We start from the raw sequence: 196863 nt of genomic DNA, 5'->3' as shown, positions 1-196863 counted from the left end.
TTGTTTCAGGGCAACTAACTGGACATTTATATTTTGATGAAAATGGAAATGGCACACAAGAAGGGAATGAGCCAAATATGCCAAACATAGATGTTGAAATCACAGATGCACTAGGCGAAGTTACAACACTTGAAACCGATGCGAATGGCGACTGGAGTATCGAATTACCAATCGGCGATGCAACTTCTATTATTGATGAAAACGATCCAGATTTTCCGACCGGCGCCGCACAAACTGAAGGCACCAATCCAACAACGACAACTGTTGTTAGCGGTCAGACTTCAAGTGAAATTGATGGTTTCTACGAAACGGGAACATTAGCCGGTCATTTATATTTTGATGAAAACGGTAACGGAACACAAGATGCTGGCGAACCAAATATGCCAAATGTAGATGTTGAAATCACTGATGTCTTTGGAAATACATTTACAGAAGAAACCGATGCGAATGGCGACTGGAGTTTAGAATTACCAATCGGCGATGCGATTTCAAATATTGATGAAAACGACCCAGATTTCCCAACAGGAGCCGCACAAACTGAAGGCACCAATCCAACAACGACAAACGTTTTAAGTGGACAAACGATAACTGAATTAGATGGATTTTTTGTTTCAGGTCAATTAACTGGACATTTATATTTCGATGAAAACGGTAACGGGACACAAGAAGGGAATGAACCAGATATGCCAAATATAGATGTTGAGATCACAGATGCACTAGGCGAAATTACAACACTTGTAACCGATGCGAATGGCGACTGGAGTATCGAACTACCTATCGGCGATGCCACTTCTATTATTGATATAAACGATCCTGATTTTCCAACTGGCGCCACCCAAACTGAAGGTACCAACCCAACAACGACAAGTGTTGTAATTGGACAAACATTAAATGAAATAGATGGATTTTTTGAATCTGGTGAATTGACAGGTCATTTATACTTTGATCAAAATGGAAATGGTACACAAGATGTTGGCGAACCAGACATGCCAAACGTAGATGTGGAAATCACAGATGTTTACGGAGCTATTCAAACTGTTACAACAGATGTTAATGGTGATTGGTCAGTAGAGCTTCCAGTTGGAATTTCTATATCTAATATTAATCAGAATGATCCAGATTTTCCAACAGGTGCGACACAAACTCAAGGTTCTAACCCAACTGTTTCGCTTGTGTCAAATGGATTTATAGCGCAAGAAATTGATGGTTTTTATGAATCCGGAAATGTAATGGGACATGTGTATTTTGATATTAATGGTGATGGAGAGCAAGATTTTGATGAACCAAATATGCCAAATGTTGATGTAGATATTACAACTTCTCTAGGTGATGTCGTTACTGTTGAAACTAATGTCAATGGAGATTGGAATCAAACAGTTCCTGTAGGTTCTACAATTGTTGATATCGACCAAAATGACCCAGATTTTCCAACCGGTGCTACTCAAACAGAAGGAACTGATCCTACTAATACAGATGTTCAGTTGAATCAAACCTATTCTGAGCTTGATGGATTTTTTGAATCTTCTGAAGTTACAGGCCATTTATATTTCGATTTAAATGGTAATGGAATCCAAAATGCTGGTGAACCCGACATGCCAAATGTAGATGTTGAAATTTTAGATGCACTTGGTGAAACCCAAATCGTAACTACTGATGGCAACGGTGACTGGAATCTTTTACTCCCTGCAGGTTTAACTCAAGCCGACATCGATCAAAATGATCCAGATTTTCCAAATGGCGCAACCCAAACAGAAGGGACTGACCCAACAACGTTTACATTAATTAACGGTCTTGATGTTCAAGATATTAATGGATTCTTTGAATCTGGTGAACTGAGTGGGCATTTGTATTTTGACGTCAATGGTAACGGAACACAAGATAATAATGAACCAGATATGCCAAGTGTTGATGTAGAAATAACAACTTCTCAAAATGAAACTTTTATAACTACTACCGATATTGATGGTAACTGGAATTTAACCGTGCCTATCGGATCTACAACTGTAGATATCAACCAAAATGATATTGATTTTCCAACTGGAGCAATTCAAACAGAAGGCACTGATCCTACGATAACAAATGTTGCACTGAATCAGTCTTATTCTGAAATCGATGGCTTTTACGAAAAAGGAGAACTGAGTGGACATTTGTATTTCGATAATAATGGTAACGGAATACAAGACGCTAATGAGCCTGATATGCCAAATATCGATGTTGAAATTACTGATGCTTTAGGTGAAGTTCAAATAGTAACTTCTGATGCAAACGGAGATTGGTCTCTAGATTTACCAGCAGGAAATACGCTGACACTTATAAACGAAAATGATCCAGACTTTCCTATAGGTGCAACCCAAACTGAAGGTACAAACCCTTCAAGTATAAATGTTATCAATAATGGTTCAGTATCAGAAATCGATGGATTTTTTGAATCTGGAGAACTTTCTGGACTGCTTTATTTCGATATCAATAACAATGGAATGCAAGATATCGGCGAAGGGGGAATTCCTAATATAAATGTTGAAATTACAACCGCCTTAGGAGATATAATAATTGAAGAAACTGATGCTAACGGGTTCTGGTCATTAGTCCTTCCTATTGGAACTACAGAATCTTTTATTGATGTTAACGATCCTGATTTTCCGATTGGAATGATTCAAACTGACGGGACAAATCCAACAACTTCTAATATTCCAATTGCTGATATCGTTTATGAAGTTGATGGTTTCCACCAACTTATAGGATTAACCGGACATTTATATTTTGATGAAAATGGAAGTGGATCACAAGATATTAATGAGCCAGATATGCCCGATGTTGATGTTGAAATCACAAATTCACTTGGTGAAGTAGAAGTAGTTACAACAGATAATAATGGCGATTGGAATATTTTTGTTCCAGTTGGAAACACAGTTTCAAAAATAGACATAACAGATTCAGACTTTCCTGAAGACGCTGTTCAAACTGAAGGAACTAATCCTACTTCAACTTTAGTTTCAGTCAGCAATACACCAATATTTGCTGAAAATGATGGCTTTTTTACAGGTATCGAAATTTTTAATGCAGTTTCTACAAATGAAGATGGTTTTGAGAATGATTTCTTTAGAATAGATGGTATTGAAGCATTTCCAGACAATAATCTTAAAATTTACAACAGACAAGGCGTTAAAGTTTTTGATGTCAAAGGTTATGGCCAGCCAAACACAAATTTATTTAGAGGTGAAAGCGATGGAAATGTGACGATTCAAAAAGATAAAAAACTTCCAACTGGTACTTATTTCTATGTTCTTACTTTTACTAATCAAAATGGTGATTTAGAAGAGTATAAAGGTTATTTACATTTAAATTAATCATCTATTATGTCAACAAAATTGAAATTCAATATACTCATTTTCAGCTTAGTTCTGCTCAGCTTCAATAGTACAAAAGCTCAGCAAGATCCAAACTTTACACAGTATATGTATAACACAATGATTATAAATCCTGCTTATGCTGGTTCTCGTGGTGTATTCAGTGCAACAGCTTTACATAGATCACAATGGATGGGATTTGACGGTGCACCACAAACGCAAACATTTTCAGCTCATTCTCCAATTCGTGATGGAGAAATGGGACTTGGTTTAAATTTTACACACGACCAAATCGGGGTGACTAGAGATTCCAAAATTACTGGTGTGTATAGTTATTCTTTCAATGTTTCTCGATACACGAAGCTTTCATTTGGTTTGAATGCAGGAGTGAGCATGCTGAGCGTGGATTTTAACGAATTAAATGTTTTTGACCCTAATGATCCAAATTTTCAAAATCAAATAGAAAATAAAATATCTCCTGAGTTTGGCTTAGGAATGCTTTTACATAACGATAAATATTTCATAGGTCTAAGCGTTCCATCAGTTTTGGAAACCAATCATTTCACAGAAATAAATAGTTCAGAAACGCAAGCAAGAGACCGATTACATTATTATATGATGGGAGGCTATGTTTTTGACCTTTCGCCAACAGTATTATTCAAACCTTCTTTTTTATTCAGACATGTTGAAGGCGCACCTTTTTTAGGTGAATTTTCTGCAAATTTTTTATTCAATGAAAAATTCACTCTTGGTGCGGCTTACCGCCTCAATGCAGCCTTTTCTGGTATAGTCGGTTTTCAAGTTTCAGATTCAATACTTATGGGAGTAGCCTACGATAGCGATATAACTGAATTTACGACTTATAATGATGGAACTTTTGAATTCTTTATTAGATTTGAATTATTCAAAAGATATAAGAAAATGTACACGCCTAGATTCTTTTAATCATGAAACAGAAAACACAATACTTTTTTTCATTTATATTTTGCATCATGTTTTGTGCAACTGGATTCAGTCAGCGCGATAAACTAAAAGAAGCAGACAAAATGTTCGAAAGCTACGCTTTTATAGACGCTCAAGAGGTTTATCTTGAAGTTGCTGAAGCTGGATATGAAAGCGAAAACCTATTCAAAAAACTAGGTGATTCTTATTATTTTAACAGTGAGATGGAGGAAGCCAAAAAATGGTATGAAAAACTTTTTGAAATTAATCCAAATCAAGAAAAAGCATATTTTTTTAGATATGCTCAAGCCCTTAAAGCCGTAGAATCTTATGATAAGGCCGACGAAATTATGCTTGAATTTGACAAGCTAAACGGAGAGTCTGATTCTAGAGTGAAAAATTTGAGAAATGAACGCAACTATCTGGAATTGATAGAAATGCAATCAGGTAAATTTAAAATTGATACTTTAGAAATCAATTCAGAATTGTCAGATTTTGCACCAATTCTTTACGGAGACACTTTAATCTTTGCTTCAAATCGAGAAATTTCATCCTCTATGAAACGTGTTCATGAATGGAACAAACAGCCTTATTTGAACCTTTATAGAGTTGAAGTTGATAGCAGTCTGGTACCAACTGGCGATACAAAAGAATTTTCAGAAAAATTAACTTCCAAATTTCATGAATCTTCAGCAGTATTTACCGACGATGGAAATACAGTTTATTTCACTAGAAACAGTATGAAAGATGGTAAGCTGGAAAAGAGCGAAGACGGAACAAATTACCTAAGATTGTATAAATCTGAAAGAAAAGATAATGAATGGCAGAATCCTGAACCACTTTCTTTTACTAGTGTAAACTCCAACTACGCACATCCAAGTTTGAATGAAGATGAAACGAAACTTTACTTTTCTTCAGATATGCAAGGCACAAATGGAATGTCAGATATTTATGTAGTTGATATTTCTGAAGATGGAACTTTTGGAAAACCCAGAAACTTAGGGAGCAAAATCAATACAGAAGGTAGAGAAAGCTTTCCTTTTGTGAGTAATGATAATCTGTTATTTTTCTCATCAGATGGACATAACGGTCTTGGCGGTTTAGATGTTTATGTCACAGTAATCAAAGACGATAATACTTATGGTGAAATCTTCAATTTGGGACGCCCAATAAATAGTTCTAAAGATGATTTTAGTTTCATAATTGACAGTGAGAAGAAATTAGGATTTTTCGCGACTAACAGAGAAGGTACTGTTGGAGAGGATGATATTTATCGATTAGAGCAAACCGACGAATTAATTACCAGTTGCCAGCAAAAATATGAAGGTCGCGTGGTAGAAGTCAATAAAAGTGAAGGGATTCCTGATGCAACAGTAGAACTATTTGATGAAAATTTGAATTTACTCAAAACTACCACAACAAATGAAAATGGTGAATATGAATTTGAAGTAGAATGCGAAACCAGATATATTGTTCGAGTGAGTAAAGATGGCTTCAAAACCTACGAAGATTTAATCAATTCCGGTAGTGATTATGAAGCTGAAATTGAGAAAGATATGGTAATGACAAAAGGTAACGATTTAGGAGTTACCAGAGCAAAACAAGGCGATGATTTGAGTGATATTTTACAGTTAGATCCAATCTATTTCAAATTCGACAAATCACAAATTACACCTCAAGCTGAAGTAGAGTTACAGAAAGTCATTTCCCTATTGAAAACCTACAAAAATATGAAGATTGATGTCCGATCGCACACAGATAGTAGGGCAGGAGATGCTTATAACAAAATTCTATCTGAAAAACGTGCACAATCGACGGTAAATTATATTGTTGAAAATGGAAATATCTCAAGAAATCGAATTTCTGGTAAAGGTTATGGCGAAACACAATTGGTCAATGAATGTAGCAATGGCGTGGATTGTACCGAAAGTCAACATGCTTTAAATAGAAGATCAGAGTTTATTATTCTGAATGAAAATGAAACACCTAAGGAAATGCGTGATAAAATCGCGAAAAATGAAGATTTTGAACCTAAAGCCAAGGCTGATAACACTCCAAGCGAATCTAGCTTTGAACCTTACGATTTCAATTCTTCTGAGAAAGTTTTCACAGTTCAAGTTTCAGCAGTGAGATCTATGAAAAATGCAAGCGTAGACAATATTCCAGATACGTTTTATCACAAATATGACGACGGTTATATACGTTTCTACTCCAAAACTTTCAAAACAAAATCACAAGCCAACGCTCATAAAAATAAATTGAGAAAACAAGGTGCACCAGATGCATTTGTGATTGCTTTGAAGGGCAAACAACGAATTTACTAAACTGAATATTTATTAAATTTATCATAAATGAGCATCTTTTGTATAAAGGTGCTTTTTTATTTTTAACCTTGCTCAAACAGAATTTGTATTTTTGACACATGACTAAAGAAGAAAAATATGTAATTTTAGTGGATGAGTACGACAATGAACTCGGCACTATGGAAAAAATTGAAGCTCACGAAAAAGCAAAATTGCATCGTGCGTTTTCCGTTTTTATTTATAATGACAAAAACGAATTGATGCTTCAACAAAGGGCGTTGACTAAATATCATACACCAGGATTGTGGACAAATACTTGTTGCAGTCACCAAAAGCTCAACGAATCTAATATTCAAGCTGGTAAACGAAGGCTTTATGAAGAAATGGGTTTTTCTACAGATTTAGAAGAAACTATATCTTTCATATACAAAGCACCTTTTGAAAATGGTCTGACAGAACATGAGTACGACTATATTTTAATTGGTCGTTATAATGATGAACCAAAAATAAACCCTGAAGAGGTCAACGATTGGAAATGGATTAGTTTAGAAGATTTGGAACTAGATATTCAGAAATATCCTGAACGATATACAGAGTGGTTTAAGATCATTTTCAAAAAGCACAAATCTCAAATGACTTCAACTTCAATATAAATTTATGAAAGTTACCGTTCACAGAAAAGCACACTTCAATGCAGCTCACAGACTTTATAGAAAAGATTGGAGTTTTGAAAAAAATGATGAGATTTTTGGAAAATGTAACAACCCACAATTTCATGGACATAATTATGAATTGATTGCTTCAGTAACTGGCGAAATTGATCCTGAAACCGGATATGTTATCGATATAAAAACATTAAAAGACATTATTAAGTCTGAAGTAGAAGATGCTTTCGATCATAAAAATTTGAATGAACAAGTACCTGAGTTTGAAAGTTTGAATCCAACTGCTGAAAATATTGCTGTTGTCATTTGGAACAAATTGAAATCAAAATTAGATCATAATCATGATTTGGAAGTAACATTATACGAGACACCAAGAAATTTTGTAACTTATAAAGGTAAGTAATTATGGCACTAGAGAAAGGTGATACTTTACCCGATTTTGAATTAAAAAATCAAGAAGGAAACACCATCAAATCATCAGAATTTAAAGGTCAAAAGCCTTTGGTAATTTATTTTTATCCTAAAGATTTTACTCCTGGCTGTACAAAGGAAGCCTGTAATTTCAGAGATAGTTATGAAGATTTCAAATCTGTTGGTGCGGAAGTTATTGGCATCAGTAATGATTCTGAAAAATCACATCAGAAATTTGCCAATAAACACCAGTTGCCATTTATTCTTTTATCAGATAGCAAAGGAAAGCTTAGAAAAAAATTTGGTGTCAAAAAAAGTCTTTTAGGTTTAGTTCCTGGTAGAGAAACTTTTGTTTTTGATGAAAATGGAAAACTTATATTAAAGTTCAATAGTTTAGATGCTTCTAAACACATGAAAAAAGCATTGAAAGCACTTCAAAAAAATGGATAAAACTACTGGAATCCAAAACTAAATTATATTATAAATTTTATCATCTCAATAATCATTAAAACTGTAAGGAATTACATTTTCTTCCTACCTTTGTACAAAATATTACAATTATGTCAGAAAATATAGAACGCATCAAATGTTTAATCATTGGCTCAGGTCCTGCTGGTTATACAGCAGCAATTTATGCGGCTAGAGCAGATATGAAACCAGTAGTTTATACAGGAATGGAACCTGGTGGACAGTTGACTACAACTACAGAAGTTGACAACTTCCCAGGATATCCAGAAGGCATTGACGGTCCAAGAATGATGGTTGATTTGCAAAATCAAGCCGAGCGATTTGGCACAGATGTTCGCGTTGGTATGGTCACAAAAGTTGAACTTTCCGATAAAATAGGTGGAATTCACAAAGCCCAAATCGATAATAAAAATTGGGTAGAAGCCAATACTGTAATTATTTCTACAGGTGCTTCAGCCAAATATTTAGGCTTACCAAGTGAACAAAAATTAAGAGGTGGTGGCGTTTCAGCCTGTGCAGTTTGCGATGGATTTTTCTACAAGGGTCAAGATGTTGCCATTGTAGGTGGTGGAGATACGGCTTGTGAAGAAGCAACATATTTAGCCAACATTTGTACTAAAGTCACGATGTTAGTTAGAAAAGGAGAAATGAAAGCATCCAAAGCTATGCAACATCGTGTAGAAAATACCAAAAATATCGATTTGAGATACCATTCCGAAGTCGATGAAGTTTTAGGCGATCAAGTTGTAGAAGGTTTGCGAATCGTTAATAACCAAACTGGCGAAAAGGAAGAAATTTCAATAACTGGACTTTTTATCGCTATTGGACACAAACCCAATACAGATATTTTCAAAAATTATTTAGAAATGGATGATGTTGGTTATATCATAACCAAGTCAAAATCAACAAAAACAAATTATCCAGGCGTTTTTGCTTGTGGAGATTCTCAAGATAAAGAATACCGACAAGCCATTACAGCTGCTGGTACAGGTTGTATGGCTTCGTTAGATGCAGAAAGATATCTGAATAGCGTTGAAGATATCGTTGAACCTGAAACTGAAGAAGCTTCAGCTTAAATTATATTTATTTAAAAAATTCAGAAACCGTCTCCGTCTTGAGACGGTTTTTTTTATAGATTTTTATAAAATTCAAATGCTTTGTAAATCAATTCTGAATCGACTTGACAATTGATTTTTGCTACGCCGATGTTTTCCAAAAGTACAAAATTGATATTTCCGTTGCGGTTCTTCTTATCATGAATTAAAAGTGTGATAATTTCTTTAATATCATTTTTGTCAAAATCAACTTTGTCAAAATAACTATTTATGATTTTTGAGCTCTTATCGAGTTGATTAACAGGGAAATTACAAATTTCAGCAGATAAGTACAAAGCTAAAATCATTCCGATGGCTACAGCTTCACCATGTAGAAGTTTGTTCATTTTAGACGAATTCATACAATAGGTTTCAATAGCATGACCTAAAGTATGACCAAAATTTAGTTGCATTCTCAAAGATTTTTCTTCAGCATCTTTTTCTGTGATATTTGTTTTTATTTGAATAGATTCATAAATAAAATCATTAATTTTTTCTATATCAAAATTTGACAAATCTTCAAAATTGTTGAAATATTTTTCATCTGAAATCAGTCCATGTTTAAGCATTTCTGCTAAACCGCTTCGCATTTCTTGCTGTGGTAAAGTGGCTAAAAACCCTACGTCGATCAATATTTGTAAAGGTGGTCGAATTACGCCAATCTGGTTTTTCAAACCTTCTAGATTTACTCCATTTTTTCCACCAATTGAGGCATCTACCATACCAAGTAAAGTAGTTGGAATGTGAACAAAATCAATTCCTCTTTTGAAAGTTGAACCAACAAAACCGCCAATATCTGTCACAATTCCACCACCAAGATTAATTAAAAGCGAACTTCGATCTGCACCAAGTTCATTCAAACTTTGCCAAATTTGCAAACAGGTTTCAATCGTTTTAAAATTTTCGCCAGGCTCTATTTCTATGATCTCAATATTTAGATCAGTTTCCAAATTTTGAAGTAAATAATGAGCACAAAAATGATGTGTATTTTCATCAACTAACACAAAAACAGAGGAATAGCTTTTGCCTTTAAGTAAGGAATTTAGTGAAGTATAACTTTCTGGCTGAAATATAATTTGGCATTTATTTAAAAGAATTGAATTCATCTATAAAAAGCTTTGTTAAGATTATAAAAATAGCATTATACTAAGCACGAAAATAAGACTTCAATAGGTATATTTGAATATAATTTTTTAAAATAAAATATGATTGATACTAAGATTTTTAATAATACAAAACATGCGTTTGTATTAAAATCCGATAAAGACTTAAAACGTTCATTATTTATTTTTTCTTTAATGAACATTCCTTTTTTTGTTCCAATTTCAACCTTTGGAACCAAAGCAGCTTTAAAGTTAAAACTTCCAATTGACGGGATTATAAAAGCTACAATTTTCGAACAATTTTGTGGTGGTGTCTCTCAAGACGACTGCATGCCCTTAGTCAAAAAAATGTATTCTAAAAATGTGCATAGCGTTTTGGACTATTCAGTTGAAGGTAAAGAAACCGAGGAAGAATTCGATAAAGCAGCAAATACTAAAATTGAAATTATACGATATGCTTCAAAATCGAAAGAATTACCTTTTGCAGTTGCAAAACCTACGGGTTTAGGTCGTTTTGAAATCTGGGAAAAAGTTACTGCCAACGAACCGCTTTCACCAACCGAAGAAAAAGAGTGGAAGAATGTTAAGGCAAGATTTGAAAAGGTTTGTCAAGCGGCTTACGACCATGACACCAAACTACTGATTGATGCTGAAGAATCTTGGATGCAAGATGCTGCAGACGATTTGTGTGAAGAAATGATGAGCAAATTCAATAAGGAAAAAGCTATTATTTATAACACTTTGCAATGCTATCGTTGGGATAGATTGTCTTATGTGAAAGAGATTCACGAAAGAGCAGCCGAAAAAGGTTTTAAGTTAGGTTTCAAAACTGTTCGTGGCGCTTATATGGAAAAAGAAAATGCCAGAGCAAAACGCAAAGGCTATTCGACACCTATTTGCGAAGATAAAGAAGCAACAGACGTTAATTTCAACGCGATTATGTGCTATTGTATCGATAATATTGAAGATATTTCTCAATTTATAGGAACTCATAATGAAGTCAGTACTTACATGGCTTTACAGTTGATGAGCCAAAAAGAAATTGCATTGAGTGACGATAGAATTTGGTTTGGTCAACTTTATGGAATGAGTGACCATATTAGTTATAATATTGGAAGAATAAACTCTAATGCGATTAAGTTGGTGCCATTTGGACCAATAAAAGATGTTGTTCCTTATTTAATTCGTCGTGCGCAAGAAAACTCTTCCGTTCAAGGACAAACAGGTCGTGAACTTGCTTTGTTACGTGAAGAAAAACAGAGACGAGATGGACAATACGTAAAACGTGTGGATTAATATGAATAACATATTGAAAAAGTCCGATATCCATTCCGACGAATACAAGTCTTACTATGATACTTATCTCAAATTGGTATCGGAAGGCACAAGTTTAAATTCAGTATTAGAAAGTTATTTTTCTCTTATACATTTTTATGAAAAGCTACCTGAGGAAAAATTAATGCATCGTTATCGACCTGAAAAATGGACGCCAAAACAAATCTTTCAACACTTGATTGACACTGAAAGAATTTTTAGTTACAGAGCATTGCGTTTTGCAAGAAATGATTTTAGTGAATTATCTGGTTTCGATGAAAACGAATATGCCGAAAACTGTAACGCTAACGATAGAAGTTTGAAAAGTATGATTGAAGAATACAGGAATCTTCGCTTATCAAATATTTCTATGTATGAAAGTTTTTCAGATGAAACATTGAAAAATAAAGGGCAGGCGAGTGGTGGCTATTTTTCAGTGCGGGTTATTCCGTTCATTTTGAATGGTCACGAAAAACACCATATGAATATTATTGAATCCAGGTATTTGTAGCTACCACCAAGTTACAAATAGTTTAAAAACTTCACCAGATTCGTTTTTTCTAAAGACCATCGGTGATTGTTTGTTGGCGAGCAATTTTTCGATTTTGATTAAAACTGAATTAAAATTTTCCCAATCATTGTGTTGAGTTTCATCAATAAACCAATTCAATTTTTCAGGAATATAAAATTGATGTTTTTGCCATTTTTTGTTCAAAATCTCATCAAACCGATAATAATAGCCTGACAAACAATTCAAATTTGTTCTGAAAAATCGAAATTTGCAATTTTCAGGAATGAACAAAATTGCTTTATAACATATTTTCTGTGAAATATTTATAGTTTTTAAATTCAAATCTTCAAGAAAACTTTCAGTTTCTTGTCGATACAATAATGGAAATTGGTGCTGTTCTAGTTTGTTGATTTTATCCAAAAATCGGTCTTTTCTATTTGGGCCAATCCAGCAATAATCAATGTCTTCGTGAAGATTTTCATCAAATAAATAAATCTTGTTGACCAATTCTATGTGAAGAATTTCATCTGACCGTAAATCTTTTACAATAAAGTCAAACTCACCAAAAGTTTGCTTATTCAAAATCACTTGCAGACTGAAAGAAATGATTTCAAAATGATTGCTTTTTAAAAAATAATAATAGAGAAAATGTTCTGCGCGTTTTCCTACAAACTTATGTTTCAGGATATCTTCAAACGGGAATTCATCAGAATCAAAATCGATTTTTGAAGCGGGGTCAAAAGCAAGGATTTCTGAATTCGGCATCTGATCAATTATCGAATTGGTATTCAGAAATCCTTGAAATTGCTTTAATATTTCAGTTTTTGTATCAATCTTCGGCAAGCTCTAATGCAATTTTAATCATATTATCAAAAGTCGTTTCTCGCTCTTCAGCACTTGTACGTTCTCCAGTAACCAAAGAATCTGAAATGGTTAAAATTGCCAAGGCATTGACTTGATGTTGAGCGGCAATCGTGTATAATCCTGCGGCTTCCATTTCTACACATAAAACGCCAAATGCTGCCCATTTTTTGTAATCTTCAGGATCATCAGTATAAAATAAGTCTGAAGACAAAACATTTCCTGCTTTAATAGAAATATCTTGTTGTGCTGCCGTGTTAACTGCTTTGCTAAATAAATCATAACTTGCAGTTGGCGCAAAATCCCCACCATCAAAACGATTTCTGTTAATGGAAGAATTTGAAGACGCTGCCATAGCAATTACAACATCGCGCATGTTTAAAGATTCGTGCATTGCGCCAGCGCTTCCCACACGAATCAAATTTTTCACACCATATTCGTTAATAAGTTCGTGGGCGTAAATACTTATAGATGGAATTCCCATTCCTGTGCCTTGGACAGAGATTCTTTTACCGTTATAATGACCAGTATAACCGAGCATTCCACGAACATTATTGTAACAAACAGGGTTTTCTAAGTAAGTTTCAGCAATCCATTTTGCCCTTAGCGGATCGCCAGGTAAAAGTATAGTTTCGGCAATATCACCTTTTTTAGCTTCTATATGTACACTCATAAATTTTAAATTTTTAATAGTCTGAATTCGAAGTTCCGCCTTCTAAAATGGCAATTCCTGAAGAAGCACCGATTCTAGAAACACCCAAATCAATATATCTTTTGGCAGTTTTATAATCTTTAATACCGCCCGAGGCTTTTATTTTTACTCTGTCAGAAACGTTTTTTCTCATAATTTTAACCGCGTCTTCTGTAGCACCATAACTACCAAAACCAGTAGAAGTTTTTACAAAATCTGCGCCAGCACTTTCAGAAAGTTGACAAGCTTTCGCAATTTCTTCATCAGTAAGGTTACAAATTTCAAGTATGACTTTTAGTATTTTGTCACCAATGGCGTTTTTAACCGCTCGAATATCATTTTCAACTTCCGCAAATTTATGACTTTTCATAAATCCTTGGTTAATTACCATATCAATTTCACTTGCTCCTTTGTCAATAGCGCTTTTAGCTTCTTCAACTTTCGCTTCTGTCAGGCAGGCGCCAAGCGGAAAACCAACAACCGTACAAACATCAACATCACTGTCTTTAAGGATTTCAGCAGCAGCTTCTACGTAGGAAGAATTTATGCAAACTGTAGCAAATTTGTGTGCCAAAGCTTCTTCACATAAATTGTGAATCTGAGGCAAAGTTGCGTCGGCTTTCAGCAATGTATGATCTATATATTTATTCATAATTATATTTTTTTGTAAATATAAAGCCTTTTGAAGACTTAATTCAAGAGAAAAGTAGAGTTCCCTAAATTGTGAAATTAAAACAATAACAGGCTTTGTGGTATTCAAAATATATTGTACTTTTGCAGGCATTAAAATTAAATGTATAATTATGAATCATTATGAAACTGTTTTCATCTTGAATCCCGTTTTATCTGAAGATCAGATAAAGGAAACAGTAAAGAAATACGAAGATTTTCTTGTTTCTAAAGGTGCAGAGATGGTGAACAAAGAAGATTGGGGGCTGAAAAAATTAGCTTACCCAATTCAACACAAGAAAAGTGGATTTTACCACTTATTTGAGTACAAAGTCGATGGCACAACAATCGATCCTTTAGAAGTTATGTTTAGAAGAGACGAGCGCATGATGCGTTATTTAACCGTCAAACTAGACAAATTTGCAGTCGATTGGGCTAAAGAGAGAGTTAAACGAATGAAAAAAAGCGCTTAATTATGGCTACAATTGAAGAACAATCGAAAGGAAAAAATGATGGCGAAATTAGATATTTAACGCCATTAGACATTGAAACTAAAAGTAAAAAGCGTTTTTGCCGTTTCAAAAGAGCCGGTATCAAATATGTTGATTACAAAAATGCGGATTTCTTGATGGAGTTTGTTAACGAACAAGGTAAAATTTTACCAAGACGATTGACAGGAACATCTTTGAAATACCAAAGAAAAGTATCTCAAGCTATTAAGCGTTCTCGTCACTTAGCTTTGATGCCATACATTGGAGATTTATTAAAATAAAAGGCAAAAAACATGGAAATTATACTAAAGAAAGACGTTGACAATCTAGGTTTTGCCGATGACCTTGTATCTGTGAAAAACGGTTACGGTCGTAATTTTTTAATCCCGCAAGGTTTTGCAGTATTGGCAACGCCTTCTGCAAAAAAAGTATTGGCAGAAAACCTTAAGCAACGCGCTTATAAAGAACAAAAAGTAGTTGATGAAGCTAAGCAATTAGCAGAAAAAGTTAAAGAAGTTGATTTGAAAATTACTTCTAAAACTGGTGCTGGTGATAAACTTTTCGGAAGTATTACTGCTGCTGATTTGAAAGATGCTTTGGCTAAACACGAAGTAGATATCGACAAAAAATACATTACTATTCTTGGTGGAAATATTAAAAGACTTGGTCAGTATGAAGCTAAGTTGAGATTCCACAGAGATGTGATTGTAGATTTTACTTTTGAAGTAGTTGGAGAAAACTAAATATTACTTCATTTGATTTCAACTTAAAGAAATTAAATTTATAAATTAAGATCGATAGCAAAAACTATCGGTCTTTTTTATTTTTGTATCTATGAAATACGAGAGACTTACACAAGAACAACTCAAAGAAATGCACAAAGAATTCACCAATTTTTTGGCATCTCAATCCATTACTAAAGACGAATGGGAAAACATCAAACGCAATAAACCCAAAGTAGCTGAAGACGAACTTGACGTATTTAGCGATTTGGTTTGGGAAGGTGTTTTGAATAAAGTGAATTATCTAGAACATTTTTCTCCGCAACAACTTTTCCTATTTGAATTTACCGACAACGCTATCAATTTGATTGGCATAAGAATCAACAATGAAGCTGTGGATATCAATACCAAAGAAGGTTTTCAATGGTTGCGTGACAACTTGCTAAATGAAGATGTTGAAATCTATACGTCTTCCAAAGCATTGAGCGATGACCGCAATAAAGATATTTTCGCACTGATGAAACAAGGTGCACATATCACAAAAGGTGAACTTTATAAATATTTCAATCAAATGGTTGAAAAGTAGTTTATTTTAGCATTTTTATCAGAATCATAAATCATGGCAAGCAAAGCATCTATACCAAAAGGAACGCGCGATTTTTCTCCAGCAGAAGTCAGCAAGCGAAATTATATCATCAAAACCATTCAGGAGAATTTCCAAAAATTTGGTTTTCAACCTATTGAAACCCCAACTTTTGAAAACTCCGACACCTTAATGGGAAAATACGGCGATGAAGGTGACCGTTTGATTTTTAAAATTTTGAATAGTGGGGATTTTTTGAAAAAAGTAGGCGAAAACACGTTTTCAACAAAAGACAGTTTGAAGTTTGCACCAAAAATTTCTGAAAAAGCCTTAAAATATGATCTCACCGTACCATTTGCCAGATATGTGGTTCAGCATCAAAATGAAATTGATTTTCCGTTCAAACGCTACCAAATTCAAAATGTTTACAGAGCAGATCGACCTCAAAAAGGACGTTTTAGGGAATTTACACAATGCGATGCCGACGTGATTGGCAGCGATAGTTTGTGGCAAGAAGTTGAATTTATTCAACTTTATGATGCCGTGTTTTCAAATTTGAAATTAGAAGGTGTCCACATCAAACTCAATAATCGTAAAATCTTATCAGGATTGGCAGAAGTGATTGGCGAAAGCGATAAACTCATCGATTTTACCGTTGCTTTGGATAAACTTGACAAAATAGGCGAGGAGGGCGTGAAAAAAGAAATGCTGGACAAAGGTATTTCTGAAAATGCTATTGAAAATATTCAACCGATTTTTAATTTTAAAGGTGATTTTTCTGAAAAAATAACTTTGTTAGAATCTTTATTATCCAATTCTGAAGTTGGACAAAAAGGCATCAAAGAACTAAAATTTCTTCAAAATGCCATCGATGCCATGCCGCTTCAAACCGCTAAATTGGATTTAGATGTCACTTTAGCACGTGGGTTGAATTATTACACTGGCGCGATTTTTGAAATTTCAGCACCTGAAAACGTCAACATGGGTTCTATTGGCGGTGGCGGACGATATGATGATTTGACCGGAATTTTCGGCCTTAAAAATATGAGCGGAGTTGGCATTTCATTTGGTTTAGACAGGATTTATTTGGTTTTGGAAGAACTCGATTTGTTCCCAGAAACTATTACCGAAAATACCAAAGTGATTTTTATTAATTTTGGTGAAACTGAAGCCATGTATGCGATGAAAGCTGTTCGCGCCTTGAGAGCAAAGAACATTGCTGCAGAATTATATCCTGACGCTGCCAAAATGAAAAAACAAATGACTTATGCCGATAAACGCAACATTCCGTATGTTGTTTTGGCAGGCGGTAATGAAATGAATGCTGAAGTTTACAATCTAAAAAACATGAAAACTGGCGAGCAAAATGCAGTGAATTTAGAAGAATTGATTGCTAAATTTGTTTAGCTAAATAGATTTTGTTTTTAAAATATTCAACCATGAACTAATTAAATGTTCATGGTTTTTTGTTGCTCAAAATTCAACATAAAAAAAGCGCATAAAAACTGATTTTATGCGCTTAAAATTTTGATTTGAAAATTCTATCTGTCTAGGATTTCCATATATTTTTTAACATCTGGCAACAAAAGAATTGTAGTTCTTCTATTTAATTGTCTTCCTTCAGCAGTAGAATTGTCGGCTACAGGGCTGAATTCACTTCTCCCTGATGCAATCATTCTATCACCATTCACACCAAATTTATTTTCTAAAGTTCTTACTACAGAAGCAGCACGTCTTACACTCAAATCCCAGTTATCTTCCAAAAATGAACCTTCAACAATAGCTTTGTTGTCTGTATGTCCTTCAACTCTAACTTCTATGTTTGGTTCTGAATTGATGACATTAGCAATTTTTTCAATAAGTTTATGCGATTTACTATCTACCCAGTAACTGCCACTTTTGAATAAAATTTTATCTGTCAATGATATCAAAACAATGGATTTATCGACTTTAACATCGATATTTTCATAAGCATTTTCACCTTCAAACTGTTCAGCTAAATTCGCTTTAATGTTGTGAGCAACAGCCAAATTGATAGAATCTTCTAGAGTTTTGGCCTGATTTCTTTGATTTTCAGGAATATTTTTAAAAATATCTTTGATGTTTTTTCTGGTTTTTCCAGAAATAACACCACCATTTTCTGTTAAATCAATTTTGCGGTCATTATCGCCCTGAAGTTTAGCAATTTTAGAATCATAAGATTCCATTTCGTCTTCAATTTCAGCGACGTTTTCTTGACAATTATCTTTTTCGCTTCTCAACTCAGCGACTTCTTCTTGTAAAGCTTTATTCTTGTTTTCTTCTTCTGTAAGTTTCTTCTTGGACACACAAGATGAAAATGTAAAAACCAAAGCAAGACCTAATAATGTGTAATTTCTCATTGTTTAATATTTAATGTATTGAATTTTAATTTTTATAATTTTGAACCATAAGCTAAATCTCCGGCATCGCCCAATCCGGGTACAATATAACCTTTCTCATTTAATTTTTCATCTATGGCAGCAATCCATAATTTTGTAGATTTCGGAAAATGATCTACCAATAATTCTACGCCAGCTTTGGCACCAATGACAGAAACAATATGTATGTCTTTTGGTTGACCGTGTTTTAATAAAGCATCATAAACACTCACCATAGAATTCCCTGTGGCCAACATTGGATCTGCTAAAATCAAAGTCTTACCTTCTAAACTGGGTGAGGAAAAATATTCAACTTCTATATTGAAATCAATTCCGTTTGGTTTCAATTTTCGGTATGCGGAAATAAAAGCATTATCTGCATCATCAAAATAATTTAAAATGCCATTGTGCAGTGGCAATCCAGCGCGTAAAATCGAACAGACAACAATTTCATTTTGAAGTTGGGGACTTTGCATTTCTGATAGAGGAGAATTGAAAGATTCAGCTTTATAATTCATTGATTTACTGAGTTCATAGCTTAAAATTTCACCAATTCTTTCGATATTTCTTCTGAATTTCATCCTATCATTTTGAATATTGACATCACGCAATTGTCTCATAAATTGATTCAAAATTGAATTCTTTTGACTGAAATCAAGGACTTCCATATATTTATTTTCGTCAAAAGTAATTATTTTTAATAAACGCTCAAACTCAGGCGCAGGTTTGTTAGTGAATTTAAATAATAGTTAAAAACATTTGATTCGCGATTTCATTTTAATAATTTACGTTAAAATAAATAATTATGAGCAAACTAAACGTCACACAGAAACTGATAAAAAGCCATTTAATCGAGGGAGAAATGAAGCCCGGAGAAGAAATTGGCCTTAAAATAGACCAAGCCTTATTGCAAGATGCCACAGGAACTTTAGTTCAATTGGAGTTGGAAGCCATGGGTTTAGATCGTGCTAAAACAGAAGTTGCGGTTCAATATGTAGACCACAATCTCTTACAAACTGACTTCAAAAATGCTGACGATCACAAATTTCTTAAGTCAGCCGCACAACGCTTTGGATTGTGGTTCAGTCGTCCAGGAAATGGCGTGAGTCACCCGGTTCACATGGAAAGATTTGGAAAACCTGGCAAAACATTAGTCGGTTCAGACTCACATTCCTGTGCGGCTGGATCTTTAGGAATGTTAGCCATTGGAACTGGCGGTTTAGACGTTGCTGCCGCTATTGCCGGACAGCCATATTTTGTAAAAATGCCACAAGTCATGGGTGTAAAACTTACTGGAAAAATGCCAGATTGGGTAAGTGCCAAGGATGTGGTTTTAGAAATGTTGAGACGACATGATGTGAAAGGTGGCGTTGGAAAAATAATTGAATATTACGGTGATGGACTCAAAGAACTCAGTGCCATGGATCGCCATGTGATTGCCAATATGGGTGCAGAACTTGGTGCCACAACTACTGTTTTTCCTAGTGATGAAGAAACTAGACGTTTTTTGAAATCTCAAGACAGAGAAGAGGATTGGACAGAATTGTTAGCGGATGAAGGTTGCGAATATGAGTTGCATGATGAAATAGTATTAGATGATTTAGTGCCGCTGATTGCTTTACCGACAAGTCCTGGAAATGTTGTTCCTGTTTCTGAAGTTGCAGGTAAAGAAATCAGTCAAGTCGTCATTGGCTCTTCGGCAAATCCTGGATTACGAGATTTTTGGGTAGCAAGTGCTATCGTTAAAGATAAAAGCGTGAGTCCAGAAGTAAGTTTCGATATCAACCCAACGTCAAGACAAATTATGCAAAACATGATTGATAACAAAACTTTTGGAAACCTCATAAAATCTGGTGCTAGATTTCACCAATCGGGTTGCATGGGTTGTATAGGAATGGGTCAAGCGCCAGCGAGTGGAACAATCAGTTTAAGAACGATGCCTAGGAATTTTCCAGACAGAAGTGGAACTAAGGACGATCAAGTGCATTTATGTAGTCCTGAAACCGCTGCAGCTTCTGCCTTGACAGGAAAAATCACCGATCCAAGAGATCTTGAAGAACTTTATGATATGAAATATCCGAAGTTTGAATATCCAACTTACGAAATCATCAATACCGATATGTTGGTTGCTCCAATAGACAACAACAAAGATATTGAATTAGAAAAAGGACCTAATATCAAAACCTTGCCCCATATTCCTAAACTTCAAAGTGAATATCGCGTGCCCGTATTATTGAAAATGGGTGACAACGTTTCTACAGATGAAATCCTAAAAGCAGGTGCTGAAGTCTTGCCATACAGAAGTAATTTACCTGAAATTAGCAAATACTCTTACACAGTTATCGATGAATCTTTTTATGATCGCGCAATGAAAGCTAAAGATTCTCATGGAGGACATGTTGTGGTTGCTGCTGAAAATTACGCCCAGGGTTCAAGTCGCGAACATGCAGCTTTGGCTCCAAAATATTTAGGTCAGGTGGCTGTTATTGCAAAAAATTACGCAAGAATTGCTTGGCAGAATTTAGTGAATTTTGGTATTCTGCCTTTAGAATTTGTTAATGAATCTGATTACGATAAAATCGAACAAGGTGACGAAATTGAATTAAAAGATGTTGTAGAATCTGTGAAAACGGGTGATAATATTAAAGTTATTATTCACAAAGACAACGACAAAAAGATTGAAATTGAAACCAAACATACTTTGAGTGATCGCCAAATTCAAATATTAATCAAAGGTGGAATTATCAATGACTTTAAAGAGAAATTATAATTCAGAAAATTTTGGGCATAAAAAAATCGCTCTGTTATGGAGCGATTTTTTTATGTAATCATTTTTAAGAGATTTAAGGTAAAGGTGCATCTTTAGAATCCATTTCCTGCAATTTCATTATATCGTTGATGGATTTCACCAAAATAGCTTTGTTACCACGCAAAGCAATGCAATGCATCAAGACTTCAGGATTGTGTGTCAGGACTTTCAAAGCCTCGTTTTCATCCATTTCAGGAGAATCGCTTAACTTATCTTTTACCAAATCATGTTCTGTATTGAAAAGCTCTGTCGGCTTCATATCCAGCATGTTTGCTAGCTCTGCCCATTGTGTTTCTGTTAACTTCACTTCAGCCAAGTTGACTAGATGTTTTTCAGCATTTGTCGCTTCTGCGACAGCGATACTTTGCTTAGCAATTCTATTGTCTGGGTGGTAATATAGTTTCAATTCATTTTCACTTTTCGCGATAACTCCCATATCTTTGTCGTTCATAATTAAATTAAATTTTTCTCTAAAATATGAATTTATAAAGCTGATTGGAAACTTTTAGCAATATTTTCATATTTATTTCAAAAGTTTTTAATGAAATTGTAGCCAAAATATAATTTTTAATGAGAAATGAAAGAATAGCGATTGTCGGTGCAGGTTTAAGTGGATTGGTCGCTGCCATCAATTTGGAGCAAGCAGGATTTTCACCTGAAATATTTGAAGCAACCGATAGAGTAGGTGGGCGCGTCAAAACAGATTATAGAGATGGAAATTCCTACGATCACGGCTTTCAGGTCATGTTGACAAGTTATCCGGCTACTCAAAAATACTTGGATTACGATTTGTTGGAATTGGAGAAGTTTTATCCCGGTGCTGTGATTTATAATGGGGGAAAGGCTGATAAAATCGGCGACCCAACAAGACAATTGAGTTTATTGATTCCTACGATTTTTTCAAAAATAGGCAGTTTTTCAGATAAAATGAAAATTTTGAAACTGAACAATTTATTGAAAAAGAAATCTTTTGATGATATTTTTCTAGCCAAAGAACAAACAAGCTTTCAATATTTAAGAGATTTTGGATTTTCAGATGAAATAATCCATAAATTTTTTCTTCCTTTTTTCAGTGGAATCTTCTTGGAAAGTGAATTAAAAACCTCTTCAAGAAAATTTGAATTTGTTTATAAAATGTTTGGTGAAGGTAGTGCGGCAATTCCAAAAAAAGGGATTCAAGCCATTCCAAATCAATTAGCAGCAAAATTGAAACACACGAAGTTTCACTTTAATTCACACGTGAAAAACATTAAAGATCAAGTGATTACTTTTGAAAATGAAACTACAAAAACTTTTGATTATATCATTATCGCAACGGATGCTAGCGGTTTAATTTCAAATTTGAAAAACCAAAGCGTTGATTGGAAATCCGTTGAAAACTTTTATTTGAAAGTGAAGAATCGCAATTTCAAAGAACCTATGATTGGTTTAATTTCAGATGAAAAATCTTTGGTCAACAATTTTTATTACGTTTCAAAACTTGATGAAACTTCTCATATTTTGTCAGTTAGTATTGTAAAACAACACCATTTGACTTTAGAACAACTTAAAGAAAAAGTTGTTGACGACCTGAAATCATATGCAAATATTGAAAGTATAGATTTTCTAAAATATTATCACATCAAAAAAGCTTTGCCAATAATGCCAAGCGTAAACTATATGTTGCCAAAATCTGAAACTCAACTGAAAGATCAAATCTTTTTAGCGGGCGATCATTTGGCTAATGGGTCTTTGAATGCAGCCATGTTGAATGGTGAATCTGCTGCACAAGCCGTAATTTCTAGAATAAAAGATGGCATTATCAATGTTCGTTAGTTTTATACATCATTAATAAATGTTACTGATTTTTAGTATATTAGTGGTATGATTTACTTTTTTAAACATATAATTTCAAAACAATTCTATATTGTACTCATCAGTATATTCGTTTGTGGATGCGCGGCTTCAAAACAGCAAGGATCTGAAGAAAATATGCAAAAGTTGACCAACTTGGTCGAAAGCAAGTCTTTTGAAATTGAATCTAATTGGGCAAGACCTTCATCAACAACTAGTATGAACTATATTGCACAAAGCGGATTGTTGGGAAATGGCAGCAGCGTGAGTAGAATTGATTTGATTGGAAATGCAAATTATTTAAAATTTGAAGGAGATAGCGTCTCAGCTGATTTGCCATATTATGGCGAAAGACAATCTGGTGGCGGTTACAATTCTGACCAATCAATAACATTTGAAGGTGAACCTAAGGATTTGGTTATTGAAAAAAATGAGAAGAAAAATTTTTATAACATTGAGTTTTCAATAAGTAACGGCACAGAAAGTTTTCAGGTTAGTATAAAAATCTTCCCAAATCTCAAAACTGATATTTTCGTCAACAGTTCGCACAGGTTAGGCATAAATTATGGCGGTCGTGCTGAGGCAATAGAAGAAGAGATTAAATAGTGAGTTATTTCAATTATGATAAATGCTTGAAGTTTTTTTATTCTATTTTACATAATATAAATTATGTAACAAAAGTATTATTTAAGATTAAGTTTTTTATCACCGAGGTTATAAATAATATACTATTAATAGTTTATAGTCGCAGCAGATTCTAGATAGTTCAATCAGTTGAAAACCGTTAGCTTTAAGTTCTAACCAAACAACCGACTATCAAACTGAAACGCTTCAATATTTGAAATTTGGATTGTGTTATAATCAGGATGATTTGGATTTAGAATAATATTATGTTCTTGATGAACGATAGCCGACGGTACTTTTAAAGCCAGAAATTGAGTCTCACTCAAAAAGCTGTCACCAATCAATTGTGTAGCTTTCGCATAAGGAATACAATCCCAATGTTTGGGAAGCTCTGAGACTTTCAAGGTTTTGATTTTGGAATCGTCTGGCAATTCAATTTCAACTAAACAATAATCATCTGGAATCAAATCTAAATTCAAATGAACAGCAACTTCAAGTTTAGCTAAAGAAATGTGTTCCGCCGTGTACAAAGCTTCATTGCCTCTAGAATTCCATCGCCCACCATTGAGTCTAGCTCCAGTACCTGAAAGATCTTTGGCGTATTTCCGTCTTGACAGTCTATAAATTTTCATTAGGCCAAAACTCCATATTCTATTTTGGACAACTCAGATTTTACGGCTTGGATGCCCTGATTTGTGTCTAAAAGGGTTTTCGGCTCAACACCGCCTAAAACGATGTTGTTTCTGTTCAACCATTTGGAAAATTTCTCTGAAGATCCGAACACATCTACACCATAATCGTAAAGTAAGGTGATTTCAATGAGTTTTTCAGACTGGGAGCTATTTAGTTTTTTCCGTTCTTTTTTCAACCTATCGATAGATCGTGTAGATATATGAAGAATATCCGCCCATTCTTGGATAGAAAATGGCATAACAACTAGCGCTTTGCTTAAACTTTTAAAAGGCAAACCCCGTCTTGTGGCGTTTATGAGTTTTATAAAACTACTATCGTCATCGAGTATTCTGGATGAATAAATGACATCAACATCTGAAACTTGATCCACAGATTCATGCTGACTTTCGACAGATTGGTTTTCATCTGGAAACAGGATTTGATAGGCTATTTCTCCTCGTTTTGATTTATCGGTATCCATATCTTAAAAATTACACCACAAATTTACGCATTTTGTCTGGATTTAAAAGACAATTGTCATATTTTTTCAATATTTTCACTTTTCGATATCGAATACGAACTATTTAAAATTGCATACAGATCGAGACTCTCAATACAATATTAATGCATACCAAGTATGCTTAAAGATGCTGGTATAAAACTAAGTATGGGGTGTGGTAGCTCAAGATAATGCTTATGCTGAACGAGTAAATGCCACTATAAAAAATGAATATTTAAAGCTGGATTCAAGTAATTTATAATTTCTCAAAAACGCTATTGCTCGCGTTTACTCATGCGATAGGTATAATTTGGAAAGATCGACCGCTTGGCAAAACGGTTCAGTTTGTTGGCGTTGATCATTTTGATGTAAACTTGTTTGGTGACTCCAAAATATTCATAAGTCGCACCATCCATAAAGGTAATTTCCAACAACATGCCTTTGTGTTGAAAATCTGCAATGCCAGTGTTGACACTTTCAGCGTATTTTGAAGCATTGGCTTCAATTGTTTCCGGGGCAATGCTTACCAAAAAATGATAACCATCGATAATTTTACGGCTTTTGATTTCAGCTTCAGATTTTAATGCGTCACCGTCTTGAAATTTATCAGGATGCCATTCTTTCACAAGATTACGGTATGATTTCTTTAGCGGTTTCAATTCAATATTAGACTCTACCCCAAAGAGTTTTTTGTATTCGTTAATACGCTTCATGTACAAAATTTTTCAAGCGGCAAAAGTAGACTAAAATGTTATAGGAATTCTTTTTTTATCATTTAATATATGTGATTCAATGACTTCAAATTAAATTATTCAAATAACTTAAAACCAGTTATTTAAAGTTTATGATATTGGAATTTTTTTCAAACCTCCTACTCTATTTTAGTTTTAATGATATCTGGCAGAGCTAATTTATGAAATTGATAAAAAATATTGGCGAGAGATTTATGAACGATAACCTTCAGCTTGCAGTTCAAAAAGTTCTGCATAGAGTTTTGGTTTTGCCAAAAGTTCTTCATGAGTACCGAGTTCTAAAATTTCACCCTGTTGTAATACCAAAATTCGATCAGCCATTCTGACTGTTGAAAATCGGTGTGAAATAATTATACTTGTGCGGTCTTTCGTTAAACCAATAAAACGCTGAAAAACTTCAGATTCTGCTCGCGCGTCCAAAGCTGAAGTTGGTTCATCTAAAATAATAATAGGTGCGTCTGACATATAAGCCCTAGCCAAAGCAATTTTCTGCCATTGTCCACCAGACAACTCTGCTCCTTTTTTAAAACGTCGTCCTAAGCCTTGCTCGTAACCCATCGGCAAACTTTCAATCACATCATTAGCCAAACTTTGCACTGCAGCACCTTTAATCTTGTCGGTATTTTGTTCTTCGTCGATATTGCCAACAGCAATATTAATTTTAGCGGTGAGATAATACTTAACAAAATCTTGAAAAATTGCGCCCAGCATTTTTTGATAATCTTCTTTTCGGTACTCGCGAATTGGTACGCCATCCATTAAAATTTGACCAGAAGTTGGTTCGTATAATCGTAATAAAAGCTTGATTAAAGTGGTTTTACCGGCACCATTTTCGCCAACTAAGGCAAGTTTCTCCCCTTTTTTCAATTCGAAACTTAAGTTCGATAAAACTTCTTTTTCAGATTGCGGATAGCTGAAACTTACTTTTTCGAAAGTAATGCGATCTTTAAATTCTGTTGGCGCTTCACGGTACTGTTCAGGATGATCATCACTAAAGTCCATGTCTATAAATTCGAAATAATCCTGCAAATACATCGCACTTTGGGTGATATTCGAAAAGCGAGAAAATACGGTTTGCAGTTGATTTCGCAATTGACTGAAAGATCCTGCTAAAAATGTTAAATCTCCTATTGTTACAAAACCAGCAACTGCTTTGAGAACAATAAAAATATAAGCGCCATAATAGGCTAAATCGCCTAAAACATGAAATATGCCGCCCCATAGGCTTTTTTTAATTGACAGCTTTTTGTTGGCTTTATAGTATTTGTCTGATATTCGCTTAAAAGTATTACTGATAAAATCGGCCAAGCCAAATAATTTTATTTCTTTAGCTGTTACATCACTAGCACCAATCATTCGCATATAGTCGAGTTCTCTGCGTTCTGGCGTCCAACTTTTTTGAAGTGAATAGCTGGATTGACTGTATTTTAATTCATTGATAAACGAAGGAATAATAGAAATCACCAAAAGCAAAATAAGAATCGGATAAAAATATATCAATCCTGAAATCAAAGATATAATTGTGATGATATCTTGAATTTGTGCCAGTACATTCGACATGAGTGACACTCGACTGGTTGTTTGTTGTCGTGCACGTTCTAATTTATCGTAAAATTCAGAATCTTCTAAGCTAGCCAATTCGACTTTTGCCGTTTTTTGAATTAATTCAATTGAAGAGGCATTTGAATATAAATCGCCCAATAAGCCATCAGTCAAAGCAATCAAACGGTTAAAAACATCACTCAAAATCGCCAATAATAACTCAATTCCAATCAACCAATATAAACGCGTCAAATCTGAAGGCTCAAGGTCAACTTGTAAAATCACTTCATCAATAATTTCTTTACCAACCCATAATAAGGCAATCGGAATCAAGGATTTCAGCAATCTTAGGAGAACGTTTCCAATAAATAACCCTGAATGTGTTTGATAAACTCGACTTAAAAAACGTGGAATAAAACGCAGAGAAGCAAAATTTGAAGTCTGTTCTTTAGATTGAGCCATTATTTCTTATTTATTGACAAAATTAAATTTATATCAGGGCTGAAATTTTACACCACTAGCCTTCTCTACGAAGAACTTCTAAAGGCGAACTACTCAGCACCCGTTGAATGTTGCTTAAACCAATGCCCAAAACCAAAAGTGTAATGCCAGGCAGAAATACGATAAACGGAATCAATGATGGTACAAAAGGTTCTTTAAAAACGAAAACAGCCAAAGCTAAACTACTTATTATCGCCAATAGAATCCCAACAAAACTCCCTAGCAGTCCTAAAAACACATATTCCAAAGCTGAAATTTTTAAGATTTGCTTGTTCGTTGCACCTAAAGTTCTAAGTAACACACTTTCTTTGATGCGTTGGTATTTACTAGTCCGAACTGATCCAATTAAAACAATAATTCCAGTCAAAATGCTGAAAAATGCCATAAAGTTAATCACCCATGAAATCTTGCTTAAAATATCTTCCAATATAGTGTAAACCTGACGCAAATCGATTATTGAAACATTAGGAAATTCAGAAACCAAACTTTGTTGTAATTCAGCTGAAGTTGCTTCATCAGGAACAGCTGTCGTGACCACATTAAACTGAGGTGCATCTTCCAAAACGCCTTTTGGAAACACAATACTAAAATTGAGTTGTATTTGTCCCCAATCCACTTTACGGATGCTTCCGATTGTGGTTTCCATCAAGACACCTTGTACATTAAACACAATAGTGTCACCAACATCAACTTTGGCATCTTCAGCAATATTTTCAGAAATAGATATTTTAATTGAATCTTCAGATTGGAGTTCAGGAATCCATTCGCCTTTAATAATAGATTCAGAATCAATTAGCGTGTCTCGATAGGTGGTTCTGAATTCAGGATTCAAAATCCAACCGTTTATTTGGGCAGTCGAATCTTGCTCGATGTCCTTTACCAATCGATCTTTAATTTTATGCATTCGCATGGTTACTAGCGGAATACTGCTAATGATAGGCAAGTCTCGATTGATCAAATTCTGTTTCAAGGCTTCACGCTGATCGCTTTGAACATCTAGGATAATGATATTGGCATCTTCAGAAGATTGTTCGACTTGAGTTTTTGCCAGCAAAATATCTTTGGTAAAATACAAAGTACTAATTAAAAAAGTACCCAGACCAATAGATACAACTAATACCAGGGTTTGGTTATTGGGTCTGAATAAATTCAAAAGACTTTGTCGTGTGGTAAAACCCCAAGATTTTGGAAAGTAAGTTTTAATGAGTTTCATACTTCCCTTAGCAATACCTGCTAAAATGCTAAAAGTTATTAGAGTTGAGCCAACAAAACCTAATGCGTAAATTGCATCTTCAAGCATCCAAAAGGAAAACAAGAATAGAAATAATATAATAGCGAAAAACACAATAAATCGCATTTTCTTTGGACCTTGTTTCGCTTGTTCATTTACACGCAAAACTTCCAAAGGTGAAACATACCAAGTGCTTAATAATGGCAGTAAAGCAAATAAAATTGACATAAAAAGACCCAAAAACAAGCCAATAAATATAGGTTGTGGAGAAATGCTGAATTCAATATCGAAAGGTAAAAAGCTTTGTAATATATAAGGAAATAATCCTTGTAATCCAATACCAATTAACGAACCAATAAAACCACCAGCAATACCAATACCAGCAATTTGAATAAGAAAAATAAGAAAGCTTTGTGTTCTGGAAGCACCCATACATTTCAGTACAGCTATAGATTTTAGTTTCTCTTTGATATAAATGTGAACAGAACTAGAAATTCCAATACAGCCTAAAAGCAATGCAATAAAAGCTGCCAAATATAAGAACCGACCAACATTTTCATAGCGTTGTCCTAATCGCTGACTTGTACTCGTATGTGTATCTAGATCAGCATCTTCAGCGTCTAACATTGGATCAATCTTTTCTTCAAATCGTTTCAAATCTAAAGTATCTGAAGCCTTAAAAAAGAACTGATATTCTTTACGGCTTCCAAATTGCAAGAGTTCGGTTTCTTTTACCAATCGTTCAGGAATAATAACTGGTGGTGCCACTGAAGAAGAAATAGCAGTAGTTCCAGGAATAGCTTTTAATGCTCCTGCTATAGGTAAAGTAAGTTCACCGATTTTGATAGAATCGCCAGGCTGAATATTGAATTGAAGCAATAAAGTAGCGTCAACCAAAGCGCCTCCAGATTCTTGGTAATTATCTGCTGCTGAAGTCGGTTGTGTATCAATTTTACCATAAAAGGGAAATGAACCTTTTATCCCGCGCACTTTGACCAATTTCGTGCCGTTATTTTTAGGAAATGCAACCATCGATACAAAGTTCACCTCAGAGGCATCAGGCTGTAAAGAATCGACAATGGCTTGAGCGCGATCTGTCAAAGTTTGTCGGCTATCTATAATGTAATCTGCTCCCATCAAGGCTTTAGATTGTCGCTGAATGTTGTCAGTTAAATTACTACTAAACAACTGAATGGAAACCACAGCGGCAATCCCTAAAATAATTGAAGACATGAATAGTAACAAACGTACTCGGCTTGCTTTGGCATCACGCCAGGCCATTTTAAAAAGCCATTTGGTTTTATAATTCATGGTAATGGAAATATACTTATTAGACTTTTATACGTTCGTTGGTTAAGACTTGACCTCCTTTCAGGCGCAAAATTTGTTGAGTTCGATTGGCGAGGTCTAAATCATGAGAAATAATAACCAAAGTTGTTCCGGCTTCTTGATTTAAATCGAACAATAATTTAATCACTTTTTCTCCCGTTTCTTCGTCTAAATTTCCTGTTGGCTCATCGGCAAATAAAATAGATGGCGCGTTGGCAAAAGCTCTTGCTAAAGCTACACGTTGCTGTTCTCCACCTGAAAGTTGTGAAGGATAATGATCCGAACGCTTAGCCAATCCCACTTTCTCCAATAAAGCCATACTTTTTTTAGTGGCGTTTTTTGAACCTTGAAGTTCTAAAGGGACACTCACATTTTCAAGCGCCGTTAATGTCGGTAAGAGTTGAAAATTCTGAAAAATAAATCCCACTTCTTTATTTCGAAGTTGAGCGCGTTCATCTTCATTTAAAGCATTTAAGTCTTGACCGCACAATTCGACTTGACCAGAATCTGGATTGTCCAAACCTGCACATAAACCTAATAAAGTTGTTTTTCCACTTCCAGAAGGACCTACAATTGAAAAGCTTTGACCTTTTTCAACTTCAAAAGAAATGTCTTGTAAAACCGTTAATTCTTTGCGACCGCTAGAATAAGTCTTTGTTAACCCAGCAATCTTCAATATCTTTGGCATATCATGTTTAATTTAATTGACTACTTATGTCTAAATTCCAAAATAAACAATTGCTTTCAAACACAGTAATTTCATTTGTTCAGAAAATCATAAAGTTTTATTATTTAATTCCTCTATTCCTGATTCTAAGTTGTAATGGCAATCAAAATAAAGAAGTCACTGACAACTCGAAAGATGAAACGGTTGAAACACAAACTGAAAATACCCAAAGTGTAAACGAAAGCAAATCAAAATCTAAAGAGTCAAAAGTTATCTTGTGTTTTGGAGACAGTATTACTGCCGGTTACGGTCTTGATGACCCTGACCAAGCTTATCCTGCAATTTTGCAAGAAAAAATTGACAGTTTGGGTCTGAATTATGAAGTTATTAATTCTGGAGTGAGTGGTGAAACTACCGCTGGCGGCAAGCGTAGAATTGACTGGATTTTGAAACAAGATATTGATATTTTTCTATTAGAACTTGGGGCAAATGATGGATTGCGTGGCGTAGATTTATCTGAAACAAAGCGCAATCTTCAAGCAATCATAAACAGTGTTCAGAAACAAAGTCCAGGAACAAAAATAATTTTAGCTGGCATGCAATTACCGCCAAATATGGGTGAAACTTATACATCAGAATTCAAACAGCTCTATCAAGAACTCGCAAAAACTAATGATCTAGCCTTTATACCATTCATTTTGAAAGATGTAGGTGGCATTGAATCACTCAATCAAAGCGATGGCATTCATCCTACAGCAGAAGGACATGAAATCGTTGCTCAAAATGTATGGGAAGTTTTAGAACCGATGTTAGGGGGAAAAATTAGAATTCAAATTTTTTCATCATTAGAAAAAATCTACATCGTTATTTTAAAAATGCTATTCTCATTTCTTTTGAAATTAGTTTTAACTATCTAAAACTCTAATTCGAACTTTTTTCTTCTTCAAACGGGATTCACTTAATTTTTCGACTAATTCGTCCGCAAGATCTAACGGAACAGCGACAAATGCACAATCAGGTTTAAGTTCAATTAAACCGAGTTGGTCCTTATTTAATACACCTTGTTTAAAAAACAAACCGGCAATGTCACCTTTAGAAATTTTGTCTTTTCTACCACCTGAAACAAAAAGAGTTTCCCAATATTGGGATTTTTTTGGAGCTTTTTGAGAAACATCTATCCCTTTCACATCTTTAATGAATTCTGGTAAAGTCTCGCGCTCCCATTTCAAAATATAAGCAGTTCCCTTTTCGCTCACTCTTGCTGTTCTGCCATTTCGATGAATAAATTCTTCTTCGTGTCGAGGAAGTTCATAGTGAATGATGAATTTCATTTCAGGAATATCAATTCCACGTGCAGCCAAATCTGTAGCAATTAGTAGTTGGCATGTACCATTTCTAAATTTGATTAATGCCCGTTCCCGATCTTTTTGTTCCATCTCACCAGAAAAACAAGCATGACTGATTTTATGACGCGTCAAATATGCACTGACTTCAGCAATACTTTCACGTAAATTGCAAAACACAATACCGGGTTCTGAGCCAATATGCTGAACTAAATTCAGTAATGTTTTCAACTTATTTTCAGTAGGTGAAACCACTATTTTAATACTTAATTTAGAAGGTGTTTTAACGTTTAAATAATTGATTGTCTTAGGTTGATCTAAATGTACAAAACCAGGAATCTTAACGCCTTGTGTTGCAGAAGTTAAAACACGTTTATTTAAATTAGGTAATTGCGAAATAATAGCTTTCATTTCTTCTTCAAAACCAACTTCTAAAGACTTATCAAATTCATCTAAAACAAGGGTTTGAATATCTGTTTTAGAAAAACGCTCGCTGGTAAAGTGATCGAGAATTCGGCCTGGCGTTCCTATTAAAATGGCTGGATTATGCTTTAGTTCTATTTTATCCTTAGCCATAGCTCTCCCACCATAGACAGCATTGATTTTGTGTCCTGAACCCATTGAACGTAAGACTTGTTCAATTTGAATAGCCAATTCTCTTGACGGAACTAAAATAAGAGCTTGTACCTCGGAAGATTCAGGATCTAAAGCTTTTAGGAGTGGTAATGAAAAAGCCAATGTTTTTCCCGTTCCTGTGGGTGATAAAATAATGGTATTGGTAGAATTTTCAATTATAGGAATCGCTTCTTCCTGCATCGGATTTAAAGCTTGAATTTTTAACTTATTCAGAATATCCTGTTGTGATTTTATGTGGTTTGCCATAATAATTAATTCTTTTTTGAACTTCCTGATGATTTTAAATCTGATTTTGATTGAGCTAGATAATCAGCTAAAACTTTGTCTAAAAGTTCTTCTTTTGTCAAATGGTGAAAAATCGTTTTGATTTTCCCTTTAAATTCTTCTGAAACCTCTCTATTAGGTTTAGTTTTAAATATTTTCTTTGCCCAGAGTAGCGCATTATTTTCTTCTATGCTTTGAGCATCTGCTTTAGCTAATTTAGAAAAATTGATTCCTAGCGCAGCTTCAAATTCTGGAATCTTTTGAACTTCATCGGTTTGCAAAATACTTAAAGAAAGTCCCTTTGCTCCTGCTCTTGCGGTTCGACCACTACGATGGACATAGGCTTCAAAAGTGTCTGGTAAATGATAGTTGATTACGAAAGATAGTTCCTTGACATCAATGCCACGTGCAGCTAAATCAGTTGCCACTAAAATATCGATTTGTCCAGCGCGAAATTGCTCCATAATGCGATCGCGTATTTTTTGTGTGAGACTTCCATGAATTGCCCCCGATGAAAACCTGTTAATCGCTAATTTTTTGGCTAATTTATTGACGGCAGCTTTAGTTTTACAGAAAATAATACCACGTTCACCAGATTTCGAATTCAAAAAATGAAGTAATACTTCTAACTTTTCGATGGGTTCAACAACCACATATTGATGATCAATATCTTGATGACCAAGAGTTTCTGTATCAACTTCAATCTGAATGACATCTTTTGACATGTAATTCTGAACCAATTGCTTAAGTGTTCCTGGCATAGTCGCCGTGAATAATAGAGTTCGCCTTGATTGTGGAATCACAGAAATAATTTGATTGACTTCTTCTTTTAAAGCACTGAGCATCTCGTCGGCTTCGTCTAACACTAAATACTGCAAGTTTTTAAGGTCGATTGCATCGCGTTTCATCAAATCGAGTAAACGTCCTGGAGTCGCCACGACCATATGAGTGGTGTTTGATAAAGCTTCTATTTGTGGTTTAACTGGTGTTCCGCCATATAGTCCAACTATTTTAATCTGATTTTGATTATGAGCAAATGACGAAAGATTATGATAAATCTGCTGCGCTAATTCTCGAGTAGGTGCTAAAATAAGCGTTTGTATGTTAGTATTTTCAGAATCTATCAATTGTAATAATGGCAAGCCAAAGGCTGCTGTTTTTCCACTTCCGGTTTTTGATAAAACCACTAAATCTTCCTTTTGATTTAGTATAATGGGAATGGTTTTTTCTTGAACTTCTGTCGGTGCAGAAATTTGTAATTCAGATAAGCTTTTTTGAAATTGTATATTGATTCCTAAATCGGAGAAATGAACTGGCATAAAAAATAATATTTCGGCAAAGATAAACTTTTATAAGGCTAAAAAAGCCCCAGTTTAAATTAGAAACTGAGGCTTTTTATATTTGTTGGAAACTGTATTTAAACGTTAAATCTAAAATTCATAACATCTCCGTCTTTAACAATGTATTCTTTGCCTTCAACATTAAGTTTTCCAGCATCTCGAACTTTAGCTTCACTACCGTAACTGACAAAGTCATCGTATTTGATAACTTCAGCACGGATAAATCCACGTTCAAAATCAGTATGAATTACGCCCGCTGCTTGTGGTGCTGTAGCACCAACTTTTACAGTCCAAGCTCGTACTTCCTTCACTCCGGCCGTAAAATAAGTTTGTTGATTCAATAATTTGTAAGCAGAACGAATCATTTTTGCCACACCTGCTTCGGATAAGCCAATATCTTCCAAAAACATCTGACGTTCTTCATAATCATCAAGTTCAGCAATGTCAGCTTCAATGCCAACGGCTAAAACAATAACTTCTGCATCTTCGTCTTTCACAGCTTCTTTGACACGTTCTACATGGGCGTTACCTTCAACAGCTGAAGCTTCGTCCACATTGCAAACATACATGACGGGTTTATCTGTGATAAATTGCATTGGTTTTACAATATCTTCACGGTCTTCTTCAGGAATTTCAAGGGCTCTAACCGATGTACCGCTTTCTAAACCTGATTTTAATTTTTCTAAAACACCAAGTTCACGTTGTGCTTCTTTATTGCCAGTTTTTGCGGCGCGTTTAGTTTTTTCAATTTTCTTGTCAACAGCTTCTAAATCTTTAAGTTGCAATTCAATATCTATAGTTTCCTTATCACGAATCGGATCGATACTACCATCAACATGAACAACGTTATCGTCATCAAAACAACGCAGAACATGCAAAATTGCATCGGTTTCGCGGATATTTCCCAAGAATTGGTTTCCTAAACCTTCGCCCTTGCTTGCCCCTTTGACCAATCCTGCAATATCAACAATTTCAACTGTTGCAGGAACAACGCGTTCTGGATTAACCAGAGATTCTAACTTTTGTAATCTCGGATCGGGCACATTTACTACGCCTATGTTTGGTTCTATAGTACAAAATGGGAAATTCGCACTTTGTGCTTTGGCATTGGATAACGAGTTAAATAATGTGGATTTCCCCACATTTGGTAGGCCTACAATTCCTGCTTTCATAAGTTTTATTCTTCAATTTTAAAAGCGCAAATGTAAGGTTTTTTTGAAAGCTATAAAGTTTAGGATTTCATTTTGTGAATAGAATTTATTTCACATTAAACTTAGAGAATTGAGGTTTATTTTTAATGATTTTTTTAAAATGAAAAATATAATTAATGACTTTAGATAAAACTACTTAATTAACTAAAAACTAATGTTTTGTATTTCTTCAGAATCCATTCCTTCAATAGTTTCATCTCCAATTCGATAACGAATTAAACGTAAAGTTGGAAATCCAATTTTAGCAGTCATTTTACGAACTTGTCGATATTTTCCTTCATTTAGAACGATGGAAATCCAAGAAGTCGGCCCATGTGCTTCACTTCTAATTCTTTTGGCTCGTTCAGGTAAGTTTTGTGGAGGCGACATTAATCTGACTTCACAAGGCAATGTTTGGTAAGGTTTTCCATAGATACTTATTTCAATACCATCTGATAACTTTTCAACATCTTTTTCAGATATAATACCATCCACTTGAACCCAGTACTCTTTGTCAACATTTGTAGATGTAATTTTGTAACTGAATTTTCCATCAGTGGTCAAAAACAACAATCCTTCAGAATCTTCATCTAATCTACCAACAGACATTGTTCCTTCAGGAAATTCCCCCAACTCTCCTAGCAAACGTTTATTTTTTCGCTGCTTTTGGTTATATATAAATTGACTCAACATGCCATAAGGTTTGAATATTTTGAAATAATGCGCCATAAATGGATTCTAGTTTTTGTTGAAATCTCTATCTTAGTGCAAAAATATCAATTACTAAATAATGTTAGAAGAAATAAAAACAAATTACGCCCATATTTTTGAAGAAGAACTGCTGGAAGAAATCAATGAAGTTGGAATTGTCAAAAAAGTAAAATCCGGTGACGAACTCATCCGTATCGGTCAATATTTGACGGCAATGCCATTGCTTTTGGACGGCGTCATCAAAGTGATGCGCGAAGACAAAGAAGGTTTTGAACTTCTCCTCTACTTTCTAGAAAAAGGAGAAACTTGCGCCATGACACTTTCCTGTTGTACTGCAACCGCTGTAAGCGAAATTCGAGCAGTCGCCGAGATCGATTCCACTCTGGTGATGATTCCTATTGAAAAAATGGAAGCTTGGATTTCGAAATATAAATCCTGGCGAAATTTTGTTTTCGACAGTTACCACAACCGTTTAATGGAAGTTTTGGAAACCATTGATAATATAGCTTTCAAAAAAATGGACCAACGCCTTTTAAAATACCTTCATAATAAAGCAAAATTTTATGAAAATTCGGAAATCAAAACTACTCACCAAGAAATCGCTTACGATCTTCATACCAGTCGCGTGGTTGTTTCTAGACTACTGAAACAATTGGAAAAAGAAAAAAGAATCGCTTTGCAACGTAATTCTATCAAATTGTTCTAAAACTAAATTCGTAACTTTTGTTACTGTAGGGCTCGCTTAAATCGTTTTAATTTGTAGGAAATTTAATTTATGTTTTCTATTTTTAAAACAAAGAAATTTAAAGAAATTAGCGTAATCAACGCTAATCAATACAAAGTTGCCATTCAAAAACCGAATGTTCAGCTCGTAGATGTAAGAACAAAAAATGAATTCCTACTAGGAAAAATAAATGGATCAATAAATATTGACGTTTTAAGATCAGATTTTGAAACGAAAATAGATAAATTCAATAAATCTGAGCCAATTTATATTTATTGTAGAAGTGGCAATCGAAGTCAAAAAGCCGCGAGAATTATGGTTTCTATTGGTTTTCAAAACATCATAGATTTAGAAGGCGGATATATCAAATGGATTAAAAACAACTAATATGCAAACAAATATAATTATACAAAACTTAAAATGTGGTGGTTGTGCCAGTACAATTACCAAGAAAATTCAAACTATAGATGGCGTTTCAAATTTGAATATAGATGTTGAAAAATCTAGCATTCAGTTTGAATACGATTCTAATAATATCTTAGAAAATGTCAAAATTCAACTTACAAAATTGGGTTACCCAGCTGAAGGCGATCAGAATTCTATAATAAACAAAGCCAAATCTTTTGTGAGTTGCGCGACAGGAAGAATGAATCAATAAATCTTTTAAAAAAATACATTATGACAATTAAACAATATAACGACAAAGCACTTTCCCATTTATCTTACGCTATTGTGAGCAATGGAGAAATGGCAATTGTCGATCCAGCTAGAGATCCAAAACCTTATTATGAATTTGCTGAAGAAAACAATGCCAAAATTGTGGCTGTTTTTGAAACCCATCCACACGCCGATTTTGTAAGTAGTCATCTTCAAATACACAAAGAAACTGGCGCTGATATTTATGTAAGCAAACTTGTAGCAGCGGATTACCCCCACAAAACTTTTGATGAAGGCGATACTTTTGAAATGGGTGAAACCACTTTCAAAGCCATTCATACGCCAGGACATTCGCCAGATGGTATCACGATTTATGCAAAAGACAAAACTTCTGACAAAGAAGCAATTTTCACAGGAGACACTTTATTTATCGGAGATGTTGGGCGTCCAGATTTAAGAGAAAAAGCTGGCAATATGACGGCAAAACGTCGTGAATTGGCCCAAGCCATGTATAAAACTATGACCACCAAATTCAATGATTTATCCGATAATGTTTGGGTCTATCCAGCACACGGCGCAGGAAGTTTGTGTGGCAAAAATATGAGCAGTGACAACGTGAGTACTTTAGGTAACGAACGCATTGGAAACTGGGCGTTTCAAAAGCAAACGGAAGAAGAATTTGTAAATGAAATTTTGGATGGGCAACCATTTATTCCTTCCTATTTCGGACATGATGTGGACATCAATAAAAATGGTGCAGCGAATTTCAAAGCCTCAGTGTCAAATATCGAAATTCAACTGAACATTGAATCTTTTTCTGCAGATGCGCCAGTCATTGATACGCGACCTGAAGCAAGTTTTAAAGCCAATCATTTGAAAAATAGTTTCAATATTATGGCTAGAACTGAAAAAGATAAATTTGAAACTTGGTTGGGTGCGATTATCAAGCCGAATGAAAAGTTCTATTTGGTATTGAATTCGATTTCAGACTACGATGAGATTCTCTCTAGAATTGCAAAAATCGGTTATGAATCCCAAGTCAAAGCAGTCTTGACTTTAGGAAAAACAGAATTCGAATCTTCAGAAGATTTAAATTATGCAGATTTTAAAGAAAATCCAGATAAATATACCATTATCGACATCAGGAATGTTAGTGAATTTGAAGATTCACAAAAATTCGATTCTGCAAAAAATCATCCTTTAAATGAACTTCGCGATACTGCTAAAAACATTCCAACAGATAAACCGATTATGGTACATTGTGCTGGCGGTTACAGAAGTTCTGCGGGAAGTAGCATTCTTGAATCTATTTTACCAAATGCAAAAGTTTATGATTTAAGTGAAAAAATTAAGGATTTCAATTAAATCATAAATAAATATGAGACTAAAGGCTGTCGTTAATTCGTCAGCCTTTTTTAATTTGCAGAATATTTTTAAAATTATGAAACAATTATTTTTATTCAGCATAATTCTGATCGTTTTTATGGGTTGTGAAACCACTAAAAAAGAAACCAAAACCGATCAATTTTATCTAAAAGGCATCATAAGTGGTGATTTTGGTGAACAAATTATTTTGAAATACAATCAAACTTCGGACACAGCAAAAGTCGAAAACAATACTTTTGAATTCAGAGGAGAAATAGAAAGTCCAAGCGTTTCTAAATTAATTTTTAATGATGAAAACACTTCCGAACGGATTTATATTTCACCAAACGACACGATTTTCGTTGAGGTTTTAATTGAAAATGATACAATTGCTGGTCAGCCCATCGAAAATTTTTTCATTAACAGAATCTCAGAAAATTCTACGACAGAACTCAAGACAAAATTTGAATCGTTTTATAATGATTTTGAAATTTCAAAGTCCAATCGGAATCAACTTTTCCGATTGATGGACAGTTTGATAGATGCACATCCAAATCATGATTATTTGGGAGAAAGACTCTCGCAAATTGCTACAGATCAAACTTTGCTTTATGATGATTTACAAAAATTGTATGTAAAATTTGATAAAAATCAGCTTTATGATGAAGATGTTATGCTTTTTAAAAAATACCTTGAGAGACGTAAAGAATTTCAAATAGGCAATAAGTTTCCAAATCCTGAATTGACCAATATTCAAAATGAAAAAGAAAAGATAATAGATGGTGAAGCCGAATTAACTCTTGTTCAATTTTGGACAACTTGGTGCAACAATTGTAAAATGAACCACGAACAATTGGAAAAGATTTACCGAGTTTATAATTACAAAGGCTTTGAAATTGTTGATATTTCCCTGAATACGAATAAAGAAGTTTGGATAGAAAAATTGATGGAGAATGTTGTGCCATGGAAAAACCTGATTGACACTAAAGGTTTTACAGGCGATTTGGCCAATGATTTAGGCATTGTGAATTTACCTCAAAACTATTTATTGAACAAACAGGGACATATTTTGGATATCAATATCAATCTTAAAGAATTAATTATTATTTTAAATTCAAATCTGAAATAATTCATATTTTTACTGAATAACTTTAAAACATAAATTATGAAAAATTTTTACAAATTGACTTTGTTGATTGCTTTAGTTTTTGGAGCAGCTACAACTCAGGCTCAAGATTTAGATTTTGGAATCAAAGCAGGTGTTAACTATGCTTCAATCGCAGATATTGAAGGTGGAGATCCTGATAGTAAGATTGGTTTTACTGGAGGTGTTTTTATCGGTGCAAGGTTTAATGCGCTATCTGTAAATGCGGAAGTCTTATTTTCTCAACAAGGGGCAGAATTCGATTCTGAAAAAGTAGATTTGGATTATGCGCTAGTACCAATTATTGCGAAAATTCACTTTTTAAGAATCTTTAATGTTCAGGCGGGTCCACAATTCAGCTATTTAGTTAACGAATCAGATTTTATTGAATCTGAAAAATTAGACGTCTCTGGCGCTGTTGGTGTTGGTTTGAATTTACCTTCAGGACTTAGAGTAGATGCTCGTTATAATGTTGGTTTTACAGACGCCTTTGAAAATTTTGAAGGTAAAAACAAATTTTATTCTATCGCTTTAGGATACTCGTTTTTATAAATCGAACTATCAAAAAAGGATTTTGCGAGAACTTTCTCACTAAAATCTAAAAGTTAGAAATTTTTACTTACAAAAAAGGCTAGTTTCAAAATGAAACTAGCCTTTTTTAATTTTATCAATTAGTATTCTTTTAAAGCGTAATACGCATTCCTATTTGGAAGTTGTTTAAATCCACTGCGTTGTCTTTGAAAATTGGATTGACATTATACTGAGCAAAAACAGAAAAATCTTCCCAACCAATATAAGTGCTAAGACCGTAAAGCAAATCGTTGGTATTATAATCATCTCTCCTACGTTCTTTAAAGTTTTCGCCGTCTTCAGAATATTTAATTTTCTGGGTATTCAAAAGATTAACTCCTACAAAACCACCAATTCCGACTTTGAAATCATGATCGGTAAAGCGTTTATTACCGTTATCAAGTACTGTAGTTTTGCTAGTTCCAAATTGTAAATGCAACGGAATAATTAAGTTATCCATTCTGAATTTAGATTTGTCTAATTCTATTTCAGATTGAACTAAATCAGTTTGCTCTCCGTTTTCTACTAAAATAGAATTGTTTTTTGGTTTCAAGCCATTGAATTGAAATGAAAACCCATAGTTAAATCTTAAAAAATTTGATTCTTTGAAAACACGAGTACTCCATTCGTAACCGATTTCAAAACTACGGCTACCAGCAAATTTGAATGGTGTATCATCAAAACCTTCTCCGTCTTTGACAGCATTATTGAAAGATAAACTCCAAAATACGCTACCATCTGTCCTTGGAGAATAAGGTAAATCACGCTCTTTGAGAGGTTTTTTAGATTTTTCAGAATCATCTTCATCTTTGCTTTCATAATCTATAGAGAAAGTATATTCTCTATCGAAGCCTAATTTTCTTAAAAATTCAATTTCTGTTTGCTTATCAAAATCATCGAAGTTAATCTCTCCCTTGTTTCGTTTTTGATATTTTGCCCAGATGTAAAGGACATTTTGTAACTCTTCAATATTCTTTGCAGAATTTTCTGCAGCTTCTTTTTTCAGCTTATCGGCTTCTTCTTCACTAATTTCATTTTCTTCTAATTGTGTATTTATAGTCTTAACGGTGTTTTTCAATTCAGACTTAGCTTCTTCTTCAATTTTCGCTTCTAAAGATTGTAGCTCTAGTTTTTCACTTTTACTGAAAAGGCTGTAATCTCTGTCTTGCGCAATCATTTCGATACTCCAAAGGCTTAGTAAAAAAGCCAAAATAATGGTCATTTTTGGTTTCATAATTAATTTTTGTTTAAAGGTTAAATATTTAATTTAAGGACAAGTCAACTTCCAAAAAATTTACCGCGCGTTTTGAAAGTCAATTATCCAGGCTAATTCTACTATCTAGCAGTGAAACTCGATCTGAGTTCCTTATAATTATCTTCTATTTTCTGTATAATAAGATCTTTAAAATCCATCTTACTGTTAGGATCTATTTCGGCCAAGAGTGAAGCTGGATCAACTCTATCAATTATTTTACGTTTCGTGTCCGAGTCTAAATCCGATTGGGCTTCAGCCAGTAAAGCTTCAACTTCTGAAAGTAACTTTTCCTCTGCTTCATTTTCGACTAATTCCTGTTCCACTTCTGCTAATAAACTTTCTGCTTTTGTTGAATTTATTTTAGATTTTTGAACCTTCTCAATCTGCTTAAAATTTATTATTTCAAATTTAGAATTCGGCAATTGAACTTCATTTTTAATTTTCTTATTTGGCTTTAAGACATTTGCAATCTGGAGAACTGGTCGTTCAATTACTTTTGAATCTTGAATCTCTTTAATTGAATTTTCAGGTGAAGTCACCACTGTTGGATTTTCTGTTTTAATATTCAAATTGAAAATTCCTAATGTCACTAAGACGCCTATAAAACTAGCTGCAACAGCAATCATCCAGTATTTACGTTTATATTTTTGAACAGTTTTTTTCTCTAAATTCTTACTGATGTTCAGCCAAGCTTCATCACTCGGGGTTTCCCGACGAGACTCTAGCATTTCTTTTATATTATTTTCAAATTCTTTCATGTGTACTTTTCTTTTGTGCCTCTATTTTCTGTTTCAGAAACTTTTTGGCTTTGAACAATTGTGATTTCGAAGTGCTTTCTGAAATTTTGAGTTGCTTCGCAATTTCTTTATGCGAATATTCTTCAACAACAAACATTACGAAAACTATTTTATATCCTTCTGGTAACAAGTCTATGAATTTTTGAATCTCATCAGCGTCAAATTCATTGATGCTCGGCATTTCATACTTTTCATAGATCTCGATGTTATCTGTCGAAAAACTCAAGGATTTCTTTTGTCGGCAATAATCGATGGCCGTATTGACCATAATCTTTCTTATCCAGCCTTCAAAACTTCCATTGAATGTATAGTTATTTATATTTTCAAATACTTTCAAGAAACCTTTTGACATCACGTCTTCTGCAAACTGTAAATCTGAAATATACATTCTACAAACACTCAACATTTTGGGCGAAAATCTTTTGTAGATATAAAACTGCGACTTTCTATCGTTGTTCTGCGCTCGTTTTATATCGCGATTTAGATCTTTATGTAAGTTTATTATTTTCAAAATACAACTTTGCTTCTACTAACATAGACGAAAGTATTTCAATAAAAGTTGCCTGGAGTAGAAATTATTTTCAAAAAAAAATAAAAAGCAGGTCTGTAAGCCGGATTCTGTCGTTTGAAATTCATCAAACGCCTTATCATTTATCTAGGATTTTTGTTTCCAAAAACCTCAATCTGTTTACCCTCCAAGATTGGGCGCACAACCCTCAAGCCTTGGTTTACATAACATTTCACCACATAGAGTTTACCGATTTCACTACAGCCGAACTGTACTTGCTTTCTGTTGCACTGGTCCGCTCCTATTTAGAAAAACTAAATAGAATGACGGGCGTTACCCGCTATGTTGTGCTATGGTGTCCGGACTTTCCTCTCTCCCGAATCCGGGACAGCGATAAGGCGACCTGCAGCTGCAAAAGTAAGTGAATATTTCAAATTCCAATTGATATTTAAGATTTTCCATTTCAAATTTTGCCGGAAAAAGCTGAGTGTTTAGAAATAAGATTCTTAGATTTTTTTTTAGAATAATTCATTCAAAAAACTGATATGAATTAAATTTCAGATTTGAAATAAACAATTTTGAAAAAATGTATTTTGCAGCCAAAATATATTCTTATGCAAAGAGACTTCAAATCCTACATAAACATCGGTCTTAAAGGCCTTGGTATGGGAGCGGCAGATGTTGTACCCGGTGTTTCTGGTGGCACGATTGCATTTATTACCGGAATTTATGAAGAATTGATCACTACGATTGGCAATGTAAATTTTCAATTGGTGAGCACGTGGAAGAAAAATGGATTCTCTGCTATGTGGAAACAACTGAATGGTAATTTCATCTTAGCACTTTTTGCTGGAATTCTTGTCAGTGTTTTTACTTTGATGCGCTTAACAAATTATTTGCTCGAAACTTATCCTATTTTGGTTTGGTCATTCTTCTTTGGCTTAGTCGTCGCCAGTGTTTGGTATGTTGGTAAACAAATTGATCGTTGGAATTGGAAATTGATTCTAGCAGCAGTCCTTGGTTGTGCAATAGCTTACGGTATCACTAAGTTAACCCCTTCCCAAGGCATCGATCATCCGTTATACTATTTACTTTGTGGTGCAGTTGCCATTTGCGCAATGATTTTACCGGGAATCTCTGGAGCCTTTATTTTAGTATTATTGGGTGCTTACAAATCTGTGAGCGAAGCTGTATCTAACTTAGATTTTAAAGTTATTGCCCTAGTTGGTGCTGGTGCTATCGTTGGTTTGTTGAGTTTTTCAAAAATATTGAAATGGTTGTTTAATCACTACAAATTTTTGACTTTAGCCTTGCTAACAGGATTTATTGCTGGTTCACTCAATAAAATTTGGCCGTGGAAAAAAGTCCTAGAATCTGAAGTTGTCAAAGACAAAGAAATTATTTTAAGCGAAGTCTCTGTTTTGCCAAACAATTTTGAAGGCGATTCTCAATTGCTTTTAGCGATTGTCTGTGCTATCATAGGATTTTTGCTTATCATTGCTTTAGAAAAGTTAGCGGAGATAAAACCAATTGCTGATGCAAAGCACAAGGACGCTTAGTGATAAAATATTTCTATTTCTGAAAGGATTAGCTATGGGCGCAGCCAACAAAGTTCCAGGTGTATCTGGTGGCGTGGTTGCTTTTGTGGCTGGTTTTTATGAAGAATTTATTTATTCTTTACAAAAATTCAATTATAAATCGCTTATCCTACTTTTAAATGGTCGTTTAAAGAGCTTATTCCAATACATCAATGGGAAGTTTATAGGAATTCTTTTCTTGGGTATGATTGTTAGCTATTTTAGCGTTTCCAAGGTCTTGGATTTTTTGATTGAACGCTACGAACTCTATGTTTGGTCAACTTTTTTTGGTATGATTGTCGGTTCGATTTATTACATCGCGAAGGATTTTGAAATGAAATCTATGCGAAATCTAATTTTCATTGCAATTGGTATTGCAGGTGGCATTAGCATTAGTTTTTTGAAACCAGCGACGGAAAATGACAATCTGTGGTTTGTATTTTTTTGTGGAATTATAAGCGTTTCAGGAATGACTCTACCAGGACTTTCTGGTTCATTTGTTTTAATTTTATTGGGCAATTATGTTTTGCTTTTGGTCGATTCGGTCAATGCTTTATACGACACTATAGTAGACATCTTGAAATTTGATTTTTCATTTACAAATAATTCTGAACGCTTGCGGTTATTACAGGTTTTGACAGTTTTTACAGGTGGTTCTGTATTTGGTTTGGTGACTTTGTCACATATACTCAGTTATGTCTTAAAGCATTTCAAAAATATTACTTTTGCTATCATCATTGGTTTTATAACAGGTAGTTTAGGTGTTGTTTGGCCTTGGAAAGACAAAATATTCAAAACTACGGCTGGTGGAGAAATTGTTTATGATGCCAATGGCGATCGTGTTTTAGATAATTATTCCAGATATTGGCCAGGTATTACTGATTTTGAAACTTGGTGGGGCATTTTTTTTATCATTATAGGAATTTTAATAGTTTTGAGTCTGGCGTGGTATGACAACCGCCGAAAAGTAGAATAATATGAAATTATACGGATTAGTAGGGAAAAATATAGAGTATTCGTTTTCAAAAGCTTATTTCAATAATAAGTTTAAAAGACTGAAAATTGAAGCAGAGTATAAAAATTTTGATATTAAAACAATTGATGATTTTATGCATGTCCTTAATGATCATCCACATCTGGATGGTTTGAATGTTACAATTCCTTATAAAGAAAAAATTATTCCCTTTTTGCATGACATCGATCCTTTGGCTAAAAAAATTGGTGCAGTCAATACAATTAAGTTAATTGATAATAAATTAATTGGCTACAATACCGATGTATATGGTTTTACAAAATCTATTTTTTTAATGATAGAACCGCATCATGAAAATGCTTTGGTTTTGGGCACAGGCGGTGCTTCTAAAGCTGTAACTTATGCTTTAAAATCTGTAGGTTACGAAGTTTCTCTTGTTTCTAGAAACGAAAATATTGCAGATTATACTTACGACAGTTTGAATGAAGATATTTTGAAAAATCATCAACTTATTGTGAATTGTACGCCCCTTGGCACGCATCCAAATACTAGCGACTGCCCTCCTATTCCTTTTGAATTCATCACCGAACATCATTTGCTGTATGATTTGATTTACAATCCTACTGTAACCACTTTTTTAGCCCAGGGTAAACAACATGGAGCAAACATTATGAATGGCGAACAAATGCTGAACTTCCAAGCAGAAAAAGCCTGGAGAATTTGGAATGGTGGGGAATAAAAAAACTGCTTGTTGGTTGGTATTTTACCTCATAATTTCAAAACCTTTTTGAAATTAAGCTTATTCGGTAGCATTTTGATAATATTTATTTAGATCAAAAAACTCGGTATTTACGAAATTCAAATCTTTAGATGTTATCGTTGGTATTTTCAAGTTGCTTTTGAACTTTAATTTTCTTCTTATCTAAATTCAATTCTTTAATCAAAAGATTGATTTCATCTTCCTGTTTATAAGGACTTTCCATTCGTAATCTTTCACCATTCTTTTTAGAATACATTCTGCCTAAATAAAAAGAAATTGCATTCTCAGTAATATTATCTTTTAAGTATGCTTCATAAACTATTTCAAAATATTTTTCTCTAATTTGATAGCCTGGAGCATGATGAATTACTATCCAAGGAGATGTTGTCGCTTTTGGCCCCATTTTTTTATCTGGGTATCCATAAGTTTCTAAGTATTTTTCAATTTTAACTAGATTAATTTCATCTTGTTTCAATTGAGCTTTTATATATTCCGAAAATTTAGGTGAATCCATACCGTATTTTAAAATCAAGTCTGAATCGTCTCTTACAGCTTGATCATCGAAAAAAATGTTCTCTAAATATAATTTTTTAGCGTCAAAGGTTTCTAACTCTGCGATTTCATTTTCAATTTGACTTATTTGTTCATCTGTCAAATTATTTTTTTTGCTACAAGAAAACAACGAAACCAGGATAATTGCTACTAGAACTCTTAGGATTTTCATTTTATATTTTTATAAATTACGACCTAGGTTTTGCAAGTTATTTTTAAAATAAATTTTGGTTTTAATAATTTTTATTTATTCTTATTAGTCAACAAAATATTCAATCGCTTTGTTTTTCCAATTTAGTACTTGTTTTTCTCTCGATAAACTGACCGAAGTAATAAACTATAAGTAAAGGAATGAGTTCAAATCCAGTAAATTTTTCTAGCAACTCTAACTCATCTAAGATAATTAGAATGGCGCCAGCGCTTAAGATAAAGCCAGAATCGAATATTAATTTTTTTTTGTTCATTTTTATTGATTTTATGTTATTAAGATGAATACTATCAGTTAGGTCATTAGTTGTTCGAGAAAATTAGTCATAATTTTTGATTTATGGTGTTAACTTCCAGAAAAACCTAAAACTCTACTTTCTGTAATAAAAAACTAATCTAACTTTATTGATGTTAATTTTCAGGAGTAACTTTAATTAATCTGCTACCATCAGTTTCATCAGAAAAAAGTAGTAAGAAGTCATTATTAAAACTGTTATAATTAACTGGAATTAATGGAAGTGTTTCATGTTTTTTGATTTCTTGTTCCAAATCATGATTGTAAATGAATTCATAATTGAAACTTTCATTATCAGTGTATTTATAAACTTTTTGTCCATCTTCTTCTACCGATGAAGAGTTTTGAAAAATATGAAAATGATCTTGTTTTTTTATTATTGCTACTGAACTATTTTCTGGATAGTTACTTTGATTTCTAATATTCTTGTATAAAATTTTGAATTTCTTTAATTCTCCTTCTTTATCGAATTTATTGATAGAAATATTTCCAAAATAGAATGAACTTACTGCAGAATTACTATTCGTTTGCGTCGAAGGAATAGTGTGAACGTAAGATGCTTCGTTGAAAAGAATATATGAATCTTTGGTTTCATAAAAATCTAATATTTCAAGATTTTTTATTTGATCTGAGTCTGAATTATAGGTTATCAAATTCATTTTATCAATATATTCCTTTTCAAAAGGTGTGGTATTTACGAAATCCTGATTAAAATTTTGAAGATTCAACTTTGAAAAGTAAAACCCATTTAATTCTCGTGATTTTTTATCATTAGAATAATGACCTGCTAAATATACTTGGTTGTTTTTTATAAATATTTCCAAATCTTCTACAATTTTATTATCAAGGTCTATATTCAATATATCCTTAGATCCATCTTTGACTTTTATAAATTTATATACAAAGTCATTTTTATCGATTTCTTCTTTAACTAGAAGTAATGTGGTATTATCATTTAAAGTATAAATATATTCTACAGAATAAATATCTTCAGACTGCATATCTTCAACATTATAACTTTCTATAACTTCAAATTTGCTATTGAAGTTCAAAATTTCATTAGCTTTTTCGAAATATAAAAGATTTTTTCTGATAGTTTTTTCACCTACCACCAAACTATAATATTTTTTATTCTCTGATATAGAAAAATCTGCAGATCCCTTACCACTTTTTCTCTCATATAGGGTTTGTTCTTGAATATCAAAATCATCAACTGGACAAAAATATCTTTTCACTTTTTTCATCCTATTTTCATACTTATCTGCTACTATAATATTTACATAATTATCGACAACTTCAAAACCAAGAATAGTGTGTTTAAATTTTTCAAAGATTTTTTTTTCTTTAATTAATTTTAAATTTTTATCGTAATGAATTAAAGTATAGTCTCTTTTATATGAGTAAGAGCCTCTATTTTTTCCTACACTCAAAACTATTATATCTCCATTTTTTGTAGTTGAAGATTTAATTGGATAGTTAATTTTTCTTTCTGATTTGATAAAATCACTTTCAATAAATTCAGTTTGACCATATGTTGTTAGGAACCAAAAACTCAATAATACAGTTAAGATGTTTTTCATTTTATTTTTATTTGAAAATGGTTGATTTTTTAAGGCACAAATGTATTGTTTATTGTAACAATGTGGGAAAATTAATAATTATTTTTGATTTTAATGATTTTATTTATAGAAAAACCTAAAACTCTACTTTTCAGCCGAAATGCTGTAATGCTGAAAATTTATTTGGCTATTACTTTCTTAGTTATTGTAATATCTGTATTTAATATTCTTATTTCCCAAATCTTTTCATTTCCTTTTTAAAACTCATCATTAAAACTTGTTTTAGCATACATAATACATGTTATAAATCAGAATCCACACTATACTTTAACTTTGCTTTAGAGTCGACCTTAAAATGCGTTAAATTATTGAGTTCATGTTTCAGGTTTTTATTGAGCTGGTAATTCACTTTCACTCTTTTAATATCTTTTGGTGAGCATTTAGAAGGATCGGTATGAGATTGTGTTTCTATAGCAAGTTTGAAAGTCCCCAACCAACCCAAATCAATTCTATTGCCTTGTTGCAATTGGTCTTTAACTTCAAGATTTAGTGCGGAAAGACAAGCAATAATATCAGGTTGAGATAAAGTACATGTTTCGCTGATGCGTTTTGCCAATTGATCTATGCTTATGGTCGTTTTATAAACTGGTTTCAAATGAAAACGCGGCAATTGGTCTTGAGAAAAGCCACTACCGCGTTTCGAAATCGTACATTTAACTGACATGATTTATAGTTTTTATATTATGAACTATAAATGTAATGTTTATTCTTAGTAATAAAGTTCAATATTGTACATAAAAAAATAAAATAGTGTACATTAAATTATATAATAATGTACACTATTTTAAAAAATCATTTTTTATTTCCTTATAAAAGGATAGCGACTCCAAATATTAAAGTAGAAGTGCTTAAATTCAATCGAAATGAACTTGATTCTTCAGTAACAGGATTGTAATCATATTCTCGATTAGTACTTTCATAACCTAAAGTACCAAAACTGGCTTGTAGTAAAATATTTTCTGATAACTTATAATTTATACCCGGTCTGATGCCAATAAAAAAAATGTTCTGTGTTGATTCATTTTCAATATTATCAAATTCGGAAGTATTATCACTAAAAGAATACCTGCCTTCTCCTTGTAGATTTAAGGCAAATTTTTCATTAATTGGAAAGAATTTTTAACATAAGGAAAAATACTATACGAATTAGTTGTAGAAGTTTGATTGTTTGAAGATGATTCTCTTTCATTTTCAGATTTTGCATATCCATATCCTAAACCTAATCCTACAATTAAATTTTGATCAACTGCATACCCGATTTTTGGTGAAATACTGAAATTAAAATTATCACTAGAAGAATCGTTATTATCTGAAAATTCAGTATTTGTATTTCTAGAAATTATTGAAAAATCGCCTTCTACACTCCAGGTGCCTTTTTCAATACTGAAATTGTCTTCTTGTTCTTGTCCGTAAATTGTTAGAATTGAACACATAACTAACAAAATTGTACTTAATTTTTTCATGGTAATTTATTTAAGGTTTATAATGACCTACCACTACCAATACATATGCCAAGATTGTTTTGTGCCAAATTAATCAAAAATAAAAATTATTTTAACACAGAAATTTCTAATCATAACTTCATTAATTAAAAATATAATTAGGTTCAATTTTTCAAAAAAATCAACCAAAGACTAATAAAATTTCTTGTATTTATATTTTGCCAAGACACCTAAAATCACCCAAACAGCCAGACTAATCAAGATAAACTGATAGCTGATAATTTGGTCACCACTGGCGTAAGAATGCAAACCAGTGAGATAAAAATTCACACCAAAATAGGTCATTAATATAGAACCGAAAGCAATAACTGCCGCCCAGTTGAAGGCAAATAAACCGCGTAATCCAGGAACTAAACGCATGTGTATCACAAAGGCATAAACCATAATACTAATTAGCGCCCAAGTTTCTTTCGGATCCCAGCCCCAATAGCGTCCCCAACTTTCGTTGGCCCACTGTCCACCTAGGAAATTCCCAATTGTTAGCATCACCAAACCAACCGTTAAAGCTAATTCGTTGATGATGGTGAGTTCCTGAATATTTAATTTCATTTTCTTCACATTGGATTTGTTAGTCGCAATAATCAAAAACAAGGAGACCAATCCAATAATTGCTCCTAAGGCAAAAGGTCCATAACTACCAACAATTACCGCAACATGAATCATCAACCAATAAGAATCCAAAACTGGTTGTAGATTTCCGATACTAGGATCTAACCAATTAAGATGCGCCACCATTAATATTATGGAAGTGATAAATGCTGTGGAAGCCATTGTTAATTCACTTTTTCGGCCAAAAGCCAAACCAAAAAACATAGTCGCCCAAGCCACGTAAATCATACTCTCGTATGCATTACTCCAAGGCGCATGACCAGAAATGTACCATCTGGCAATTAATCCAGCAGTATGTGCTAAAAACAACACAACCAACAAAGCTTTACTGACGTTAATTACAATTTTATAGGATTTCTTCTCTTTGAAAATTTTCAGAATCACAAACAAAATCATAATCAATCCGATGTAGAGATAATACTTGTAAAGTTTATTGAAAATATCGATTTTATTATATAGAATTTCAGCCTGAATTTTTTCCTCTTTTGGCAAAACTTCGCTGCCGTACTTTTCTTGAAAAGATTTCAAACTTAAAAGCAAATCATTCGATTGTTCGTAATCTCCAGTTTGACGTGCTTGCTTAAGCGATTGCATGTAAAGCGGCAAAATTTGCTTAGTATACAAAGTGTCCACGCCCGTAAAATAGTCTTCTTCGTCCAGTTCTGGATAAGCGACCCATTTGTTATTCGGGTGATCTGGAACAGGAAATATTCTGAACTGCTTGCCCTGCAATGTATTGTAAATCAGGTTTACTTTCTCATCTGCTTTGATGAAATCTTTCTGAAATTGGTTTGGCACTTTTGCTTTATAAGCATCGTCTAAATATTTACCCAATTTGTAACTTCCCTGCATGGTGAAAAAATCGGTCAGAGAAACATATTTAATATCTTCTTTAACGCCCAAAACGTGATGAATACTGTCGTTTTTAGCTTTTATTGAAATGATAGGTGCAGAATACCAAATTTGCGGATTTTCTATCATCGATAACATGACTTGATCACTGTTCAGGTCTTGATATTCATCTTGTTTGCCCAGTTTTCTCAACAACTCTGATGAATAAGTATTGATAGGTTTCATTCTGCCTCCAAAATCTTGAATAACTAACTCACCAAATTTTGCAGCATGAGATTTCTCTACCGTATTTGCTTGAATCATTTTCACAACCTTGTCATAATCCACCGAATTGATCAGTTGATGTTCATGATCTTCTGTATCTATAATCGAATCTGTTTCAGCTTCAATAGATTCCGCATGGGTTGGAATTTGTTCTTCGACAACATTGCCATTTTGCGTTTGAGAAAATCCTGAAAGTGAAAATAAAACAAGAAGAAGGCTTGCGGTTTTGGCTTTTTTCACTTTAATCTTTTCAAGTTTTTTTCGCAATTCACCAAAACGAGAACCTGGATCAAACATAATTGCCATTAATCCTAAATACAATAGAAAATAGCCAATATAAGTAATCCAAGTGCCCCACCAATCATTGTTTACCGACAAAATGGTACCTTGTTCGTCTGGATCAAAAGACGATTGAAAAAAACGATAACCTTTGTGGTCTAAAACGTGATTCATATAGATTTCATAAGGGTAAGAATTGCTGCCATCCACCACTTCTACTTTACTTTTGAAAGATTCGTAACTCGGTTGGCGTCGATCTTCAGTACCAGGATGTTTAGTCGCAATAAAATCGTTTAACTTCAATGAAAATGGTAATTTCACATCTCTACTTCCGTAACGCATATAAATATCGTAGCCAGCAACTTCTATTTTTTTCATATCCATTTGAAAACCTTTTCCACCTAAAAGCGAAATGTTTTTGCTTTCATTTCCTGCAGAAACTTTCACTTTAATGCCGTCAGGATCATTATTGGTTACCATATCTTTTTCTATAATATCGTAAGAACCACGTATTGCAGGATCGGGAATTACAAACTGCATGCCGCCAATATTGTACAAGGAGCGCATTTGTAAGTCCTGAATAGAATCCTTTACCAATTCTCCATTTTTTTGGTCGGCCATTCGCATCCATTCGCCTTCGAATGGAGATTCTATTTTGAAACCAACTTCATTACTTCCAACAATATTTATTGCGCCATCAGTTTGCTTATTGAATGCAAACAATACATTATGAATACTAGCAACTTCTCCAGATCTCAAAAAGTGATCGTGGCGTGTCCCATCGCCTGATTCTACAATTTTCAAAAAGTAGTCTCCGGTTTCATTTTCCACAACGCCTTCTTCAGCGCCACGGATATATTCTAAAAATTCAAATTTTATTGGGTCGCCATTGAAATCGGTTTTTATAGTTTTCCCTTTGGTAATTTTTGGGCCTAATCGAATCTTGTGGTCTTCACTCTTTCGTTTAGGTTCACCTTCAATTTCTCCATCGATATAAGTTGAAAGGTAGGTTTGTTCAGATAACATCGTGTTGGCAACTTCGCCTTCACGAATGGGCATGATGCCTTCTTCACCCAAATATCTTGTCACCCAAGCACCAACCAAAATCAATATAAATGACAAGTGTAAAACTAAAGTTGTCAACTTTTTCTTTCGTAACAATTTGTATCTGAAAATATTACCAACAAAATTGATCACAAAAAAGACCATAATAACTTCGAACCACCACGCATCATAAATCCATTCCCGAGCAGTTACTGTTGTATAAGAGTTTTCAACAAAAGTTCCGATAGCCATAGCAACAGCGTAAACAATGAACAAGACCGCCATCAATCTTGTAGAAAACAGTATATCTTTTATTTTTTTCTCTAACATGATTCCAAAAATATATTGGGCGCAAAGATACTGAAACTACTAAGATTTTTAAGTCAAAGTGAGAGAGACGAACGTTGAAATTGTGTTAATCTTAGGTTTGAAAAAAAATACGAAATACCAGTTGAAAAGCATTTATTTTAAACTTAAAATTACTTTTTTAATTTTTAAATAAATTTATCTTCTGAATTTTAATTAAAATATTTCAATTTATTCAAAAAATCGATTTGTTAATGTTCAATTTTAGTTGAATTTGAATCGGGTTTGCTCCTATTTTTGTAATATTGATTCAAAATAAAACCTATGTTGAACATCGTTATTTTAGGCGCAGGAAATGTGGCAACACATTTGTTTAAGGCATTTGAAACCAGCGAATCAGCCAAAGTTATTCAGGTTTATAACCACCGATTAGAAAGTTTATCATTTTTCAAAAATAAAACTGAAGTTTGCAATAATATTAATAATTTAAAAGACGCAGATTTATATCTAATTTGTTTGAAAGACGATGTCATTGAAGATTACGCCAGTCAATTGAAATACAAAAACACAATGATTGCGCATACTTCTGGCAGTTTTCCTTTATTGCAAAACATAGAACAATCTGGCGTGTTTTATCCATTACAATCGTTTTCAAAATTTGCCGAACTGGACTATAAAAACATTCCATTTTGCTTGGAGTCAAATACTAAATCTGGCATTCAGCTTTTAAAAAAACTCGCCAAAGAGGTTTCAAAACAAGTTTTTGAAATTGATTCCAAACAACGACAGACTTTACATTTAGCGGCTGTTTTTGTGAATAATTTTTCAAATCATTTATATACAATTGCTGAAGATATTTGCAAAAAAGAGGATATTCCTTTCGATATTTTGAAAGCTTTGATATTGGAGACTGCAAATAAAATACAAACGCAAAGTCCAAAATTAGCACAAACAGGACCTGCGGTAAGGCAAGATTTTAAAACCATAGACCGACATTTGTCACAAATATCGGACGAACAAATTCGAAGGATTTATCAACTTTTCACAAACTCGATTATAAAAAAATATGAATAAAAATTACAAAGAATTACTGAACCAAATCACCACTTTTGTTTTTGATGTAGATGGTGTTTTAACCGACGGCGCTTTACAAATTTCAACTTCTGGTGACTTACTGAGAACCATGGATGTAAAAGATGGTTTTGCCATGAAACACGCCATGAATCAAGGTTATGAAATTGCAATTATTTCTGGTGGAAAAAACGAAGCAGTTCGTGCGAGATTACGCGATTTAGGCGTCACCAATATTCACCTTGGCATTGATGATAAAGTGGCTTGTCTAGATGAATTTTTTGATGTTTATGGCATTAATCCCGAACACGTGGCTTATATGGGCGATGATATTCCAGATTTATATCCAATGAAATTAGTGGGATTGCCAACCTGTCCACAAGATGCTGTTGCTGAAGTCAAAGCTGCTTCAGCTTACATTTCTCATAAAGGTGGTGGCAAAGGTTGCGTTCGTGATTTGCTAGAGCAAGTCATGAAAGTGCAAGGCAAATGGAAATTTTAATACTTTAATATGTCACTTCTGAATCTCATCAAGTGGAGAAATCTAGCAATGTTAGTTTTGATGGCACTTTTGATGAGATTCAGTCTTATTCCTTATTTTACTTTTGAAATTCAAATCAATCATTTTGAATTTTTACTACTGATTTCAGCTTTGGGTTTTAAGTATGCTGGCGCAAACATTATTATTAACGTATATAATTCTGTATCGATTCAAATTAATGATCCGAAAATGAATTTTCAAATGAATAAAATCAATTCTAAGTCTGTTTTGATTTTGTACTTCATTTTCACTTTTCTGGGATTAATTTCAGCACTAGGATTTGCAATTTCAATTCATTCAGACAAAGCTTGGCTCATCTTTTCTTGCACTCTTTTGGGAGCGATTTTGTATTTAGCGCATGCCATTTATTTTCAAAATATAGCAATTTTAGGAAATTTTGTCAAGAGTTTTCTTTCAGTATTTTCAATAATTATTATAGGTTGTTCAAGTTTTAACTTACTGAATGAAAATTTTTTAATATATATTATTTCAATATTTACTTTAAATGCTTTCCTGTTGAGTTTTGCCTCTTCAATTCTCAAAAATATTGAAGAAATTCAAGGTGATTATTTTTCTGGAAAATCTACTTTACCTATTCTAATCGGTAAAAGTCGAAGTCAATTTGTGGCTTTCTTTTTTATCATTTTAGCAGTATTACTGATTATCAGTTCAACTTTGGCTTATTTTATTCAATATAATATACTCATGTTTTATGTGTTTGTCACGATCGTTTTGCCGCTCATTGTTATTTCAAAAAAAGTTTTGGAAACACGGTCAAAACAGGAAATAATTCAGTTGAAAAAATACTTGAGCTATGTTTATTTATTAGGTTTGTTTATGATGTTAATTTTTAAATTCATATAAAATGATTATTGAAAATATCAATCAAAAGAATATAATTTTAGCCTCTGGTTCGCCAAGGCGACAAGAAATTTTGAAAGCTATTGGCGTTAATTTCAAGGTTAAATTACGTTCGGTCGATGAAGATTTTAGCAATGATTTAAAACATGCTGAAATCAGCAATTTTCTAGCAAAATTAAAGGCTGACCAATTTCAAGACCTAAAAGCTAACGACTTACTCATTACTGGCGATACCATAGTTTGGCATCAAAATCAGGCGCTGAACAAACCTAGTGATGAAAATCATGCGTTTGAAATGCTTTCGTCTTTATCGGATGCCACACACGAAGTGATTTCATCTGTTTGCATCAAAACTTTAGACAAAGAAAAAGTGATTTACGATGTCACTAAAGTTAAATTTCGAAAACTAAGTGCAGATGAAATATGGTTTTATATCAACAATTATAAACCATTTGATAAAGCTGGTGCTTACGGCATTCAGGAATGGATTGGCAAAATTGGAATTTCTGAAATGCAAGGTTCTTTTTACAATGTGATGGGTTTGCCAATAGATAAATTGTATCTTAGTCTAGAAGAATTTGTAGATTAGAAAAAATAAAAAAAATCCATAATCATGAAATACTTAAGTTTCTTATTCATACTTAGCATTTTGGCTTGCAAAAATTCTCCAAATTCTTCGATTTCTGAAACTTATGAATCTCGAAATCTAAGTAAAGATTTCAAAGACTATTGGTACGACGGCAAAGCAGAACTCACAAGTTATGAATTGACTCAATACCGTTACGGAGAAAAACGAAAAGGCACGGCGGTTTTGATATTTGTTAGTGAAGATTTTCTGCCAGAGCAACAAGTTAAAGCAAATCAACAAAACCCCAGCAACATTAATGTAATGAAATTGAATGCAACAAAATCATTCAATACTGGGATTTATCCCTATCACATCCTTGAAAGCACTTTTTTGCCATTGATTGAAAAAAGACCAGTTTTAAAAATCGCATCGAGTACGCAAGAATGGTGTGGCCAAACTTATGCACAACTCAATCATCGTGATAATTTTGAAATCGTTTCGCATTCTTATTTTGAAGGTGAAGCTGACCAGAATTTAAATATTTCTCCTGTTCTTACAGAAAATGAACTTTGGACACGACTTCGCATTCAACCCAGGAAGATAGAAACCGGAACTCAGGAATTACTACCAAGTTTTGCTTTTATCAGGTTGAACCATATCGATATAAAACCATATTCTGCTAAAATTCAACAATATGAAAATGAATTTTTAGTAACTGAAGTAAATTATGATTCTATAAATCGAAATTTAAAAATATATCAAAACAAAAACTTTCCATTCGAGATTGAACAATGGGAGGAAATTCAAATTAAAAATAAAGATACTTTGGTGACATCAGCCAAAAAAATGGAGCGTTTAAAAGTAAAATATTGGCAAATGAATTCGAATAAATATTTAAATTTGCGCGATACTTTAAACCTTAGATTATATGATTGAAGAATTCATTTTCAATAACGACAAGCAGTTGATTTGGACTGGTATTGTGGTTTTAGTTTTATTGTTACTCAGATTTATTTTGAAAAAATCTGCCAATAGAATTGCTAAGCGCGACGAAATTAATATTGGTAGAACGCGCTTGATTTTCAAATATATAAATGTGTTGGTGTCATTCATTGCAATTTTCTCGTTGCTATTGACTTGGGGCGTAGAGGTTCGTGAACTTGCACTGGTTTTTTCTTCTGTTTTTGCAGTCATCGGCATTGGTTTATTTGCCATTTGGTCAATATTAAGCAATATTACTTCGGGTATCATCATGTTTTTTTCCTGTCCTTATAAAATTGGTGACAAAATTCAAATTCATGATAAAGAATTTCCTTTGGAAGCCATTATTGAAGACATAAAATCTTTTCAGCTTCACCTAAGAACTGATGAAGGCGAACTAGTCACTTATCCTAATAACTTGCTATTGCAAAAACCTGTTTCATTAGTGAAAAAAGACGCTATACTTGAGAAAGAGTAAAAGCTTAATATTAGTTAAAAGCATCTAAATTCAGCTATAAATTTTATAAACAAAATTATATTTGGTTGCAAAAATGAAGCTATGCGAAGAATTTTATGCTTGATTCCTATATTATTATTCACTTTTATTCTGAAAGCCCAAGCTCCAGAAAAACCCACAGCTTCAGAAATTTACCAGCAAATACAATCACTCAATTTTCTTGGAAATGTGCTTTACTTGGCCGCACATCCAGATGATGAAAACACGAGCTTAATTACTTATTTTTCAAAATATTACAACGCCAATACGGCTTACTTGTCATTGACACGTGGTGATGGCGGACAAAATCTTATTGGTCCAGATATAGGAAAAAAACTTGGAATAATTCGAACACAAGAACTATTGCAAGCTAGAAAAATTGATGGTGGAAAACAGTTTTTCTCTAGAGCAAAGGATTTTGGATATTCCAAAACACCAGAAGAAACATTAGACATCTGGAACAAAGACAAGATTTTAGCAGATGTAGTTCGGGTTTTACGAAAATTCCGACCAGATATCGTAATCAATCGTTTCGATCATAGAACATCTGGTTCAACTCACGGACACCATACCACTTCTGCCCTACTTTCTGTGGAAGCTTTTGATTTATCAAACCAACAACAAATCTATACCAACCAGCTTGAAAGGCTAAAACCTTGGCAACCAAAGCGATTGTACTTCAATACTTCTCCTTGGTTTTATGGAAGTCAGGAAGCTTTTGAAGCTGCCGATAAATCCAATTTCACAGAACTCAATGTCAATCAATTTTATCCTGTTGAAGGTTTGTCCAACAACGAAATAGCAGCACTTAGTCGAAGTCAGCACAAATCACAAGGCTTTGGAAATACTGGTTCTAGAGGCGATAAAATTGAATATCTAGAATTGGTTAAAGGTGAAATGAATTTTACTCAAAATCCTTTTGAAGGCATAAATACGACTTGGACGCGAATTCCTGAAGGCAAAGCTATTGGTGAAATTCTAAATAAAGTTGAAGACAATTATAATTTTAAAAAACCTTGGAAAAGTATTCCCAAACTTATGCAAGCTCTAGGGACAATTGAAGAGATAGAAGACAACTTTTGGAGAGAACAAAAGTTAGCTCAAATCAAAAAAGTCATTTCATCTTGTTTAGGACTATTCGCAGAGGCCAAAAGTAGTTCTGCTTACGCAAATCCTGGCGATTCGGTCGCTATTAATTTTGAAATTATCAACAGAAGTCCAGTTGATGTCAACTTAAAATCTATCAGTCTTAACCGAAGTAAGTCAATAAATGTAAAACAAATTTCACTTGAAAATAATGCAGACTTTAAATTTTCTGAAACTATTAAAATCCCTAAAAACAGTAATTATACAACGCCATATTGGTTAAAGTCTGAAGGAGAACTCGGTGTATATAAAGTCGATAATCCGAGTTTAATTGGTTTACCAGAAACTCCAGAGCCTTTAAACTTCACTTATATTTTTGAAATAGAAGGCAGAAATTTTGAACTGACCAAAGCTTTAATTTACAAGTATAATGACCCCGTAAAAGGTGAAGTTTATGAGAATTTTGAAATTTTACCTAAAGTTTCAGTTGCTTTTCAAGAATCGGTTTTCACATTTAAAAATGGAGAAACTAAATCTATAAGGGTTGACGTCAAAAGTTATGATGACCATATATCTGGTCGTTTAAAACTTGACGCCCCATCAGATTGGCAAATTCAACCTAAATTTCATCAAGTTGAAATTGAACAAGCTGGTGATTCAAAAAGTTTCACTTTTGAAGTAACACCAACCCAAAATTCCGAAATTGAGATTAATCCGAGTTTAGAAATTTCAGGTGAAAAATTTGAACAAAAAATTTCAGAAATCAATTACGATCATATTGGCAAACATTTTTTAATTGAAAGTGCCAAAGCAAAATTTATAAATTTTGATATACAACTGGTTGATAAAAAAATTGCTTATATCAAAGGCGCAGGTTCAACTGTAGCTAAAAACTTGTCAGATTTAGGATTTGAAATTCAAACTTTTGAGGCTGAAGAAATCAATGCAAAACTTTTGAAAGATTTTGAGGTTGTTATTATTGGAATAAGAGCTTATAATATTCACAAATCATTGGCTTATAAGCAGTCAGACTTGTTTGAATTCGTTGAAAACGGTGGAACAATGATTGTCCAGTATAATACAAATCGAGGCTTGAAATTGGACAATGTTGCACCTTACCACATGAAAATTTCTAGAGATCGTGTTACTGAAGAAAATGCTAAAGTTACTTTTCTGAATCCTTCTCATCCTGTTTTGAATTTTCCAAATAAAATTGGTCAAGCTGATTTTGAAAATTGGGTTCAAGAACGTGGCTTATATTTCCCAGATGAATGGAGTAATGAATTTACTCCAGTAATAAGCATGAATGACAAAAACGAAACATCTAAAGAAAGCAGTATTTTGGTTGCTACTTATGGTAAAGGTCACTATGTTTACACAGGTTTAAGTTTTTTCAGAGAATTGCCTGCAGGCGTTTCAGGTGCTTATAAATTACTGGTCAATCTAATTGCTTTGGGAAATGAATAACAGGAACGGTGTAAAATACAAATGGAAAAAATCATACACTTTGGTGCTGATTTTCAATGTTATTTACATCATTTTGTTTTATTTCTTCATGCGTAACTTCCAAATTTAATTCAAGCTTTATGACAATAATAGATTTTGTAATTCTTGGAGCAACACTCGCTTTTATTGTCATTTACGGTTCTTTAAAATCAAAGAAAAATAATAACGTCAACGATTTCATCAAAGGTGGTAATACAGCAGAATGGTGGACGGTAGGCCTTTCTGTAATGGCAACTCAAGCCAGTGCAGTTACTTTTTTATCTACCCCAGGTCAAGCCTTTCATGATGGCATGGGATTCGTGCAGTTTTACTTCGGTTTACCGTTAGCAATGATTGTAATTTGTTTGGTGTTTATACCTATTTATCACCGCTTAAAAGTTTATACAGCCTATGAATATCTAGAATCGAGATTCGATTTAAAAACCAGGACTTTAACCGCGCTTTTATTTCTAATCCAACGGAGTTTAGCTTGTGGAATTACGATTTATGCGCCATCAATTATTCTTTCAGCCATTTTAGGATGGAATTTATTTTATTTGAATATTATTATAGGCGTTTTGGTGATTATTTATACTGTTACCGGTGGAACAAAGGCTGTTAATGTAACCCAAAAACAACAAATGGCAGTAATTTTGATTGGTTTGGTTGTCGCTTTTATTATGATTTATTCAGATTTGCCACAAGATATCACTTTTAATAAAGCAATGAAAATTGCTGGCGCTAACGACAAACTGAATGTATTGGATTTTTCATTTAGTTTTGATAATAGATATACTTTTTGGAGCGGAATTATAGGTGGCAGTTTTTTAGCGCTCTCTTATTTTGGTACAGATCAAAGCCAAGTTCAACGTTATTTATCAGCAAGAAGTTTGAAAGAAAGTCAGATGGGCTTGATATTCAACGCTATTTTAAAAGTTCCACTTCAATTTTTCATTTTGTTAATCGGAATTATGGTTTTTGTTTTTTACCAATTTAACCACTCCCCGATTAATTTTAATCCAGCGGCTAAAACTGCTGTTGAAAATTCAGAATATGCTACGGAATTCAATCAATTAGAAAAAAATTTGATCGTTATTCAAGATCAAAAAAATATTTTAGCCAAAGAGTTTGCTGAAGAGCATTCTAAAAGTGAAATGAATGCATTCAAAGATGAACTGAAACTACTGAATGAGCGCGAATTTGAATTGAGAGACCAAGCTAAAGATGTAATAAAACAAGTAGATGAAAAAATTGAAACCAATGATAAAGATTATGTGTTTATTCATTTCATTCTGAATAATTTACCCAAAGGTTTGGTTGGACTTTTATTGGCTGTAATTTTGTCGGCAGCAATGTCTTCAACCGCTTCAGAATTGAATGCCTTGGCTTCAACAACAACAATTGATTTGTATAAGCGCAATAGCTCTATAAAACTCTCAGACAGACATTTTCTAAATGCTACAAAGTTATTTACTTTAGGTTGGGGCGTTTTCGCTATTATTATAGCCTGTACAGCGAATTTATTTGATAATTTAATTCAATTGGTAAATATTATCGGTTCGATTTTTTATGGTAATGTTTTGGGAATTTTTCTCTTAGCCTTTTTTATAAAGTTCGTCAGCAGTCGTTCTGTATTTATCGCTGCAATTATTACACAGGCGATTGTAATCTTTGGCTACTCGCAAGATTGGATGCCTTATTTATGGCTGAATTTATTTGGGTGTGGCTTGGTTATTTCAATAGCAATAGTTTTAGAAATATTGAATAAAAAAAGCTGATTTATAGATAAATCAGCTTTTAAGTGTTTATAAAAAGTAACCAATTACATTGCGCCCCACTCTTTTAGAGAATTTTGGTTCATTTTGATGTAATCTTCATTGTTAGCTTTTTTAGCTCCGGCAAGTGAAGCTTTAGCAGCACTAATTGCTTGCTGCTTTTTGCCAGCTTTAGCATAAATTAATGATTGTTGTCTCAACATCCAGAATGGTTTTTCATCCATCATTTCCATTGCTTTTTCAATCCATTCTACTGATTTTTCAATGTCTTTTCCAGCTTCCTTATAATACACAGCAGCACTATAATAATCGCTAGCAGAAGGTCCATTCATGACTTTATCGATATTCTCAGAAACCAGAAGATCAGTAGGAAAATGAATAGGAACTTCGACTAAAGTGTTTTCCCAAGAAATTTGTAAATGTGCTTTATTAATGTTTATAGCACCGATCATTACCGTAAAGGTTTCAACATGATGATCTATTGTTCTTGTTGGAACTGTAATTGAGGCAGCAATCATGTCTTCTTCCCACATTTTCGGCAATCCCCAACTGTCTACAGAGTCATAAAAATAAACATCCCAGGCTTCTTTATTTGGGACTGTAAAAACAGCATAACTACCAGCTTCAAGAGTTTGTTCGTTAATCACAACGTCATCTGAGAAAGTTATGATTGTATTTTCGTTAGCACCAGTTCTCCATTTTTTACCGTATGGCACCAAATTTCCGAAAATTTCTCTTCCTTTAGCAGATGGTCTTGAGTATGCTAAACCGACTTCAGATAATCCAACAATTTGAGTAATGTTGATGTTTGGACTTGGTTGTGGCGTTTCTATTTGTGCGATTACTGAAAAAGATAGCGACAAAAAGAATAAAAAGATTTTAAATTTCATGAGTTTTAGTTTTAATTTTTAAATTATTGTTATTAAAGTTATGTATTTGATAATAAAAATTATTAATTTGTAGCAATATAAAAATTATACTAATTAAAAATAAGTTTTATGAGTAAAAAAATAAATTTATTATTTATCCTCACTATTCTTTTGACACTTTCAGGTTATGGTCAAAATTTTTGGGAAGAAACTAATATTGACAGAATTCCTAAAAACGAATTGATAGACTATTCTGCTACAGTTACAAAAGCAGATTATTTTTCTTTAGATGTCAATGAAATAAGAGAATATTTCAAAAACGCACCACTTAGGAGTGAAACTCAAAGCTCCGAAATAAATATGGATATACCAATTGGAAATGACGAATTGCTTAATTTTGAAATTTTCAAAACAAACACAATTTCAGGTGAACTAGCTGAAAAATACCCTTTGATTAATTCTTTTGTTGGAAAATCTAAAACAGGCGAAATTCTAAGAATTACACTTACAAATCTTGGTTTTTATGCTATGATTAACAGCCCAGAATCTAGTAAAACATTCTATGTTAATCCCGTTGCTAAAGATGGAGTTACCCACTATCTTTTCGAGAGAAGCCATGCTAAAAACGAATCATTTTTCAATTGTAAAATGGAGTCTGAAATTTTAGATCAGACGGAATCAATGTCAAATCAAGATAATGTAACCATGACTATTGACGATGGCATATTGAGAACATATAGATTAGCATTATCAGGTACTGGTGAATATTCTCAGTTTCATGTTAATCAAGCAGGTCAACAAAACGGTTCGGTTGCTGAACAAAAAGCAGCTGTTTTAGCAGCAATGGTAGTAACTGTTGATAGAGTAAATCAAATATATGAAAGAGATTTGGCTATTACCTTAGAGATTGTTCAAAACAACGATGATTTGATATTTCTAAATGGAGGCAGTGATCCGTTTAATAACCAAAATGGTGGTGTATTATTAGGGCAAAACCAAAGTACCGTCGACAATTTAATTGGTGCATCAAATTATGATATTGGACACGTATTTAGTACCGGAGGTGGTGGAATTGCTGGACTTGGTGTTGTTTGTGTACCAAATCAAAAAGCAAGAGGTGTAACTGGTCAGCAAAATCCGGTCGGTGATCCATTTGATATTGACTATGTAGCACATGAAATGGGACACCAATTTGGTGCAAATCATACATTTAATAATGCATGTGGAGGTGCAAGGAATGGAGCTACAGCCTACGAACCCGGAAGTGGTTCAACGATTATGGCGTATGCTGGGATTTGCGCACCAAATGTCCAATCCAATAGCGATGCTGCATTTCACTATATCAGCATAATGGATATTTCAAATAACATTGATGGAAATGGTGGATTTTGTGCTCAGGAGTCTTCAATTTCAAATACTGCACCTTCAATCCAAAATTTTCAGGATTATACTATTCCATACGGTACAGCTTTTAAATTAGAAGCTGAAGCAACCGATAATGAAAATGATGTTTTAACATACACTTGGGATCAATTGGATAATCAGACATTTAATCCACAACCACCTCAAGCGTCTTCACCATCAGGTCCAAATTATAGATCGACACTTCCTTCTTCAAGTCCTGTAAGATATATGCCAAATATAAGTTCAGTTTTGAACGGAAATTTGTCACCAACATGGGAAGTTACACCTGATGTTTCTCGTGTACTTAATTTTGGTTTAGCAGTCCGTGATAATAATATCAACGGTGGGCAAGTCTCGACTGAAACAATGCAAGTGAATGTTGCAGATAATGGTCCTTTTCAAGTAACTTCTCAATCTTCAGAAGGTCTAAATTTTGAACAAGGTGAAACTATTACTGTAGAATGGGATGTTGCAGGTACAGATGGTGGTCAAATCAACACTTCAAATGTAAATATTCTTTTATCGACTGATAGTGGTAATAATTTTGATACAGTATTAGCTTCAAATACAGCAAACGATGGTTCTGAGCAGGTAACTCTTCCAAGTGATCAAATTGCATTTGCTAGAATTATGGTAGAAGCTGTAGATAATATCTTTTATGCAGTAAATGATCAGTTTTTTGCTATTGATACTGAAGTTACAACCGAATGTACAACATTTACTTCTACAGACACGCCTGTTAATATTGCAGATGGAAGTGGAACTGGTCAATTCAATCCAGGGCAGCCTGGTCTTAGCGTAATTAATGTAAGTGAAAATATTACTTTTGATGATATTACTGTAAACGTTGAAGTAGACCATACTTATGTAGGTGATTTATTAGTTTTAATTCAGCATCCTAATGAAACTCAAGTTGCTTTGTGGGAGTTGAATTGCGGTAGTAACAGTAATTTTAATCTATCTTTCAATGACAATTTCCCAGGAATTACCCAAGGTGATTGTCAAAATAACTTAACAGGAACATTCTCTTCTTCAGATTTTACCGGAAATAATTTAGCTGATCTTGAAGGATTAAATACGCAAGGCCAATGGATAGTAGCTGTATTCGATGGTTTTGCTGGAGATACTGGAACTATTGAATCTGTATCCATCGAGTTTTGTGAAACCTTATCTTCAGATGAATTTGGTGAACAAAATCAATTTAGTATTTCACCGAACCCAACTTTAAATGGAAAGTTTGATGTGAATATGACCAATCAAATTCAAGACGACGCTAAATTGAATATTTATGATATTCGCGGTCGTTTAGTACAGGAAAGTGATTTCAGCAATAATTCTTCAGGAAACACTTATTTTTTCAATTTGAATAATACAGAATCTGGAGTTTATTTAATTGAAGTTATTAATGGAAATCAAAAAACTGTTGAAAAATTAATAGTTAAATAGTTTAATGTAAATATTTATTTTAGAAAGCCTTGTTCAAAAATGGACAAGGTTTTTTATTTGTATTCAGCTTAATGAAAAAACATTTTTCAAATACTTATCTTTGTTCAAAATTATAAAAAATGAATATTAAAGATATACCAAAAATAAATCACTCAAATTCGAATAATTTTTTCTTATTAGCTGGACCTTGTGCAATAGAAGGCGAAGATATGGCTATGCATATTGCTGAAAAGATTATGGAAATCACTCATAAGCTAGAGATTCCATTTATTTTCAAAGGTTCTTTCAAAAAAGCAAATCGTAGCAGAATTGACAGTTTTACAGGAATTGGTGATGAAAAAGCACTTGAAATTTTACAAAAAGTTAGCGAAAAATTCCAGATTCCTACCGTTACAGATATCCACAAAGAAGAGGATGCGGATTTAGCTGCAAAATATGTAGATGTATTGCAAATCCCTGCGTTTTTAGTAAGACAAACTGATTTGGTTGTAGCTGCTGCTAAAACAAATAAAGTTATCAATCTAAAAAAAGGACAGTTTATGAGTCCTGAAAGTATGCAACATGCAGCTCAAAAAGTCAAAGATTCTGGTAATGATAATGTTATGATTACAGATCGTGGGACAATGTTTGGTTATCAAGATTTAGTTGTTGATTTCAGAGGTATACCAACTATGAAAAAATTTGGGTCAACAGTTTTAGACGTAACCCATTCGCTACAGCAACCTAATCAGTCTTCAGGAGTAACAGGAGGTCGGCCAGAAATGATTGAAACTATTGCTAGAGCCGGAATTGTCAATAATGTAGATGGACTTTTTATAGAAACACATTTTAATCCTAGAGAAGCTAAAAGCGACAGTGCTAATATGCTAGATTTAAGCCTTTTAGAAGGTTTACTGACGCGTCTTGTTAAAATTAGAAAGACAATTAATAGTTTTTAAAAATTTAATTATTATTAAAAATTATTTGACTGCGTTCTTTCATGTCTTTAAGATCATGGTCATCTTCAAAAGATGATTCAGCTAAATCTAAAATCATCTGTGCATGGCGGCACACAACTTTTTGATGCTCAGTAAATTTTGTAAATTGATAAATTGTAATCATAGCTTCCATCAGCCTGATCACTACAGCTGGACTTCCTTTTGAAAACTGTCTGATCTGTAGAAATGAAGTGTTTAGCATTCCTTCGTAAGTCAACGGTCGTAAGACATAACGCAAATTTCCATCATCGTCATAGCGATATTTTTCAGGAAATTTCACTTTGGTAAGATAACACATTGTAGAAGTTAAATTATCTATACAAGTTATGGCTGTATACGGATCATTTATTCCTGGAGAAAGTGCACGACAAGCGATTTCTACCATTTGATGAATAGCATGTTCTGCATCTTGTTGAGGCGTTCTGGATTTTCCTGTTATAAAATTTGAATTTAAATTTGAAATTGCCTCTTGATCAATATCAGAATTGGTATAAATATCAAATATTTTCTCGCCTTTTACCAAATAATTTCCTGGTCTATGTTTTGTGATTATTAATATATTGTTTTCAATAGCAAAATTCAATAGCGTTTCATTTTGCATATATTGTAAATAGCCACTTTCTGAGCTTTTTACAGTTGTATGTTTCGAATAGTTTTCGATTATAGCTTCCACATCTTCAGATGGATTAGAAATAGAGTCTTCTTCTATTTCTTCAGAAAATATGAATTCAACATTTTTGGTCAAAGATTCAGAGATGTCAGAAATTACATTATCTGCTTGAATACTTACAGAAATATGGTGAATAAAAACAATAAGTAAAACAATATTGGCAACAGCAGCAAAAATTGAAATCAAAATAGATAGGCTTGGTATAAATTGCATGCCATCATTATCTTTCACAACATTCAATATAATAAGGCAATATAAATAAGTCGAAACATAAATACCTAAAACAACTTGATTGAGCCGCTCATGCATAAAATTTCTAAGTAATCGCGAACCAAACTGACTAGATGCTAAAGTTAAAGCCACTAAAGTGATTGAAAAAACCGTACCGGCAACACCAATCATCGCTCCTGAAATTGTAGACAACACGCTCCTAGCAGAATCTGCACTTTCTGTGACAAAATATTTAAAATAAGTCACAGTATTGAAATCAATAAGTTGATCGAGATAAATAGAAACTGCTGACAATCCTAGAGCACAAAGGATTATCAATATTGGAATGAACCAAAAACTATTGGTCAATTCGCTCCAAATAAAAGCTAATTTTTTCATACAAAAAGTTCAGATTTAAATTTAAAGCTTTTTGTATGAAAATTCAGTTTTAAAACAAATTAATCATAACGGTTAATTCTTGCACCAATAGCACGCAACCTGCCATCTATATTTTCATAACCGCGATCTATTTGTTCAATATTATGAATCGTAGAAGTGCCTTTTGCCGATAAAGCTGCTATCAAAAGTGAAATTCCAGCACGAATATCCGGACTCGTCATCGTTGTGGCTTTCAACTGAGACTGGAAGTCATGACCGATTATTGTCGCTCTGTGTGGATCACAAAGTATTATCTTGGCTCCCATGTCAATAAGTTTATCAACAAAAAACAGTCGGCTTTCAAACATTTTTTGATGTATCAAAACGCTACCTCTAGCTTGAGTAGCTACAACCAAAATAATACTCAATAAGTCTGGCGTAAAACCTGGCCAAGGCGCATCGCTGATATTCATAATTGAACCATCAATAAACGTCGCAACTTCGTAACCGTCTTTATGTGCAGGGATAAAAATGTCATCACCTTTTCGTTCCACAGTAATACCAAGCTTTTCGAATGTGACAGGAATAATTCCTAGATTTTCCCAACTTACATTTTTGATGGTAATTTCGCTTTTAGTCATCGCTGCCAAACCAATCCATGAACCAATTTCTATCATATCTGGCAAAATAGTGTGTGTGCAACCTCCTAGAGATTCTACACCTTTGATTGTCAATAAATTTGAACCAATTCCACTTATTTTTGCACCCATAGCAGACAACATTTTACAAAGCTGTTGAATATACGGCTCACAAGCTGCATTATATATTGTAGTTTTCCCTTCAGCTAAAACAGCTGCCATCAAAATATTAGCTGTTCCGGTAACAGAGGCTTCTTCGAGCAACATGTCAGTGCCTTTCAAACCATTAGGAGCTTCTACACCATAAAAACGTTCTTCTTTATTGTATCTAAAATTTGCGCCTAATTTTATAAAACCACCAAAATGAGTATCTAAACGACGCCTGCCAATTTTATCTCCGCCAGGTCTTGGAATGTAACCTTTTCCAAATCTTCCAAGAAGTGCACCTACGATCATAATAGAACCTCGTAAACTACTCCCTTCTTCTTTGAATTGCTGACTTTCCAAATATTCTAAATTCAATTCATCGGACTTAAAAGAGAAACTTCCTTTTTTAAGCTTTTGAATTTTTACGCCCAAATTGCTAAGAATTTCAATCAATTTATTGACGTCTCTAATGTCTGGAACATTATGAATCTTAATTTCTTCAGGTGTCATTAAGACTGCACAAAGAATTTGTAAAGCCTCGTTTTTAGCACCCTGTGGCTGAATTTCACCTTGCAGTTGGTGACCGCCTTCTATTTGGAAAGTTGCCATTTAATATTTACGTTTTCGGTTACGATTAGTGTTTTTGTGACTTTTCTTCTGTGTTTTTTGACGTCTATTTCTGATTAAATTTGAAGCATCGCTCAATTCCTCATCATCACTTTTCAAATCCAATTCTCCATCACTAAGTTCTCTCAAGTGGTCAAAAATAACCTTATCAGGCACAGAATCTCTATTCCAATTCAAAAAACATTTCTTCATATGATTGGCGATGGTATAAGTCAAACCCTCTTTCATTTCACCATCTTCAATTTTTCTGGCTTCATCTATCATTCGTTTGATATTGTTACCATAAAATCTATATTTTGGAAAATTCTGTGGATAAGACAAAGGTTCAGGCCTTTTTTGAAGTTCTTCCTTAGAAGGCTTAGGAAAAGGAGAATCCACATCTAGTTTGAAATCGCTAATAATAAATAGCTGATCCCATAATTTATGCTGAAAATCTGGCACATCACGAAGATGCGGACTCATATTTCCCATGACATCAATGATGGTTTTTGCAGTTCGATTTCTTTTATCTCTATCCTCAATAGTCAAAGCGTATTCAACCATTTTTTGAATATTCCGACCGTATTCTGGAATTTTCAATTCGTTTCTTTCAGAATTGTACTCTAAATTATCTATCAATGTTCTGTTATTTTATTAATGGAACGCAAAATAAGGAATATTATTGAAACTGCTTATAGGGAAATCACATCCTGCACCTTCTCTCCTACTTCTTTGTATTTTTCTATGACAATATCCGGCGATTTCATTGTTACATTTACAGAAACGCTGGTATATTTGCCCTTTGAAGATTTTTTAGTTGAAATAACAGCGCCTAAATTATCAAATATGGCAATCAATGTGTCTATATTCGACTGATTTTCAGTTGGAATAATGAATTTATACAAGTATGGAGAAGGCCATTTACTGGTTTTTTTTAGCCTTTTTCTCAGTTTTGTATAAAATTCATCTGAAGATTGATTGGGTGTCATCATCTGTATTTTTTTTGCAAATATACTGTTATTCATCGTTTTTATAAACTCTTGTAGCTTAAATCAATGACAAAATTGAAACCAAAAAAGAATTTGCTCATCGGTGGACCAAGCACCGGAAAATCTAGTGTGATAGAAACTTTGACCGATTATGGATATTGGTGTTTTCCAGAAGTTTCAAGAGAAATAACTTTAGAAGCAAGACAACGTGGCATCGATCAGCTTTACCTCACAGAACCTTTGAAATTTAGCGAAATGCTACTCAAAGGACGCATAAAGCAATTTGAAGATGCCGCAGAACTCAATGTTAATCAAGTGTTTATAGATCGTGGAATTCCAGATGTGACCGCTTATATGGACTTATTCGACCAAAATTACCCAGAAAGTTTTACCAAAGCCAATGAATCATATATTTATGATAAAATATTTTTATTTCCGATATGGAATGATATTTATAAAACTGATAACGAAAGATTTGAGGATTTAGATTTAGCTTCAAAAATTCAAAAAGCATTAATCAACACCTACGAAGGTTTAGGTTATGAACTCATTGAAGTTCCTAAAGCTAGAATAAATGAACGAATAGATTTCATTCTAAACGAAATCAAAAAAACATGAAATTGACGCCGGAAACTATTCTGAAAACTTATTGGGGTTTTGAAAACTTCAAACCTGCACAAAAAAAAGCTGTAGATGCTGCGCTAAGTCAAAAAGATGCATGCGTTTTTTTACCAACTGGCGGCGGGAAATCAATTTGTTTTCAAGTTCCGGCACTTACCATGCCTGGCATTTGCATTGTAATATCTCCACTCCTAGCCTTGATGAAAGATCAGGTAGAAAATTTAAAAAGTAAAGGCATTAAAGCTATTTATTTAGAAGGCGGTATGAACTTTAAAGACGTTGACCAAAGTTTGGACAATTGTATTTATGGCAATTACAAGTTTCTGTACCTTTCGCCCGAGCGTTTGCAACAAGAGATTGTTCAAGCAAGGATAGGAAAAATGAACGTGAATTTAATCGCAATAGATGAAGCACATTGTATTTCTCAATGGGGACACGATTTTCGTCCAGCCTATCGCAATATAAGTTTGCTGAGAGAAATTCATCCAGGCATAAACATTATGGCTTTAACTGCCACTGCTACAGCTTCTGTAAAAAAAGATATTGCAAAAGAATTGCAACTTGAAGATGCTGTGGAAATTTCAGAAAGTTTCAAACGGAGTAATATTGCTTTAAAGAAAATTAAAACTGCCGACAAGCATTTCGAAATTATAAATCAACTTCAAAATCTGAAATCAAATAGCATTGTTTATGTCCGAAATCGTTCAAAAACTGTTGAAATTGCAGAATTCTTGAACAAAAATGGTTTTAAAGCAGATTTTTTTCACGGTGGAATTTATGCTTCAGAGAAAAACAAAAAATTGAAATCTTGGCTGGAAGAAGAAACGCAAATTATGGTGGCAACCAATGCGTTTGGTATGGGAATCGACAAAAGTAATGTTGGCAAAGTTATTCATTATCATTTACCAGAAAGTCTGGAAAGTTACTTTCAGGAAGCAGGACGCGCAGGACGTGACGACACTTATGCCGAGGCTGTCATTATTTATAACGATGGTGATAAAATTCGTTTACAAGATCAGTTTATCAAAACCGTTCCCGATTTTGAATCTCTACAAAATGTTTATAAAGCCCTGACTAGATATTTCAGAATTGCTTATGGTGAAGGCGAAAATGAAATATTTGATTTCAATTTTTATGAATTTTGTAAACAATATCAACTCAAAACAAATTTAACCTACAACACCCTGAATCTTTTAGATCGGTTGAGTGTAATCACTTTATCAAAAACATTTCAGAAAAAATCTAAAATTAAATTTTTAGTCAGCAGTCAGCAAGTCCTAAATTATATTGAAGACAATAATCAATACGCCTTGTTGACACGAACTATTCTTAGAACTTATGGTGGTGTTTTTGATAATGAATTAGTTTTGAATGTAAAAATGATTTCAAAAAAAACTGGATTTTCTGAGCAAGAAATTTTCAAACAATTAGAGGCTTTACATCAGCAGAAAATACTCGATGCAAAAATCATAAAACAAGACATGAGTATTACATTTTTACTGCCACGCGAAGACAAATACACACTAAATCCGTTAAAGGAATATACGCTTCAATACAGAACAAATAAGCTAAGAAAAGCAGAATATGTCTTAGATTATGTGGATGAAACACAAACTTGTTTACAAAAATTTGTGTTGAATTATTTTGATGAGAATTTTTCTGAAAATTGTAAAATTTGTTCCGTTTGCATCCAAAACAACCAAACTAAAACTGAAAATTCAAAAAAGACCCCAAAAAATATTCAAGAGTTTATTATATCAAAATTGAAAGATGGTGAAAAAAATTCTAAAGAAATAATAAATCAAAGCGGTTTTGAAAACAATAAAGTTCTGGAGCAAATTCAAAAACTTCTAGAATACAATATAATTGAAATTACGCATACTAATACTTATAAACTGAAAGCATGAGAAAATTGAAGATATTATTTATGGGTACGCCAGATTTTGCGGTTGGCAGCCTCAAAGCATTAGTTGAATCTGGGCATAACATTGTTGGTGTAGTAACCGCTCCAGATAAACCTGCTGGGCGAGGTCGAAAACTGAAATCTTCTGCAGTCAAGCAATATGCACAGAGTCAAGATTTGAAAATTCTACAACCTACCAATTTAAAGTCGGATGAATTTCAAAATGAACTCAAAGAATGTGATCCAAATCTTATAGTTGTTGTAGCCTTCCGCATGCTGCCAAAAATGGTTTGGGAATATCCAAGTTTTGGCACTTTCAATCTACACGCCTCACTTCTACCTCATTATCGTGGTGCAGCACCTATAAATTGGGCGATTATCAACGGTGAAAAAGAAACAGGTGTAACTACTTTTTTCATCGATGAAGATATCGACACGGGAAATATCATTGATTCAGAAAATGTCGAAATCCTGCCAAAAGATGATGTAGAACGTCTACATGATAAATTAATGAATGTCGGCGCAGAATTAGTTGTAAAAACTGTTGAAGCTATTCAAAACCAAGAAATTTCTCCGAAAAGCCAAAAAGCAGAGTCAGAATTGAAAGGCGCACCAAAATTAGATAAAACCAATACGAAAATCAATTGGAATCAGGATGCTGAAAATATTCATAATTTCATTCGTGGACTTTCTCCTTTTCCTGTAGCATGGACAGAATTGAATATGAACAATGAGGTTTTAAAATTGAAAATTTATAAAGTTCAGCACCAAATTGAAAAACACAATAGACCAATTGGAAGTACTTTTATAGAAGATAAATCGATAAAAGTAGCGGTCAGAAATGGTTTTATTTTGATCAAAGAATTACAATTTCCTGGAAAAAAACGCATGTCAACCGCCTCACTTCTTAACGGAATGGGATGGGATAATTCGTTTTATTTCTTGTCATAAACTTAAATTTCAGCCTTGAAAATCGGAAATCAGTTGATAAATCAAGGTTTTTTGGGGTTTTAGCAAGGATTTTTCTAACTTTTTCTTGCACAGTAATTTTTTCCATATAAATTTGTAAAGTGTTAATAAAATGTTTAATCTACAAAATTTAAATTTTCAGTTATGAACAAAACAAATTTGATCGATGCAATGGCAGAAGATGCCGGTGTCACAAAAGCAGAAGCAAAAAAAGCATTAGAATCTTTCTTAGGAAATGTTGAAGGCGCTCTTAAAAAAGGTGATCGCGTTTCTTTAGTTGGATTTGGATCATGGTCGGTTTCAAAAAGAGCTGCTCGTGAAGGTAGAAATCCACAAACTGGTAAAACCATTAAAATTGCTGCTAAAAATGTAGTTAAATTCAAAGCTGGTTCTGATTTACAAAAAGCAGTAAACTAAGATTTAACCAAACATTTTTCTTAGAAAACAAAGGTCTTTTTTTATAAAAAGGCCTTTTTTTATAACTTTAATTGATTTGTTTGATGAAAAATCTTAAATTTATAAAAACTTATTTATGGAAACTGAGGTACCTAAATGTGGAAACATCTTAATTTCTGAACCAACTATAATTGGAGATATCACTTTCAATAGATCAGTAATTTTACTAGCGCATTACAATTCTGATGGTGCAGTAGGTTTTATTTTAAATAAACCTTTAGAGTTCAATCTAGATGATATTATTCCAGAAGTAAATTTCTCTTTTAAAATTTTTAATGGTGGTCCTGTAGAACAAGACAATCTTTATTTTATCCATAATGTGCCACATCTCATTGAAGAAAGCATAAAAATTGCAAATGGCGTGTTTTGGGGAGGCTCTTTTGAAACTATTATTCAAATCATCAATAACAAAGAAATTACCGAAAATAATATCAAATTTTTTCTTGGATATTCAGGTTGGGATCCAATCCAGTTGGAAGATGAACTAAAAGCTAAAACATGGGTTATTGATGATGAAATAGAACCCAAGGATGTTTTCAATGTAAACACTAAAGGTGAATTTTGGCAAGAAAAAATGAAAAACTTAGGTGGTGAATATTTATTATGGAGCAACGCACCAGAGAATCCTAATAATAACTAAACATCAGCCAACCTAGCTTTAGCATTCAATTTTCCGACCAATTGTTTTGCAATTTTATTTGTGAAAGTCTTTTTTCTATATTTTGTAATGGATTTTATGCCTTGGATGGCATTTGTGAAGAAAATTTCGTCAGATTTTTGTAATTCAAAAGGAGAAATTGAAACTTCGGTAATTTCTAAATCTTCAATTTTTTGAATAATTTCAATAACTTGTTTTCTTATAATTCCATTTAAACAACCATCTGATAAGGGCGGCGTTTTAATCTGATTTCCTTTAATTACAAAAATGTTTCCGTTGGTAACTTCAACCACAGATTTTTTTTCATTGATTAAAAATGAATTGTCAAAACCATTTTCTTCAGCAAAAATACTGCCTAGAATATTGACTAATTTGTTGGTTGACTTCAAAGTTGACAACATTCCAGAAAGAATTGTGTGATCTTTAAAAAGTTCAACTTCATAATTATTTTCAGTTAAGGTGTAAAATGGATTATCAAGTTTTTTGGTTGAAATAACGTAACCAATATCAAAATTTTCTGGTGTATAAAGTCCACCACTTTTCCTGTAGACATTGATTTTGACTCTTGCTGCTGAAGTTGATAATTCATTGGATTCAACTAAATCCTGAATTTTTTTCTCTAAGTATTCAGGTGAAAAATCCATTGGGATTTGCATTCTTAAAATACGCATAGAAGACATTAGCCTGAAATAATGAGCTTCCCAAAACATGATTTTACCATTGATCACTCTAATGGTTTCAAACAAACCATCGCCATAATTGAAAGCACGATTGTCGATTTTCAAATTGGCGTTTTCAAATGGCAGAATTTCGCCATTATAACATACATTCATAATAAAATATTAAGCTGAACCGAGAATTTGTTTAAGATCTGAAACCATATTCTCCCAGAGCATTTTGCCTTCGTCTACTTCGTCTTCTTCGGCATAATCTGTAATCATCAAGGATACATCTTTGGTTATTTCGTCAACTTGGATTCGCATTTCGAAAAAATAATTAGTGTCTTCGTCCGCAAGCCAACGCCATTTGATGCGATCATCGGTTTTCTTGGTAAGTAATTTCGCTTCTTCTTCACTACCTTCCCAGATGAATGTAAAGATTTCTCCTCTGGAGTTTACATTATCAGCAAACCATTCACTTAGACCCGAAGGTGTGGATATATATTGGTATAAAAGATTTGGCGAAACCTGAATAGGGAACTCCATCTCAAATTTTACTTTATCACTCATGCTATTGTCTTTAATATTGAAAAGCAATATATGTATATTTGGCTGAAGTATAAAATCTTTATTGAAAAATAATTTTTAAATCAGGTTTGTGTAAACAAAAGAATGTTTTATCTTTGCAAACTCAAAAAAATGGCGTGGTAGCTCAGTTGGTTAGAGCGTCGGATTCATAACCCGGAGGTCACGAGTTCAACTCTCGTCCACGCTACAATAAGCCGAAATCGCTCCCAATGCGGATTTCGGCTTTTTAACTAAATCTTCTTTCGGTTTGTAATTGCACAAAAGGCAACCCTAACGGCAACCCTAAATTGTAATTACACTATGGCAACTAAATTAATTTATGGATGCTCATACTCTGAAATATGGGTACATCCTAAAAATTGGAAAACAGCAAATTCAAAAAAAGATTTGAACAAAAACTGGTATGTAGAATGTAAATACTACGATCCAGATTACAGTGACAAGTATCCTAAAGGATTTCCTTACAGAAAAAAATTGAATCGTTTCAAAACTTTAAAGGAACGTAAAGAAGCCGCCGAAATTCTTTTTGTACAGATCAAACTTCTCTTTGAAGAAAAACTTTACAATCCTATCACTAAAAAATACATGAAGCCAAAAACAGCTTCATCTGATAAGTTAGGTGAAATGTGGATTGTAGAATCTCTTGAAACAACATATCCCAACCTGCCAATCACTGATAAAACAAAAAAGGATATCAGATCGACAGTTAACTCATTTCATAGAGTAGCTAAGAAACTATATCCAGCACTAATGACTAAAGATGTTCACTCTGGTCACATTAGGGATATTCTAGATTTTATGGATATTTCTAATAATCGATTTAATAAGCACCTCTCCTACTTATCTATAGTATTTAATGAGCTTGTAGAAAAACGCGCGCTTTTTCATAATCCAATACGAGATATCAGGAAAAGGAAAACAGTAAAAAAGGTTAGAAAAATTCTTGATATCAAAGAATTTAAAAATATATTGGATATTTTAGAAAAGGATCATTACACCTTTTACTTGTACACAATGATTTTCTTTTATTCAGGATCTAGAAGCTCTGAATTGATGAAACTTCAGGTTAAAGATGTTGATCTAAGAAACCAAGAATACAAAATTGTTATTCAGAAAGGAAAAGAATACGTTGAAACTATGAAAGCTATTATTAAACCAGCTGTTCCATTTTGGAAAGAAGTCATTAGCAAAGCTAAAAGCAAAAACGATTATGTATTTTCAAAAGGACTTGTTCCAGGACCAAATTCAATTAAATCCTATCAAATAACAAAACGTTGGAAAAGACTTGTCAAAGACAAATATGGAATTCAAGAAGACTTTTATGCCCTGAAACACTTATTTCTTGACCTAATGGATAGTAAAATTGAAAACAATGAACTTAACCTTTCTAGCAAGTTAGCTTCACACACAACACCTGGTATAACAAATTCGGTATATTTGGTTAACAGAAAGAAAAGAGAAATGGAGATGCTAAAAAACGTTGATATTAGAATATGAGCAAAATTGTTTTCGAAAATACTGATAAATCTCAAATCGAAAAATTGCTTTTAAAAATTGGCAAAGTTAGACTTGAAAAAGCATGTGAGATGAAAAACTTGCCAATGCCTAAAAAGCTGGAGTTTTTCAAAATTGAATGTAACTGTCGTAAAGCTAAACTTTATTACAAGTTTCCTAATTCTCAATTTGAAAAACATATTTTTCTAGTCAACTTGCACAATGAAGAATTGCCAGATCAAGGTTGGATCATGAAACTTAAAAGATAAATAAATCATTTGATTTAAGATTCACAGAGGGACACACTTGTCTCTCTGTGAATCTATTCAATTTGAGTTGAGATGTTTCCTAAAATCACGGTTTAACTCATAGGTTAGAAAATAGAAAAAGAAAGTTGCACGCATTGGTTTTGAAAGGTCTCTTTTCCCTGATAAAATTAAACTTAAGCTTGATTTGTCTATAGCTAGCTGTTTGATTAGATCATTCCTTTTGATACCAAATTCTTTCATTCTATTTTCAATCCACTCAATATTAACTTGATTTACATTCAATGAAAATACAACTGGTACTATTTTATATTCTGGAAATATTTCTTTAGCACGATTTACCAATTGTTTTTGATTCAAAATGTAACCGTTTACTAGCTTGGACTGTGTTATTTTAACTTTGTCCTCACCCATTACTTCAATATCAATACCCGCTTTTTTATAATTGAGTATGGATTGTTTTTGTTCATTATTTAGATTATTCATAGTCCTTCAATTTGAAATTCATTTTTTAGCCACTCAACTCTGTTTTGTATCTTATCCATATCAAAATACGAAACTGGTTTTCCGATAAACTGCTCTATACTATACCCACATTGAACGTGAAGCTCTATACAGTGTATCAATAATTGTTTTTTTTCCTTTGCTTTCATTTTTTTAGATTTCCGTTTACTAAACAATAAAGAAGCAAGGGCGGGGAGATTTTCTCCCCTATTTAATTTTTATTTCATTTAAGTTTGTCAAATCAAAAACTGCTAATTGATTATGCTCTTTTGCAAATTCAATTGCTTTTTCTAATTCTGAATTTTTAAAGATTTTTACTGAATCATAATAGTAAAAACCATTTTCATCATTTAACCATCCCCCAATTTTTTTACTATGATTTAGTGAATGGCTAATAACCGTCTTTAAGGCTTCTTTGCCAAAGCTATTTTGAGTTTCATTGTAGGCTACTACAATTCCAAATTTTACAGCTTTCATTGTTTCAAGATTCAAAGTAAATCCTTCAGGATTGTTTTGTGAGTATTCCCAAACTCGATCAATTAATTTTTCCATTTTTGTAACTTTTATTGTTTATCGTTATGTCAAAGAACCCTTGCTATTTCTTGAGTACAAATATAAATAAATAGTTTGCTTTACGCAAACTAATATAAGATTTATTTTAAAAAAAAATTTTTTGATTAAAGGAAAATGGCTAATTATTAAATAGCATCAATTCTGAATACTTAAACGCCTTATTATTTTGAGTTTTGCAATAAACAAGCTAACAAACACTATATTCTTGGTATAAAAAACTTTTGATATGTCCATAAACCTGCAAATAGAATACAGCCAACACCAAGCGCCCAAACCCACCAAGGATAAACATAAACTTTAGTTTTCTTTTGAGATCTGTATTCTTTTTCTAATTGTTTTCTGATGCTCAAGCTATCAGATTTGAATTGTGATCGATATTGTTCACGTGTCAAACATTTGGTACTATCTATATGAAAATCAAATTGGACTTTTCCATCTTTTATTTTATAATCAAAAATATTGTTACCAGTACCAACTTTGCCAGACTGATCTTCATCACAAGGAATTTCAGTTTCAAAATAAACAGGTTTGGTGACTTCCTTAACCTCTTTAATGATCATAGTGTCATTTACTTTTTTCTCGACAAAAACGGTATCAATTTTAGTCGTTTGTTTTTCTTCAGAAACTTTCTGAAAGCTTTTGCAAGAAAGTACCAAAACAACAATAATAAGACTTAGAATAATTTTGATTTTCATAACTATCGATTTGTAGGCAAGAGTTCTTTTTTGCCATTATTTGAATTGTAGAATTTGTATTCAGGAATTGCATCAAAGCATGGACATTCTTTAATTCGTTCCCAGCTTTCAATTACTCCAGATCCATCTTTGTCATTAGAAAAATCACGATGGCCTAAGATCATTAGATCATGATAAATATCTTTGCCGTTTTCCTGAAGCCATTCAATAGCTTCAATTATGCATTGTTCAATTGCTATTTTTTGAGCATCGGTTCTGGTATCTTCAGCTATGAAATTACCTTCTTTAAATTCTTCATAATTTAAACCACCTACATAACTTATATGTAGCGATTCTGCATTATACCCAAGAACACCGTTTGTTATCCTAGAAAACGGATACATTTTTTTAATGGTTCCATCTTCTTCAACTATTCGATTATAACCTCCAGTTCTCCAACCTCGACCGCCTTTTGATTTTGGCCTGGTAAAATAATCTTGAACAGCTTCAGCATTTTTGAAACCAGCTGTGCAGTGAATAACAATGTATTTAATTTGAGTAGCTCTCATTTCTAGTATCTTTTTTCTTTTTCAGATTTATCTGAACTGACTCCAGGAATGTCTTTTGGTTTAGATTCTTTACCGAACCATGAAGAAACCTTATTAATTATTCCATCTTCAATAGCGTTTGCTAGCTTATCAAAAAATGAGTAATACTTAGGTTTATATCCGTAGATTCGTTTATGATTTTCACCAATAGAATGATATTCATAAAGTATCACCATTAGCATTACAGCAGGAATAGCAACAAGAAATGTCATATAGAAAAAATCACTTTCAAATACTGTCATCATTAATGAAAACACAGTTATGATCAATAGAATAGCAGCAACTCCAAAAAATTTCCAGAAACTTCTCCAAAGCTTAGAAGATTTTACAAAGTCCTTTCTACCTTTTCTTCTTGCTTCTATTCTTGATGCTCTTAAACCAGTTAAAAAATCACCTATGAAAACAAATCCATAAAGCATAAAAGTACATCCTGATAAAAAGAGCGGTAAGAGAATATCGCGCTCATTGACTCCTTTGAATATAATTTTTGAAAGCTCAGTAAATCCAAACGCTATTGGTGTTGATATAAAAAATAAAGCACCTTTCGAATAAGTAAAAACTTTCTTAATGAATACCAATACGACTATTGGTATTTGTGTATTTTGTATCATGTCTCATCATTTTCAGAATTGTCATCAATAACATCTTTTATATGTTCATTACCAGTTGGCAATCTTGGTTCTCCTGGTTTGTTCTTTTTATCTTCAGCCATATATGTATTGATTATGCGTTATTATTCTTTAACAGAAACCATCTATTATTAGCTGAGCTAATAATAGAATTTGGTTGGGCTTCAACATTTGCTGATATAGCTTGTAAACTAATTCCCGCTTCTGCGGTAGTGGCATCTAATTGGGTATTACCATTAGTTCCATTTGGCAAAAATGTATTTCCATCTAGATCTTTTATTGGTATATTGAAATCAACCCTTGCATTTGCTCTTATATTAATCAACCTGCCATGTGATTGAGGAAGCTCTGAAGTCATATCGACTATAGGAGCTGTTCCATCGGTTGAGTTTATCATTATGTTATAATCCTTATTATCGACTACAACAGTGTCATTATTGATATCAATTTCTATTAACCTAACTTGGTTGACCCTATCATATGATGAGGCAATTGTTCCTGGGTTATTGGGTAATTTGTGTTCTTTTGTCTCTCCATCTTGTAAACCACTTACATTTGGAGTCAACTTATTATACTGAGGATCACCCCCTACATTCACAGTATATTCAATCGAATTTTCATCAATAAATATCTTGGAAACATTATTATCATTTCCATTAGACCTGAACTCAGCGCCTTTCCACAGTTTCTGTATTTCCGTATAAGTTTTTTCAGAATCAATTTCTTGATTACTTGACTTTTTTAAGTAATAGTCACCAGCTAACCTATCAAATAAAGTATCATTGAAAGATTTAGCATTCTCTTCATATTTTTGCTTTATAGTGGCTGGTGTTTCTTCACTAGACTGCTGAACATCTTCAGTAGTTGCAACGGTTTTCCAGTTTTGTCCATCAGGGCAGTACTTTAACTTATTTCCATCTTCAGAATCTAAACCAAAACCACCTTTTATACCTCCAGGCGTATACTGGTTTATCCCCATTGAAGTTATTGGTACTTCTGTAAGTTTGATAAAGCCATTTTTAAATACCATTAATTGACTTAATCTTTCTAAAGAACCAATGTTTGAAATACCAATATGGAATGCAATATCTTTTCTATCATTCCCAAGGTTATCATCTTGATTAGTTCTAATATCATAGGCTCTTATGCCAAATATGGTTTCACCCGCACTATTGGCGATATTTCTAATACCGAAAACACTTGTAGCACTAGCTCTAGAAATGTTGAGTTCACCAAATACAGAAGCTCCTCTGACAGCACTTCCCTTTTCGGCACTTATTAAATTTCTACGACCTACTATCAAGCAGTCTTCGATAAACTTTAAACCAAAAGCACTTGTGCCATTTTGATAACCTAGTATTACTGAGTTTGTGGTGTTTATTAGTGATAAATCCTGACCCATTACAAGATTACCAGCTAAGCTATACCCGCCATTCTTATAATCTTCTGTTGCATCAATATAGGTAGAACCACCTCTCTCGTTTAGCCAATTGAAATACTTTAATGGAATTTCATGGTTTAATGTTAAAACTGTGCCTCCAGATTCATAGGAAATATTTTTAATAAAAAATTTTAAATCTCTGCTTGTACTGAAATAATAGCTGAAATGAACTTCATTCCCTTGATTGTCTTTAAACTTTATATAAATTGGAATCCTACGATTATCTACTATTTCTAAATAATTACCTTCATTATCTTTCAATTCAAAATCAAGATTTAAAATAGATCTATTTGATCCAAATGACCAATCTTTGTTGAAATCACTATCAAAATTATATGGGTTTAATCCTGAAATCCCTAAATCTGGGTAGTTGGCTTTTGTTATATCATTTGTTTCACTCAAATAATATAAGCCGTGATTTGCTAAAATTTTATTTGCTGAAGAATTACTATAATTATTGCCCAGTGTAATATTATCACTATTCAATAGTACTGATTTGTTTGTCAAATATGAATCCCATTTAAACGGAAGAATATTTATATCATCAAACCCTTTACTATCCTTTGGGTTATTTTTAAATTCTGTGTTATTCCCATTAGAATCGATGGCTAAAGCCAAATTTATATTCGAGGTGATTTTAGCCCAAGATTCTGCCTGATTAAGATTGGCATTATCCATGCAAACGTACAAACCACGTTCATCAGCATTGTTTTTTCCTCTTACAGCAACTGGAAATCCGTTAGGAATAAAATTCCCAGAATTAAAAACAAGCAAATCATCAAAGTTATCAACGATTTGTCGAGCGTCAAGAGTTCCTTCCTTGGTAACTTCAAAATTAGCTGAAAACACAAATGTTCCTACTTCTCTACCCATTACCTAAAATTTTAATCGAATTAATATGGAGCCACGATTACCTCCATTATGTGTATATTTTGTATACCCTATTATTTGGCTTTCTATTGTTTTGGTAGCTGAACTGGCGTCAAAATCTGTTATTTTATTAGCCGTATCGAACTGACCAGAAACTGGATTAAAATATTCAACCTTATCCAGTGCTCTATTTGCTAACCATGCATCAGGAATTGAAAAGGATTGCTTGTTTCCACCTGATTCACCAGCAAGTTGAATTTCAATATTATTTGCATTTAACATTGAATAATTCGGCAATTGATTTCCCTGACTGATTGCGTTTACAGTCGCAAACAAAGGGTAAATCCCCTCAAAACTTGCTGAACGTTCTGGTGATGTTCCGCCTATTAATGGTGATTGATAATCATTATTGACACTGTCTTTTGGTTGAGGTCCATCTTCATAAGTCACTTTGGCCACAAAAGCATTAATTCCTTGCTGAACTGTTTTTGTCACTTGAAGGCTATTGTTTTCAGTTTCGACACCATCTATTTCATATCCAGTCGCCTGCCCTGCTCTTGGATTCTGTTCTTCGTTTTCATCCCAAACACCATTGACAATTTCACCCTTTATCTTTCCTCGGTTAAAATTGAAAGTCAATGTAAAAGTTGTTGATGATCCTATGATTCTAAGTTGAGAACCGGAACGATTCAATGAAAAACTTGGCGCAATGAGATCAGGATAAAAAGTACTGATAGCTATTGCATGAACAAATTCTGTCATTGTCATTCCTTCAGGAAATGTAGTTCCTGCTGGAGCCGCTTCTGAAATTTCTACATTAGACAATATTTCTTCCTCCAAAACACTTTGAGCACCACCAGTAGATGGTTCATCAGCTGGCTCTTGAGCTGTGATTTCAAAAAATTCATTTTGATACACTGGATCAATCTCTGGCTGATTGTTATCACCGATTAAGATTTGAGAACCGATATAGAGATAAATGAAATCCTCACCATCTCTTGTGGTCAGGAAAATATTGTGAGCTGCGGCATTTATTGAAAAAACATCATTGGATGAATTTATAAAATCTTGGATTGGAATCTGTCCGATTTCTCCAAGGTCGAATTCATTATTGCTGTAATCTTTTACTGTAAAACCGAGATAGTATAAATCATTTACACTTACTGGGTTTTCAGAATTAGGATAAGTGCCTTTGCCTTTTAAAAACAACCAGGTGTGTACTTCAGGATTCCAATCTTGTACCTGATACATGGTTTGGTTTTTATAATTCTTAAGTAATAAAAGCTGATTGCCTTCAACCGTAAATTCTGATGTGTTATTTAAATAGCTAGCAACTTTAGCTTCACGATTACCATTTGTATTCCAATTGATATAAACAGCTTTGGTAATTCCTTTGATATTTTGATCTCCAAAAATGCTTGAGAAATTTTCAATACTAGATTTCTTAGATTGACCGTTTCTAGAAATACGAATTAGATCATCATTGTTGATATCCTCTATTGATTCAAGCTCTTCTGTGGTTTTGCTGTTCGCAATCACATCATTTCGCCATTGTACTAAAGAAGCTAGGGTTTGTTGTATTTGAGTGATTAAGCTCATGTATATCTTGTTTGCAGCTTAAAATTAAACAAAACTAGGTATTATTTAGAACTATTCTAAATAAAGTTACATTACATGAGAAAATCTTATATTTGTGATATGTTGATATTTATACTGATTTTATTGGTTGTTTTTGCTTTTGGCTTCACTGTATTTAAGAAAGTGACAGAACTTATTTTGGGCGTTGGTTCAAAGGAAAAACGAGATGATTCAGTTAGTCATTTCCATACACATCATCACCATTATTCAGTTGAAAATAATCTGAATGTCACTAAGGAAGACCTTGAAGAATTGCAAAGGCGAAAACATGACAGAGATTAATACTTAATAAATCCATCTTCACCATTATCTATAAATCCTGGAATTTCAACATTTGAAGTTGCAAATTCATTATTTCCTGAAGTTGAATCAAATACATTGTTTGACTTGATCATACTTGCTTTAACGATATAAAGATTTGTTTCTCCCAGTGGGCCTTCAATTTCAATAGCTTCTTTTTTGTATGCCACACTATCAATTAAAACGTTCGTGTGTGTAAGTCCTTGAATGATTTTTCGCATGATCTCTTTAGTCACTGGTTCAAACTCGAATTCATCACCTTCATGAACTGTTGCAGAAATCACCTCAGTTGTGCTATCTGTTTTTTGAGTTTCAGTTTCTTCATCAGATTGACCTGAAACTTTATTGATAGGAATTCTGATCTTATGTTCTATTCCAGTCATATAGAACATATCGGTATTGTGTTTGTTTTTATATCGAATTTCGATGGTATCAGGATGTTTTACCTTGACATTTATTTTTTCTGAAAGCAATGTGATTGTTCCAAAATTATCATCTTGATTAATGATTCTGACTTGAACGGTTTTATTCAGAAAATCAAAAAAATCAATCTCAAACTCATAAATCTCATAATTGCGTCGATCGTAAATTGATTTCGCAATAACATCAGTTTGAACTGATGTTTCCTTGCTAATAACCATGACATCAGCGGCAATTGTATCATCATAAATAATCTCTTCTATGAGATACCAAGCATTCTGAATTCTGACGAAATTACCAGTTTCACCCCATTCAGGCAGATTTCCATTTAAAGCATAATCTGTAATCGCCTCACCTGAACTATAATTATAAATATTTCCAGTGATAAAATACACACCTGTTTTGTTATCCGGTAAAGGATATATGATTGCATCTCTGGAATCATTCAAATCAATATTAGTTGAATGTTGCTCGATTGGAATATTTGTCGATTCATCAGTTTCTAAATCCAAAACCTCAGCTGTGATGTTTTCATAATTTGATAAAAACTGAGTACGTATGATATCCGCAGATTGAAATTGTTGGATTTCAGTATATGGCAATGGCACATTTACTTCACAGCTTAGCGTATTTTCATCAGTTTTGTAATTGGCTGCATCTCCAAAATCTACACGGTTGGCATATCGAATAGAATTGGACTTTGAAATATAAAAATATGGTGCACCACTACCCGCTTCTTGAGTAACAAAGTTTTTCTGTGTTTGACATCCAAATTGATCACGAACATACAAGGTATAATTCCCTGGTGTTAATCCAGAAAATATATTTGAATCTTGCCAAGTTTCACCATCCAATGAATATTCGAGTTCAAGCTCGTGTGGCCCAACTACCTCAGCATAAAAATCAACTATATTATTTACACCTTGGTTTAATAAGTTTACAACTACATTAGAACCTCCAGGCGTGTTTTGAATTTCTAAATCAAGATTATCGGAACTTAAAACATCGATGCCATTGTTGAAATTTATTTCTGCGGTTTGACCCTCTTCAGATTCTAGTTTCAACAGAAAAGGTTGACCACGCGGAATATAAAAACTCATATTGTTTTGCCCTGGGTTTGGGTTAGCAGAACCAGGACTTACTAAGTCAGCTATAGGAATCGTGGTTTCAACATGAATCCTGATATTTTGACAGGTATTTACATTTGGATTGATTCCGGCACTGAATGTTACTGAAGTAATTAAAAACAGATCTTCTGTCTCATCATCTATCACATAACTCACATGATTTGAACCCTCAACCCAGTTAAAACCATAAAAAACGTCTGTCGCTGCAATTCTAACTGTATTTCCAGTTCTTGTCACATTCATTCCATATTCTTCAGCTAAATCTGCCTCTAAAGCCGCTTGATAATTTATAGCACTTCTTAAACCTGGACTATCTTCTATAGGCACACCTTTAGTGACTTGATTTGGTGATTGACGAACATTCACCCAAGTATGATTTGAAGGATAAGTTAAGAACAAAACAGGCATTTCGAAATACACGTTTTCACCTATTTCTAAATCCTTATTAAAAGTTATCTCTATGCTTTTGAATTCTGCCATTACTTACTTGCTTTTAATATTTTCCACTTCCCTTTTTCGTTAGGTTTTACGTTGAATAGAAATCCAGTTTCCTTATCTCCGAATTCATTGATGAATTCAATAAGGCCATATTTATTTGGGATTCTTTTCCCTAAAATAGTTGTATAACCTTCTAAATCTCTAGCGGTTTCAAATTCAACTACATGCTCAAATTCAATCCACTCTGGAACAAATCGCTCCCTTTCCAATTCATTTGAAATGATATCATCATTTTCAGCATATTCCTGACCATTTACATAAGTATGATCAGGATTTATACTCATTTTTGTTTTTAGCCGACTGTTAGCCGTAGAGCTAGTGTATCTTATCCATTCATCGGGAAATTTTGAAACTGAAGCTCTGATTATCCAGCCATGACGTTTTAACATACAAAACGGTGTCAATCTCAAATTTGTAGCAGTTTCAGGTGAATAGATTCCTGTAGGTTCTTCATCGAAATCATCCTGCCATTTTCGCATTTTGAAATGTCCTAATTCCGTTGGTTTCACATCCATTAAGTGAATATCATTATCTCTGTCTGTATCTTCAGTTGGAAATAATGTTTTAGATTTTCTTCTAGTGAATTCTCTACCGTATGAGTCTGCCGAGTACTTAGATTTTTTTACAAAATCGTTATCAATAGTTTTTACTGGTGTTATAAAAGTTGAGGTTCCATTGTATTCATCCAATCCCATAGCTTGCTCATATTCTCCGCCCTTTTCATAACCGATTTCAATTCCTGAATAGTATTTTTTCTTTGCTACACTACGCTTGACATTTTTAACCTGGTATGGCAATTTTATAGTTACGGTTTTTTGATAGAAATACTTTTTATCCTCAATTCTTAGAATCTCCTTTTTTCCATCATTTTCAATACCTAAACCAAGATTCCAAACTGCTTGAAGCGATTCTATATAATCTTTCCAAGTCGTGGTAAATGGTTTGTACTTATTTTCTTCATCACTGGCATCTTTTTCAAAACCCCGTATCCAAAAACCATGAGACAAAGCGGTCATAGATGCCATGCCGTTTTTCTCATAACCAATAGCAGTCCGACCAAGTACTTCAGATTTGAAAATATTTGTTCTTCCGGTGATTATATGAGATAAACGCTCACCTAGTTCATGAGCTAATAATGACTTTGTGAATGTTGTTTGAAATTCACTGTCTTCCTCTACAGTTACTTTTCCTAGGAAATTATCAAAATCAACATAATATCTTGAGCGGTTCACTAATTGTCTTTCTAAAGCTCCGCGAATCAAAATAGCAACTTCAAAAGATTCTCCTTCTAATAATGTGATATCAAAACTTTGATCATTTACATCTACCCATTGATTTGATATTTGTTCAAGATCATCAGGATTATTATAATTTAAGTTTGAACTTGAATAATTTTTCGTCGCTGCATAAATTGTTGTGGTGGATTTATGATCGAAATCAAATCCATTTTCATACACATTGATTTGGATAGCTATGTAAGCCCAATTCACATCAAATTCTGTAATTCTAGGTTTGAAACCAATATCTTTAAAACTTACATTTAAGGTTCTTTCTCTTGAAAAATCAAACATTAACATCTGGTTCAAATCGCCTTGATTCATTACTGTTGAAAAAAAAGTAGTTGGCGTTTGTGCTAAGTTTTGATGAGAATTTTGTTCGAGCTTTAGTGGTAAGCTAATTTTTTTGGATTGAATAATATCACTACCACCATCAAATACGTCCCAATTGTAAGAAGTGGTTAAGCTAAAATCATTATTATCCTGATCCATTTCCCATTTAGACCTTAAAAAGATTCTTCTGCCTTCTAGTTTTACTTTTGAAGTTTCTAAATCTGGAATAGGTTGGCCATCTAATGTGTTGGTCCTTTCAATTTCAATTTTTTTGTTATTTCTGTTTTTTAGCTCTTGTTCTAGACCACCTGAATTGAATTTTAAAGAAATTTTGTTATCCTCATAAGTGTAAGTACTCATATCTAGATAACCAGTATATGACAAATACCAGGTATCTTCATAAGGGTGCTTTTCCTTTTTGCTCAATCTGATTTCAGCATTGATGTCAAAAATATCTTTGACAGCTTGGATGAAGTCAACAGCATCTCCATAAAACTTTAAGTTATTTGAAAATTTTGGAAAAATACCATCATAATCTTCATTCCTGGCCATTTCTTTATCATCCGTTTTCCATCCGATTGGCTCAGAAATAATCATACTGCCGTAGCCTTTTTGATAAAGCTCGTATTCTGCCCTATTGTTATATGCTGGATTAACTTGTCCCATTTATGAATTCCAACTAATATTTTTAAGTCTAAATAGTTCGTGATTGAAATCAGGTTGCTTTTCCTGATTGACAAAAACCTTAGTCTTATTGTTCTTGATTGTATTTTCAACTGAATCTAATTTCTCAATAACATCTTTGTTATCTGAAAATGATTCCCTCGCTTTAAAATCATTCAACTTTTTGTTATTGATATCTACAGATGCTAGCATTGAAGCACGCATCAATTGATTATATTCATCCAAACTTGGTGTGACTTTAGTTCCTTTCTTTAAATCTAAAATACTTGGAGAATCAACGATATAAGGTTCTTTTCCTGGTTCAGTAATAACCTCAGGTCTGACTTCACCAACTAAAGCTTTTCCGCCAGGATGATCTTCTGTACCTTCCATATACTGAGGAATAGGCTTAGCAAGTGCGGCAGCTAATTGTACTGCACCAATTGTTGCTGTTGCTGTTGCTAAAGGTGGTCCGAAAACTGGACCAAGTCCAACAGGTGGTGGTGCTAATGCGGCCATAGTTGCTTGTAACGTTGTTAAACCTATACTTAAAGCAGCAAACGATTTTTCTAGAATTGCTTGTTTGCGTTGCTCTTTACGTTTTTTCTTTTCGAGTTTTTGTCTTTCTGCTTCTTGCCTATCTCTAATTTCCTTTTCTTGATCGGCAGTGAGATTTTCATTTTCAAGCCAACGATTATATTTTTCATCAAGTTTTGCGATTTCCTGATCGATTGCATTGATTCTGCCCTGAAAAATTGAATTTGTTAAATCTCTAACAGCATTAGCCATTTGCGAGGAATAATAAATAATCCTTTCAGTTTTTGCATAAACTGATGATACCTCTTCTTTATCTTTTTCCTTTTTATTTTTAGTTGACAATTCGGACAAGTCACGTTTGATTTCAGCAACTTGTCGCTCATATTGAATGCGTTTGTCTTTGCTTAATTCTTCATTAGCTAATAATTGTTCAACAGCTTTAAGTTGTGTTTGAAGACCTTCCTCTGCATACTTCTTTTTTATTTCTGCAATTCTTCTTTCTCTGAGTTCTGCGGCATTAACTTCATTTTCATAAACTCCTTCTTTAGCTTGAAAAGCTTCATTTTCCAACCTAATTTCATTTTCCATCGCAGTTTGCTGGATGTTCTGTGCTCTTTTGGCTTCTTGTTGGATTTTTTCAACATCCAGTTGATCTGATGTATTTTCAGATTCATTAATGAGTTGCCTACGCTTTTCTAGGAATTTCTCTAAAGCAAGAATTTGTCTGTCATTCAGATTTGCTCTGATGTCTTCTGAAGCTTTTCCTGTCTTTTTTATTGCATTGATTTCTTCATCACTCAAATGATCAAACAAATTTGACTGTTCATTGGTGTTCAGAATTGCCAATTCGATTTCATCGTCATACCGATTTTGAAGCGCTTTTTGTTTTTCTTCAAAACTTGACTTATCACTTTTTAAAAGTTCATTGTTGAGCGTGATTTGTCTTTCTAGTCTGAATTTTTGCAATTCCTCTTCACTTAATTTAGTTTCTTCATTAGCTTCTTTAACGCCTAGAATTGCATCAATTTCATCTTCATAGGCTTTGATTTTATTATTGATTTGAACAGATCTACTTTTATCTGAAATCGTTAACTTTTGTTGTTCATCTTTTAATTCTTGAATTTTTCCTTTAAGAAATGCTACCGATCTAGCTTCCTCTTCTATTTTTTCAGAATTACTATCATCATTGCCATCATCAGAACTATTCATTTCAGATAAGACTTGATTTGTTGCTTCAATTGTAGCTTTGTTTCTTTGGTATTCTTTGTTGACTTCTTTTAAATCCTCTTTATAATCGCTAATTTCTAATGCAGAGTTCCATTTATTATCTATTTCGGATTGCAATCTGCTCATTTCTTTCATCAATTTTATTTGTTCATTTTGAGCATTTTTCATATCCTTTTGAGCTACAGCTCTTTTATTTTCTTCGTTGGTCCAACTCTTATAATATTTTAGTCGATCCTGTAATATTTTGTTATAAGTTTTATCCCTTAACTGTTCTTCACTTTTTGACAATTCAGTCATTCCATCAACCATGTTTTTTAAGATATCCAGACTTCGTTTGAATACTTTTGATAATGTTCCTTCACCATTTTCTAAGGATAAAATGAAAGATTCCCAGCTAGATTCTAACATAGCTATTTGATTGTCTAATGACTTCATCTGCTCATCAGTCAATTTTTTAAGACTACCTCCAGCTTGATCAAATTCTTTCTCGTAGGCATCTACTTTATCAATATTATCGGCTAGGATCAATCCTAATGTGGAAGATTCAGCACCAAATAACTTAGTAGATGTCATTAATCTATCTTGCGAATTATTGATTCTTTCTAAAGCTTCATCCAAGCCTAAACCCCTGTCATTTAATCTTGTAAATGAGGTGTTCATTAACCGACCTGCTCTGGCTGCTTTAATTCCGTTATCATTTAAAGTACCTATGATACCTGCAGTTCTTTGAAGTGTCAAATTCAGCGCATTCGCTGTTGGTGCTACATAGCCCATAGCATCACGAATTCTTTGAAAGTTTAATGCTGTCGATGTTCTAACATTCGCAATAATATCTGCGAATTCTTCACCACTTTCGGCACTTTTGTCAAATGCATTTAAAGTTTGTACCAGGAATTCCCCAGCTTCATCTGATGTTGTATTTAGTGCAATTGATAAATCATTAACTACAGGTGTCAGTGCTTTTACTTCTTCTTTAGTTTTACCTAATGAAAACAATGAAGTGGCCAGTTTTGCGACTTCATTTGAAGTTTTTGGACTAGAGCTAGCAACCGAAATAATGACACTTTGAACATCTTTAAGTTCCTTACGAGTTGTGCCGGCGATACCTGCAAGTTTGTTCATCTCAAAATCAAACTCCCTTACTCGTCTCGTAGCATCTCTGAGTACTCTGAAAGTCAAATCTAGACCACCCAAAACACCCATTTGTGTGGCTAAATTTCTAGCAGCTGCACCAGCATGTTTTAAAGCACTTGGATAATTTCCAACATTGCGCTGAAATTCGCCAACACTTGAGTCAACTTTTTTAAGTTTATTATCAAGATTGGTTATATCACGAAGGAGGTCTTTAGCTTCTTTGGAGGCTTCGCCCTCCTCCATTGCTAGACCTTTGTACTCACGTTTTAATTGTATTAATTTTACACTTTGCTTTTCGTATTCCGTAGCAAGTGTAGACGACATTTTTGCCGCTTCACGCTTATTTCTATTGAGTAGTTTTAAATCCTCACGTTCCGCAATAGTGAGTTTTTTAGTTTTCTTTTGAGCGCGCTCTTTTTGTCTTTTGAGTTGAAGTTCTTTGCGTTCAGTATCAAGACCAGCTTGCTTTGCCTTTTCTTCAGATCTGATGGCATCAGCTAATTGTTTTCTAATCCTTTCCTCTTCCTGAATTACCTTTTTTGCTTTAGCCTGGGCTTCTTGTTCAGCTTTTACGGCTTTAGCTGTTTTTTCTCTAGCAGCTTCCTCAGCTTTTAGAGCATCTGCGGTTTGTTTTCTTAGTTTTTCCTCTTCTTTTTGAAGTGCAATTAGATTCTTTCTGTTTTTAGAAGCCTTAAAACTCTTTTCTAATTTGGCATATTCTAAAGCAGATTGTTTGATTTCATCAAAAGAATTGACCCATTCTTGATTAGCACGAATGGCAGGATTCAAACTTTCAGCATATTCTTTACCTAGATTGAGTACCCGATCATCGACAATATCTTCTCTTGTGATCTTACCTTCTGCCATTTTTTTTAGGTTTGTTGGTTTCTAAAGTTTTTAGCTTTTCATTGCCAATTTTGATCAAGGCATAATATTGAGTTACAGTTATTTTATTAGTATCGATAAAGCCTGAACCTGTAAATGCTGAATAGTTTAAAATGGTTTCATCCAGATTGGTTTTCTTTGATGTTTGCTTTTTTGGAAGTTTGTTTTTGAGCTGTGAAATCTTATTTAAAATAGCTTCACTTTCTCTACTGATCTTATCCAAATCCTTTTCATATTGATTTGAATTTTTAGATTTTGATGAATGATTGAATTTATAACCATAATCATTCAGCATGTCTGCTAACTCATGATCATAATATTTCCAAAGCACACGAATTCCTAAATTGATGGCATTGTACTTTGAGGATAAAGATTCCATCTTTTGATATAGATTAAAAATCTTGGATGCTTTATTGTTTTGATTTAGGCTTTCATGTTCATTCTCTAGTTTTTCCCAGAGTGTATCAAGATCCTTATCTGTTTGTTCTGTGGCCAACAAATTTGTTTCTCCTGTCTCCAAAATCTTGAAAAACAGTTTAACTGGAATGATATCTAAGCTATCGTAAATCAAAACAAATTGTGCTTGAGGTATTTTAAAAATGAAGGCAATATTTTTTCATCAATCACTTTTCTAAGGTTTTCATCTGTCAACCCGAAAATGTCCTCAGAAAGTAAATTGTAAAGCACTTCTTCTTTCTTGCTGTCTGTAGCATCAAAGAAAATGCTGTGGTTTTCTACACGTGCAAAAACACTGTTTAGAAATTCTCCTGACTCCTTGAGGTCAAAAGGTTGTCCCATTCGTTTTCTTCCTCCCGTTATGGCTTCGGTACCTGCGGAATAAAAACCAATGGGATTACCTTCAACATCTGTACTGTGTTCATGAAGCGTATTGGCATTGATTTTTGCCAATAAATCTTCAATCTTTCGTATTAAGTCAAACAGCTCATCACTTATCCTTTGTGGTGTCAGCCTTTCCGCTTTTCTTATTGCTGTTAGAAAGTTTGACATTTTTAGTAGCGATTTTATGAGCTTTTTTTAGTTCTGCCTCACGCTCTTTGGATGGAATTGATTTAAAGACGTGAGTGTTTTCAAACTCCTTTTTGAATTCGTCAAAGGGGCGATTGTACCCCTTTGCGAATTTTATCCCTTTGTAACTAGCCATTAGTCTAGCTGAATTGAAAGTGGCGCTTCAGATTCATACATGATTTCGGTTTGCGCTATAACTCCATCCAAGTCTAGCTCATAACCATTGGCGAAATCTGTACCGGTGATTTCATAAACACCATCAGGATCTGGTGAAACAAATGATACTGTCTCAACAGCTCCAGATGCATCTTTGACCACGACATTACTTTCTTCAAAACTTTTGATTGCATTGCATGAGCAAACCGCCATAGCTTTGAATTTGATTGATGTTGCCGTAGCAGACACCAATTCTAAACGCACATCATAAATACCTTCGTAATCTGACATGTCGAATTCAGGTTTTAAAACTGAAAGCTTGTAAGGGTTGAATTTCAACATGACCTGGCAATTAGGAACACCATCAGCTGGTGCATCGTTTCTAATTCCAACTAAGAAAGAATTCAACGGTTCTCCCTGAACTTTGCCGTCATCCTTAACCACACAAAGCAATTCATTGTTTTCTGTGATTCTGAACACTCGGTTGTATTCAGAACTTTCAAAAGACTTCAAAGCTTCATAGCTACAAGAACTCAAATAGTGCGTGTAGTTCACGCCTTTGATGGCATCCTTGCTTTTGTAATCTGAGTATCTTCCCTCAGTGATCTGTTCCTCTCGATTGTTGACCTCGAGCTCTTCGATATCATAGAAAATAACGATATCTTTATTTTGTTTGGCTTCATCCCATTTCTCTTTGCTTTTGGCATCCTTTATAGATTCAAAAGTGAAATTGCCTTTAGCTAAGGCATAGGTTCTGACAGCACCTTCTAAGCGCTGTTTTTTTCCGCCTGTGTTTTTAGTCTTAGAACCTTCAGCTCCGCAGACTTCGTTAACAACTGTCATTATTGTATGATTTTAGCAGTTAATTTGATATCTCAATGTTCCATTGAAACTGATAGCGTGATAAGGTTGCATATCCTGAAAATCTGTGATGAAATCACTCAATGCACGTTGACCTTTATCAATGCTTTTTATTTTGAAAAACTTGATTCTGTTTAGAATCTCTTGGATTTCAATTTTGCATTCTTCATCAGCTCGATGTGGAATATCTGGTTTTAGGTTTTTTAAATTCAAAAGGAAAATGATCTTTACATCTGTGATGTTCAAAGGGGATTCGTATCTGGTTCTGCTATTCTCGAAAAAAAAGAATTGACAGTTTTTAGAATCATCCAAAAGCACATCTTTATAATCATCGCCTTCTTTAAAAAACGCGGGAAATGTCTTTTCACCTTTTTTAAGCTTATAGACACGCCCGTATGCGGTCATTTTATCATAATCTAGCTTAGTGTACAGCTTGTTTTGCAACAGCTGAATTTTTTCGTCTATTCCTTCAGGATTTTCTTTTGTATGATTCATCTTACCAAACTTTAGGGCTTCGAATTCTTAAACCATCTGGGAATAATATTTTGGAAGCATCTTTAATGGCCTGACTGTATTTGCTTGTCAATCCATTGGCGATTTGATTGCCTTTGGAATCTTTGAAGCCTTCCAACTCAATTTTGAGTTTGTCATATTTCAATTCAGCGTTGCGTTGTTGTTGATTAATTCTAGATGAACTGATCAACATTTCTATGCAAGTGATGGCCATATTGTAACCGATGCAATCATCAAAGATTTCAGCCTTATCAATGATAATATCGGAGTAGTCTTTACTACTCCGATAATATTCATTTTTATGAAGTAATTCAGTCAAAACAGATTTTGTGACATCTAGTTTGAGTTGATCCAGGAATGCGTTGAACTTCGTTTGCGAAGCTTCAATTTCATCCATAGTCATGTAGATGTTTTTCGGATTGACAAGCCTGTGATAAAATGCAAATGTTCTACCTGTGGTTCCATCTACATTACTTTCATCGACTTCAATTGGAAGACTTGATTTGCCAAATCCAATTCTGTTTTTTAAATTCTGAATAACTTCTGGGCTATACATACATCAAACGTATTATGCTGGTTCTTCGATGTTTTCTTCAAACACTTCGATTTCAGCTTCAGAAAGCTTATTGATCTTAGTTTGAAGTGTAGAATCCGCATTGGTCGCTTTAGCTTTCAAATCTTCATTTGCAAGATTAATCGCAGCTACTACACTAGATTTTGTATAATCTGTGCCTTCATAATTGAAAACTGAATCGCCTTCAGTTTGTTCTTCAGTTTCAGCTTCCTCTGAATCCAACATGTAAATAGAATCTACATTATGAATCACCGGAACGGCTAAAGCTTGAGAAGATGTGAACTCCTGAAGTGGATCGTTTTTATGATACTTGGATAGCAAAATAAAATCATCTGCTTTTTGATAAGACACTTGACTTACTGGATGATTTTCTTCAGCTAAAGTTCCCCAGGATAAGTCTCCAACATCCATAGAATCTAAGAATACAACGACGTTTTTCGCCCATGGCTTCACAGAAGTTCTTTTGCCATTCTTTTCGAAAGCAACAGAACGATCAATGATCACAATTTCTAAATTATAATTGTCACTCATCACATCATTGACTTGACTTAAAGTCGGTGTTGGAATGTTCTGCCCTGCAAAACCCATAGAAGCGGCAAACAATTCTTTAACCTCAGGATTTTTTCTCAGGTTTTTGAAAGTTCCGCGATCCATAAGCAAGTATCTTGGCGTGTGTCCTTTCTCACTGGCTCTGTCCATGATACGCTCAATGTCTGAAACAACTTTAGCAGAATCATTATCTGACCAAGGCTTTTCTGCACCGAATTTGTTTTCTTTTGGATGGCCAAAATCAATTCTGATGCCGATACCTGTGTTTTTGTCTTTGTCCTCAATGACAGTTACACCTGTGGATAAGGCTTGCAGAAACATGAATTCCAATTGCTCCAATACACCAACTGTACACTTTTTGGTATCACCAAATAACTTTTTGATGATTTCATTTGTACGGTCATTGTTCTGATTGGTTCTTTCCAGAATATCCAAATCTGTCATTGTGCGTTCATCTAAAGCCAGCTTCATTCCAATCTTTGGAATGTCGCCTTCAGCTTTTCTGAGTGAATCACGCTTTTTCAATGGCAGGCTTGAATTCATAGAAACAACATCAGCGGCAATGTGTGTATTGTTGCTTGAGAGTGAACTCCACTTCAATGTTGGCGAATACACTTTTTTAAGCATACTTCGCCACATGTAAGTCAGTTCGGCTTCCTTTCCGTTGATTTTCTCAACGACTTTAGAGACAATAGGCTTGAACCATTTGTCTACATATTGTTTGAAAAGAGATTTTTCCATAATGATCTATTAGTTTTTAGTAAATCGAACTAAGGCTATAGCTGACTTCATTGCACTTGTATAACTTGGTAGACCAGCATTCTTTGCGGCTTCCTCATTTACAGTTCCTCTTACCATAACTGAAGCCAATGGCTTTTTGGTAAGTACAGTTCCAACCAAAACACCTACATAGGTGTGGTTTGCAGGTTTAGCGGCGTAATCATCTCCAGCGCCATTTAGTGGCATTGGTTTTAATGCGCCTGTCTCATCATTTTCAATGATGGTGTGACCTGCCTGAATAACATCTTTGCCGAATCCTTCGACATCTAGCGTTCTTCCGCCTGGAATATCCTCGATCAATTCCTGAATGATGATTGAATCATCACTGGTATTGACAGCAGAACTACGCGTTAAATTTGCTTCTGGCATTTTCTTGTCTTTTTAGATTAAAGATTTTCTACAACTGAATCTACTTCTTCGTCAGAAGGTTTGTCAACATCAGTTCCACTAGCTGGAGGCGTTCCGGCATAACTGCCATTGTCTTTTTGAGTTTGTACCAAATCTTTGTACTCACTCTCTAAAGATTCAATTTGTTCCTCAACTGGTGTTTCTGATTCAACGTTGATTTGTCTGAAAAAGAAATCTTTGTTCTTGTCTTTAAGCGACTTAAAGGTTTCGTTTTCATCAAACAACTCTCTAGCGGATTTGGTTTTAGTCTCAATGACTTTCCCTTTTTTGATTTCCTGAAGCTCTGTTGACAGTTTTTTGTTACTGTCGATTAATGATTTTGCCCATTTCGGGACATTACCATCATCGTCTTCATCATCATCGTTTTCGCTAGGAGTTTTAGGATCTTCACCGTCACTAGGATTTGGGTCCTGCTTTTGATTGGCTTTTTTCTCAAGATTTCTCACACGATCATCTTCGCGTGCAATGTCCTCAAAAGGCATGAAGTCATTGGCATCTTGAATTACTTCATCAATCGCAGTATCATCCGCATCGTCATCCGGTTTCTTTGCAAGTCTTGCCGAGATTTCGTCAATCCTTTTTTTGGATAAGTTGACTTTCGGGAATTTGGCCTTCAGTCTTTCCTTGATCCTTTTAACTTCTACTGACATAAGAATTAGATTTAAATTGTTCGTTCTAGACAAATTTAAATCTTTTAAGATTATTTAGAATGTTTCTAAATAATAAGTTACACACAAAAAAAACCGCTTATGGTGGGGCGGGTTTTAATCATATTAGTAAAAATGATGTTTAACTAAAATTTAAAGATAACCAGTCTTTGAGTTTATTGATATCTCTAAACATATCGCCTTTTGCTTTAGGCAAAATAGGTTGAGCTATTCCATGAGCTGAAAGGTTAATTTTAAAAGGAAATTTTTCTTTGTTAGTATGATGTAAATCAATGGAATTATTTTCGAGCGGATTAATTTCAGTAAAACCTAAGTCTTTTAATTCTTTTTTAGTTATCATAAATTTTCTATTTTTAGTTAAATAATTTTTCAAATAGTATCCAGTTTTTATTTAAACTATTAGGATTGTATTTATAATCAAATTTTACTGTTTTAACCTCAGATTTCGAATTTTTTGATAAATATTTTTCATTACTAAAGTAATACCATTGATTATTCTCTAAGATAACAAGACCACCAACATATATATTTTCATTCTCATTTAATACTTTCAGCTTATCTGCAAGGCCCACAGCTCGACCCTCAGGATTATGTGCTGTTTGTCCACTTTTAGTGTCAAAAATGCCAATTCTACCATCTTTAAATTTCATAATCCAATCCGGATAAAACAGTGATTCTTTCTCTTTCGCTGTGTTGTAATATTTTAAGCAATAAAACTCTTTTCCTGAATCTCCATTTTTAAACCACCAATCTAAATTGTCTTTTTTCTGTTCCAGGTAATTCAAGAATCTTAATTCATTGTCTCGTCCTTTATATTCCTTTTTCAAATAGAATGGTTGGATAGCACTTAACTCGGAAGTTCCTTCTTGTGCTTTCAATTGTGCATAGTCATCTGTAAAAGTGTATTCCTCTTTAATTTCAAAAAGTGGTGCTTCGCGTTTTTCTATGTCTTTTTTTCGCTTTTCAAGATATTCTTTTTTTACAGGATAATAGTCTTTCAAAGTTTTAGTTAAGGCTTGTCTGAAAATACTTGATTGCTCCTTGTTTAAATCATTGATTAGAATACGATAGTACAAGTTACTGTCTTGGTCAAATATACTTTTAAACCATACTCTAAAAGCCGATTTCAAAGGCGACCAAGAACGAGAAACGTTTGAAACTTTTGCTTCTGTTTCTGTTTGTTCTGAAAGAAGTTGAAAGCAATACCAATTGAATAATTTCTCAACATCATTTCTTGAAATTTCATAATCTTCTTCGTGTCCTTTTTTGGCAAAGTCTAAATTGATTTTGTCATAATCTGTAAACTCCGCATCAACAATTAATTTGTTTGTTAAAGTTGGGTTTATGTTTATGCCTTTTGCTTGAATTTTTTCTCGCATTATAGCTGGGTGGTCTTGCTCTTCAAAACCAAAATAATTGTCAAATGATTTTAAGAAACCCATTTGAAATTTTACTGCGTGACCTAAATCGCCATAATCAACACGAGAAACAAAGTCAGAATATAAACCCTCAATATTCTCTAAATCTTCTTTTCGTTTTGAGGTGTATATAAAAGGTTTGTTTTTAGTTCCTTGGTCTGGGATTTCTACATCATTACGCTTGTAGTTGGTGTATAAATATCCTGTTCGTAAATTCGGATTGTTCTTGTAGTCGTCTTTGCGGTTTGGTTCTGCCATTCGTAAAATTCTACCAATGGTCTGAACGTAAAACGAAGCTGAATTAATCTCTCTGAACATTACCAAAATATGAGCTCTCGGACAATCCCATCCTGTTCCTGCGGCTTGTTTGAAAAGCATAAAATCTACATCACTTTCATTGTGTGTAATGAAGTCCATATTTTTCTGCTTGCCGTCAAACCATAAGGCAACATTTCTGTCTGTGTTTATTTTCTTTTTTTGAAGATAATTTAAAACTATTTCCTCTTTGGTTTTTTGTCCTGCGTCTTTCAAACGACTATCGTCATTTGGCAATTGGATTAAAACCAATGGATTTATGTTTTTGCCTAAAGTTTTGTATTCAGCTTTTATTTCTTGTTGGCGTTCAATAGCTAAATCTAAAAGTAACTCGTCTAAATCTTTGTTTGGGTATTTTGCTAAATCTTCTTCGGTTTGAACTGCAATTTTTTCTTTGATTAATCCTTCTTCAACTACTTCTTCACGTTTAACCCCAACGTAACCTGCTGTTCCTTCTTCAATTTCATCAATTCCGGGTATGTTTTTGGGCGTTGCAGAAACATTGAGAATTACTTTTGGATTGATAATGTCAATTACCTCTTGGGCTAAATTTGTATCTCGGTTTTTGTGACTTTCGTCTATGATTAAAACAAATTCTCTACCCTCTTTGTGGGTGTTTTCGATTAAATCCTCAAAGTAGTAACCTTGCTCTTTTAAAAATTCTTCTTCATCAGGTCTTCGCAACAATCGGTTTTCTTTTTTGGAAGCAACCAACTTTTGCCAATTGATAAATAGAATATCGTTTTTGTATAGTTTGCCTTGTTTAAAATCATTTACTGTAAGTAAACCATTTTCAAGATTTGTATCAAAATACTCGTGAAACTTGTCTTTGCTTTGCATTGCCAAGTCTTCCGAAAACGTAATCCAAATAAAAGCTTTATCATAATCCCAAGTTGGTATATTGTTCAAACTATGCACAAAGTTGGCAACCATAAAAGTCTTACCACTTCCTGTGGGTGATTTGAACGCCAAAAGTCTTTGTGGTTCTGTATTTCCCCACAAATTTGTAAATGTGGAAACTAATTTATCTATGGCTTTCGTTTGAAAGTTTAATGGACTGTATCTGCTCATACGGTAACTATATTATATATCCTTTTGTAAATTTCTAAAATGGGTTGTGGAATGGTTTTAATTGTAATGTGTTCCAAATGGTCAAAAAGAGCCTCAAACTCACTTCTATTTCCCCAACTAAAAAGATACAATGCGATTGGTTTTTCTATATTTTCTACTTTCTCTAAAAAAGCCTCCATTTCAGTCATTTCTTCTTTGAAGTAAATGGCGGTTACTTTTTTATCGTTTTCAAACAGTTGATAACAACTGCTTAATTCTATTTCTTCTAATGTGTTTTCTGCAATGGCAAGCAAATAGCCTGCTTTGTGAGCCAATGAAGATTTATCTTCATCTGTTGCTGAAAGAATATTGTTAGAACCTACAAAATCGGTTTTGTAAAATTTTAATGAATTACCAAGCCCTTGGATTTTATTTTTCTTTAAATCAATATATCCCTCAATAACTTTTTTACTTCTTGGATATGTTACTTCAGTACAAATATTTCCTTCATCATTTGTACAAATAATGTTTTGAATTTTATATCCTTGATTATTTAAATCTAAACAAGCGTGTAATGTAGTGCCTGAACCTGCAAAAAAGTCTAAAACGGTAGATTTTTGGTTTGTTGATAATTGAATAAGGTCAATAATTAAGTCAATTGGTTTTGGGTTTTTAAAAGCCTTATAGCCTAAAATGTTTTTTAATTGTGCTGTGCCATTCCCACTTGAATATTCAGGCTTGTAAAATAATGATTTCGGTTTTTTTGTTGGTAATTCATTTAAATCAGGTCTTTGTTTTTTATATAAAGAAATCCCGTTTTTGGTTCGACTGATAATAACGTCTGTTTTTAGTCTTTTCCTGTTTTTTTCTGAAAATCCCCAACGCCATCTGCCGTATTTATCGCCTGAAAAAGGTAAAACAGTTTCAAACCCATCTTTTTCATATTGCGCTATTATTTCTTTTAAGAATTTATCATTAAAGGTTTTTGTCTGTTTATCATATAGTTGAAAATGTTCCTCTTTTGTAAGAGAGAATGCTTCGTCATTTTTTATAAATATTGGATAGAACATTTCTGCCCTATCTTCTCTTTTGTCTTCTTCTCCTGTTGCACGCATAGGTGCACCTTTTTTGAAAAAACCAATTTCATCTTCTTCCCATTTTTCTAATTCAGAATCATCTAAATCAAATTGATTAAATGTGCATTTAGAAATGTCTTTAGCAAAAATTACTGTGTATTCGTGAGTTCCTGCAAAGGCAAATTCATCTTGATTACCTTTAAGGTTCATAATTGTTGGTAGCACCGCAACTTGGTTGTAACTGCCAAAAACCTTTGCACAAAGTAAAACAAGGTTTGCTACTTCATTATCGTCAATACTTATTACGATTTTGCCTGTGTCTTTTAGTAAGTCTTTTGCTAAATCTAATCTTTTGTACATAAAAGAAAGCCAATAACTATGTCTTAATGGCGAGTCTTTCGGTACAGTAGTTCCATCAGGAAATTTGTCGATTATCCTTTTGTCTTTATATGTAAATCCGTCCTTTCCTGTGTTGTAAGGTGGGTCAATATAGATTAGGTCAATCTTTCCTTTGTGCGTATAATTTAAGCAAGTAAGCGAATGGTAATTGTCTCCTTCAATTAAAATGTGGGTTGGTTTTCCGTCCTCATTTTTTATGGCTTTTTCTTTTACCTCTGTCAATATAGGTAGCTGGTTTTCACTTTCTTCTTCAAATGCTTCTGGCACGTCCAACCAAGTAATTCCGTATTTCTCGGTTTTAATTCGGTTGTTGGCAACTTCTAGTTTTTTTTGTAAAATATGAATTTCTTTAAGCAATTTTTGCTCTTTAGATATCTGATTCATTTTCTTAAATTATTTTATTAAAGCAATTACTAAGTAATAGTAAAATTACCTCTGCAAAACTAATTTAATTAATTGCAGAAATACTAATTATAGTATCCAAAACTCAATAAATATAAATCTTGTTAGAATAGCTATCAACTATCAATTTTATTTTCAAGTAATTTTATTTTGTTTTCAAGTTGCCTAATTTCTTCAACATTATTTTTAAGCTTTTTTATCTCACTTCTGACGGATGAATTTGATTCATTTACATCTTCTGATTCATTTATCTCTTCTTCATTAGGCTCTATAAAATCAACAGCTCCACCTTTTTGAGTAAAATTAATTAGTTTAGTAATAGACTTTTCTAAAGCATTTACTTTATCGCCTTCTGTTTGTTTATTTAAACCAAGTTCTTCGATAACTAATTCAAGTATTAAATTAATTCCTTTTTCTTTTTCAAGTTTGGCTGCTTTTTTAACCTCCTTCTCAATGTTTTCATTAGAAAGTTTCATTGCCTTTAGCTCTTCAGCTTTCTTTAATATATCAATTACTCTTTCAGCAATTTTAAGACCTTTGAGCAATATGGTACTAACCGAAGTTGCAATACTAGCCAAAACTGCCATTTCGATAATTAATGAACCTTTTTGAGCTCCTACAATTTTAAAATCTTCTGGAGTAAAGCCTTGAGCCATTGCAATCCCGCGCCCTATATCATACCAGACTGTGCTAAGTTTTTTAAAATCAGTAATATCGTTAATTGCAACACTATCTTGAAAATACACTCGCATCATTATTGTATCTTCAGGTAGCTCTCCGTCATCAATTGAAAATGACTTACCTAAAACTGTATCTAATTCATTAATTTTTTTTACTGCATTTTGAACCCTACTGTTAAATTCTCCGACTTTATTTGCAGCAGTTGCAATATCTAATTTGTTTTTATATAATATTGACTCAATATTACTTATCCCTTCACTTCCTAAGAGATCTAAAATTTCTATCTGTTCTAAAAATTTAATTTGTTCTAATGTCAATGAATTTATATTTACTTCAGTTAAAGATTCAAATAATTCATTCTTTTCATTTTCAAAAGGCTGTTTAGAATTTGAAGTATTTTGATTCATTATCTTAAATAAATCACTGTAATAATTTGGTATTTTTCTCTTAACAATATTTTTCTTGAACCATTCAGTCAAACGTAATAATTCTGATATTTGCATAATTTAATTTTACTAAATTAATAACTCTCTATTTTTAAATATTTTAATGTATTATTAAAACATTTATTTTACAAATTTTTCATTTCCCAATAATTTTCCACGCCTATTTTTTCTCTATCTTTAAGATATGAACAGAAGATAGATGCTTTTTTCAAATTGACTAATCCTTTAGCAATTTCTGGTAGCATTTCTTCAGTCAAATTCTTATTTGTCAAATCTATTCTTTTTGTAACGGTTGGAATATTAGGTTTAGAGATAGCATCCTCAAATGGGTTTTGATTTGAGTTTTTGTCCATAAAATAGATACTTTGTGAATAATTGTTTCCTAAATTATCTCTGTATTGAACATAAATTTCAAATGCTCTATCTCCAATTGGATAATCAATTGGCATAATTATTCTTTTATTTTTTGGAAATGAATGATAAATTCCTCTTTCACATATTGCCCATAATTCATCATCTATTAAATCTCCAATTTTCAAATTTTCCTTATGTCTTTCATCGACCCAATCTTCAATAAATTTTTTATGTTCATAGCTAAATTCAGCTTCAGTGATAAATAACCAAATGTCAACATCAAATATTGGGTTATCACTTTGATTAGATATAATTAAACATTCTTTCCCTCTGATAATTTTTGAATTATACTGTAAAAATGGAAGATTGCTCAATCTAATTTGCTCGTTCATTAATTTTGCTGTTTGTTCTTGAGCATCAGCAGTTCTTGATAATTCTTCCCTTGTGTATTCTAACTCTTTTCTTTGTAAACTTAATTCTGTTTTTTGAAGATAAATAGTGTAAATTATAACAGCCAAAGCTAAACCTGAAAATAATGAATTTATTGCTCCAAAAGTATCACCAAATGAAGCACTTTCTTTCCAGTTTTTAAAAAAGAACCAACTTATAATTCCAGAAAAAAGCCAAATTGAAATCACCAAAATTATTAGTGATTTCAATGAAATCATGTTATTGTCTTTTTTTTTAGCCATTAGTTTTTTCAGCTTGTGGGCAACTTCCAAATATCAAGAACAATTATAGAAAACTTATTGATATTGACTGTTTATGTTAACGGATATAAATATATATAAAATTATTCAACTGGAGCTTTTTCGGTTTTAATCCCTTCCATTTCCTTTTCAACATCTTTGACCAGGTCTAGTTTTTTTATGGCAGTTTCCACGCTCATAATGCCAGAATCAACTGCACTAGCATAAGTTTCAATCGTTTCTTTGATGTCATCTGGAATGATGGAATTGAACTGAACTTTAATGTAAGTATTTTCAACATACTTTTTGAGATTAGTCAATCTTGTTTCGATAGTCCCAGAAATAAATACATTGATGATCCGCTCGATCATTGGCTGATTCAAACTGGTGTTATTCATTGTAGCTTTGATCATAGCATCTAAAAACATCAGCTTTATGGCCACGCCTGAAATAGTACCCAAACCTTTGATATTGTCAAATGAGATATCAGGCGTTGATGATAAGGAATAAATATATTTTTCAAGTCGATCCAATTCGAGCTTGACAGATTCAGGTGCATTGTCATGGGTTAAAAATTCAACATCAGAAGAGATGATTTTGCCATCGTCGGTTTCCTTTTGTTCCAATCTAAAAGCTTTGCCATCTTCATCTTTATCAGGTGCGCCTTCCACATCACCGTAAAGCTTTAGAATTGGATGCCCAGCATAATCATTTGAATTACCTAGCTTTGATAGACTGACCTCTAGCCTATCAATCATTTTTTCAGAAATATGCCATTCTGGTTTGTCTTGAGCGGTGTAAACAATTGGAATTTTAGAAAAACCATGATCTTCAGAATCCATAAGTTCCATTTTACCTGTGGTGCTTTTAAGCTTATAAACTTTGGTTTCATCGTAAATCCAAGCGTGTTTGGTTTCTTTATTCTCTTCATCTTTTAATGTGAATTCCCACATAAAAAGCTTCATATCACCATACTCATCAAAGTATGGAGACATCACGCCATATTTGTTTTCAAGGACTTTGGTTTTGATTTCCTTGTTTTTATTACTGCCTAGTTTTTTGTTGAAAGTTTTGTTTTTGTCAACGTCTTTGATGTAAAACAATAAAGCTGATTGCAATTCACTTTTACGCAAAGAAACCATTTTCATAATACTAGAATCAACTCGGTTCGCTTCCCAGAGCCTTTCAATTTCTTCGGTTAAGTCGTTGGCTTCACTTGGAACTAGGCTGACAGGTTCACCAACTTCAAAAGCTGTGGATGTGGTGACGATTTTATTTTGAAACGGCACAGGTATTCTCACAGAGCTAACTTTTTTCCGCTTCTCTCCTTCTCCAATCATTTTATCCTTTTGAACCTTACCGATTTGAGTATCACGTAAATTCCTATCAATAAGATCAAATTCAGATTTGAGGTTTTTGATTTTGGTGAAATCCATAAAGCATCTGTTCTTGATCAGATTGATAGCTTTTTGCGGTTCTGTTTTGATTAACTCGACTAGTTCCATAACTCCTGATTTAGTATGCTACGCCCATTTGAGCGAGACTTTTATTTGTAATATGTTTTTTGCTACTGACGTTGTGTGAGATGTGGCCATAACGAACTGCATCCCAGAAATGGTTAAAATCATCAATTGGTTGATTGATCAGAATACCATTGACTTCTTTGAAAGTGTAGTTTTCCCTTTCCTTTTTGACTTTCTTATAAAAATCGTTTTTGACGATGTGGATTTTCTTTTTCTTCATCGAGAGAATCCAATACATCACAGATTTTTTCTTTGAAATCTTTCTAGCGTTGAAACCTCTTTTCCTGAGGCCTTTCACCATTTCAATCGTGCCTTTGTTTTCGCTGATATGTTTATCTGAAGAATCACAATCAATCGGTTTAGACCTTTCAATATCTAAATCAACTAAGATTTGAGATAATTCCTCGTCAGTTTCAATGGCTTTGTAGGTCAAAGGTTCTGCATAGATATTGTTTTCATCCTCTGCATACCTAACAAGCACATTAGGATCTGCGGTGAAACCAAAGTCATTGGCATAAGTGAAATCAATGTCTGGAAATTCATCAATCCATTCTACATTGGTGAAGATGACGCCTTGCATTGCACCACGAAGACCTAAACCATAGACTTTCCACATGAAAGGATCAGCGGTGCCACTTGTTACATTTTTTGGATGTGGTGGCGGTTGGTTTTTATCTGAAATCGGTTCGCCATTATAATATAAATCATCGTTTTTGATTTCATAGCTATTCGGTTTGTAAGGCTCATAACTCAATATTTTTCTTCGCTCTGGAGATGAGATGTGTTTGTTCTGTTTGAATGTAGTTCTAAGGAAACCAACATCATCACGGGTGGTGACTTTATCAAATACCCAATGATCTGTAAAGCTAGGATTGTAATCTGCCCACCAGAATTTACGGCATCTCATTTCAGCATGATCAAAAATATTCTGCGGAATGTGCATGAGCTCATTGAAAAACACATAATCTGCACCTGAACCGTGCTTTTTTCCAATCTTATCACAACCTTGAAAGGAAATGACATTATTGCCTATTTTAAAACTTTTTACTTTCTGTGCGTTGTGGAATGGATTAGGCAAGTCAAAATCATCTAAACGTCTTTTGAAATCATCGTAAAGCGATTCTTCAAAAGATTGATAAGTTTCTCTGTAAATATTGATTCTGCAATTTTCTTCGACTTCAGTACAAAGCCAAATGATGATATCGACACCACTCCAAGTTTTTCCAGATCGTGATGATCCTTCTAAAATACATCCGGCATAACCTCTGAGTAGTTTCCCTAGTTTAGAAAACTTTTGTTCTATGATGGATTGATGAAGAAACTTATAATTTGGATTGGTGTATTCATCGTAGGTATTCAGCGATTGATACCTCAATAAAACTTCCAATTCATATATTTCTTCATCTGTGAGCATTAGTCTTCAATCAATACTGACTTACCGCTATGTGTTTTATAATAGTTTTGAGTTTCGCGATCATCCAAGATGTTTAAATTTTCTTTGTTCTCATCCGCTAGATCCAAAACTGCATAACCAATCAGTTCAGCATTTTTGGTTTCTTTTTCATTGACGAAGACTTTACCTGATTCAATTTTTAGACTACTCATCTTTCTTGTTTTTTGCTTTATTCAGTAATTCTTGAATTCTATTCTGTTTTTCTTCGTCAGTCATGCTGGAGATTGATTTGCCTTTACTCGTTAAATCAACTCTTTGTTGTGGTCTTCCCTCCTGGCGATCTAATATTTCTTTTCTTGCTTTGTGATTACCTTGAATGGCATCTGCAAAAAGCAAGTTGGCCAGTAATTCATTCATAGATGAGTGACTTTCAACTTTACCTTTTCGGACTTTTGCTTTGCCTTCGGTATTTGTGATTTTGATATCGAATTCAATCGACATCGCCTTACCAAGCTCTTGTAAATACTCAGTCGTTGTTTTGCCTTTTCGTCCAGCATTTTCAGGTTGGTTTTTAGATGAAAACTGTTTATCTGGATTAGCGCTTTTACCTTTCTTAAACCTGCCTTTGGCATCGCGTTCAATTTTATTTTTTGATTTACTCATTCCGTCCGAATTTCGTGCGATTAGATATAGTCTAGCTTTATTCGACCATCATGCCTTCAGATATATCCAAAACATCCTCTAAAGTCTCAATTTGAGCTTTCACACGTATGTAGTCCTGTTTGATTAAACTGTTTGATTCCGTTGAATTCACAAGCTGTGATAACTCTTCTCTTTTCCTCTTTAATCGTTCTAGTTTCTTTTTTAAAATTTGATTCATCGCTAAATATTCTTTTTTCATTACACAGAGAATTTTAAATTATCTCTGCAATTATATTAATCGCTAATTTTCCATCCAACCAAATTGACAAAATTACTGCCGTTGTTTTCGTAACCTCTAAAGTTGACACTTACTTTTATGCTGTCATCTTCTTGATAGTTTTCAAGCAATGCAGACTTATCTTTAAGGAAATCAATAGGAATAATTTGCGGATAATTCCCGTTTGGAACTTTTAAAAGCAATTGTCTTTTATAAAATCCATGTTCCCCATATTGTTGGATATTTTTAATTTTATGGATTGTTCCTTGTATTTCTATGATTTGAGTAAATTTTGATTCAATTCCCATAATCTAAATTTTTTGAGTTTTATTCCTGTCCTAAGCGCTTTGTTTCTTAGGATAGGGTTTAGCCATTTTCTTAAGTTTCTTTCTTTGCTTACGATCTAGTGGATACACATACTTGATTTTTGTTTTTCCGCGAACGATTTCAGCATTAGGGTCAATGTTTTTTCTTAGCCATTGAATTGAGGCATTGCCATACTTCTTTCCAACGCTTCTACGGTGGGTTAGTTTTCCGTTTATTCGTATTCCACGTTCATTGGATCTTTCATCCATATAAAAGAAATTGGTTGCTTGGTAAATGGTGCCAATATGTTCCTGATTTCGGTCTGCATAACTGACAATGACTTTGACCTGAGGCGCATCTTTTTTGATAGTTCTTAAAGCTGCGGCTAAAACTTGGGATGTAAATTCCTGTTTACCGTTGAGTGCCATTCTTACAAGTTCTACTACCTGACCCTGGACCAAATCATATTCTTGAGCAATTCTAGGATTAGCACCATTTGAAAACAACACAACTCCACACCATTCATCCGCATCATTAAACACAGAATAACCCAAACGAATTTGAGGGACTGCTTTTGCATAGTGATACTTTAGGCAGGCGTATCTTATGGCTTTTGTGGATGCTTTGGCTAGTCTCATAGTTCTCCCTCGCTTACTGAATAGGTGATACTTTCAAACTTCTGTTTTGATAAAACCTCATCTTTAATCAGCTTTTCAAAATCACTGAGTTGTTTGGAATCGACAAAGGTGATGGACATCTTTGGAGGATTCTCATTTTTCTCTTGTTCAAACTCATCTGGAAACTCTGGTTCATCTTTGATGAAATCCAGATCGATATCTTCAAAACCAAAATCTTTGAGTTCCATCAATTCAAAATCCAAGTCCAGGAGTTTGTCTTTGTCCCATTTCCCTCTATGAAGATTGTCTTTCAGCATGCGTTCACGCTGTACTTTCTCTGGAACGTCCTTTTCAACAAAACAATAAATTTCATTGTAGCCGTTCAGCTTGGCCGCTTTTATTCTTTGGGTTCCGGCATAACAATAAAAGTCTCCACCTATATCGTTGATCAGTGGCGGGCGTTGCATCAAAAAGCTTTCGTCTTTTTTGATGTCTTCAGCTAGCTTTTGTAAATCTTCATCATTGATATATCTAGGGTTTTCATCCTGGAAAATGATATCTTTAATCGATAGCTTTACGTGTGTTACTGGGTTCTTTCCTTTAGACATAATTTATCTTATAAGTTTTGGGTTTAAACCATGGACAAGCATATACGCATCTCTAGCATGATTGCTGGTGCGTTTTGTTATTCCTGTGATTTGGTTAAATGTTTTTGAATTGAGTTTGGTTGCGCCTTTGACTGGATGGATCATTTGAAAATTGAATTTACCAGGATGATCTTTCTTTACTTCAGTTAAAAAATCCTCCCAGATTTTGCAATCTCGTTTAATGGATCCAGCGCCTTGTTGTTTGCTATTGGAGTTTTTACCAAACCATTTGCGTTTTCTGGCGTCCTCTACTCTAACATAAACTTTTTCATTAGTGTTGACTAAATGATTGATTAAGTTGAAAGCCTTATGAATAGGCAAAGTCAGCGCGTCTTTGTCTTTATTAGAAAAGCAAAGACCGACACCAGTATCTACGCCAGGATCTATTCCGACTATAACACTTGACACAGTTTAAAATATTTGGGAAATCTTTACCTGATGACAGGTTCAAACAGGGTTTTTGGAAAGCTCATTATTAGGTCAAATATAAGGTTTTTTTGGCTATATTTGAAGGATAAGTTAGACACAAGCTTAAATAAATTTATATGTCATGCATGAAAAATTTTACTTTATTGCCGATAAAATAAACTTTAATAATAATAAAAATTCGATAGAGATTGATGACTTGGTTATTTGCAGACCAGATCCTAAAATTATTGAATACTTAAGAGAGTATAGTATAAAAAATCAGGTATTTAATCAATATGATCCAAATATATATGAATTTGACCTAAAAGCTAAATCTGATGATCCAACTCATTTTAATTGGCATAAATTAGAAAGTAGTGAATGGAAATATACAATTATTAAACATAACTTACCCTATAACGATAGGGTTTTACCATTAGCTTTTAGTTTATCAAGATTAAATTTAAGATTTCATTTTGAAAGTTGGGTTTGTGATATTTCTGGATTAGATGAAAAGCCTGAAATATTACCAGGAATGTACGATCCCATAAAGAGCTTCGTTTTTTTTACTGATAGATCTAAATTTGAAACTCCAATCAAAGAAATAACAGAATCTGATATAAAGGAAATTAAGGATTTAATTTATAGTTTAAAAGATTTTTTTAAACATGAAAGTAAATTTGATAGTATTGATAAATCTCTAAAAGACTTTATGCATTTACAAAGAATATCAAATATTTCCCCATTTAAAGTAATAGGTTTTTTTTCAATTTTAGAGCTACTTTTATCGACGTATAAACCAAATGAATCAAGCATAAATGAACAATTAAAAAATAAAATTAACTTGATAAATAATCTCTCAAAAAAACCAATACTTGTAATGGATTATTTTAATGGTCCTGACACCTTAAACTTGCCTATAATTTTAGGAAAATTATATAGATACAGAAACAGTATTGCTCACGGTAATAAAGTCGATTTCGAAAAAGACTTAAGTATTCTAGCTGATAACAAAAATAAGATTCTTGATTTTCTCAATGTTATAACCAAAATGGTTTTAAAACAAGCATTGTTAACCCCTGAACTGATTGAGGATTTAAAAAAATGCTAATTATATTTAAATTAAAAAATTTAAATATAATTAGTTTCATACTTGTTTTTTTAATGATTCGATTAAAATTTTTCTAATCATCATTTTAACCTTTAAGAGACCTAGTAAACGGCTTTGATTGTATTTAACTTCCTCTTTAATTGTCAAACCTGATTCTTTTGTATCATTTAATTTCTCTTTGAAAGCCTTATCTATATTTTCATTAAGGTTATCAATTTTACCTTCGTGAAAAAACTCGTTTCTAATTCTATATAAATTCATTAATATACTTTTCCAAAGTTTTGGATCTTCAATTTCTAATAGATCTATAAATTCACTAATTCTAGTTTTATCATTCTTCCTACCAATCTTTTTAAAACCGCAATTCTCACATTTCTTAACTGTTTGGTTATCTTTCAGATAATCTTTTATAATTGAGTCAAGAATAGTATAAACAAGACTTATCTCAACATTTTGATTATCATAATAATTATTTGTTAGATTGGGTTGTACAGAAGTGAATGATAATAAATCAATTTTATCTTTTAAAGGGTCCTTATAATCCAAGTTAATATATTTTCGATATAAATAAACAAAATTAGCGTAATCGTCACTGTCAGATTTTTGAGTACCAATTTGTAATGCGAGATAATTAAAATTATGATAAAAATAATTTATTTGAGATTTTTCAAATTCCATATAATTTTCAACAATTTCATTAAGACTATCAGCTTCACTAACTTCTTTATATAACACCTTAAAATTAACAGTCTGCAACCATATAGCACTATGTACAGAGTATGTAATAAAATTTAGAAACACTATGAATGAACTAACGCAAATTTTCAGATTGTCCGAATTAATTAAAAATAAACTTTCATCAGTTATAATTAAGGAAAGATAGACTTTATCAATTATTTTGGAAGGTTGATTGATGTTTGAGGGAAAAATATAGACTCCTTTGTCTAAAGTATATTTAGTTTCTGGCAATACATATGATGGGATGTTTATCTTAAGATACTTCATTCAATATATGCTTTTAAATGTATTGTCAAAATATTTGTATTAGGTTTTTATTTTCATCTTATTTTTTTAAAAACAATTGATAATCCTCAAAACAGAGCCACCGAGGTTTTCAATGGAAGAAAATTTAGTTTTAGTTTGATGAAAACCTTAGATTTTTAGACTTTCTCGACAAAACATAAAATTAACAATACCTTTAATTTAAAAAAATTGCCAAGTTGGTTCTAAAATATCATCAAATATAAATTCCATTTCATTAATTTTCTTGTCTTTATTATTTTCCAAAATTGAAATAATTTGTTCATTTTTTGAATGTAATTTTAAGAACATCTTTTCAAGATTTTCTTCTCCATTCATACTTTCTAGAATACAGTAACTTAAAAGCTTTCCAACATACCACTCAAGATGTGACCAGAGATTTGAATATTCGTTAATGAATTTACCTGTATGTACTATTTGATTTCTATGAAGGTAAATCCTGTCTAGTTGATACTTTATTGATTTTTCAGAACTTGTAATTTTGTTCAGCCAATACTCAGATGATTCAGAGTTGCCGGAATAAGTATCATTCAAGAAGCAGAACTGACTACATAAAAGATTTGAGCAACCTTTAATTTTTTCATATGGATCATCTTTTGTATCAAAATTTGTTGTTAACCATTTGACCCATTTTTTTAAGCCGCTTGAAGTATATTTTAAATAAGGAGCTTTAAAACTTTCTGTAGATAATTCATCATTGTTTAAGCTGTTTGTTTCAACATATCTTAATATAAATGAAGTTAATTCCCTTCCAACTGATCCAATAGCTAGCGATTTACTTACAAAGTATTGAACGTTTTCAATATCATATTCATAAGGCCGGTAAGGTACTATCATTTCCAAAGAGGTCCACAGTAATGAGATTGAATTTTCAATCGACTTTGAACCTAAAGCTAGATTATAAAAATATATTGGCTGTAAAAGGTTTGAGTATGCAGGAATACCATTTTCAAGTTTATCATCAAATTTAAAATCTTGTGCTAATTTTTTTAGAGTTTCGTGTAAGGTATCTGGTCTGTTTGGGACATTAATAGGATCTAATAGTATTTTGCTATTTTGATATTTATGATTGTTATCTGAAACGGCTTTTCCAAATCTCCAATAAACATTATCAAAAAAGGGTGTAAAAAAGTTTAGGGAAAGTCTTGCAGATTTAGCTACATACCATTTTAATCCTAAATCATATAATATTCTTAAAAAATTATGCGGATCTCTTACCTTGGTCGATAATTCAAAAAGTTCATCATTTTCAGACATTTTAAGGTCATTATTGAACATTAAACTTTTCACATTTTCAAATTCGATTTCATTAATTGAAATGTGATCTTTATTCAAATTCTTCTTGATAAAAGAAAATTCTGGAGCATTTTTTTGTGCTTTTATCAGAAATTTAAATTCACTTCTTTTACCGTTAAAGTGTTCAGCTATCTTTTGCGGTGCAGATTTTCCATATGGTTTAAATACGTAGCGATAAGCTATTTCACTTATACTAGTGGTAGAATAACCCAAAAACAAAACATAGGGAGTAAAACATGAAATTATTGAATCTATTTTTTTTGCTTCCCTTTCAAAATTTTCAGTATCAAAATTTATATTTTGTATTTCATTCAAAATATATTTATAATACTTTTCTTGAACCCTTGACTGAAATATTTTTGACTTAATTATAAGTAATTTAATTTCTCGTTCTTTAGATGCAATTTTTCTAGGGGTTAGACCAGAGTAATAATTTTTAATGTCTTTAAAATATCTAGATACTATATAGTCATTTACAATATTAGACTTTAAATTGGTGTCCTTAGATTCCTCCAATAAGCTGATCAATCTGTTTTTATATTTAGGTCTGTCCTTGGTCATCTTGGCAACATTAATGATTTCCGAAATCAAGGTTAATCCATTTGTGGTTCTATGCTTATTGGATATTATTTCTGTAGAATCAACTTGCTGCTTTAATTTTTCTATAAAATATTTGCTTAAATCTGAATGAGAACTTTTCCATTCCTGACTTTTACTTATCCACATATATTATTTTTAAATTACTGCCAACTCATTTACATCAACAAATATATACAACTCTAAATTCTTTTTACCATTTTATTAAGATTTTTATATATTTGGCTTAGGATGAAGTTTTTTATAATAGATTGGTTAAAAGGCTACTTTGATGAGTAGCCTTTTTTATTACACAACCTCCAGCTCCATTCCTTTCCTAGAATAATCTGTTACGATTTCTTCAGCTTTTTCTTTTGTGAAATAATATTTGAATCCGTATGGTGCAAATACTGGATACCGCCCTTTAGGATTTTCTTTATCACGTTTCAGAAAATTGTAGCCAGCCAGATATAGATCAGTGCCTTTCACCTTAACTTTATAGCAACTTCGGTGCTGAGCTTCATGAAACCATTGTCTGATTTTTTCATGATCTGGATTCATTTCCCAAGTTAATTTTTCTTCGTGCATAATTTCGCCACCTGAGGGAAGATCTGTAAATCTAAGGTCGAAATTATGAACATAGCAGCTCAACACTTTTCTATGATCTATAATGATGGCCGGTGTGTTTTCATTACCAATTATTGAAATATTTACATCTGTACCTATAATTTCAGGAAATAAATTATCAAAGAAATTCTGAAGTTTTCTATTTCGTCTTTTTATAGCTCTATCTGTTGTCATGATTAAATTTTATTTATATTCGTACATGGAATCATGTTATCCATAAGATTGGTTAGAAAGGCTACTTCAAAGTAGCCTTTCGTTTTTCTAAATGTTTTCAGGCAATTCGAAGCCTTTTATTTCTGCAACTTTTCTATTAAACTTCTCCCATACTTTTTCATCTTTAAATTTAACATGTAAAGTTCCTTTTTTAAATCCTTTGATCTGAAAAAATCCCCAATCGTACCAGATGCCGAATTCAAGATTCAGTTGATGTGGCCACATACTCAATTCTCTAATAGGTGGATGATTACCATCTTTATCTTCACGCATTGTATCTTTTGGAGATTCTCCAGTCAAGAAACATAAGACTTTATGTAAATCATTCATCTTATTTTGATTCCCGTTATATCGAATTGAAAATTGTCCATCAAAGCCTATTTCAGTTACCCAGTCTAATATAAACTTTTTGTCAACTAGATAAGACTTATTTGTCTTCCATCCTTCAACTTCATAGCGGTTTTTGTGATGATGCTTCGTGATTTTATCAAAAACTTCTATCATGGATTTATTGAATGTCTGTTCGCGAGTTTGAACTATAATATCAATCATTCGATAAATATTTTTCATCGTAAATGGATATTTACTTTGAACCTCAACAAATTCATTAACCTTTTGCATCACGCCAGAGGTTACAAATTTTTCAATTTTCATTTTATTAAAAACATGTTTCCAAGCTGTCTTTTGTAAAGTTTTTGCAAAATGTGCTTTATCGGTTACCGTATCTCCATAGGTCACAGAATAACTAAATGATCCGCTCGCCCCTATTGGCTTGGCGTATCTATTTAAACTTTCAACTGTGCTTTTAACTTCATCAAATTTTTCAACGGCACCAACATAACTTTGTACAATATTCCTGATTTCGTTATAAGGTAGAATCCCATTGCCTTGTGGATCATTGTCTTCATCCATAAAGAATCCATCGAATTTGTTGAAGTCAGAAACGACAGGTTTGAATAAACGAACTAAATTTACTTCGACATTGGTTTTCCTTTCAGCAGTTGCAAAGCAGTTACCTAAATCATTGACTTCACCATTTTCATTGATCAGAAGTTCTAATTGCCTGCGTTTTCTTGAAAACCCATTCATTATAGTTTCCATATTGCAAAGACTCAATATAGTGCATCCTTCAGGTGCGACTTCCCACATTTTCAGAATGTGATGTTCAGCTTGATCAAAAGGTGGATTCGCAATGATATAGTCAATATGACTTAGGTTTTCAGCTGTAGCTTCTTCTAAAAAATCATGGCCCAGGAAAGTAGATTTTTGTTTGACAATTGTAGCTAAATCGGTTTCTTTTTCAAAGGTTAAAACTTCTTTGGCTTGATGCTTATTTAGGAAATCTACAATGTTTCCTTTTCCTGCAGATGGTTCCAGAATTATTTTTTCTTGAATATCCAAATCAGCTGTCATCATCGAAATTACGCTTTCGGGTGTTGGATAAAAATTTTGATTAAACATAACTTATATTTTTTACTATTATTTTGTACACGGCTAAAGGGGTGTTATCCCCTGGAGTTAGTTTTGCCGTGTGGTCGTTTTCAGGTTTTTGGTAAAGCAGTTCATCTCAAAAGACCGACTGTCAAAATTCATCTGCTTTTCATCGATGATAATCTGAACTTAAAAGAACATCCTTAGTCGCATTAAATTTGATTGTTCTCTAGCATTGTTAGTAATGCGTATTTTGTAGCGACTGTTAAAAATTCAGTTGTGAGAATCTTTACATTTCTGAGATTGTGATCTCTTAGCTTGTTAAAGATTTCATTTTGTTCATGTGTTTTTACAAAATTGATAAAGGCTTTGTTTGGGTCTTTTGTAATTTGCTGTTCAATTGTCATAATATTTAATTTTATTTCCTGTATGGAAATTAAGAGATATTAGACATTCATGCACGCTAATTTTTAGATTTTTTTGAAATAATTTTACTTCTAAATATCTCATAATCATTTATATAATCCTTTAAATATTTGCTAACGATAATAGCTTTACATCGATTTTTAATGTACTTCTCTCCTTCTCCTCGAGTTATTTTTTTGAACGGATTTACATTTTTTTCATCCTCATAATATTTCGCTTTCTGTGCATTGTATAGATTCTTTTTATAGTCTACATCATCCTTTTTTGGCGCATCTACTAAATCATAAAGTAACCAGGCATCGTGGACCGTTTCCCTAACTTCTAATCTTTCGAAAATCATTCGGATAAAGTTTTCATGATTTTGTTGTTTCTCAGCTTCAGAAATTTTAATGTCAGGTATGGGTAAAGCTTTTTTATCCAGTTGGTTTTCTTTTCTGTATGCATTCCGCCACTTGATGTATTTCTTCAAAACTTTAGTGACATAAACAGAGTTGAACATTTGATAATGATCGATTGGATCACCAGAGTATCTGTCGTGCTCAAAGGCGTAATCAATTTCTTGCAGACTCAGGTTTCTGTATTCCTTAAAAATCATATTCCTAATGTCAGCTTTGTTGATATCCCCTATCTCATTTTTGAAACCTACCAGATTTGCCGCTTTGGTAAAAATCATTCCTAGATTTTGTCTAGCTTCCATTTCAGGTAAGTCTCTGATTTTATCAAACGTCTTTGCTTTCCTGGCAATCTGAAATTTATTGAGATCGCTATTCAGATCACCAGTTACTTGCATTTCGTCTGACGATTTCTTCAGACTGCCTGTTGTATTTTGGTTTTTCAGTGTTTTCATCTTGATTTGATTTTGATGATTTGAAATCCGACATTCGATTGATCCATCCTGATACGGCTGACTTCCATTTTTTCATTTTATTTTTTCCGACCATCCAATTTTTTGAATCGTAGAAATGCCAAAATTTTTCAGATTCTTTTTTTGCTAAACTTGGATGTAATTTTTTTTCAAGTAAATAATCATAAACATCATCTTGCGAGGGAGGCGAAAAGCGCGAGCTTTTCTTCTTATTCTCTACTTTACTTTCTTTTACTTTACTTTCCTTTACTTTCTTTTCCTTTCCTTGCATTGGGTCAGCTTTGCGTTTGCTATGCGTTTGCATATCATCCGCATTACTTTTGTTTTGCGTTCGCATTTCATCCGCATTACTATTTTCATTTTTTGCAGACCTTCCCCATCTTTTTTCAGCAGCTTTTTTGGCTTTTTCAGATTTTTGTTTTTTAGCATCCATCCTTTTCATAAGACTTTCAGAGTAGAACCGCTTACCACATTCGGTAAATTGAAATAACCTGAAATCTTCTACAATTGATTTTATGATGGCTGCATCTGTACGTAGGTCAAAGGCTATTACGTTATAATCTTTGACACACGTGAAATCCGATTCATCTCTGAGCTTTTCTATTATTGCCCAATAAATGCCATAACCTTCCCAGCCGTGCTTCATCCTAAGAGCGAGTATTTTCTCATCCTGTCGGGCGTTGCTGTCGTGGGAAAAATAATATGCTTCTTTGCTCATGTTTGTATTGATTACTTTTTAAATATGTTCAACATCTTGTCAACAAAATTTGTTTCCATTTTATCTGTTGCTCCCGTAATGGTGTTAGCTGTTGTCGCTTTTTCTTTGATCATTTTAAACATGTCCTCGTCTATGGTGTTTTTACCTAAAAAGTAAGTACACATCACATTGTCTACCTGGCCAATTCTGTGCGCTCGGTCTTCACACTGCACACAGTCAGCGTATGTCCAAGGATATTCTACGAAAGCAACTCTGGATGAAGCGGTCAAGGTGATTCCTACTCCTGCGGCTTTAATGTTACAGATTATGACCTGACAATCTTTGTTTTTTTGAAATTGGTCAATACTGTTTTGCTTTTGAACTGAATCATCGCGTCCTGTTATCGTAACGGCTTTTGGATATAATTTTTTCAATTCATCAACTATTGAATGTAGATTGCAGAACACGATGATTTTTTCTCCAGATTCAACCACCTGATCAACGAACTCTTTAACTTCATTAAGTTTCCCTTTGGCTGAAATTTTTTTGAGTTCACCAATTTTTACCATGATTTCACCACGGAGTTTTTTCTGAATCTCTTCATCAGTCAAATCATTGTCGGCTAAATACTTTTCAAAGTCATTTTTAGCCCTATTGTATTGTGCTCTAGTTGTGATATCGCAAAGGATAGTTTGACGTTGCTTATCTGGCAGATCTTTAGCCACGTCTTTCTTTTCACGTCTGAAGAAACAATACTTATTGATGTAGTAATTCAGTTCTCTCAAATTGCTGGCACCACTACCACCATTACAATACCTTTGTCTGAAACCTTTGGAACCGCCAAAGGTTTTTAATCGTCCTAATATGGCCAGCTGTGCAAATAGGTCAATTGGTTTATTAACGACTGGCGTACCTGTCAAGAGAATAACCCAGTCTTTAGCCATGCAAATTCTAAGTGCCAATTTTGTTTGTTGGGTTTTGCTGTCCTTACATCTATGTGATTCATCTATAATTACAGATTTGAAAATGTCAACTTTTGGAGACATTTTAATATCCATGGAGTTTTTCATTTTGGCTTTAGGTGGCATATAATCAACAAAGTATTTTCTTAAACTTTCGTAGTTGGTTATGATGACATCTGCCATTCCCATTTCAATAAATCGTGGCCAGGTGTTTTTTACTGAATTGTTTAGAATTAAAGATTTAATTCCTGTCCAATCCCGCCACTCTCTAAGCCATGTTTCTTTCATTGAAGCTGGACAAATAATAAGTGCCGGAAATACATCTTCGCCTTTGAGTTTTGCGGCATATAGTGTAGCAATACTTTGAAGTGTTTTGCCTAAGCCTTGCTCATCACCGTTGATGTATTTTTTCAGCTCCAACCCTCTAGCTACGCCTTTCGATTGATAATCTCTTAATTGAAATCCTTCTGGATGCTTCAGCTCTATTTTCATATCCAGATCAGGTAGATCTTTAATTTTACCGACTTTTTGAGGACTATTATTTTTGACTTTTAAAATCTCGGCATGATAAAATCTGCCAATTTTTAAAACTTCATCCTGAAGATTTCTAGGTACAATCCAGCACTTTTTATTATAATCCCATCGCCTATTATTCAACCGCTTTACATTCTCAGTTTTTATCTGGCGCAGATGATCATTAGGAATACTTATATGAAATTCAGATGGGTGAACTATAATTTGCATTGAATTCGTCTTGTTAAATCGTGAATATCTGCTTGAACATCTCGATAGATTTTGCTGTGGTTTTCGATTTTTTTAAAGTTTCCAAATACAGCTGTTCTATCGTATCTTTTTCCTCTGTACTCAGTGATATATTCATTGATTTCTGAAACTCTACTATCTGAATCTTCTTTCAGTTTTTTGTAGGCCATAAAGCAAAACAACTGTCTCATATACACTAAGTGCTTTTTCCTGGAGATTGTGAAAAATTCGGTTTCAGTGGCTCCGAATCTTTCACAAACTGCCTGATGAACTATTTTTAAATATTCTTTAGGCGACATGCTTTTGCTCTTCTTCTTGATTAAAAGCTTCATCGTCATCTTCTGGAAATTCCATTTCCTGTTGAGGTAACGGTGCATGCTTTCCGTTTAGATATTCTACGACTTCAGTCTTTAAGGCTTCAAGTCGTTCTGTCAGCTCGCCTAAGAATCGGTATTGTTTTTTGTCTTCCGGTTCATAGAACTTTACTTTTGGTGAAGTGATTTTGATTTCCTTTCCGGTACTCAAGATTTTTCTACCAACCAAAACAAGTCCTTCCGTATCTCCAGAACCATCAATTTTAAATTCATCAATTGCATATTTGAATTGCAGTTCCGCTTCATTTTCAGATTCTAAATCAATTCCATTATCGATGTAGTTTACGATGTTTACCTCTTTGTCTAATTCAGACACTAAAACTAAATGTGGAATGAGGTTATAAAACGCTTGTTTTAGGTCCTCATGAAATGGTAAATCAGAATCGTCTTTAATAGTGTCTGTTCGTTTGTCATCTGATTTTTCAAAAGTGAATGTTAGGAACATTCCACTTCTAATTTTTGCTGATTTTACTTCAATTTCATTCATAGTCTTTTGTTTTTTGGGTTACTGATTTTATTGTTCGTGCGACTAAATTGTTATAGAATAATCCTGACTTTTTACTGATACTTCCCTGAAGAACTATATTGATTTGTACAAGTTCATTTTGATCAAAATCTTCAAGTAGCCTGGTCATGATAGTTCCTCTAAATTCAATGAAAGCTGATTCGCCAAATGGCATCTGAAGCTCCAGAATCTTTTTAGGGAAACTGACAGAATCATCAGTATTAATCTCTTTGATATTTCCTGTAAGTGTTTGCATTATAGATATTGCTTTACGTTGTGTTGACTTAGTTGGCGTTCCATCTCGGATATGGCTGGCAGATCATTTGGCTCTGGTAGATAACACCCGTTTTTAGCGGAATAATCTCTAAACCTATTTGTGGCCAATGAAATTTCTTCAGTATTACAATCTGCTGTACTTCGCCATCGACTAATGGTGATAAGTCCTGATTTTTCTCCATCGTAAAAAATTTCAGGATTGACTTCTTTTTTAAAAATCTCTTGTTTTACTTCTTCAAGCGTGTAACCAAATTCAAGTCCAAACCAACTAAGGATCAGGTGCAAGTAGTTGTTTTGACTTAATGAACGTTTCTTTTTTTTCTCAATCAATTCGATTCTTTTTTTCTTGTCGATGAGATATTTGAAGCGTTCTATGGCTCGTTTCTTGTCAAACTCTATTGAAGTATCGTATAGCATTATCCTTCACTTTTATAGTTTGGGTTCTCAAATATGTTTCCTTGGATGTTGATTGGTTCAGGATATTCAGAAAGCGGTATTAGACATGTTCCATCTTTCTTGAAACTTTCATCAACCCAAAATGAAGCATCTTCAAAAATGATAGGATAATAACTCGCCTTCATTTCACCATCAACTATAGTTTCATCTTTATGAAGATCACCAGCGAAGATTTTTCTGTTATTCTTATCCAGTTTTCCTGAAAAAAGCATGATGCTGATTTCAGTGCCTTGCTCCTTCCATTTATATAATTGAAATGGAGATGCGTATCGCATTTGATTTATGATTTGTCCACTACAATTTCTGTGAACAAAACCGCGTAATTCTAATTCGTAACTCATAATTTTTTGAATAATTTGATTAGATAATTATTTGCTGATTGGCGTTTTTTGTAAACCTTTACTATTTCGCCATTGATGATTAGGTTAAAACACTTTTCGTTTACACGATTGATATGAGTGACAAAACCTTTTGAATCTAGATTCGATCTTAAGATTTTGTATTTTTTCACTCCCTTATGTTCTTCCCAATTCATCGCTATCGAAGCATTATATTTGCTATTTCTTCTGCGTACTCTCTATGATTTTTGACATCAACAGGAACTTCAATTCTGCTGATTACTTTTCCTACAAATGGAGATTCAATTGCATCTTGAATGTCTGCATCATTGAAATATCTTTTAACCTGAATACTACCATTCTCATGCACGTAACCCCACCATATTGTTTTACTTCCTGACATATCTAAACTATTCTGAGAGGTTTGCGTTTAGCTCTTTTTTTGAGTAGTGATAACTTATAGCCAATGGCCATCCTCAAACGGTTTTTGAGTTTTTCGATATCATTTTCATTTCGATCAATTCTTAGGATTAAGATTTGTTCATCTTCACTGATCATTCTAGGATCATAGGAGACGAAATACCAAGACTTTCTTCCTGTTATATACATGGAACCCATGATTTGCCAGTAGTACTTTTTGCAAACTTCTTTGAAGCTTTCCTGACCCTTTATGTCATTTAGATATTGATCCTGTGTTTTAGAATCTGGACATTTAGTTTCTAAGCCTGCCCAATCTTCTATTAAACCATCTGGAGTACAGCCTAAATCTTTGCCTAGTTTTATAAACTCTTGATCATCTCCGAAGTTGTGAACTTTCAATCCCGTTTCATCCATGAATCTAACTGCGGCATCAACTTCAAATTCATTTCCATGTTCGGTTGATGCAGTTGAAAAACTTTTGCTGAATGTGCTAATTTCCTCTAGGTACTTTTCATAAGCGTATGAAATCCCACCTTTGGTAAGTTTAGTTTCATAATCAGGATTATCTTCATATCCCATAAGCCGAACATATTCTGAAACTGTAAAACGAGTTCTTCTGTTCTCCAGCCACTCCTTTTCTTTGTTCAACTTATGAAGTTTAGCTAAGGCAGATTCATGTTCTGCCTTAGCTTCTTCAGATATTTGAGCTACACTACTCATCACCTTTCGTGATATTAACATTTAACTCTACGACGTCAAACAATGGAATTTCATTTCCATTTGTTTTGGTTGATCCAGTGCATGTAATTTCAACACCCTGTCCTAATTCTGTACTCATTAGAGATTGAACTAGTACGGTTTGTGCACATACAAAGGCTTTTTCTCCGTCGTGAAGTTTGGCTATGAAGTAGGTTTCTCCCTTTGCATCTGTAGCTTCTTTTAATCCTAAAAAGAAACATTTAACTGGCTTGTCAACTTCAGCTAGCCATTCTTCTTTCTTTTTATAGCTCACGGTCAATTGACGTCCTTTTTCAGCCTTTTTCAATGCACCAAGTGCGTTTGTACTTGGCATCATAAATGTGATTTCTCCGTTTTTTGGATGTAATTCTGCTTTGTTTTCTTCTGTCTGCATAATTTGAAATATTTAAGATTAATAATTGATTTACTTGATTTGATTTAAAGCGTCTATGTATGATAGTTGAAGATCCTTAGCTTCATTTGCGAAATTTCTTAGCAGATCCTCAATAGCTTTATCTTTTATTGTTGGTATTTCCTCACTGAATCCAAGTGCGTTGATGAATGATTCAGCTTTGGATTTATCCGGTTGAAGTTCTTTTTGTCTTTTGGCTTCAGCTTCTTTTTTAGCTTTTTCCTCAGCTTCTCGTTTTTCTTTTAATTCAGCTTCTTCCTGAGCTTTACGTTCTGCTTCAGCTTTGGCGTTTACTAATTCTGTTTTTGCATCCTGGATAAAATCTTCAAACTCTTCCATATCCATTGCATAAACATCATCAACTAAACTTTCTAACTGAACTTTGTGAGAATCGTTTACAAATGCTCCAGTATGATTTTCGACAAAGCCAACTTCACCAAGTCGATTGCATCTGATTTCAAATGTTTTTTGTGCTTGAGCTTGTTTTTCCGCTTCGATGTGTTCTTTTTCTTTGCGAAGTTTCTCAGCCTCAGCTTCACGTTGTTTTTTCTCCTCAGCCTCTTTAGCTTTACGTTTAGCTTCAAACTTATTTTGTTCTAAAGCTTGGTGATCAAGACTTTCAAGTTCTTTGTCAAAGTCTTCATCCGATAGATAAAGTACCTGATCATAATCTCTTATGAATCTGATATATGGTTTTAGTTTTGCATTTCTCTCTTTAAGCTTTTTTTCTCGAGCCTTTCGAGCTTCCTCTTCTTTTTGTTTTTCCTCTTCAAATTTTCGGCGTTCCTCAGCTAAACGTTCACGTTCTTTTCTAGCTTCCTCTTGCTCAGTTATGTATTTTATACGCTCTTCTAATTGATTTTTTAGAAGATTTTTCTTCTCAGCCCAATCCATTTCAAACTCTTCCATTTCTTCAGAATCTTGTTTTGAAATGCCATTTTCAAGTGATTTTTCAAATTCAGATATATTTTCAAATTCCAATTGAGAAATTTTAGTTTTCCAGTAAGCATAAACACTGTTAATTTTATTCTGAATCGCTTCTTTTCGCTCACGTTCTATGCGTTCCCGCTCTTTGCGTTCAGCTTCCTTTTTATCTTCATATCGCTTAACTTCATCCTGTTGTTTGTCTTCATGTGGTTGAGTGATTTGAATTAATTCATCAGCTACTTTTTTAGATTCAGATCTAAGCTCTTTTAGTTTAGAAGCAATTAGTTTATCTTGTTTCTGAATATCAGTTCTTGCTGAAACTAAAGCGGTACGATGCTTTTTAGCTTCCTCATAAGTTTTGTTATCCTTGATTGCTACAAAAGGATGATTCTTTACAACTTGTTTTTGTTTTTGCTTCCATCCTTGAAGTTCAGGAAGGTTTCTAACATTCACTTTATCAAGTGTAATGACTTCTTTTTTAATTTCTGGGGTTGCTGTAGTTTCCATAGATTTAAAATTTGATTATTGAATTATGTGGTGAATTGTGAAATATTTGAAATGCATTATGAACCGCCTGTTTTAAAGGGCTTTTTTCATAATTAGCTTTGTTGAAATAATTGAGTATTGACAGTTTCATTCTCATTTTTGAGAACAGATTTTTCTGAAACGAATCTGTGATTGCTATTCCGCGTTTGTCAATTCTGCCAAGGATGCGATTGAATTTTGTTAAATAATCGTCATCCATAAAATCTTCTATAGTTTGGTTGATATATATCTTAGCTTGATCAACTGATTTGAATTCATTCATTTCGACCAATCTTGAAGTAATGTCTTCAATACCGTTTTGGATATCTTCATCGCTGAGATATTCATATTTAGATTTCAGTTTTATATAGTTGGTTTGTGAATTCATGATGATTTATTTTAATAGTAGTTCGTTTCCTTTGTCAATCAGATCATCATACTTTCCAAACAATTGATCCGATACATTTTCCCAGTCGATTAAAATTGATTCCTCATATAATTTGGAAACTTTTTTACTGTCATTACAGCTGATAGCCTTTTCGAGTTTATCTATAAGTTCTCTTGCTTCTTTGTTGAATCTTTCCATTATTTTAGATTTATTGAGTTAAACTTGCAATAAGCTTGGCTTTTTGCTTCATATCTAATACGCTCTCTTGTTTTCCCTTTCGGGAGGAACTGGAAGCTCCCAATTCTTCCAGCTCCTGTCTTAAGTACTTCTTTCGGTTTGTAGTTGCACTTAAGCTTTGTTTGAAAATTTCTTCATGAACATCTAAATCTGATAGCTCTTTTTTGATATGCTTGATGCGTTGAGATTTTGTCATGACTGTTTGAGTTTATTCTATTACTGAAATTTCTGAACTCAAGGATTGGTATTCCTGAATTCTTCTTTGAACTGCCCTACGATAGTTTTTGATAATTTTCTTCAAAAGAGTTCTATTCTCTTCAGTATCTGTGAGTTTGTATTCGGGTTTCTTAAGTCTAGATAGATACACATAACTGATACCTGAATCATTTGCGACTTCTTTATGGAAGCCTTTACATCTTTTTGATACCACTTGTAGCTCTTGGTGTAATTCTTCAATATTCATGATGCTGGTTTTAATAATTTGATATTGCACTCTTTTTCAATGTTTTCGAGTAATTTTTTAAACTGGTGGTTGTAATTATCTTTAGTAAAAGTTTCCATGAATATTTTATCCATAACCCAAACTCCGCACTTTTTTGTTTTAAAAATTGCCTCAATAACTACTGGAGTTGAAACCAACTTTATTCGGTGACTTTCCGAACACAAATTCTGATTGATAATGATTAGTTTTTCCACTAGTTCTAAATTTTATCTTATATTTGTTTATGTATGTGAGTACAAATATACACAAAACGAACAATACGAACAGCTAAAACAAAGATAAAATGTTCGTTTTGTACTTATTTAAAATTATTCTAAATAATGAATGAATTAGAATACATCCTAAAAAATAAAAAGCTTAAGGGCTACAGCTGGGACGACTTGTCCAAAGATTTGCCAATTTCAGGAAATGGATTGCGATTGGCTTTTAATAGAGGTAGTGTTAAAAAAGAATACCTTGAAGTAATAAAAAATATCATTTTTTCTAAATCAGAACAAAACGCACAAAATACACAATCTGTAGTTTCTGATAAAGAAGTTAACTACATTGAAAATAATCACGGAAATAAATATGTAGAACTCCCAAATGGTAAGTATATGATTCAAGCTCCAAAGGTGCCTTACAAGGCATACGCAAGTTTTATAGAAGTATTTGAGGATGAATATGAACTCCACAACACATTCGGAGTATCATATTTTACAGTTGACAAGATAGGATTAGGCAAGTATATTGCCTTCAATACAGGTAATGATAGCATGAATGGTGGAGGTATTAACGATACTCCAAACGGTGCTGAAGTTTTAGGTCGTGAATTAGGCAGGCATCATTGGCCTGACGGTTTTAGACCTACAGATTATGGATGGATTATTGTATCAAAAGATGGAATCTTTCATAAAGATATTGAAGATTCTGATGTTGAGGGGAAAATTATATGTAAATCTAGAAACCCTTCGCCTGAATTTCCTGATTTCTCATTAATTCTAGATGATGTACATTCTATTTGGAAGGTAATAAAACGGACTTTTTAATTTAATATACAACTCAAAATCTATAATAATGAAAAAATCCAAAAAAGAAGATTTAAGGATTGAATACGAAGCGCTCAATGATAAGCAAGCAATGATCGAAATGCTAGTTTTACAGAATGAGCTTATTGAGAAAGCAGAAAAAAACAAACAAAACACAAATATTTTAGTATGGTGGTTTGTATTACTTCCATTTCTTTTATTCTTTCTAATATTTGTTTTAGGTATAGGTGGTTCTATGCTATGAGATAATATTTCAATTACCAACTATGAAAAAACCATATACTAAATCTTAAAATTAATTCACTTATGTTATCAAAATGGCTTGTTTATTTAGCTCTTGTAATTGTAAAAGCTACAACCCCCTCTACTATTCCTGAATTCAAACTCACAAGTAAAGGCGTTGAACCCATAGTTATTCAATTAAATAATACTTCTGCAAAAGATATGTATGCTAAAACTAAAGATTGGATTAAAGAAACTTACTATGATCCAGATGAGGTCATAAAAGCTGAATTTCAAAATAAAAAAATAAGAATTTCTGGACCAGCAGAAAAAGCGTATTCATACAAAGTATTAGGCAAAAATTATACTGGTGGTATTGATTATGAATTAATCGTTGAATTTAAAAAAAATAGATATCGTTTGAGTTTTATTATTGACAAAAATGATATGCATTTAATTAAGACTAATTTTTTTAAAAAAGACGGTGAAATGACTAAGTATGGTAAACAAGCTATTCCTGATATTGAAAAAACTATGAATGAGTTATCTAGTTCACTTTATAATTATTTATCTTCTAATGAAATTGACCAAAGTGATGAGTGGTAATTCAAATAACGAGGTTAATATAAAGTCATCATATATTAAAAAAACAATTAAAAATATCTTATAAGTGTTTGTTTTACAGATTCATGAAAGTATTTAAACGACAACCCTTGAAAAAATGAAAAATTAGATAATTTAAATAAATAGAAAAGTTAGGCTTTTGATTTTGTGGTAATTACAAGTTAGAAAAGTTCGAGAATTGGATTCATAACCCGGAGGTCACGAGTTCAACTCTCGTCCACGCTACAATAAGCCCCGTTAAAATCGGGGTTTTTTATTTTATCTATGAAGGAAATTTTTTTGCGATAATGTTTGTTTAACAACTCGTTATCAATATTTTTTTATAAATCGTGAATAAATGACTAAGTTCGGCATTCTAGATATCCTTAAAACTGAATAAACATTGAATGTTCTATCTAATTTGTTTTATATAATTGTCTTCAGATGATAATGTTTAAAGTAATCAACGGTAGGTGAGAATTCTTATGAATATTAAAATTATCTTTACTTATGAAACGACTAATATTACCTATCCTAGCTTTTATCCTAATTTCTTGTTCTAATGACGATGATTCAGGTTCTATAAATGATCAGCCTACAAATCTTAAATTAGAAAAATATGAAGTTCAATGGACTACATATTTTACAGAAAGTAGCTCTGTTTTTGATCTTTCATATAATTCAGATGGTGACATAATTTCTCTAACTGAAACTCATACTGATGAATCTGGTGAAGTAGGAATTAATACTAGATATTATGAATATGAAAATAGGAAAATATCTAAAATTGAATACAATGGAGAATATACAACTCTAACTTATGAAGGTAATCAAATAGTTGAAACTACTATTTATAGCGATGAAATCATAAAAACAGAATTTGAATATGATGAAGATGGAAATATGGTAGCACAAATCGAAACTATAGATGGGGATTATTGTTGTACATACGAGTATGAATATGATAATAATGGAAATTTATTATATAGTCAAGGTGGGTTTTTATACAAATATGATAACATGAGAAACCCCTTTAGTTTAGTATTTGACGAATCTTATTTGAAAATTAATAGAATTTCTAACAATAATACCCTGATGGTAATGACTCCATGGGGTGACAATTATAGCTATTATTCTTATGAATATAACTCTGAAGGTTTTCCAACAAAAAGGGAAATAAGTTACGAAACTTCAGACAGAACAAGTGTTAGATATTATACTTATAAATAAAGGTCAAAATTAGAATTGAAATTTCATAAGACATAAAACTCTAAATTACAAACCTTAAATAATTTAACTCATAAGGTCAGGCTTTGTAGAGATATTATACTCAGTTTTATAACCGATACAGTAATCAAAAATGAAAAAATGTACTTGAAATTTTGTTTACTTAATATTGGATTAAAAGTTTCTAAATGATTACTATACTTAAGTAAACCTCAGGTTTTTTAAAAAATTATTTCAGGACTAAAGATCCTTCTTTCGATTTTTCTTTCTCTGTTTTTTTTCCGCTTTTTCTTTGTCAATTTGTTTTTTTCTTTTGGCCTTTGCTAATATTTCTTTATTAAAGTGAACGCCGTCATCATGCATGTCTGAAAGATGTACTTCATCTTCGCTCTTACTATTATCCTTAAAAAAATACACCTTTTTAACTTCTTTACTTGATCCCATAATTTTTTATCATAAATATAAAACTTCTATAGGTTTACGCTTAATAAAGAAGCGTTAAATTCAAAAATAATGAGTTTGCCATTGTGTAATGTATAGCTACGACGATAATGGATATATTATAGAAGTTATGCTGTTAACAATGACATTACAACTACAATTATAATGGAGTATTCATCCGATGAAGCTGGATTAATGATTCAGATATTAATAACAGTCAATGGAGAAGGCTACCCTACCGAATTTGAACATTATAATTCAGATTTTGATGAAATCCTTGAAAAGCTTACTAATTTTTATTAATAAGCTTTATTAACAAAGATTCAAATTTTAATTTCTAATAGTTTTTATTCAGAATAAGTTTCATTGAAAAAATCAATCATTCGATTCCAAGATTCCTCTGTTGCTTCCTTATCGTAAGCCAATGGAAGGTCGTGCTTTTTAGCAATGCTATCTGCAGCTTTATTGGTGAATGAATGCTTTACGCCTTCGTAAGTTAAATAAGTATAATCTGCATTAATTTTTTCAAGCGCAGACTTGAATTTTTCTTCTTGTTCATCTGTAATCATGGCATCTTCTGCCCCATTCTGAACCAAAATTCTAGCTTTCAAATCTTCATTTGGCATTACAGGTAATTCAATACCGCTATGAAATGCTGCAACTGCATCTAAATCACTTCCACTATTTGCCATAGCCAAAGCAACACTACCTCCAAAACAGAATCCGACCGCAGAAATTTTGTTATCATCTACATATTTATGAGATTTCAATAATTCCATAGCTGCATTAAAGCGTACTTTAGCAACATCGAAATTTTGCATCACATTACTAGAAAATTTCATAGCTTCTTTGGGGTGATTCACTTGTTTGCCATTGCCGTACATATCGACCGCTAAAGCGACATAACCCAGTTTTGCTAAATCATCTGCACGCTTTCTTGCATAATCGTCATGTCCCCACCATTCATGTACTACTAGAATTCCCGGACGCTTCTCCTCGTTGATTTCATCGTAAGCCACATAGCCACGCATAATTGTAGAATCTGTTTCATAAGTTACTTCTCTACCTTCAAATTTTGACTTCTTTTCTTCTTTGAGATTTATTTGTTCTTCAGTCTGATTTTCATTTTCTTCTGAAGGTTTTTTAGTTTCATTTTTACAAGAAACACCTACCAAAATAATAGATAATAATAATAATTTAAATTTCGTGTACATAGTTATATAGTTTAAAAATTTAACTGATTTAATTATCAATCCGAATCCACATTTTATCCTCATTCAATTTGAAACTACCTTTGAAATCAAAATTGCATTCATTGGGAGAAATGATAGACAGAAAAATTGCTCCTGAGGATTTCTCATACAAATGATAAATTTTACCAACAATTGGCTCAAAACTAAATTCAGCACTGTAAATCAGGTGATTATATTCATATTGAAGCATTAATTCTTCATATTTCGACTTTAGTGCTTCAAATTCGGTTTCAATTTGGTGATTCACTTTACTGACATTTGCATTTTTCCAGCCGGTCAGATCTGTAGCTGTAATCTTAGGAGCTCCGGAATTGGTAGCATATGGTAACAAACCAGCATCATACTTTTCAGAATCTTCATTATATACAACTTGATCCGGCTTTTTAGATTTTTCGCTCATTTTTTTTCCTCAAATTAATAGAATACTTGAAAAATATCAAATTTAATTTGATAAACATTAATATTTGTTCCAAAAATGAATTAATAATGAAAGAAAACAGAACAAATAAGGTTAAAATTCTTTTAAAAAAACAAATAAAACGAACATTTTATTGAGTTTCTAAGCCTAAATCTTACATTTGCATAAAATTACAATTTATTTGTAATTATTTTAAAATCAATAAATTAATTATTTATGAGTCAAGTTAAAGAAAAAGACACAGTAAAAGTACACTACACTGGAAAAATTGCTTCTAGCGGTCAAGTTTTTGATAGTTCTTTAGAAAGAGAACCTATTGAATTTACTTTAGGTGAAGGCATGTTGATTCCAGGATTTGAAGAAGGTGTTCTAAATATGAAGGAAAGCGAAAAGAAAACAATTGAAATTCCTAAGGAAGAAGCTTACGGTGAAGTTAGAAAAGAACTTTTTCAAGAAGTAAGTAAGGAGCAATTGCCAGCAGAAATTAAACCAGAAGTTGGTATGGGCTTAGTTTCTCAAAATCCTGACGGGACAGAAAGACAATTGAGAGTGGCAGAAGTTAAAGACGATCACATCGTTGTTGATGCCAATCATCCACTTGCTGGTCATGATCTTACTTTTGATTTAGAATTAGTCGAAATTAAATAAAACAATATATTTTACTTCTAGCGGTTGCGTGAAATTCATGCAACCGCTTTTTTTTGTAATGTATCTTAAGGGTTTACGACTATTTTGATAATAATCAAAAAAATAAAATTATGAATATTCAAGATCAAAACGTTGAAACTGTTGAGGAACTTGCTAAAAATATTCTGGAAAATACCAAAAATAAAATGGGTATGATTCCAAATATGTTCAAGAAAATGGCAAACAACCCTTCCCTACTCGATGCTTATACTAAAGCTGATCAAACTTTTAGGGAAAATTCTGGTTTTACTACCCAAGAACAAGAAATAATCCTTTTATCTGCTGCTATTGAAAATGCTTGTCACTACTGTGTTGCAGCGCATAGTTTTCTTGCAAAAAATCAAAGCGATGTTTCAGATGACATTATAAATGCAATAAGAGCAGAAGAAAAATTGCCAGATTCTAAACTAAATGCGCTTTCAGAATTCACGAAATCTGTGGTCAAAGAACGCGGTTATCCAAGTCAAGAAACTTCAGATAAATTATTCGAAGTTGGTTATACAGAAAAACACGTTGCTGGCGTAATAACTGGCGTTGGTATGAAAACGATGAGCAACTATATCAATCATATTTCTGAACCAGAAGTTGACGATATGTTTGCTGAATTCAAATGGGAAAAATAATTACCAAGTTTTCTTAGATCAAAAAGTACAGCCGAATATCTAGCTGTGCTTTTTTTATGTTAAAATAAATTTTATTAAAAATATTTATTTCGAATAAAGCCTATATTTGCTAGCCTTTCTAAATGAATTTGTGAATTATAAGTTTTAATTCAGGATTTGGATTAAACCAAATTTAGTTTGATCTCGTAAATACTTTTAAAATATATATGAAAGATTTTTTTTTAAATATCGATATTATTCGCATAATTATTGATTTTGGTTTGTTTATTTTAATTTGGATTGTCCAACTAATTATATATCCTAGCTTTAGATTTTTTGGGAGAAAAAATCTAATTAATTGGCATCATTATTATTTACCAAAATTTTCAATGATTGTTGCACCCTTGATGTTTATCCAGCTTACTATTGCGACTTTTATTTTATTTTCAGTTACAGAATGGAAACTTTTTGTATATTTTATCCTTGTAATTTCTACATGGATTAGTACTTTTCTATATTTTGTTCCTTTACACAGGAACTTGACCAAGCAAATAAACATGTCTGAGTCTGTGAGACGTCTAGAAAAAGGAAATTGGTGGCGCGCACTCCAATGGTCTCTGATCTTTATTTGGTCTGTTATTTTGGTTTCTTCTTAAAGAAATTATAATTTGCTGAAAACTGGTATTTTAAAAGCAATAAAACTTGACTTTATCAGTTTAAATTCGTAATATAGCAAGATTTCAGTTATTAATTTTATATAAACTATATATGAGACAGCTAAAGATTACCAAACAAGTTACCAACCGCGAATCTAAATCACTTGACAAATATTTGCAAGATATTAGCAAGGTTGATTTGATTACTGCTGAAGAAGAAGTAGAATTGGCTCAGCGTATTCGAGAAGGCGATCAGGTAGCTTTGGAAAAATTAACTAATGCTAATCTCAGGTTTGTCGTTTCTGTTGCCAAACAATATCAAAATCAAGGACTTAAACTTCCTGATTTAATAAATGAAGGTAATGTTGGCTTGGTAAAAGCTGCTAAACGTTTTGATGAAACTCGTGGTTTCAAATTTATTTCTTACGCTGTATGGTGGATTAGACAATCCATTTTACAAGCCTTAGCAGAACAATCTCGTGTCGTAAGATTACCGCTGAACAAAATTGGCGTAATCAACAAAATCAATAAAACATATTCACATCTAGAACAAGTTAATGAACGTCCACCTTCAGCAATTGAAATTGCTAAAGAATTGGATATGAGTGAATCTCAAGTTAAAGTTGCTTTAAAAAATTCAGGACGTCATTTGTCTATGGATGCACCATTCAAAGAAGGCGAAAACGATTCTAACTTATATGATGTATTGAGTTCTGCAGAATCGCCAACGCCAGATGATCAGTTGATGAGAGATTCTTTAAGTATAGAAATTAATCGTGCTTTAGAAACACTTTCTCAACGTGAAGCTGACGTAATTAGGCTGAATTATGGCATCGGAAATCAACCAGCAATGACACTGCAAGAAATTGGTGATACTTTCGATTTGAGCAGAGAACGCGTTAGACAAATCCGAGAAAAAGGAATTAGACGACTAAAACACCAGTCAAAAAATAAAATGTTGAAAAAATATTTAGGTTAATTGAATAGATTTCAATAATTAAAAAAGGCTTTTGTAATTTACAAAAGCCTTTTTTAATTATAAATCCTAGATTGCCATTTATTTTTTAGGTGGCTGTGATGGTCTAACTTCAATTTTACTTGGCAAAGACCGCGGATTCATCTTGAACAAATCAACTACAATTTCACCAATATCTTCTGGTTGAATTTTCCAAGCATCGCTTTCATCAGGCGTATTTCCATTAAAATGTGTTGCAACAGAACCTGGCATAATTGTAGAAACATTAATACCATGATGTCTCAAATCTAACATTACTGCTTGGGTAAGGCCAGTTACACCAAATTTACTAGCGTTGTAAGCCGAACCATTTGGGAAAAAATTAGTGCCTGCCAAGCTTGAAATACTAATAAAGTAACCTTTGGATTTTTTCAAAGCATCTACAGTAGATTTTATCGTGAAAAACACGCCAGTTAAGTTAGTATCAATAGTTTCTCGCCATTGCTTCTCAGTTAAATCTTCCACACTTTCATAATGTCCTAAACCAGCGTTGGCAATTACATAATCCAATTGTCCGAATTCTGATAATACTTCATCTACCGCTTTCGTCTGTTGGTCAAGTTCTCTTACGTCAGCTTCAATTCCCAAAGCTTTTGCACCAGAATTATTTGAATTCAATAAACTTGCAGCTTCATCTGCAGAAGATTGAGATCGACTCGTAATTGCTACATTGACGCCTTGCTTCATCAAAGCGTCAGCAATTCCAAAACCAATTCCTTTGCTTCCACCGGTTATAAATGCTGTTTTATTTTTCATCATAATAATTTTTAAAATTTATTCAACCGAAAGTTACAATCTAAATCAAAATTTGTCGTGGGTTTTAAAAATATTTAACGCTGAAATCTATTGATATTATTATACTTTTGACAATTCATAGAAGATTTAAAATGAAAAAGAAAAAAACAAAGAAAAAAACATTACGGAAACGAATATTAAAGTTTTTAGCTTTATTCATATTAGTGATCGCTTCATTATTTTTTGCTTTTTTCGGAAGTGTATATTTTGGGTTTTGGGGGAAAGTTGAAAATATAGCAGATATAAAAAATATTGAACAAGCTGAAGCGAGTATAATTTTAGATAAGAATCAAAAAATCATTGATAAAGTTTATAAATTCGACAGACAATCAATTGATTTTAAAGAATTCCCACAGCATCTAATTGATGCTTTGGTGGCTACTGAAGACGCTAGGTTTTATGAGCACGATGGGATAGATAATTTGAGTCTTTTACGCGTTTTTTTTAAAACAATTTTAGCTGGAGATAAATCTTCAGGTGGCGGCAGCACGATTACACTTCAATTGGCCAAAAATTTATATGGCAGAAAAAATTATGGTATTTTCAGTATGCCAGTTAATAAGTTAAAAGAAAGTATTGTCGCCAAACGTATTGAATCCGTATATTCAAAAGAAGATATCTTAAAAATGTATCTCAACACAGTGCCTTTCAGCGGAAATACACATGGAATAGAAAGTGCATCTCGGAAATTTTTTAGTAAACCCACTTCAGAATTGAATCTTTCTGAAGCTGCAACATTGGTAGGAACCTTAAAAGCTAACCATTCTTATAACCCTAGGTTATTCCCTGAACGCAGTCAGTTGAGACGAGATGTTGTTATTACTCAAATGCTAAAGTATGGATACGTTTCAAATGAGAAAGCGAATCAAGCCATGTCTAATAAAATTGATTTGGATTTTTCAAAAGCTGAATCTTATAAAGACATTTATTTTGTAGAATTGATTAAAAGTAGAGTTCAGAAAATTTTAGATTCTATTGAAAAAAGTAGTGGAAATTCTTATAGTTTATATGAAGATGGATTGGTCATTCACACTACTTTAGATTTGAAACAACAACAAATACTTGAACAATCAATCCAAAATCATCTATCTGAATTGCAACCACAGTTTGAAGAAGAATATGCTTCGAGCGCTCCATGGAATAAACAAAGTTTTATTTTAGAAAAAGCTAAAGAAACTAAGTATTACCAAAAGCTAAAGCAAGAAAACTTAAGTGAATCTCAAATTCTAGACAGCCTCAAAAAACAAAGACAAATCGAAATTTTTGATGGCACTCAATTCATTGTAAGAAAACAATCTAAGATAGACAGCTTAAAGCAAAGCTTAAAACAACTTAATGCGTCTAGTTTAAGTGTAAATCCTAAAACTGGTGGGATTTTAGCTTATGTTGGCGGACGTGATTATCGGATTTCAAAATACGATTTTATAAAAAATGCCAAGCGTCAAGTGGGTTCTACTTTTAAGCCAATTGTTTATGCAGAAGCTTTAGAATCTGGCATCCAAGCTTGCGATTATTTTTCAGCTAAAGCGGTAACATACACGGATCAAAATAATTGGTCACCAAAAAATTCATCTGAGCAGGAAGATCCACATTTGAACTACTCTTTCAAAGCTGCGCTTACGAATTCACTAAACACAGTTAGTGTAAAAGTCTTAGAATCAACTGGAATTCAGTCCACTATCGAAATGGCTGAAAGTATGGGTGTCTCCTCGGATTTAGTAGAAAAACCTTCGTTGGCGCTTGGTGTCTCAGACATGAATATCAAAGAGTTAGCTAAAGTTTACGCTTCATTTTTGAATCAAGGAAATGTGCCTAAGTTGTATTTCATCAATAAAATCACTGATAAAAATGGTAAAGTTTTAGTTGAATTTAAACCGGAAACTACTTCAAAATCAAATTTGAGCGATGCTAACAATCGACTTATTTTAGCCTTGTTGGAAAATGTAGTAAATGAAGGTACAGCAAAAAGAATTAGATCAACTTACGGATTAACTCAAGATATTGCTGGGAAAACTGGTACAACTCAAAATAACAAAGACGGTTGGTTTGCGGCTGTCACTCCAAAATTGGTCAATATTACTTGGGTTGGTCATAACTCCCAAATTGGATTTAAATCTACAAGGCTTGGTCAGGGCGCCAATTCAGCATTACCAATTTTTGCTAATATGTATCGTGAAATGAGTCAAGACAATAGTTTTGATGATATTACAAAATCAAAATTCCCTGATTTGAGTCAAAAACAAAAAGCACAACTTGACTGTGAAGATGTCAAGCGTGACGGATTTTTCAAACGGATATTCGGAAAAGATAAAGTAGAAAAAGAATTTGAAGATGAGGACGAAAACAAGGACAAACCAGGATTTTTCAATCGCTTATTTGGTAAAAAGAAATAATCATTTTTTTAAAATACAATTACTAATCAAGCTAAGCGATTATTAGTAAATTTGCATAAAATTCGAAGACATGGAAAGAGAATCTTTAGCTAGATATTTCTACAATTTACTCAAGTCACAAGATCACATTACCGACCAAACCGCAATGTATTTGAATTTGACGATCAATATTATTATAGTTCTCATTGCCAGCTATATTGTATTTAAACTTTTAAGGTATTTTTCGCTTCAAATCGTACATAAATTAGCCTCTAAAACTAAAACAAATTTTGACGACTATTTAGTTCAGAATAAGACGTTTATCTACCTTTCAAACTTAATAACGATTTCGTTAGTCTCTGCTTTAATTCCGAAAATACTAATTGATTTTCCAGAATATGAAATCTATTTAGAAAAAACTCTAAATGTTGCCGTGGCAGTTATCATTATTTGGGTAATTCGTAGTGTTTTAATGACGATTAAAGACTTTCTAAAAACCATCAATTCCTTCAAAGACAAACCTATAGAAAGTTACATTCAGGTATTTATGATAGTAGTTTGGATTATAGGAGTCATTATAATCTTTTCAATAATAACTGGAAAACCACTGCTAAAATTCCTTACGGCACTTGGTGCATTTTCAGCAGTATTACTTTTAGTATTCAAAGATACAATTTTGGGTTTTGTAGCCAGTATTCAAGTCACAGTAAACGATACAGTAAGATTAGGCGATTGGATTACGATGGAAAAATACGGCGCAGATGGCGATGTTTTTGAAATAAATTTAGCTTCAGTAAAAGTTAGAAATTTTGACAATACCATTACCACTATTCCAACTTATTATTTAATTTCTGATTCGTTTAAAAACTGGCGTGGGATGAGTGTTTCTGGTGGACGTCGTATAAAACGTTCAATTTTAATAAAAGCAAACAGTATCAAATTCTTAAGTGAATCTGATGTTGAAAATCTTCAAAAAATTCAATTGATTACGGAATACATTACCGATAGACAATCTAAAATTGATCAATTCAATAATGAACAAAATATTGATAAAAGTTTAGCAATCAACGGGAGAAACCAAACCAATTTTGGTGCTTTTAGACAATATGTTGATGAATATCTAGCCACTCGCCCAGATATTAATAAAGAAATGATGATGATGACGAGGCAATTGCCACCAACCGCACAAGGCATTCCACTGGAAATTTATGCCTTTTCGAGTGACAAAGCTTGGATAAATTACGAGAGAATTATGGCTGGAATTTTTGACCATCTTTTAGCAGCCATCCCCTACTTTGACCTTGAAACCTACGAAGCACCGACGGGTCATGATGTGAAAAGTATTTCTTTCAAAACCGATGAAACTTCTAAATGAAAGAATTTTTCTACTTCATTAAAGGCAATTTCAAAAAGTTGAGTTTCGGATGGTTACTTACATTTTTATCAAGTTTTGGTCAAACTTATTTGATATCTCTTTATGTCACAGATATTTCTAAAGCTTTTGAAATTACAGAAGGAAGTTTTGGTGCTATTTATGCCATTTGTACTGTTTCAGCTTCTGTAATAATGCTCACCATCGGTCATACCGTTGATCATGTTTCTGTAAAAAAAGTAACAGCTTTCACAATTATATGTTTAGCCCTTTCTTCAATTTTAATGGGTGTTTCCTATCATATAGCTTTTATTTTTATTGGTTTAATTGGTTTGCGATTGACTGGTCAAGGGATGTTAAGCCATATTAGTCTTACAATTTTATCTAAATTTTACGATAAAAATCGTGGTAAAGCCATTAGCTTTTCAACTTTGGGCTATTCTACTGGTGAAATGATATTGCCGTTGCTACTTACCTTTATCATCGCTTGGTTTGACTGGCGTTGGGCAATGATTGGTTCAGGGATTTTCTTATTATTGTACTTAATTAAACTAAAGTACACCGATTTATCACATTTCAACAAACAATTATCGATAGGTAAGCCGTCTTCTGTAAGCTTGGTTAAAGATTTTGGAAATATAATAAAGGACAGGCGGTTTTTGATTCTAATGCCAACTAGCTTTGCTTTGAGTTTTACTGTAACTGCTGTAATTTTCTATCAGTATGTTTTTGTGGCTCAAAAAGAATGGTCTCCACAACTTTATGCCGCTTTTTTCACTGGATATGCTATTACAAGACTTATATTTTCTTTGGCTGGTGGAATTTGGGTAGATAAATTTACGGCTAAAAAAATGTTTAGATTTTATTTATTGCCAATTACTTTAGGCTTATTACCTTTTGCATTTATGAGTAGTATTTTTGGTGCTTTGCTATTTTTATTGATGATGGGAATCACAGTTGGAATGTCTGGAACGATAAAATCTTCCATACTCGCAGAAGTTTATGGTATTGAAAAACTCGGTGCTATTCGTAGCTTGTTCACTATGTTTATGGTTATAAGCACAGCTCTCGGCCCTTTATTAATAGGGCTGATGATTGATGCAGACCTAAGCATCAAAAACATTATGTTATCTATGTTTGGGTTTTTATCTCTTTGTTTACTAAATGCACAGCGAATCAAAAGTGTGCCTAGTGTAGAGCTTGAATAATTTAACAAATACTTAAATCTTTTGATCCGTTAAAATCTTGGTTGAAGATTATATAGGTTTATTTTTGCAAGATTAGAAAGATTATGACAAAAAAGAAAAAAAAACAAAACAAAAAACCACACTGGAAGTTAGTTCACCAATACTATACTTACACTGGATTTTATAGCTTTCTAGGCAGAAGCCTTTTGAAAGCTGCTCCACCAATAATAATTTTTATTGCAATCTTATTAGGTATTCATTTTTTTGTGTTGGATGTCAACACGATGTTGGAATATGCCACAGAAAATTTTCCTCCAATCGGTGTTTTTGCAATATTTTTTGCCTCTGAATCTATACTAGGTCTCATTCCCCCGGAAATATTTATCGCATGGGCAGGGAAATCTGTTTCGCCTTGGGGTTTTCTCAGTATAATTGCAGTTTTATCCTACCTTGGCGGCGTTATTTCATATTTTGTCGGTCGTGGAATTGCAAGTATTCCATCTGTTTTTGTGTTTTTAGAAGTAAAAATGCATAAACACATCAAAAATATGAGAAAATGGGGTGGTATTTTAATCATTGTTGGTGCATTGCTTCCTCTGCCCTTTGCAGTATCAAGTATGGCTGCAGGTATAATCAAATTTCCGTTTGGCAGCTTTTTATTATATGGAATTCTACGACTGGTAAGATTTGCTATTTACGGTTTTATTATTTTTGGAGCTATGTAATTTTATTGGTTAAATTCTAAATTAGTTCAAGATTAAATTTATTCTGAGCTTAAAATTATTCTTATAAAACACAAAAGACGCTTGAGGAAGCGTCTTTTGTGTTTGTCCTTAAAACTTATTGTTTAATCCATAAAGTGCTCATTGATTTTAACACGCAATTTACGCGCATAATCTTCGTAAAGCCAATCTCTATAGTTTTTAGTATTGTTGATTATGCAATTGGAATATCGCTTGATTCGGTCTTTAATATCGTCCTTCAATTCTCTTGCTAAAATTCTAGCATCAAACACATCTTCAGAATTTTCTGCACACATCTTGGCATGTTGTGCTATAGATTCTTCTAAAACCAATTTAGATTTTTCACCATTATTAACGGTTTCATTGTAACGTTTGCGAATATCAAACTCAACATCTTCAGAATTTTTAAACATTTCACGGACTTCTTCCGGCATTTCATATTTGAAATTGAGTTCAATCTCTTCATCAGAAATCATATTGTCCAGGAAGTAATCTGGATTTTCGAAAATAAGCTGCCAATCGACTGGTGCATCCCAAGGTCCAAATCTGGCAACATTATTTCCTAAATCAATCACATTGAAACTGTCTTTTTCAGGAAGTTTTCTTGATCCACGTCCAATCATTTGAAAATATAATGTCAAAGATTTTGTCGCTCTATTTAAAATAATATTTTCTACTGTTGGTTCATCAAAACCGGTTGTCAAAATACTTACGGAAGTTAGAATAGCATCTGGTTTTTCTCTAAACCATTTCAAAATCGATCTTCGCTCCTGCTTATTGTGTGTGTTGTCAAGATGTTTGATTTCGTAACCAGCATCTTTAAAAGTCTGATAAACATACCAAGATGTATTGATTCCGTTATTGAAAATCAGTGTTTTCTTTCCTTTACAACGCTCTTCATATGCCTGAATAAGCTTTTCCTGCATATCCAGATTTGTATATAAATCTTCAGAAGATTTCACGGTGTAATCTCCTGTAATTCCGACTTGTAAAGTCCCTAAGCCTACATCATAATTGTACATGTTGGCTCTTGCCAGGAAACCTTTGTCTATTAGCGAAGTTATAGAATTACCTACAATTAACTCGCGATAATTGCGATGCATCGGAAGTTTTATGTTAGAACTCAAAGGTGTGGCCGTAACGCCCAAAATAAAAGCCTTTTCTAAATATTTAAAAAGTTTGGTAAAAGAATTGTAATGCGCCTCATCTATAATCGCTAAACCAACATTTTTCATGTTTAGTTTCTCCTCATTTAGTCGATTGTTCAAGGTTTCTACCATGGCAACAAAACACATATAATCGTTGTCATCAGGCAGCTCTTTTACTTTACTATTTATTATTTTATTTCTTACGCCAAAACCTTTAAGCATATCCGAAGTCTGTTTACATAGCTCAATACGATGTGTCAGAACGATTACTTTTTTACCGGTTTTTTCAATATAACGTCTTACAATTTCAGAAAAAACAACAGTTTTACCGCCACCAGTTGGAAGTTGGTACAACAGATTGTAATTATCCGGACAGTTTTCTAGTCGTTCAAATATTTTCTGAAGATCTTTTTCTTGATAATCATATAAAGTTTTATCTGCGGTTTTTTCCAGCATAAAATTCCCTCTTGATAATGTGATTTAATTTTTTAAGATTCGCAAAAATAAGGAGATAAAAGGGTTTAAAGAAATATTTTAGGAAATTATAAAGTTTTTAAATGTTTCCAATTCAGTTTCAAATAGATATTGATCTTCTTTTTGTAAAGAAAGTAGACTTTCAAATATATTTAATTCATATTTGTGAAAAATAGTTGACCTAACCCGCTCTATTATATAAACTAAAAATTATTTTTGCATTACATCATTTTAAAATTTTTAAACCTTGGAACATAATAAAGCCACTAAATTAATTAAGAAAATCATCGAAGAATTAGAAACTTCTAAATTCATCACAGAAACTGTGGTTGAAGATTTGAAAGAATTACGACCTTACGCAGTTGAAGAAGAGTTGCCGGTTGTTGCCAAAACACTCAGATTAGTTTACGAACACATTGATGAAAACGAGGTTTTTGCCATACCGATTCCACAAGATGAACCGATTTCAGAAGAAGAAGATGAACTAGAAGAGTCTGAAAGTGAAGAAACTGAAAATACTGAGTTGATTACAGGTGCGGAAAGTTTGATTTATCTCATAAATTTGATCAGAAATCCTGAAAATCCTATCAACAAAGCTGAAATTAGAGAATACAATCGCAAAATGGAAGCCTTTGCAGAATAAATAAAAAACTTATGGGAAGAGCCTTTGAATTTAGAAAAGCACGTAAAATGAAACGCTGGTCTGCGATGGCCAAAACTTTTACGCGATTGGGTAAAGATATTGTTATGGCTGTTAAGGAAGGCGGTCCTGATCCAGAAACTAACGCAAAACTTCGTGCAGTTATTCAAAATGCGAAATCTGCAAATATGCCTAAAGACAATATTGAAAGAGCAATAAAACGCGCTTCCGATAAAAACTTAGGTGATTACAAAACACTTCTTTATGAAGGTTACGCACCTCATGGCATTGCTATTTTAGTTGAGACAGCAACCGATAATACCAATCGTACAGTTGCAAATATCAGATCTTATTTCAACAAATGTGATGGAAATCTTGGCACATCTGGTTCAGTTGAATTTATGTTCGACCATACTTGCAATTTTAGAATAAATTCTGAAAATATTGATATTGAAGAACTTGAACTTGAAATGATAGATTTTGGCGTCGAAGAAATTTTTGAAGATGAAGATGGAATTATGATTTACGCTCCTTTTCAAAATTTTGGAGATATTCAAAAAGAATTGGAAAGTAAAAATATTGAAATTATAGCTTCTGGTTTTGATAGAATTCCACAAATCACAAAACCACTGAACGATGATCAAAAAGCAGATGTAGAAAAATTATTGGAGAAAATCGAAGAAGATGATGACGTTCAGAATGTTTACCATACTATGGCAGAGGACTAAATTTTCAGTAAAGAACAATAAAAAAATGCCGTTTCTCAATTGAAACGGCATTTTTTTATTCTAAAAGTAATTTGATGAATTACATATTTGCAAATATAGATTTCATCAGTCTGGTTTTATCATTCAAGCTTTCTTCTAAAGAAATCATAGTTTCAGTTCGGCTCACACCTTCAATGTCATCTATTTGAAATATTACATTTTTAGCATGTTCTGTGTTTCTTGCTCTTATTTTACAAAACAAATTGAATTTACCTGTTGTAACGTGGGCCACTGTAACATTCGGGATTTCTTCAATTCTATTTAAAACGAATTGTGTTTGAGAAGTATTTTTCAAAAAGATACCAACATAAGCTATGAAAGTGTATCCAAGTTTCTTATAATTTAGCGTTAAAGAAGAACCAACAATAATTCCACTTTCTTCCATCTTCCTAACTCTAACGTGTACAGTTCCTGCAGAAATATTTAGTTTTTTTGCAATATCTGTAAACGGAGTTCTCGTATTGTCGATCAACATATTCAATATTTGGTGATCCGTATCATCTAGCTTAAACTTTGCCATTTTACTTTATTTTGAGTATTAAACAATTAAAATGCAAAAATAATGAAAATAATTCATTAAAAACACAACTTTATGTATATTTTTAGCTTATTATACTACGAAAACGTTATCGCTTATGTTAAACTTTGATAGTTTTTTATTAACATTGAGAGAATCACCTTCGATAATTTGTAAAAAATTATTTTCAGCATCTATTGTTCTATGTGCAAAAAATGAACTTAAATCTTTGATTTCATTGATTTTAGGAACAAAATTGATTGATTGATTGCTCAAAACTTCTTCATATTGAATAGCTATATCCTTAATTTTTGAATTAACCTTTACATTTCGGATAATTACATCATAAAAGAGTTTTTCATTTTCAGGAATTTCAAAATACTCTGAATATGTATTGAAATTTTCATTCATTATTGATAGTAGCATTTCCAAGATAGAAATAAGGATAAATTTTCTTGTGTCCTCCCGTTTATAATCTTCAGAAATTTGTCCAGCTTCAAATAATACTGTTGGTACGCCCCTATTTTGAAAATAATCCCCAACACAATTTATATTGAATTGATCGTCATAACGTCCGACTTGGTTTGGAATAAAATTTTGTAAAATTGAATTTGCAGAAGCAATTAAAGACATGGCTTTTTGCCTTGTTATATTTACGTCTCGTGACTTATTATAAGCAGGTGATAGAAATGAAACTCCAGCACTTTTATTTTGATTCCCTGCACTAAAAATTGTTCGTTGGTCATGCATATTAAAACAAAAATCAGGTTGAAACTCTTCAAAAATTCGTCTCAAAATTTGACTTTCGGGCTCGTTCAAATTTGTAGCATCTCTATTCAAATCTACTGAATTGGCATTGAATCGTGTATAACGATAGGCACCGTCTGGATTTAAAACTGGAATAATTTTTAAAGTGAAGGTGTTTAAAATCTCTTTAGAAACCTGAGTATGTTTACTATCTAAGCAAAAATGGATAAAATCCATCACAGCTTTGGTAGTTGTAGTTTCGTTTCCATGCATTTGAGACCAAATTAAGATCTTTTTGGAACCTGTTCCTAATTTAAAAGATGAAACAATACGCTTCTCAACAGAAAATCCTTCATTTTTAATTTCTATGCGATGCGACAAATCTTTAAAAGTAGCTAACAAATCTGATTCAGATAAATAACGACCAATCAGTTTTTTCACCTTAAACTGGTCATAATTATCAAGTATACTTTTGTAAAAATCTAAGTTCAAATTCATGTTTACAAATGTATAAATTTATAATTACACATTTGTAAACAACCAGATTCAAATAATTGTTTACATAATTAACCTGAAATCTTTCTCAAATAAACTCATTATCCAAAAGTTAACGGAAAATATCCTATTTAGACTATTTTTAAGTTTAATTAACTATATTTCAAAAGAATAAACGTAGTCAATTAAACCATAAGTTCGTTTAAAAACACAGAATTCTCAAATGTAAATTGCATAATTGATTTATATTGTTTACATTTGTAACAACTTATCTGGATTAACTGTAGTTTAATAAAGTTTACAATGGTAAACAGTGAAGAATTTTCAAAACGTCTTAAAATCATCTTTGATTATTACGATTTATCGGCATCATCCTTTGCTGAAAAAATAGATGTTGGGCGTGCTTCTATTTCTCATATTCTATCTGGAAGAAATAAACCCAGTTTAGATTTTGTACTTAAAGTAGTGTCAACTTTTGAAGAAGTCGAATTGTATTGGCTTTTAAATGGTAAAGGAAATTTTCCAAAATCGGAGTCACCTACTATGGAAAAAACGAATAAAAAAGAAAATCAACAAACTTTAGAATTTACAGAAGATTCTCATGATGTAGAACAAAAAAACCAGGTATCAGCTGAACATCAGAAAATAACTTCAAACTCTAAAGCGATTCATAAAATTGTGATTTTTTATAAAGATGGTACTTTTGAAGCTTTTGAGAATAATTGAATCACAAGCATTTTTTTCAACCAGTTTTGATTAATTTTGCAAAAAAAAGATGCGCGCATTGCTTATTATATTTGCCTTAAGCTTACTGACGAGTTGCTATCACGAAGAAAGAAATTGTGCTGATTTCAAAACAGGAACTTTTGAGTTTGAAACCTATTTGGATGGTGAATTAAAGAAAACAAAGTTTATTAGAAACGATTCTCTTGAAATTGAAATTTATGAAAACAAAGTAGACACAGCTACAATTCGTTGGGTCAATGATTGTGAATATATCTTGAAAGCTTTGAAACCTGACAGTCGTTCAGAAAAGCAACCTATCCGTATAAAAATACTGAATACTGAACCAAACGGTTATACTTTTCAATACAATATTGTAGGAAAAGACGAAACCCAACAAGGTCGGGTTTCAAAAATTATAGAATAGATAAAATTAATTTTGCTTAGTCAAATAGTGTTGACTGTTGATTTTCATCTTTAGACTCATTATCTTCATCATCTTCGGTTACTTTGTCGCTTTCATGAGGCAAAGGCTCAATTAAATCAATTTGCTTAACGGGTTCTGATGTTAATTGATTGCCTTGGGCTTTGATTCCTTTAACTGCTATAAACTCTTCTAAGTTAAATATTTCACTAGGCTTACGATCCTTGCCACGTTGCTTTTTGTATTCAATTTCAATTCTAGGAATATAATCTGTAGAAATAATTTCTAGTTGAGAATCTTGATGATCAGTTATGATTAATTCGTCTTTGTCTGAATTTTCCATCAAAAATCGTTTGACATAATAGCGTTCCTTCTCGCCTTCCCAATACACCAAACTAATGGGTTTTTTGGGATTCCATTTTTCCATAACTACAATGTCATTTTCAAAATGCGTTGTCAATTCTGGCACAATAGTTTTCACGATTCCATTTTGTCTCACAATGAGTAATCTATCTTCACCTTTGAAAGCGCCGAGCAACTCTCCGCGCTCGTCAACATTTAGACGACGTACAGTTTCGTCAAACCAAATTTTTCTGGGTTTCAAAGTTGAAACGCCTTCTTCTTTGAATTCAACTTTTTTAATAGGCATTTTGGAGACTAAATTGCCTTTCACTCCACGACCTTTAATCGCCATATCAGAAAAATCTAGATCAAAACGCAAACGTTTTAAGCCTTTCTTCTGTCGAAGAAAAATACTAACAACTTCTGCTTCTCCATTTGGATTGCAAGAAAAGTATAAGACTTTTGTGCCCGGCTTCCCTTTACCTACACTATATTCACGATCACGAGTAATTGAAGTCACCGCAAATCGTTTCATATAATTGTATCCTGCTTTGCCGTCTCTATAAATGATATTATAAATTGTTCGCTTGTCTTTTTTCTTGAAAATACCAACGTAAATGATGTTTTTCCCAATAAAGGTTTTATTGTCGACTTTAGTGACCATCATGGTACCGTCTTCTGTAAAACAAATAATATCATCAATATCGCTACAATCGGTCACATATTCTTCCTTCTTCATCGCAGTTCCTACAAAACCTTCCTTCCTGTTGACGTAAAGTTTCGTATTTCTAATGACAACTTTTTGCGCTTCAATATCCTCAAAAATTCTAATTTGAGTTTTTCGTTCTTTGCCAGCACTATATTTACTTTTCAAATCTTTAAAATAATCGATAGCATAATCGATAAGATTTGAAAGGTGGAATTTAATTTTTTCAATTTCTCCTTCTAAAGCTTCTATTTTTTGTTCAGCTTTGTCAAGATCGAATTTAGAAATACGTTTGATTCTAATTTCAGTTAAGCGAACAATATCATCACGCGTCACTTTGCGTTTCAGATGTTTGATATGTGGTTGAAGTCCTTTGTCTATCGCTTCTATGACGCCTTCCCAAGTTTCTTCTTCTTCTATGTCACGATAAATACGTTTTTCGATAAAAATCTTTTCTAAAGACGAAAAATGCCACTGCTCTTCAAGTTCACCGAGCTTAATTTCTAATTCACTTTTCAGCAAATCGACTGTATGTTGAGTACTTAATTTTAGCAATTCTGAAACGCCTAGAAAGTGTGGTTTATCATCAATAATCACACAACTTAATGGTGAAATTGAGACTTCACAATTTGTAAAAGCAAACAGTGCGTCTATTGTTTTATCTGGTGAAATATTGTTTGGAAGATGAATTAAAATTTCAACTTCCGAAGAAGTGTTATCTTCTATTTTTTTGATTTTAATTTTTCCTTTGTCATTGGCTTTCAGAATAGAATCAATAAGAGTTGAAGTATTGGTTCCATAGGGAATTTCATTAATCACCAATGTGTTTTTATCCCGAACATTAATTTCTGCTCGAACGCGTAATTTTCCACCTCGCAAGCCATCGTTATAGTCGCTAACGTCAACGACTCCGCCGGTTGGGAAATCTGGAAAAATGGAAAAACGTTTGTTTTGAAGATGTTTTATGGATGCATCAATGAGTTCGATAAAATTATGTGGTAGAATTTTAGTACTCAATCCAACAGCAATACCTTCCGCACCTTGTGCTAAAATCATCGGGAATTTTACCGGTAAATTTACTGGTTCTTGTTTCCTTCCATCATAAGAAATCTGCCATTCAGTTGTCTTCGAATTAAAAACAACTTCTAAAGCAAATTTTGACAATCTTGCCTCTATATATCTTGAGGCTGCAGCGCTATCGCCTGTTAATATGTTTCCCCAATTTCCTTGGGTATCAATCAGTAAATCTTTTTGTCCAATCTGAACAATGGCATCACCAATACTGGCATCACCGTGTGGGTGATATTGCATGGTATGACCAACAATATTGGCGACTTTTGTATATCGGCCGTCGTCCAAATCTTTCATAGAGTGAAGAATTCGTCTATGCACAGGTTTGAAACCATCTTCTATTGCTGGAACTGCACGTTCCAAAATCACATAAGATGCATAGTCCAAAAACCAATCTTCAAACATTCCAGTTACCTTGATGGATTCATCTTTAGCCGGCAAATCTGGGTTTTGGTTTTCAGAATTCAATTCTAAATCATCACTCATTATTAGATTATTTTATTGTAATCTTTTGATTTAATCAGTTTATATTTTGTATTAATTTTACTTGAATTAAAACTTAATTTAAATACTTTTAAAATATTAAAAACCAATATTTTATATTTATTTCACTTCTTCGATTTCATCAACTATTTCTTCTACTAAATCTATTTCTAACCTCAAATTATCAATAATAAAATTTTGGCGACTTGGCGTATTTTTACCCATATAAAATTCCAAAATTTCTGGAATGCTTTTGTCTTTATCCAACATCACAGGATCTAAACGAATGTCATCACCGATGAAATTTTTAAATTCATCAGGAGAGATTTCACCCAAACCTTTGAACCTTGTAATTTCTGGTTTGCCTTTCAATTTTTTTAAAGCTTCTCGACGCTCAGTTTCTGAATAACAATAAAAAGTTTCTTTTTTATCCCGAACTCTAAAAAGTGGCGTTTGCAAAATATAAAGATGTCCTTCTTTGATCAATTCTGGAAAAAACTGAAGGAAAAATGTAATAATTAGCAAGCGGATGTGCATTCCGTCAACATCGGCATCTGTTGCAATCACTATGTTATTATACCTCAAATCTTCTAATGAATCTTCAATGTTCAGTGCAGCTTGAAGTAAGTTGAATTCTTCGTTTTCGTAAACTATTTTTTTGCTTAAACCGTATGAGTTTAAGGGTTTACCTTTCAGACTAAAGACTGCTTGCGTGTTGACATCTCTAGACTTTGTGATGCTTCCACTCGCCGAGTCTCCTTCGGTGATAAACAAGGTTGTTTCTAAATAATTTTCCTTTTTTGTATCGCCCAGATGAATTCTGCAATCGCGCAGTTTTTTGTTGTGTACACTTGATTTTTTAGCACGATCCTTAGCCAATTTTCGAATGCCAGACAATTCTTTGCGCTCCTTCTCTGCTCTCAGAATTTTCTTATGAAGTTTGTCGGCTGTTTCAGTATTCTTATGTAAATAATTATCTAGTTTTTGTTTTAGAAAGTCTAAAATATAAGTTCTAACTGTAGGCAAATCACCACCCATATCTGTTGAACCTAATTTCGTTTTGGTTTGACTCTCAAAAACAGGTTCCATTACTTTTATGCTAATTGCAGAAACAATAGACTTCCTAATATCACTCGGATCAAAGTTTTTTTGGTAAAACTCTCTAATAGTTTTGACAATAGCTTCGCGAAATGCAGATTGATGAGTTCCTCCTTGGGTTGTATTTTGTCCGTTAACAAAAGAGTGGTATTCTTCGGAATATTGAGCTTTACTAAAAGTAAGTGCAACTTCAATATCGTTGCCACGCATATGAATGATAGGAAAAAGCTGATCTTCTTCCCTGATTCTGTCACTTAGTAAATCTTTTAAACCTTCTTCTGAATAAAATTTTTCTCCGTTGAAAACAATAGTCAAACCTGGATTCAGGTAGACGTAATTTTTGAGCATTTTTTCAATATACTCATTTCTGTAGGTATATTTTTTAAAAATTGTTTCGTCTGGAATAAAAGTAACTTTTGTACCACGGCGTCGTGAAGTATCTTGAAGGTGTTCTTCTTCAACTAAATTACCTTGTTCAAATTCAGCTGAAACCGATTCTCCATCGCGATTAGATTCTACTCGAAAATAACTGGACAAAGCGTTAACAGCTTTCGTACCAACACCATTGAGTCCAACAGATTTTTTGAATGCATTTGTGTCATATTTTCCACCGGTATTCATTTTAGATACAACATCCTTCACTTTTCCTAGTGGAATTCCACGTCCGTAATCGCGAACAATTACTCTGGAATTTTGAATGGAAACTTCAATCGTTTTGCCAGATCCCATGACAAATTCGTCTACAGAATTGTCCAAAACTTCTTTCAATAAAATATAAACACCGTCGTCTGCACTAGAACCATCGCCAAGTTTACCTATATACATACCAGGACGCATTCTGATGTGTTCCCGCCAGTCAAGTGATTTTATATTGTCTTCTGTGTACTTTGTCTCTTGTGTCATAGTTTTTCTGAACTCCGAAATATACTACGATTTCTGTAAACTAAAAATTTAAAGTCGAATTTATCAACTTTAAATTTTTAGTCAGAATTGTAATCAACTGATCATCTGTTAGTAATAATTATCGAACCAATTTTTTGTATTTTATTCGTTTTGGCATGGTATCACCCCCAAGGCGTTTTTTCTTATTTTCTTCATATTCGCTAAAACTACCTTCAAAGAAATATACTTCTGAATTCCCTTCAAAAGCTAGAATATGCGTACAAATTCTGTCTAAAAACCAACGGTCGTGAGAAATTACCACAGCACAACCAGCAAAGTTTTCCAAACCTTCTTCCAGTGCGCGAAGTGTATTTACATCCAAATCATTAGTTGGCTCATCCAGTAAGAGTACGTTTCCTTCTTCCTTGAGAGTCATCGCTAAGTGAAGTCTGTTTCTCTCACCTCCAGATAATTTTTCTACTTTTTTATTTTGTTCGCTTCCATTGAAATTGAAACGACTTAAATAGGCACGAGAATTCACTTTTTTTCCACCCATCATCACTAAATCCTGACCATCGCTGAAATTTTCCCAAATGGATTTATCAGGATCTATATTAGAATGAGCTTGGTCAACATAAGCGATTTTAGCTGTTTCACCAACTTTAAATTCACCTTTATCGGGTTCAATTTCGCCCATAATCATTTTGAAGATTGTAGTTTTACCAGCACCATTAGGACCAATTACACCGACAATTCCTGCTTGAGGCAAATTAAAATCTAGCTTTTCGTAAAGCAACTTTTCGTCAAAAGCTTTGCTCACGCCATTGGCATCAATAACATTGGTACCTAAGCGTGGACCATTTGGAATATATATTTCAAGTTTTTCATCAAGCTTATCTTGATCTTGGCTCATCAATTTATCGTAATTCTTAAGCCTTGCTTTTTGCTTGCTTTGGCGTCCTTTAGGTGCCATTTTCACCCATTCTAATTCTCTTTCGAGTGTTTTTTGGCGTTTACTGGCTTGTTTTTGTTCTTTCGCCATGCGTTTAGATTTCTGATCTAACCAAGATGAGTAATTTCCCTTCCAAGGGATTCCTTCTCCTCTATCAAGTTCCAAAATCCAACCAGCAACATTGTCTAGGAAATATCGGTCGTGAGTTACAGCAATGACTGTTCCTTTGTATTGTTGCAAATGATGTTCTAACCAATGTACAGATTCTGCATCTAGGTGGTTGGTAGGTTCATCTAATAATAAAACGTCAGGTTCTTTCAATAGTAAACGGCATAAAGCAACTCGGCGCTTTTCACCACCTGATAGAGTTCCTATTTTTTGATCGGATGGCGGCGTTCGTAAAGCATCCATAGCAACGTCAAGCTTGTTGTCTAGTTCCCAAGCATTGGTGGCGTCGATTTTGTCTTGCAAAACAGCTTGACGATCCATCAATTTTTGCATTTTATCTGGATTTTCGTAAACTTCTGGCAATCCAAAATCATCGTTAATTTTATTGTATTCATCTAGAATGGCAACAACTTCCGAAGCGCCTTCTTTTACAACTTCTAGAACTGTTTTTTCTGGGTCAAGTTCTGGTTCTTGCTCCAAATATCCAACAGAATAATCTTGAGAAAAAACCACATCGCCTTGATAGTTTTTTTCAATTCCTGCAATGATTTTCATCAAAGTGGATTTACCTGAACCGTTGAGACCAAGAATACCAATTTTTGCACCGTAGAAAAAACTCAGGTAAATATTCTTTAAAACCGGTTTGTCTTCGCCAGGATAGGTTTTGGAAACTCCTGACATAGAAAATATCACTTTTTTATCGTCTGCCATATTGAATTTTTTTATGCTATTTTTTGTTTTTAAATATCGAATTTTAAATAAGTTAAACTCTATTTTTTATAAAGTCCAAGTAAGCGTAATATAATTATCATTTGCCCGGTATGATAAGCCGTGTGTTCAATAATTAAAAGAATTTCACGCAGTAAATTATGATTATCAGAATTTTCAACTGTTGCGTTAAGTTCGTTTTCAGGTTCTAATATGAAATTTTCTAATTTTTTTCGATCTTCAAAATATTCTTCCTTTAGATTATTCCAATCATTTTCTGTTTGTGGAGCTTCCTGCTCTGGCCAATAATGGTCTGGCCATTTTGAAGCTTTATAATTTTCTGAAATTGTATATTCTAAGATATCCTTTTGTGCAAAAACAACATGATAAAAAAGTTCATAAAAAGAATAAGGTAAATTGTATGGTCGCTCTCCCAATTTCGCAAAAGGAATTTCGTCTACAAAATTTTCTAAAGGTCTGAAAGCCTCACTCCCTTTTAAATGTTTTAGTAACTGCTTTTTATGTGTTGAATCTGACATTATGCTATTTTAAACCCTTCCTTTTAACGCGTTAAAAACCCAAGCTATCGCAAAAAAACCAATACCTACTGCCGCAAAACCCCAACCTGCAATTTCATTATATCTGAATGCACCTAGCGCAATTAGACCAAGTCCTACAATTATCATTATAAATGTAGCCCAAGCCAAAACTGTGTTTTTATTCATTAGTCTTTTATTTTTGTGATTTACAAAATTACGAAAACCAATTTTAATGTCATTTCAATCTAAAGTATTTAAAATATTTCATTTCAAATTTGAAACACAATTCTGCAATTTTAATGTATAATCTTGAAAATTGAATGGTTTTTTGAACAACTTTTGATTGATTTCAAGTTCAATTCCAATATAATTATTCGGAAATTTTTTTCGTAGACTTGTCGTGAATCCATCGGCTTTGCCTAAATATGGATAATTCATCCTAACTCTGAAATTATTAAAATTTGATTTCAATTCACTTTTAAAATTTTTAGCCCATTCTTTTTCAAGTTTGCGCTTTGGGTCGTATAAAATTCCAAATTCAGTATTACGAATATTTCCATTCAAAATTGGTGTAAAGCTGTGGATTGAAAGATGTAACACAATTTCTCCAGTGTTTATTATTTCTTCAATTCTATTTTGAATACTCTGGCGATAGGGTTGGTAATAATGATTTTGAAGATTTTGTTTTTCTTCATCAGCTAAAGATTTTGAAATACTTGAAAATAAACTTGGATGATGTAAAGACCTGTTGACTTCTATCAAAAGTCTACTCCATGAATAATGGTAAGAAAAATCAGCTATGTGTTCTAAAGTTTTAAAAATTTCAAAAGCGCCAATATCATAGCCTTCATGTGTTTGAAGTCTTTTTTTGTGATTTTTGAAAATTGAACTGAATTCATTTGGAATTGCTGAACTTGCATGCTCACAAGTCAAGATTAACTTCATGGCAGGAACATTTCGTTTTTAGACAAACAAACGCCAATCTTTTGATACACTTTTAAAATATTTTCTTCAGAAAAATCTTCGTTTTGAGCTTTCAAAATTCTTGTGGATAAACTTCCGTGATTCAGAATAAATTCAATAGCTTTAGAATGCCTTGAATCTAATCTAGAAGATAAATTTGAAAATAAATGTTTGAAAATATCTTTTACAGTCATAGATTCAGCTTCAATTCCAAATAATTTTAAATAGTTTTTATTTTCGATTACAGCTTCTTCAGCATTTTCAATATTTTGATATAATATTTGAAAGAGATCAGTTTCGTGCCAAGTTTTTTGTTCTTCGAGCGAAGTGTATTTTTCACTTACTAAATCTTTTAATATTTCAACAATAAAACTAGCGATAGAAATATCTGCCAATGGACATTCTTGTAAATCCAGTACGCGAATTTCTATGGCATTTCTATCAAATCTTGCGATTGCACCTCTGGAATTCAGAAAATGATGCTCTAAAATATGGTCTAAATCAAATGGAGCTATAGCTGTGTTTATAGGGTCAAAAATTTTGGTTTTATAGGTTTCATAATCAAAAACTTGCTCAGGAATCACCTTTCCAGTCATTTCAGGTATTTGTTTTTGATTGCTCAAATACAACTTCATTCTAGAATCTTTCACATCTGTTGATTTTCCGTCTAAAATCGGTGAACTTGCACTCAACCCTGGAAGAATTGGAAGTAAAATTCTTATCGCAGCGTGTAATTTTTCGAATTCTGAATCATCGTAAAATGGCAGATTGATATGCATACTTTGCACATTTGACCAGCCGTGACCTTTGCAGTCAAAAATTCTATTGTAAAGTGCGTAAACTTCACTGTAAGAATGTTGCCAAAGCTTCATTTCTTGTTCTGGATTCATCAATGGATGAGAAGCGGTTGACCATAAACACAGATTTTTTGTTTCAAGCAGAGTATTAATTTCAATAATATTCTGGTGGAATTTTTGATCTAAAGAATTTAAATCTTTAGTCGGTCCGTTTGTTTTTATTTCTATAACGTGAGCCGCCAATTCGTTACTCCATTCAATAGCTCCGTTGTCAACATCAGAGACGATTTCACCTGTTTTCAGTTTCATCAATTCATCTACGGAAGCTTGTATTTTTCCGTTTTCAATATTGACAAGCATATATTCTAATTCGATACCAAATACTTCAAAAAGATGAAATGTCATGAGTCTTGTTTAGAGTTAAGTCGATTTTTTAAAGTTTGAAGGATGTTTTTGTAAATGGCTTCTCCATACAACCCATCTTCTACCCCAAAATCGATATTTGGATTGTCGTTGATTTCGATAACGAGAGCTTTACCGTTCACTTCTTTCACATCTATTCCATACAAGCCTTTGCCCATAATTTTTGCTGATTTCAGTGCAGCTTTCATCACTTGTTCTGGCACGTCTTCTATGGCAAAAAAATCTGCATTACCATCTTGATCGTCTTTTTTGTTTGCAGACCAGTTGTAGATTTGCCAATGGCCTTTTGCCATAAAATAACGGCAAGCGTAAAAAGGTTTATTGTCTAAAATCCCAATCCGCCAATCGTATTCAGAAAACGTATATTCCTGAGCAATAACTAAGTCTGAAGTTTTAAACATTTCGGTAATCAAAGTTTCAAACTCTTCTTTGGTTTTAGCTTTTTTAACACCAAATGAAAATGTAGAGTCTGGAGATTTCAGTACACAAGGCAAACCAGTGACTTTTAGCACTTCATTTTTATTATCTTTATGTACGATAATCGTTTTTGGTGTTGGTATTCCATTTTTTTGAAGTGCTTCAGCCATAAAAACTTTGTTGCAACATTTCAAAATAGCATCTGGATAATCGATAATTGCTAAGCCGTCTTGAAGTGCTTTTCTAGCAAATGCATAGGCTTCATTATTAACTTCTGTGCTTTGTCTGATAAATAGAGCATCGAAAGATGACAATCTGTATAAATCTTCTGGATAAATCAATTCTACGTAAAAATTCATTTTCTCTGCCAAATCCATAAATTTTTTGATCGCTTTTGGATTGCTTGGTGGTGCAGGATCATTTTTCTGAACTAAAATCGCTAAATCATATTCAGCTTTATTTGCTTTTGGTGTATCGTAGCGTTTTTTTGAAAAATACTGAGACGCAAAATAATGCATGCTTTCCAAGTGATCTTTAGGAATTTCAGAGATTGAAATGGCTTTTATAGACTTGATGTTCCATTTTGTAGTATGTTTGAAAACCACTCTCAAAAACGGTATTTGAAAATATCTGAAAATCAAACTGCTCAACTCACGGTACTTTTGGGCAACGTTTTGCCCAAAATAAATACTCAGCGTAAACTCTTGAGATTTAATTGTTTTTAGGCTTTTCTGAATTTCTTCTTCAAAATCTTCAGAAACTATTTTAACAAGTTTTTTCTCTCCAAGATCGACTAAATTGCTAATCGTAGGGATAGATGTATGTCCTCTAGCTTCAGCTAATAATGAAACATAGTAACCTTTGGATTGGTAACTATATTTATCACTCAGATTGAAAACCCGCGCATTTTTCAGGTTCGCATATTCAGGTTTTGTCAGGTAATCTTGTGAAGTTATAATGGACGTATGATCCATCTTTATTGGCCATTTTTCGGGTTGACTAACCACAATAAGTTTATTCATTTAAGGCTTAAAAAATCAATCAAATATAATTGAAAATTATAATCGATTGTAAAAAAATAAAAAATTAATTCTGATATTTTATATATGGAATTTACTTTGAAAAATAATATTTATACAAGTTAAAAGCTGTTTCATAAAATGAAATTAAAATTTACTTTTGCACACTTAAATATTTATAAATCAATAATTTTGAATTTTATATAACATTACTATTTTTATATGAATCAAAAAATATTTTTGTGCTTTACTTTCTTCCTCATTTTGTTAGGCACAGATATTCATGCGCAAGAAACTCAGATATACAAAGGGAAATACAACTTACAAAATGTAGGTGAAGGTTTGGCTGAATATCATTATTTCATCAAGCAAAAAGATACAATTTTTGAAGGTGAATTTAGTTTTTCTAATTTGGTAGAAACCAGTGGTAATAATAGCTTTGAAAGTATTTCCTATAATGGGAGTTATAAAAAGAATAAAATGCAAGGCGACTGGGTATTCAGTTTCAAAGCAATAGATTCCGTTGGCAAACTTAGAGCAAAAGATTTTGATTTGGTCAGCACAACTTCTGGTGAAGAGTTTTTGGTAAAAGGTTTTTTTGATGATCATGAACAAAAAGACACCTGGAAAGTCATTCGACGTTGTTTCAATAATTCCAAACCAACCGATACTAGTTTGACTGCAGAAATAGATTTTGGACGCGAAAACTTGAAAGAGAATTTCTCGTCAACTGCCAAAAACATTAGTGTTGATGGGGTTTTCGATAATAATGGAATGATAGATGGCGATTGGATTATAATTCATAATATTAATAACACTGAAATAAAAGAAGTTAGAAAATTTGAAAATGGAGTCTTGACAAATCATTATTTTTCAGTAAATAATGAAAAGATATTTGTAGATTATTTAGGTTTAGATATGTCTAAAAATGCCAATGAAAAAACCTGGAGCAATCACGATTTTAATGAGCTTTACACCGAAGTTTTGAAAATTGCCAATATCAGTTCCTACACTCTAGATGAATTTGATGTTCATTTGGATGATTTATCTCAAATTTCTCTAGATTTCATCAAAAAAACATTTTTAAGTTCCTATAAACATAATGACATCGCATTTTGGGATGTGGTCAGTCAAAAAGCTATAGATGTCGACCATTTAACCGTAAGCTTGAGAAAATATCCACTTTCTATCGACGAGAAAAAAGCTATAAAAAGTATCAAATCCGATTTTGTAGAAATTCAAAATAAAATTTCAAAATTCAATGATGAAAGTTTGGTAGAAATTGGTTTACATCAATACGAAACGCTCAAAACCACTAATGAAATTTATAAAATTATCAGTGAAAACCTCGTTGATTTGAAACATAATGTGGACATTTCTCAGAGTAAAGCCTTGCCTTATTTGGATCGATCAAGTTTAGACAATCGTATTTTTAAAACCATTGAATTTCCTAATAAATCACGCACTGATTTTCAAAACGAAACATTGATAATCGAAACAAATCTACCATCAGCATTCAATCCTTTAGGTTTTGAATTACCAGTCTTTGCAAGTTTTATCAGTTCAATTAAGCAAAGAGTGACGGAACTGGATTCAGCATCAGATTTTATTTTAGATGATCTTAAAAAACAATCAAAACTAAACGAAATTGAGGATAAATTGGTGTCTAAAAAAGATTCGATTTTGAAATTTTATAAGGCAAATGAAAACGATGAAAAATTCAATAAATACCACGAAGCCGTTGCTTTTGAAATAATAAAATACACAAAAGAACAATTTGAAGCCTATGCCAGTCTAGAAATTGATGAGAAGAAAAGAAAAATTGATTTTTATCTTGATTGTTTTGATGAGATTATTTCACTTTACAAAATGCAGGCAGAATTGCCTTCAAAAATTGAGAGAATCAAAGATTTATATACAAGAACAGTCTGGAATCCATATACTTACACTGACATGAAAGAAACTGTGAAGGAAAGAATTTATGAATCTTTTGATGAAATTCTGCTTCCTCACCTACTCGAGAAGTTCAATAATGAGATAGATTGTGAAAGTATTTCTAAAAACATAAAAAACTTCAATAATCTTTATAATCGCATGGTTGAATTACGTGAACAAGATACAAAACAGATTGAAAAGGCACTGAAAAGAGAGAAAAATCCGATGCTTATCTTTGAGATTTTATCTGTAAACTATACTGAATAAGTTTATGAAAAGTATTTTATTTATTACTCTAATCCTATTATTTATAGGGTTTACGCCTTTAGAAGTCATCTCACAAGAAATTGAAGGCGAACCAAGTAGGTTCAAAAAACCCAGCACTTATGCTTGGTTTCATAGTTATGGAAAAGTTCGATTGGGTGAAAAGCTTTTTTGGGATGCGCAAACACATATCAGAACCACACAATATGATGGCACTGATTATTTTGGAAGAATGGCGCAAATATACAATCGACACGGAATAAAATATCTTTTTTCAAAACGCTTTAGTGCAACTGCAGGCGGTGTTTTAAGATTGAATTTTACACCGCAACCAGACAATAATAATTATGAAAATATAGTATTAGAACCTAGAATCTGGCATGAATACCTATTTTCCATGCCGTTTGATTATTTTAAAGTTTTTCACCGCTTTCGTATTGAGCACCGCTGGAGTCGGACAAATTTAAAAGGTTCAGACTACAGGTATAGAAATCGCTATAGATATAAATATTATATGTATATTCCTATAAATCGTCAAAAATTGGAACCTGGCGCATTATATTTTTCACCAGATGTGGAGTTAATTATGCAAAGCGGAAAATCTGTACGTGATAACCCTATAGAAGACTTAAGATTTACACCAAAAATCGGATATATTGTCAATCCAAGATTGCAATATTCATTAAGCATGATGTACACTCTAGGCCAATCTAATCTTGACGGCGCTAGATATTCAACCCGATGGATTTTCAATTTTAATGTCTATTATTCATTCGATTTTAGGAAATTTGAAAATAAAATTCCAGAAACAAATTTCATGGATTAAAAAAAATAATATGAGTGAAAAGTCAAACAAACAAACTAAGAAATACAGACTCCTATTCTTTGTGACTCTCTTTTTATTAATCACCATTGTGCCATCATTAATATGGCTAACGATCAGAAATAATTCTGCAAGTGGTTTGAAAAAAATGAAAGACAATATTTCTCAAAAAGAATCTGAAATTGAGTCTTTAAATAAAATTTTGAAAGCAGATGCTGCTTGGATTTACGATCGTGATTTGGAAAAAGCCATCTATGATTTAAAATCTATTGAAGGAAATTCTGAAAATGAAAACATTCAAAATAGAATTTCTGCGTTGCAAAAACTTCAATATGAATTTAATACCGACAGTAATTCAGTAGAACAATATCGAATTCAAATTCAAACTCAAGAAAAATCATTAAAGAAGTTTGAAACAGAAAGAGATAGTTTGCAGAAAATCGTTTCAAATACTATGGATTCTATTCAAAAACAAAGCGATAGTATGATTCAGGTTATTGAAGAAAAAAAACAATCTTTAGCTAGAAAAAACGATATTCAGGTCATTTCTTTCAAGTCTGAAAATGGTGATGAAGTCCATTATTTAGGTGAAGTTCATAACGGAAAAGCCAACGGTGGCGGGATCGGCATATGGCGAACTGGCAGCATTTATCGCGGTGAATGGAAAAATAACAAAAGGCACGGTAAAGGCACTTTTGAATGGGCGGACGGACAAAAATATGAAGGTGATTTTGAAAATGACATAAGATCTGGAGCCGGAATTTATTATTGGCCTAGTGGTGAGCGCTATGAAGGTGAATTTGAAAACAATCGCCGTGAAGGTTATGGTACGCTCTACGACCCTGACGGTAATATTAGTTTTGAAGGTGACTGGAAAAATGACAAACCTGTAAGAGAATAAACTTCTTTTTTATTTTAAAGTCATTATATTTGATTATGAAAAATTTCAAACCAATAGACATTTTATACAGATTCAAAATAATTGCTTTACTTTTTATAATAGCGATCTGTCTATCATCATGTGGCGCTAAGTCTATTCCACAAGACGCTGTATTTTTATATGAAGATCAACTTGAATTTATGGATGGTTACTATGCCATAGAACCTTACCAAAACTTTGGTCAGTCCAATTACCTCAGTTTAGAAGAATTTTTCAACATGAAGATTCCGATATTTGTAGAGTATTTGGAATTCGAATTTCAAGATGAGGAAACTTTGCGTGTGAGCTACGAATTTGAAAACGAAACTTTTGATAAAATCATAAAAGGCAAACACAAAAAAGGCGCTTTCTACTTGGAAAAAAAGCATCGATTTATCGGCATTCCATTAATATTTTGGACTCAAAAAAAATATGGAAAACGTGTTATGATGGGCAAAGATGACAATCTCGTTATAGACATTTATGATGAAAATAACTTTGGAATAATTGAATTCATAAGACTATCTCAAGAAGATTATGAAATTCATTTTTACAATCGGCTTTATGAAAATGTGCAACTTCCACCAAAAGATAAAAAAAACAGCCTTGATAACTAAAACCAAGACTGTTGTATAATTGTTCTTTTAAAAAACTATTTTATAATAGAAGTCGTTCTTAGGTAAGGTTTTACAGTTTTATGATCTGGAAAACGTTTTTTAGCTTCCTCATCACCGATCGATGGTGAAATAATAGCATCATCGCCTTGTTTCCAATCTGCTGGGGTTGCCAATTTTTCATTTGCAGTGAGCTGCAAACTATCAATGACTCGTAGCAATTCATTAAAATTTCGTCCAGTTGATGGAGGATAGGTTAAAGTTAACTTTATTTTTTTATCAGGACTAATAATAAATACTGAGCGAACCGTTGATTTTTCTGATGTGTTCGGATGAATCATATCATACAATTCTGCCACTTTACGATCGCCATCGGCAATAATCGGAAAATTGACTGTTGTATTTTGTGTTTCGTTAATGTCTTTGATCCATTCGTGATGATCTTCAATTGGGTCAACACTCAGGGCGATAACTTTGACATCTCTTTTTTCAAATTCACTTTTCAATTGTGCAGTTCTACCAAGCTCTGTTGTACAAACTGGCGTAAAATCGGCAGGATGAGAAAAAATCATTCCCCACTTCTCCCCTAACCAATCATGAAATTCAATTTTTCCTTCGGTTGTTTCTGCAGTAAAATCTGGAGCCGTATCGCCTAATCTTAAATGTGCCATAATTGTATCTAGTTAATAATTATTCGAATCTAAAATTAAGCAATACAAAACTCGTGACAACTTAAAAGAATAGATTTAGCGTTTCATTTTGATTTTATCCAAAAATTATCGAAAACTAAATGCTTTCAACTAAACCAAAGCTGCGGGAACTTTTTCAAAATCAAATCTAACCAAACCATCATCGTCAATGTCTTTCAAAAGAATTTTATGTTTGGTATTGACTAAATCTGGATTCCAAAAGGTTTTCACTTTCACGTAATTCTCGGTAAAGCCGTGAATGTAGCCAGATTTATTTTCGCCCTCAAACAAAACTTCATGCGTTGTATTCAATTGACTTTCATAGAAAGCACGTCGCTTTTTGGCAGACAAACCACGCAACATTTTGCTGCGTTTCTTCCTGACTTTCATCGGGACGACATCATCCATTTCTGCCGCTGGCGTGTTGTCTCGCTCGGAAAACGTAAACACATGCAAGTAGGAAATATCCAGTTCATTCAGGAAATTGTAAGTTTCTAAAAACAGTTCTTCAGTTTCACCAGGAAAACCAACAATAACATCTACGCCAATGCACGCATCAGGCATTTTCTGTTTAATATTCTGCACACGATCCTCATATAATTCCTTCATATAGCGACGACGCATTTTTTTCAACAATTCGTTGCTGCCGCTTTGCAGTGGAATATGAAAATGTGGGACAAACATTTCGCTATTTGAAACAAAATCAATGGTTTCATCTTTTAGCAGATTTGGTTCTATAGATGAAATTCGAAGACGTTCTATCCCATCGATTTGATCTAATGCTTTGACCAAGTCTAAAAATGTGTGTTCGTGACGCTTGTTGCCAAATTCTCCTTTGCCATAATCGCCAATATTCACGCCAGTTAGGACAATTTCTTTGATGCCTTGTTCTGAAATTTCTTTAGCATTTTTCAGAACATTGTCCAAAGTATCTGAACGAGAAATCCCTCGCGCCAACGGAATTGTACAATACGTACATTTATAATCACAACCATCTTGAACTTTCAAGAATGCACGAGTTCGATCACCGATAGAATACGAACCGACATAAAAATCGGCTTCGTTGATTTCACAAGAATGAACTTCACCAAAATCATTTTTAGTCAAATCGCCAATATAATCGGTCACTTTGAATTTTTCTGTAGCGCCCAAAACTAAATCTACGCCGTCTACATCAGCTAAATCTTCTGGTTTGAGTTGTGCATAACAACCAATGCCGATGATAAAAGCATCAGGATTGGTTTTTTGGGCTTGTTTCACGATGGTTTTAAAGCGTTTGTCCGCATTTTCTGTCACACTGCATGTGTTGATTACAACCACATCTGCATGTTCATTGAACTCCACACGATTATAACCTTCATCTTCAAAATTTCTCGCTATAGTTGAAGTTTCAGAGAAATTCAGCTTGCATCCTAAAGTATAAAACGCTACATTTTTATCTGTCATCATTACAAATTTTGTCCATGCAAAAATGAATCGAAATCGCTTGGATTCTTCTATATTCGCATAATCTTTGCAAAGATACCAACTAAAATTTGTTTACTAAAATTGAAAAAAAAACCATTTTACATACCAGTTTCAGTTGTAATACTTTTACTTTTTAGTTTTTGGTCTTGTCGCCAAAATGACGCCGAATCTCGGGATTTAAAAGTATTTCGATACAACGAGCACGCCAACATCACGTCTTTAGATCCTGCTTTTGCCAAAGACCAGCGCAATATTTGGCCGGTGCATCAGATCTACAATACTTTGGTAAAATTGAACGATTCTTTACAAATCGAAGCAGATTTAGCTAAAAGATGGAACATTTCTGACGATGGTTTGACCTATAATTTTACCCTAAGACCAAATGTTTTTTTCCACAAACACAAGGTTTTTGGTCAAGATTCCACACGACAAGTGAATGCCAAAGATGTTGTGTTCAGTCTAGAACGCCTCACCGATCCTGAGGTTGCCTCGCCAGGAAGTTGGGTGATGAAAAACCTAAAACATATTGAAGCCACTTCAGACTCTACAGTTCAAATTCAATTGAAACAAGCTTTCCCTGCATTTTTGGGTTTGCTGTCTACAAAATTCTGTTCTGTAATTCCTACAGAAATGCAAAACCTAAATTTTCAAACTGATGCCATTGGTTCAGGTCCGTTCTATTTTAAGCGCTGGGAAATTGGCGAGAAATTGGTTTTGAGGAAAAACGATTTATATTTTGAAACCGACGATAATGGTAGAAAACTACCTTATTTGGAAGCCATTGCCATTACATTTTTACCAGACAAACAAAGTGAGTTTTTAGCTTTTGTGCAAGGTAAAATCGACTTTCTTAGTGGTTTGGATCCTTCTTATAAAGACGAATTGATCACCACCGAAGGCGAACTAAATCCGAAGTTTGAAGATCGCATCCGTATGCAAAAAAGCCCATATTTGAATACAGAATATCTGGGTTTTTATATGGATAGCGATTCCAGAGAAATTCAATCTAAAGCTTTTAGAAGAGCGATAAATTATGCTTTCGACCGAGAAAAAATGATTAGATATTTGCGGAATAATGTGGGAATTCCTGCAAATAATGGATTTATTCCCAAAGGTTTACCTGGATTTTCAAATCTAAACGATTTTGAATATAATCCACAAAAAGCCAAAAGTTTACTAGAAGAATTCAAAACTGAAACTGGAATTCAAAACCCAAAATTGACGATAAGCACAAATCCATCGTATATAGATTTGGTAGAATTCATTCAAAAAGAAATAGAAAGAATCGGCGTTTCTGTAGAATTAGATGTCATGCCGCCTTCTACTATTCGCCAAAAACGATCTGCAGGGCAATTAGATAATTTCAGAGCGAGTTGGATTGCCGATTATCCAGATGCCATCAATTATTTGTCTTTGTTTTACAGCGATAATTTTTCCCCAAACGGTCCAAATTATACGCATTTTCAAAATAAAACTTACGATTCGCTTTATATATCTGCGATGAAAACAGTCAGTGATTCTGTGCGTCAACAAAAATATGCTGAAATGGATTCTATCATTATAAATGAAGCGCCAATTATTCCTTTATATTATGACGAAGTTGTGCGTTTTAGACAGAAGAATGTGGAAGGTTTGGGAATCAATCCTATTAATTTATTGGATTTGTCCAGAGTTCAAAAATTAGAAATTCAGCAATAATTTTTATTTCCAGAGTATAAGATTTCTATCTTTATAGACGAAATAAGTTAACATATGGAATATTTATTTTTTGGCTCAGCCATACTTATAGCCGTCGTTATAGGCTTTTTTATTGGAAAATTTTCTAGTCGATCCAATATTAAAAATCTTCAAAATCAATTGATAGATAAGAATGAAAACTTTAATCGGGAAATTGAACGTGAAGATGCAGCCAAAACTGAATTCAAACAAATTATTGAAAGATTAAGAGATGAGCTGAAAACTACTGAAAATGAACGTAATGATATTAAAATTGAACTTTCAGGAAGGAATCGAGATTTGCAAAATTCAGAAGAAAAGCTAAGTTCACAAAAAACTGAAATGCTTTCACTTCAAAAGAAATTTACCACTGAATTTGAAAATTTAGCACAGAAAATTTTGGAACAAAAATCTGAAAAATTTACTGCTGAAAACCAAAAAAATATAGCTCAGATTTTAAGTCCGCTCAAAGAAAAAATTTCAACATTTGAAGAAAAAATTGAAAAGTCTAATATCGGTTTTCTGAAAAGTCACACCGAATTGGGCGAAAAACTTAAATTTCTGAACGAGCAGAATATTAAGATTTCTGAAGAAGCAAACAATCTCACAAAAGCTTTGAAAGGCGAAAGCAAAACACAAGGCAATTGGGGTGAATTGATTTTAGAAAAAGTTTTAGAAAAATCAGGTTTGGTAAAGGGTCGTGAATATGAAATGCAAAAAAGTTTCAAAGACGATAATGGTAAGATACAATTTCCAGATGCAGTGATCAATTTACCAAATAACAAAAAAATGATTATCGACGCCAAAGTGAGTTTAACGGCTTACGAAAGGTATGTCAACACTGAGTCTGAAGATGAAAAAATTATTTTCCTCAAACAACACATCAAGTCGATGGAGAATCATTTGAAAAATTTGAAAAATAAGAAATATGAAAATTTAGGTGGCGACGATACACCAGATTTTATTTTAATGTTTATTCCTGTAGAACCGGCATTATTCTTAGCTCAAAGTGAAAATCCTTCTTTTTTCTATTCCGCATTTCAGGATAATATTTTAATGGTGAGTCCTACGACACTATTGTCTACTTTACGCACAGTAGATATGATTTGGAGCAATGAAAAGCAACAACAAAATGCAAAGCAAATAGCCCAACATGCAGGTGATTTGTATGATAAATTTGTTAATCTCATCGAGGGAATGGAAGACGTTGGCAATCGCATCGATTCTACCAAATCAACTTACGAAAAAGCGATGAAAAAATTGACTGGTCAACAGAATTTGGTAAAGGATATTGAAGCCCTGAAATTGATGGGTGTAACTTCTAAAAAAACCATTGAAAACAAATGGTTGGATAACTCTAAAAAATAAAATTATGAATAATAAATACAAACATAGTTCAGAGTCACAAGTAGTAATTTCGCAACTCATGCTTCCCTCCCATTCCAATTTTGGTGGAAAAATTCACGGCGGATTTATTTTATCATTATTAGATCAAATTGCTTTTGCCTGCGCATCAAAACATTCGGAAAATTATTGTGTTACAGCAAGTGTTGACCGGGTAGATTTTTTGAATCCTGTTGAAGTTGGCGAATTACTGACTTTAAAATCAACTGTAAATTACGTAGGTAAAACCTCGATGGTAGTTGGTGTTCGCGTTGAAGCTGAAAACATTCAAACCGGAAAAAAGAAGCATTGCAATTCTTCATATTTCACAATGGTTGCCAAGGATGATTCTGGTCAATCTACCCAAGTTCCAGGTTTAATTTTAAAAAATGAAAACGATCATCGTCGTTTTATCAAAAACATTAAGCGTATGGAATTCAGAGCTAAACATGACCAGGCTTTTGACAATTTTGAATTTGACAAAAACCAATCTAAGATTGCATTGAAAGATTATAATGTCAAAATTTCATAAATTTAAAAAGGTTCTAAATAAGTTTCTGTTTTTGAAAAGACCTCAAAAATTCGATCCAAAATTCGATTAAATTTCGAAATCCAGAATTTTACTTCATCATTCTGAACAATTCCTCAAGCTATAAATTTAATATATTTTCAAAATCAACCCTATAAAACATAGGGTTGATTTGCATTAAAATAAGTTTTATTTACATTTAACCCCTAGTTTAAAGAATTAAATACAGCAACATGAAGAAAATCGAAGCTATTATTCGAAAGTCTAAGTTTGATGAAGTTAAGTCTGCTCTTCACAATATAGAAGTCAATTTTTTCAGTTACTGGGATGTTACAGGTGTTGGAAATGAAACTCAAGGACACGTCTACCGAGGAATTACATACAGCACTTCAGACATTCAAAGACGCTATCTGGTAATTGTCGTTTCGGATGATTTTGCAGACAAAACGATAGCAGTTTTGCGAGAACACGCCAAAACTGATAAAGTCGGTGACGGTAAGATTTTTATTTCTACTATAGATGAAGTCATTCGGATAAGAACAGGAGAAACAGGTCAAAAAGCAATAAACTGATTATGGAAGACGCAATTTTTACGGCCAACAATATTTGGATGATGCTTTGCATTGCTTTGGTTTTCATCATGCATTTAGGGTTTTCACTTTTAGAAATAGGCTTGACACGACAAAAAAATTCAATTAATATTCTATTCAAGAATGTATTTATTATTTGCTCTGGTTTGATTTTATATTACATCATAGGTTTTAATTTGATGTATCCAGGAGAATTTAATGGATATTTAGGTTTGAACAATCTTGGTCTTAATCTGCCAGAAAACGGTTTAACAAGTGATTATGCTAACTCGAGTTATACATTTTGGACAGATTTTCTTTTTCAAGGAATGTTTGCTGCAACAGCGGCCACTATAGTTTCTGGAGCAGTTGCGGAACGCATAAAAATAAGTGCATTCATTATTTTTTCAATTTTTTATGTTGGTTTAATTTATCCTATTTCTGGCTCTTGGCTTTGGGGAGGTGGTTTTTTGAGCGATTTTGGTTTTTATGATTTTGCTGGTTCAACACTTGTTCATTCTGTCGGCGGTTGGGCAGCATTAGTAGCGGTAATTTTTTTAGGACCTAGAATTGGAAAATTTAAGAATAAAAAGTCCTTTGCAATTCCTGGTCATAATATTCCTTTAGCTGCAATGGGTGTTTTTTTATTATGGTTTGGTTGGTTTGGGTTCAATGGTGGTTCTGTACTTTCAGGAAATCCAGCGCAAACATCACTGGTTTTGGTTACAACAAGTTTAGCTGCAGCGGCAGGCGGAATTGGAGCTTGTATTAGCAGTGCAGTAATTTTTAAGAATTTTGACATCACTATGTTTATGAACGGTATTTTAGGCGGATTAGTTGGCATTACAGCAGGAGCAGATTTAATGTCGCCTACAGAAGCGATGATTATTGGCGTTCTCTCTGGGTTAATTGTTGTTGTAGCAGTTAAAATACTTGATAATTTAAAAATAGATGATCCTGTTGGTGCCATTCCTGTTCATTTATTCTGTGGGATTTGGGGTACGCTCGTCGTTGGGATTTTTGGTAATATGGCAAGTATCGAACAATTTTGTATTCAACTGGCTTCATTGGCTTTTATCGGGGTATTTTGTTCTCTAAGTGCTGTCATAATTTTATTGCCAATTAAAATGACAATTGGTTTAAGAGTAAAAGCAAATTATGAAATTGAAGGTCTAGATATTAATGAACACGGCATGGATGCTTATGCAGACTTTGGGTTGAATCAGCATTGAAAACTAAAAAGTCTTTACTATTTACCACTCATCCTAAGGTGACTTGGAGACTTTAAGTTTTTTCTTTCCTGCCACTGCTCCATTAATTTAATTAGGTTAATATCGATTTTAGGATCTTGATTTTCTAGTCTGCCCTCTTGAAATTCACGCCTTAATATATCTTCGATATAAAAATCTTCTTTCACATTAGCTGGATCATATTTTTCTTTAAGAGATATATTAAACATACTGGCTGTTGTATTATACCAAAAAGCTCGCCAGCCAGAACGCAAATCTTTAACCATATCGAAAGTTGTAACTCCTGTTTGCCTATACATCAATTTCACTAATATTTGGCCTTCAGTTTTTGTTAGTTTTTTTAATTCCTCTGTGAATTCATCCTCGATATAGCGCTGAATAAGTTTTGTGTATTTTCTTCGCTTTCGATTAGATTCTATTTTATCCAAACGTTCATTTAAAGTTTCCAAGCGGTTAGCCGCTAAAACAGCATAAGGCCAGACTTTTTTGGTTTTACGCTTCAAAATAAGATAATCTCTAAAATCATCTCTATTTTTAAACTTCAGACGTGGCATGATTATCACCTCATCAAGTTTCACTTCGTCTACAATGCTAGTGTCTTGATCTATAATTATGAATTTTTTAGTTTCTTTTGGAGTGAACTCAGACAGTTCGGGTTCCTGCGCATGTAATAACATACCTGAAGCCAAAAATAAAATATATAAGATTTTCATCATTTACTTTTTCATATTCAAATCTAAAATCGTTCCAAAAATAAGTATAAGAAATCAAGTAAATCTCAATTCTTTACTAAATTCGCAAGAATAAAAAATTAAAATATAGATTATGAACGATAAATCGATGAAATTTTTAGAAAACTATCTAAATAATGCAGCGCCAACTGGATATGAATGGGAAGGTCAAAAACTTTGGATGGACTATTTGAAACCTTATGTAGACAGCTTCATCACAGATACTTACGGAACTGCTGTTGGTGTTATAAATCCTGAAGCCGAATACAAAGTTGTGATTGAAGGTCATGCAGATGAAATTTCTTGGTACGTTAATTATATTACTGATGACGGATTAATTTATGTCATTAGAAATGGTGGTAGCGATCACCAAATAGCAACCTCAAAACGTGTTAATATCCATACTAAAAACGGAATTGTAAAAGGCGTTTTTGGCTGGCCAGCCATTCATACTAGAGACAAATCTAGTGAACAAGCGCCAAAGTCTGACAATATTTGCATAGATGTAGGATGTTCTAATAAGGAAGAAGTTGAGAAATTAGGAGTTCATGTTGGTTGTGTAATTACATACCCTGATGAGTTTTTTATTTTGAATAAAGATAAATTCGTTTGTCGTGGATTAGACAATAGAATGGGTGGATTTATGATTGCTGAAGTCGCCAGGATGTTGAAAGAAAACAATGTTGAATTGCCTTTTGGTCTTTATATAACAAATTCCGTTCAGGAGGAAATTGGTCTTCGTGGTGCTGAAATGATTACGCAAACAATCAAACCAAATGTTGCTATCGTTACCGATGTTTGCCACGATACAACTACGCCAATGATAGAGAAAAAGAAAGAAGGTTTGACAAAAATTGGAGATGGTCCAGTCATTAGCTATGCTCCAGCTGTTCAGAATAAGCTTCGGGAATTATTGATTGATACGGCCGATAAACATAAGATTCCATTTCAAAGAATGGCTGCCAGCAGAATGACAGGTACTGATACTGATGCTTTTGCTTATAGTAATGGCGGCGTTGCTTCTGCATTAATTTCTTTACCGCTAAGATATATGCACACTACTGTAGAAATGGTTCATAAATCTGATGTTGAAAACGTAATTAAATTAATTTACAATTCGCTTTTAGAAATTAAAAATGGTGAAGATTTTAGTTATTTCAAATCTTAATCAAGGTTAAAACTACCAGATTCACATTATCTACTTTATTTGAATTCATTTAAAGTAATGGTTCACAAATGAATTATAATTTATTTAAAGTCTGATAGTTAAACCTTAAATTATTATTAAACTAATTTGAATTCGCCTCCCTTAGGTTTTATCTTCGGGAGGTTTTTATATTTTAAGCCTCAGAATTTTTGAATAATTAAATTTGAACTAGATAATTGTATTATTGTTGTCTAATTTGAATTCGCTTTACAAGAAAATAAAGAAACATAAGTTAATAATTATTGATTTTTAATACATCTTATGGATGCTCCTCCTGCTTGAGCATGACTTGTAACTTGAGATGACGATTGATTGATTCCCATGTCTTTTCCATTCATATTTTCATTAGTTGAAGACCAATAATATCCAAACAAGGCTTCAGAAGAAACTACACCATCAGCATTTCCACGATAGCCTGGTAAAGGCAACTTTAAAACACTTTGAATAGCTCCGTTAGCATTTTGTGTTGACCAAGAATTGATTTCTTCTGCTAATTCACTTGGTGTTGGTAACCTAAATCCGCATGGACATGGATTATTTATAGCATCTACACCATCCCATGTGGTAGAATTTTCAATTGTATTCCAAGTGGCAAACCCAGCAATAAAATTTCCATGTTCAGGTTGTACTGAGTTGGCTTGTTCATTTACAATATTGGAGTTCTTTTTTTCGTGACCATCAGCTCTTCTTCCCCATTGGTAATAGTCTCCAAAAGCACGATTATCACTAGATGAGACTGCACTGCGTTGAGCACCAAGATTTCTATCCATCCACGTCCTTCCGGTTATAGGATTGGTGATTTCAACAATTTCTGTAACATTATCCGTGCCTAAGCTTTTGGTTGTAAAAGACAATGTGTTTCCTTCTATTTCTTGATTATCTAGATTTGCAAAAATTGTAACTTCATAATTCGTCTCAGGATCCAAATAACACAAAGGGTTTATACCATTTAGATCAGCATCAAACCAAGTATCTGAAGATAAATTTTCTTCTTCAGCTTTATGAAGTTTTAATTGAAAATTCGCTACATTATTATTGGAATTTATCTTTGCAAAAGCTCTATTTTGACTCACTGAGTAAATTTCTTCGATTTCAAAATTAAAGTTTTCTTCGTTTTTCAAATTATCGTCTTCTGAGTTACAAGCGATTAAAAGTAAAACTAATGCTAAATATATCAGGTTATTCTTCATAATATTGATTTATATTGTAATTATATAAATTTTCAGTGACTTAAATTTAAGATTCAAAAGCATTTTAATTATTAGTATTAATTCAATTTTTTTTACTGCTTCCTTGTACAAGTATTCTTTTAATTTTCTTTAAATCCAAATTCATTATTCAATTCATTTTTAGCATTTTCCGCACCATCAACAAGCATTTTAGATAAACTAATTATACGATCCAGACGCTTAAATGGTAATTTGACTTTCTCTTTCAGTTCATTAGAATCTTGCTTATAAAAATAATCCACTCCTTGTTCATAATTAGCTGTAATGTATTTTTCATATTGTTTATTGAAACCTTCTATTTCTTCTAAAAACATTAAATGTGAAGAGTGAAAACTAGCCACACCCTTAAAAACTTTAGGATCCATATCTGATAAACGCCCACTTTCGACAAGTGAATTAATAATTTCTAGGTGCCAATAATCGCCATAAAATCGCATGTTAGCAGGTAATTTTTTTAAGGGAATAAGACTATCAAGTTCTTTTTTATAATTTTGAAATAGATTTATGAAACCATCGTCAAATTCTTCTTGGCCAGAAAGGTGAAAGGCGTCCATATCTTCATAGATCGCTCGATAAATTTGAACTTGTTCATTTGCTTTATTTTGTTCTTCTTTTCTTGCATTTAGCCAAAAAGCCAGAAAAACCCCTACAAATACTACTAAAAAGTCAAAGAAGTACTTTGTCATTTTTGGAAGTATTAATTTTATTTTTTTGAATAACTTTTTCATTCTATTTTAAAATTTAAATGGAGACAAATATTTTTTGTGCCATTATTAAACGCTAGACTTATTTATTTTCTGTTCTCCGTGCGCTTTAACAAAAAAGTTACTCATATTTTTTGATAATAAATTGCTTTGAATTACAAAATCATAATATTCAATAACTTAGCATGATATTTGAAAGAAATTTTTAAATATTGCAAAAGTGTAAAAAACTTCTTACATATTTAAGTCGTTTACCTAAATTGTGTGACTTTGGAAATTATAAATTTATTATTAATGTTAGCGTGATTAGTTTCGTGTAAATGTATACAAATCATTCGAATTAACACAATACTAAACTATCATCGGCTAAAGACCGATGGTAGTTTAGTATTTTTCAACTTAAACGCTTTGTAAAATATTCCATTCTAAAAATGAGAATTAATTTTTTACATTGCGCGATGACTTTTGGTTCTTTTTTTATAAGATTCGTAATTTTCCTTGACAGATTCGTCGATTTTTAAAGGTTGATTAAAATTCGTATCGATATCTTTAAGACGTTGTTTACCACCCAAAATGACGTTAATTTCTTTATTCAATAATCCATCAATAGACTTTTCAGCAACCAGTTCTGGTGAATCCATATTATCTACATCTGCATTTTTCATCATTTCAGTATCAGTAGCTGTTGGATATACTGTCATCACATGAATATTTTCAAAAATAAGCTCCCTTCTCATAGCTTCTGAAAAATGCTTAACACCAGATTTTGTTGCCGCATAAACCGAATAAAAAGGCTTAGCTATGTAACCCAGTCCAGAAGAAATATTTATAATCCCTGCGTCTTTACTTTTTAAAAGTAAAGGCAAAGATTTTTTAGTGAGTAAAATAAGTCCCGTAAGATTGACATTAATTTGGTCGATAATATCCTGATCAGATAGTTTTTGAATTGGAGAAGCACTCACTACTCCCGCATTATTAATCAACAAATCTAAATGTTCCCAATTGGAATTAATTTCAGAAACAACATGTTCCACATCTTCAAGTTTAGAAATATCTGCTGAGACCAGAATAAAGTTTACCTCTGGAAAGTCCTTTTTCAATTGTTCTAATTTTTCTTTCGTCCTTCCAACTATGGCAAAATCTTTTACACCATGAGTAATTAATTCCTTTACTAAAGCTTTGCCTATTCCGGCACTTCCTCCGGTAATAAGCACTTTTTTATCTTTTAACTCCATGACATCTATATTTGTGAATTAAATATAGGAAGAAGTTCTTAGTTGATTCAACCTTAATAAGCCTTTCACGTTTTTTTAACCCATTAAAATCTAATTAAGAATTGATTTTTGTTGAATTATCGATCTGGATAAAACCTTTTTAGACTATCTGGATGTATACCTACTTTATAAAGTCCAACTAAAATTAAATCCACGATTAGTTGCTTAGTAACGCCATTGTTTTTTAACCTTCGGTTTGAAGTAATTACGTAAGTTTTTAGTTTTTTAAATTTTCCTTCACGCCGTAATCGTTTTTGAATCTCAACATCTTCCATGAAAGAAATCTCTTTATAACCATTGATCTTCTTGAAAACTTTTGACTTTATAAACATGGCATGATCTCCATAAGTGAAAAATTCTAAACTAAAATGGCTCAAGTATTTATAAATTTTAAAAAACAAATGCGACCCGTTCATGATGAGCCTAAAACTGCCTCCAGAAACTTTTTTATCTTGACATAAATCGACTATTGATGAATAAGCGTTATCTGGCAAAATAGTATCCGCATGCAAAAAAAGTAAAATTTCGCCTTTTGCAAGAGCTGCGCCATAATTCATTTGTGAAGCTCGACCTCTTGGAGATCTAAAAACTTGAACTTCTTTAAAACCCTTAGCAATTTCAAAAGTATTATCAGAGCTTCCGCCATCAACGACAATTATTTCAAAATCACCTTGAAGTTTCAAGCTGTGAGCTAAAACTTCAGTAATATAATTTTCCTCGTTTAAGGCAGGTATGATGATACTGATAAGCATAGCGCAAAATTATGGCCTGACTGAATCAACTTCTGCTAAATTCAAAATAAAAATTCCCTAAACTGAACAACCTGATATATAAAAAGAACTAAAAAACCAAAGGCAGCAGTAAATTCTACTGCCGCTGAAGTGACAAAGCCTAAACTGATTGAAAGTAAACTAATTTATGGATTCTGAAAAATTGAACTCAACATTAATAAATCAATCTTGTTTTTGTTCCCATTTCCAAGCACTCTCCAAAGCATCTTCTAAAGAAAATTTTGCTTCCCAGCCAAGTTCCTTATTAACTTTTGTTGTGTCAGCAAAAGCTTCTGTGACATCACCCGGACGACGACCTGTAATTTTGTAATTCAATTTTTGACCACTGACTTTCTCAAAAGTCTTAATGACTTCAAGCACAGAATTTCCTTTCCCAGTACCGACATTAAACACTTCGAAGTTTTTGTTCATATTTTTGCTCAGAAGACGTTCCAAAGCAACTATATGAGCTTCTGCCAAATCCATAACATGGATATAATCTCGAATACACGTTCCATCTTTTGTTGGATAATCATCACCAAAAACAGAGAGTTGTTCTCGTTTTCCTGCCGCTGTTTGCGTAATGAACGGAATTAAATTTTGAGGAGTTCCAATAGGTAACTCTCCTATTTCTGCAGATGGATGAGCGCCGACAGGATTGAAATATCTTAAAGAAATAGATTTAAATTTTGGTACAGATTGACAAGTATCCAAAATAATTTCTTCTCCAATTTGTTTAGTATTTCCGTAAGGTGATAAAGCTTTTTTAACAGGTGCACTTTCAGTAATTGGCAATTCATCTGCTTGACCATAAACTGTACATGAAGAACTGAAAATTAAGTTTTGATATGGTAATTTTGATAAATTTTGAAGTAAATATACCAAGGTGTTAATATTATTTTCATAATAATGCAGTGGATTTTCAACACTTTCTCCAACAGCTTTTGAAGCCGCAAAATGAATCACACCGTGGATATCATTATGAAGTCTGAAAAATTCTGAAGTATGGTTTTTATTTTTTAAATCCAATTTTGTAAATATTGGTGTTTTACCAGTAATTTTTACAATACCTTCTAAAACACTTAATGATGAATTGGATAAATCATCAACAATAACTACTTCGTATCCTTTATTTTGAAGCGCAACAACAGTATGAGAACCGATAAAACCAAGTCCTCCTGTAACTAATATTTTCATAGGTCAGTGATTAATTTAAAATCTTAATATTACGCAAAATAGTAAAAATTCTCAGTCTAAAAATTCAAATTAATCTATTTTTGTTAAAAAAATAAATGTCAACAAACAGTAATTCAATCAGCCTTTTCAGATGGATCAGTACACTAGAAGCGATTTCATTTTTAGTTTTGCTTTTTATTGCGATGCCTCTAAAATACATTTGGGATATGCCAGAATATGTGAGAATAGTTGGTATGGCTCACGGTATTCTATTTATACTTTACCTCATCGGCGGATACTGGATGTTTGAAAAACTGAATTGGTCGGTCAAGGTCTTGTTTATTGTATTTTTATCTTCTGTACTTCCTTTTGGTCCTTTTATTGTTGAGAAAAAGTACCTGCCCAAAAAACAATAAATTACTGCTCTAGCCTATCTTTTACATACTCAATTTTGGTTTTGCCGTGTGGTTTGGAATTTCCATTTTCATCTAAACTCACCATAACAATTTTTTCAATTTTAATAATGCTTTGTCGAGTCATTTTGTTTCTGACTTCACATTTCAAAGTCAAAGAAGCTGAACCAAACTTAACAACTTCAATACCTATTTCAACAATATCACCTTGCTTAGCGGAACTTTGAAAATCAATTTCACTCATGTACTTGGTTACTGTTTTTGGATTTTCTAGCTGAATTATAGAATACAATGCAGCCTCCTCATCTATCCAAGCCAGAAGTTTGCCGCCAAATAAAGTTCCATTAGGATTCAAATCTTCAGGCTTAATCCATTTTCTGGTGTGAAATCTCATATTGAATGTAATTTATAAGTTGAATATTTTTTGTTTCGCTTTTTCTAAAATATTTTTATGGTCGAAGGCTAAATTACTGATTTTTTCTAAATCTATCCATTCTGCTTCTGCTGCATCATCACTTCCTTCAACAAATTTTTCTTCTGAAATTACTGCAGCAAAAGCAAAAGTTATGGTTCTGCTTCTAGGGTCGCGATCGGGCTGATCGTAGTAATCAATAAAATTAAATTCATTAACATCTATCGACAAACCTGTTTCTTCTTTCAACTCTCGCTGACATGCATTGATAACCAACTCATGATTGTCTACAAATCCACCTGGAAATGCAAAGCTGCCTTTGTATGGTTCATTTTTACGTTTGATGAGTAAGATTTTAGTTCCTTCATCATTTTTACAAAAAACAACAGCATCTGCTGTAACTTTAATCTCTTGATTCATAATTATTTAAATTATTCCAGTTCTTATTTTAAAAAAAATTCAATTTATTAACAAAATTTTGTTATCAGTTTGTTCGGTTGAAGCCGAACTAAACTTTAATTTTGTCTCATGTAAATTAGAAATATGAGTTCAAAACCCAAAAATAAGGAATCTATCATTCGAAAACTAAGCACTCATTTTGAAGAAGTTCATAGTTTGCCGCCTTTAGCTGCAAAAATTTATGCTTTACTGGTTATGGCTGACCAGCCGACCTACACTTTCGATGAAATTTTAGAATACACTTGTGCAAGCAAAAGTTCTGTTTCTGAACAACTGAATTGTTTAATAGATAAAGGTAAAGTAGAATTTGAAACAAAAACAGATTCTAGAAAACGTCATTTCAAAACCAATCTTAATTATTTGACCGATACTTTGAAAGATTATAAAAATCAAATTGAAAAGGAAATTGATGTTATCAACGAAGTGATTAATTACAAAACAAACCAAAATCTCGACAGAGAATTGACGCACATTCTTAAAGAACATTTCACAAACACACATAAAAACATTTCAGAAACGCTCCAAAAAATGTCTCAAATTGAAAATAAACAAAACGATGAAAAATAACCAATCACTTGCTATACTTATTATCGCAGGTATATTTGCGATTTCCTGCCAAAAAGGAGAGCAAAACCAAGAGCAATTACAAACTCCGACTTTGCCAGTTGTTGAGTTGCAACAAAAAGAAATTACAACTTATAAGTCATATCCAACGACACTGGAAGGCGAAGTAAGTAGTGATATCCGAGCAAAAGTTTCAGGCTATATTACCGAAGTTTTAGTCGAAGAAGGTGAAGAAGTTAAAAAAAATCAACCACTTTTTAAACTAGAAACTCGAAGTTTAAGCCAAGACGCTTCTTCAGCTCAAGCCCGTGTGAATGCTGCACAAATTGAAGTAAATAAGCTGAAACCATTAGTTGAAAAAGACATTATAAGTGAAGTTCAATTAGAAACTGCCGAGGCTAATTTGGCAACAGCTAAAAGTCAACTACAAAGTATTCAGGCAAATATTGGTTATGCAAATATCAATAGTCCGGTTGACGGCTATATTGGCGACGTAAATTTTAGAACTGGTGCTTTGATCAGTCCTTCAGATGTTATGCCATTGACGAAAGTGGTCAAAACCAAGCAAGTTTATGCCTATTTTTCTGTGAATGAGAGTGAATATTATGAGTTTTCTAGAAACTATACTTCAGAAGAAAATTCTAATTTAATCAAATCTCTTCCAGAGGTGACTTTAATTATGTCTAACGGAGAGGAATATGAAATAAAAGGAAAAATCAGTAGTATTTCTAGTCAAGTAAATACAGAAACTGGTTCAGTAAATTTCCGAGCTACATTTGAAAACACCAACCAGATATTGAAAGATGGTGCTTCTGGAACAATTAAAATTCCTAGCATCTATAAAGATGCTATCGTCATTCCGCGTTTGTCCACTTTTGAGCGACAAGGTAAAGTTCTTGCGTTTCAATTTCAAAAAGATTCTGTAGTTGAACGTCCACTTGAAACTATTTCAGCAGATAAATATTACATCATTAAGTCGGGACTTTCAGCAAAAGATACGATTGTTGCCAAAGGTGCTAATAAGATAAAAAACGGAGACAAAATAAAACCACAACACACAACATTGGATTCAATTGTCAATTCATTCGATAAAGTTTTTAAATAAAACCTCATGTTAAAAAAATTCATAGAAAGACCAGTTTTATCAACTGTTGTATCGATTATCATTGTGATTTTAGGTATTCTGGGTATCGAACAATTGCCGGTGACACAATATCCAGACATCGCACCACCAACAGTTCGGGTTACATCCAATTATCCTGGCGCCAACGCCGAAACCATTTTGGAAAGCGTTATTATTCCGATCGAAGAGCAAATCAACGGCGTTGAAGGAATGACTTATATTACTTCGTCAGCAAGTAATGATGGAAGCGCAACAATTACAGTTTTCTTTGAACAAGAATATGACCCAGATATTGCCGCAGTAAATGTTCAAAACCGAGTTTCTAGAGCTAATGCTGTGCTTCCAGATGAAGTGATTCGTGCCGGTGTTATTACTGAAAAACAACAGAATTCTGCTTTGCTATATGCGGCCATTTTTTCTGAAAATCCAGATTATTCAGACACTTATGTTCAAAATTATTTAAATATTAATGTCAAACCCGAATTACAACGAATAAATGGAGTGGCAAATGTTTCGGTTTTTGGTGGCAAAGATTACGCGATGCGAGTTTGGCTTGATCCACAAAAAATGGCGAGTTACAATATAAGTTCATCTGAAGTTATAGCAGCAATTAATCAACAAAGTCAAGAAGCTGCTGCAGGTTCTGTAGCCCAGAATGCTGGAAAATCTTTTGAATATGTAATCACTTACAAAGGCCGTTTAAAAACTTCAGAAGAATATGGAGAAATAATTCTGAAAACTTTAAATAATAATGAATATCTTCAATTGAAGGATGTCGCAAAAGTAGAATTAGACGCCTTTTCCTATAATTCGCTATCTAGAAGTAAAGGAAATCCAGGAGTGAATTTTGGTATTTTCCAAACACCAGGATCAAATGCTCAAGAAATCATTGAACGCATTTATGTCAAAATGGATGAATTAGAGCAAGATTTTCCCGATGGTATTGAATACTTAATTAATTACGACACCAATAAATTCTTAACAGCCTCTATCAATAAAGTTCAAAAAACCTTAATTGAAGCCTTTTTATTGGTCTTTTTGGTTGTCTTTTTGTTTTTACAAGATTTCAAATCGACCTTAATTCCTGCTATTGCGGTTCCGGTTTCTATTATTGGTACATTTTTCTTTCTGAATTTATTTGGATATTCGATTAATTTATTGACCTTATTTGCATTGCTTTTAGCGATTGGTATCGTGGTAGATGATGCTATTGTTGTCGTAGAAGCCGTTTATGCAAAATTAGAAAGTGGAGCTAAAAGTGCCAAAGAAGCATCTGTTTCTGCAATGAGTGAAATTAGTGGTGCCATTGTTTCCATTACGCTGGTCATGGCTGCTGTGTTCGTTCCAATTACATTTATCAAAGGTCCAGCCGGAGTGTTTTATGAACAATTTGGTGTAACATTGATTGTAGCGATTTTAATTTCTGCGGTAAATGCACTGACTTTAAGTCCGGCTTTGTGTGCACTATTTTTAAAGCCTGTTAGTGAAAAATCTGAAAAACAAAATTTACTCAAACGGTTTTTCAATGCCTTTAATGCGGGTTTCAATGCTTTACTCGATAAATACGTTCATTCATTGAAATTTTTGTTGAGACAAAAATGGATTGCTTTTCTAATTCTGATAATTGCTGGTGTTGCTATTTTCTTCGCTAATAAAATGACGCCAACGGGTTTTGTGCCAACCGAAGATCGTGGTGTGGTTTTTATGAATATGGAATTACCCGAAGGCGCTTCACTTGATAGAACTTACAAAGCAACCGAGATGATTTACGATCGGATATCGGATATTGAAGGAATTAGAACAGCATCCTTAATTAGTGGTCGGAACTTCTTCAATGGTTCTGGGAGTTCTTATGGTCAGGGCTTCATTATCCTAAACGATTGGGAAGAACGGACAACTGATGCTACTCAACTCAACGCAATTGTTGGAAAATTGAACCAAGCCATCGCAGATATTAGTGATGCCGAAATCCTATTTTTCACACCATCCAGTGTTCCAGGTTATGGTGCTGCGGATGGTTTTGAAATGCAACTAATTGACAGGTCTGCATCAAGCTTCGATGAACTAGATGCCGAAGCCACCAATTTTGTTAGTGCATTGAATCGAAAACAAGCTATTGCTTTTGCTTCAAACTCATTTAGCACGCAGTTTCCACAATTCCAAATGGATATTGATGTTCCTAAAGCCAAGGCAAGTGGCGTTTCAGTAGATGACATTCTGTCGACTATGCAGGCTTATGTTGGAGGATTTTATGTTTCGAATTTTTCACGTTTTGGAAAGCAGTTTCGTGTTTACATTCAAGCTTTGCCCGAAGAACGTGAAGATGAAAATAGTTTAAACAGTATTTTTGTGAAATTAGACTCAGGTCAAAACGCACCAATTTCTGAATTTGTAAAACTAGACCGAGTTTATGGTCCACAAGTTGTAAAACGCTTCAACCTTTATAATTCCGTAACTATAAATGGTTCTTCTAAGCCTGGATTTAGTTCGGGTGATGCTATAGATGCTATAAGACAAACCGCTGAAGCTGAACTTGGCAATAATTATGACATTGAATTTTCTGGAATTACCAGAGAAGAAATTGCTGCTAGCGGTCAATCTATCATTATTTTTGCACTTAGTATTGTATTTGTATATTTTTTCTTAGCAGCACAATACGAGAGTTATCTCTTACCATTTTCAGTAATTTTATCCTTACCGATAGGCGTTGCTGGTGCTTTTTGGAGTACAAATATCGCAGGATTAGAAAATAATATTTATTTCCAAATCGCTTTAATTATGCTACTCGGATTATTGGCAAAAAATGCAATTTTAATTGTTGAATTCGCCATTCAAAGACGTCAAGAAGGCATGAGTTTATACGAATCTGCTTTGGACGCTTCGCGTGTCAGACTCAGACCAATATTGATGACTTCTTTCGCATTTATACTAGGCTTACTGCCACTTGTGTTGGCAACTGGCGTTGGTGCCAAAGGAAATAATTCAATAGGAACCGGTGCTGCTGGTGGTTTATTAATCGGTACAGTTATAGGTGTATTTGTAATTCCCGTGCTGTTTGTTGTCTTCCAATGGCTTCAGGAAAAAGTGAGTCCGTCTTCTAGAGAGCGAATAGAGGAATCTCAAAAAAAGTTGAATTCAACTAAAAATAATTAAATTATTTAAAAATGAAAATAATTTTTAAAAGCATATTTATAATATTTATCAGTTTTTCATTACAGTCTTGTTTTGTTGCCAAAGATTATGAAAGGCCTGAAGAAATTACGGATGAGTTGAAGTTTCGTACTGAAAATATTGAAACAGATACGAATAACATTGCAAAATTAAGTTGGAAAAATATCTTTGAAGACGAAGTTTTGCAGCAACATATTGATGAAGCGCTTGAAAACAATCAAGATATTCGTATTGCACTTCAGCAAATTCAAATAGCGAATTCATATTTCAAACAAGGAAAAGCTGGCTACTACCCTAGCCTAAATGTAAATGGTGAATATACTCATCAAGAATTGGCTCCAAATTCTCAATTCGGTAGTTTTTTTTCGTCCTTAGATCAATATGAACTTAGTGCAAGCTTATCTTGGGAAGCAGATATTTGGGGAAAAATCAGAAGTAATAAACGTGCATTTCAAGCGCAATATTTACAAACTCAAGCCGCTCATAAAGCGGTTAAAACTGAATTGATTGCGAATGTTGCTTCAGCCTATTTCCAATTGATGGCATTGGATGAACAAATAAAAACCACAGAAATTACTATTGAAAATCGTAAAAATAGTCTTGAAGTCACTAAAGCTTTAAAAGACGCTGGAAATGTGAATTCTGTAGCCGTTAACCAAACCAAAGCTCAACTTCATACAGCTGAAGCGATTTTATTAGATCTCGAAAATGACACTAAATTATTGGAAAATACATTGTCTATTTTACTAGGTAAAACGCCTGAAAAAATTGTAAGAAATTCATTTGAAAATCAAAATGTTAATGATTCTTTGATGACTGGCGTGCCTTCAGATTTACTGGAAAACAGACCTGATGTAATTCAAGCAGAATACCAATTTATCAATGCTTTTGAAATGACAAATGTCGCAAAAAGCAATTTTTATCCATCAATAACAATTTCAGCAACGAGTGGATTACAAAGTTTAAGTTTGAGCGATTTTATATCAGGAAATTCAATTTTCGCAACTTTTATCGGGGGTTTAACACAACCTATTTTCAACAGAAGACAAATTAAAACCGAATATGAAGTGGCGCAATCTGAGCAAAAACAAGCCTTTTTGAATTTTGAAAAAACCTTGATTACCGCCAGTAAAGAAGTCTCTGATGCTATTCTGAATTATGAATATGCCAAGAAAAAAATAAAAATAAAAACTAGCGAATATGAAGCCTACCAAAGTGCTGTAGAAGATTCTCAAGAATTATTAAAAAATGGTCTAGCTAATTATTTGGAAGTTTTGAACGCTCGAGAAAATAGTCTAAACACCAAGTTAGATCTCATCAACGCTGAGTTGACAAAATATAACGCCATGATAGATTTATACCGAAGCCTTGGTGGTGGTTGGCAATAATTGATTTTTGATTTGTTTTTTTTTGATTAAAAAGCCGTTTTAAAAAGTTAAAACGGCTTTTTTTATTAAGATTTCAGTTTATTATTTTTAGTTGTAAATTTTCAAATTTACGCTCAAAATAAACCACACTTCTCTAAGTTCGTAAAGCCATTAAATTTTAAATAATCTTACTTTTGTCTAAAATTCAATTTTATGAACAAAATCTTTTACCTATTGGCAGTAATTTGTTTACTGTCTTGTCAGGATAAACCTAAAAAAATTACAGAACTTGGTGATTTTGAAGAAGTCAAAGTTGACTATGCTAAAGGTTTTTCTATAAAGAAATATAAAGATTTCACACAAATAAACGTACACAAACCTTGGCCTGATGCAGAAAAAGACTTGATTTATATTGTGGCAGATGAAAATATTCAGTTGCCTGAAAATTTTGAATACGAGGCGCTAATTACAAAACCTGTCGATAAAATTGTTACTACTTCCACCACTCACATTCCTTCTCTAATAAGTTTGGATAAAATTGAAAACCTGGTTGGTTTTCCTAACTTAGATTATATATCATCTAAAGAAGCTCGAAAATTGATCAACGAAGGTGAAATTAGAGATATTGGTCAAAATGAATCTATAAATACTGAAGTTTTACTTTCACTTCAACCTGATTTAATATTTAGTTTCGCTATTGAAGGTCGAAATAAAACTTTAGATCAAGCTAGAAATGCTGGAATTCCTGTAATTTATAATAGTGATTGGTTAGAAGAAAACCCGTTAGGCAAAGCAGAATGGATTAAATTTTTTGGTGCTTTTCTTGGTAAATTAGATCAAGCTGAAAGCGAGTTTAATCAAGTAGTTTCTGACTATAAAGCCACAAAAAAATTAGCTGAAAAAACTGAGCGTCAACCCACTGTTATTTCTGGCGCAATGCATCAAGACAGATGGTATTTACCTTATGGAAACAGCTGGCAAGCCCAATTTTTTGAAGATGCCAATGCCAATTATATTTATAGTTATACCAAAGGCAAAGGTAGTATTGCTTTAGCTTTTGAAAAGGTTTTAGAGAAAGCACAAGATACAGAGTTTTGGGTTTCACCAGGTCACTATTCTTCTTATGAAGCTTTATTGAGCACTAATAAACATTACGCTGAATTTGAAGCTTTTCAAAATAAAAACATCTATACAATGGCAAATACCAAAGGCGAAACTGGCGGTGTTTTGTTTTATGAACTCGGTCCGAACAGACCAGATTTAATTCTGAAAGACTTGGTCAAAATTTTTCATCCAGATTTGTTATCAGAATATGAATTGACTTTTTTTAAACCTCTAGATTAATTTGAAGAAAAGGCATCTAAATATTTCCATTTTAGGATTTGCTCTGGTCTTAATTATTTTGCTGAGTTTATATTTAGGTTCGGTAAAAATTCCTCTGTCAGATGTTTTGAAAAGTATTTTTGGAATCCCAATAGACAATTCAACTTGGCAATATATTGTTCTGGAATACCGATTACCTAAAAGCTTAACTGCCATTTTAATCGGCTCAGGCTTATCACTTAGTGGACTGCTAATGCAAACACTTTTCAGGAATCCTTTAGCTGGTCCTTATGTTTTAGGACTGAGCAGTGGTGCAAGTTTGGGAGTTGCCATTTTGGTAATGGGTTCAGGCTTGTTTGGTGGAATATTAGGCAGCGCATTTTTTTCTAAATGGAGCATTATTATTGCGGCAAGTTTAGGCAGCTTAATGGTGATGTTAGCCGTACTTACAACTGCCAAAAAAGTAAAAGACACCATGACCTTGCTCATTATAGGTTTGATGGTCGCAAGTCTAACTTCTGCTGTTGTGAGTGTTTTGGCATATTTTAGTAATGCTGAACAACTTCAAATGTATATTTTTTGGTCATTTGGAAGTTTAGGAAATCTAAACTGGATGGAAGTTGGTTTGTTGGGTATTTGTTGGCTCATCGGTATTATTTTGTCAATTTTTAGTATTAAAAATTTAAACGCTCTTCTTTTAGGTGAAAACTATGCAAAAAGCATGGGAGTGAGTTTGTCTAGAAATCGATTGATTATTATCATCAGCACGTCGATTTTAGCGGGAAGTGCAACTGCTTTTGCAGGACCAATTGCTTTTGTAGGATTGGCTGTCCCACATTTGGTTAGACAACTGGTCAAAACCAACGATCACCTAATTTTGTTACCTAGTGTTCTCATTGCAGGTGCAATTGTCATGCTTATTTGTGATGTTATCGCTCAATTACCTGGTAGCGATTTAACTTTGCCAATAAATGCGGTAACTTCTATTTTTGGCGCTCCTATTGTAATTTGGCTTTTGGTAAGGAAACAAAAAATTATGTTCTAAATGATGAACGAAAAAGTACACTCAAAAAACATTTTGAAAGCTGAAAATCTTTCAATTGGATATAAACGCCAATCAGAATCTATTTGTGTTGCCAAAAATATCGATTTTGAAATAAAAACTAAAGAATTGGTTGCTGTCATTGGTGTGAACGGGTCAGGTAAATCTACTTTACTAAAGACTTTATCGAATATTTTACCGCCTTTATCTGGTAATATTTTTCTGAATGAGAGTTCTCTTACTAAAATAGACCAAAAAAAATTATCTAATCTTATCAGCTTAGTTTTAACCAACGAGTCAATTTCAAAAAACATGAGTATATTGGAATTGGTGACTTTAGGCAGACATCCCTACACGAATTGGTTGGGGACATTGACCACTTCTGATCAGAGAAAGGTCCTGAAAGCCATTGAGCAAGTTGGCATGCTTGATCTAAGGAACAAATCTTGTGATTCTTTGAGCGATGGTCAATTTCAAAAAGTTTTAATTGCCAGAGCATTGGCGCAAGATACGCCGCTGATTATTATGGATGAACCTACATCTCATCTGGACATGTATCACAAAGCTTACGTACTTCAACTTTTAAAATCAATTACAAAAACTTCACAAAAAAGTATTGTATTTGCTTCACATGAAATCAATTTAGCGCTTCAATTATGCGATCGAATTATTCTGATAAATAACGGTAAAATTAATGTTGGTACACCTTCAAAATTGATTAAAAATGGTGCTTTTGAAAAATTATTTCCCAAGGATTTGATTGTATTTGATCAGATTTCACAGAGTTTTAGAATGAAAATCAGCTAATTATTATTTTTTTGAAATAATTTTTTCATCACAAAAACATGTGGAAAGCTCACTGCTGCTATAAAAGCAAACAAAAGCGAAAGAAAATTTTGATCATCTTTGAACCACCAAATCACAACTCCCATTCCTAATATAGAAATCAACCAATACCAAAAGGCTCTGCTGAAGTAGCGTTTAAAATTTTTAAAATTGAATGTCCCATAGAGCGTTTTAATCTGATCTTTTAGCGATGGCAAACTATGCCATAAAACAAAATAAACTGTAAAACCCCACAATACGTCTGAAGCATAAAAAATGACCGATAAAACTAAAAGATAGAAAATATTGATTGGTATTGATTGCTTGAATTTATCATTTTTGAAAGCGAATAGGCTTCCAAGTCCTACAGTTCCTATGCAACTTATTATTAAACTCCACTGAAAGTAAGTCGTTTTTAGAGTTAAATTGGTCATATTATGAATAATGACAATAACTTCATTTTGATTTAAATAAAAAATAAGGTTCAAAATGAGTAAACCATAAAAGAAGTAAAATAATAAACTTAGAAAATTTCTTTCAGAAAAATAATTTTGCCAATGTTGTTCTCCAAAATGGTAAGCGCTTATTGCTATGAAAAAGAATAAAGCAAGAATTGTAAAATTGGAAAAAATAAGTACAAAAATTAAAATCAATCCAATGTAGAATCCAAGTATTGACCAAAAACTAAAATTACTTGGACTCATTTTTAGTTTTTTAATTACTAATAAATCATTTGAACCATGCAATAATCCAAAGCTCAATATAGCTGAAATAGACAAAATTTGTAAAAAATATGGAGGTAAATAAATGTTTAGCCAGATGCAAAAAAAACTAAACACAATTATGACATTATAGATATTCAAGACTATTAAATTTTATATCATCAAATATAATTAAAAAGTTTTCATAAAATAAAAATAAGTTGTTTAATATTTTAATATATTTGATTAAACAAAAAATTCAAATAACTATGAGAACTTTTATGTATTTATTAGCTGACGTTTCGAAAATCGCCAGCGACGACTATGTCGGTTTTACTTTTTTCGTAGGTAGTATGGCTATGATGGCCGCATCTGCGTTTTTCTTTTTATCACTAAGTCAGTTTGATAAAAAGTGGAGAACTTCTGTATTGGTTTCAGGACTAATTACATTTATTGCTGCTGTGCATTATTTTTACATGAGAGATTATTGGGATGCTTTTGCAGAATCACCAACTTTCTTTAGGTATGTAGACTGGGTACTCACAGTTCCATTGATGTGTGTTGAGTTTTTCTTAATTCTTCGAGCTGCTGGTGCTAAGAAATCATTGATGGCAAAATTAATTTTCTGGTCAGTAATTATGTTAGTAACTGGTTATTTCGGCGAAGCTGTTTCTCCAGAATATTCTTGGCAATGGGGTCTGGCTTCAGGTATAGCATATTTTATTATAGTTTATATAATATGGTTTGGTGAAGCCAAAAAACTAGCTCAAAACGCTGGTGGAAATGTGCTAAAAGCTCACAATATTCTCTGTTGGTTTGTTTTAGTAGGTTGGGCAATTTATCCAATTGGTTACATTTTAGGAACACCAGGTGGACTGTTCGGAATTGATTTTGGAGTTGATGCATCATTTATGGATGTTGTTTACAACATTGGTGATGCAGTTAACAAGATTGGATTTGGATTGGTTATTTATTCATTAGCAATTAATTCAACTTCTAAAGACTAATTAAACTTAAATTGTATTTTCAAGCCGAATTTTAAAAAATTCGGCTTTTTTTTTATACTTACCAAGCAATTCTTTCCATTTCTGATTTCTAGAATTTTTTTGGTTTCAAAAGTAATTCAGAAGTTTAAATAATGTCATAGGAAATATTTTAGATCAGTTCAGACATTTTATTGAAATTTAAAATATCCACATTTAAGCATTGAACAGAGGTTCAATAAGTTTTTTTCTAGTTTTTTACTCAAATCAAAACGTTTGGCAATATAGTCAGTATGAGTTTGCAGGTGATTTCCTATCAAGGTACACGAAAATTTGAAGCGGACTACAAACCTACTCATATCACTGAAACCAATATCGGATATATTGTGTGTGGTGCAGCGTTATTTATTGTCATTCTTTTTCAAAATTTAGCCCGTTTGGTACTTTAACTTCTCCTTTTAAATATGGATTGATATATATTCGAATTGTGTCTTTTTCATTTTCAGGCTTAAGAATATACAAATCAAGTAGTGGTCCAGTTCCATAGCTTAATGGTTGTCCAGTGTATCTATTTTGTAAGGGAACTGCTGGTTTCTTATAATTAGGATTTTCAATTGAGAATCGTTGAATTAGTTGGAGTTTATTTCCCTTATCAGTTCTAAGTCTAGATAAATAATAGTATGAGGAACCAATGCTATTATTGAGATCTGCATTCTTAATTGTTACAGGATTCTCTGCAGTATAACCATAAGTCTTATCATTGGTTGACTCAATGGATGAGAAAAATTTTGGATTATTAACCGCACATCCAGCTATCAATAATCCAATAATAATTAATGATGAAATTAATTTACTCATTCTATTCATTGTTTTTGTTTTTAGTTTCTTTTTTTAAAGAATTCAATTTCCCTTTAAAATATCTTTAAATATCGGATATCAGAAACTAGCTGTAATCAAATGCTAAGCTTTTTTGTCTTCGTAAAATTCTGAACAACAGTTTCGTGTATGTTTTGTAAGGAGCTTAAATCCTCTTGCTATTCAGTTGAGTTTTCAATTTTTAAATTACTTCATTATCGATTAAACTCCAAAGCCGGTATAAACTAAATGTGCTGTTGAGGTGCGTATTCAATTTACCAGTTTAACCTTTATTTGCAGTCTTATTGTTTATTTTAAATTTAAAGCCAATCTTTTTTTACACACCTTATATTTGTAAAATGTAGAGGTATTACGTATTCTTCAAAATAAGTTCCGCTAACAATTATAAATTTTAATTACTTTAAAATGATATTCAAAAAACTTTAATATTATATATTAATTTGGTTATCGAATTTAAATTATTTTAATTTCTATATAATTCAATTACTGCAATTACCAACAGACAAATCAAATCTACCTGGATTGTAACCATTATCATTAACAATGTAAGTTAATGTTGAACTACTACTATTAGCAACTTGCTCACTAATGCCACAAAAATCAGTCAGTAAATTATTTCTATTTATTTGAATTAAATTCCCAAAACTATTATTTTGAAATGAATCTAAATTTGTTATTTCTGTATCAAAAATTTTCAGTTTAATGATGTTAGCAGAAGAATTAAAAACGTTTATTTGATTTATAGGTTGATTAATACCATTAATAACATTTCCTATACTTAACTGTCCTTCACTAACATTTTCAAAACCATTAATTGATAATAAACTAGGGTTTTCTTTGATAATTAAATGACTATTTTCTAGCATGTTAAAACCATCAATACTTATCAAGTCAGAATTATTATGAATACTAACACTTAAAAAGTCAGTTTGTAATTGATTAAAGCCTGAAAAATGTTCAAACCCAGTATTATTTTTAATTTCTAATCCACCAAAATCAATTGATGTTAAATTTTCGAAAACACTATTAGTCTGTGAAATGTTATTTCCATCAATAGAAATGAAACCATTTAAGATTTGATTTATATTATCAAATCCGTCGATATTATCTAAATCTGTATTATTTACTAAATATATTTCTCCAAGGGTATTAAAATTAAGTAAACCATTAACATTTTTTAAATTATAATTATTATATAAAAATATACTCGTAGATAATTCTTGTTCAGTGTACGAAAAAACATCTAAATTCTCAATAGCTGTATTATGCAAAATTATAGCATCAATATTTCCGCTAAAACTAGGTAGTGATGTTAAATTATTAGAACCAGCAATAGCAACTATTCTTAAGTCAGTTATGTTTCTTAAACCTTCTAGCGATTCTAAAGATTGGTTGTGTAAAGAAGGCTCATCGGAATATGGTGTTGATGCTGATAATATACCTATTTCTAATATTTTTAAATTAGTTAAGTTTGATAATGATTCTACATCAACGACGCTATTACATGAGGAAATATTAAGTAAATTTGAAGACTTTAAATTATTCAATCCAATATTTGAAAAATTTCCTTCAATGAGTAAAATTGATTCTGCGACCTCAAGGTTGTTAAAAGGGCTTAAATCAAATAAGTTTTCATTTTTTTCAATATGAAGTCTTTCAATAGCTTGAACATTTGAAAAGGCATCAATATTTGAAAGCATTCCATTATTTTTAAGAACAATTCTTGTAGAACCACAATAATCAATATTCGTCAAAGCAGTTATATCATTTAAACTTTGATTATTGTCTATTATTACAGATGTAGGTTCATTGAAACACATATATTTTATATTATTCAATCCATTGAGTGATGTCAATCCTGGATTGTTTTGGACAGTTAAACTACCAAATATTCCTTTTAAACTACTTAGAGGTTCTAGAGATGTAATATCTGATGAAATATTTCCAGAGTCACCTATTGCTAATAAACCTTTGACAGAGGAATAATTCTGATTTCCAAAATTGTCAACATCTTCCTGATTTCTTAATACAAAATTTCCAACTATTGCATTTTTTATTAAATCTTCTTGTAAATTTTCATCATCATTAGTACAGGAGTAAAATGAGTAAAAAATTAGTATTATTAATATGTATTTAATAGTCAGTCTCATTATTCAGATGTTTTATTTAGTAATATTATATTTTTTATATGCAAGACAACGGTTTGCGTATATGGTTTGTGGCGACTTAAAATGCGCTCCCGACGCTTCGGGATTTCGGTTAAACTTTTTACTTTCTAAAAATACACAAAACTCTCGTTTCAGCAATAAATTCGAAATTTTTGTTAGCATCAATGAAAAAGCAGAAAGTCCAGTATCTTTAAATTTCATCAAAAATTATAAGATATGAAAACTGAACAAACTGCCTCAATGAAGTTATTCATTGGAATTGACATACACAAGCGTAGTTGGAAAGTTCACCTTTCAACAGATTTATTTTCAGGGAAATCTTTTAGTATGAAGCCTTATCCAGAAGAATTATATAAATATGTTACTAAACATTATCCAGATTATGATGTCACCACCGCTTATGAAGCTGGCTGTTGCGGTTACAAAGCTCACCGCTGTTTTGAGTCTTACCGCTGGCGTTCCTTGGTAGTAAATCCAGCTGATATTTTTCGCAAAGGCAAAGAGCGTTTTACTAAGACTGATAAAATTGATGCTCAGCTTACCAGTCGTGAACTTAAAGATGGTCATTTATCAAGTATTCATGTACCTGATAAAGAGCGTGAAGAGTTGCGTAGTCTCTTTAGAAGGCGGAATGATCTGGTAAAGGACTACCGACGCATTAAGAGTCTTATCAAAATGCAGCTCTTGTATTATGGTGTTCATATCCCTGAGGAGCATGATAATGATCATTGGAGTCATAAATTTAGACAATGGATAGATGAATTGGAGTTCGATTATTCAACAGGAAAAGAAAGCCTAAAGAGTAAAATGAGAAGCTTTAGATTTATAGATAAGGAATTAAGAGAAGTCTCCAATCAGCTCAGAGCTTATTGCCGTAAGCACTATAAACAGGATTATTATCTTTTAAGAAGCATCCCAGGTATTGGCGGAATAGTTGCATGTGGAATATTATCAGAATTAGGAGATCTACGAAGATTCAATAGCTTAAAACAGTTGGCAGGTTATGTAGGTATTGCTCCTGGCGTACATCAAAGCGGATCCAACTATAAAACTATAGGAATGAATCCAAGGGCTCATCGACTGATGCGGTCTTATTTTGTAGAAGCCTCTTGGCAGGCCATAAGAACAGATCCTGTGATGCAAGATTATTACCGCAAGCATTTGGGAAAGGATACCAAGAAGATAGTGATTAAGGTTGCCAGAAAGCTACTAAGCAGAACTTTAGCTGTAATAAAAACCAAAATTCCTTACGAGATAGGAGTAATTAAATAACAGAATTTAAGTAAACAAAAAAATATAAACCAATAACAAAGCTCACAATGAACCTAAAGTCCATATCACAAAACAGCGTAGGTGGCCAGAAGTATACATTACATCAGGATCACATTTTGTTAGCAAGTGAATGGACTTTTTAACTTACACTCATAGAGATGCTGGTGGCAATAGATATCTATTGACCACACATAGGATGCTGAGCAAGTTATTATTTTACATTTTATAAGCTGTGAAGCAAGCTTCAAAGCTTATAAAACGTGATAAAAAATTAATCGTAAATGAGATAGGTCTTAAAAGAAAAATATTATAAATTTGAATGAAGATCAGGACGATTGCTTTTCATAGGATGCGTTGTTGGCAACAGTTTTTTAATTTTTATTTGTCATTTCGTTCGGGTCAAAACCGTACATAAATTTATTCAGTTGTCCATTCGAACTTTCCAGTCCTACAATGTCCATTAATTCCTCAAAATACGTGCAAACTCTTTCTCGGTCTTCAGTGTCCAATTCCATATAAACGTCCGCAAACCTTGAAAGACCGATTTTAATTTTCTCTTGATATTTTTTGTCAGTCGAATTTTCAGATTCCGCTACGCTCTTAAAGTCAGACGCAACACTATTAATTTTCTCTGTAAAAATCGGTCGCATTTTTTCGTCAGCTATGCCAGGATAGTAATTTTTCGCTACGAACTTTTTCTTAGCGATAAATTCCGCAAATTTTTCATTTGCATTTTTCAGGTGTTTTCATTTCATTCCCATTTTGTCCGCAAGCAGATAAAGTTAAAAACAGAACTAATATTTTAATGTATTTCGTCATTTCTCAAATTGGTGCCAACGGTCTTGTGTATGATTTCGTTGCGTGTTTAAGTACTAAAGTTAGCAAATAAATCACAGATAGAAAGACTGCGAGGATTTTCGTAAGTAGGCTTGCACTAGCAATTAATTTTATAAGGTGTCAGGGCAAGTTTTTTATTTTCTAT

Annotated in this window: 200 protein-coding genes, 1 tRNA gene and 1 other RNA gene; 85 read left to right on the top strand and 117 right to left on the bottom strand. The window is 32.9% G+C overall.

Features of this window, described 5'->3' with window-relative positions; translation table 11 throughout:
• The 7 genes from EIG86_RS11325 to trxB form a co-directional block, all read left to right on the top strand.
• Positions 1–3347, top strand: a 3347-nt coding sequence (locus tag EIG86_RS11325) for a T9SS type B sorting domain-containing protein (protein WP_127846289.1), incomplete at its 5' end; no start/stop codon positions are given.
• A gap of 9 nt (positions 3348–3356) precedes the next feature.
• A complete protein-coding gene (locus EIG86_RS11320) occupies positions 3357–4292 on the top strand; it encodes a PorP/SprF family type IX secretion system membrane protein (RefSeq protein WP_127846288.1) in 936 nt (311 codons plus the stop codon).
• Positions 4293–4294: 2 nt separating this feature from the next.
• A complete protein-coding gene (locus tag EIG86_RS11315; protein ID WP_127846287.1) occupies positions 4295–6613 on the top strand; it encodes an OmpA family protein in 2319 nt (772 codons plus the stop codon).
• 98 nt (positions 6614–6711) lie between these two features.
• Entirely contained in the window at positions 6712–7245 is a 534-nt protein-coding gene (gene idi, locus EIG86_RS11310; protein WP_127846286.1) for an isopentenyl-diphosphate Delta-isomerase, read from the top strand.
• Positions 7246–7249: 4 nt separating this feature from the next.
• A complete protein-coding gene (locus EIG86_RS11305) occupies positions 7250–7660 on the top strand; it encodes a 6-pyruvoyl trahydropterin synthase family protein (protein WP_127846285.1) in 411 nt (136 codons plus the stop codon).
• A gap of 2 nt (positions 7661–7662) precedes the next feature.
• Positions 7663–8118, top strand: a complete 456-nt coding sequence (locus tag EIG86_RS11300; RefSeq protein ID WP_127846284.1) for a peroxiredoxin — start codon at positions 7663–7665, stop codon at positions 8116–8118.
• 110 nt (positions 8119–8228) lie between these two features.
• A complete protein-coding gene (trxB, locus tag EIG86_RS11295; RefSeq protein ID WP_127846283.1) occupies positions 8229–9212 on the top strand; it encodes a thioredoxin-disulfide reductase in 984 nt (327 codons plus the stop codon).
• A 53-nt stretch (positions 9213–9265) separates the two neighbouring features.
• Here the strand turns inward: trxB and aroB are convergent, their stop codons facing one another.
• Positions 9266–10336 (bottom strand): 3-dehydroquinate synthase, encoded by a 1071-nt coding sequence (aroB, locus tag EIG86_RS11290; RefSeq protein WP_127846282.1) that lies wholly within the window; start codon positions 10334–10336, stop codon positions 9266–9268.
• Between the two features lie 99 nt (positions 10337–10435).
• Between aroB and EIG86_RS11285 the strand changes: the two genes are divergently transcribed.
• Positions 10436–11629 (top strand): proline dehydrogenase family protein, encoded by a 1194-nt coding sequence (locus EIG86_RS11285; protein WP_127846281.1) that lies wholly within the window; start codon positions 10436–10438, stop codon positions 11627–11629.
• Between the two features lies 1 nt (position 11630).
• Positions 11631–12158 (top strand): DinB family protein, encoded by a 528-nt coding sequence (locus tag EIG86_RS11280; protein ID WP_127846280.1) that lies wholly within the window; start codon positions 11631–11633, stop codon positions 12156–12158.
• Here the strand turns inward: EIG86_RS11280 and EIG86_RS11275 are convergent, their stop codons facing one another.
• Genes EIG86_RS11275 through deoC form a run of 3 tightly spaced genes read right to left on the bottom strand, consistent with a single transcriptional unit; the run spans position 12159 to position 14362 of the window.
• Positions 12159–13001 carry a DUF1853 family protein gene (locus tag EIG86_RS11275; protein ID WP_127846279.1) on the bottom strand — a complete coding sequence of 281 codons (843 nt, stop codon included), beginning with the start codon at positions 12999–13001 and terminating at the stop codon, positions 12159–12161.
• Positions 12988–13692 (bottom strand): purine-nucleoside phosphorylase, encoded by a 705-nt coding sequence (gene deoD, locus EIG86_RS11270; protein ID WP_127846278.1) that lies wholly within the window; start codon positions 13690–13692, stop codon positions 12988–12990. The genes EIG86_RS11275 and deoD overlap by 14 nt, the downstream gene beginning before the upstream one ends.
• Positions 13693–13705: 13 nt before the next feature.
• The gene (deoC, locus tag EIG86_RS11265) at positions 13706–14362 is read right to left on the bottom strand and encodes a deoxyribose-phosphate aldolase (RefSeq protein ID WP_192901732.1); all 657 of its coding nucleotides are present in this window, start codon (positions 14360–14362) and stop codon (positions 13706–13708) included.
• 151 nt (positions 14363–14513) lie between these two features.
• On the opposite strand from deoC, the gene rpsF reads away from it, so the two are divergent.
• The 5 genes from rpsF to hisS all read left to right on the top strand — a co-directional run bounded on the left by rpsF (position 14514) and on the right by hisS (position 17582).
• Positions 14514–14852: a 30S ribosomal protein S6 gene (rpsF, locus tag EIG86_RS11260; protein WP_127846277.1), complete on the top strand. Its 339-nt coding sequence runs from the start codon at positions 14514–14516 to the stop codon at positions 14850–14852.
• A 2-nt stretch (positions 14853–14854) separates the two neighbouring features.
• Positions 14855–15151 (top strand): 30S ribosomal protein S18, encoded by a 297-nt coding sequence (gene rpsR, locus EIG86_RS11255; RefSeq protein WP_127846276.1) that lies wholly within the window; start codon positions 14855–14857, stop codon positions 15149–15151.
• A gap of 12 nt (positions 15152–15163) precedes the next feature.
• Complete coding sequence (rplI, locus tag EIG86_RS11250) at positions 15164–15613, top strand: 50S ribosomal protein L9 (RefSeq protein WP_127846275.1); 450 nt, start codon at positions 15164–15166, stop codon at positions 15611–15613.
• Positions 15614–15704: 91 nt separating this feature from the next.
• Positions 15705–16178, top strand: a complete 474-nt coding sequence (locus EIG86_RS11245; RefSeq protein ID WP_127846274.1) for a DUF6495 family protein — start codon at positions 15705–15707, stop codon at positions 16176–16178.
• 33 nt (positions 16179–16211) lie between these two features.
• Positions 16212–17582 (top strand): histidine--tRNA ligase, encoded by a 1371-nt coding sequence (gene hisS, locus EIG86_RS11240; RefSeq protein ID WP_127846273.1) that lies wholly within the window; start codon positions 16212–16214, stop codon positions 17580–17582.
• Between the two features lie 134 nt (positions 17583–17716).
• On the opposite strand, the gene EIG86_RS11235 is transcribed toward hisS, so the two are convergent.
• Both EIG86_RS11235 and upp read right to left on the bottom strand, forming a co-directional pair.
• Entirely contained in the window at positions 17717–18556 is an 840-nt protein-coding gene (locus EIG86_RS11235; RefSeq protein ID WP_127846272.1) for an OmpA family protein, read from the bottom strand.
• A gap of 32 nt (positions 18557–18588) precedes the next feature.
• On the bottom strand, positions 18589–19242 hold the full coding sequence (gene upp / locus EIG86_RS11230) for a uracil phosphoribosyltransferase (RefSeq protein ID WP_127846271.1): 654 nt from the start codon (positions 19240–19242) through the stop codon (positions 18589–18591).
• Positions 19243–19379: 137 nt separating this feature from the next.
• Here upp and EIG86_RS11225 point away from each other — a divergent pair, with 137 nt between their 5' ends.
• Entirely contained in the window at positions 19380–21344 is a 1965-nt protein-coding gene (locus tag EIG86_RS11225) for an aconitate hydratase (protein ID WP_127846270.1), read from the top strand.
• 73 nt (positions 21345–21417) lie between these two features.
• On the opposite strand, the gene EIG86_RS11220 is transcribed toward EIG86_RS11225, so the two are convergent.
• Positions 21418–21834 carry an arsenate reductase family protein gene (locus EIG86_RS11220; RefSeq protein WP_127846269.1) on the bottom strand — a complete coding sequence of 139 codons (417 nt, stop codon included), beginning with the start codon at positions 21832–21834 and terminating at the stop codon, positions 21418–21420.
• A 119-nt stretch (positions 21835–21953) separates the two neighbouring features.
• On the opposite strand from EIG86_RS11220, the gene EIG86_RS11215 reads away from it, so the two are divergent.
• Complete coding sequence (locus EIG86_RS11215; protein WP_127846268.1) at positions 21954–23198, top strand: NAD(P)/FAD-dependent oxidoreductase; 1245 nt, start codon at positions 21954–21956, stop codon at positions 23196–23198.
• A gap of 156 nt (positions 23199–23354) precedes the next feature.
• The gene (locus EIG86_RS11210) at positions 23355–23822 is read left to right on the top strand and encodes a DUF4251 domain-containing protein (protein ID WP_157983135.1); all 468 of its coding nucleotides are present in this window, start codon (positions 23355–23357) and stop codon (positions 23820–23822) included.
• A 191-nt stretch (positions 23823–24013) separates the two neighbouring features.
• Here the strand turns inward: EIG86_RS11210 and EIG86_RS11205 are convergent, their stop codons facing one another.
• From EIG86_RS11205 to EIG86_RS11180, 6 genes are all read right to left on the bottom strand, one after another.
• On the bottom strand, positions 24014–24472 hold the full coding sequence (locus EIG86_RS11205) for an RES family NAD+ phosphorylase (protein ID WP_127846266.1): 459 nt from the start codon (positions 24470–24472) through the stop codon (positions 24014–24016).
• Positions 24472–24993, bottom strand: coding sequence for a type II RES/Xre toxin-antitoxin system antitoxin (gene parS / locus EIG86_RS11200; RefSeq protein ID WP_127846265.1), 522 nt, complete (start codon positions 24991–24993; stop codon positions 24472–24474). Before parS ends, EIG86_RS11205 begins: the two co-directional genes overlap by 1 nt.
• Before the next feature lie 293 nt (positions 24994–25286).
• Positions 25287–25724 carry a KTSC domain-containing protein gene (locus EIG86_RS11195; protein ID WP_127846264.1) on the bottom strand — a complete coding sequence of 146 codons (438 nt, stop codon included), beginning with the start codon at positions 25722–25724 and terminating at the stop codon, positions 25287–25289.
• 231 nt (positions 25725–25955) lie between these two features.
• Complete coding sequence (locus EIG86_RS11190; RefSeq protein WP_127846263.1) at positions 25956–27767, bottom strand: ABC transporter ATP-binding protein; 1812 nt, start codon at positions 27765–27767, stop codon at positions 25956–25958.
• A gap of 55 nt (positions 27768–27822) precedes the next feature.
• A complete protein-coding gene (locus EIG86_RS11185) occupies positions 27823–30318 on the bottom strand; it encodes an ABC transporter permease (protein ID WP_127846262.1) in 2496 nt (831 codons plus the stop codon).
• A gap of 49 nt (positions 30319–30367) precedes the next feature.
• Positions 30368–31054 (bottom strand): ABC transporter ATP-binding protein, encoded by a 687-nt coding sequence (locus tag EIG86_RS11180; RefSeq protein ID WP_127846261.1) that lies wholly within the window; start codon positions 31052–31054, stop codon positions 30368–30370.
• 26 nt (positions 31055–31080) lie between these two features.
• Here EIG86_RS11180 and EIG86_RS11175 point away from each other — a divergent pair, with 26 nt between their 5' ends.
• Entirely contained in the window at positions 31081–31950 is an 870-nt protein-coding gene (locus tag EIG86_RS11175) for an arylesterase (protein WP_127846260.1), read from the top strand.
• On the opposite strand, the gene EIG86_RS11170 is transcribed toward EIG86_RS11175, so the two are convergent.
• The 4 genes from EIG86_RS11170 to EIG86_RS11155 all read right to left on the bottom strand — a co-directional run bounded on the left by EIG86_RS11170 (position 31939) and on the right by EIG86_RS11155 (position 36535).
• On the bottom strand, positions 31939–33258 hold the full coding sequence (locus EIG86_RS11170) for a DEAD/DEAH box helicase (RefSeq protein ID WP_127846259.1): 1320 nt from the start codon (positions 33256–33258) through the stop codon (positions 31939–31941). The two genes, EIG86_RS11175 and EIG86_RS11170, sit on opposite strands and share 12 nt — an antisense overlap.
• A 5-nt stretch (positions 33259–33263) precedes the next feature.
• Positions 33264–34595: a DEAD/DEAH box helicase gene (locus EIG86_RS11165; RefSeq protein ID WP_127846258.1), complete on the bottom strand. Its 1332-nt coding sequence runs from the start codon at positions 34593–34595 to the stop codon at positions 33264–33266.
• 98 nt (positions 34596–34693) lie between these two features.
• Positions 34694–35788: a redox-regulated ATPase YchF gene (gene ychF / locus EIG86_RS11160; RefSeq protein WP_127846257.1), complete on the bottom strand. Its 1095-nt coding sequence runs from the start codon at positions 35786–35788 to the stop codon at positions 34694–34696.
• 183 nt (positions 35789–35971) lie between these two features.
• Positions 35972–36535: a pseudouridine synthase gene (locus EIG86_RS11155; RefSeq protein WP_127846256.1), complete on the bottom strand. Its 564-nt coding sequence runs from the start codon at positions 36533–36535 to the stop codon at positions 35972–35974.
• Positions 36536–36596: 61 nt separating this feature from the next.
• On the opposite strand from EIG86_RS11155, the gene EIG86_RS11150 reads away from it, so the two are divergent.
• The 6 genes from EIG86_RS11150 (at position 36597) to EIG86_RS11125 (ending at position 40959) form a co-directional block, all read left to right on the top strand.
• Positions 36597–37223 carry a Crp/Fnr family transcriptional regulator gene (locus EIG86_RS11150; RefSeq protein ID WP_127846255.1) on the top strand — a complete coding sequence of 209 codons (627 nt, stop codon included), beginning with the start codon at positions 36597–36599 and terminating at the stop codon, positions 37221–37223.
• Between the two features lie 69 nt (positions 37224–37292).
• Positions 37293–37628 (top strand): rhodanese-like domain-containing protein, encoded by a 336-nt coding sequence (locus EIG86_RS11145; RefSeq protein ID WP_127846254.1) that lies wholly within the window; start codon positions 37293–37295, stop codon positions 37626–37628.
• Position 37629: 1 nt separating this feature from the next.
• A complete protein-coding gene (locus EIG86_RS11140) occupies positions 37630–37899 on the top strand; it encodes a heavy-metal-associated domain-containing protein (protein ID WP_127846253.1) in 270 nt (89 codons plus the stop codon).
• Positions 37900–37919: 20 nt separating this feature from the next.
• Positions 37920–39263 carry an MBL fold metallo-hydrolase gene (locus EIG86_RS11135; protein ID WP_127846252.1) on the top strand — a complete coding sequence of 448 codons (1344 nt, stop codon included), beginning with the start codon at positions 37920–37922 and terminating at the stop codon, positions 39261–39263.
• Positions 39264–39339: 76 nt separating this feature from the next.
• Positions 39340–40392, top strand: coding sequence for a TlpA disulfide reductase family protein (locus tag EIG86_RS11130; RefSeq protein ID WP_192901731.1), 1053 nt, complete (start codon positions 39340–39342; stop codon positions 40390–40392).
• 36 nt (positions 40393–40428) lie between these two features.
• The gene (locus EIG86_RS11125) at positions 40429–40959 is read left to right on the top strand and encodes a porin family protein (RefSeq protein WP_127846250.1); all 531 of its coding nucleotides are present in this window, start codon (positions 40429–40431) and stop codon (positions 40957–40959) included.
• A 130-nt stretch (positions 40960–41089) separates the two neighbouring features.
• On the opposite strand, the gene EIG86_RS11120 is transcribed toward EIG86_RS11125, so the two are convergent.
• The 4 genes from EIG86_RS11120 to rnpB all read right to left on the bottom strand — a co-directional run bounded on the left by EIG86_RS11120 (position 41090) and on the right by rnpB (position 43947).
• Complete coding sequence (locus EIG86_RS11120) at positions 41090–42211, bottom strand: TonB-dependent receptor (protein ID WP_127846249.1); 1122 nt, start codon at positions 42209–42211, stop codon at positions 41090–41092.
• 101 nt (positions 42212–42312) lie between these two features.
• Positions 42313–42990, bottom strand: a complete 678-nt coding sequence (locus EIG86_RS11115) for a hypothetical protein (RefSeq protein WP_127846248.1) — start codon at positions 42988–42990, stop codon at positions 42313–42315.
• Positions 42977–43540 (bottom strand): RNA polymerase sigma factor, encoded by a 564-nt coding sequence (locus tag EIG86_RS11110; RefSeq protein ID WP_127846247.1) that lies wholly within the window; start codon positions 43538–43540, stop codon positions 42977–42979. The genes EIG86_RS11115 and EIG86_RS11110 overlap by 14 nt, the downstream gene beginning before the upstream one ends.
• A gap of 80 nt (positions 43541–43620) precedes the next feature.
• Positions 43621–43947, bottom strand: an RNA gene (gene rnpB, locus EIG86_RS11105) — RNase P RNA component class A.
• Between the two features lie 204 nt (positions 43948–44151).
• On the opposite strand from rnpB, the gene EIG86_RS11100 reads away from it, so the two are divergent.
• The 3 genes from EIG86_RS11100 to EIG86_RS11090 are packed head-to-tail and all read left to right on the top strand — an operon-like array spanning position 44152 to position 46826.
• Positions 44152–45096 carry a DUF368 domain-containing protein gene (locus EIG86_RS11100; protein WP_127846246.1) on the top strand — a complete coding sequence of 315 codons (945 nt, stop codon included), beginning with the start codon at positions 44152–44154 and terminating at the stop codon, positions 45094–45096.
• On the top strand, positions 45074–46090 hold the full coding sequence (locus EIG86_RS11095; RefSeq protein WP_127846245.1) for a DUF368 domain-containing protein: 1017 nt from the start codon (positions 45074–45076) through the stop codon (positions 46088–46090). Before EIG86_RS11100 ends, EIG86_RS11095 begins: the two co-directional genes overlap by 23 nt.
• Before the next feature lies 1 nt (position 46091).
• Entirely contained in the window at positions 46092–46826 is a 735-nt protein-coding gene (locus tag EIG86_RS11090) for a shikimate dehydrogenase family protein (protein ID WP_127846244.1), read from the top strand.
• A 127-nt stretch (positions 46827–46953) separates the two neighbouring features.
• On the opposite strand, the gene EIG86_RS11085 is transcribed toward EIG86_RS11090, so the two are convergent.
• The 4 genes from EIG86_RS11085 to EIG86_RS11070 form a co-directional block, all read right to left on the bottom strand.
• On the bottom strand, positions 46954–47571 hold the full coding sequence (locus EIG86_RS11085) for a hypothetical protein (RefSeq protein WP_127846243.1): 618 nt from the start codon (positions 47569–47571) through the stop codon (positions 46954–46956).
• Positions 47572–47671: 100 nt separating this feature from the next.
• Complete coding sequence (locus EIG86_RS11080) at positions 47672–47863, bottom strand: hypothetical protein (RefSeq protein WP_127846242.1); 192 nt, start codon at positions 47861–47863, stop codon at positions 47672–47674.
• Positions 47864–48017: 154 nt separating this feature from the next.
• Positions 48018–49481, bottom strand: a complete 1464-nt coding sequence (locus EIG86_RS11075) for a hypothetical protein (protein ID WP_127846241.1) — start codon at positions 49479–49481, stop codon at positions 48018–48020.
• Between the two features lie 280 nt (positions 49482–49761).
• Complete coding sequence (locus EIG86_RS11070) at positions 49762–50184, bottom strand: HU family DNA-binding protein (RefSeq protein ID WP_127846240.1); 423 nt, start codon at positions 50182–50184, stop codon at positions 49762–49764.
• 108 nt (positions 50185–50292) lie between these two features.
• On the opposite strand from EIG86_RS11070, the gene EIG86_RS14320 reads away from it, so the two are divergent.
• On the top strand, positions 50293–50415 hold the full coding sequence (locus EIG86_RS14320; RefSeq protein WP_262707804.1) for a hypothetical protein: 123 nt from the start codon (positions 50293–50295) through the stop codon (positions 50413–50415).
• Between the two features lie 190 nt (positions 50416–50605).
• Here EIG86_RS14320 and EIG86_RS14275 read toward each other — a convergent pair whose 3' ends face one another.
• Both EIG86_RS14275 and ccsA read right to left on the bottom strand, forming a co-directional pair.
• Positions 50606–50983: an outer membrane beta-barrel protein gene (locus tag EIG86_RS14275; protein WP_240032211.1), complete on the bottom strand. Its 378-nt coding sequence runs from the start codon at positions 50981–50983 to the stop codon at positions 50606–50608.
• 171 nt (positions 50984–51154) lie between these two features.
• On the bottom strand, positions 51155–54400 hold the full coding sequence (gene ccsA, locus EIG86_RS11060; RefSeq protein ID WP_240032210.1) for a cytochrome c biogenesis protein: 3246 nt from the start codon (positions 54398–54400) through the stop codon (positions 51155–51157).
• Positions 54401–54700: 300 nt separating this feature from the next.
• Here ccsA and EIG86_RS11055 point away from each other — a divergent pair, with 300 nt between their 5' ends.
• The 8 genes from EIG86_RS11055 to EIG86_RS11020 all read left to right on the top strand — a co-directional run bounded on the left by EIG86_RS11055 (position 54701) and on the right by EIG86_RS11020 (position 63243).
• Positions 54701–55450, top strand: a complete 750-nt coding sequence (locus EIG86_RS11055) for a Rossmann-like and DUF2520 domain-containing protein (RefSeq protein ID WP_127846239.1) — start codon at positions 54701–54703, stop codon at positions 55448–55450.
• Positions 55443–55949, top strand: coding sequence for a KdsC family phosphatase (locus EIG86_RS11050; RefSeq protein ID WP_127846238.1), 507 nt, complete (start codon positions 55443–55445; stop codon positions 55947–55949). The genes EIG86_RS11055 and EIG86_RS11050 overlap by 8 nt, the downstream gene beginning before the upstream one ends.
• A gap of 9 nt (positions 55950–55958) precedes the next feature.
• Positions 55959–56852 carry a UbiA prenyltransferase family protein gene (locus EIG86_RS11045; RefSeq protein WP_127846237.1) on the top strand — a complete coding sequence of 298 codons (894 nt, stop codon included), beginning with the start codon at positions 55959–55961 and terminating at the stop codon, positions 56850–56852.
• Between the two features lies 1 nt (position 56853).
• The gene (locus tag EIG86_RS11040) at positions 56854–57438 is read left to right on the top strand and encodes a Maf family nucleotide pyrophosphatase (RefSeq protein WP_127846236.1); all 585 of its coding nucleotides are present in this window, start codon (positions 56854–56856) and stop codon (positions 57436–57438) included.
• Positions 57439–57462: 24 nt separating this feature from the next.
• Positions 57463–58353 carry a septum formation inhibitor Maf gene (locus EIG86_RS11035; protein WP_127846235.1) on the top strand — a complete coding sequence of 297 codons (891 nt, stop codon included), beginning with the start codon at positions 57463–57465 and terminating at the stop codon, positions 58351–58353.
• Positions 58346–58876 (top strand): mechanosensitive ion channel domain-containing protein, encoded by a 531-nt coding sequence (locus tag EIG86_RS11030; protein WP_127846234.1) that lies wholly within the window; start codon positions 58346–58348, stop codon positions 58874–58876. The genes EIG86_RS11035 and EIG86_RS11030 overlap by 8 nt, the downstream gene beginning before the upstream one ends.
• An 81-nt stretch (positions 58877–58957) precedes the next feature.
• The gene (locus EIG86_RS11025; RefSeq protein ID WP_127846233.1) at positions 58958–61447 is read left to right on the top strand and encodes a PIG-L family deacetylase; all 2490 of its coding nucleotides are present in this window, start codon (positions 58958–58960) and stop codon (positions 61445–61447) included.
• Between the two features lie 119 nt (positions 61448–61566).
• Positions 61567–63243 (top strand): sodium:solute symporter, encoded by a 1677-nt coding sequence (locus tag EIG86_RS11020; RefSeq protein WP_127846232.1) that lies wholly within the window; start codon positions 61567–61569, stop codon positions 63241–63243.
• 44 nt (positions 63244–63287) lie between these two features.
• On the opposite strand, the gene EIG86_RS11015 is transcribed toward EIG86_RS11020, so the two are convergent.
• A complete protein-coding gene (locus tag EIG86_RS11015; protein ID WP_127846231.1) occupies positions 63288–64130 on the bottom strand; it encodes a DUF2911 domain-containing protein in 843 nt (280 codons plus the stop codon).
• A gap of 108 nt (positions 64131–64238) precedes the next feature.
• On the opposite strand from EIG86_RS11015, the gene EIG86_RS11010 reads away from it, so the two are divergent.
• Positions 64239–66959, top strand: coding sequence for a zinc-dependent metalloprotease (locus EIG86_RS11010; RefSeq protein ID WP_127846230.1), 2721 nt, complete (start codon positions 64239–64241; stop codon positions 66957–66959).
• Between the two features lie 119 nt (positions 66960–67078).
• Positions 67079–67897 carry a 3-deoxy-8-phosphooctulonate synthase gene (gene kdsA / locus EIG86_RS11005; RefSeq protein ID WP_127846229.1) on the top strand — a complete coding sequence of 273 codons (819 nt, stop codon included), beginning with the start codon at positions 67079–67081 and terminating at the stop codon, positions 67895–67897.
• Positions 67898–67901: 4 nt separating this feature from the next.
• On the opposite strand, the gene EIG86_RS11000 is transcribed toward kdsA, so the two are convergent.
• Genes EIG86_RS11000 through EIG86_RS10985 form a run of 4 tightly spaced genes read right to left on the bottom strand, consistent with a single transcriptional unit; the run spans position 67902 to position 71574 of the window.
• Positions 67902–69215 carry a DUF2254 domain-containing protein gene (locus EIG86_RS11000; protein ID WP_127846228.1) on the bottom strand — a complete coding sequence of 438 codons (1314 nt, stop codon included), beginning with the start codon at positions 69213–69215 and terminating at the stop codon, positions 67902–67904.
• A gap of 59 nt (positions 69216–69274) precedes the next feature.
• Positions 69275–70588, bottom strand: a complete 1314-nt coding sequence (gene murA, locus EIG86_RS10995) for a UDP-N-acetylglucosamine 1-carboxyvinyltransferase (protein WP_127846227.1) — start codon at positions 70586–70588, stop codon at positions 69275–69277.
• On the bottom strand, positions 70589–71224 hold the full coding sequence (locus EIG86_RS10990) for a DUF4290 domain-containing protein (protein WP_127846226.1): 636 nt from the start codon (positions 71222–71224) through the stop codon (positions 70589–70591). It lies immediately after the preceding gene.
• Between the two features lie 53 nt (positions 71225–71277).
• A complete protein-coding gene (locus EIG86_RS10985) occupies positions 71278–71574 on the bottom strand; it encodes a DUF493 family protein (RefSeq protein WP_127846297.1) in 297 nt (98 codons plus the stop codon).
• A gap of 66 nt (positions 71575–71640) precedes the next feature.
• Between EIG86_RS10985 and EIG86_RS10980 the strand changes: the two genes are divergently transcribed.
• The 5 genes from EIG86_RS10980 to EIG86_RS10960 all read left to right on the top strand — a co-directional run bounded on the left by EIG86_RS10980 (position 71641) and on the right by EIG86_RS10960 (position 76163).
• Positions 71641–72192: an AAA family ATPase gene (locus EIG86_RS10980; protein WP_127846225.1), complete on the top strand. Its 552-nt coding sequence runs from the start codon at positions 71641–71643 to the stop codon at positions 72190–72192.
• On the top strand, positions 72189–74102 hold the full coding sequence (locus tag EIG86_RS10975; protein WP_127846224.1) for a RecQ family ATP-dependent DNA helicase: 1914 nt from the start codon (positions 72189–72191) through the stop codon (positions 74100–74102). The genes EIG86_RS10980 and EIG86_RS10975 overlap by 4 nt, the downstream gene beginning before the upstream one ends.
• A complete protein-coding gene (gene fmt / locus EIG86_RS10970) occupies positions 74099–75049 on the top strand; it encodes a methionyl-tRNA formyltransferase (RefSeq protein WP_240032209.1) in 951 nt (316 codons plus the stop codon). Before EIG86_RS10975 ends, fmt begins: the two co-directional genes overlap by 4 nt.
• Before the next feature lie 162 nt (positions 75050–75211).
• Positions 75212–75484 carry an HU family DNA-binding protein gene (locus tag EIG86_RS10965; RefSeq protein ID WP_127846223.1) on the top strand — a complete coding sequence of 91 codons (273 nt, stop codon included), beginning with the start codon at positions 75212–75214 and terminating at the stop codon, positions 75482–75484.
• A gap of 115 nt (positions 75485–75599) precedes the next feature.
• Positions 75600–76163, top strand: coding sequence for a YqgE/AlgH family protein (locus EIG86_RS10960; protein WP_127846222.1), 564 nt, complete (start codon positions 75600–75602; stop codon positions 76161–76163).
• On the opposite strand, the gene EIG86_RS10955 is transcribed toward EIG86_RS10960, so the two are convergent.
• Together EIG86_RS10955 and EIG86_RS10950 are read right to left on the bottom strand one after the other, a co-directional pair.
• A complete protein-coding gene (locus EIG86_RS10955; protein ID WP_127846221.1) occupies positions 76160–77014 on the bottom strand; it encodes an aminotransferase class IV in 855 nt (284 codons plus the stop codon). The genes EIG86_RS10960 and EIG86_RS10955 overlap by 4 nt on opposite strands.
• Positions 77015–77023: 9 nt before the next feature.
• On the bottom strand, positions 77024–77410 hold the full coding sequence (locus EIG86_RS10950; protein WP_127846220.1) for an START-like domain-containing protein: 387 nt from the start codon (positions 77408–77410) through the stop codon (positions 77024–77026).
• Between the two features lie 131 nt (positions 77411–77541).
• On the opposite strand from EIG86_RS10950, the gene EIG86_RS10945 reads away from it, so the two are divergent.
• The 3 genes from EIG86_RS10945 (at position 77542) to EIG86_RS10935 (ending at position 79191) form a co-directional block, all read left to right on the top strand.
• Positions 77542–77615: transfer RNA gene (locus tag EIG86_RS10945), tRNA-Met, on the top strand.
• A 113-nt stretch (positions 77616–77728) separates the two neighbouring features.
• A complete protein-coding gene (locus EIG86_RS10940) occupies positions 77729–78925 on the top strand; it encodes a site-specific integrase (RefSeq protein WP_127846219.1) in 1197 nt (398 codons plus the stop codon).
• Positions 78922–79191: a hypothetical protein gene (locus EIG86_RS10935; protein WP_127846218.1), complete on the top strand. Its 270-nt coding sequence runs from the start codon at positions 78922–78924 to the stop codon at positions 79189–79191. The genes EIG86_RS10940 and EIG86_RS10935 overlap by 4 nt, the downstream gene beginning before the upstream one ends.
• Positions 79192–79248: 57 nt before the next feature.
• Here EIG86_RS10935 and EIG86_RS14270 read toward each other — a convergent pair whose 3' ends face one another.
• The 8 genes from EIG86_RS14270 to EIG86_RS10900 all read right to left on the bottom strand — a co-directional run bounded on the left by EIG86_RS14270 (position 79249) and on the right by EIG86_RS10900 (position 86086).
• Positions 79249–79674 (bottom strand): hypothetical protein, encoded by a 426-nt coding sequence (locus EIG86_RS14270; RefSeq protein ID WP_127846217.1) that lies wholly within the window; start codon positions 79672–79674, stop codon positions 79249–79251.
• On the bottom strand, positions 79671–79841 hold the full coding sequence (locus tag EIG86_RS14130; protein WP_157983134.1) for a hypothetical protein: 171 nt from the start codon (positions 79839–79841) through the stop codon (positions 79671–79673). Before EIG86_RS14130 ends, EIG86_RS14270 begins: the two co-directional genes overlap by 4 nt.
• 58 nt (positions 79842–79899) lie before the next feature.
• Positions 79900–80244 carry a hypothetical protein gene (locus EIG86_RS10925; protein ID WP_127846216.1) on the bottom strand — a complete coding sequence of 115 codons (345 nt, stop codon included), beginning with the start codon at positions 80242–80244 and terminating at the stop codon, positions 79900–79902.
• Positions 80245–80462: 218 nt separating this feature from the next.
• Complete coding sequence (locus EIG86_RS10920; protein ID WP_127846215.1) at positions 80463–80960, bottom strand: hypothetical protein; 498 nt, start codon at positions 80958–80960, stop codon at positions 80463–80465.
• A 2-nt stretch (positions 80961–80962) separates the two neighbouring features.
• Positions 80963–81508, bottom strand: a complete 546-nt coding sequence (locus EIG86_RS10915) for a peptidoglycan recognition protein family protein (protein WP_127846214.1) — start codon at positions 81506–81508, stop codon at positions 80963–80965.
• A gap of 2 nt (positions 81509–81510) precedes the next feature.
• Positions 81511–82158 carry a phage holin family protein gene (locus EIG86_RS10910; protein WP_127846213.1) on the bottom strand — a complete coding sequence of 216 codons (648 nt, stop codon included), beginning with the start codon at positions 82156–82158 and terminating at the stop codon, positions 81511–81513.
• Positions 82159–82270: 112 nt separating this feature from the next.
• Positions 82271–84490, bottom strand: coding sequence for a hypothetical protein (locus EIG86_RS10905; protein WP_127846212.1), 2220 nt, complete (start codon positions 84488–84490; stop codon positions 82271–82273).
• 3 nt (positions 84491–84493) lie between these two features.
• Entirely contained in the window at positions 84494–86086 is a 1593-nt protein-coding gene (locus EIG86_RS10900; RefSeq protein ID WP_127846211.1) for a hypothetical protein, read from the bottom strand.
• 75 nt (positions 86087–86161) lie between these two features.
• On the opposite strand from EIG86_RS10900, the gene EIG86_RS10895 reads away from it, so the two are divergent.
• Positions 86162–86407: a hypothetical protein gene (locus EIG86_RS10895; protein ID WP_127846210.1), complete on the top strand. Its 246-nt coding sequence runs from the start codon at positions 86162–86164 to the stop codon at positions 86405–86407.
• Here EIG86_RS10895 and EIG86_RS10890 read toward each other — a convergent pair.
• The 25 genes from EIG86_RS10890 to EIG86_RS10770 all read right to left on the bottom strand — a co-directional run bounded on the left by EIG86_RS10890 (position 86404) and on the right by EIG86_RS10770 (position 112704).
• The gene (locus EIG86_RS10890) at positions 86404–88452 is read right to left on the bottom strand and encodes a hypothetical protein (RefSeq protein WP_127846209.1); all 2049 of its coding nucleotides are present in this window, start codon (positions 88450–88452) and stop codon (positions 86404–86406) included. The genes EIG86_RS10895 and EIG86_RS10890 overlap by 4 nt on opposite strands.
• A complete protein-coding gene (locus EIG86_RS10885) occupies positions 88452–90746 on the bottom strand; it encodes a hypothetical protein (RefSeq protein ID WP_127846208.1) in 2295 nt (764 codons plus the stop codon). Before EIG86_RS10885 ends, EIG86_RS10890 begins: the two co-directional genes overlap by 1 nt.
• Positions 90747–94508 carry a phage tail tape measure protein gene (locus tag EIG86_RS10880; RefSeq protein WP_127846207.1) on the bottom strand — a complete coding sequence of 1254 codons (3762 nt, stop codon included), beginning with the start codon at positions 94506–94508 and terminating at the stop codon, positions 90747–90749.
• Positions 94495–95097, bottom strand: coding sequence for a hypothetical protein (locus tag EIG86_RS10875; protein ID WP_157983133.1), 603 nt, complete (start codon positions 95095–95097; stop codon positions 94495–94497). Before EIG86_RS10875 ends, EIG86_RS10880 begins: the two co-directional genes overlap by 14 nt.
• Entirely contained in the window at positions 95094–95534 is a 441-nt protein-coding gene (locus tag EIG86_RS10870; RefSeq protein WP_127846205.1) for a hypothetical protein, read from the bottom strand. The genes EIG86_RS10875 and EIG86_RS10870 overlap by 4 nt, the downstream gene beginning before the upstream one ends.
• Positions 95535–95687: 153 nt before the next feature.
• Entirely contained in the window at positions 95688–96551 is an 864-nt protein-coding gene (locus EIG86_RS10865) for a hypothetical protein (protein WP_127846204.1), read from the bottom strand.
• A gap of 12 nt (positions 96552–96563) precedes the next feature.
• Positions 96564–97064 (bottom strand): hypothetical protein, encoded by a 501-nt coding sequence (locus EIG86_RS10860; RefSeq protein WP_127846203.1) that lies wholly within the window; start codon positions 97062–97064, stop codon positions 96564–96566.
• A gap of 1 nt (position 97065) precedes the next feature.
• Positions 97066–97638 (bottom strand): hypothetical protein, encoded by a 573-nt coding sequence (locus tag EIG86_RS10855; protein WP_127846202.1) that lies wholly within the window; start codon positions 97636–97638, stop codon positions 97066–97068.
• A 12-nt stretch (positions 97639–97650) separates the two neighbouring features.
• Entirely contained in the window at positions 97651–98946 is a 1296-nt protein-coding gene (locus tag EIG86_RS10850; protein WP_127846201.1) for a major capsid protein, read from the bottom strand.
• A 9-nt stretch (positions 98947–98955) separates the two neighbouring features.
• Positions 98956–99354: a hypothetical protein gene (locus tag EIG86_RS10845; RefSeq protein WP_127846200.1), complete on the bottom strand. Its 399-nt coding sequence runs from the start codon at positions 99352–99354 to the stop codon at positions 98956–98958.
• A 17-nt stretch (positions 99355–99371) separates the two neighbouring features.
• On the bottom strand, positions 99372–100043 hold the full coding sequence (locus EIG86_RS10840; RefSeq protein WP_127846199.1) for a hypothetical protein: 672 nt from the start codon (positions 100041–100043) through the stop codon (positions 99372–99374).
• Between the two features lie 139 nt (positions 100044–100182).
• Positions 100183–100401, bottom strand: a complete 219-nt coding sequence (locus EIG86_RS10835; RefSeq protein WP_127846198.1) for a hypothetical protein — start codon at positions 100399–100401, stop codon at positions 100183–100185.
• 13 nt (positions 100402–100414) lie between these two features.
• Complete coding sequence (locus tag EIG86_RS10830) at positions 100415–102865, bottom strand: DEAD/DEAH box helicase (protein ID WP_127846197.1); 2451 nt, start codon at positions 102863–102865, stop codon at positions 100415–100417.
• Positions 102862–104703 (bottom strand): site-specific DNA-methyltransferase, encoded by a 1842-nt coding sequence (locus EIG86_RS10825; RefSeq protein ID WP_127846196.1) that lies wholly within the window; start codon positions 104701–104703, stop codon positions 102862–102864. The genes EIG86_RS10830 and EIG86_RS10825 overlap by 4 nt, the downstream gene beginning before the upstream one ends.
• Before the next feature lie 134 nt (positions 104704–104837).
• Positions 104838–105905: a hypothetical protein gene (locus EIG86_RS10820; RefSeq protein ID WP_127846195.1), complete on the bottom strand. Its 1068-nt coding sequence runs from the start codon at positions 105903–105905 to the stop codon at positions 104838–104840.
• 68 nt (positions 105906–105973) lie between these two features.
• Entirely contained in the window at positions 105974–106894 is a 921-nt protein-coding gene (locus EIG86_RS10815; RefSeq protein WP_127846194.1) for a hypothetical protein, read from the bottom strand.
• Positions 106895–106995: 101 nt separating this feature from the next.
• Positions 106996–108396 (bottom strand): phage portal protein, encoded by a 1401-nt coding sequence (locus EIG86_RS10810; RefSeq protein WP_127846193.1) that lies wholly within the window; start codon positions 108394–108396, stop codon positions 106996–106998.
• A 10-nt stretch (positions 108397–108406) separates the two neighbouring features.
• Positions 108407–109828 (bottom strand): terminase large subunit domain-containing protein, encoded by a 1422-nt coding sequence (locus EIG86_RS10805; protein WP_127846192.1) that lies wholly within the window; start codon positions 109826–109828, stop codon positions 108407–108409.
• A complete protein-coding gene (locus EIG86_RS10800; protein ID WP_127846191.1) occupies positions 109828–110019 on the bottom strand; it encodes a hypothetical protein in 192 nt (63 codons plus the stop codon). Before EIG86_RS10800 ends, EIG86_RS10805 begins: the two co-directional genes overlap by 1 nt.
• On the bottom strand, positions 110012–110470 hold the full coding sequence (locus EIG86_RS10795) for a DUF5681 domain-containing protein (protein ID WP_127846190.1): 459 nt from the start codon (positions 110468–110470) through the stop codon (positions 110012–110014). Before EIG86_RS10795 ends, EIG86_RS10800 begins: the two co-directional genes overlap by 8 nt.
• Positions 110471–110507: 37 nt before the next feature.
• On the bottom strand, positions 110508–110708 hold the full coding sequence (locus tag EIG86_RS10790) for a hypothetical protein (protein WP_127846189.1): 201 nt from the start codon (positions 110706–110708) through the stop codon (positions 110508–110510).
• Between the two features lie 35 nt (positions 110709–110743).
• Positions 110744–111034, bottom strand: a complete 291-nt coding sequence (locus EIG86_RS10785; protein ID WP_127846188.1) for a DUF3127 domain-containing protein — start codon at positions 111032–111034, stop codon at positions 110744–110746.
• A 30-nt stretch (positions 111035–111064) separates the two neighbouring features.
• Positions 111065–111670 carry a Mom family adenine methylcarbamoylation protein gene (locus EIG86_RS10780; RefSeq protein ID WP_127846187.1) on the bottom strand — a complete coding sequence of 202 codons (606 nt, stop codon included), beginning with the start codon at positions 111668–111670 and terminating at the stop codon, positions 111065–111067.
• Positions 111667–112257, bottom strand: a complete 591-nt coding sequence (locus EIG86_RS10775) for a ParB N-terminal domain-containing protein (RefSeq protein ID WP_127846186.1) — start codon at positions 112255–112257, stop codon at positions 111667–111669. Before EIG86_RS10775 ends, EIG86_RS10780 begins: the two co-directional genes overlap by 4 nt.
• Positions 112258–112260: 3 nt before the next feature.
• Positions 112261–112704: a hypothetical protein gene (locus EIG86_RS10770; protein WP_127846185.1), complete on the bottom strand. Its 444-nt coding sequence runs from the start codon at positions 112702–112704 to the stop codon at positions 112261–112263.
• 142 nt (positions 112705–112846) lie between these two features.
• Here EIG86_RS10770 and EIG86_RS10765 point away from each other — a divergent pair, with 142 nt between their 5' ends.
• Entirely contained in the window at positions 112847–113815 is a 969-nt protein-coding gene (locus EIG86_RS10765) for a HEPN domain-containing protein (protein WP_127846184.1), read from the top strand.
• Positions 113816–113851: 36 nt separating this feature from the next.
• Here the strand turns inward: EIG86_RS10765 and EIG86_RS10760 are convergent, their stop codons facing one another.
• The 21 genes from EIG86_RS10760 to EIG86_RS10660 form a co-directional block, all read right to left on the bottom strand.
• Positions 113852–114820 (bottom strand): hypothetical protein, encoded by a 969-nt coding sequence (locus tag EIG86_RS10760; RefSeq protein ID WP_127846183.1) that lies wholly within the window; start codon positions 114818–114820, stop codon positions 113852–113854.
• A 198-nt stretch (positions 114821–115018) separates the two neighbouring features.
• Positions 115019–116878 carry a hypothetical protein gene (locus EIG86_RS10755; RefSeq protein ID WP_127846182.1) on the bottom strand — a complete coding sequence of 620 codons (1860 nt, stop codon included), beginning with the start codon at positions 116876–116878 and terminating at the stop codon, positions 115019–115021.
• A 159-nt stretch (positions 116879–117037) separates the two neighbouring features.
• Entirely contained in the window at positions 117038–117529 is a 492-nt protein-coding gene (locus tag EIG86_RS10750) for a hypothetical protein (protein WP_127846181.1), read from the bottom strand.
• A gap of 87 nt (positions 117530–117616) precedes the next feature.
• Positions 117617–119029 (bottom strand): DUF4942 domain-containing protein, encoded by a 1413-nt coding sequence (locus EIG86_RS10745; protein ID WP_127846180.1) that lies wholly within the window; start codon positions 119027–119029, stop codon positions 117617–117619.
• Between the two features lie 182 nt (positions 119030–119211).
• Complete coding sequence (locus EIG86_RS10740; protein ID WP_127846179.1) at positions 119212–119406, bottom strand: hypothetical protein; 195 nt, start codon at positions 119404–119406, stop codon at positions 119212–119214.
• A 56-nt stretch (positions 119407–119462) separates the two neighbouring features.
• Entirely contained in the window at positions 119463–120272 is an 810-nt protein-coding gene (locus tag EIG86_RS10735; protein ID WP_127846178.1) for a hypothetical protein, read from the bottom strand.
• On the bottom strand, positions 120199–121008 hold the full coding sequence (locus tag EIG86_RS10730) for a Lin1244/Lin1753 domain-containing protein (RefSeq protein WP_127846177.1): 810 nt from the start codon (positions 121006–121008) through the stop codon (positions 120199–120201). The genes EIG86_RS10735 and EIG86_RS10730 overlap by 74 nt, the downstream gene beginning before the upstream one ends.
• Positions 121009–121019: 11 nt before the next feature.
• Complete coding sequence (locus EIG86_RS10725; protein ID WP_127846176.1) at positions 121020–122693, bottom strand: DEAD/DEAH box helicase; 1674 nt, start codon at positions 122691–122693, stop codon at positions 121020–121022.
• The gene (locus tag EIG86_RS10720) at positions 122681–123010 is read right to left on the bottom strand and encodes a hypothetical protein (protein ID WP_157983132.1); all 330 of its coding nucleotides are present in this window, start codon (positions 123008–123010) and stop codon (positions 122681–122683) included. The genes EIG86_RS10725 and EIG86_RS10720 overlap by 13 nt, the downstream gene beginning before the upstream one ends.
• Complete coding sequence (locus tag EIG86_RS10715; RefSeq protein WP_127846174.1) at positions 123000–123572, bottom strand: hypothetical protein; 573 nt, start codon at positions 123570–123572, stop codon at positions 123000–123002. Before EIG86_RS10715 ends, EIG86_RS10720 begins: the two co-directional genes overlap by 11 nt.
• The gene (locus EIG86_RS10710) at positions 123565–123846 is read right to left on the bottom strand and encodes a hypothetical protein (protein ID WP_127846173.1); all 282 of its coding nucleotides are present in this window, start codon (positions 123844–123846) and stop codon (positions 123565–123567) included. Before EIG86_RS10710 ends, EIG86_RS10715 begins: the two co-directional genes overlap by 8 nt.
• The gene (locus EIG86_RS10705) at positions 123846–124283 is read right to left on the bottom strand and encodes a hypothetical protein (protein WP_127846172.1); all 438 of its coding nucleotides are present in this window, start codon (positions 124281–124283) and stop codon (positions 123846–123848) included. The genes EIG86_RS10710 and EIG86_RS10705 overlap by 1 nt, the downstream gene beginning before the upstream one ends.
• The gene (locus EIG86_RS10700; protein ID WP_127846171.1) at positions 124283–124663 is read right to left on the bottom strand and encodes a YopX family protein; all 381 of its coding nucleotides are present in this window, start codon (positions 124661–124663) and stop codon (positions 124283–124285) included. Before EIG86_RS10700 ends, EIG86_RS10705 begins: the two co-directional genes overlap by 1 nt.
• 196 nt (positions 124664–124859) lie before the next feature.
• Entirely contained in the window at positions 124860–125063 is a 204-nt protein-coding gene (locus EIG86_RS10695) for a hypothetical protein (RefSeq protein WP_127846170.1), read from the bottom strand.
• A 2-nt stretch (positions 125064–125065) separates the two neighbouring features.
• Complete coding sequence (locus EIG86_RS10690; protein WP_157983131.1) at positions 125066–125800, bottom strand: lambda exonuclease family protein; 735 nt, start codon at positions 125798–125800, stop codon at positions 125066–125068.
• The gene (locus tag EIG86_RS10685; protein ID WP_127846168.1) at positions 125793–126212 is read right to left on the bottom strand and encodes a hypothetical protein; all 420 of its coding nucleotides are present in this window, start codon (positions 126210–126212) and stop codon (positions 125793–125795) included. The genes EIG86_RS10690 and EIG86_RS10685 overlap by 8 nt, the downstream gene beginning before the upstream one ends.
• Positions 126213–126242: 30 nt before the next feature.
• Positions 126243–127664, bottom strand: a complete 1422-nt coding sequence (locus tag EIG86_RS10680; RefSeq protein ID WP_127846167.1) for a hypothetical protein — start codon at positions 127662–127664, stop codon at positions 126243–126245.
• Between the two features lie 4 nt (positions 127665–127668).
• Positions 127669–128070, bottom strand: coding sequence for a hypothetical protein (locus EIG86_RS10675; RefSeq protein WP_127846166.1), 402 nt, complete (start codon positions 128068–128070; stop codon positions 127669–127671).
• Positions 128071–128076: 6 nt separating this feature from the next.
• Positions 128077–128268 carry a hypothetical protein gene (locus EIG86_RS10670; protein WP_127846165.1) on the bottom strand — a complete coding sequence of 64 codons (192 nt, stop codon included), beginning with the start codon at positions 128266–128268 and terminating at the stop codon, positions 128077–128079.
• A gap of 10 nt (positions 128269–128278) precedes the next feature.
• Positions 128279–128503 carry a hypothetical protein gene (locus EIG86_RS10665; RefSeq protein WP_127846164.1) on the bottom strand — a complete coding sequence of 75 codons (225 nt, stop codon included), beginning with the start codon at positions 128501–128503 and terminating at the stop codon, positions 128279–128281.
• 12 nt (positions 128504–128515) lie between these two features.
• Positions 128516–128800 carry a hypothetical protein gene (locus tag EIG86_RS10660; RefSeq protein WP_127846163.1) on the bottom strand — a complete coding sequence of 95 codons (285 nt, stop codon included), beginning with the start codon at positions 128798–128800 and terminating at the stop codon, positions 128516–128518.
• Between the two features lie 329 nt (positions 128801–129129).
• Between EIG86_RS10660 and EIG86_RS10655 the strand changes: the two genes are divergently transcribed.
• The 4 genes from EIG86_RS10655 to EIG86_RS10640 all read left to right on the top strand — a co-directional run bounded on the left by EIG86_RS10655 (position 129130) and on the right by EIG86_RS10640 (position 131892).
• Positions 129130–129837: an XRE family transcriptional regulator gene (locus tag EIG86_RS10655; protein WP_127846162.1), complete on the top strand. Its 708-nt coding sequence runs from the start codon at positions 129130–129132 to the stop codon at positions 129835–129837.
• Between the two features lie 28 nt (positions 129838–129865).
• The gene (locus EIG86_RS10650) at positions 129866–130081 is read left to right on the top strand and encodes a hypothetical protein (RefSeq protein ID WP_127846161.1); all 216 of its coding nucleotides are present in this window, start codon (positions 129866–129868) and stop codon (positions 130079–130081) included.
• A gap of 62 nt (positions 130082–130143) precedes the next feature.
• Positions 130144–130665, top strand: a complete 522-nt coding sequence (locus EIG86_RS10645) for a DUF4468 domain-containing protein (protein WP_127846160.1) — start codon at positions 130144–130146, stop codon at positions 130663–130665.
• Between the two features lie 507 nt (positions 130666–131172).
• Positions 131173–131892: a hypothetical protein gene (locus EIG86_RS10640; RefSeq protein WP_127846159.1), complete on the top strand. Its 720-nt coding sequence runs from the start codon at positions 131173–131175 to the stop codon at positions 131890–131892.
• A gap of 237 nt (positions 131893–132129) precedes the next feature.
• Here the strand turns inward: EIG86_RS10640 and EIG86_RS10635 are convergent, their stop codons facing one another.
• The gene (locus EIG86_RS10635) at positions 132130–132333 is read right to left on the bottom strand and encodes a hypothetical protein (RefSeq protein WP_127846158.1); all 204 of its coding nucleotides are present in this window, start codon (positions 132331–132333) and stop codon (positions 132130–132132) included.
• 162 nt (positions 132334–132495) lie between these two features.
• On the opposite strand from EIG86_RS10635, the gene EIG86_RS14125 reads away from it, so the two are divergent.
• Positions 132496–132633, top strand: coding sequence for a hypothetical protein (locus EIG86_RS14125; protein ID WP_157983130.1), 138 nt, complete (start codon positions 132496–132498; stop codon positions 132631–132633).
• A 44-nt stretch (positions 132634–132677) separates the two neighbouring features.
• Here EIG86_RS14125 and EIG86_RS10630 read toward each other — a convergent pair whose 3' ends face one another.
• A complete protein-coding gene (locus tag EIG86_RS10630) occupies positions 132678–133544 on the bottom strand; it encodes a dienelactone hydrolase family protein (protein WP_127846157.1) in 867 nt (288 codons plus the stop codon).
• A gap of 28 nt (positions 133545–133572) precedes the next feature.
• Positions 133573–133983 carry a DUF2452 domain-containing protein gene (locus tag EIG86_RS10625; RefSeq protein ID WP_127846156.1) on the bottom strand — a complete coding sequence of 137 codons (411 nt, stop codon included), beginning with the start codon at positions 133981–133983 and terminating at the stop codon, positions 133573–133575.
• A gap of 234 nt (positions 133984–134217) precedes the next feature.
• Here EIG86_RS10625 and EIG86_RS10620 point away from each other — a divergent pair, with 234 nt between their 5' ends.
• From EIG86_RS10620 to EIG86_RS10605, 4 genes are all read left to right on the top strand, one after another.
• Complete coding sequence (locus tag EIG86_RS10620; RefSeq protein WP_127846155.1) at positions 134218–134649, top strand: FKBP-type peptidyl-prolyl cis-trans isomerase; 432 nt, start codon at positions 134218–134220, stop codon at positions 134647–134649.
• A gap of 110 nt (positions 134650–134759) precedes the next feature.
• Entirely contained in the window at positions 134760–135311 is a 552-nt protein-coding gene (locus EIG86_RS10615; protein WP_127846154.1) for a carboxymuconolactone decarboxylase family protein, read from the top strand.
• Between the two features lie 368 nt (positions 135312–135679).
• Positions 135680–135946 carry a hypothetical protein gene (locus EIG86_RS10610; RefSeq protein ID WP_240032208.1) on the top strand — a complete coding sequence of 89 codons (267 nt, stop codon included), beginning with the start codon at positions 135680–135682 and terminating at the stop codon, positions 135944–135946.
• Positions 135947–136058: 112 nt separating this feature from the next.
• The gene (locus tag EIG86_RS10605; protein WP_127846153.1) at positions 136059–136925 is read left to right on the top strand and encodes a sigma-70 family RNA polymerase sigma factor; all 867 of its coding nucleotides are present in this window, start codon (positions 136059–136061) and stop codon (positions 136923–136925) included.
• Between the two features lie 78 nt (positions 136926–137003).
• Here EIG86_RS10605 and EIG86_RS10600 read toward each other — a convergent pair whose 3' ends face one another.
• Positions 137004–137717 carry an SDR family oxidoreductase gene (locus EIG86_RS10600; protein ID WP_127846152.1) on the bottom strand — a complete coding sequence of 238 codons (714 nt, stop codon included), beginning with the start codon at positions 137715–137717 and terminating at the stop codon, positions 137004–137006.
• 131 nt (positions 137718–137848) lie between these two features.
• Between EIG86_RS10600 and EIG86_RS10595 the strand changes: the two genes are divergently transcribed.
• The 4 genes from EIG86_RS10595 (at position 137849) to EIG86_RS10580 (ending at position 143412) form a co-directional block, all read left to right on the top strand.
• On the top strand, positions 137849–140149 hold the full coding sequence (locus EIG86_RS10595; RefSeq protein WP_127846151.1) for a transglycosylase domain-containing protein: 2301 nt from the start codon (positions 137849–137851) through the stop codon (positions 140147–140149).
• 70 nt (positions 140150–140219) lie between these two features.
• On the top strand, positions 140220–141503 hold the full coding sequence (locus EIG86_RS10590; protein WP_127846150.1) for a mechanosensitive ion channel family protein: 1284 nt from the start codon (positions 140220–140222) through the stop codon (positions 141501–141503).
• On the top strand, positions 141500–142708 hold the full coding sequence (locus EIG86_RS10585) for an MFS transporter (protein WP_127846149.1): 1209 nt from the start codon (positions 141500–141502) through the stop codon (positions 142706–142708). Before EIG86_RS10590 ends, EIG86_RS10585 begins: the two co-directional genes overlap by 4 nt.
• A gap of 83 nt (positions 142709–142791) precedes the next feature.
• Positions 142792–143412 carry a YqaA family protein gene (locus tag EIG86_RS10580; RefSeq protein ID WP_127846148.1) on the top strand — a complete coding sequence of 207 codons (621 nt, stop codon included), beginning with the start codon at positions 142792–142794 and terminating at the stop codon, positions 143410–143412.
• Positions 143413–143534: 122 nt separating this feature from the next.
• On the opposite strand, the gene EIG86_RS10575 is transcribed toward EIG86_RS10580, so the two are convergent.
• Complete coding sequence (locus EIG86_RS10575) at positions 143535–145034, bottom strand: DEAD/DEAH box helicase (protein ID WP_127846147.1); 1500 nt, start codon at positions 145032–145034, stop codon at positions 143535–143537.
• A 265-nt stretch (positions 145035–145299) separates the two neighbouring features.
• On the opposite strand from EIG86_RS10575, the gene EIG86_RS10570 reads away from it, so the two are divergent.
• The gene (locus EIG86_RS10570) at positions 145300–145695 is read left to right on the top strand and encodes a hypothetical protein (protein ID WP_127846146.1); all 396 of its coding nucleotides are present in this window, start codon (positions 145300–145302) and stop codon (positions 145693–145695) included.
• A gap of 11 nt (positions 145696–145706) precedes the next feature.
• Positions 145707–146420, top strand: coding sequence for a YebC/PmpR family DNA-binding transcriptional regulator (locus EIG86_RS10565; RefSeq protein WP_127846145.1), 714 nt, complete (start codon positions 145707–145709; stop codon positions 146418–146420).
• A 79-nt stretch (positions 146421–146499) separates the two neighbouring features.
• Here EIG86_RS10565 and EIG86_RS10560 read toward each other — a convergent pair whose 3' ends face one another.
• Both EIG86_RS10560 and EIG86_RS10555 read right to left on the bottom strand, forming a co-directional pair.
• Positions 146500–146979, bottom strand: coding sequence for an Lrp/AsnC family transcriptional regulator (locus tag EIG86_RS10560; protein WP_127846144.1), 480 nt, complete (start codon positions 146977–146979; stop codon positions 146500–146502).
• Between the two features lie 90 nt (positions 146980–147069).
• Complete coding sequence (locus tag EIG86_RS10555; RefSeq protein ID WP_127846143.1) at positions 147070–148221, bottom strand: M14 family zinc carboxypeptidase; 1152 nt, start codon at positions 148219–148221, stop codon at positions 147070–147072.
• Between the two features lie 300 nt (positions 148222–148521).
• Between EIG86_RS10555 and EIG86_RS10550 the strand changes: the two genes are divergently transcribed.
• Positions 148522–148944 (top strand): helix-turn-helix transcriptional regulator, encoded by a 423-nt coding sequence (locus EIG86_RS10550; RefSeq protein WP_127846142.1) that lies wholly within the window; start codon positions 148522–148524, stop codon positions 148942–148944.
• 49 nt (positions 148945–148993) lie between these two features.
• Complete coding sequence (locus EIG86_RS10545; RefSeq protein WP_127846141.1) at positions 148994–149368, top strand: DNA topoisomerase IV; 375 nt, start codon at positions 148994–148996, stop codon at positions 149366–149368.
• A 16-nt stretch (positions 149369–149384) separates the two neighbouring features.
• Here EIG86_RS10545 and EIG86_RS10540 read toward each other — a convergent pair whose 3' ends face one another.
• From EIG86_RS10540 to EIG86_RS10510, 8 genes are all read right to left on the bottom strand, one after another.
• Entirely contained in the window at positions 149385–151970 is a 2586-nt protein-coding gene (locus EIG86_RS10540; protein ID WP_127846140.1) for a DNA gyrase/topoisomerase IV subunit A, read from the bottom strand.
• 117 nt (positions 151971–152087) lie between these two features.
• Positions 152088–153968, bottom strand: coding sequence for a DNA topoisomerase IV subunit B (locus EIG86_RS10535; RefSeq protein WP_127846139.1), 1881 nt, complete (start codon positions 153966–153968; stop codon positions 152088–152090).
• 118 nt (positions 153969–154086) lie between these two features.
• A complete protein-coding gene (gene ettA, locus EIG86_RS10530; protein ID WP_127846138.1) occupies positions 154087–155778 on the bottom strand; it encodes an energy-dependent translational throttle protein EttA in 1692 nt (563 codons plus the stop codon).
• Positions 155779–155837: 59 nt separating this feature from the next.
• Positions 155838–156314 (bottom strand): DinB family protein, encoded by a 477-nt coding sequence (locus EIG86_RS10525; RefSeq protein ID WP_127846137.1) that lies wholly within the window; start codon positions 156312–156314, stop codon positions 155838–155840.
• Between the two features lie 9 nt (positions 156315–156323).
• The gene (locus EIG86_RS14190; protein ID WP_192901730.1) at positions 156324–156500 is read right to left on the bottom strand and encodes a CAL67264 family membrane protein; all 177 of its coding nucleotides are present in this window, start codon (positions 156498–156500) and stop codon (positions 156324–156326) included.
• Between the two features lie 78 nt (positions 156501–156578).
• Positions 156579–157259: an N-formylglutamate amidohydrolase gene (locus tag EIG86_RS10520; protein WP_127846136.1), complete on the bottom strand. Its 681-nt coding sequence runs from the start codon at positions 157257–157259 to the stop codon at positions 156579–156581.
• Positions 157256–158479, bottom strand: a complete 1224-nt coding sequence (locus EIG86_RS10515; protein ID WP_127846135.1) for a glutamate-cysteine ligase family protein — start codon at positions 158477–158479, stop codon at positions 157256–157258. Before EIG86_RS10515 ends, EIG86_RS10520 begins: the two co-directional genes overlap by 4 nt.
• Positions 158476–159936 (bottom strand): RimK family protein, encoded by a 1461-nt coding sequence (locus tag EIG86_RS10510; protein ID WP_127846134.1) that lies wholly within the window; start codon positions 159934–159936, stop codon positions 158476–158478. The genes EIG86_RS10515 and EIG86_RS10510 overlap by 4 nt, the downstream gene beginning before the upstream one ends.
• 219 nt (positions 159937–160155) lie before the next feature.
• Between EIG86_RS10510 and EIG86_RS10505 the strand changes: the two genes are divergently transcribed.
• From EIG86_RS10505 to EIG86_RS10490, 4 genes are read left to right on the top strand one after another with little or no spacing between them, the layout of a single operon-like run.
• Entirely contained in the window at positions 160156–162135 is a 1980-nt protein-coding gene (locus EIG86_RS10505) for a hypothetical protein (RefSeq protein ID WP_192901729.1), read from the top strand.
• A 4-nt stretch (positions 162136–162139) separates the two neighbouring features.
• Positions 162140–162958, top strand: coding sequence for a DUF2490 domain-containing protein (locus tag EIG86_RS10500; RefSeq protein WP_127846132.1), 819 nt, complete (start codon positions 162140–162142; stop codon positions 162956–162958).
• A 10-nt stretch (positions 162959–162968) separates the two neighbouring features.
• Positions 162969–163856, top strand: coding sequence for an MORN repeat-containing protein (locus EIG86_RS10495; protein ID WP_192901728.1), 888 nt, complete (start codon positions 162969–162971; stop codon positions 163854–163856).
• 35 nt (positions 163857–163891) lie between these two features.
• A complete protein-coding gene (locus EIG86_RS10490; RefSeq protein ID WP_127846130.1) occupies positions 163892–164491 on the top strand; it encodes a hypothetical protein in 600 nt (199 codons plus the stop codon).
• Positions 164492–164526: 35 nt separating this feature from the next.
• Here the strand turns inward: EIG86_RS10490 and EIG86_RS10485 are convergent, their stop codons facing one another.
• Together EIG86_RS10485 and mtaB are read right to left on the bottom strand one after the other, a co-directional pair.
• Positions 164527–165159: a peroxiredoxin gene (locus EIG86_RS10485; RefSeq protein WP_127846129.1), complete on the bottom strand. Its 633-nt coding sequence runs from the start codon at positions 165157–165159 to the stop codon at positions 164527–164529.
• 129 nt (positions 165160–165288) lie between these two features.
• Positions 165289–166623 (bottom strand): tRNA (N(6)-L-threonylcarbamoyladenosine(37)-C(2))-methylthiotransferase MtaB, encoded by a 1335-nt coding sequence (gene mtaB, locus EIG86_RS10480; RefSeq protein WP_127846128.1) that lies wholly within the window; start codon positions 166621–166623, stop codon positions 165289–165291.
• A 102-nt stretch (positions 166624–166725) separates the two neighbouring features.
• Between mtaB and EIG86_RS10475 the strand changes: the two genes are divergently transcribed.
• The 5 genes from EIG86_RS10475 (at position 166726) to EIG86_RS10455 (ending at position 172073) form a co-directional block, all read left to right on the top strand.
• Positions 166726–168342: an ABC transporter substrate-binding protein gene (locus EIG86_RS10475; RefSeq protein WP_240032207.1), complete on the top strand. Its 1617-nt coding sequence runs from the start codon at positions 166726–166728 to the stop codon at positions 168340–168342.
• A gap of 54 nt (positions 168343–168396) precedes the next feature.
• Entirely contained in the window at positions 168397–169728 is a 1332-nt protein-coding gene (gene rmuC / locus EIG86_RS10470; protein WP_127846127.1) for a DNA recombination protein RmuC, read from the top strand.
• A gap of 4 nt (positions 169729–169732) precedes the next feature.
• Complete coding sequence (locus EIG86_RS10465; RefSeq protein ID WP_127846126.1) at positions 169733–170275, top strand: acyl-CoA thioesterase; 543 nt, start codon at positions 169733–169735, stop codon at positions 170273–170275.
• A gap of 230 nt (positions 170276–170505) precedes the next feature.
• Positions 170506–170844: a P-II family nitrogen regulator gene (locus EIG86_RS10460; protein WP_127846125.1), complete on the top strand. Its 339-nt coding sequence runs from the start codon at positions 170506–170508 to the stop codon at positions 170842–170844.
• Between the two features lie 2 nt (positions 170845–170846).
• On the top strand, positions 170847–172073 hold the full coding sequence (locus EIG86_RS10455) for an ammonium transporter (protein ID WP_127846124.1): 1227 nt from the start codon (positions 170847–170849) through the stop codon (positions 172071–172073).
• A gap of 17 nt (positions 172074–172090) precedes the next feature.
• Here EIG86_RS10455 and EIG86_RS10450 read toward each other — a convergent pair whose 3' ends face one another.
• Positions 172091–172807, bottom strand: coding sequence for a DUF4294 domain-containing protein (locus tag EIG86_RS10450; protein WP_317129932.1), 717 nt, complete (start codon positions 172805–172807; stop codon positions 172091–172093).
• 109 nt (positions 172808–172916) lie between these two features.
• Between EIG86_RS10450 and EIG86_RS10445 the strand changes: the two genes are divergently transcribed.
• Positions 172917–173990 carry a M42 family metallopeptidase gene (locus EIG86_RS10445; RefSeq protein ID WP_127846123.1) on the top strand — a complete coding sequence of 358 codons (1074 nt, stop codon included), beginning with the start codon at positions 172917–172919 and terminating at the stop codon, positions 173988–173990.
• A 278-nt stretch (positions 173991–174268) separates the two neighbouring features.
• Here the strand turns inward: EIG86_RS10445 and EIG86_RS10440 are convergent, their stop codons facing one another.
• From EIG86_RS10440 to galE, 5 genes are all read right to left on the bottom strand, one after another.
• Positions 174269–175219: a fibrobacter succinogenes major paralogous domain-containing protein gene (locus tag EIG86_RS10440; RefSeq protein WP_127846122.1), complete on the bottom strand. Its 951-nt coding sequence runs from the start codon at positions 175217–175219 to the stop codon at positions 174269–174271.
• Between the two features lie 119 nt (positions 175220–175338).
• Positions 175339–175986 carry a hypothetical protein gene (locus tag EIG86_RS10435; RefSeq protein WP_127846121.1) on the bottom strand — a complete coding sequence of 216 codons (648 nt, stop codon included), beginning with the start codon at positions 175984–175986 and terminating at the stop codon, positions 175339–175341.
• Between the two features lie 422 nt (positions 175987–176408).
• Positions 176409–177197: an SDR family NAD(P)-dependent oxidoreductase gene (locus EIG86_RS10430; RefSeq protein WP_127846120.1), complete on the bottom strand. Its 789-nt coding sequence runs from the start codon at positions 177195–177197 to the stop codon at positions 176409–176411.
• A 116-nt stretch (positions 177198–177313) separates the two neighbouring features.
• Positions 177314–177988 carry a TIGR04283 family arsenosugar biosynthesis glycosyltransferase gene (locus tag EIG86_RS10425; protein WP_127846119.1) on the bottom strand — a complete coding sequence of 225 codons (675 nt, stop codon included), beginning with the start codon at positions 177986–177988 and terminating at the stop codon, positions 177314–177316.
• A 201-nt stretch (positions 177989–178189) separates the two neighbouring features.
• Positions 178190–179203 (bottom strand): UDP-glucose 4-epimerase GalE, encoded by a 1014-nt coding sequence (gene galE / locus EIG86_RS10420; protein WP_127846118.1) that lies wholly within the window; start codon positions 179201–179203, stop codon positions 178190–178192.
• 95 nt (positions 179204–179298) lie between these two features.
• On the opposite strand from galE, the gene EIG86_RS10415 reads away from it, so the two are divergent.
• Positions 179299–179598: a DUF3817 domain-containing protein gene (locus tag EIG86_RS10415; RefSeq protein WP_127846117.1), complete on the top strand. Its 300-nt coding sequence runs from the start codon at positions 179299–179301 to the stop codon at positions 179596–179598.
• Position 179599: 1 nt separating this feature from the next.
• On the opposite strand, the gene EIG86_RS10410 is transcribed toward EIG86_RS10415, so the two are convergent.
• Together EIG86_RS10410 and EIG86_RS10405 are read right to left on the bottom strand one after the other, a co-directional pair.
• A complete protein-coding gene (locus tag EIG86_RS10410) occupies positions 179600–179989 on the bottom strand; it encodes an acyl-CoA thioesterase (RefSeq protein ID WP_127846116.1) in 390 nt (129 codons plus the stop codon).
• A gap of 12 nt (positions 179990–180001) precedes the next feature.
• Positions 180002–180427 (bottom strand): NUDIX domain-containing protein, encoded by a 426-nt coding sequence (locus EIG86_RS10405; RefSeq protein ID WP_127846115.1) that lies wholly within the window; start codon positions 180425–180427, stop codon positions 180002–180004.
• A gap of 123 nt (positions 180428–180550) precedes the next feature.
• On the opposite strand from EIG86_RS10405, the gene EIG86_RS10400 reads away from it, so the two are divergent.
• From EIG86_RS10400 to EIG86_RS10370, 7 genes are all read left to right on the top strand, one after another.
• Positions 180551–181033 (top strand): GbsR/MarR family transcriptional regulator, encoded by a 483-nt coding sequence (locus EIG86_RS10400; protein ID WP_127846114.1) that lies wholly within the window; start codon positions 180551–180553, stop codon positions 181031–181033.
• Positions 181023–182135 (top strand): efflux RND transporter periplasmic adaptor subunit, encoded by a 1113-nt coding sequence (locus EIG86_RS10395; protein ID WP_127846113.1) that lies wholly within the window; start codon positions 181023–181025, stop codon positions 182133–182135. Before EIG86_RS10400 ends, EIG86_RS10395 begins: the two co-directional genes overlap by 11 nt.
• Positions 182136–182141: 6 nt before the next feature.
• Positions 182142–185306, top strand: coding sequence for an efflux RND transporter permease subunit (locus tag EIG86_RS10390; protein ID WP_127846112.1), 3165 nt, complete (start codon positions 182142–182144; stop codon positions 185304–185306).
• Positions 185307–185317: 11 nt separating this feature from the next.
• Complete coding sequence (locus EIG86_RS10385; RefSeq protein WP_127846111.1) at positions 185318–186712, top strand: TolC family protein; 1395 nt, start codon at positions 185318–185320, stop codon at positions 186710–186712.
• Between the two features lie 192 nt (positions 186713–186904).
• Positions 186905–188035, top strand: coding sequence for an ABC transporter substrate-binding protein (locus EIG86_RS10380; protein WP_127846110.1), 1131 nt, complete (start codon positions 186905–186907; stop codon positions 188033–188035).
• Positions 188031–189059, top strand: a complete 1029-nt coding sequence (locus EIG86_RS10375; RefSeq protein ID WP_127846109.1) for an iron ABC transporter permease — start codon at positions 188031–188033, stop codon at positions 189057–189059. Before EIG86_RS10380 ends, EIG86_RS10375 begins: the two co-directional genes overlap by 5 nt.
• Positions 189060–189062: 3 nt before the next feature.
• Positions 189063–189863 carry an ABC transporter ATP-binding protein gene (locus tag EIG86_RS10370; protein WP_127846292.1) on the top strand — a complete coding sequence of 267 codons (801 nt, stop codon included), beginning with the start codon at positions 189063–189065 and terminating at the stop codon, positions 189861–189863.
• On the opposite strand, the gene EIG86_RS10365 is transcribed toward EIG86_RS10370, so the two are convergent.
• Positions 189860–190720, bottom strand: coding sequence for a Brp/Blh family beta-carotene 15,15'-dioxygenase (locus EIG86_RS10365; RefSeq protein WP_240032213.1), 861 nt, complete (start codon positions 190718–190720; stop codon positions 189860–189862). The two genes, EIG86_RS10370 and EIG86_RS10365, sit on opposite strands and share 4 nt — an antisense overlap.
• A 131-nt stretch (positions 190721–190851) precedes the next feature.
• Here EIG86_RS10365 and EIG86_RS10360 point away from each other — a divergent pair, with 131 nt between their 5' ends.
• Positions 190852–191589 (top strand): bacteriorhodopsin-like, encoded by a 738-nt coding sequence (locus EIG86_RS10360; protein WP_240032206.1) that lies wholly within the window; start codon positions 190852–190854, stop codon positions 191587–191589.
• Positions 191590–191976: 387 nt separating this feature from the next.
• Here the strand turns inward: EIG86_RS10360 and EIG86_RS10355 are convergent, their stop codons facing one another.
• Entirely contained in the window at positions 191977–192423 is a 447-nt protein-coding gene (locus EIG86_RS10355; RefSeq protein WP_127846108.1) for a hypothetical protein, read from the bottom strand.
• A gap of 497 nt (positions 192424–192920) precedes the next feature.
• On the bottom strand, positions 192921–194591 hold the full coding sequence (locus EIG86_RS10350) for a hypothetical protein (protein ID WP_127846107.1): 1671 nt from the start codon (positions 194589–194591) through the stop codon (positions 192921–192923).
• Between the two features lie 234 nt (positions 194592–194825).
• Between EIG86_RS10350 and EIG86_RS10345 the strand changes: the two genes are divergently transcribed.
• Positions 194826–195881 (top strand): IS110 family RNA-guided transposase, encoded by a 1056-nt coding sequence (locus EIG86_RS10345; protein ID WP_127846106.1) that lies wholly within the window; start codon positions 194826–194828, stop codon positions 195879–195881.
• Between the two features lie 371 nt (positions 195882–196252).
• Here EIG86_RS10345 and EIG86_RS10340 read toward each other — a convergent pair whose 3' ends face one another.
• Positions 196253–196588, bottom strand: coding sequence for a DUF4844 domain-containing protein (locus tag EIG86_RS10340; RefSeq protein WP_240032212.1), 336 nt, complete (start codon positions 196586–196588; stop codon positions 196253–196255).
• Between the last annotated feature and the right edge of the window lie 275 nt (positions 196589–196863).

It is taken from the genome of Psychroflexus aestuariivivens (assembly GCF_004010055.1).
Lineage (GTDB): Bacteria > Bacteroidota > Bacteroidia > Flavobacteriales > Flavobacteriaceae > Psychroflexus > Psychroflexus aestuariivivens.
Note: the sequence above shows the minus strand (reverse complement) of the source record. Positions and strands in the feature narration are given on the sequence as shown.

Excerpts from the sequence above, each read along its gene's own strand:
- EIG86_RS11130 (WP_192901731.1), top strand. The coding sequence starts at position 39,340 with ATGAAACAATTATTTTTATTCAGCATAATTCTGATCGTTTTTATGGGT.
- EIG86_RS10645 (WP_127846160.1), top strand. The coding sequence starts at position 130,144 with ATGTTATCAAAATGGCTTGTTTATTTAGCTCTTGTAATTGTAAAAGCT.
- EIG86_RS11085 (WP_127846243.1), bottom strand. The coding sequence starts at position 47,571 with ATGAAAATCCTAAGAGTTCTAGTAGCAATTATCCTGGTTTCGTTGTTT.
- rplI (WP_127846275.1), top strand. The coding sequence starts at position 15,164 with ATGGAAATTATACTAAAGAAAGACGTTGACAATCTAGGTTTTGCCGAT.
- EIG86_RS10810 (WP_127846193.1), bottom strand. The coding sequence starts at position 108,396 with ATGGAACTAGTCGAGTTAATCAAAACAGAACCGCAAAAAGCTATCAAT.
- EIG86_RS11010 (WP_127846230.1), top strand. The coding sequence starts at position 64,239 with ATGAGTAAAAAAATAAATTTATTATTTATCCTCACTATTCTTTTGACA.
- hisS (WP_127846273.1), top strand. The coding sequence starts at position 16,212 with ATGGCAAGCAAAGCATCTATACCAAAAGGAACGCGCGATTTTTCTCCA.
- EIG86_RS11175 (WP_127846260.1), top strand. The coding sequence starts at position 31,081 with ATGTCTAAATTCCAAAATAAACAATTGCTTTCAAACACAGTAATTTCA.
- EIG86_RS10410 (WP_127846116.1), bottom strand. The coding sequence starts at position 179,989 with ATGAGATTTCACACCAGAAAATGGATTAAGCCTGAAGATTTGAATCCT.
- EIG86_RS10720 (WP_157983132.1), bottom strand. The coding sequence starts at position 123,010 with ATGTCGCCTAAAGAATATTTAAAAATAGTTCATCAGGCAGTTTGTGAA.
- EIG86_RS11210 (WP_157983135.1), top strand. The coding sequence starts at position 23,355 with ATGCAAAAGTTGACCAACTTGGTCGAAAGCAAGTCTTTTGAAATTGAA.
- EIG86_RS10940 (WP_127846219.1), top strand. The coding sequence starts at position 77,729 with ATGGCAACTAAATTAATTTATGGATGCTCATACTCTGAAATATGGGTA.
- EIG86_RS11100 (WP_127846246.1), top strand. The coding sequence starts at position 44,152 with ATGCAAAGAGACTTCAAATCCTACATAAACATCGGTCTTAAAGGCCTT.
- EIG86_RS10785 (WP_127846188.1), bottom strand. The coding sequence starts at position 111,034 with ATGGGAATTGAATCAAAATTTACTCAAATCATAGAAATACAAGGAACA.
- EIG86_RS10710 (WP_127846173.1), bottom strand. The coding sequence starts at position 123,846 with ATGCAAACACTTACAGGAAATATCAAAGAGATTAATACTGATGATTCT.
- EIG86_RS10745 (WP_127846180.1), bottom strand. The coding sequence starts at position 119,029 with ATGTTTAATCAAAATTTTTATCCAACACCCGAAAGCGTAATTTCGATG.
- EIG86_RS10600 (WP_127846152.1), bottom strand. The coding sequence starts at position 137,717 with ATGAAAAATAAAACAGCATTTATAACCGGTGGAAGCAAAGGAATTGGT.
- EIG86_RS11280 (WP_127846280.1), top strand. The coding sequence starts at position 11,631 with ATGAATAACATATTGAAAAAGTCCGATATCCATTCCGACGAATACAAG.
- EIG86_RS11170 (WP_127846259.1), bottom strand. The coding sequence starts at position 33,258 with ATGGCAAACCACATAAAATCACAACAGGATATTCTGAATAAGTTAAAA.
- EIG86_RS10395 (WP_127846113.1), top strand. The coding sequence starts at position 181,023 with ATGAAAAATAACCAATCACTTGCTATACTTATTATCGCAGGTATATTT.
- EIG86_RS11125 (WP_127846250.1), top strand. The coding sequence starts at position 40,429 with ATGAAAAATTTTTACAAATTGACTTTGTTGATTGCTTTAGTTTTTGGA.
- EIG86_RS10640 (WP_127846159.1), top strand. The coding sequence starts at position 131,173 with ATGAAACGACTAATATTACCTATCCTAGCTTTTATCCTAATTTCTTGT.
- EIG86_RS10680 (WP_127846167.1), bottom strand. The coding sequence starts at position 127,664 with ATGGAAACTACAGCAACCCCAGAAATTAAAAAAGAAGTCATTACACTT.
- EIG86_RS10820 (WP_127846195.1), bottom strand. The coding sequence starts at position 105,905 with ATGCAAATATCAGAATTATTACGTTTGACTGAATGGTTCAAGAAAAAT.
- EIG86_RS10515 (WP_127846135.1), bottom strand. The coding sequence starts at position 158,479 with ATGACATTTCATCTTTTTGAAGTATTTGGTATCGAATTAGAATATATG.
- EIG86_RS10605 (WP_127846153.1), top strand. The coding sequence starts at position 136,059 with ATGAGACAGCTAAAGATTACCAAACAAGTTACCAACCGCGAATCTAAA.
- EIG86_RS10425 (WP_127846119.1), bottom strand. The coding sequence starts at position 177,988 with ATGCTTATCAGTATCATCATACCTGCCTTAAACGAGGAAAATTATATT.
- EIG86_RS10460 (WP_127846125.1), top strand. The coding sequence starts at position 170,506 with ATGAAGAAAATCGAAGCTATTATTCGAAAGTCTAAGTTTGATGAAGTT.
- EIG86_RS11235 (WP_127846272.1), bottom strand. The coding sequence starts at position 18,556 with ATGAGAAATTACACATTATTAGGTCTTGCTTTGGTTTTTACATTTTCA.
- EIG86_RS10890 (WP_127846209.1), bottom strand. The coding sequence starts at position 88,452 with ATGGCAGAATTCAAAAGCATAGAGATAACTTTTAATAAGGATTTAGAA.
- EIG86_RS11180 (WP_127846261.1), bottom strand. The coding sequence starts at position 31,054 with ATGCCAAAGATATTGAAGATTGCTGGGTTAACAAAGACTTATTCTAGC.
- EIG86_RS11120 (WP_127846249.1), bottom strand. The coding sequence starts at position 42,211 with ATGAAACCAAAAATGACCATTATTTTGGCTTTTTTACTAAGCCTTTGG.
- EIG86_RS11320 (WP_127846288.1), top strand. The coding sequence starts at position 3,357 with ATGTCAACAAAATTGAAATTCAATATACTCATTTTCAGCTTAGTTCTG.
- mtaB (WP_127846128.1), bottom strand. The coding sequence starts at position 166,623 with ATGACAGATAAAAATGTAGCGTTTTATACTTTAGGATGCAAGCTGAAT.
- deoD (WP_127846278.1), bottom strand. The coding sequence starts at position 13,692 with ATGAGTGTACATATAGAAGCTAAAAAAGGTGATATTGCCGAAACTATA.
- EIG86_RS10730 (WP_127846177.1), bottom strand. The coding sequence starts at position 121,008 with ATGAGCAAAGAAGCATATTATTTTTCCCACGACAGCAACGCCCGACAG.
- EIG86_RS11075 (WP_127846241.1), bottom strand. The coding sequence starts at position 49,481 with ATGAAAAACATCTTAACTGTATTATTGAGTTTTTGGTTCCTAACAACA.
- EIG86_RS10870 (WP_127846205.1), bottom strand. The coding sequence starts at position 95,534 with ATGTCAAACTTTCTAACAGCAATAAGAAAAGCGGAAAGGCTGACACCA.
- EIG86_RS10495 (WP_192901728.1), top strand. The coding sequence starts at position 162,969 with ATGAGTGAAAAGTCAAACAAACAAACTAAGAAATACAGACTCCTATTC.
- EIG86_RS10900 (WP_127846211.1), bottom strand. The coding sequence starts at position 86,086 with ATGAGCTTAATCACTCAAATACAACAAACCCTAGCTTCTTTAGTACAA.
- EIG86_RS10625 (WP_127846156.1), bottom strand. The coding sequence starts at position 133,983 with ATGAGCGAAAAATCTAAAAAGCCGGATCAAGTTGTATATAATGAAGAT.
- EIG86_RS10895 (WP_127846210.1), top strand. The coding sequence starts at position 86,162 with ATGAGAAAATCTTATATTTGTGATATGTTGATATTTATACTGATTTTA.
- EIG86_RS11095 (WP_127846245.1), top strand. The coding sequence starts at position 45,074 with ATGCAAAGCACAAGGACGCTTAGTGATAAAATATTTCTATTTCTGAAA.
- EIG86_RS10665 (WP_127846164.1), bottom strand. The coding sequence starts at position 128,503 with ATGACAAAATCTCAACGCATCAAGCATATCAAAAAAGAGCTATCAGAT.
- EIG86_RS10540 (WP_127846140.1), bottom strand. The coding sequence starts at position 151,970 with ATGAGTGATGATTTAGAATTGAATTCTGAAAACCAAAACCCAGATTTG.
- EIG86_RS11155 (WP_127846256.1), bottom strand. The coding sequence starts at position 36,535 with ATGGCGCATTATTTCAAAATATTCAAACCTTATGGCATGTTGAGTCAA.
- EIG86_RS10455 (WP_127846124.1), top strand. The coding sequence starts at position 170,847 with ATGGAAGACGCAATTTTTACGGCCAACAATATTTGGATGATGCTTTGC.
- EIG86_RS10380 (WP_127846110.1), top strand. The coding sequence starts at position 186,905 with ATGAACAAAATCTTTTACCTATTGGCAGTAATTTGTTTACTGTCTTGT.
- EIG86_RS10715 (WP_127846174.1), bottom strand. The coding sequence starts at position 123,572 with ATGAATGAAATTGAAGTAAAATCAGCAAAAATTAGAAGTGGAATGTTC.
- EIG86_RS10595 (WP_127846151.1), top strand. The coding sequence starts at position 137,849 with ATGAAAAAGAAAAAAACAAAGAAAAAAACATTACGGAAACGAATATTA.
- EIG86_RS10725 (WP_127846176.1), bottom strand. The coding sequence starts at position 122,693 with ATGCAAATTATAGTTCACCCATCTGAATTTCATATAAGTATTCCTAAT.
- EIG86_RS10550 (WP_127846142.1), top strand. The coding sequence starts at position 148,522 with ATGGTAAACAGTGAAGAATTTTCAAAACGTCTTAAAATCATCTTTGAT.
- EIG86_RS11300 (WP_127846284.1), top strand. The coding sequence starts at position 7,663 with ATGGCACTAGAGAAAGGTGATACTTTACCCGATTTTGAATTAAAAAAT.
- EIG86_RS10590 (WP_127846150.1), top strand. The coding sequence starts at position 140,220 with ATGGAAAGAGAATCTTTAGCTAGATATTTCTACAATTTACTCAAGTCA.
- EIG86_RS11050 (WP_127846238.1), top strand. The coding sequence starts at position 55,443 with ATGAATAAAAATTACAAAGAATTACTGAACCAAATCACCACTTTTGTT.
- EIG86_RS10910 (WP_127846213.1), bottom strand. The coding sequence starts at position 82,158 with ATGATACAAAATACACAAATACCAATAGTCGTATTGGTATTCATTAAG.
- ccsA (WP_240032210.1), bottom strand. The coding sequence starts at position 54,400 with ATGTTAGAGAAAAAAATAAAAGATATACTGTTTTCTACAAGATTGATG.
- EIG86_RS10630 (WP_127846157.1), bottom strand. The coding sequence starts at position 133,544 with ATGTACACGAAATTTAAATTATTATTATTATCTATTATTTTGGTAGGT.
- EIG86_RS10440 (WP_127846122.1), bottom strand. The coding sequence starts at position 175,219 with ATGAAGAATAACCTGATATATTTAGCATTAGTTTTACTTTTAATCGCT.
- EIG86_RS11140 (WP_127846253.1), top strand. The coding sequence starts at position 37,630 with ATGCAAACAAATATAATTATACAAAACTTAAAATGTGGTGGTTGTGCC.
- EIG86_RS11135 (WP_127846252.1), top strand. The coding sequence starts at position 37,920 with ATGACAATTAAACAATATAACGACAAAGCACTTTCCCATTTATCTTAC.
- EIG86_RS10765 (WP_127846184.1), top strand. The coding sequence starts at position 112,847 with ATGCATGAAAAATTTTACTTTATTGCCGATAAAATAAACTTTAATAAT.
- EIG86_RS10780 (WP_127846187.1), bottom strand. The coding sequence starts at position 111,670 with ATGAGACTAGCCAAAGCATCCACAAAAGCCATAAGATACGCCTGCCTA.
- EIG86_RS11045 (WP_127846237.1), top strand. The coding sequence starts at position 55,959 with ATGTCACTTCTGAATCTCATCAAGTGGAGAAATCTAGCAATGTTAGTT.
- EIG86_RS10860 (WP_127846203.1), bottom strand. The coding sequence starts at position 97,064 with ATGAATCATACAAAAGAAAATCCTGAAGGAATAGACGAAAAAATTCAG.
- EIG86_RS10835 (WP_127846198.1), bottom strand. The coding sequence starts at position 100,401 with ATGATAACTAAAAAAGAATTAAAAGACTTAGGTTTTACTGAAATTAAT.
- EIG86_RS11305 (WP_127846285.1), top strand. The coding sequence starts at position 7,250 with ATGAAAGTTACCGTTCACAGAAAAGCACACTTCAATGCAGCTCACAGA.
- idi (WP_127846286.1), top strand. The coding sequence starts at position 6,712 with ATGACTAAAGAAGAAAAATATGTAATTTTAGTGGATGAGTACGACAAT.
- EIG86_RS10700 (WP_127846171.1), bottom strand. The coding sequence starts at position 124,663 with ATGAGTTACGAATTAGAATTACGCGGTTTTGTTCACAGAAATTGTAGT.
- EIG86_RS10840 (WP_127846199.1), bottom strand. The coding sequence starts at position 100,043 with ATGTCAGTAGAAGTTAAAAGGATCAAGGAAAGACTGAAGGCCAAATTC.
- EIG86_RS11220 (WP_127846269.1), bottom strand. The coding sequence starts at position 21,834 with ATGAACGACAAAGATATGGGAGTTATCGCGAAAAGTGAAAATGAATTG.
- EIG86_RS11285 (WP_127846281.1), top strand. The coding sequence starts at position 10,436 with ATGATTGATACTAAGATTTTTAATAATACAAAACATGCGTTTGTATTA.
- EIG86_RS10830 (WP_127846197.1), bottom strand. The coding sequence starts at position 102,865 with ATGAGCAGATACAGTCCATTAAACTTTCAAACGAAAGCCATAGATAAA.
- EIG86_RS10855 (WP_127846202.1), bottom strand. The coding sequence starts at position 97,638 with ATGTATAGCCCAGAAGTTATTCAGAATTTAAAAAACAGAATTGGATTT.
- ychF (WP_127846257.1), bottom strand. The coding sequence starts at position 35,788 with ATGAAAGCAGGAATTGTAGGCCTACCAAATGTGGGGAAATCCACATTA.
- EIG86_RS10560 (WP_127846144.1), bottom strand. The coding sequence starts at position 146,979 with ATGGCAAAGTTTAAGCTAGATGATACGGATCACCAAATATTGAATATG.
- EIG86_RS10935 (WP_127846218.1), top strand. The coding sequence starts at position 78,922 with ATGAGCAAAATTGTTTTCGAAAATACTGATAAATCTCAAATCGAAAAA.
- deoC (WP_192901732.1), bottom strand. The coding sequence starts at position 14,362 with ATGAATAAATATATAGATCATACATTGCTGAAAGCCGACGCAACTTTG.
- EIG86_RS14125 (WP_157983130.1), top strand. The coding sequence starts at position 132,496 with ATGGAGTATTCATCCGATGAAGCTGGATTAATGATTCAGATATTAATA.
- EIG86_RS10760 (WP_127846183.1), bottom strand. The coding sequence starts at position 114,820 with ATGAAGTATCTTAAGATAAACATCCCATCATATGTATTGCCAGAAACT.
- EIG86_RS10980 (WP_127846225.1), top strand. The coding sequence starts at position 71,641 with ATGACAAAATTGAAACCAAAAAAGAATTTGCTCATCGGTGGACCAAGC.
- EIG86_RS10510 (WP_127846134.1), bottom strand. The coding sequence starts at position 159,936 with ATGAATAAACTTATTGTGGTTAGTCAACCCGAAAAATGGCCAATAAAG.
- aroB (WP_127846282.1), bottom strand. The coding sequence starts at position 10,336 with ATGAATTCAATTCTTTTAAATAAATGCCAAATTATATTTCAGCCAGAA.
- rpsF (WP_127846277.1), top strand. The coding sequence starts at position 14,514 with ATGAATCATTATGAAACTGTTTTCATCTTGAATCCCGTTTTATCTGAA.
- EIG86_RS10960 (WP_127846222.1), top strand. The coding sequence starts at position 75,600 with ATGGAAACTGAGGTACCTAAATGTGGAAACATCTTAATTTCTGAACCA.
- EIG86_RS10670 (WP_127846165.1), bottom strand. The coding sequence starts at position 128,268 with ATGGAAAGATTCAACAAAGAAGCAAGAGAACTTATAGATAAACTCGAA.
- EIG86_RS10370 (WP_127846292.1), top strand. The coding sequence starts at position 189,063 with ATGAACGAAAAAGTACACTCAAAAAACATTTTGAAAGCTGAAAATCTT.
- EIG86_RS10485 (WP_127846129.1), bottom strand. The coding sequence starts at position 165,159 with ATGGCACATTTAAGATTAGGCGATACGGCTCCAGATTTTACTGCAGAA.
- EIG86_RS10675 (WP_127846166.1), bottom strand. The coding sequence starts at position 128,070 with ATGAATTCACAAACCAACTATATAAAACTGAAATCTAAATATGAATAT.
- EIG86_RS10430 (WP_127846120.1), bottom strand. The coding sequence starts at position 177,197 with ATGGAGTTAAAAGATAAAAAAGTGCTTATTACCGGAGGAAGTGCCGGA.
- EIG86_RS10850 (WP_127846201.1), bottom strand. The coding sequence starts at position 98,946 with ATGGAAAAATCTCTTTTCAAACAATATGTAGACAAATGGTTCAAGCCT.
- EIG86_RS10465 (WP_127846126.1), top strand. The coding sequence starts at position 169,733 with ATGAATAATAAATACAAACATAGTTCAGAGTCACAAGTAGTAATTTCG.
- EIG86_RS10655 (WP_127846162.1), top strand. The coding sequence starts at position 129,130 with ATGAATGAATTAGAATACATCCTAAAAAATAAAAAGCTTAAGGGCTAC.
- EIG86_RS10580 (WP_127846148.1), top strand. The coding sequence starts at position 142,792 with ATGACAAAAAAGAAAAAAAAACAAAACAAAAAACCACACTGGAAGTTA.
- EIG86_RS11000 (WP_127846228.1), bottom strand. The coding sequence starts at position 69,215 with ATGAAAAAATTAGCTTTTATTTGGAGCGAATTGACCAATAGTTTTTGG.
- galE (WP_127846118.1), bottom strand. The coding sequence starts at position 179,203 with ATGAAAATATTAGTTACAGGAGGACTTGGTTTTATCGGTTCTCATACT.
- EIG86_RS11080 (WP_127846242.1), bottom strand. The coding sequence starts at position 47,863 with ATGAACAAAAAAAAATTAATATTCGATTCTGGCTTTATCTTAAGCGCT.
- EIG86_RS10905 (WP_127846212.1), bottom strand. The coding sequence starts at position 84,490 with ATGGGTAGAGAAGTAGGAACATTTGTGTTTTCAGCTAATTTTGAAGTT.
- EIG86_RS10505 (WP_192901729.1), top strand. The coding sequence starts at position 160,156 with ATGAATCAAAAAATATTTTTGTGCTTTACTTTCTTCCTCATTTTGTTA.
- EIG86_RS10975 (WP_127846224.1), top strand. The coding sequence starts at position 72,189 with ATGAAATTGACGCCGGAAACTATTCTGAAAACTTATTGGGGTTTTGAA.
- upp (WP_127846271.1), bottom strand. The coding sequence starts at position 19,242 with ATGGAAGTCCTTGATTTCAGTCAAAAGAATTCAATTTTGAATCAATTT.
- EIG86_RS10865 (WP_127846204.1), bottom strand. The coding sequence starts at position 96,551 with ATGACAGTTGTTAACGAAGTCTGCGGAGCTGAAGGTTCTAAGACTAAA.
- EIG86_RS10415 (WP_127846117.1), top strand. The coding sequence starts at position 179,299 with ATGTCAACAAACAGTAATTCAATCAGCCTTTTCAGATGGATCAGTACA.
- EIG86_RS10620 (WP_127846155.1), top strand. The coding sequence starts at position 134,218 with ATGAGTCAAGTTAAAGAAAAAGACACAGTAAAAGTACACTACACTGGA.
- EIG86_RS11205 (WP_127846266.1), bottom strand. The coding sequence starts at position 24,472 with ATGAAAATTTATAGACTGTCAAGACGGAAATACGCCAAAGATCTTTCA.
- EIG86_RS10390 (WP_127846112.1), top strand. The coding sequence starts at position 182,142 with ATGTTAAAAAAATTCATAGAAAGACCAGTTTTATCAACTGTTGTATCG.
- EIG86_RS11070 (WP_127846240.1), bottom strand. The coding sequence starts at position 50,184 with ATGTCAGTTAAATGTACGATTTCGAAACGCGGTAGTGGCTTTTCTCAA.
- EIG86_RS14320 (WP_262707804.1), top strand. The coding sequence starts at position 50,293 with ATGTACACTATTTTAAAAAATCATTTTTTATTTCCTTATAAAAGGATA.
- EIG86_RS11015 (WP_127846231.1), bottom strand. The coding sequence starts at position 64,130 with ATGAAATTTAAAATCTTTTTATTCTTTTTGTCGCTATCTTTTTCAGTA.
- EIG86_RS10520 (WP_127846136.1), bottom strand. The coding sequence starts at position 157,259 with ATGAAGTTAATCTTGACTTGTGAGCATGCAAGTTCAGCAATTCCAAAT.
- EIG86_RS10885 (WP_127846208.1), bottom strand. The coding sequence starts at position 90,746 with ATGGGACAAGTTAATCCAGCATATAACAATAGGGCAGAATACGAGCTT.
- EIG86_RS10635 (WP_127846158.1), bottom strand. The coding sequence starts at position 132,333 with ATGGGATCAAGTAAAGAAGTTAAAAAGGTGTATTTTTTTAAGGATAAT.
- EIG86_RS10445 (WP_127846123.1), top strand. The coding sequence starts at position 172,917 with ATGAACGATAAATCGATGAAATTTTTAGAAAACTATCTAAATAATGCA.
- EIG86_RS10800 (WP_127846191.1), bottom strand. The coding sequence starts at position 110,019 with ATGAGTAGTCTAAAAATTGAATCAGGTAAAGTCTTCGTCAATGAAAAA.
- EIG86_RS10565 (WP_127846145.1), top strand. The coding sequence starts at position 145,707 with ATGGGAAGAGCCTTTGAATTTAGAAAAGCACGTAAAATGAAACGCTGG.
- EIG86_RS10950 (WP_127846220.1), bottom strand. The coding sequence starts at position 77,410 with ATGAGTGATAAAGTAAAATTTGAGATGGAGTTCCCTATTCAGGTTTCG.
- EIG86_RS10985 (WP_127846297.1), bottom strand. The coding sequence starts at position 71,574 with ATGACACCCAATCAATCTTCAGATGAATTTTATACAAAACTGAGAAAA.
- EIG86_RS10615 (WP_127846154.1), top strand. The coding sequence starts at position 134,760 with ATGAATATTCAAGATCAAAACGTTGAAACTGTTGAGGAACTTGCTAAA.
- EIG86_RS10755 (WP_127846182.1), bottom strand. The coding sequence starts at position 116,878 with ATGTGGATAAGTAAAAGTCAGGAATGGAAAAGTTCTCATTCAGATTTA.
- EIG86_RS10490 (WP_127846130.1), top strand. The coding sequence starts at position 163,892 with ATGAAAAATTTCAAACCAATAGACATTTTATACAGATTCAAAATAATT.
- fmt (WP_240032209.1), top strand. The coding sequence starts at position 74,099 with ATGAGAAAATTGAAGATATTATTTATGGGTACGCCAGATTTTGCGGTT.
- trxB (WP_127846283.1), top strand. The coding sequence starts at position 8,229 with ATGTCAGAAAATATAGAACGCATCAAATGTTTAATCATTGGCTCAGGT.
- EIG86_RS11315 (WP_127846287.1), top strand. The coding sequence starts at position 4,295 with ATGAAACAGAAAACACAATACTTTTTTTCATTTATATTTTGCATCATG.
- EIG86_RS10435 (WP_127846121.1), bottom strand. The coding sequence starts at position 175,986 with ATGAAAAAGTTATTCAAAAAAATAAAATTAATACTTCCAAAAATGACA.
- EIG86_RS10965 (WP_127846223.1), top strand. The coding sequence starts at position 75,212 with ATGAACAAAACAAATTTGATCGATGCAATGGCAGAAGATGCCGGTGTC.
- EIG86_RS10500 (WP_127846132.1), top strand. The coding sequence starts at position 162,140 with ATGAAAAGTATTTTATTTATTACTCTAATCCTATTATTTATAGGGTTT.
- EIG86_RS10345 (WP_127846106.1), top strand. The coding sequence starts at position 194,826 with ATGAAAACTGAACAAACTGCCTCAATGAAGTTATTCATTGGAATTGAC.
- EIG86_RS10650 (WP_127846161.1), top strand. The coding sequence starts at position 129,866 with ATGAAAAAATCCAAAAAAGAAGATTTAAGGATTGAATACGAAGCGCTC.
- EIG86_RS10775 (WP_127846186.1), bottom strand. The coding sequence starts at position 112,257 with ATGTCTAAAGGAAAGAACCCAGTAACACACGTAAAGCTATCGATTAAA.
- EIG86_RS10685 (WP_127846168.1), bottom strand. The coding sequence starts at position 126,212 with ATGCAGACAGAAGAAAACAAAGCAGAATTACATCCAAAAAACGGAGAA.
- EIG86_RS10845 (WP_127846200.1), bottom strand. The coding sequence starts at position 99,354 with ATGCCAGAAGCAAATTTAACGCGTAGTTCTGCTGTCAATACCAGTGAT.
- EIG86_RS11115 (WP_127846248.1), bottom strand. The coding sequence starts at position 42,990 with ATGAAAGAATTTGAAAATAATATAAAAGAAATGCTAGAGTCTCGTCGG.
- EIG86_RS10405 (WP_127846115.1), bottom strand. The coding sequence starts at position 180,427 with ATGAATCAAGAGATTAAAGTTACAGCAGATGCTGTTGTTTTTTGTAAA.
- EIG86_RS10355 (WP_127846108.1), bottom strand. The coding sequence starts at position 192,423 with ATGAGTAAATTAATTTCATCATTAATTATTATTGGATTATTGATAGCT.
- EIG86_RS11030 (WP_127846234.1), top strand. The coding sequence starts at position 58,346 with ATGATTGAAGAATTCATTTTCAATAACGACAAGCAGTTGATTTGGACT.
- EIG86_RS11145 (WP_127846254.1), top strand. The coding sequence starts at position 37,293 with ATGTTTTCTATTTTTAAAACAAAGAAATTTAAAGAAATTAGCGTAATC.
- EIG86_RS10385 (WP_127846111.1), top strand. The coding sequence starts at position 185,318 with ATGAAAATAATTTTTAAAAGCATATTTATAATATTTATCAGTTTTTCA.
- EIG86_RS10450 (WP_317129932.1), bottom strand. The coding sequence starts at position 172,807 with ATGATGAAAATCTTATATATTTTATTTTTGGCTTCAGGTATGTTATTA.
- EIG86_RS10955 (WP_127846221.1), bottom strand. The coding sequence starts at position 77,014 with ATGAATGTATGTTATAATGGCGAAATTCTGCCATTTGAAAACGCCAAT.
- EIG86_RS11055 (WP_127846239.1), top strand. The coding sequence starts at position 54,701 with ATGTTGAACATCGTTATTTTAGGCGCAGGAAATGTGGCAACACATTTG.
- EIG86_RS10740 (WP_127846179.1), bottom strand. The coding sequence starts at position 119,406 with ATGACAATTGAACAGCAAATTACAAAAGACCCAAACAAAGCCTTTATC.
- EIG86_RS11040 (WP_127846236.1), top strand. The coding sequence starts at position 56,854 with ATGATTATTGAAAATATCAATCAAAAGAATATAATTTTAGCCTCTGGT.
- EIG86_RS10920 (WP_127846215.1), bottom strand. The coding sequence starts at position 80,960 with ATGAAAATCAAAATTATTCTAAGTCTTATTATTGTTGTTTTGGTACTT.
- EIG86_RS10610 (WP_240032208.1), top strand. The coding sequence starts at position 135,680 with ATGATTGTTGCACCCTTGATGTTTATCCAGCTTACTATTGCGACTTTT.
- EIG86_RS10400 (WP_127846114.1), top strand. The coding sequence starts at position 180,551 with ATGAGTTCAAAACCCAAAAATAAGGAATCTATCATTCGAAAACTAAGC.
- EIG86_RS11035 (WP_127846235.1), top strand. The coding sequence starts at position 57,463 with ATGAAATACTTAAGTTTCTTATTCATACTTAGCATTTTGGCTTGCAAA.
- EIG86_RS10735 (WP_127846178.1), bottom strand. The coding sequence starts at position 120,272 with ATGAAAACACTGAAAAACCAAAATACAACAGGCAGTCTGAAGAAATCG.
- EIG86_RS10815 (WP_127846194.1), bottom strand. The coding sequence starts at position 106,894 with ATGGCTAAAAAAAAAGACAATAACATGATTTCATTGAAATCACTAATA.
- EIG86_RS14130 (WP_157983134.1), bottom strand. The coding sequence starts at position 79,841 with ATGAAAGCAAAGGAAAAAAAACAATTATTGATACACTGTATAGAGCTT.
- EIG86_RS11225 (WP_127846270.1), top strand. The coding sequence starts at position 19,380 with ATGAGCAAACTAAACGTCACACAGAAACTGATAAAAAGCCATTTAATC.
- parS (WP_127846265.1), bottom strand. The coding sequence starts at position 24,993 with ATGGATACCGATAAATCAAAACGAGGAGAAATAGCCTATCAAATCCTG.
- EIG86_RS10925 (WP_127846216.1), bottom strand. The coding sequence starts at position 80,244 with ATGGAAAAATTAATTGATCGAGTTTGGGAATACTCACAAAACAATCCT.
- EIG86_RS10545 (WP_127846141.1), top strand. The coding sequence starts at position 148,994 with ATGCGCGCATTGCTTATTATATTTGCCTTAAGCTTACTGACGAGTTGC.
- rmuC (WP_127846127.1), top strand. The coding sequence starts at position 168,397 with ATGGAATATTTATTTTTTGGCTCAGCCATACTTATAGCCGTCGTTATA.
- EIG86_RS14190 (WP_192901730.1), bottom strand. The coding sequence starts at position 156,500 with ATGAATAAAAACACAGTTTTGGCTTGGGCTACATTTATAATGATAATT.
- EIG86_RS11195 (WP_127846264.1), bottom strand. The coding sequence starts at position 25,724 with ATGAAGCGTATTAACGAATACAAAAAACTCTTTGGGGTAGAGTCTAAT.
- EIG86_RS10880 (WP_127846207.1), bottom strand. The coding sequence starts at position 94,508 with ATGGCAGAAGGTAAGATCACAAGAGAAGATATTGTCGATGATCGGGTA.
- EIG86_RS10790 (WP_127846189.1), bottom strand. The coding sequence starts at position 110,708 with ATGAAAAAAGAATATTTAGCGATGAATCAAATTTTAAAAAAGAAACTA.
- EIG86_RS10915 (WP_127846214.1), bottom strand. The coding sequence starts at position 81,508 with ATGAGAGCTACTCAAATTAAATACATTGTTATTCACTGCACAGCTGGT.
- kdsA (WP_127846229.1), top strand. The coding sequence starts at position 67,079 with ATGAATATTAAAGATATACCAAAAATAAATCACTCAAATTCGAATAAT.
- EIG86_RS10525 (WP_127846137.1), bottom strand. The coding sequence starts at position 156,314 with ATGTCAGATTCAACACATAAAAAGCAGTTACTAAAACATTTAAAAGGG.
- EIG86_RS11245 (WP_127846274.1), top strand. The coding sequence starts at position 15,705 with ATGAAATACGAGAGACTTACACAAGAACAACTCAAAGAAATGCACAAA.
- EIG86_RS10795 (WP_127846190.1), bottom strand. The coding sequence starts at position 110,470 with ATGAGTAAATCAAAAAATAAAATTGAACGCGATGCCAAAGGCAGGTTT.
- ettA (WP_127846138.1), bottom strand. The coding sequence starts at position 155,778 with ATGGCAGACGATAAAAAAGTGATATTTTCTATGTCAGGAGTTTCCAAA.
- murA (WP_127846227.1), bottom strand. The coding sequence starts at position 70,588 with ATGGCAACTTTCCAAATAGAAGGCGGTCACCAACTGCAAGGTGAAATT.
- EIG86_RS10535 (WP_127846139.1), bottom strand. The coding sequence starts at position 153,968 with ATGACACAAGAGACAAAGTACACAGAAGACAATATAAAATCACTTGAC.
- EIG86_RS11165 (WP_127846258.1), bottom strand. The coding sequence starts at position 34,595 with ATGCCAGTTCATTTCTCCGATTTAGGAATCAATATACAATTTCAAAAA.
- EIG86_RS10555 (WP_127846143.1), bottom strand. The coding sequence starts at position 148,221 with ATGAATTTGAACTTAGATTTTTACAAAAGTATACTTGATAATTATGAC.
- EIG86_RS10360 (WP_240032206.1), top strand. The coding sequence starts at position 190,852 with ATGAGAACTTTTATGTATTTATTAGCTGACGTTTCGAAAATCGCCAGC.
- EIG86_RS11150 (WP_127846255.1), top strand. The coding sequence starts at position 36,597 with ATGTTAGAAGAAATAAAAACAAATTACGCCCATATTTTTGAAGAAGAA.
- EIG86_RS10825 (WP_127846196.1), bottom strand. The coding sequence starts at position 104,703 with ATGAATCAGATATCTAAAGAGCAAAAATTGCTTAAAGAAATTCATATT.
- rpsR (WP_127846276.1), top strand. The coding sequence starts at position 14,855 with ATGGCTACAATTGAAGAACAATCGAAAGGAAAAAATGATGGCGAAATT.
- EIG86_RS10585 (WP_127846149.1), top strand. The coding sequence starts at position 141,500 with ATGAAAGAATTTTTCTACTTCATTAAAGGCAATTTCAAAAAGTTGAGT.
- EIG86_RS11185 (WP_127846262.1), bottom strand. The coding sequence starts at position 30,318 with ATGGCCTGGCGTGATGCCAAAGCAAGCCGAGTACGTTTGTTACTATTC.
- EIG86_RS11215 (WP_127846268.1), top strand. The coding sequence starts at position 21,954 with ATGAGAAATGAAAGAATAGCGATTGTCGGTGCAGGTTTAAGTGGATTG.
- EIG86_RS10575 (WP_127846147.1), bottom strand. The coding sequence starts at position 145,034 with ATGCTGGAAAAAACCGCAGATAAAACTTTATATGATTATCAAGAAAAA.
- EIG86_RS10705 (WP_127846172.1), bottom strand. The coding sequence starts at position 124,283 with ATGCTATACGATACTTCAATAGAGTTTGACAAGAAACGAGCCATAGAA.
- EIG86_RS10695 (WP_127846170.1), bottom strand. The coding sequence starts at position 125,063 with ATGTCAGGAAGTAAAACAATATGGTGGGGTTACGTGCATGAGAATGGT.
- EIG86_RS10690 (WP_157983131.1), bottom strand. The coding sequence starts at position 125,800 with ATGAGTAGTGTAGCTCAAATATCTGAAGAAGCTAAGGCAGAACATGAA.
- EIG86_RS14275 (WP_240032211.1), bottom strand. The coding sequence starts at position 50,983 with ATGAAAAAATTAAGTACAATTTTGTTAGTTATGTGTTCAATTCTAACA.
- EIG86_RS10750 (WP_127846181.1), bottom strand. The coding sequence starts at position 117,529 with ATGACAACAGATAGAGCTATAAAAAGACGAAATAGAAAACTTCAGAAT.
- EIG86_RS11020 (WP_127846232.1), top strand. The coding sequence starts at position 61,567 with ATGACAATAATAGATTTTGTAATTCTTGGAGCAACACTCGCTTTTATT.
- EIG86_RS11025 (WP_127846233.1), top strand. The coding sequence starts at position 58,958 with ATGCGAAGAATTTTATGCTTGATTCCTATATTATTATTCACTTTTATT.
- EIG86_RS11190 (WP_127846263.1), bottom strand. The coding sequence starts at position 27,767 with ATGGCTCAATCTAAAGAACAGACTTCAAATTTTGCTTCTCTGCGTTTT.
- EIG86_RS11090 (WP_127846244.1), top strand. The coding sequence starts at position 46,092 with ATGAAATTATACGGATTAGTAGGGAAAAATATAGAGTATTCGTTTTCA.
- EIG86_RS10805 (WP_127846192.1), bottom strand. The coding sequence starts at position 109,828 with ATGCTCACAGATGAAGAAATATATGAATTGGAAGTTTTATTGAGGTAT.
- EIG86_RS14270 (WP_127846217.1), bottom strand. The coding sequence starts at position 79,674 with ATGAATAATCTAAATAATGAACAAAAACAATCCATACTCAATTATAAA.
- EIG86_RS10350 (WP_127846107.1), bottom strand. The coding sequence starts at position 194,591 with ATGAGACTGACTATTAAATACATATTAATAATACTAATTTTTTACTCA.